Annotated in this window: 188 protein-coding genes, 3 tRNA genes and 4 pseudogenes; 109 read left to right on the forward strand and 86 right to left on the reverse strand. The window is 55.7% G+C overall.

Going from position 1 to position 202,954, the window contains the following annotated elements:
• The 6 genes from IAE27_RS09470 to IAE27_RS09495 form a co-directional block, all read left to right on the forward strand.
• Positions 1–3,340 (forward strand): BapA/Bap/LapF family large adhesin (locus tag IAE27_RS09470; protein ID WP_200092340.1); only part of this gene is annotated, 3,340 nt, incomplete at its 5' end.
• A 170-nt stretch (positions 3,341–3,510) separates the two neighbouring features.
• Positions 3,511–4,947: a TolC family outer membrane protein gene (locus IAE27_RS09475; RefSeq protein WP_154022809.1), complete on the forward strand. Its 1,437-nt coding sequence runs from the start codon at positions 3,511–3,513 to the stop codon at positions 4,945–4,947.
• On the forward strand, positions 4,944–7,091 hold the full coding sequence (locus IAE27_RS09480; protein WP_070557420.1) for a type I secretion system permease/ATPase: 2,148 nt from the start codon (positions 4,944–4,946) through the stop codon (positions 7,089–7,091). The genes IAE27_RS09475 and IAE27_RS09480 overlap by 4 nt, the downstream gene beginning before the upstream one ends.
• Positions 7,088–8,293 carry an HlyD family efflux transporter periplasmic adaptor subunit gene (locus IAE27_RS09485; protein ID WP_049129430.1) on the forward strand — a complete coding sequence of 402 codons (1,206 nt, stop codon included), beginning with the start codon at positions 7,088–7,090 and terminating at the stop codon, positions 8,291–8,293. Before IAE27_RS09480 ends, IAE27_RS09485 begins: the two co-directional genes overlap by 4 nt.
• A 224-nt stretch (positions 8,294–8,517) precedes the next feature.
• On the forward strand, positions 8,518–11,661 hold the full coding sequence (locus tag IAE27_RS09490; RefSeq protein ID WP_142475561.1) for a glycosyltransferase: 3,144 nt from the start codon (positions 8,518–8,520) through the stop codon (positions 11,659–11,661).
• 42 nt (positions 11,662–11,703) lie between these two features.
• A complete protein-coding gene (locus IAE27_RS09495; RefSeq protein ID WP_064370586.1) occupies positions 11,704–12,633 on the forward strand; it encodes a hypothetical protein in 930 nt (309 codons plus the stop codon).
• A gap of 35 nt (positions 12,634–12,668) precedes the next feature.
• On the opposite strand, the gene hspQ is transcribed toward IAE27_RS09495, so the two are convergent.
• Positions 12,669–12,986: a heat shock protein HspQ gene (gene hspQ, locus IAE27_RS09500; RefSeq protein WP_004100817.1), complete on the reverse strand. Its 318-nt coding sequence runs from the start codon at positions 12,984–12,986 to the stop codon at positions 12,669–12,671.
• A gap of 59 nt (positions 12,987–13,045) precedes the next feature.
• The gene (gene rlmI / locus IAE27_RS09505) at positions 13,046–14,248 is read right to left on the reverse strand and encodes a 23S rRNA (cytosine(1962)-C(5))-methyltransferase RlmI (RefSeq protein ID WP_049129428.1); all 1,203 of its coding nucleotides are present in this window, start codon (positions 14,246–14,248) and stop codon (positions 13,046–13,048) included.
• Between the two features lie 190 nt (positions 14,249–14,438).
• Here rlmI and IAE27_RS09510 point away from each other — a divergent pair, with 190 nt between their 5' ends.
• Genes IAE27_RS09510 through yccX form a run of 3 tightly spaced genes read left to right on the forward strand, consistent with a single transcriptional unit; the run spans position 14,439 to position 16,132 of the window.
• The gene (locus tag IAE27_RS09510; protein ID WP_109221023.1) at positions 14,439–14,993 is read left to right on the forward strand and encodes a YbhB/YbcL family Raf kinase inhibitor-like protein; all 555 of its coding nucleotides are present in this window, start codon (positions 14,439–14,441) and stop codon (positions 14,991–14,993) included.
• A gap of 16 nt (positions 14,994–15,009) precedes the next feature.
• Positions 15,010–15,798, forward strand: coding sequence for a helix-turn-helix domain-containing protein (locus IAE27_RS09515; protein ID WP_004100823.1), 789 nt, complete (start codon positions 15,010–15,012; stop codon positions 15,796–15,798).
• Between the two features lie 52 nt (positions 15,799–15,850).
• Positions 15,851–16,132, forward strand: a complete 282-nt coding sequence (yccX, locus tag IAE27_RS09520; RefSeq protein ID WP_004100825.1) for an acylphosphatase — start codon at positions 15,851–15,853, stop codon at positions 16,130–16,132.
• Here the strand turns inward: yccX and tusE are convergent.
• Entirely contained in the window at positions 16,129–16,458 is a 330-nt protein-coding gene (tusE, locus tag IAE27_RS09525; protein WP_004100828.1) for a sulfurtransferase TusE, read from the reverse strand. The genes yccX and tusE overlap by 4 nt on opposite strands.
• Positions 16,459–16,546: 88 nt before the next feature.
• Positions 16,547–17,206 (reverse strand): FtsH protease modulator YccA, encoded by a 660-nt coding sequence (yccA, locus tag IAE27_RS09530; protein ID WP_004100829.1) that lies wholly within the window; start codon positions 17,204–17,206, stop codon positions 16,547–16,549.
• A gap of 267 nt (positions 17,207–17,473) precedes the next feature.
• Between yccA and IAE27_RS09535 the strand changes: the two genes are divergently transcribed.
• Together IAE27_RS09535 and IAE27_RS09540 are read left to right on the forward strand one after the other, a co-directional pair.
• On the forward strand, positions 17,474–19,102 hold the full coding sequence (locus IAE27_RS09535; RefSeq protein WP_004100830.1) for an ABC transporter substrate-binding protein: 1,629 nt from the start codon (positions 17,474–17,476) through the stop codon (positions 19,100–19,102).
• Between the two features lie 143 nt (positions 19,103–19,245).
• Positions 19,246–19,333 (forward strand) — tRNA-Ser (locus IAE27_RS09540).
• A gap of 236 nt (positions 19,334–19,569) precedes the next feature.
• On the opposite strand, the gene IAE27_RS09545 is transcribed toward IAE27_RS09540, so the two are convergent.
• From IAE27_RS09545 to IAE27_RS09560, 4 genes are read right to left on the reverse strand one after another with little or no spacing between them, the layout of a single operon-like run.
• Positions 19,570–20,430, reverse strand: coding sequence for a ketose-bisphosphate aldolase (locus IAE27_RS09545; protein ID WP_004100831.1), 861 nt, complete (start codon positions 20,428–20,430; stop codon positions 19,570–19,572).
• Between the two features lie 2 nt (positions 20,431–20,432).
• Positions 20,433–21,839, reverse strand: coding sequence for a PTS fructose transporter subunit IIC (locus tag IAE27_RS09550; RefSeq protein WP_016807356.1), 1,407 nt, complete (start codon positions 21,837–21,839; stop codon positions 20,433–20,435).
• Between the two features lie 21 nt (positions 21,840–21,860).
• Positions 21,861–22,334 carry a PTS sugar transporter subunit IIA gene (locus IAE27_RS09555; RefSeq protein WP_135800105.1) on the reverse strand — a complete coding sequence of 158 codons (474 nt, stop codon included), beginning with the start codon at positions 22,332–22,334 and terminating at the stop codon, positions 21,861–21,863.
• On the reverse strand, positions 22,324–23,841 hold the full coding sequence (locus tag IAE27_RS09560; protein WP_135800106.1) for a BglG family transcription antiterminator: 1,518 nt from the start codon (positions 23,839–23,841) through the stop codon (positions 22,324–22,326). Before IAE27_RS09560 ends, IAE27_RS09555 begins: the two co-directional genes overlap by 11 nt.
• A gap of 429 nt (positions 23,842–24,270) precedes the next feature.
• Between IAE27_RS09560 and IAE27_RS09565 the strand changes: the two genes are divergently transcribed.
• The 3 genes from IAE27_RS09565 to IAE27_RS09575 all read left to right on the forward strand — a co-directional run bounded on the left by IAE27_RS09565 (position 24,271) and on the right by IAE27_RS09575 (position 28,066).
• Positions 24,271–25,281: a LacI family DNA-binding transcriptional regulator gene (locus IAE27_RS09565; RefSeq protein WP_004100839.1), complete on the forward strand. Its 1,011-nt coding sequence runs from the start codon at positions 24,271–24,273 to the stop codon at positions 25,279–25,281.
• Positions 25,282–25,422: 141 nt separating this feature from the next.
• Positions 25,423–26,898, forward strand: a complete 1,476-nt coding sequence (nhaC, locus tag IAE27_RS09570) for a Na+/H+ antiporter NhaC (RefSeq protein ID WP_135800107.1) — start codon at positions 25,423–25,425, stop codon at positions 26,896–26,898.
• Positions 26,888–28,066, forward strand: a complete 1,179-nt coding sequence (locus IAE27_RS09575) for a MalY/PatB family protein (protein ID WP_200092342.1) — start codon at positions 26,888–26,890, stop codon at positions 28,064–28,066. Before nhaC ends, IAE27_RS09575 begins: the two co-directional genes overlap by 11 nt.
• Before the next feature lie 112 nt (positions 28,067–28,178).
• Here the strand turns inward: IAE27_RS09575 and IAE27_RS09580 are convergent, their stop codons facing one another.
• Both IAE27_RS09580 and cspA read right to left on the reverse strand, forming a co-directional pair.
• On the reverse strand, positions 28,179–29,081 hold the full coding sequence (locus IAE27_RS09580; RefSeq protein ID WP_108703983.1) for a DMT family transporter: 903 nt from the start codon (positions 29,079–29,081) through the stop codon (positions 28,179–28,181).
• 531 nt (positions 29,082–29,612) lie between these two features.
• A complete protein-coding gene (gene cspA, locus IAE27_RS09585; RefSeq protein ID WP_004100844.1) occupies positions 29,613–29,825 on the reverse strand; it encodes an RNA chaperone/antiterminator CspA in 213 nt (70 codons plus the stop codon).
• 447 nt (positions 29,826–30,272) lie between these two features.
• Here cspA and IAE27_RS09590 point away from each other — a divergent pair, with 447 nt between their 5' ends.
• Entirely contained in the window at positions 30,273–30,500 is a 228-nt protein-coding gene (locus tag IAE27_RS09590) for a cold shock domain-containing protein (protein WP_004100846.1), read from the forward strand.
• Positions 30,501–30,744: 244 nt separating this feature from the next.
• On the opposite strand, the gene lysM is transcribed toward IAE27_RS09590, so the two are convergent.
• Complete coding sequence (gene lysM / locus IAE27_RS09595; protein WP_004100853.1) at positions 30,745–31,197, reverse strand: peptidoglycan-binding protein LysM; 453 nt, start codon at positions 31,195–31,197, stop codon at positions 30,745–30,747.
• Between the two features lie 390 nt (positions 31,198–31,587).
• Between lysM and IAE27_RS09600 the strand changes: the two genes are divergently transcribed.
• Complete coding sequence (locus tag IAE27_RS09600) at positions 31,588–31,965, forward strand: RidA family protein (RefSeq protein ID WP_023320678.1); 378 nt, start codon at positions 31,588–31,590, stop codon at positions 31,963–31,965.
• Positions 31,966–32,142: 177 nt separating this feature from the next.
• Complete coding sequence (locus tag IAE27_RS09605) at positions 32,143–33,171, forward strand: LLM class flavin-dependent oxidoreductase (protein WP_154022813.1); 1,029 nt, start codon at positions 32,143–32,145, stop codon at positions 33,169–33,171.
• Positions 33,172–33,222: 51 nt separating this feature from the next.
• On the opposite strand, the gene IAE27_RS09610 is transcribed toward IAE27_RS09605, so the two are convergent.
• From IAE27_RS09610 to IAE27_RS09630, 5 genes are all read right to left on the reverse strand, one after another.
• Positions 33,223–33,558 (reverse strand): gamma-glutamylcyclotransferase family protein, encoded by a 336-nt coding sequence (locus tag IAE27_RS09610; RefSeq protein ID WP_024273992.1) that lies wholly within the window; start codon positions 33,556–33,558, stop codon positions 33,223–33,225.
• Between the two features lie 105 nt (positions 33,559–33,663).
• Positions 33,664–34,422: a thiol:disulfide interchange protein DsbG gene (gene dsbG / locus IAE27_RS09615; RefSeq protein WP_004100860.1), complete on the reverse strand. Its 759-nt coding sequence runs from the start codon at positions 34,420–34,422 to the stop codon at positions 33,664–33,666.
• A 38-nt stretch (positions 34,423–34,460) separates the two neighbouring features.
• Positions 34,461–35,183: a DsbA family protein gene (locus IAE27_RS09620; RefSeq protein ID WP_024273993.1), complete on the reverse strand. Its 723-nt coding sequence runs from the start codon at positions 35,181–35,183 to the stop codon at positions 34,461–34,463.
• Between the two features lie 6 nt (positions 35,184–35,189).
• Positions 35,190–37,214 (reverse strand): protein-disulfide reductase DsbD family protein, encoded by a 2,025-nt coding sequence (locus IAE27_RS09625; RefSeq protein ID WP_200092345.1) that lies wholly within the window; start codon positions 37,212–37,214, stop codon positions 35,190–35,192.
• Positions 37,215–37,262: 48 nt separating this feature from the next.
• Positions 37,263–37,643, reverse strand: a complete 381-nt coding sequence (locus tag IAE27_RS09630; protein WP_200092348.1) for a hypothetical protein — start codon at positions 37,641–37,643, stop codon at positions 37,263–37,265.
• Positions 37,644–38,591: 948 nt separating this feature from the next.
• Here IAE27_RS09630 and leuO point away from each other — a divergent pair.
• Positions 38,592–39,539, forward strand: coding sequence for a transcriptional regulator LeuO (leuO, locus tag IAE27_RS09635; RefSeq protein ID WP_004100865.1), 948 nt, complete (start codon positions 38,592–38,594; stop codon positions 39,537–39,539).
• Between the two features lie 312 nt (positions 39,540–39,851).
• The gene (locus tag IAE27_RS09640; protein WP_162556136.1) at positions 39,852–40,331 is read left to right on the forward strand and encodes a hypothetical protein; all 480 of its coding nucleotides are present in this window, start codon (positions 39,852–39,854) and stop codon (positions 40,329–40,331) included.
• 185 nt (positions 40,332–40,516) lie between these two features.
• Here IAE27_RS09640 and IAE27_RS09645 read toward each other — a convergent pair whose 3' ends face one another.
• Together IAE27_RS09645 and hpxD are read right to left on the reverse strand one after the other, a co-directional pair.
• Entirely contained in the window at positions 40,517–41,485 is a 969-nt protein-coding gene (locus IAE27_RS09645) for a PDR/VanB family oxidoreductase (RefSeq protein WP_064351920.1), read from the reverse strand.
• A 13-nt stretch (positions 41,486–41,498) separates the two neighbouring features.
• A complete protein-coding gene (gene hpxD / locus IAE27_RS09650; protein ID WP_070557409.1) occupies positions 41,499–42,536 on the reverse strand; it encodes a molybdenum cofactor-independent xanthine hydroxylase subunit HpxD in 1,038 nt (345 codons plus the stop codon).
• Between the two features lie 125 nt (positions 42,537–42,661).
• Between hpxD and hpxR the strand changes: the two genes are divergently transcribed.
• On the forward strand, positions 42,662–43,594 hold the full coding sequence (gene hpxR / locus IAE27_RS09655; protein ID WP_070557408.1) for a LysR family hpxDE operon transcriptional regulator HpxR: 933 nt from the start codon (positions 42,662–42,664) through the stop codon (positions 43,592–43,594).
• Between the two features lie 284 nt (positions 43,595–43,878).
• Here the strand turns inward: hpxR and hpxO are convergent, their stop codons facing one another.
• The gene (gene hpxO / locus IAE27_RS09660; RefSeq protein WP_004100871.1) at positions 43,879–45,033 is read right to left on the reverse strand and encodes an FAD-dependent urate hydroxylase HpxO; all 1,155 of its coding nucleotides are present in this window, start codon (positions 45,031–45,033) and stop codon (positions 43,879–43,881) included.
• Positions 45,034–45,379: 346 nt separating this feature from the next.
• Between hpxO and IAE27_RS09665 the strand changes: the two genes are divergently transcribed.
• From IAE27_RS09665 to uraH, 3 genes are read left to right on the forward strand one after another with little or no spacing between them, the layout of a single operon-like run.
• Positions 45,380–46,762, forward strand: coding sequence for a nucleobase:cation symporter-2 family protein (locus tag IAE27_RS09665; RefSeq protein WP_200092351.1), 1,383 nt, complete (start codon positions 45,380–45,382; stop codon positions 46,760–46,762).
• Positions 46,740–47,240 (forward strand): 2-oxo-4-hydroxy-4-carboxy-5-ureidoimidazoline decarboxylase, encoded by a 501-nt coding sequence (gene uraD, locus IAE27_RS09670; protein WP_017146163.1) that lies wholly within the window; start codon positions 46,740–46,742, stop codon positions 47,238–47,240. The genes IAE27_RS09665 and uraD overlap by 23 nt, the downstream gene beginning before the upstream one ends.
• Complete coding sequence (uraH, locus tag IAE27_RS09675; protein WP_004100883.1) at positions 47,237–47,563, forward strand: hydroxyisourate hydrolase; 327 nt, start codon at positions 47,237–47,239, stop codon at positions 47,561–47,563. Before uraD ends, uraH begins: the two co-directional genes overlap by 4 nt.
• Before the next feature lie 147 nt (positions 47,564–47,710).
• Here uraH and guaD read toward each other — a convergent pair whose 3' ends face one another.
• Together guaD and IAE27_RS09685 are read right to left on the reverse strand one after the other, a co-directional pair.
• Positions 47,711–49,030 carry a guanine deaminase gene (gene guaD / locus IAE27_RS09680; protein ID WP_032704642.1) on the reverse strand — a complete coding sequence of 440 codons (1,320 nt, stop codon included), beginning with the start codon at positions 49,028–49,030 and terminating at the stop codon, positions 47,711–47,713.
• A gap of 109 nt (positions 49,031–49,139) precedes the next feature.
• The gene (locus IAE27_RS09685) at positions 49,140–50,627 is read right to left on the reverse strand and encodes an NCS1 family nucleobase:cation symporter-1 (RefSeq protein ID WP_023320685.1); all 1,488 of its coding nucleotides are present in this window, start codon (positions 50,625–50,627) and stop codon (positions 49,140–49,142) included.
• A 143-nt stretch (positions 50,628–50,770) separates the two neighbouring features.
• Here IAE27_RS09685 and IAE27_RS09690 point away from each other — a divergent pair, with 143 nt between their 5' ends.
• The 3 genes and pseudogenes from IAE27_RS09690 (at position 50,771) to puuE (ending at position 53,179) form a co-directional block, all read left to right on the forward strand.
• Complete coding sequence (locus IAE27_RS09690) at positions 50,771–51,487, forward strand: GntR family transcriptional regulator (RefSeq protein WP_004100889.1); 717 nt, start codon at positions 50,771–50,773, stop codon at positions 51,485–51,487.
• Positions 51,487–52,206, forward strand: a pseudogene (hpxA, locus tag IAE27_RS09695) (allantoin racemase); the annotation flags it as partial. The gene IAE27_RS09690 and the pseudogene hpxA, both read left to right, overlap by 1 nt.
• Positions 52,207–52,246: 40 nt before the next feature.
• Complete coding sequence (gene puuE, locus IAE27_RS09700; RefSeq protein ID WP_200092357.1) at positions 52,247–53,179, forward strand: allantoinase PuuE; 933 nt, start codon at positions 52,247–52,249, stop codon at positions 53,177–53,179.
• A 170-nt stretch (positions 53,180–53,349) separates the two neighbouring features.
• On the opposite strand, the gene hpxZ is transcribed toward puuE, so the two are convergent.
• From hpxZ to hpxW, 4 genes are read right to left on the reverse strand one after another with little or no spacing between them, the layout of a single operon-like run.
• Positions 53,350–53,736 carry an oxalurate catabolism protein HpxZ gene (gene hpxZ / locus IAE27_RS09705; RefSeq protein WP_004100894.1) on the reverse strand — a complete coding sequence of 129 codons (387 nt, stop codon included), beginning with the start codon at positions 53,734–53,736 and terminating at the stop codon, positions 53,350–53,352.
• The gene (locus tag IAE27_RS09710; protein ID WP_115239709.1) at positions 53,733–55,130 is read right to left on the reverse strand and encodes an AtzE family amidohydrolase; all 1,398 of its coding nucleotides are present in this window, start codon (positions 55,128–55,130) and stop codon (positions 53,733–53,735) included. Before IAE27_RS09710 ends, hpxZ begins: the two co-directional genes overlap by 4 nt.
• Positions 55,127–55,315 (reverse strand): oxalurate catabolism protein HpxX, encoded by a 189-nt coding sequence (gene hpxX, locus IAE27_RS09715; RefSeq protein WP_004100898.1) that lies wholly within the window; start codon positions 55,313–55,315, stop codon positions 55,127–55,129. The genes IAE27_RS09710 and hpxX overlap by 4 nt, the downstream gene beginning before the upstream one ends.
• A 9-nt stretch (positions 55,316–55,324) precedes the next feature.
• On the reverse strand, positions 55,325–56,908 hold the full coding sequence (hpxW, locus tag IAE27_RS09720; RefSeq protein ID WP_004112028.1) for an oxamate amidohydrolase: 1,584 nt from the start codon (positions 56,906–56,908) through the stop codon (positions 55,325–55,327).
• 168 nt (positions 56,909–57,076) lie between these two features.
• Here hpxW and hpxU point away from each other — a divergent pair, with 168 nt between their 5' ends.
• The 7 genes from hpxU to hpxK all read left to right on the forward strand — a co-directional run bounded on the left by hpxU (position 57,077) and on the right by hpxK (position 63,480).
• Positions 57,077–57,916 (forward strand): MurR/RpiR family transcriptional regulator HpxU, encoded by an 840-nt coding sequence (gene hpxU / locus IAE27_RS09725; protein WP_004100902.1) that lies wholly within the window; start codon positions 57,077–57,079, stop codon positions 57,914–57,916.
• A gap of 215 nt (positions 57,917–58,131) precedes the next feature.
• Positions 58,132–58,917, forward strand: a complete 786-nt coding sequence (locus IAE27_RS09730) for a transporter substrate-binding domain-containing protein (RefSeq protein WP_004100904.1) — start codon at positions 58,132–58,134, stop codon at positions 58,915–58,917.
• Between the two features lie 9 nt (positions 58,918–58,926).
• A complete protein-coding gene (locus IAE27_RS09735; protein ID WP_004100905.1) occupies positions 58,927–59,592 on the forward strand; it encodes an amino acid ABC transporter permease in 666 nt (221 codons plus the stop codon).
• The gene (locus IAE27_RS09740) at positions 59,592–60,248 is read left to right on the forward strand and encodes an amino acid ABC transporter permease (RefSeq protein WP_032704835.1); all 657 of its coding nucleotides are present in this window, start codon (positions 59,592–59,594) and stop codon (positions 60,246–60,248) included. Before IAE27_RS09735 ends, IAE27_RS09740 begins: the two co-directional genes overlap by 1 nt.
• A complete protein-coding gene (locus IAE27_RS09745; protein WP_004100907.1) occupies positions 60,229–60,969 on the forward strand; it encodes an amino acid ABC transporter ATP-binding protein in 741 nt (246 codons plus the stop codon). The genes IAE27_RS09740 and IAE27_RS09745 overlap by 20 nt, the downstream gene beginning before the upstream one ends.
• A gap of 10 nt (positions 60,970–60,979) precedes the next feature.
• Positions 60,980–62,221, forward strand: coding sequence for a pyridoxal-phosphate-dependent aminotransferase family protein (locus tag IAE27_RS09750; RefSeq protein WP_004100908.1), 1,242 nt, complete (start codon positions 60,980–60,982; stop codon positions 62,219–62,221).
• Positions 62,218–63,480 carry an allantoate amidohydrolase gene (gene hpxK, locus IAE27_RS09755; RefSeq protein WP_023329477.1) on the forward strand — a complete coding sequence of 421 codons (1,263 nt, stop codon included), beginning with the start codon at positions 62,218–62,220 and terminating at the stop codon, positions 63,478–63,480. The genes IAE27_RS09750 and hpxK overlap by 4 nt, the downstream gene beginning before the upstream one ends.
• Positions 63,481–63,536: 56 nt before the next feature.
• Here hpxK and IAE27_RS09760 read toward each other — a convergent pair whose 3' ends face one another.
• Entirely contained in the window at positions 63,537–65,246 is a 1,710-nt protein-coding gene (locus IAE27_RS09760) for a pectate lyase (protein WP_108703975.1), read from the reverse strand.
• A 72-nt stretch (positions 65,247–65,318) separates the two neighbouring features.
• A complete protein-coding gene (locus IAE27_RS09765; RefSeq protein ID WP_004112033.1) occupies positions 65,319–66,020 on the reverse strand; it encodes an oligogalacturonate-specific porin KdgM family protein in 702 nt (233 codons plus the stop codon).
• A 681-nt stretch (positions 66,021–66,701) separates the two neighbouring features.
• Here IAE27_RS09765 and IAE27_RS09770 point away from each other — a divergent pair.
• Together IAE27_RS09770 and IAE27_RS09775 are read left to right on the forward strand one after the other, a co-directional pair.
• Complete coding sequence (locus tag IAE27_RS09770) at positions 66,702–67,286, forward strand: helix-turn-helix transcriptional regulator (protein WP_024274008.1); 585 nt, start codon at positions 66,702–66,704, stop codon at positions 67,284–67,286.
• A 120-nt stretch (positions 67,287–67,406) separates the two neighbouring features.
• Positions 67,407–68,180 (forward strand): nucleotidyltransferase domain-containing protein, encoded by a 774-nt coding sequence (locus IAE27_RS09775; RefSeq protein ID WP_049593333.1) that lies wholly within the window; start codon positions 67,407–67,409, stop codon positions 68,178–68,180.
• Between the two features lie 19 nt (positions 68,181–68,199).
• Here IAE27_RS09775 and IAE27_RS09780 read toward each other — a convergent pair whose 3' ends face one another.
• Positions 68,200–68,673: a DUF2938 family protein gene (locus tag IAE27_RS09780; protein WP_004112040.1), complete on the reverse strand. Its 474-nt coding sequence runs from the start codon at positions 68,671–68,673 to the stop codon at positions 68,200–68,202.
• An 83-nt stretch (positions 68,674–68,756) separates the two neighbouring features.
• On the opposite strand from IAE27_RS09780, the gene IAE27_RS09785 reads away from it, so the two are divergent.
• From IAE27_RS09785 to IAE27_RS09795, 3 genes are all read left to right on the forward strand, one after another.
• Positions 68,757–69,155 carry a MerR family transcriptional regulator gene (locus IAE27_RS09785; protein ID WP_070557400.1) on the forward strand — a complete coding sequence of 133 codons (399 nt, stop codon included), beginning with the start codon at positions 68,757–68,759 and terminating at the stop codon, positions 69,153–69,155.
• A gap of 33 nt (positions 69,156–69,188) precedes the next feature.
• Positions 69,189–69,503: a nitroreductase gene (locus IAE27_RS09790; RefSeq protein ID WP_108703971.1), complete on the forward strand. Its 315-nt coding sequence runs from the start codon at positions 69,189–69,191 to the stop codon at positions 69,501–69,503.
• A 366-nt stretch (positions 69,504–69,869) separates the two neighbouring features.
• On the forward strand, positions 69,870–70,772 hold the full coding sequence (locus tag IAE27_RS09795; protein WP_024274011.1) for a GGDEF domain-containing protein: 903 nt from the start codon (positions 69,870–69,872) through the stop codon (positions 70,770–70,772).
• Between the two features lies 1 nt (position 70,773).
• Here IAE27_RS09795 and IAE27_RS09800 read toward each other — a convergent pair whose 3' ends face one another.
• Complete coding sequence (locus IAE27_RS09800; protein WP_004112046.1) at positions 70,774–71,607, reverse strand: helix-turn-helix transcriptional regulator; 834 nt, start codon at positions 71,605–71,607, stop codon at positions 70,774–70,776.
• Between the two features lie 252 nt (positions 71,608–71,859).
• Here IAE27_RS09800 and IAE27_RS09805 point away from each other — a divergent pair, with 252 nt between their 5' ends.
• Entirely contained in the window at positions 71,860–72,627 is a 768-nt protein-coding gene (locus tag IAE27_RS09805) for a phytanoyl-CoA dioxygenase family protein (RefSeq protein WP_004100928.1), read from the forward strand.
• Positions 72,628–72,658: 31 nt separating this feature from the next.
• Here the strand turns inward: IAE27_RS09805 and IAE27_RS09810 are convergent, their stop codons facing one another.
• From IAE27_RS09810 to IAE27_RS09830, 5 genes are read right to left on the reverse strand one after another with little or no spacing between them, the layout of a single operon-like run.
• Positions 72,659–73,000 (reverse strand): PTS fructose-like transporter subunit IIB, encoded by a 342-nt coding sequence (locus IAE27_RS09810; RefSeq protein ID WP_049593331.1) that lies wholly within the window; start codon positions 72,998–73,000, stop codon positions 72,659–72,661.
• Between the two features lie 15 nt (positions 73,001–73,015).
• Positions 73,016–73,891: a [formate-C-acetyltransferase]-activating enzyme gene (locus IAE27_RS09815; RefSeq protein ID WP_049593330.1), complete on the reverse strand. Its 876-nt coding sequence runs from the start codon at positions 73,889–73,891 to the stop codon at positions 73,016–73,018.
• Complete coding sequence (locus tag IAE27_RS09820) at positions 73,857–76,154, reverse strand: formate C-acetyltransferase (protein ID WP_200092365.1); 2,298 nt, start codon at positions 76,152–76,154, stop codon at positions 73,857–73,859. Before IAE27_RS09820 ends, IAE27_RS09815 begins: the two co-directional genes overlap by 35 nt.
• A gap of 51 nt (positions 76,155–76,205) precedes the next feature.
• Positions 76,206–76,526 carry a PTS fructose-like transporter subunit IIB gene (locus tag IAE27_RS09825; protein ID WP_004100938.1) on the reverse strand — a complete coding sequence of 107 codons (321 nt, stop codon included), beginning with the start codon at positions 76,524–76,526 and terminating at the stop codon, positions 76,206–76,208.
• 20 nt (positions 76,527–76,546) lie between these two features.
• A complete protein-coding gene (locus tag IAE27_RS09830; protein WP_004100940.1) occupies positions 76,547–77,623 on the reverse strand; it encodes a PTS fructose transporter subunit EIIC in 1,077 nt (358 codons plus the stop codon).
• Between the two features lie 308 nt (positions 77,624–77,931).
• On the opposite strand from IAE27_RS09830, the gene ptsP reads away from it, so the two are divergent.
• Positions 77,932–80,433: a phosphoenolpyruvate--protein phosphotransferase gene (gene ptsP, locus IAE27_RS09835; RefSeq protein ID WP_200092367.1), complete on the forward strand. Its 2,502-nt coding sequence runs from the start codon at positions 77,932–77,934 to the stop codon at positions 80,431–80,433.
• A gap of 164 nt (positions 80,434–80,597) precedes the next feature.
• On the opposite strand, the gene IAE27_RS09840 is transcribed toward ptsP, so the two are convergent.
• Positions 80,598–81,707, reverse strand: a complete 1,110-nt coding sequence (locus IAE27_RS09840) for a tartrate dehydrogenase (RefSeq protein WP_154022816.1) — start codon at positions 81,705–81,707, stop codon at positions 80,598–80,600.
• 82 nt (positions 81,708–81,789) lie between these two features.
• On the opposite strand from IAE27_RS09840, the gene IAE27_RS09845 reads away from it, so the two are divergent.
• A complete protein-coding gene (locus IAE27_RS09845) occupies positions 81,790–82,770 on the forward strand; it encodes a LysR substrate-binding domain-containing protein (protein WP_200092369.1) in 981 nt (326 codons plus the stop codon).
• Here IAE27_RS09845 and IAE27_RS09850 read toward each other — a convergent pair.
• The 4 genes from IAE27_RS09850 to puuD form a co-directional block, all read right to left on the reverse strand.
• Complete coding sequence (locus IAE27_RS09850; RefSeq protein ID WP_004112063.1) at positions 82,767–84,047, reverse strand: NAD(P)/FAD-dependent oxidoreductase; 1,281 nt, start codon at positions 84,045–84,047, stop codon at positions 82,767–82,769. The two genes, IAE27_RS09845 and IAE27_RS09850, sit on opposite strands and share 4 nt — an antisense overlap.
• A gap of 2 nt (positions 84,048–84,049) precedes the next feature.
• Complete coding sequence (puuC, locus tag IAE27_RS09855) at positions 84,050–85,537, reverse strand: aldehyde dehydrogenase PuuC (protein WP_115239705.1); 1,488 nt, start codon at positions 85,535–85,537, stop codon at positions 84,050–84,052.
• A 238-nt stretch (positions 85,538–85,775) separates the two neighbouring features.
• A complete protein-coding gene (gene puuR / locus IAE27_RS09860; protein WP_004100955.1) occupies positions 85,776–86,333 on the reverse strand; it encodes an HTH-type transcriptional regulator PuuR in 558 nt (185 codons plus the stop codon).
• Between the two features lie 25 nt (positions 86,334–86,358).
• Positions 86,359–87,111, reverse strand: a complete 753-nt coding sequence (gene puuD, locus IAE27_RS09865) for a gamma-glutamyl-gamma-aminobutyrate hydrolase (protein ID WP_160887670.1) — start codon at positions 87,109–87,111, stop codon at positions 86,359–86,361.
• A 224-nt stretch (positions 87,112–87,335) separates the two neighbouring features.
• Here puuD and puuA point away from each other — a divergent pair, with 224 nt between their 5' ends.
• Complete coding sequence (puuA, locus tag IAE27_RS09870; RefSeq protein WP_004112067.1) at positions 87,336–88,754, forward strand: glutamate-putrescine ligase; 1,419 nt, start codon at positions 87,336–87,338, stop codon at positions 88,752–88,754.
• Positions 88,755–89,106: 352 nt separating this feature from the next.
• A complete protein-coding gene (locus IAE27_RS09875) occupies positions 89,107–90,498 on the forward strand; it encodes an APC family permease (RefSeq protein ID WP_004100961.1) in 1,392 nt (463 codons plus the stop codon).
• A 122-nt stretch (positions 90,499–90,620) separates the two neighbouring features.
• Here the strand turns inward: IAE27_RS09875 and IAE27_RS09880 are convergent, their stop codons facing one another.
• The gene (locus IAE27_RS09880; RefSeq protein ID WP_004100963.1) at positions 90,621–90,743 is read right to left on the reverse strand and encodes a small membrane protein; all 123 of its coding nucleotides are present in this window, start codon (positions 90,741–90,743) and stop codon (positions 90,621–90,623) included.
• 273 nt (positions 90,744–91,016) lie between these two features.
• On the opposite strand from IAE27_RS09880, the gene IAE27_RS09885 reads away from it, so the two are divergent.
• Together IAE27_RS09885 and agp are read left to right on the forward strand one after the other, a co-directional pair.
• Complete coding sequence (locus IAE27_RS09885; RefSeq protein WP_004112069.1) at positions 91,017–91,241, forward strand: hypothetical protein; 225 nt, start codon at positions 91,017–91,019, stop codon at positions 91,239–91,241.
• A gap of 137 nt (positions 91,242–91,378) precedes the next feature.
• Positions 91,379–92,626 (forward strand): bifunctional glucose-1-phosphatase/inositol phosphatase, encoded by a 1,248-nt coding sequence (agp, locus tag IAE27_RS09890; protein ID WP_004100966.1) that lies wholly within the window; start codon positions 91,379–91,381, stop codon positions 92,624–92,626.
• Positions 92,627–92,765: 139 nt separating this feature from the next.
• Here the strand turns inward: agp and IAE27_RS09895 are convergent, their stop codons facing one another.
• Both IAE27_RS09895 and wrbA read right to left on the reverse strand, forming a co-directional pair.
• On the reverse strand, positions 92,766–92,993 hold the full coding sequence (locus IAE27_RS09895; RefSeq protein WP_004100967.1) for a YccJ family protein: 228 nt from the start codon (positions 92,991–92,993) through the stop codon (positions 92,766–92,768).
• A gap of 20 nt (positions 92,994–93,013) precedes the next feature.
• Positions 93,014–93,610, reverse strand: coding sequence for an NAD(P)H:quinone oxidoreductase (wrbA, locus tag IAE27_RS09900; RefSeq protein ID WP_004100968.1), 597 nt, complete (start codon positions 93,608–93,610; stop codon positions 93,014–93,016).
• A gap of 374 nt (positions 93,611–93,984) precedes the next feature.
• Here wrbA and IAE27_RS09905 point away from each other — a divergent pair, with 374 nt between their 5' ends.
• Entirely contained in the window at positions 93,985–94,158 is a 174-nt protein-coding gene (locus IAE27_RS09905) for a general stress protein (protein WP_004100969.1), read from the forward strand.
• Between the two features lie 241 nt (positions 94,159–94,399).
• Here IAE27_RS09905 and rutG read toward each other — a convergent pair whose 3' ends face one another.
• The 7 genes from rutG to rutA are packed head-to-tail and all read right to left on the reverse strand — an operon-like array spanning position 94,400 to position 99,821.
• Positions 94,400–95,722, reverse strand: coding sequence for a pyrimidine utilization transport protein G (gene rutG / locus IAE27_RS09910; RefSeq protein ID WP_200092371.1), 1,323 nt, complete (start codon positions 95,720–95,722; stop codon positions 94,400–94,402).
• A gap of 21 nt (positions 95,723–95,743) precedes the next feature.
• Positions 95,744–96,238, reverse strand: coding sequence for an NADH-dependent FMN reductase RutF (rutF, locus tag IAE27_RS09915; protein WP_004100971.1), 495 nt, complete (start codon positions 96,236–96,238; stop codon positions 95,744–95,746).
• Between the two features lie 9 nt (positions 96,239–96,247).
• Positions 96,248–96,838: a malonic semialdehyde reductase gene (locus IAE27_RS09920; protein WP_070557393.1), complete on the reverse strand. Its 591-nt coding sequence runs from the start codon at positions 96,836–96,838 to the stop codon at positions 96,248–96,250.
• The gene (rutD, locus tag IAE27_RS09925) at positions 96,835–97,638 is read right to left on the reverse strand and encodes a pyrimidine utilization protein D (protein WP_004100973.1); all 804 of its coding nucleotides are present in this window, start codon (positions 97,636–97,638) and stop codon (positions 96,835–96,837) included. Before rutD ends, IAE27_RS09920 begins: the two co-directional genes overlap by 4 nt.
• Entirely contained in the window at positions 97,635–98,027 is a 393-nt protein-coding gene (gene rutC / locus IAE27_RS09930) for a pyrimidine utilization protein C (protein ID WP_004100974.1), read from the reverse strand. Before rutC ends, rutD begins: the two co-directional genes overlap by 4 nt.
• Positions 98,020–98,730, reverse strand: a complete 711-nt coding sequence (gene rutB, locus IAE27_RS09935) for a pyrimidine utilization protein B (RefSeq protein WP_004100975.1) — start codon at positions 98,728–98,730, stop codon at positions 98,020–98,022. The genes rutC and rutB overlap by 8 nt, the downstream gene beginning before the upstream one ends.
• Positions 98,730–99,821 (reverse strand): pyrimidine utilization protein A, encoded by a 1,092-nt coding sequence (gene rutA / locus IAE27_RS09940; protein WP_004100980.1) that lies wholly within the window; start codon positions 99,819–99,821, stop codon positions 98,730–98,732. The genes rutB and rutA overlap by 1 nt, the downstream gene beginning before the upstream one ends.
• Before the next feature lie 284 nt (positions 99,822–100,105).
• On the opposite strand from rutA, the gene rutR reads away from it, so the two are divergent.
• The gene (rutR, locus tag IAE27_RS09945) at positions 100,106–100,744 is read left to right on the forward strand and encodes an HTH-type transcriptional regulator RutR (RefSeq protein ID WP_004100981.1); all 639 of its coding nucleotides are present in this window, start codon (positions 100,106–100,108) and stop codon (positions 100,742–100,744) included.
• Here rutR and IAE27_RS09950 read toward each other — a convergent pair.
• Positions 100,741–101,136, reverse strand: coding sequence for a lysozyme inhibitor LprI family protein (locus tag IAE27_RS09950; RefSeq protein WP_004100983.1), 396 nt, complete (start codon positions 101,134–101,136; stop codon positions 100,741–100,743). The genes rutR and IAE27_RS09950 overlap by 4 nt on opposite strands.
• A 192-nt stretch (positions 101,137–101,328) precedes the next feature.
• The gene (gene putA / locus IAE27_RS09955; protein WP_200092379.1) at positions 101,329–105,291 is read right to left on the reverse strand and encodes a trifunctional transcriptional regulator/proline dehydrogenase/L-glutamate gamma-semialdehyde dehydrogenase; all 3,963 of its coding nucleotides are present in this window, start codon (positions 105,289–105,291) and stop codon (positions 101,329–101,331) included.
• A 556-nt stretch (positions 105,292–105,847) separates the two neighbouring features.
• Between putA and putP the strand changes: the two genes are divergently transcribed.
• Both putP and IAE27_RS09965 read left to right on the forward strand, forming a co-directional pair.
• A complete protein-coding gene (gene putP / locus IAE27_RS09960; protein WP_142475574.1) occupies positions 105,848–107,356 on the forward strand; it encodes a sodium/proline symporter PutP in 1,509 nt (502 codons plus the stop codon).
• 112 nt (positions 107,357–107,468) lie between these two features.
• A complete protein-coding gene (locus IAE27_RS09965; RefSeq protein WP_004112099.1) occupies positions 107,469–107,903 on the forward strand; it encodes a DUF3574 domain-containing protein in 435 nt (144 codons plus the stop codon).
• Between the two features lie 129 nt (positions 107,904–108,032).
• On the opposite strand, the gene IAE27_RS09970 is transcribed toward IAE27_RS09965, so the two are convergent.
• Entirely contained in the window at positions 108,033–109,217 is a 1,185-nt protein-coding gene (locus IAE27_RS09970) for a NupC/NupG family nucleoside CNT transporter (protein WP_023329481.1), read from the reverse strand.
• A gap of 272 nt (positions 109,218–109,489) precedes the next feature.
• On the opposite strand from IAE27_RS09970, the gene efeU reads away from it, so the two are divergent.
• From efeU to phoH, 4 genes are all read left to right on the forward strand, one after another.
• On the forward strand, positions 109,490–110,320 hold the full coding sequence (efeU, locus tag IAE27_RS09975; RefSeq protein ID WP_017146148.1) for an iron uptake transporter permease EfeU: 831 nt from the start codon (positions 109,490–109,492) through the stop codon (positions 110,318–110,320).
• A 55-nt stretch (positions 110,321–110,375) separates the two neighbouring features.
• Entirely contained in the window at positions 110,376–111,503 is a 1,128-nt protein-coding gene (gene efeO, locus IAE27_RS09980) for an iron uptake system protein EfeO (protein WP_023320698.1), read from the forward strand.
• A gap of 4 nt (positions 111,504–111,507) precedes the next feature.
• Positions 111,508–112,788, forward strand: coding sequence for an iron uptake transporter deferrochelatase/peroxidase subunit (gene efeB, locus IAE27_RS09985; RefSeq protein WP_200092381.1), 1,281 nt, complete (start codon positions 111,508–111,510; stop codon positions 112,786–112,788).
• A 509-nt stretch (positions 112,789–113,297) separates the two neighbouring features.
• On the forward strand, positions 113,298–114,086 hold the full coding sequence (phoH, locus tag IAE27_RS09990) for a phosphate starvation-inducible protein PhoH (RefSeq protein ID WP_017146145.1): 789 nt from the start codon (positions 113,298–113,300) through the stop codon (positions 114,084–114,086).
• Positions 114,087–114,136: 50 nt separating this feature from the next.
• On the opposite strand, the gene IAE27_RS09995 is transcribed toward phoH, so the two are convergent.
• Entirely contained in the window at positions 114,137–114,430 is a 294-nt protein-coding gene (locus IAE27_RS09995; RefSeq protein ID WP_070557391.1) for a YciI family protein, read from the reverse strand.
• A gap of 96 nt (positions 114,431–114,526) precedes the next feature.
• Between IAE27_RS09995 and IAE27_RS10000 the strand changes: the two genes are divergently transcribed.
• Positions 114,527–115,225, forward strand: a complete 699-nt coding sequence (locus IAE27_RS10000; RefSeq protein ID WP_023320700.1) for a hypothetical protein — start codon at positions 114,527–114,529, stop codon at positions 115,223–115,225.
• A 408-nt stretch (positions 115,226–115,633) separates the two neighbouring features.
• Here the strand turns inward: IAE27_RS10000 and IAE27_RS10005 are convergent.
• The 3 genes from IAE27_RS10005 to IAE27_RS10015 form a co-directional block, all read right to left on the reverse strand.
• A tRNA-Ser gene (locus IAE27_RS10005) sits at positions 115,634–115,721 on the reverse strand.
• 145 nt (positions 115,722–115,866) lie between these two features.
• A complete protein-coding gene (locus IAE27_RS10010) occupies positions 115,867–116,544 on the reverse strand; it encodes an isochorismatase family protein (protein ID WP_004101006.1) in 678 nt (225 codons plus the stop codon).
• Positions 116,545–116,564: 20 nt separating this feature from the next.
• Positions 116,565–117,425: a pirin family protein gene (locus IAE27_RS10015; RefSeq protein WP_024274020.1), complete on the reverse strand. Its 861-nt coding sequence runs from the start codon at positions 117,423–117,425 to the stop codon at positions 116,565–116,567.
• A 114-nt stretch (positions 117,426–117,539) separates the two neighbouring features.
• Between IAE27_RS10015 and IAE27_RS10020 the strand changes: the two genes are divergently transcribed.
• Positions 117,540–118,445 carry a LysR family transcriptional regulator gene (locus IAE27_RS10020; RefSeq protein WP_200092383.1) on the forward strand — a complete coding sequence of 302 codons (906 nt, stop codon included), beginning with the start codon at positions 117,540–117,542 and terminating at the stop codon, positions 118,443–118,445.
• A 161-nt stretch (positions 118,446–118,606) separates the two neighbouring features.
• Here IAE27_RS10020 and IAE27_RS10025 read toward each other — a convergent pair.
• Positions 118,607–118,694: transfer RNA gene (locus tag IAE27_RS10025), tRNA-Ser, on the reverse strand.
• Between the two features lie 268 nt (positions 118,695–118,962).
• Here IAE27_RS10025 and ghrA point away from each other — a divergent pair.
• From ghrA to IAE27_RS10060, 7 genes are all read left to right on the forward strand, one after another.
• Positions 118,963–119,901 (forward strand): glyoxylate/hydroxypyruvate reductase GhrA, encoded by a 939-nt coding sequence (ghrA, locus tag IAE27_RS10030; protein ID WP_115239698.1) that lies wholly within the window; start codon positions 118,963–118,965, stop codon positions 119,899–119,901.
• An 85-nt stretch (positions 119,902–119,986) separates the two neighbouring features.
• A complete protein-coding gene (locus tag IAE27_RS10035; protein WP_070557387.1) occupies positions 119,987–120,724 on the forward strand; it encodes a phosphatase in 738 nt (245 codons plus the stop codon).
• A gap of 22 nt (positions 120,725–120,746) precedes the next feature.
• Positions 120,747–121,301, forward strand: a complete 555-nt coding sequence (locus tag IAE27_RS10040) for a molecular chaperone (protein WP_004101018.1) — start codon at positions 120,747–120,749, stop codon at positions 121,299–121,301.
• A gap of 103 nt (positions 121,302–121,404) precedes the next feature.
• On the forward strand, positions 121,405–121,887 hold the full coding sequence (locus IAE27_RS10045) for a DUF1097 domain-containing protein (RefSeq protein WP_026055849.1): 483 nt from the start codon (positions 121,405–121,407) through the stop codon (positions 121,885–121,887).
• A 316-nt stretch (positions 121,888–122,203) separates the two neighbouring features.
• Positions 122,204–122,509, forward strand: a complete 306-nt coding sequence (locus tag IAE27_RS10050) for a type 1 fimbrial protein (protein WP_004101022.1) — start codon at positions 122,204–122,206, stop codon at positions 122,507–122,509.
• Between the two features lie 91 nt (positions 122,510–122,600).
• Positions 122,601–123,155 (forward strand): O-acetyl-ADP-ribose deacetylase, encoded by a 555-nt coding sequence (gene ymdB / locus IAE27_RS10055; protein WP_004112127.1) that lies wholly within the window; start codon positions 122,601–122,603, stop codon positions 123,153–123,155.
• A gap of 46 nt (positions 123,156–123,201) precedes the next feature.
• Positions 123,202–123,792: a TetR/AcrR family transcriptional regulator gene (locus tag IAE27_RS10060; protein WP_016807604.1), complete on the forward strand. Its 591-nt coding sequence runs from the start codon at positions 123,202–123,204 to the stop codon at positions 123,790–123,792.
• A gap of 35 nt (positions 123,793–123,827) precedes the next feature.
• Here the strand turns inward: IAE27_RS10060 and mdoC are convergent, their stop codons facing one another.
• Positions 123,828–124,988, reverse strand: coding sequence for a glucans biosynthesis protein MdoC (gene mdoC / locus IAE27_RS10065; protein WP_024274024.1), 1,161 nt, complete (start codon positions 124,986–124,988; stop codon positions 123,828–123,830).
• A gap of 252 nt (positions 124,989–125,240) precedes the next feature.
• Here mdoC and mdoG point away from each other — a divergent pair, with 252 nt between their 5' ends.
• The 3 genes from mdoG (at position 125,241) to IAE27_RS10080 (ending at position 129,610) form a co-directional block, all read left to right on the forward strand.
• Positions 125,241–126,794 (forward strand): glucans biosynthesis protein MdoG, encoded by a 1,554-nt coding sequence (gene mdoG, locus IAE27_RS10070; RefSeq protein ID WP_004101027.1) that lies wholly within the window; start codon positions 125,241–125,243, stop codon positions 126,792–126,794.
• Positions 126,787–129,315, forward strand: a complete 2,529-nt coding sequence (gene mdoH, locus IAE27_RS10075; RefSeq protein WP_200092386.1) for a glucans biosynthesis glucosyltransferase MdoH — start codon at positions 126,787–126,789, stop codon at positions 129,313–129,315. Before mdoG ends, mdoH begins: the two co-directional genes overlap by 8 nt.
• A 67-nt stretch (positions 129,316–129,382) precedes the next feature.
• A complete protein-coding gene (locus tag IAE27_RS10080; RefSeq protein WP_004112143.1) occupies positions 129,383–129,610 on the forward strand; it encodes a YceK/YidQ family lipoprotein in 228 nt (75 codons plus the stop codon).
• Here IAE27_RS10080 and IAE27_RS10085 read toward each other — a convergent pair whose 3' ends face one another.
• The 3 genes from IAE27_RS10085 to IAE27_RS10095 form a co-directional block, all read right to left on the reverse strand.
• Complete coding sequence (locus IAE27_RS10085; RefSeq protein WP_004101030.1) at positions 129,611–129,997, reverse strand: MysB family protein; 387 nt, start codon at positions 129,995–129,997, stop codon at positions 129,611–129,613.
• Positions 129,998–130,076: 79 nt separating this feature from the next.
• Positions 130,077–131,327, reverse strand: coding sequence for a multidrug efflux MFS transporter MdtG (gene mdtG, locus IAE27_RS10090; RefSeq protein WP_004101031.1), 1,251 nt, complete (start codon positions 131,325–131,327; stop codon positions 130,077–130,079).
• A gap of 183 nt (positions 131,328–131,510) precedes the next feature.
• Positions 131,511–132,431: a Kdo(2)-lipid IV(A) acyltransferase gene (locus IAE27_RS10095; RefSeq protein ID WP_004101033.1), complete on the reverse strand. Its 921-nt coding sequence runs from the start codon at positions 132,429–132,431 to the stop codon at positions 131,511–131,513.
• Positions 132,432–132,640: 209 nt separating this feature from the next.
• On the opposite strand from IAE27_RS10095, the gene IAE27_RS10100 reads away from it, so the two are divergent.
• On the forward strand, positions 132,641–133,705 hold the full coding sequence (locus IAE27_RS10100) for a rhodanese-related sulfurtransferase (RefSeq protein ID WP_004101035.1): 1,065 nt from the start codon (positions 132,641–132,643) through the stop codon (positions 133,703–133,705).
• On the opposite strand, the gene IAE27_RS10105 is transcribed toward IAE27_RS10100, so the two are convergent.
• The 8 genes from IAE27_RS10105 to mdtH all read right to left on the reverse strand — a co-directional run bounded on the left by IAE27_RS10105 (position 133,691) and on the right by mdtH (position 139,769).
• Positions 133,691–133,804 carry a YceO family protein gene (locus IAE27_RS10105; protein WP_004101037.1) on the reverse strand — a complete coding sequence of 38 codons (114 nt, stop codon included), beginning with the start codon at positions 133,802–133,804 and terminating at the stop codon, positions 133,691–133,693. The genes IAE27_RS10100 and IAE27_RS10105 overlap by 15 nt on opposite strands.
• A gap of 75 nt (positions 133,805–133,879) precedes the next feature.
• Positions 133,880–134,998 carry an N-methyl-L-tryptophan oxidase gene (gene solA / locus IAE27_RS10110; protein ID WP_049128907.1) on the reverse strand — a complete coding sequence of 373 codons (1,119 nt, stop codon included), beginning with the start codon at positions 134,996–134,998 and terminating at the stop codon, positions 133,880–133,882.
• Positions 134,999–135,122: 124 nt separating this feature from the next.
• On the reverse strand, positions 135,123–135,377 hold the full coding sequence (gene bssS / locus IAE27_RS10115; protein WP_004101039.1) for a biofilm formation regulator BssS: 255 nt from the start codon (positions 135,375–135,377) through the stop codon (positions 135,123–135,125).
• Between the two features lie 286 nt (positions 135,378–135,663).
• Positions 135,664–135,909, reverse strand: coding sequence for a DNA damage-inducible protein I (gene dinI, locus IAE27_RS10120; RefSeq protein WP_004101040.1), 246 nt, complete (start codon positions 135,907–135,909; stop codon positions 135,664–135,666).
• Positions 135,910–135,979: 70 nt separating this feature from the next.
• The gene (pyrC, locus tag IAE27_RS10125) at positions 135,980–137,026 is read right to left on the reverse strand and encodes a dihydroorotase (protein WP_108703962.1); all 1,047 of its coding nucleotides are present in this window, start codon (positions 137,024–137,026) and stop codon (positions 135,980–135,982) included.
• A gap of 123 nt (positions 137,027–137,149) precedes the next feature.
• Complete coding sequence (locus tag IAE27_RS10130; RefSeq protein ID WP_200092389.1) at positions 137,150–137,710, reverse strand: lipoprotein; 561 nt, start codon at positions 137,708–137,710, stop codon at positions 137,150–137,152.
• Between the two features lie 137 nt (positions 137,711–137,847).
• Entirely contained in the window at positions 137,848–138,495 is a 648-nt protein-coding gene (gene grxB, locus IAE27_RS10135; RefSeq protein WP_070557380.1) for a glutaredoxin 2, read from the reverse strand.
• A gap of 65 nt (positions 138,496–138,560) precedes the next feature.
• Entirely contained in the window at positions 138,561–139,769 is a 1,209-nt protein-coding gene (mdtH, locus tag IAE27_RS10140; RefSeq protein WP_200092392.1) for a multidrug efflux MFS transporter MdtH, read from the reverse strand.
• A gap of 229 nt (positions 139,770–139,998) precedes the next feature.
• Between mdtH and rimJ the strand changes: the two genes are divergently transcribed.
• From rimJ to murJ, 4 genes are all read left to right on the forward strand, one after another.
• Positions 139,999–140,583, forward strand: a complete 585-nt coding sequence (gene rimJ, locus IAE27_RS10145) for a ribosomal protein S5-alanine N-acetyltransferase (protein WP_004101049.1) — start codon at positions 139,999–140,001, stop codon at positions 140,581–140,583.
• Between the two features lie 9 nt (positions 140,584–140,592).
• On the forward strand, positions 140,593–141,240 hold the full coding sequence (locus IAE27_RS10150; protein ID WP_064345218.1) for a YceH family protein: 648 nt from the start codon (positions 140,593–140,595) through the stop codon (positions 141,238–141,240).
• 2 nt (positions 141,241–141,242) lie between these two features.
• Positions 141,243–142,166, forward strand: a complete 924-nt coding sequence (locus IAE27_RS10155) for a Gfo/Idh/MocA family protein (protein ID WP_064396804.1) — start codon at positions 141,243–141,245, stop codon at positions 142,164–142,166.
• A 112-nt stretch (positions 142,167–142,278) separates the two neighbouring features.
• A complete protein-coding gene (murJ, locus tag IAE27_RS10160; protein ID WP_004101058.1) occupies positions 142,279–143,814 on the forward strand; it encodes a murein biosynthesis integral membrane protein MurJ in 1,536 nt (511 codons plus the stop codon).
• A gap of 53 nt (positions 143,815–143,867) precedes the next feature.
• Here the strand turns inward: murJ and IAE27_RS10165 are convergent, their stop codons facing one another.
• Positions 143,868–145,082 carry an MFS transporter gene (locus tag IAE27_RS10165; protein WP_064373070.1) on the reverse strand — a complete coding sequence of 405 codons (1,215 nt, stop codon included), beginning with the start codon at positions 145,080–145,082 and terminating at the stop codon, positions 143,868–143,870.
• A gap of 109 nt (positions 145,083–145,191) precedes the next feature.
• Here IAE27_RS10165 and IAE27_RS10170 point away from each other — a divergent pair, with 109 nt between their 5' ends.
• Positions 145,192–146,127 (forward strand): LysR family transcriptional regulator, encoded by a 936-nt coding sequence (locus IAE27_RS10170; protein WP_023320711.1) that lies wholly within the window; start codon positions 145,192–145,194, stop codon positions 146,125–146,127.
• Between the two features lie 35 nt (positions 146,128–146,162).
• Here IAE27_RS10170 and rne read toward each other — a convergent pair whose 3' ends face one another.
• The gene (gene rne / locus IAE27_RS10175; protein ID WP_154022128.1) at positions 146,163–149,408 is read right to left on the reverse strand and encodes a ribonuclease E; all 3,246 of its coding nucleotides are present in this window, start codon (positions 149,406–149,408) and stop codon (positions 146,163–146,165) included.
• A 697-nt stretch (positions 149,409–150,105) separates the two neighbouring features.
• On the opposite strand from rne, the gene rluC reads away from it, so the two are divergent.
• Positions 150,106–151,059, forward strand: a complete 954-nt coding sequence (gene rluC, locus IAE27_RS10180) for a 23S rRNA pseudouridine(955/2504/2580) synthase RluC (protein WP_115240149.1) — start codon at positions 150,106–150,108, stop codon at positions 151,057–151,059.
• 11 nt (positions 151,060–151,070) lie between these two features.
• Here the strand turns inward: rluC and IAE27_RS10185 are convergent, their stop codons facing one another.
• Both IAE27_RS10185 and IAE27_RS10190 read right to left on the reverse strand, forming a co-directional pair.
• Entirely contained in the window at positions 151,071–152,216 is a 1,146-nt protein-coding gene (locus tag IAE27_RS10185; protein WP_070557378.1) for a dienelactone hydrolase family protein, read from the reverse strand.
• Positions 152,217–152,438: 222 nt separating this feature from the next.
• Entirely contained in the window at positions 152,439–153,023 is a 585-nt protein-coding gene (locus tag IAE27_RS10190; protein WP_004101073.1) for a Maf family protein, read from the reverse strand.
• A 141-nt stretch (positions 153,024–153,164) separates the two neighbouring features.
• Between IAE27_RS10190 and yceD the strand changes: the two genes are divergently transcribed.
• The 8 genes from yceD (at position 153,165) to fabF (ending at position 159,653) form a co-directional block, all read left to right on the forward strand.
• Positions 153,165–153,686 carry a 23S rRNA accumulation protein YceD gene (yceD, locus tag IAE27_RS10195; protein WP_004101075.1) on the forward strand — a complete coding sequence of 174 codons (522 nt, stop codon included), beginning with the start codon at positions 153,165–153,167 and terminating at the stop codon, positions 153,684–153,686.
• Positions 153,687–153,702: 16 nt separating this feature from the next.
• The gene (gene rpmF / locus IAE27_RS10200) at positions 153,703–153,876 is read left to right on the forward strand and encodes a 50S ribosomal protein L32 (protein ID WP_004101077.1); all 174 of its coding nucleotides are present in this window, start codon (positions 153,703–153,705) and stop codon (positions 153,874–153,876) included.
• Between the two features lie 202 nt (positions 153,877–154,078).
• Positions 154,079–155,176: a phosphate acyltransferase PlsX gene (gene plsX, locus IAE27_RS10205; protein WP_105890067.1), complete on the forward strand. Its 1,098-nt coding sequence runs from the start codon at positions 154,079–154,081 to the stop codon at positions 155,174–155,176.
• Positions 155,177–155,229: 53 nt separating this feature from the next.
• Positions 155,230–156,183, forward strand: coding sequence for a beta-ketoacyl-ACP synthase III (locus tag IAE27_RS10210; protein ID WP_004101080.1), 954 nt, complete (start codon positions 155,230–155,232; stop codon positions 156,181–156,183).
• A 15-nt stretch (positions 156,184–156,198) separates the two neighbouring features.
• Positions 156,199–157,128, forward strand: coding sequence for an ACP S-malonyltransferase (gene fabD / locus IAE27_RS10215; protein WP_004112164.1), 930 nt, complete (start codon positions 156,199–156,201; stop codon positions 157,126–157,128).
• A 12-nt stretch (positions 157,129–157,140) separates the two neighbouring features.
• Positions 157,141–157,875 (forward strand): 3-oxoacyl-ACP reductase FabG, encoded by a 735-nt coding sequence (fabG, locus tag IAE27_RS10220; protein WP_004101082.1) that lies wholly within the window; start codon positions 157,141–157,143, stop codon positions 157,873–157,875.
• A gap of 210 nt (positions 157,876–158,085) precedes the next feature.
• A complete protein-coding gene (gene acpP / locus IAE27_RS10225) occupies positions 158,086–158,316 on the forward strand; it encodes an acyl carrier protein (protein WP_028126151.1) in 231 nt (76 codons plus the stop codon).
• 95 nt (positions 158,317–158,411) lie between these two features.
• The gene (gene fabF, locus IAE27_RS10230; protein WP_004101085.1) at positions 158,412–159,653 is read left to right on the forward strand and encodes a beta-ketoacyl-ACP synthase II; all 1,242 of its coding nucleotides are present in this window, start codon (positions 158,412–158,414) and stop codon (positions 159,651–159,653) included.
• A 103-nt stretch (positions 159,654–159,756) separates the two neighbouring features.
• Here the strand turns inward: fabF and IAE27_RS10235 are convergent, their stop codons facing one another.
• From IAE27_RS10235 to IAE27_RS10260, 6 genes and pseudogenes are all read right to left on the reverse strand, one after another.
• Entirely contained in the window at positions 159,757–160,227 is a 471-nt protein-coding gene (locus IAE27_RS10235) for a fimbrial protein (RefSeq protein WP_227685257.1), read from the reverse strand.
• A gap of 71 nt (positions 160,228–160,298) precedes the next feature.
• The gene (locus IAE27_RS10240; protein WP_227685258.1) at positions 160,299–160,817 is read right to left on the reverse strand and encodes a fimbrial protein; all 519 of its coding nucleotides are present in this window, start codon (positions 160,815–160,817) and stop codon (positions 160,299–160,301) included.
• Positions 160,818–160,830: 13 nt separating this feature from the next.
• Positions 160,831–161,808: a fimbrial protein gene (locus IAE27_RS10245; protein WP_154022131.1), complete on the reverse strand. Its 978-nt coding sequence runs from the start codon at positions 161,806–161,808 to the stop codon at positions 160,831–160,833.
• A 20-nt stretch (positions 161,809–161,828) separates the two neighbouring features.
• Positions 161,829–164,381, reverse strand: a pseudogene (locus IAE27_RS10250) (fimbria/pilus outer membrane usher protein).
• Between the two features lie 34 nt (positions 164,382–164,415).
• Positions 164,416–165,088 (reverse strand): annotated as a pseudogene (locus tag IAE27_RS10255) (molecular chaperone).
• A gap of 75 nt (positions 165,089–165,163) precedes the next feature.
• Positions 165,164–165,706, reverse strand: a complete 543-nt coding sequence (locus IAE27_RS10260) for a fimbrial protein (protein ID WP_070557371.1) — start codon at positions 165,704–165,706, stop codon at positions 165,164–165,166.
• 393 nt (positions 165,707–166,099) lie between these two features.
• Here IAE27_RS10260 and pabC point away from each other — a divergent pair, with 393 nt between their 5' ends.
• The 6 genes from pabC to ptsG all read left to right on the forward strand — a co-directional run bounded on the left by pabC (position 166,100) and on the right by ptsG (position 172,102).
• Positions 166,100–166,909 carry an aminodeoxychorismate lyase gene (gene pabC, locus IAE27_RS10265; RefSeq protein WP_064345233.1) on the forward strand — a complete coding sequence of 270 codons (810 nt, stop codon included), beginning with the start codon at positions 166,100–166,102 and terminating at the stop codon, positions 166,907–166,909.
• 2 nt (positions 166,910–166,911) lie between these two features.
• Complete coding sequence (gene yceG, locus IAE27_RS10270) at positions 166,912–167,934, forward strand: cell division protein YceG (RefSeq protein ID WP_023329502.1); 1,023 nt, start codon at positions 166,912–166,914, stop codon at positions 167,932–167,934.
• The gene (gene tmk / locus IAE27_RS10275) at positions 167,924–168,565 is read left to right on the forward strand and encodes a dTMP kinase (RefSeq protein ID WP_004101099.1); all 642 of its coding nucleotides are present in this window, start codon (positions 167,924–167,926) and stop codon (positions 168,563–168,565) included. The genes yceG and tmk overlap by 11 nt, the downstream gene beginning before the upstream one ends.
• Positions 168,562–169,566 (forward strand): DNA polymerase III subunit delta', encoded by a 1,005-nt coding sequence (gene holB / locus IAE27_RS10280; RefSeq protein ID WP_004112177.1) that lies wholly within the window; start codon positions 168,562–168,564, stop codon positions 169,564–169,566. The genes tmk and holB overlap by 4 nt, the downstream gene beginning before the upstream one ends.
• A 10-nt stretch (positions 169,567–169,576) precedes the next feature.
• The gene (locus IAE27_RS10285) at positions 169,577–170,371 is read left to right on the forward strand and encodes a metal-dependent hydrolase (protein WP_004112178.1); all 795 of its coding nucleotides are present in this window, start codon (positions 169,577–169,579) and stop codon (positions 170,369–170,371) included.
• A gap of 297 nt (positions 170,372–170,668) precedes the next feature.
• Positions 170,669–172,102, forward strand: a complete 1,434-nt coding sequence (ptsG, locus tag IAE27_RS10290; protein WP_004101102.1) for a PTS glucose transporter subunit IIBC — start codon at positions 170,669–170,671, stop codon at positions 172,100–172,102.
• Between the two features lie 99 nt (positions 172,103–172,201).
• Here the strand turns inward: ptsG and fhuE are convergent, their stop codons facing one another.
• The gene (gene fhuE / locus IAE27_RS10295) at positions 172,202–174,385 is read right to left on the reverse strand and encodes a ferric-rhodotorulic acid/ferric-coprogen receptor FhuE (protein ID WP_004112180.1); all 2,184 of its coding nucleotides are present in this window, start codon (positions 174,383–174,385) and stop codon (positions 172,202–172,204) included.
• Positions 174,386–174,738: 353 nt separating this feature from the next.
• On the opposite strand from fhuE, the gene hinT reads away from it, so the two are divergent.
• The 8 genes from hinT (at position 174,739) to IAE27_RS10335 (ending at position 180,850) form a co-directional block, all read left to right on the forward strand.
• Complete coding sequence (hinT, locus tag IAE27_RS10300) at positions 174,739–175,095, forward strand: purine nucleoside phosphoramidase (protein ID WP_004112181.1); 357 nt, start codon at positions 174,739–174,741, stop codon at positions 175,093–175,095.
• 5 nt (positions 175,096–175,100) lie between these two features.
• Complete coding sequence (locus tag IAE27_RS10305) at positions 175,101–175,475, forward strand: YcfL family protein (RefSeq protein ID WP_004101105.1); 375 nt, start codon at positions 175,101–175,103, stop codon at positions 175,473–175,475.
• 12 nt (positions 175,476–175,487) lie between these two features.
• Positions 175,488–176,123 (forward strand): penicillin-binding protein activator LpoB, encoded by a 636-nt coding sequence (gene lpoB / locus IAE27_RS10310; protein ID WP_004101106.1) that lies wholly within the window; start codon positions 175,488–175,490, stop codon positions 176,121–176,123.
• The gene (gene thiK / locus IAE27_RS10315; RefSeq protein WP_108703956.1) at positions 176,104–176,922 is read left to right on the forward strand and encodes a thiamine kinase; all 819 of its coding nucleotides are present in this window, start codon (positions 176,104–176,106) and stop codon (positions 176,920–176,922) included. The genes lpoB and thiK overlap by 20 nt, the downstream gene beginning before the upstream one ends.
• A gap of 31 nt (positions 176,923–176,953) precedes the next feature.
• On the forward strand, positions 176,954–177,964 hold the full coding sequence (gene nagZ, locus IAE27_RS10320; protein WP_029779317.1) for a beta-N-acetylhexosaminidase: 1,011 nt from the start codon (positions 176,954–176,956) through the stop codon (positions 177,962–177,964).
• A gap of 36 nt (positions 177,965–178,000) precedes the next feature.
• Positions 178,001–178,543: an alpha/beta hydrolase YcfP gene (gene ycfP, locus IAE27_RS10325; protein ID WP_070557367.1), complete on the forward strand. Its 543-nt coding sequence runs from the start codon at positions 178,001–178,003 to the stop codon at positions 178,541–178,543.
• 233 nt (positions 178,544–178,776) lie between these two features.
• A complete protein-coding gene (locus tag IAE27_RS10330; RefSeq protein WP_004101125.1) occupies positions 178,777–180,081 on the forward strand; it encodes an NAD(P)/FAD-dependent oxidoreductase in 1,305 nt (434 codons plus the stop codon).
• A 229-nt stretch (positions 180,082–180,310) separates the two neighbouring features.
• Positions 180,311–180,850 carry a glycine zipper 2TM domain-containing protein gene (locus tag IAE27_RS10335; RefSeq protein WP_004101127.1) on the forward strand — a complete coding sequence of 180 codons (540 nt, stop codon included), beginning with the start codon at positions 180,311–180,313 and terminating at the stop codon, positions 180,848–180,850.
• Between the two features lie 56 nt (positions 180,851–180,906).
• Here the strand turns inward: IAE27_RS10335 and IAE27_RS10340 are convergent, their stop codons facing one another.
• Together IAE27_RS10340 and IAE27_RS10345 are read right to left on the reverse strand one after the other, a co-directional pair.
• A complete protein-coding gene (locus IAE27_RS10340) occupies positions 180,907–183,084 on the reverse strand; it encodes a TonB-dependent siderophore receptor (RefSeq protein WP_070557365.1) in 2,178 nt (725 codons plus the stop codon).
• Positions 183,085–183,452: 368 nt separating this feature from the next.
• On the reverse strand, positions 183,453–184,088 hold the full coding sequence (locus tag IAE27_RS10345) for a TetR/AcrR family transcriptional regulator (protein WP_004101129.1): 636 nt from the start codon (positions 184,086–184,088) through the stop codon (positions 183,453–183,455).
• Between the two features lie 249 nt (positions 184,089–184,337).
• Between IAE27_RS10345 and bhsA the strand changes: the two genes are divergently transcribed.
• Positions 184,338–184,595, forward strand: coding sequence for a multiple stress resistance protein BhsA (gene bhsA, locus IAE27_RS10350; protein ID WP_004101130.1), 258 nt, complete (start codon positions 184,338–184,340; stop codon positions 184,593–184,595).
• 218 nt (positions 184,596–184,813) lie between these two features.
• Here the strand turns inward: bhsA and ldtC are convergent, their stop codons facing one another.
• Positions 184,814–185,773 (reverse strand): L,D-transpeptidase LdtC, encoded by a 960-nt coding sequence (gene ldtC, locus IAE27_RS10355; protein WP_064373092.1) that lies wholly within the window; start codon positions 185,771–185,773, stop codon positions 184,814–184,816.
• A 163-nt stretch (positions 185,774–185,936) separates the two neighbouring features.
• Entirely contained in the window at positions 185,937–189,383 is a 3,447-nt protein-coding gene (gene mfd, locus IAE27_RS10360; RefSeq protein WP_017146119.1) for a transcription-repair coupling factor, read from the reverse strand.
• A 39-nt stretch (positions 189,384–189,422) separates the two neighbouring features.
• Between mfd and IAE27_RS29590 the strand changes: the two are divergent.
• The 7 genes and pseudogenes from IAE27_RS29590 to IAE27_RS10390 form a co-directional block, all read left to right on the forward strand.
• Positions 189,423–189,503: pseudogene (locus IAE27_RS29590) on the forward strand (hypothetical protein); the annotation flags it as partial.
• Positions 189,504–189,688: 185 nt separating this feature from the next.
• Positions 189,689–190,888 carry a lipoprotein-releasing ABC transporter permease subunit LolC gene (gene lolC / locus IAE27_RS10365; protein ID WP_108705022.1) on the forward strand — a complete coding sequence of 400 codons (1,200 nt, stop codon included), beginning with the start codon at positions 189,689–189,691 and terminating at the stop codon, positions 190,886–190,888.
• Positions 190,881–191,582, forward strand: a complete 702-nt coding sequence (gene lolD, locus IAE27_RS10370; RefSeq protein ID WP_017146116.1) for a lipoprotein-releasing ABC transporter ATP-binding protein LolD — start codon at positions 190,881–190,883, stop codon at positions 191,580–191,582. The genes lolC and lolD overlap by 8 nt, the downstream gene beginning before the upstream one ends.
• On the forward strand, positions 191,582–192,826 hold the full coding sequence (lolE, locus tag IAE27_RS10375; protein ID WP_004112196.1) for a lipoprotein-releasing ABC transporter permease subunit LolE: 1,245 nt from the start codon (positions 191,582–191,584) through the stop codon (positions 192,824–192,826). The genes lolD and lolE overlap by 1 nt, the downstream gene beginning before the upstream one ends.
• Before the next feature lie 48 nt (positions 192,827–192,874).
• Positions 192,875–193,786, forward strand: a complete 912-nt coding sequence (nagK, locus tag IAE27_RS10380; RefSeq protein WP_004101137.1) for an N-acetylglucosamine kinase — start codon at positions 192,875–192,877, stop codon at positions 193,784–193,786.
• A 14-nt stretch (positions 193,787–193,800) separates the two neighbouring features.
• Positions 193,801–194,631: a Sir2 family NAD+-dependent deacetylase gene (gene cobB / locus IAE27_RS10385; RefSeq protein WP_154022132.1), complete on the forward strand. Its 831-nt coding sequence runs from the start codon at positions 193,801–193,803 to the stop codon at positions 194,629–194,631.
• Positions 194,632–194,674: 43 nt separating this feature from the next.
• Positions 194,675–194,986 (forward strand): hypothetical protein, encoded by a 312-nt coding sequence (locus IAE27_RS10390; RefSeq protein ID WP_049127929.1) that lies wholly within the window; start codon positions 194,675–194,677, stop codon positions 194,984–194,986.
• A gap of 89 nt (positions 194,987–195,075) precedes the next feature.
• Here the strand turns inward: IAE27_RS10390 and IAE27_RS10395 are convergent, their stop codons facing one another.
• Positions 195,076–196,038: a sugar-binding transcriptional regulator gene (locus tag IAE27_RS10395; protein WP_004101147.1), complete on the reverse strand. Its 963-nt coding sequence runs from the start codon at positions 196,036–196,038 to the stop codon at positions 195,076–195,078.
• Positions 196,039–196,079: 41 nt separating this feature from the next.
• The gene (locus IAE27_RS10400; protein ID WP_004112199.1) at positions 196,080–196,874 is read right to left on the reverse strand and encodes a triose-phosphate isomerase; all 795 of its coding nucleotides are present in this window, start codon (positions 196,872–196,874) and stop codon (positions 196,080–196,082) included.
• 242 nt (positions 196,875–197,116) lie between these two features.
• On the opposite strand from IAE27_RS10400, the gene pdxA reads away from it, so the two are divergent.
• The 7 genes from pdxA to IAE27_RS10435 form a co-directional block, all read left to right on the forward strand.
• Positions 197,117–198,124 carry a 4-hydroxythreonine-4-phosphate dehydrogenase PdxA gene (gene pdxA, locus IAE27_RS10405; RefSeq protein ID WP_004101149.1) on the forward strand — a complete coding sequence of 336 codons (1,008 nt, stop codon included), beginning with the start codon at positions 197,117–197,119 and terminating at the stop codon, positions 198,122–198,124.
• 35 nt (positions 198,125–198,159) lie between these two features.
• Positions 198,160–199,878: a four-carbon acid sugar kinase family protein gene (locus IAE27_RS10410; RefSeq protein WP_004101151.1), complete on the forward strand. Its 1,719-nt coding sequence runs from the start codon at positions 198,160–198,162 to the stop codon at positions 199,876–199,878.
• Between the two features lie 92 nt (positions 199,879–199,970).
• Positions 199,971–200,990: a 2-keto-3-deoxygluconate permease gene (locus IAE27_RS10415; RefSeq protein ID WP_135800124.1), complete on the forward strand. Its 1,020-nt coding sequence runs from the start codon at positions 199,971–199,973 to the stop codon at positions 200,988–200,990.
• 1 nt (position 200,991) lies between these two features.
• Positions 200,992–201,366, forward strand: coding sequence for a PTS glucitol/sorbitol transporter subunit IIA (locus IAE27_RS10420; RefSeq protein ID WP_004112203.1), 375 nt, complete (start codon positions 200,992–200,994; stop codon positions 201,364–201,366).
• 28 nt (positions 201,367–201,394) lie between these two features.
• Positions 201,395–201,853, forward strand: a complete 459-nt coding sequence (gene rpiB / locus IAE27_RS10425) for a ribose 5-phosphate isomerase B (protein ID WP_004101165.1) — start codon at positions 201,395–201,397, stop codon at positions 201,851–201,853.
• 30 nt (positions 201,854–201,883) lie between these two features.
• Complete coding sequence (gene tal, locus IAE27_RS10430) at positions 201,884–202,834, forward strand: transaldolase (RefSeq protein WP_017146113.1); 951 nt, start codon at positions 201,884–201,886, stop codon at positions 202,832–202,834.
• An 18-nt stretch (positions 202,835–202,852) separates the two neighbouring features.
• Positions 202,853–202,954, forward strand: a 102-nt coding sequence (locus IAE27_RS10435; RefSeq protein WP_140416767.1) for a hypothetical protein, incomplete at its 3' end; no start/stop codon positions are given.

Genomic DNA, 202,954 nt, shown 5'->3' on the forward strand with positions numbered 1-202,954 from the left:
TTCTGACAGCGACTCGGACTCTGACAGTGATTCTGACTCTGACAGCGATTCCGATTCTGACAGTGACTCGGATTCTGACAGTGACTCGGATTCTGACAGCGATTCGGACTCTGACAGCGATTCCGATTCGGACAGCGATTCTGACTCTGACAGCGACTCGGACTCTGACAGCGATTCTGACTCCGACAGCGACTCTGACTCCGACAGCGACTCGGATTCGGACAGTGATTCGGACTCCGACAGCGATTCTGACTCTGACAGCGATTCCGACTCTGACAGTGACTCGGATTCGGACAGCGACTCGGACTCTGACAGTGATTCGGATTCCGACAGTGATTCGGATTCCGACAGCGATTCGGATTCTGACAGCGATTCGGACTCTGACAGCGATATTGAGGCCAACCCCGATAGCAACAGCCCGGACGTTGTCGCGCTGGAAGGTAACCTGAACAACGTCAGCGGTACCAGCGGTCAACTGGTTGGCCTGACCTTGCTCAGCACCGTCGATGTCTCGCTGCTGGCGGGCAATAATCTGCGCTTTAGCGTGGGATCCGGCACCGTGGAGGATATGACGGTATCGGTGAACGGCAACTCGCTGCTGACGGCGAGCGGATTACTGACCACTATCGTCAATCTGCTGGGGGCAGGAAATACCCTGAAGGCCGATCTGTCGGTGGTGAATACGGTCACCGGTGAAGTTGTGGCGATAGCAGAAAACAGCGTCTCTATCTCGGCGAGCCTGCTTGGCGGGCTCTCCTACAACGGCACGGTCTCCTTCGCCAATCTGCCGGCCGGCGACTACACCATGGTTATCTCTGCGCCGGAAAGTAACGGCACCCTGGTATCGTTGATCAACGCGCTGGCAGCGGCACAGGTGGCAAGCTTCGTCAAAGTGGATGTGACGGATTCGGTTGGCTACAGCGTCGGCGCCATTGAAGGTAACGTGCTGGATACAACCGCCAGCGGCGATATGCAGGATAGCGGTCAGGGCATCTCGGTCACCAGTGCGGTATCGGATTCCGTCGACGGATCGACACCGGTCAATGTGACCAGCGCTGGCGTCGATATCACCGGAGCTTATGGGGTGCTGACGATTCACTCTGATGGCAGCTATAGCTACCAGTTGACCAAAGGCGGGGCCGCTATCGGTAAATCGGATGTCTTTAGCTATACCATTACCGATGAAGCGGGTAATACATCGACGACGAACCTGACGATTAATATCGGCGGCAATATCGAACCGGCGCAGGCCAATCCGGATGCTCAGGAAACGGATCTGACCGCGACGTTCGATACCCTCAACGGAGAAAGCGGTACCGTCGGGCAGCTCGTCGGCGTCTCGTTACTCGGTAACGTCAATGTTGGGTTACTTAACGGTAATAGCTTTGACTTTGATGTGGCCGCCGGCGCGAACGAAAAAGTGCTGATGACGGTCTCAGGGAGCACCGGTCTGAGTCTGGGCGCTGCACTGACGACGCTGCTGAGCCTGTTGGGCGGCGCATCGTCCTTCACGGCGGATCTCTCTATCATCGATAAGGCTACCGGAGAAGTCGTGCAGGTCCTGACAAACGCCGTCAACATTAACGTTAACGGCATCGGGCTCAGCCTCGGCTATAGCGGAGGCGGCTGGTCCTCGATGTTACCTTCAGGATCGTATACGGCGGTGGTCTCCTCACCGAATACCGGAGGCCTGCTGGGGGCCCTGCTGGACCTTAACCTGGGGACCTTTGTCAACGTCTCGGTCACCGATTCTGAGGGCTATCACACCGACAGCCTGACGGGCAACGTGCTGCAAAGCGATGGTGCAGGCGACGTAGCGGATACAGGGGTTAATATTAAGGTGACCAGCGTCACCGCCACCTCGGTTAACGGCGCTGAACCTAAGGAGGTCAGCGGCAGCGGAACGACGATAGAGGGCGCATGGGGATCGTTGACCATCCACAGCGACGGTAGCTATACCTATCAGCCTTATGGCGGAGTGAATAGCGTCGGTCAATCGGAAGTCTTTACTTACACCATTACTGACAGCCTCGGCCACACGGCGAGCACCACGCTGACGATCGATATCGATAGTCCGGCTTCGCTGGCGGTCAATGACCAGGTCACGCTGAACGTAGCAACGGCGCTAGCAACGGTGAATGTTCCGGCGATTGACACTGCGGGGCTGAATACAAGCGGTAAATCAACCACGGGAGGCGTATCAGCAACCAGGACCATCAACTTCAGCGTTGGGGCCGATCGCGAAATGGATACGCTCTCGGTGAAAGTGAACTACACCGCTAGTGGCTCGGTGGTCAATACCGTCAGAATTGACAGCACGGTCAGCATTTATCACGTGCTCAGCGATGGCAGTAAGGTTCTGGTATGGCAGGGCACGCCGACAGAGAGCTTGACCACCGTTATCGGCACCACAACAAACGCTGCGGATACGTTAACGCTGACGAATGTGGCATTGAGCGAAGGTAACTACGAGATGGTTCTGGTGTCTAAGGCGACCGCCACTCTTGATACTTTCTTAACGCCGGCACCGAATTATACCGTCGGGGCTTCGATAACCGGTACGACCATTGACACCGCGACGCACTACACGGTAGCGGGAACCAACGTCAGTGGAAATATACAGAACGGAAATAACTCAGGCGGTACGGAAGATTTCCATGGCGTACTGTACTCGTCTTACAGCGTCTCCGGACACACTTCCAGCGGCGCTGCGGAAACCTGGACTTTCCACAGCAATGGCAGTATCACGACCAGCAACGGGAGTAACGTAAGCGCAACCAGCGTCACAATTTACGGTGACTATGGCACCCTGACGATGGCGAATAATGGTTCTTACACCTACAGTCTGAAGGCAGGAATGGATGTGTCGACCATCACGCATAAGGAAGTCTTTGCCTACTCGGTGAACGACAGCAATGGCGCTTCTTCCGCGGCGACGCTGACTATCGATCTGCATCCGCAGATTACCGGCAGCGTGAACGGCGACGACATCCACAGTACCGCTTACGACGATACCTTCACCCTGGGCATCGGGGCCGACACGGTAATCTACAACCTGCTGGCCGATGATAATACCGGCGGCAACGGAAGCGATACCTGGAAGGACTTCTCGGTTGCGCAAGGGGATCATATCGACGTATCGGCGCTGCTGGTCGGCTGGGATGGTAACAGCAGTAGCCTGGGCAATTATGTCACCTTGAGCTACGTGGGCAGTAATACGGTGGTATCTATCGACCGCGACGGTGGCGCAGGCAGCCATCAATCGACAACCTTAATCACGCTGGAAGGGGTGCATATCAATTCGCTCAACGAGCTGCTTGATACCAATAACTCCAATTAACTAGCTTAAATCGATGACGGCACAGGGAAGCGCCGTCCAGATTATTTTATCGCGGAGGAATCATTCAGGTCAGTGAAGCGGGAGAACGCCGACTATCATTTAATAAAAATAATGATGCGGAAATTATTATATCCGTTTTTTCAGTGCGTGTTTTCTGAAGGGTAAATTTGATGCGTCTATTTATACAAAAAAGGAATGTCATAACCTGTGGCTATACAGCTCTATTAATCACGTTAAATCCGTCGCTTTCAGCTCATGCGGAAAATTCATATTTGCTGCCGAATGATATTAGCAGCCAGCGTTTAACCGATAATCAGCAGGTCGCGGGGTATAACGACGAGATTATTAACAGTCAGACCCGAATATCCGGTCCGCTGGATATTAAAAAGGCGGTAAAAAACGCGGTGAACTGGCATCCCTCTATTACGCAGGAGGTCAGTAAGCTTCAGGAGATGGCGCAAAAAGTTGATGTGGCGAAAGCAAAATATTACCCGCAAATAAGTGCGGGTATGAATAATGGTTATACAAACACTTATTCTGATGCCGGATATACGCCATCGCTGGTCGTCTCAGTGTCGCAAATGCTTTACGACTTCGGCAAAGTGTCCAGTTCGGTGAGAGCAGCAGACTCCGGCGTGGCTCAGCAGCAGGCCACCGTGATGCTGAATATCGATCAGGTCGCTCACGATACCGCCGCAGCGGTAGTCCAGGTGCAGGGCTATCAAAAGCTGGTTGAAATCGCCAAAGCGCAGGTTAACTCGCTACAGCAGATCGGCGATCTTATTCGCCAGCGCAACGATGCGGGGGCATCTTCATTATCGGACGTTGTGCAGACCGATACCCGCGTGGAAGGCGCGCAATCCACGCTCCTGCAATATCAGGCGGCCCTTGAACGCTGGAAAGCCACGCTCGCGACCTATATCGGCATCGGCGGAATCGCGACGGTAACGGATGATGTCCCACAGGGAATGGATGCCGCCTGCGCGGTATCCAAAATCGATTACCGCTCCGTTCCAGCGGTACTGGCGGCGCTGGCCCAGGCCGGTCAGGCGCAGGCGCAGCTGGATAACGCCAACGCGCAAATGCTGCCGACGATTTCCCTGGAACCGGAGGTGACCCATTATCTTAACGATAACTACGCCAACAGCGCGGTGCTGAATAAAACGCAATATTCCGCTTGGGTAAAAGTGCAAATGCCTATCTATCAGGGCGGGGCGATGACCGCCTCCCGAGACGCCGCCCAACAAAGTCTGGCGGCGGCGAATGCGGCGATCAAAACCGCCCAGCTGGACGCCAGCCAGAAGCTGAACGCCTCTCGCGATGAAGCGGTCAATCTTGCCCAGTCGCTGGGGATTCAGAAACGACAGCAGCAGCTGGGCGAGCAAACCCGGGCGCTGTACCAGGATCAGTATCTCCAGCTCGGTTCACGGCCGCTGCTGGATCTGCTCAACGTCGATCAGGAAATTTACCAGGCCAGATTTAGCCAGGTCCTGACGGAATCACAACTGCGCTCGCTGGAGCTGGACTGCCTGTTCAGCACCGGCAAGATGCGCACGGTGTTCGTGCTGGAAAATCAAAATATCCAGGGCGTGGAGATCCGCCCATGACCCCACAAGATGAACGTGCCGGAAAACCGCACTTGTCCGATTGGTCGAATGCGATTGCCTTTATTGCCAACCACTATCGACAAAGTTTTTCTCCCGGAACGCTACATGCGGCTGCCGAATGGGCGACGCAGAAAACCCTGCCCGAAGCGCTCCGGCACCTGGCGCGCCACGCCGGATTACACTGCCAGTTTTTATCCGCCACCGATCAGAAAATGTCGGCCTGGCGACTACCGCTCGTTATCCAGCTGCGCGATGGCCAGGTGGCGATAGTTGAAAGCTTTGACGTCAATAATGCCGTCGGGGTGCGGTTCGTGAAGGAGCTGTCGCTGCTCAGCTACTGCCCGCTGGAAACCCTGTTGCCGGAAATTGACAACACCGTTGCTTTTCGCCCGTCGTCTCCGGAAAGGGATATTCGCACAGAAAGCTATCTGACCCGCTTTCAGCCGGACTGGCTGCGTAAAATTGTGCTGAAAGATCTTCGCCCCTATATGCACGTCATGCTGGCTTCGTTCGCCATTAACGTTCTGGCGCTGAGCGGGATTCTGTTTTCGATGCAGGTATACGATCGGGTGATCCCGGCCCAGTCTTATCCCACTCTTTATGTCCTGTTCAGCGGCGTATTGCTGGCGGCGGTATTTGCTTTTGCGCTGAAAATTATGCGCGGACACGTCACGGATCTGCTCGGCAAACGTGGGGATATTCGGGTCTCGGACCGGGTTTTCGGCCACGCGTTGCGCCTGAAAAACAGCGCAGTGCCGCGCTCAACGGGGAGCTTTATTTCGCAAATCCGCGAGCTGGAGCAGGTGCGCGAAATGATGACCTCAACGATGATGACCATCGTGGCGGATTTACCGTTCTTTTTGCTGTTCCAGGTGGTGCTGTTTATCGTCTCGCCGTGGCTAAGCTGGATAGCGCCGGTGGCGACGGTTCTGATGATCCTGCCCGGCCTGCTATTGCAGCGCAAGCTCGCGGCGCTGGCCAACAAAAATCAGCACGAAAATACCTTACGAAACGCCATTCTGGTGGAAAGTATTCAGGGTTTGCAGGACATCAAAATGATGCAGGCGGAAAGCCGCTTTTTGCATCAGTGGAATAGCTATATTGCGATTACCGCCGAGTCGGGGGTCAGAACGCGCAGGCTCACTCATGGCCTGGTCAGCTGGGGAATGTCGGTACAAAACCTGCTATACGCCACGGTAGTGGTGGTCGGCGCGCCGCTGGTGATTAATGGCGACATCACCACCGGGGCCATGGTGGCGGCATCGATGCTTTCAACCCGCATGGTCGCGCCGATGACCGCGCTGTGCGGCGTGCTTGCTCGCTGGCAGCAGGTGAAAACGGCGAAGGCCAGCCTCGATAATCTGATGGCGCTACCGGTCGAAGGCGGCCAGGACGAACCCCGGGTTCACCGCGCCGTGCTGCACGGTAACTACGAGTTCCGCCAGGCGGAATTCCGCTACGGCCTTAACGACGCCGCGATTCCGCTGCGAATTAACCAGCTATCGATTAAAGCCGGTGAGAGAATCGCCATCCTTGGGCGAATCGGCGCCGGTAAATCGACCCTATTGCAGGCGATGATGGGCAACGTCGAGCTGGTCGCCGGCGAACTGCGGCTGGATGATTTAAGCCTGCCGCAGATCGACCTTGCGGATATTCGCCGCAACGCCACTTTGCTCACCCAGGAGGCGCGGCTGTTTCACGGCACCCTGCGCGAGAATTTAATCCTTGGGCGGCCAGCGGCGACGGATGATGAAATCTTCTCGGTGCTTACCCTGTGCGGCGCTCTGGAGTTTGTACGCAAACTGCCCCTCGGCCTCGAACATATTGTCATGGAAGGCGGGGTGGGGCTTTCAGGCGGCCAGCGCCAGTCGCTGCTGCTGGCCAGAACCCTGCTGCGCGATCCGAACATCGTCCTGCTTGATGAACCGACCTCTTATTTCGACGAGCGAACGGAAAAGGCCTTTGTGGAACAGCTGGCGCTGTGGGCCGGCGAGCGAACGATGATTATCGCCACGCATAAAGCGGCGGTGCTCAATATCGTTGACCGGATTCTGGTCATCCAGGATGGACAGCTGGCGCTGGATAAACCTAAAGCCACCGTCTTTGAACAAGAGAAAGCCCGCGGCCAGGTGGTGAATATATGAATAAGCTTCCCCTGATGGCGGATCATGACCCGGTGGCGCTGCTGCCGGATAACGAACAAGACGAAGCGAAGATCGTAAAATCGCGGCGGCTGATACTGCTGCTGGCCGGTATGCTGCTGGTGGGCGCTGTCTGGGCCTGGTTCGCCGTGCTGGATGAAGTCTCTACGGGCACCGGAAAAGTGATCCCCAGCTCCCGGGAGCAGGTGATTCAGACCCTCGATGGCGGCATTTTAACCGAGCTGAACGTGCAGGAGGGCAGCAAAGTGCAAGCCGGACAGGTCGTGGCGCGCCTCGACCCCACCCGCAGCGAATCTAACGTGGGGGAAAGCCAGGCGAAGTATCGCGCCTCTCTGGCGGCGAGCATTCGCTTAACTGCTGAGGTCAACAATCAGCCGCTGGCGTTTCCCGACACCCTGAAAGCCTGGCCCGCGCTGCTGGCGGAGGAGACCCGCCTTTACCATAGCCGCAAGGAGCAACTGAGCAAATCGACGCGTCAGCTGGATGAGTCGTTAAAGCTGGTCAATAGCGAACTGGCTATTACTGAAAAACTGGCGAAAACCGGGGCGGCGAGCAACGTCGAAGTGCTGCGTCTTCGTCAGCAGGTCGCGGATATTAGTTTTAAAAAAATCGATCTCAATACGCGTTATTTTGTTGACGCGCGTGAACAGCTGTCAAAAGCCAATGCCGATGTGGCCAGCCTGGCGGAAGTGATTAAAGGGCGCGCCGATTCGGTGACGCGTTTAACCGTCCGCTCGCCGGTACAGGGAATTGTTAAAAATATTAAGGTCAATACTATTGGTGGGGTTATTGCGCCCAATGGCGAATTGATGGAAATCGTGCCTGTAGACGGCCGTTTATTAATCGAAGCGCGGATCTCCCCTCGCGATATTGCTTTTATCCATCCCGACCAGCAGGCGCTGGTCAAAATTACCGCCTATGATTATGCCATCTATGGCGCACTTAACGGCGTGGTGGAAACCATATCGCCGGATACCACTCAGGATGAAGCTAAACCCGATATTTACTACTACCGGGTATTTATCCGTACTGATAATGATTACCTGGAGAATAAGAGCGGCAAGCGCTTTTTAATTGGCCCGGGGATGATCGCTACCGTTGATATTAAGACTGGTGAAAAAACGGTTATGGATTATCTGGTAAAACCATTTAATCGGGCCAAAGAAGCATTACGGGAGCGCTAATCAAAGTGCGAACATCTTGTCGGCTACGGGTTCTCCGCCGTTTGCGGTCCGGGAGATGTGCCGGGGCTGATACCCCGGCGCGGTATACGGGAATGACAGGTCGGATAAGGCGTCATACGCCACCCGACAATAATGTGGCGCAATCTCTAAAACGAGTTTGTTTGCAGTCTCTGATAATAATTTTTAAACATCCAACGCATTCTTGAATAAATGGAGAGGGAAAGATGGCGCTAAGTGACTTACTGCAACAAGCTTGCTTTCAGGCCAAAAAATTGAAATCCACCGTGTTGCCCTCTGACTATCCGGCATGGGTGATCTTCTTTAGCGTCAGCGATGGCAAAGAGCGGGCGCATATGCATATCGCCAGCGGAACCAGCTTCGATCTCGCCTGGCTGGCGGGGGCCAGAGCGCTGCAGGAGTGGCGTAAAAAGCAGGCCAATGAACCGCAGTGGCTGCGTATCGACGTTGTGGACAGCGTGGAAAAGCTCAGCTGGCACTCCCTCAATGAGAAATTCAGAGTCACCAAGCGCAACTATTTTCGCTTTGGACTCGCGTTTGACCCGCAGTTTAGCTGTGCGATGCTAGAGCAGGAAATCGCCGGCAACGCGCTGCTCTACGACGGCGACAATGGCGTCGTCGCGCCGAATAGCGTCAATTTGCAAAACTACGGCCAGCGGCGGTTTAAGCAGACGCTTAGCTGGCCGGAGGATCCGCAGCAGCCTCTGTGGCGTTTTAAAACCCAGGCGGTCTTCTGCGATCGCTTTGGCGTAAAAGTCATTGAACATGCCGGGAGGGGCTCCGGCTATCGCGCCATTGGGGAAAACTGGCAGGAAGCGTGCCTGGCTGAAGTGATTAAAAAAGGCAGCGATTATCTGGCCCGTCAGGTCAGGAAAGATGGGCTGTATCATTATGGCTGGTTCCCCTGTTTCGATCGCCCGGTCCGTTCCTATAACGCGCTGCGCCACGCCAGCTCGACCTATTCGCTGATCGAAGGCTGGGAAGCGACGCGCCAGCCGTCGGTTCGCCAGGCCATAGACCGGGCGATTGCGTATCTGGTAAGCACGCTGATTGAGGTGCGGACGTTGGATGATGGGCGCGAGGCAGCGTTCCTCTGCGACGTTGGCGAGGAGATCAAGCTTGGCGGTAATGCCGTCAGCATCCTGGCGCTGGTAAAATATACCGAAACGACCGGAGACCGGCAGTACCTGCCGCTGATGGCGCAGCTGGCGACCGGTATTGCCTGGATGCAGGATCCGCAAAGCGGCCAATTTGTTCATGTATTAAATAGCCACGATCTGTCGTTGAAGGCCAAATTCCGCATTATTTACTACGATGGCGAAGCGGCGTTTGCCTTGATGCGCCTGTACGGCCTGACCAAAGAGCCGTTGTGGCTGGACGTGGTGGAAAAAGCCTTCGCCTATTTCATTCAAAACAAACACTGGCAGCATCACGACCACTGGCTGAGCTACTGCGTAAATGAATTAACCCGCTTCCGCCCGGAGGAGAAGTACTTTCGTTTTGGTCTCAATAATGTGCGCGATCATCTTGATTTCGTACTGCATCGTGTGACGACCTATCCCACGCTGCTGGAGCTAATGATGGCGGCGTCGGAAATGGTCACCCGGCTGGGCGCCTCGCCCGAGCACCGCCACCTGCTGGATGATTTTGACCAGCAAAAATTCTGGCAGGCGCTGGAAACCCGCGCCCGCTATTTGCTGAACGGCTTCTTCTGGCCCGAGCTGGCGATGTTCTTTAAAAATCCCGCGCGGATCGTTAACAGCTTCTTTATACGCCACCACAGCTACCGCGTACGTATCGATGACGTCGAACACTATCTCTCCGGCTTTATCGCCTATCAGAAATACCACTTAGCGGCAAAAAAGCCGTCGCTCCAGCAGGACAACGCGCCGTCGTCGATTGATGCGACGCCCGTTTTTCTGCTGGAGACGCTACGCGATGTCGGTAACGGTATCGAGGTGGCCGCCATGCGTCGGGCGAAGCTGTTCACCGAACATCTGCGCGCCGTACCCTGGCTGATTACCGCGGCGTGGAATCCCGAATTATCCGCGGTGGTCAAGGCGCTGAAGGCGCGGGGGGCGCTGCCCAAAGAGGTACCGGTTTATAACCTTTACCAGTGGTTAAGCGACTGCCTGGAGATGAACGCGATTGCGACACTGGAGCCGCTGGTGGGGAGTATTGAACTCAGGCATGTCGTCAATCCCGACGCGGACCTGCCGGTGGGAAAACAGAACTTCCTGCTACGCCCGCAGGGGAAAATTATCGAAGATTATATCGATAGCGCCGGCAATATTCTGCTGCGTAAAAGCTTTGATGAGAAGAAAGGCAACCTGCGGCTCAGCGCTCTGGAAATTGCCCTCGCCGGGGGCGACGTCAAACGCTTTACTCTGGAGGAGGACTTTTTTTCGTGGATGCTGGAAACCATGCTGGCGGGGAAAGGGCGTTGGCACTTTATCGTGGATAAAAATAAAACGTGGAAAAACTTCGTCTGTTCACGGCCAGCTCAGCGTATGGCCTGCTCATTAAGCGCCATTATTCACTCCCATCATCAGCTCTCTAACGGCGCGCTGAAAAGCTCATATCGACACCTCCTGGAGCAGCCGGATCTCGTCGACCAGTTGATTATCCTCACCGATGAGCAGTGGCAGGATTTGCAGCAGGAGGGATTCCCGGCTACGCAGATGGCGGTGATCCCCAACCATCTCGATAACGGCAATATTCCGGCAAACCCGCAGAAAGTGCCGTCACAAACGGTTATCTACCTCGCGCGTTACTCGGAGGAGAAGCAGCACGCCTTACTGCTGAGCGCCTTTCGTAAAGTGCTGGCGGTTATCCCCGATGCGCAGCTGCACACTTATGGCGTAGGGCCGCTGCGGCGCAGCCTGAGCGCGCAGGTGGCGGAGTGGGGGCTGGCGCAGGCGATCCATATCAATGGCTTCACGTCCGACATCGCCCAGGCGCATAAAACGGCCTGCTGTACCGTGCTTTGTTCGACTCAGGAAGGGCAGTCTATTTCCGCCGTGGAGGCGATGGCCTACGGTACCCCGCTGATTAGCTTTGCTATCAAATACGGTCCGCGCGACATCCTGCAGGACAGGCAGGCGGGGATGCTGGTTCCCTGCGGCGATGAAGAAGCTCTGGCGGCGGCGTTGATCAAGGTTATCGCGGACAAAACGCTACAGCAAAGTATGCGGCAGGCCGCGCTGCGCAACGCTCAACGCTATTATGCCAGCGCCATCGCCGAACATTGGGCGGCGTGGCTGCAGGCCAGCGAGCGGCTGATGGCAGCGCAGGCGAAGGCGGATTTCGGCCTGGCCAGCAAGAGTCCACAGGCGGCTAGCGTTGGGTAACCGTCCGTGTCCGTTTCCCCCGCGCTCGCCGTAGGAGAGGCCATGAGGCGAGTCGTCGCGCTGCTGCTGGCCTGCGGCGGCTGTGCGCCGCTGCTGGCCCGTGACGTGGTGCAGGTTGCCCGCTGCGTGCCAGGATCGCTGCTGCACAATCATCATCTGGAAAAAGCGCACGTTGTCGATGAGTTTCATATTTATTACAGCCTGCAGGGTAAGGACGCCCTGCAATATCCGCAGGATAGTACCGGCGATGGCGTGCCGGATGTCGTGAAAGACATCGCGAGCCAGCTTCAGGCTGCAAAATATCTTTACACCTCGCTGCTGGGTCTACGACCGCCGCTGCAGCAGAAAATTTATACCCAGGCCCGACAAATTAATATCTACCTGCTGACGCTTCCTAAAGGTCACGGCCTGGCCTTTGACCGCGTGGCGGCGGAAACCATGAACGATGGCGCGACGCTCCCCTGCGGTTTAAAAATTGTCCTCAATGCGGCCCGGCGGCCGGCGCGCAACGTTACGCCCGCCCATGAATTGTTCCATTTGTATCAGTACGGCTACGCGGTTTTTAAACAGAAATGGTATCTGGAAGGCATGGCGCGCTGGATGGAAAATGCATTCAGGCCCGCGGAGCAAAGCATCTTGCCGTTAGCCGCCCCGCCCGTTTGCGAAAATTATTTCTCGCGCGGCTACGGCGCGGCAAGCTTTTGGGCCAGCTACGCGCAGCAGTCGTTTGCCGCCACCATATTGCCGGACCACGCGCTGGCGTATCGCTACATCGACGGTAGCCCGGTGTTTAAAATTCAGGTTTTACCGGGTGGGGCGATGCTCGCGCCTTTTTTTCAACAGCTTGCGCTTAATAGCGAGGGCATTTCACGTGAGATGAAGCTGGCTAATACCCGCTGGAGTGAAAAACAGCAGCGTGACGGACGGTTTAATAACCAGATATGCCAGGCGCTGGCAGCGACTGCAAAATGATAGGGGAATAAAAAACCCGCAGCGCGGGTTTTAGGTTAGTTGCGCAATCGCGGCGCCTGCAGCTGCTGGCGTATGGTTCTCGCCAGCTCGTCCAGAGACGGTTGCTCCGGATGCTCATCGCTGGGCTCGCTGCTTAGCTGCGCTTCTGCAAGATAAGTGTGAATCGGCTGGCCATCGTCATCTTCCATCACCACGTGATACCAGGGCGCAAGACGCAAATCGTCGTTAGCGGCGATTTCGTCCACTTCCGGCTCCGTGAGCGAATATTCTGGATCGACATCGACGATTACGCCCAGGTAGCCCAGAAGCGTGTGGCGAACTTGTTGGCCGATACCGAATTTGCTGGCTATCATAAGCACCTCCCGGGTTACATGATTACCTGCTATATGCGGGCCGATTCTCCATTTTCAAGTTACATAATGCGACAAGCAAACCCTTTCAGATACAGCCCTTCCGGATAGGTTGCAATCACCGGGTGATCGGCAGCCTGACGGAACTGTTCTATAAATTGTACATCACGTCCGGCATCCAGGGCGGCATCGGCGATGATTTTCTGAAATAAATCGGTGGTCATCAGGCCGGAGCAGGAGAAGGTCAACAGAATGCCGCCGGGGTTCAGGAGCTGGATCGCCAGCATATTGATATCTTTATAGCCGCGGCAGGCACCCATCAGCTGGCTTTTGTTTTCGACAAACTTTGGCGGGTCCATCACGATGACATCAAACTTTTCGCCTGAATCGCGATATTTACGCAGCAGCTTGAACACATCGTCACGGACGAATTCCGCTTTCGATAAATCCAGCTTATTCAGCTCAACGTTCTGTCTGGCGACGTCCAGCGCTTCCTGCGACGTATCGACGCTGACAACCTGACGGCAGCCGCCCATCAGCGCAGAGATGGCAAAACCGCCGGTGTAGGAGAAGCAGTTCAGCACACGTTTATCCGCAACATAGCGACGCGTCGCCAGGCGGCTGTCGCGCTGGTCAAGGTAATAGCCGGTTTTGTGGCCGCCCTGAATGTCGACCAGCAGCTGCATACCGTGCTCGGTAATCGGCAGCAGGGCAGGCGGCAGTTCACCGACCACCGGCCCCTGCGCCAGCTCCAGGCCCTCTTTTTTACGTACCGCGACATCGCTACGATCGTAGATGGCGCAGTTCGGGAACAGCGTTTGCAGCGCGCTGACAATTGACGCGCGCTGATATTCAGCGCCGGCGCTCAGCAGCTGCAGCACAAAAAAGTCGCCAAAACGATCGATGGTAACGCCCGGCAGGCCGTCGGATTCTCCGGCAATCAGGCGGTAGCTATCGAGCCCGTCGCGGGCCGCCAGCCACTCGCGCCAGGTGTGCGCCTGCTGCAGGCGACGCTCGAAAAAGGCGTTATCAATGGCTTCCGTGCGATCGAAGCTCCAGACGCGGGCGCGGATCTGCGACGAAGGCGAATAGGCGCCGCGGGCCAGCCATTTTCCCTGTGCATCCACAATATCGATGGTTTCACCTGAACGGGCTTTACCTTCCATCCGGGCGACGGCGCCGGAGAAAATCCACGGATGGCGACGCAGCAGGGATTTCTCGCGTCCTTTGGTTAACACTAAGCGGGGGAAAATGGAGTCTGTCATGGAGCTACCTTTAAGCAACGGGAATATCGGCACCGAAAAATGGCGCGTAGATTAGCACAAGTGGTTGTGGCAAGCACCATTCCACCGCTATCGGCAGGTGAGCGTTTCGGCACAAAATGCAGGCGCTTTGGCACAATAAAAATCTCGCCGCGATCTTACAGTATTTCCTCAATCGACGGAGGAAAATACGATGAAAACAGGATTGAAATGGGCTGTCGCAATAATGGTTATTATGAGCGGAACGGCGAATGCCGCAGCGTTTAGCGTCAGCAGCGTAGATATGCGCGATGGCGGGTCTCTGGCGCAGAAACACTGGTTTGGCGGCTTTGGCTGCACCGGCGGCAATGTATCACCGCAGATCGCCTGGCAAAATGCCCCGGCGGGTACCCGTAGTTTCGCGGTGACCGCTTATGACCCGGATGCGCCGACCGGGAGCGGCTGGTGGCACTGGACGGTGGTGAATATTGCCCAACAGGTGACAAGTTTAGCCGCTGGCGCCGGAGACAAAAATAACGCTAAACTGCCTGCCGGGGCGGTACAGGGGCGCAATGACTTTGGCTATGCGGGTTTTGGCGGCGCGTGCCCGCCGGCCGGAGATAAACCTCATCGCTACCGCTTTACGGTCTGGGCGCTTGATACCCCGACGCTGCCCATTGATAGCGCGGCCAGCGGGGCGTTAGTCGGATTTATGTTACACAGCCACGCCATCGCCAGCGCGCAGTTAACGGCGCTGGCCGTAAGATAACAAAAAGGGCGGCATGATGCGGAATATCAATTTTCACCATAATGCGCTAACGGCGGCGGAAATTACCACCCGCCGTCTATGCAAACTGCACCGCGTCACGCTGTTCTCGCCCGCGATCTGCCGGGTAAACCGCGGCAGTAAGGTCATTGTGCAGGGAGCCAGCGAGATGCTGGCAACGCCGCAGCAGCTGATCATTTTGCCCGCCGAGGTGGAACTGGAGGTCATAAATCAGCCGGAAAACGGGCTGTTTTGCTCCGATCTGCTGTCACTAACGCCCGAGCTGTTGGCCGATTTTAAGCATCGCTATATGAGCGAACCGCAGGTCGGTCGTTTGACTTCGCTTTGCGCGCCGCTGGCGCCGGAACTGTCGTTTATGTGGCAGAGCGTTCTGCAGGCGGTGCGGGAAGGGCTTTCGGCGGAGTTACAGCATCATCAGGCGATGGGGTTGCTGCTGGCGTTGTATCAGGCCGGATACGCCGGACCGCTGCTTAATGAACGGCGCGACGACATAACCGGTCAGGTCAGACAGATTATTATGCTGTCGCCTGCCGAAGCGTGGAGCGTGGCGAAAGTCGCAAAAATGCTGTTTCTTGGCGAATCGACGCTGCGCCGCCGTTTGCAGCAGGAGTCCCGGAGCTTTCGCCAGATCGTGGAAGAGGTGCGGATGGCCTACGCGCTGGGGCAATTACAGTCGACGTCGCGGCCCATTGGCGACATTGCGCAAAGCAGCGGCTATCTGTCAGGCTCGCGCTTTACCGCCCGTTTTCGTCAGCACTATGGGTTATTACCAAAGCATGTACGCTGAAAGAATTTGCTATCCTCTGTCATTGAGTCAATGTCCGGAAAGGAGAGAAAACATGGCAACGGTTTGCACGATGGCGTGGGTATACGGTTCCGTTCAGGGCGTCGGATTTCGCTATTCTACCCAGCGCGAGGCGCTACAGCTTGGGCTAACGGGATACGCGCGCAACCTCGACGACGGCGGCGTGGAGGTGCTTGCCTGCGGAGAGCCGGAGCAGGTGGAGAAACTTATCGCCTGGCTGAAAGCCGGTGGGCCGCGCAGCGCGCGGGTGGACAGGGTTCTGACCGAGCCGCATCAGCCCACCAGAGAGTGGCAGAAATTCGCCATTTTGTATTAGATACACTTTACCGGTTTAGGCAGACCGGCGATTTTTGTCGCCTGCTTAGCCGGGCCTTTGGGAAACAGGCGGTAAAGATAGCGGCTGTTGCCTTTCTCTTCGCCAAACTTATTCGCCATGGCTTTCACCAGCATGCGTATTGCCGGTGAGGTGTTGAATTCCAGATAAAAATCGCGCACGAAGCGCACGACTTCCCAGTGTTCAACGGACAGGGCGATGCCCTCCTGTTCAGCAATAACGGTCGCCATCGCCTCGCTCCACAGGGTCGTATCCTTCAGATAGCCTTCGCTATCGGTCTCTATTTCGTTGCCTTCAAAGATAAACATGATTCTTCACATACCGCTGAAAATGGCGGCAGTGTAGCAAAAAATAAGGCCCCGCATAAGCGGGGCCTGAGTAGAGCCGGGGAGAGGATTAGTCTCTGCTGGCGAAGCCAAGGATGCTCAGCAGGCTGACGAAGATGTTGTACAGCGAGACGTACAGGCTTACGGTCGCGCGGATGTAGTTGGTTTCACCGCCGCGGATGATGTTGCTGGTCTCAAACAGGATGGCGCCTGAAGAAATCAGGATAAACACCGCGCTGATCGCCAGATGCAGAGCCGGCAGCTGCAGGAAAATATTGGCAACCATACCGATAAGCACCACAACCACGCCCGCCATCAGCATGCCGCCGAGGAAGGACATATCTTTACGGGTCGTCAGCACGTAGGCCGAGCAGCAGAAAAACACCAGCGCGGTTCCGCCCAGCGCCAGGCCAATCAGATCGCCCATGCCCGCAGACAGGTAGGCATTGAGCATCGGCCCCAGGATATAGCCAAGGAAGCCGGTAAAGGCAAACGCGGAAATAATGCCGGTAGGTTTATTTGCCGTTTTATAGGTCAGGAACATCAGGCCATACATGCCGACCAGCGTCAGAATCAGACCCGGCGAAGGCAGCATCAGTACCGTGCTGGCCGTCGCTGTAATGGCGGAAAATGCCAGCGTCAGGCTAAGCAAAAAATAGGTGTTCCGCAGAACTTTATGCGTGCTAAGCAGCGATGAACGGTCACGCGACGATGTAATTATACGATCCATGAGTCACTCTCTTATGACAGATGTAATTAATAATGAAGCATAAAAAAAACGAGGCCGAAGCCCTAATGCTTTTACCCATCTTTACTCAAAGTAAACGGGCTGGATTCAGCATTTTATTCCAGTAAAAGACGAATAAGCAGAATTTTTATTCATTTGCTTTCTGTGGCCAGATCGAAATCTGATAACTAACTGAAAAATATTGCGTTATAGCCATTCTGCGACTAACTCTGGAGAGGGTACAAACGAATCGTAACAAAGGCAAGGGATATGAAATCACAAAAATATAATCACATCACGCGGGTACTGCTGGCTGTCGGTCTGTTCTCAATCACTCTCCCGGCGCTGGCCGCGCAGGTGCCGCCGGGAACGGTGCTGGCAGAGAAGCAGGAGCTGGTCAGAAATAACGGCAGCGAGCCGTCGTCGCTGGATCCGCATAAAGTCGAAAGCGACGTTGAAAACAATATCATTAGCGATCTTTTCGAAGGGCTGGTCAGCGTTTCGCCGGCAGGCGACATTCAGCCCCGGCTGGCGGAGAAGTGGGAGAATAAAGATAACACCGTCTGGACCTTCCACCTGCGTCCAGGTGCGACCTGGTCTGACGGGACGGCGATTACGGCGCAGGATATCGTCTGGAGCTGGCAGCGTCTGGTGTCGCCGCTCACGGCGTCCCCTTACGCGAGTTATCCCGGCAATATGCATATCGTCAACGGTGCGGAGATAGCGCGGGGGCAAAAAGCGCCCGAGACGCTGGGCGTCAGAGCGGTTGATGATGCGACCTTTGAGGTGACCTTAACCCAGCCGAATGCGGCGTTTTTGGCCATGCTGGCGCACCCGTCTCTGGTTCCGCTCGATAAAGTCCTCATTTCGCGCTACGGCGACAAGTGGACCAAACCGGAACATATGGTAACCAGCGGGCCCTACAAGCTGTCGCAGTGGGTGGTGAACGAGCGTATCGTCGCAGAGCGCAATCCGCGTTACTGGGATAACGCGCATACCGTCATCAATAAGGTGACCTATCTGCCGATAAGCTCTGAAGCCGCCGATATCAACCGTTACAAAGCGGGGGAGATCGACATCGTCTATACCGTGCCGATTAACCAGTTCGCCCAGCTTAAGAAAACTCTGGGTGAACAGCTGAATGTTTCGCCGCAGCTGGCGACCTACTATTACCAGTTCAATACGACCCGGCCGCCGTTTAATGACCCGCGCGTACGGCGGGCGCTGAATATGGCCCTCGATAAAGAGATTATCGCGGAGAAGGTACTGGGGCAGGGGCAGCGTCCTGCCTGGCTTGTCAGCCAGCCTGATATCGGTGGGGTGAAGCTGCACAATCCCGAATATGCCAGCTGGTCGCGCGATAAACGTATCGCCGAGGCGAAAAAACTGTTGAGCGAGGCCGGGTATAACGAGACTCATCCGCTGGTATTTAATTTGCTCTATAACACTTCGGAATCGCACCAGCGAATTGCCATCGCCGCCAGCTCAATGTGGAAAAAGAATCTTGGCGTCGAGGCGAAGCTGCAAAATCAGGAGTGGAAGACCATGCTCGACACCATGCACACGCATAATTTTGACGCCGTGCGCTACGCGTGGATTGCCGACTATGACGATGCCGCGACTTTTCTCAATACCTTCCGTACCGGCGATAGTGAAAATACCACTCAGTACAGTAATCCAGCCTACGATGAGGCGTTGCGCAATGCGGCAAAAGCGTCTGATACCGCGGCGCGGGGTCAGTTCTACCAGCAGGCGGAGGATTTACTAGGTCAGGATGTCCCGGCTATTCCGGTCTATCACTATGTGCGTACCCATCTGGTGAAACCATGGGTCGGGGGTTTTACGCCGGATAAACTGGGGTATTACTACACCAAAGATATGTACATCAAAAAACATTAGGTCGGCGCGGGTAGTTTGCGCTGAATTTCTGCGCAAACTGCCTGAATTTCAGACGAATAACACGTTTTTGCTTATTTTTAAGCCGATTGAACAAATTGATGCTTTACAGCCTCAACAGAGGTGTTTATAGTGCGCCCCATACCGGAAGCGTGGCCGAGCGGTTGAAGGCACCGGTCTTGAAAACCGGCGACCCGAAAGGGTTCTAGAGTTCGAATCTCTACGCTTCCGCCAAACAAAACAAGGGGTTACCGAAAGGTAACCCCTTGTTGCTTTGGGGTGTTGGAATACTGTTGGAATATTCTGCGGTTCCAGCCCATAAAAAAACCCGCCGAAGCGGGTTTTTTTATACCTGTTTTACTGCAATGGGTGCCCATCTGAGAGATGAGCTTCATTTCGCTGATTCATTCCCTGTTTTAGGGCATCAGCAACAGAGTCGGTCACGACTTCCTCTGCTCCCATCGCATACCTCAGACGTAGAGCGCCGCCTTGCCGATAGATGAAAACAAATGCATCTTGTGAACCACAACGGCTTTTGCGGCTTCCATTGGCCTGATAAATAAGCTGTTAGGTTCGTGGCTGCCTGATTTCAGCTCTTCTTCCAGAGCAACAAAGAATGCTTTTTTCATGTCGCTGGAAATATTGATTTTTCCGACCCCGTGCTGGATAGACTCGGCGACTTCTTCATCCTTATTTCCCGATCCGCCATGAAGAACCAGCGGGATGGTTAACCGCTGTTTAATGGATTTCAGCCTTTCGATATCCAGTTTTGGCTGCATTCCTGCAGGATATAAGCCATGCGATGTACCAATCGCGACCGCCAGCGTATCGACCCCGGTCTCGTTGACAAATTGCTCAGCCTGCTGCGGATCGGTATACAGTATTTCGCCATGCCCGCCTTCGCCGCTGCCTTGTGCCACGCCGATGGTACCCAGTTCAGCTTCAACGGAAACACCTGCAGCATGAGCGACTTCCGTCACGCGGCGTGTGATAGCGATATTGTCTTCCAGCGGGTGCGCTGAAGCATCAATCATCACTGAGGTATAGCCGGTGCGAATCGCCCGCATAACCTGCTCCAGAGTCTGCCCATGATCCAGGTGAATGACGACCGGTACCGTTGCTTTGATAGCCAGTTCACGAAGATAGAAAATAAAATCATCGCCGGTGAAATCATGTTCATCAGGATGAATTTCAAGAATAACCGGCGAACGCAGCTTTTCTGCAACCTCAATAACCGCTCTGGCGAATTCGGCAGAAGCAATATTAAAAGCGCCAATACCAAATTTATGTTGCTGAGCTACAGATAATAAATCTTTCATATTCATAAGCATGACTACATCTCCTGTACAGTTTCAGGGCTGTCTTTTTTAATAAAACGCAGAATAATCGCGGTGAGTAACGCGCCGGCGGCGATGGCGACGATATATCCCACAACGTGGGTGATCACATTGGGAATAAACATGACGAATATGCCGCCGTGTGGGGCTCTGGAGGCACATCCCAGAGCCATGGAGAGCGCGCCTGCCAGCCCGGAGCCGGCGACGATAGCGGGAATAACGCGTAGCGGATCGGCTACGGCATAAGGGATAGCGCCTTCAGTGATAAACGACAGGCCGAGAACATAGGTGACTTTGCCGGTGTCCCTCTCCTGACGGGAGAATTTCCGCCCGAACAGCGTGGTGGCGAGTGCAATACCCAACGGCGGTACCATTCCTGCCGCCATACAGGCCGCGATAGGTTCGTAGATCCCTGTCGACATCAAGCCAATTGCAAACATACAGACAGTCTTGTTAAGGGGACCGCCCATATCAAACGCCACCATCATGCCTATCAAAAGGCCCATAATTGCTGCGTGGGTATTGCCCAGGTTTTCGAGGAACGCTGTCAGCGAGTCGAGAAGAAACTTAATCGGTTCGCCAATCACCAGCACCATTAACGCCCCGGTAATAAAAACGCTCAGCAATGGCACGATTAAAATAGGCTTCAGGCCCGCTATCGATTTAGGAAGGTTGATATATTTGACGATGAGCAGCGTGGCGTATCCGGCCAGAAAACCCGCCAGCAAAGCCCCCAAAAAACCTGACCCTGTCTGAATGGCCATCATGCCGCCGACCGCGCCCGACACTATCCCCATATTGCCGCTAATCGATTTACTGATTCCGAGCGAGAGAACGGGTAGCATCAGCGCAAAGGCCGCACCACCGCCAATGTCAGAGAGCATTTTCGCCAGCGGGTTAAAATTTTCATCTCCCGGCGTTGCCGCAGTAATACCAAATGAGAAGCTCAGCGCGATTAAAATACCGCCGGCAACGACGAACGGGATCATCAGGTTAACGCCGGTGATAAGATGAATATAAATTTGAGACACCAGTGATTTATCTTTATCTTTTTTCGGCGATTCCTGAGCATCGTCTGCCGCCAGGTGTCGTTGTGGCTGTAATTTACCGGTGACAATCTCGTCCAGTAATCCTGCAGCATCCTTTGCGGCGCGAGTCACCGAGACGCGGATTATATTTTTGTTATGGAAACGAGAGAGATCGATGACCTTATCCGCGGCAATTAAAACAATATCTGCTTGTTGAATATCCTCCTCGGTAAAAATATATTCACTGTCTACGGCGCCATGCGTTTCAACGAGTAAAGGGATGCCTTTTTTAAGGGCGTTCTTTTTAAGATTGGCTTCTGCAAGGTAAGTATGTGCAACGCCTGTTGGACAGGCGGTAATGGCAATTATTTTCATATTATTCTCCTTATGAGGATACTAGTCTCCGGTATTGTTAATAATTAAGCGGTAGAGTTCCTCTGGCGAACTGGCATTAATTAGCTTTTCAACAACCTCATCGTCACCCAGGGCGATAGATATACGAGCGAGAACTTTTATATGTCCCGCTCCGCTGTCGGCTTCTTTTACCGCAAAAAGAATAACCAGCTTAACATCTGAACCATCCATGGTTTCCCAGTCGACATTATCCTTCAGTTTTGCGACGGCTATCCTTGTTTCATTGACCCAACAGGATTTGCCATGAGGAATGGCTATTTGGTTTTCAAAACCAGTCGATCCCAGGGCTTCACGAGCCAGGACATCTTTAATAAAACCTTGTTTATTATTAATGACGCCTTCATCGCACAGCGCCTGAGTCAACTGCTCGATGACGTCGATTTTACTTTTTGCCTGCATCTCAGTAATAACGCAGGCCTTACTTAACAGATCGCTGATTACTATTTTATTTAACATATTCACTCTCCTGAGTCTGGCGTTTGCTGAATAAGGCTTCGGTCACCCGAATGATGTCTTTCGCAGAAAATAGTGCGGAAACATAGGCAACAGGGATCATCATTTCCTCTATTCGGATGGTGGATATGATTAGGTCGCACTTCTTTTCAGCTAACGTTTCCTTTAATCGACTGCCGGAAACAATGTCGATAATCTCCCAGTCGGGGAAGGCTTTGGTAATCCGGCTGTACAGGAGCTGAGATGTACCGACTCCGCTTGAACAGACAAGGATGATTTTCTTATTTTCTTTAATCTTTTCGATTGCCGCCTGGATGTATACCGTTAAATAGGCGACTTCATCCTCAGAGGGGGGATCGTGTTTACTGTAATTATTGATTTGCATAGTTGCGTTTCTGACCGCTAAAAATACAGGAGAAAGTTCTTTTTTAATCTCATCCAGCAAAGGGTTATGAATAATGATGCGGAAAGCCAGACGGTTCAACATCGGCTTAATATGCATAACCAGAGCGTTCAAGAGCGGCTGATCGGAGATTAAATCACATTTAAGCAGCTGCGAAAGTAGGCTGGTTAACTTAATGGCATAATGTAACGCTTCCTGGTCCTGCACTCCTCTGTCAGGATGGACGGCATGAACGGGATGCTTGCCGGATGAAACAAGATATTGATAAATATAATTAATCTCGATTTGCGGGAACCTGAGCGTATATTTCTGCTCAAGCCATGCGATAGCTTTTTCAGCAATCTGCCATTCCTTGTTGTCATGCACTGGCGCAGCTTCATCAGCCGGGCAAACGATTCTCTTCTCCAGACGTCTGATGGTGACCAGTAAATGTGAAAACAGATTGGTATAGTAGGGCTCGCTAATGGCGCAGGTTAATTCATCCTCGATAAATGCAATCAAATTGATACAGTTGGCCACGTTGTCTTTACCAAATTCTTTGATAAGTTGTACGCGAGAGAACCTATCGATTCTGCTATCGGTCATGTGATAGTTACATAAAACGCTATGAGTAATGATCTCCTTAAGCGCCATGCGGATGTCATAGTCATTACCGTCAATAAACGTACCGGTATGGTTTTTTATCATTCTAAGGGAGAAACACTCTAGCCATTTTTCAATTTTAATTAGGTCTTCCACAATGGAAGAGCGACTGATGAAGTATTTCTCAGCTAAAAAGCTGATAGATAATGGCGTGGGAGAATGCGTCAGCAAATCGGTCGCAATGCCCACCAGCCGCTTGTTTTTAAGTATGTTTACAACCTGCGCATCCCCGGAGATAAGGGGGAGGGGAACAACGTCGTTCGCCTCAAGCTTCAGGCCCAGACCGGGTTTACTGAGTACAGAATGACCTTTATCAGTGAAATAAAGGTTAATAGCTTCAACATCTCGTCTGAGCGTACTGACTGAAATATTGAGTATTTTTGCCGCCCGGGAGGTGGCCAGCCAGCCACTTTCCTGCGTTAAATGATTGATTAATGATATTTGTCTTTTACTGAGCACTTTCATTATCCGCTCCTACAAAGATAAGTTGGCGCCTTAATGACGTTAGTTATAGCGGCTGGCATGACAAAGGGAAATACCAGGAGATGAACATATGTAAACCATCATAATGAACAGCAGGCAACAAGGCAGATACATCATTATACGTGGAGATATGTAAGAAATTGTCCCTGATGGAAAAGAATATAATATCTGAATAACACGCTGTGGGGATGATATGATTAGAATGTTCTATTTGTTAATTCTTTATGTTGATCTTTTACAAAAAGAGCGCAAACCTCAATGAAGCTAAAACTAAAGCTATTATTAACATTGATAAAGTGATCCCGGGGGGATTTTGCGGTTTTAAATAAAACGACAGCGATCGCTACAGAAAATATCACCACCACGGTACTATGAATCTCAGTTAAATCTAAAGCATAAAAGGAAGGGGATATGGCAACAATAAAGGATGTTGCACAACTTGCGGGGGTTTCAACCGCGACGGTTTCGCGCGTTATTAATCAAACCGCCTGGGTTGAACCGGTAACGCGTGAGCGTGTTGAAAAAGCGATGCGTGAACTGAATTATCATCGCAATGCCGCGGCGCTGGCGCTGGCGAAACGCAGCGGCGATATGCTCGGGTTATTGACCGGCAACCTTGCCGATCCCTTTTTCGCTCGCCTCGCCCGCGGCGTCGAGGAGGTCTCACGGCAGGAACAATTCCGCTTGATGGTGTGCAGCGGCGGACATGATGAAGGGATGGAAAAAGCCGGGCTGGATTTTCTAATCAACCAGGGCTGTGAGGCGATCGTGGTCCATGCGAGCAGATTGGCGGAAAAGGAGTTGCTACGTTATGCCGCCCATTTCCCCGCGATGGTGGTGGTAAATCGCTATATTGCCGGGATGGCCAATCGCTGCGTCTGGCTGGAGAACTGCGAGGCCTCAAAAAAGGCAACGCTGCATTTACTTGAGCAGGGGCACCGCTGTATTGCCTGCGTAACGAGCGACTTACCGATAATCGATCGCCGCGAGCGGCTGGAAGGCTATCGTCAGGCGCTAGCGGAATACGGCATTACTCCGGACAGGAGCTGGGTGATAAGCGTTCCTTTTAACGAAGAAGGCGGCGAACGCGCGGCGCATCAGCTTCTTAACTGCGGGATCCCTTTTACCGCGGCGGTAACCTTTAATGATGTGATGGCGGCCGGCATCATGCGTATCCTGCATCTGAAAGGCATTACGCTACCGCAGCAGCTTTCAATAGTCGGGTTCGATGATGTGGTGATGGCGCGTTATCTCTATCCGGCGCTGACAACAATGCATTACCCGGTTGAGCGAATGGCGCGTTGCGCTTCGCAGCTGGCGATCCAACTCTTTAAAGGCGCCACCCAGCAGCCCTGCGTCAATAGCTTCGCTGCGGAGCTGGTGGTCCGCGATTCCGTTCTTCCTCCCGGGAGCGGTAGTTAAATCGTCAAGCCTCACAAGTGTGATCGGCTTCAAATTTAATAGTCTCATGTAATCGCTTACATGAAGGCGAACGGAGGATCACAGTCAGGCAAAAGGGGGGGCAGTTACCCTTGAACGACCTTACAGACTGGAGTTCTAGCTATGAATGCCTCTCAAAAGCAGAAAAAAACGCTCTCATTTGGCCTGGCCACCGTCCCTATTTTAGCCATGCTAATGCTGTTAATTATTGGCTACGGCATCATGGGGTTGCGAATCGAACCGCTACTGCTCTGTTCCGCTGCCGTAGCCGCCGTATTAGCCTTATGGCAGGGCTTTACGTGGGAAGAGATCATTAGTTCGGTCGTGGATAAACTGGCGAAAGCGATGCCAGTCATTATGATCCTCATCTGCGTTGGCGCTTTAATTGGCACCTGGATGTTCAGCGGCACCATTCCTTATATGGTGTATTGGGGGCTTAAATTAATCAGTCCTGAGTATATTCTTATTGCCGCATTCTTTTTGACCAGCGTCGTCTCGGTGTGTACCGGAACATCATGGGGATCGGCGGGAACGGTGGGGGTGGCGCTGATGGGGGTCGCGGCCGGGCTGGACGTCTCCCTGGCGGCGGCTGCCGGGGCGGTGGTATCCGGGGCTTACTTCGGCGATAAAATTTCACCGCTGTCTGACTCCACCAACTTCGCTGCCATTGTCGCCGATACCACGCTCTTCGAGCATATTCAGCACTTACTATGGACCACAATCCCCAGCTTTCTGCTTGCCGCGGCGGTATATCTTATCGCCGGTCACAGCAATATGCTGGGCGAGGTCGCAACGCCGCAGCGGGTCACCGATATTGTCAATGCGCTGGAGTCGCTGTACCGCTTTAATATCGTTTTGATTTTACCGCCCGTCATTGTTCTGTGGGGAGCGGTTCGCAAAAAACCGGTCATTCCTTTAATGCTGGGTGCCTGCGTGTTAGCCCTGATTCTCGGCGTCGTGATGCAGGGGCTTAGCCTTAAGCAGGGGCTGGATGCCTTTATTGACGGTTTCAACATCTCCATGTTCTCGCAGGGGAGCGAAGGCATCATTGCTGATGTGCCGCGACTGCTCAACCGTGGCGGTATGTTCTCTATGATGAGCACCATTCTGCTGGTATTTTGCGCTTTCTCCTTTGCCGGCGCTTTAACCTTAACGGGGGCGCTCAACATTATTATCAACCGCCTATTGACGGTTATTCACAGCGTCGGTCAGCTCATCGCCGCCACCATTGGCACCACTATTCTGGTAACTGGCGCAACGAGCGATGGAAAACTGGCTCTTCTGGTACCCGCTGAATTATTCAAAGATGCCTACCGGCGTATGGGGCTGGATACCAAAAATCTTTCTCGAACCATCGAAGATGCGGGCACCGTTATTGAGCCTTTATTACCCTGGACCTCTGCCGGGGTCTATATGGCAACGACGCTGGGAGTGAGCACCCTGGATTTACTGCCCTGGGCGGTTCAGTGCTATGCCGCCATCTTCTTTGCCTTATTTTTCGGCTTTACCGGAATCGGTATCGCGAAAACCTCCCCAGCCGCAGAAAATGCAACGAATATGCTGGCCACAGAACAGGAAGGGAAGCCAGATGGACTTTAATAAAATAATTGATCGTCACCATACCGGATCGCTGAAATGGGATTTTATGACGCGCTATTTTGGTGAAGAAGCCACTGAACTGTTGCCGATGTGGGTTTCCGATTTTGACTTTAGCTGCCCGCCGGACGTTCAGAAAGCCTTAGTTCAGCGTATTGAACACGGTATTTTTGGTTACAGCGAACGACCGCATACCTACTACGACGCATTAATCTCATGGTTCTTAACGCGGCATCAGCTGGCTATAAAACCAGAGTGGATATGCAGTATTGAAGGGGTGGTTCCCGGATTATCCCTCCTCGTGCAGATGCTGAGCCACCCCGGTGAAGGGGTGGTGGTTCAGGGACCCTATTATGGATCTTTTGCCAAAATTATTTCGCTCAACGGTAGACGCCTGCTGGATAATCCGCTGTATGAGGAGCCTAACCAGGGCTACAGAATGGATCTCGATCATCTGGAAAGGCTGTTTCGTACAGAGCGCCCGCCGCTAATGATCCTCTGTAATCCGCATAATCCAACCGGTCGGTGTTGGTCAGCTCTGGAACTGAGCGAGTTGCTCCGGCTGTGTGAAGAGTATGATGTTATTTTAATTTCCGATGAAATCTGGGCCGATTTACTGCTTCCAGGGGAAGCATTTACCTCGGTCTTGCATTTAGAGGAGCGCTGGCATTCGCGCGTGATATCCGCCACCTCCGCCAGTAAAACGTTTGGTTTATCTACCCTACGCATTGCGAACTTTCTCATACCGTCGCCGGCGCTACGTGAACAATTTATGCGCCGTCTCGATGCTCATGGACTGGACGTCTTCAATGCGTTGTCCATTGAAGCGAGCACAGCTGCGTGGCAACACGGCGCTCCCTGGCTGGATGAGCTACTGCGCTATCTGGCAGAAAATCGACGGTGGTTTATTCAGCAGGTTGAGCAATATCTACCGTGGGCGCGCATCATCCCTGCTCAAGGGACGTATCTGCTATGGATAGACTGCAAACGGCTGGGACTGGACGATGAACAGCTGAAATGGCTCATGGTGGATGTTGCGGGTATTGCCCCCTCAATGGGAAACAGCTTTGGCGCAACCGGCAGCGGTTTTATCCGCCTTAATCTCGGGTGTCCGCGCGCGTACCTCGAAAAAGCGGTGGAGGGACTGAAACGCATTGCTTTTACAGCATAAATAACATTGCCTTCGGTGAGTCCGTCTAAGCGAAGTTCCTGTCGCCCGTTTTAATGCGCAGGTGCTGAGAGTCTGTCCTCCCCCTGTCAGGGTTAAAACGGTGCATTCCTGCTTACAAATGCACCGTTTCCTTTTTTGCGATCGAACAAATCGCGATGCCAATTAAAATTAACAGCGTGCTCAGTAAGTGATAGAGGTGCGGCCGGGTATGTAAAAACAGAATACTCAATATCCCGCCAGACAGCGGAATAAGGTGAGTGTAAATTTCACCGCGAGTCGCGCCAATGGCGGCGATGCCTTTGTTCCAGAACAAATAGGCCAGCCACGAGGGGAAGATAACCAGATACGCCAGGCCGGTGAGGAAAGAGATATCGTGGTACGCGGCGAACGAGGTGGCGGGGTGTCGCCATAGCCAGAAAATGACCACCGGAAGCAGAATCAGGGCGCCGATAAGTGAACTGACGGCGACGAAAGCGTTGGCGGGAATACGCCGATCTTTATTACGCAGCAGAGAGCAATAAACCGCCCAGCTTAGCGCAGACCCCATGGCCCACAGGTCGCCCTGGCTAAATCCTTTGAGTCCCTCGGCGTTGGTCAGATTGCCGTGCAGCAGAAGCAGCAGTACGCCTGCGGTGCTAAACGCAACGCCGCACCAGTTACGCGCTGAAACCCGGTCATGGAAAATCAGACGGTTAATCATCAGCACCATGCAGGGGGTCGCCGACATATAAATTGCGGCGTTTAGCGCGGAGGTGGTCTGCAGACCGATATAGAGGGTTAACGGGAAACTCACCTGCCCACACAGCGTTAAAATCAGCAGCGTCGTTGCATTTCCACGCAATAATCGCCAACTCTCGCGGATTTGACGTTGATAAAGCCCTACCAGCAGCATGGCGGTTAGCGCCCACCTTGCTTCCGTCATAACAATCGGATCTGCGCCCTGAACGAGAATATGCCCTACAACATAATTCCCTCCCCAAAACAGGGCCGCCAGCGTAAGTAACAGGTAGGGCATGCTGATTCCTTGCATCGCTTTAAACTGTACTACATGGTAACTACGTTTTTTTTAAAACATCAATTAAATTAGACGTTTTTTAAAATTTTCATGAATAATCAATGGGTAGCTGCGTCATTCAGGATGGCTATCATCACTACTACCCCTTCCGCAGGTGCTGGCTTTAACCACCTTGAGAAAATATCGCGAAAAAACTGATAGAGACGCGCCTTATCGGCAGGCTCTCTTCACTGGCAGCATGAACGATACGCACTGTACTCTCTTATCTTTTTAATTGCTGAGGTCGCCCGCAGTGAATTTAAAACGAGGTTTGCGTACTTTGCCGGTGGCTTAAGGTATTACGACTCTAAACGGGAGCATTCATTGTTGCAAAGAGATATACCAGTGGGAGGGGTTATAGCAATACTCGGGGGGCGTCATTTGGGGGGGGTATCGAAAGCATGAAAATAGCAAAATGACGCGATTATCTCAAAAACTCTCATTATAAATAACCCCGACGTGATGTCAGGGTCATTAAAGCAGGAGCGCGCTTTAAACAGCGTAGACGTTACCCGCTGAAGGACCCTTCTGGCCATCTTCAATGGTGAATTCGACTTTCTGGCCTTCGCTCAGGGTCTTAAAGCCACCGCTCTGGATAGCAGAAAAATGGACGAAGACATCCTTGCTACCGTTGTCCGGAGTGATGAAACCAAAACCTTTTGATTCGTTAAACCATTTTACTAAACCAGTCATTTTGTTAGACATTGATAATACCTCAACATATCTGAGCCTTACGGCGAAAAGGGTTTTCGCACAGAATCTAATTAATAACGATAAGGAGACTCAAAAGGAAGAATTATCAACGGATAACACTTAAGATGAGGACTGCTTTACTAAACCGCTTTATTATGTCTGTATGCTAAACCGACCCCTCATTAGTCACACACATCACTATAGATAGCAAGACTTATTTCCAGGTAAATATCCTGATAAAGCTTTTTTGCTGCGCCAGGATATCTGGATGGCTAAAAATTGATTTGCTTATTATCGCTATCCGTGCATTAATGGCCTAATCTGTGCGCGATAAACGAACATCAAACTCTACTGAGCAGTTCTCATGACCAGGCGCTATCGCTGATATCCCCTCCTTTTGAGTCCAAAATTTGATCCTGTACGTTTCTCTCAATTTCATGCTGTGTAACTGGAGGGAGTATGTCCTCAAGAATTAAAGGTCTGGTGAAGTGGTATAATGAATCGAAGGGGTTTGGTTTCATCTCTCCTCTTGATGGCAGCAAAGATATCGCCGTTAACTACTCAGCGCTTCACGGCGATAACTTTAATACCCTCTTTGAAGGGCAAAAAGTTGAATTCGCCATACATCGCGGTGATAAAGGTCCAGCGGCGACGAAAGTTATTCTGTGCGATAAAGAGATATTTTAGAACGATGACCATGAGAGGAGAGGGCATCGATTATGCCATCTCGACGGCTGCGGTTCGCCGTGGCAGAAGCCATCCCTAACTGACAAAAAAATTATCTCTCCCGGCCACTCAAGCGGCCTGCGATGCTGCCAGGCAGAATGCCCTCATAAACGTTCACATGGCTGAGAGTGAATTACCGACCAGCAAACCGGCCGGTAATTAACGAAGTGTGGTGAGTGAACTGACGGAAGCTTCGCGAAATAACTTACTGCTTCGCCGGGATAATCAGCACCTGACCCGGATAGATCTTATCGGGATGCGTCAGCATCGGTTTATTGGCTTCAAAAATACGCTGATAGTCATTAGCCGAGCCGTACATCGCTTTTGAGATGGCGCTCAGGGTATCGCCGGATTTCACCGTGTAATAACGGCTTTCCGCTCCGCTCTGCGTCACATTAACGCTATCATTGACCTGGCCTACCCCGGTGACGTTACCCACCGCCACCAGAATTTTTTCTTTATCTTCCTGCGAGCCGACGTCGCCCGTTATCGTTGCGGTGCCATCGTCCGCGACATCAATATTCACTTTTTCAGCGCCGGGCAGGTTAAGGTTATCAATGTGTTTTTTCAGCTTTTCGGCCCGATCTTCCTTGCTGCCGCCAGAAACTGCATCCCAGATTTTCTCGCCCGCGTCTTTCACAAAACTTAATAATCCCATCGTTCCATACCTCCATTACTGCTTCATGATTAATATTTTCATCAGACCCAATAATCCAATATCCAATATAGATAAGTGCAGGATGCCTCCACCGTAGCGGCAACGTCTTAAAGAAGCGCAACCTGCCATTGAAGTATATGCAATAAGCGTCAAAGTGCAGGATATTTGCCTTAAATTCTCCGCGATGGCGCGGCATCAACGCTAGTCATCACGGCCATTATGCGATCCGTTTTGCAACGATATCGGTACCGTAGCAACGCCTTGCCAGGCTGCGAAGAGAGCATAGATAAGGGCTGTAATGCTATTTTTTGCCAGGAGGAGACATACTGAATGCCTTAGCTAAAGCATGTTAGGATGGCGACTCGTTTCCTCTTAAATAAGGATGTCAGCATGAGCAAGGTGGTACGGAAAAATTATCCTCAACTGGGTGAAGTCAAGGCTCCCTACGTTCACTCGGTAACGCACGGAAACACGCTCTATATTTCAGGGTTAACCGCGTTCGGCACGCAGGCGCAGCAGGGGAGCATCGCCGCCCAGGCGGAGGAGATCTTTAAGCAGATCAGAACCGTCGCTGACGCAGAAGGCGTTGATTTTTCATCCCTGATTAAAGTCACTATTTTTATAACCTCATTTGCTGAGATCGACGCATTACGCCGGGTTCTTTATCAAAACTACGGTGACCACCTGCCTGCCAGCTCTCTCGTTGAAGTCAGCCGCCTCTTTTCACCCGACCTTAAAATTGAAATTGAAGCGATTTTCGGCCTCTGAAGGACGGCCCATGGCCGGGAGGCGGCAAATAGCTTTATCAATTTATTTGAAGCATTCGGTTAAACAAACGATATTTATTCTCACCTGGTTACGCGTAGAGTAGTGGGATACGCGGCAGACACGCTTGTCATAAGGCGCGCTCTACCGACGACTCCCTGCAAACCAGGAAACTTCGTCATGAAAAAGATTGGCTTTTTATCATTTGGTCACTGGACGCCGTCGCCGCAGTCCGGAACGCGTTCAGCCGCTGATGCGCTGTTACAATCCATCGACCTTGCCGTCGCCGCCGAAGAACTGGGCGCGGACGGTGCCTATTTCAGGGTGCATCATTTTGCTCGCCAGCTCAGTTCCCCGTTTCCCCTGCTGGCTGCGATAGGGGCGAAAACCAAAAAAATTGAAATCGGCACCGGCGTGATCGATATGCGTTATGAAAACCCGCTGTATATGGCAGAGGATGCGGGTGTGGCGGACCTCATCTCCGGTGGCCGCCTGCAGCTGGGTATCAGCCGCGGCTCTCCGGAGCAGGTTATTGATGGCTGGCGCTATTTTGGTTACGTCCCGGGCGAAGGCGAAAACGAGTCGGATATGGCGCGTCGTCACACCGAAGTGCTGCTGGACGTCCTGCGCGGAGAAGGTTTTGCGAAACCCAATCCGCAGCCTATGTTCCCCAACCCGCCGGGGCTGCTGCGTCTGGAACCGCATTCCGAAGGTCTGCGCGAACGAATCTGGTGGGGCGCCGGTTCGAATGCTACCGCGAAGTGGGCGGCAACGCTGGGTATGAACCTGCAAAGTTCGACGCTGAAGGATGATGAAACCGGGGAACCGTTTCACATTCAGCAGGCGAAACAGATCCGCGCCTATCGCGAAGCCTGGGCACAGGCGGGCCATACCCGTACGCCGCGCGTCTCGGTTAGCCGCAGCATTTTCGCCCTGATGGACGATCGCGATCGTCTCTATTTCGGTTCAGGCCGTGACGAGAGTGATTCGATCGGTTTCCTCGATGAGAAAACCCGCGCTATTTTCGGTCGCAGCTACGCCGCAGAGCCGGACAAGCTCATCACGCAGCTGAAACAGGATGAGGCCATCGCCGAAGCGGATACGCTGCTGTTGACGGTACCGAACCAGCTGGGCGTGGAATATAATGCGCATGTCATTGAGTCGATTCTGAAGCACGTTGCGCCGGCAATGGGCTGGCGCGATGCCTGAGTTAGTCGCGGTCGATGCCCCGCCGGCAATCGCTGTGCGGGGCGAAATCGTCTACGGGATCCTCTTCGGCTGTAGCTGGTAGGTCCAGGCGGTCACTCGCTGACCCTCATCGGTGGTGACTTCAACAGCAACGCGATCGTAGCCCTCTTCGAACGCATCCAGCATGGCCCAATGGGCCTCGAGATTTGCCGACAGAAACAGAAAGCCGGGCACCCGGGGGCCGTTTTTGTCGAGAACAATGCCCGGAAAATCTGCCGCCGCTCCCCAGCCGCGTTCATAAAAAGTGCCGGTGACGTAGCCTGGCTGCCACTCTCCGCCAATGCTGTCCATAATATGGGCGTTAGAGTGGCCCGGGCGCAGCGTGCCGTAGACAAATAAGCGTTCCATTATCCCTCATTAACTCAAGCGTTGAAGACCCAAACGGGCAGAACAGGCCATAAAATACGAACTCTGGCCTGGGTTGGCAAGGCGCCCCGCAGAGCGCCTTATCTGTCAGGGCGCTGGCCCGAACATCTCCCGCAGCTGCTGTTCGTCGGGCATGCCGATGACCTGCTGGAGCTCGTTCTGCTCATTCATGTAATAAATAGCCGGCGTCGCGCTGGCGCCCAAATCATCCATCAGTTTTTGATGATGCTGAAGAAGATTAAAGGTGTCGCGTGGAGTAACGCCCTCAAAATGCGGCACTTTTTTGCCGCCTGAAAGCTCATACTCTCGCCACGCGGCGGCCGGATCGCGCGCGTTCAGGATCGCCGTTGCGTATCTGCCGCTTTTCGGATTGAGAAAAGCAACGAGCAGGGTATTTAGCTGGACCTTGCCCGCTTTTACCCACGGCTGCGCCGCCGACCAGAACGCTTTGCACCAGGGGCAGAAAGGATCGGCAAAGACAATGATTTTTCTGGCAGCCGAATCCGCGCCTTCCTTCAGCGGACGAGCATTATTCAGCGTCTGCCACATTTTGCGGCCTGAAGGGGTATAGATGGCTTCCTGAAAATAGGCCTCGCTAAGGTTTTTACCTTTTTCGTCATACAGATATCCAGAAATCACGTGCTTTCCGTCCGGCGTCAAAAACAGGGTCACCCCCATATCCTGATACTGGCCGATCCACCCTTTTACCCCGCCGGGCGAATCGATCTCTTTAATCATGGCGATCCCTTGCTGTTCGCCAAAATTTTTCACTATCTGAGGGAGAGCTTCCCCGGCAGATGCCAGGCCCGGCATTATCCAGGCCGCCAGCAGTAGAATATATTTCATCACATTACCTCTGAATTCCGGGGGCCCCCCGGAGAGGGTTACTGTTTTTTCAGCGCGTCGCTGACCATGGCGTCAAATTGCTCCCAGGGGATCCAGCCCGACAGCATCTCGTCGCCAACGATTGTGGCTGGCGTACCCTGAATGCCGAGCTTTTCGGCCACCAGCAGGCTTTGCTTAATCGTCGCCAGGCTTTGTTCATCCGGCGTTGCTACGCTGACCCCGGCCTTCGTCTTGGCTTGCTCAATGCTGGCGCCGTCGTGATATCCCTTTTTTGCCATCAGGATATGGTTAAATTTCACAAACTGTTCAGGATGCGCACGCCACAGAGTTAGCGCAGCCCTTGCCGAAGTCAGCGAACTTTCAGAACGCCAGGGCAGAAATTTAAAGACCACGGCAACATCCGGATATTTCTCGACAATCTTCTGCAGATACGGGTCAAACTTTTTGCAATACGGGCAGTTGTGATCCGTAAAAACGACCAGCGTCAGCTTCGGTCGCTGCGCGCCGATACGCGGCGAGTTGGGATCGTGAAAGATAACATCGCCGTACTGAGTAAGAACCTGCTGAAGCTGTTCCTGCCCGGCAAGGGCATTCTGCCGATCGAGCTTTTCGGCGGCGGCGATCAAGATTTCGGGATGATTAAGCAGCGTCTCCTGCACCAGTGCCTGGACGCGAGCCTCCTGCGCAGGGGTAAGCGGCGAAGATGCCAGTGTCGGCAAAGAGGCCGAAAGAAGAGTGAAAGCAAGCAGCGTTTTTTTCATCGTAAATTAACCTTTGGCACGGCTGAGGGCGTTGAGGATGGTTTGTTTATCGAGCAGCGGCGACAGTATGTCGCCTTGCGGCTGGCCTGGGCCGTAGACCTGATTAAACGGAATGGCGTAGCGATTTCTGCTTTGCAGGAAACGGGCGATCGGTTCGGAGGGCAGACTCCAGTCCCCGCGCAGCGCTACTACGTCGGGCTGGGAGAGCGCGCTAATGATGGCGGGCTGATTTAATACCCGATGTTCATTCACTTTGCACGTCACGCACCAGTCGGCCGAAATATCGACAAAGACCCGTTTGCCCGCCGCCAGCGCGTTCTGGATAGCCTCCTCGCTAAGGGGCTGCCAGCGGATCGGCTGAGCCATTGCCTCCGTGGTAGCGCGCGCGGGCTCCCCTGCCAGCAGGCCGCGAAGCTGGAAGCCGGCAAACGCCGCCAGCGCAATAATCACCAGCCAGAAGGCAGATGTCGTACGCTTATGGGTTACCCGTAGGGCGGCCAGCGCCGCCAGGGTAAGAACCAGCGCAATAATGCCGCCGGGGGTCTCACCCAGATGGAGGCCCAGCAGCGTCGTCAGCCAAAAACTGGAGGCCAGCATCATGAGGCCGAGCGCCATTTTCAGTGAATTCATCCAGCGACCGGGGCGCGGGATCAGAGCGGCCGACCCGGGCAACAGGGCGACGAATAGCCAGGGGATGGCCATACCCAGCCCGAGCGCCAGGAAAATTAGCCACAGTTCCTGCAGTGGGGCAGCAAGCGCAAAAGCGACGGCGGTCCCCAGGAAGGGGGCAGAGCAGGGGGTCGCCAGCAGCGTGGCAAAAATGCCTTCACAGAAACTGCCCGCCATGCCGGTGCCGCCGGCGGTCGCCATCCGGTTAACGGCTGATGACGGTAGCAGCACCTCGAAGACGCCAAACAGGTTGAGCGAAAAGATAAACGTAACGGCAATCATTAAGCCGATAAACCAGGGGTTCTGGAACTGGATCCCCCAGCCCAGGGACGCGCCGGTAAGCTTCAGTATCGTTACCATCAGCGCCAGCAGGACAAATGAGGTCAGAATACCTGCGCTGGTAGCAAGAAAACGCCGCCCGATCGCGCGCTTATCTGACCCGGACTGCAGCACGGCGCTGAGCTTCATGCCCATTACCGGCAACACGCAGGGCATCAGGTTAAGAATTAATCCGCCGATCAGGGCAAAAAGCAGCATCTTCCAGAGGCTAACCGTTGAGGTTGGCGCAAGATCTGCGCCGATCGTCAGACTGGTCTGCTGCGCCTTTGCGCCATTTGTCAGCACCAACGACAGCGCTTTCCCCGCAAGGGTTGCGGGCTCCTCCCCCCATTCATCGGTTACCGGTACCGTTACCTTGAGGCTGGCGCCCTCGGTACGGAGGCGCGGAGCGCCAGCGATTATCCCGCCCTCCATGGGATCAAAAAAGATAGCGGGGTTTTTCCACTCACCGACCGTGGTGGCGGTTATCACCAGGTCGCTGCCGACCCGATGCGCGGCGAGATCGTCCGACACGCCTTTATCTGCCGGAATGGTTCGCATCGCCTGTGCAAAAGCCTCCTGAAAACCGGCAGTGGCGGGCTGACTCAAATCCAGACGCAGCCTGTAGTCGGTTAACAAACAGACGTTGCTGCAGGTGGATAGCGTGAGCGTACCGTCCAGCAGGTCGCCGGGAACGGCGGTGATGATTATCGGGATAACGACCCGCTGATGGTAGCCCTGGGTCGTCAGACCGGAAATCTCGAACCTTGAGGGAACCGGCCAGTACCACTGCGCCTGTTCACCGTTATGCCAGACGATTTGCGGGGCGACGCCGCCCTCACCCGGCGAGCGCCAGTAAGTTTTCCAGCCGGAAGCCAGCTCAATAGAGAGCAGGGCGTCGATCCGATCGTTCTCTTTCTCCGCCTGGAAGCGGACCCGGGCGTGGTCGTTCTGTGGGGATGTCAGCCATCCGGTGTCTGCCGCATGAGCAACGCTCGCGCAGGTCAGCAACAGGAAGACGAGGCCCCTGAAGATATTCAGCATTATTTTCTCCGTGAATTAAAAAATTAATCGTTTAAAAAAACGATTTTTTCATTCACGGAAAACGCAGTTTTTGAGATGAATTCGTAGCGTGGGCGGCCGAACGGGATCGTCCCAGAAGACCCAGGCACGTGCCGCGGCAGTCAGCTGAAGCAGAGTAAGGAACAGAATGATGGCCGGTAAAGCGCCATCGAAGAACAGCGGCTGCGCGCAGAGTAGAGATTTGGCGCTCAGCTGACAGGGAGAGGGCCCTTGCTCAGCTTCATCCGCTGACGGCTGCTGCGACAGCGCGCTGACGGCGGGTTCCTGAACCTGGCGCGCGGCGTTGTCCAAAAAATGGTGTACATAGACCGCCCGCTGAACAAGGCAAATAGCCATGACCAGGCAAGTCAATACCAAAAACCATTTTCCAGGAAGCTGACGATTGCGCATAGGTGACCCGTACGTTTCAGAACCGAGGATCATAAACAATACTTATCAATGTTCAAGAGGGTACCGTGTAAGGTTTTGTCTGTCTGCTTAACGGGGCGGCGACTTTCCAGCAGATAGCGCTGTCACAGGGATATTTCATGCATTTATATTATTTACATGGCTAATTATTCTCGATACCATGCGCGCCGCTCATCGTTATCGGCACGCCGCTGCTGACGTTGAGCGATTAGCATCTGACCGCCATTAGCTCATCAGGAAGAGCGAACGACGTACGTTGTAGGGAACGGGGTTCGAGGCCTCGATGGCGGCCCAAATCCGATTTAGCCCACTGATTAACATTGCACACCTGGCAACCGCCGACCGTCCGTCAGCCTTTCCCGGTCATGACGCGCACTAAAGACGCTAGCGCTGAAATTAACGATTTCTTTATCACAGTCCGATAATCGCTTTATGACTATTACTGCATTAAGGTGACCATTACGCGTGTAATAGTTTCCGTTGTCAGTTATTCATCGCGATGGAATGTTAATGAAAAGTATTATTGGTTACCGCCGGTAAATTAATATCTGGATTTTGGTTTTTTCTGCGATTTACCTAAGAACATCTTAATAATTTCAATGAGAATTAACTTATTCGGATTAAGTCGCGTATTTTTCAGAAATTTCACCACTTTTTATATGGTATTCTCTTTTGTTCAAGGAGTGAACGAAAGGAAAAATAATGCTTTACCGCTATGCCGTTTTCTCCAGAAAACACAACACGTTTCATATTCTTCTGCTGTTTACCATTTTACTAATAAGTTTCGTCCATTTGAGCGTGCTGCTGGAAACCGATAACACATGGCTACTGTGGCCGATGATGATTTATCTGCCTGTTTTTTTGCTTTGGCGAAAGGTCTCAGTGTTACGAAGCAGGATCGCTGATTAATGTGCTGGTGGAGTTCCCTACATGAGTGAAAATACAATATCTAAACCAACCTCTGAACCGAAAGTCCTGCAGCCCGTATTACGGAAAGTCGATCTTAACCTGCTGACTATTTTCGATACCGTTATGCAAGAGCAAAGCTTAACCAAGGCGGCACAAACGCTCGGCATGTCTCAGCCAGCGGTGAGCAGCGCGGTATCGCGCCTCAAGGTGCTGTTTAAGGATGAACTGTTTGTCCGCAACGGTCGTGGGATTAAGCCGACCGATCGCGCCTTTCAGCTATTCGGCTCGGTTCGACGCGCTCTGCAGCTGGTGCAAAATGAGCTACCGGATACGCTGTTCGATCCGCTGGACTGCGAACGTATTTACCATCTTTGCGTCTGTAGCCCGCTGGATAACTATCTGACACCGCTTATTTTTAATAAAGTGAGCGAGATTGCGCCTCGGGTCAGTCTCTCCTTTAAATCTACCCTAAGCCAGCAGGTCATCAACCAGCTTCGCTATCAGGAAGTTGAATTTGTTCTCGATTACAACAAGTTCAACCACCCGGAGTTCACCAGCATCCCGCTGTTCAACGATCGCATGGTGCTGGTGGCCAGGCGGAATCATCCGCGTATTGCATCGCCGTTGACCGAGCAGGATATATATCGCGAGCAGCACGCTACCGTCGCGCTGGATCGCTATGCCTCATTTAGCCATCCCTGGTATAGCTCTGAGGAACAGCAGGCCTGCGTCGCATTCCACGGAAACGCCATGGTCAGCGTGCTGAGCGTGGTGTCGCAAACCAATATGGTGGCCATCGCGCCTGAGTGGCTGGCCAAAGAGTTTGAAGAACAGTTTGCGCTCCAGCTGCTGCCGCTGCCTTTAGAAATGAACAGTCGCACCTGCTATCTTTCATGGCATGAAACGGCGGCCCAGGAGAGGAGCCACCGCTGGATGGCGGAATTGCTGATTAACATTTGCCAGCGTTAATGCTATTGCAAAAAATGCCTGGTGGCACGCCAGGTATTTTATGACTCCTTAATCAATCCTCGAACAGAGAAATATAATCATATCTGATTTTTTCGCTTTCTGGCGGCATAATTATCTGACGAAATGCGCTATCTAAATATTATTCATCTTTAAAACTACATTTAAATATCTTTTTGCAGAAAATTTATCATTTCTCAGGCAGGGGCCACCGACGATTTCTATACTCTGATTATCCTACCGGGCGGCGACCTCAAGCAGAGGATGATATTAATGGGCACAAAGATAACCATCGCCGTGGCGAGTGCTGCCCTGATGGCTGCGTCGACGGCCGCAGAGGCTGATGAAATCACTCTTTATTCGGTTAATACCGGCTCCTGGATCTATCATCTGTCAAACAATCACGGCCAGTACACCGAGGGCTTTGATAACCAGTTTGCCTCGGTTGAACGCAAGCTCTCCGCGGATTCGAAGTACAGCCTGCTGGTCGGGACGATGAAAAACAGCTTTGACGATCGCTGTATTGCGCTCGGGGTACGCCGCGACTGGGCGTCGTTGGGCAACGGCTGGGTATTTAAGGGGATTTATGGCTACGTCGGCGAATTTTTCTTCGATGCTTTTGAGCACTGCGGCGACCATGGCTCATATAAGGATTTTAAAGATGCGACCGGCATTGGATTTTCTCCCTATATTTACCATGGTCTCCAGTATAACTTTACCGATTATTTCGGCATCGAAAGCGGAATTATTCTCCCGGCCGTTTTTGTCATCAGCGTGCAGTGGAGTTTTCGTTAATACTGCATACAACATTCGCCAGCCGCGATGTTTTTCATGTATCGCGATAACGCCTTTACTTCATAAGATTATTGCTTGAGGCAATGGAGCCTGTTAAATCGTACTTATTCGTCATTAACCCTCGGTGCCCCCGCTGGCTTATGATTGATTGTATTACGGGCAGGTCACTGGCCAACGCCGCTGGACTATAAATCAATGCACAAATTCGCTGATCGGCTGCGCGAGCAGCACAGGGCTATCTGCTGCGCGCTGGCGGATTTCTCTGCCTCCGACTGCACGGTATCGCGGTGGTCGACGATGCCTTCAATAACCGGCGTCAGGCAGGCGCCGCAAATCCCCATTTCGCAGGAGAGGGGGACGGCGATGCCGTTCTCCTGGAGGACCTGAGCGATGGTTTTATGCGCGGGTACCGGCCAGCGTTCGCCCGAGGAGGCAAGGATCACGTTAAAGGTGTTTTCCTCTGCGCACGCCGCTGGCGTAGCGACAGGCTGAAAGGCTTCGCTGTGGATCCGCGCTTCCGCCCATCCCTGCGCCAGGGCGACCCGGTGCGCGGCGGCCATAAATCCTGCCGGCCCGCAGAGATATATCGGCTGCCCGGCATGTGCACTATTCAGCGCCGCATCCAGGTTTTGCCTGGCGCTGCGCCCTTCGCTTGAACAGTGAATTACCACGCTTTCGGCGCTAAATCGCTGTTGCAGTTCGCGGATAAACGCCCCGCGCGCGCGGCTCTTAAGATAGTAGTGCAGGGTAAACGGTACGCCTTCTGCCTCCAGCCTTAGCGCCATGGCATACAGCGGCGTAATCCCGATGCCGGCGGCCAGCAGCGTCACCCGCTCCGCCGCCTGCAGAGGGAACAGATTGCGCGGAGGGGAAATCAACAGCGTCTGGCCGGGGCGCAGCTGCTGATGAATGTAGCGCGAGCCGCCGCGGGATGCGCTGTCGAGGGCCACGCAAATCAGATATCCGTCAGCGACGCTATCAGGGCCGGTCAGCGAATACTGGCGGATAATGCCGCACGGCAGATGAACGTCAATATGCGCGCCGGGCTGCCAGGCAGGGAGCGTCTGACCCTCCGGCGCCACCAGCCTGACGGCGAGGCTCTGGCTTCCCTGACGCCAGAGGCCGTCGACAATGACCTGTAATACCTCATTCATAGTGCTGCTCCACTTACACGAGGAAAAAATCGCCGAAGCCCATTTTCTTCAGCCCGCGCCGATAGGCGATGGAGCTGCGGTCGGCAGGAATATGCGCTTCCAGCGTTAAATCCAGCGGCAATCTTTCCGGGTGCTGGGTCTCTACCATCATGCGGTCTTCCTCAAAGACGCGCAGGTTAAAGGCGTGAACGTCTTCCACCGGTACGTGCAGATCGAAATTGCGCGCGATGGGCGCGAACATACGAGTAATGCGCGAGGATACCGGCGAGGCGGCGTTCATAATCACCAGCCTGGCGTCCTCGGGGAAATGAATCGTCAGGGTGGCGGTAAACGGCAAATGCATTTCAAAATGGCGCAGCCACTGGAAGCCTTCCGGCGCGCGAAATTCGGTGCTGGCGGGATAGTTGCCGACTGAACTCCAGTAATCGGCGATAAACCCAAACGCCGTCTCCTGCGGGTTGTAGTCCGGCACCACCTGGTTATTGGGGTCGGCGAAAGTCCCGGTATGGATCCAGGCAAAATGGGCAACATCAAGAAATCCCTCGACCTGGCGACCCGCAAAACCGTTGACCTCAAAAGCCGGGCAGTTGATTTGCTGAAAGCCATCGTCGTGCCAGTGCGGCATCACCGGCAGCGGCATCGGGTCTTGCGGATCGAAGGCCAGGCAGGTCCAGATCAGGCCATAACGTTCTTCTACCGCAAAGCTGGTGAGGTTGAGTTTCGCCGGTACCGGCTGGTCGGGGCTGGAAGGGATACGGTTGCAGCGGCCATCCTCACCGAAGCGCAGGCCGTGGTACGGGCAGACAATTCCCTCTTCATCGTGAAAACCGAGCGTCAGCGGTACGCCGCGATGGGGGCAGACGTCGCGTGCAACGACCACCTGGCCCTTAATACGATAGATGACCAGCTGTTCATCAAGCAGGGTGGCTTTCACCGGGGCGGGGCCAATATCGCAGGCGCGGGCAACCGGGTGCCAGCATTTTGCCAGGCGCAGCCAGTCCTCTGGCGCAAAGGTGCAGTGGGCGGGTGGGGTAGGTTGTGGTCTGTTCATGGCTTCTCTTCCTGCTCACAAAAATATTTGTTTAATTGTTGTGAGTTTATTGTTGCCATATTAGGGTGTTGACATCCATCAGCAAGAATTCATTCAGCTGTTGCAAAAAAGAGAACAGGTCCACGATGAGCCCATTTTCACGTTTCGCTATCTATTTTACCGAAGTGGCGCGCAGCGGTAGCCTGCGGCGGGCCGGGGAGAAACTGCATATTTCCGCTTCGGCTATCAACCGGCAAATTCTGCAGGCGGAAGAGGATTTCGGCACGCCGCTGTTTGAGCGTCTGCCGGAGGGGCTACGCATGACCACCGCCGGCGAGCTGCTGTACGACAATCTGCTGCGCTGGCAAAAGGAGTTTCAGCTGACGCGGCAAAAGTTTGATGAGTTGCAGGGGCTTAAACGCGGCTCCGTCAGCCTCGGCATGGTGCAGGCGCTGGCGGAAGGGAGCTTTGCCGCCGCGCTGGCGGACATTATCAGCAGCTGGCCATGGCTGGAACTGGATCTGCAGGTGGCGGATAGTCATAGCGTCAGCCAGAAGGTACGGCAGGCGGATCTCGATTTCGGTCTGATTCTCGATCCCGAAGGCCAGGCGGGGCTTAGCGTGCTGGCCTTTGCCGAACTGGAGATGGGGGTGGTGATGTGTCCGGATCACCCTCGGGCGCAGGCTAAGATGCTGTCTTTGGGTGAGCTAAGCGAGGAGCGGCATATTCTTCCCGGCGCGCCGCTGATCGTCCACGAGCGGGTCGCGATGCTCTATCGCCATTATGATTTTTCCCCGACGAACAGCATCAGCTGCAACGATATTCGGTTGATTAAGTCGCTGGTGCTTAAAGGCGGCGGCGTGACCCTCCTCAGCCGTCTGGACGTGCTGGAGGAGATCGCGCTCGGCCAGCTGGCATTTGTCCCGCTGCGCAACCGTCTGCTGCGGCCGCTTACCCTGGCTCTGTGCGCCGCGCCATCGCGCCAGCTTTCACGTCCGGCGCAGATGGCGATCCAGAAGCTGACCACGGTGATGGAGGCGATACAGGGCGGGGCAGCGGCTTCCCTCCCGTCTGCGTAATCTGCCCGGCCTGCAATTCTCTGCGGCCAGCTTCCCCGGTGGCGCTGCTGTATGACCGGGCTACAGGTTCCCCGGCGTCTGCGATCCGGTAGCCCGGACAGGCGCGCAGCGCCGCCTCCGGGACGGTGTCGGGGTGATGCATCGGCGTGGCTTCTTCCCGGCTCGCGCTGCGCTTAGCCGGGCTACGAGCTGACCGGGGCTACGGGTTCCCCGGCGTCTGCTCACCGGTAGCCCGGCTAAGGCGTTTACGCCGCGAGCCGGGAAGGGCGCTGATGCCGGGATCTTTACCCCAGCGGGCCGCCCTGAATGGTTTCGCACAGGCCGTTGATAATTCGCTCTCCGGTTTCGGATTTCAGCTCCTGATACCAGGCTTCCGTCAGCGCCATATCTTTACCGTGGGTCACATCGCAGCGTTTACGCGCCTTCAGCACCAGGTCGCGCACCCGGTCGCAGCGCTGCGCTTCGTACTGACGCAAAACCCCGCTGATATCGCGGCTCTGGCTGAACAACTCCCCCAGCACCACCGCATCCTCCAGCGCCGCGCAGCCCCCCTGGCCGATATCCGGCGTGGTGCTGTGTCCGGCATCGCCCAGTAGCGCAACTCTGCCGCGAACCAGCTTGGCGAACGGTTCAATATCGTGGATTTCAATACGGTTGGTGGTCTGCGGGTCGAGGGCGGCGATCAGCTTCTGCACCTGCGGCGCCCAGCCGCTGAAATAGCGGCTGAGATCCGCCCGCAGGGTGCTGCGGTCCTCGGCCAGCCCCGCCGGGAGCGGGACATCAAAGAAAAAGTAAAATCGCCCCCCGGAAACCGGCATCAGCGAAACGCGTTTCCCTTCTCCGACGAAGGTCGTCCACTGATTGCCGGGCGCAATCGCTTCATCAATATCGACCAGACCGTTCCAGTTAACGTAGCCCGCGTAGCGGCGTTCCGGCGTATAGCCGAGCACGTGCGGGCGTAGCGCTGAATGGCTGCCGTCGGCGGCAATCAGAAAATCGCCCTCTGCCATCGATCCGTCGGTAAACCAGACCCGAACGCCGTCGGCGTTTTCTTCGCAGCGGGTAACGCGTTTACCAAACTGCACTGCCTCCCGTCCCCAGAATTTGAGCATTTCGCGCTGCAATTCGGCGCGGGAAACCGGACAGGGGCGTCCGCCGGTGCGCGCAATCAGCGGAGCGAGGCTAAATTGAGTCAGCGTCTCTCCCCGCAGATACTCCTTGTAGGCCAGAAAATGCATCGGTCCGCCGTAGTTTTCGATAATATCGCCCATGCCTAAATGCTTCATGCATTTAACGCCGTTAGGCCAGATGGAGATGGCCGCGCCCACCGGTTTGATTTCTTTCACCGCTTCAAACACTTCACAGTGGATACCGGCATTTTTTAATGCCACCGCCGCGCTCAGGCCGCCGATTCCGCCGCCGATCACTAATGCTTTCATTTCCTTCTCCTTTACATACGTCGTTATTGGCTTGAGCAATTTGCGTACCACTTTGGCGCAGGCGCTGATTTCGCCGATTCGGGCTCCCCGCTACCGTGCGGTTGCACAACGTTGGTGCGCAGAGCGGCTTTTATTGCCTTTTTATGAATCAATAATTTCTAAATTTGCAATTGAGAATCTAATGTTTCATAGGCGCGCCGAGGTCATATAGCGGGAACGTCGCGAAAATGATGTGTTATCTGTTTGAAAAAAATGAATAAAATTAAATGTTGCTCAGATGTGAGTGAGTTTGGCCTGTTTTGTGCACCCGTTCCCGCACGCTTATTCGCAACGGGATGAAACGATCATGTCAGATGAAAAAAACGGCGGCTTACTGTACGGCCTTGAGCAGCGGATCCCGCCGCTCCCGGCCTTTTTTAGCGCCTTACAGCACGTACTCGCCGGGCTGGTAGGCATTATTACGCCGCCGCTGATTATCGGCGCGGCGCTGGGGCTGGGGGAGTGGCTGCCCTATTTGATCAGCATGTCCCTGCTGGCTTCCGGCATCGGCACTTTCCTGCAATCCAACCGCCTGTGGGGGATCGGCGCGGGCATGATCTGTATGCAGGGAACCAGCTTTGCGTTCCTCGGGGTGGCGATTGCCGGCGGTATGTGGGTAAAAGGGCAGGGCGGCACGCCGCAGGATATTATGGCCATGCTGTTTGGCGTCAACTTTGTCGCCGCGCTGGTGCCCTGCCTCGTCAGCCGCTTTATTGAACCGCTGAAGCGTATTTTTACCCCGGTGATTACCGGCAGCGTAATTGCGCTGATCGGCATTAGCCTGATCAAAGTCAGCGTGATCAACTGGTGCGGCGGTGAGCAGGCTAAAGCCTTTGCCAGCACGAGCAATATTGCCCTCGGCGCGGTTACGCTGGGAACCATCGTTCTGCTGAGCTGTGCGAAAAACCGCTGGCTACGCCTCTCGTCGGTGGTGGTGGGGATGGCCGTCGGCTGTGCGGCGGCGGCGCTGAGCGGCTCGTTCCAGCTTAAAGGCGTCGGCGATGTCTGGTTTCGCTTACCGCAGCTGTTCCCGTTTGGTTTCCAGTTCAACAGCGCCATTTTTTTGCCGATTGCCCTGGTGTCGCTGGTGTGCATTCTTGAGGCGGTGGGCGACCTGACGGCCAACTGTCTCATCTCTCAGCAGTCGATAGATAACGAAGCCTTCCGTTCACGGCTGAAAGGCGGCATTCTGGCTAATGGCATCAGCTGCATGGTGGCGGCGATGCTGTGCGCGTTCCCCAATACGACCTTTGCGCAAAACAACGGCGTGATTCAGATGACCGGCGTCGCCAGCCGCTACGTTGGCCGCTACATCGGGGTGATTTTGATTCTGCTGGGTTTGTTTCCGCCGTTCGGCGAGATACTGCGCCAGATCCCGGCGCCGGTGCTGGGCGGCGCGACGATGGTGATGTTTGGCTGCGTTGTGGCGGCGGGGATCCGCATTATCATCCAGAAACCGCTGACCCGCCGCGATATGCTGATCGTCGGTCTGGCCTTTGGTTTTGGTCTCGGCATTGAAGCGGTCCCGGCGTTTCTGACCCACTTCCCGCCGATCGTCGGCAACCTGTTCGGTTCCGCGGCGACCAGCGGCGGGCTGGTGGCGATTGTCCTGAATCTGATTATCCCGGAAGAGAAACCGGCCGCGGCGGCGGCCACAAGGAGTACTGATGATCGCGCTGAATCACTTTAATCAGCTGAGCGGCGAACAGGCCGTCGCCGTGCTGGAACCCTGCGTGGCCGTCTCTGGCTGGGCGGCCACGCTGGCAGCCGGTCGGCCATGGCGCAGCCGCGCGGAACTGCTGGACGCCGCCCAGCGGCTGATGGCAGGTTGGGGGGAAGCGGAGCTGGCTGAGGCGCTGAACGCCCATCCGCGTATCGGCGAAAAGCCCACCGGGCAGCAGGCCCATGCGGCGCTCTCCCGCCAGGAGCAGGGGAGCGTTGATGACCGTGATGCTGCGCTGGCGCAGGCGCTGAAAGAGGGTAACACCCGCTACGAGGCGAGGTTTGGCCGGGTCTTTTTGATTCGCGCCAAAGGGCGCAGCGGGGAGGAAATCCTGGCGGCGCTGTCGCGTCGGCTGCACAACAGCGATAGCGCAGAAGTACGGGACGCGTTAGCCCAGCTAGGCGAAATTACCTTGTTAAGACTGAAAGGAGCGATTGGCGAATGAGCACCTTAAGCACCCATATTCTCGATATTTCCACCGGCCGACCGGCGCAGGGCGTAAAGATTACGCTGGAGTGCGAAGGCGCGCAGGTTGCCTGCGGCGTCACCGATGATAACGGCCGCATTGGCGAACTTGGTGCCGGGCCGCTGGCGCCAGGACATTACCGGTTAAGCGCGGAAATTGGCGCGTGGTTTGCCGCCGGCGGGCGCGAGACGCTCTACCTGAGTGCGCAGATTGATTTCGTCATCCGCGAGGAGGCTGATGAGCACTATCATTTACCGTTTTTAATTGCCCCCGGCGGCTGGTCCACCTATCGCGGCAGCTAAATGGCCCCGGCGGCGCTACGCCTGGCAGGGCTACAGGTTCTGAATTTCCCCGGAGGCGGCGCTGCGCGCCTGTCCGGGCTACGAGTTCGGCACTGCCTGTGGTCTGGCAGCCCGGACAGGCACAACGTGCCGCCTCCGGGAAAGGGACTACTCCGCAGCCGCATCTCCCCATACGCGCTCGCCGTTCACCCACGTCTCGCTGATATTACGCTCATCGCCCAGGGTCATCAGGACGAACAGCTGCTCATAGATATCCTTGCAGCGCCCGCCGCGTAACCTTTGCAGCGGCGTGACCGCCGGGTCGATAACCACAAAATCGGCCTCTTTACCGGGCTGGAAATTACCAATCTTCTCATCAAGGCGCAGGGCGCGCGCGCCGCCGAGGGTCGCATGGTAAAACGCTTCGCTGGCGCGCAGACGATAGCTTTGCAGCTGGCTGACCTTATACGCCTCGCCGAGGGTGCGCAGCATACTGAAGGTGGTGCCCGCGCCAACATCGCTACCGATACCCATCCGCACCTTGTTCTGCCAGCAGGCCGGTAAACGAAACAGCCCGCTGCCGAGGAACAGGTTTGACGTCGGGCAGAAGGCCAGCGCCGAACCGGTCTCGTGCAGGCACTGCCACTCCGCATCCGCCAGATGAATACCGTGGGCAAATACGCTGCGCTCGCCGGTCAGTCGATAGTGATGATAGACATCCAGATAGTGTTCATGCTCCGGCCAGAGGCTTTTAACCCACGCCACTTCATTGAGGTTTTCGCTCAGGTGGGTATGCAGCCAGGTATCGGGAAACTCTTCCCGGAGCTGCTGCACCGCCGCCAGCAGCTCCGGCGTTGAGGTCGGCGCGAAGCGCGGCGTAATGGCGTATCCCAGACGGCCGCGCTGGTGCCAGCGCTGAATCAGTTCGCGGGTTTGCCGGTAGCTCTGCTCCGCGCTTTCGCTCAGATATTCCGGTGCGTGGCGGTCCATCATCACTTTCCCGGCGATCAGGCGCATATTGAGGCGCAGCGCTTCGTTAAACAGGGCATCCACCGATTCAGGGTGCAACGTACAAAAGACCAGCGCGGTGGTGGTGCCGTGGCTCAGCAGCTGGTTGACAAAAAATTGCGCGATCTCCGCGGCGTAGTCGGCATCGGCAAACTGGCTCTCCACCGGAAAGGTATAGGTGGTGAGCCACTCCAGCAGCTGCTCACCAAATGCGCCGATCATCTCGGTTTGCGGATAGTGGACGTGGGCATCGACAAAGCCCGGCAGCAGCAGCTTACCGCGCAGGTCGCGATAGCCCTTCTGCGGGTGCAGAAAGCGTTCGCCCTCCTGCCACGGCAGCAGCGCCTGAATGCGTCCGTCGCGAAGAAACAGCACGCCATCCTCCAGATAGCGCGCCTGGCGGGCGATATCGTCGGCGCTCTCGGCAACCTCGGCGATATCGAAAAATGCGCCGCGAACCGCGGCATGGTAGTCAAACATCATAGCTGCCCTGTGGGTAAGCGAAAGGATAGGTGGATAGAGCAAGATTGATGCCAGGTTGTGCGGGCGGAAAGTCGCCGCGACGTGACGCCGCGGCGGGGATGCAGGGTTACTCTTTCTGGGCGAGAGGGCTGAAACCAGCGGTGGCGCCGACGCGTTCGTCGCGGGCGATCCAGCGATAGGCCGCGCCGCTCAGGAAGACGCCGATAAACCAGCTAAAGTTAGCCACTTCGTGCAGGGCCGGAATAAAGCTGATGATCAGGCCAATGGCGACGGAGGGCACCAGCGCGGCGATCGCTTTCGGGTTAAAGCCGTTGCGGTACCAGTACTGGCCCCTGGGCGTGTCGTCAAACAGGTCGTTAACGGAAACCTGCCCGCGCTTAATGATGTAAAAATCCACGATCAGGATGCCGAACAGCGGGCCGATAAACGCCCCCAGCACGTCGAGGGTGTAGTGGATCAGCTCCGGCGAGTTAAACAGGTTCCACGGCGTCAGCAGAATAGACCCTACGGCGGCAATCATCCCGCCGGTGCGGAAGCTGATTTTCTGCGGCGAACAGTTAGAGAAATCGAAGGCCGGAGAGACAAAGTTGGCCACAATATTAATCCCGATGGTGGCGGTGATCATGGTCAGCAGGCCAATGGCGACCGCCAGGTCGTTGCCTACGCGGCTCACGGTCTCAATCGGGTCGGTGATCATGCGGCCAAACAGCGACTGCGTGCCGGAGACAATCACCACGGTCACGATGGAGAACAGCAGGAAGTTAAACGGCAGGCCCCAGCGGTTGCCGCGGCGGATCTCGCCCATGCTTTTGCCATAGCGCGAGAAATCGCCAAAGTTGAGCAGCGGGCCGGAGAAGTAGGAGACCACCAGCGCGGTGGCGGTGATCATCTGCCAGGTCTGCTCCCCGGCGCTCAGCGATTTGCTGGCGAGGGTAAAGGAGATCCCGTCAAAACCGGTTTTGTATACAATCCATCCCGCCAGCGCCAGCATCACCACGTAGACCGCCGGGCCGGCGATATCGATAAAGCGCTTGATGGCGTTCATCCCGTGCCAGAACACCATCGCCTGCAGCAGCCACATGGTGGCGAAGCAGAGCCAGCCCAGATGCGACAGGCCCAGGAAGCTGGATGCGGTGAGGGTCGACAGCGACGGCCAGAACTTCAGCAGCACCAGCATCAGCGCGTTAGCGGCGAGATAAGTCTGAATACCGTACCACGCGAAGGCGATAAGCCCGCGGATCACCGCCGGGATATTAGCCCCAAAGACGCCGAACGCCTGACGACAGATCACCGCGTAGGGCACCCCCGCCATCTGGCTGGGCTTTGCCACCAGGTTAGCGCACAGCTGAACGATACAAATTCCCACCAGCAGGCACAGCAGCACCTGCCAGCTCGCAAGACCAAGCGTAAAGAAGCTCGCCGCCACCACGTAGCCTCCCATGCTGTGCACGTCCGACATCCAGAAAGAAAAGATGTTGTACCAGCTCCAGTTCTGGTCGCGCGTCGGCGCCAGATCCTCATTGCAAAGCCGTGGGCTGTATCCAGCGTGGGGATCAGCGGCCTTAACCTGATGCATCGCTTGTGTATTTGGCATGAAACCTGCTCCTGTAAATGAACACCCGTTGAAATGGATTGCTGGTGTCGTTGCAGGATTTGGGCCAAATAGTTAATTTTGTATACAAGAAATCAGTTTTATGTATACGATTCGGTGTCAAAAAGTAAAATTTGGAGTGGTTAATGAACAACCAACAACGGCTGCAGGCCGCGCCAGAGCTGCATGACAAAGACGAGTCCATCTTTCAGGCGCTGATGACCGCTATCGTCGAGCATCAGCTACCGCCGGGCAGCAAACTGCCGGAGGAGGCGCTGGCGGAGGTGTTTGGCGTGAGCCGTACCGGGATCAGAAAAGTGCTACAGCGACTCGCAACCGTGCAAATGGTCATCCTGACGCCCAAACGTGGTGCACAGGTTGCCAGCCCGACGGTTGAAGAGGCGCAGGCGATCTTCCGTACCCGCGCGCTATTGGAAGTGGCCAACCTGCCGGATGTGCTGGCCCGCTGTCAGCCGCCGCACCTGGCGGCGCTGGAAGCCATCACCCGCCAGGAACAGCTGGCCCACGAAAGCCATGACGGCCCGGCGGCGATTCGCTATTCCGCCGAGTTTCATATTCAGCTGCAGGCGATCTCCGGCAATCAGGTGCTCACTGAGATGGTGACCCGCCTGAGCCAGCGCTCTTCATTAGTTATCGCGGCGTGGGGATCGCCGTGGCGGCAGGGCTGCCGCTGCGACGATCACGAACGGCTGATCCAGCTGCTGCGCGATAAAACGCTGCAGCCCCTGAGCGACGCCTTAAGCCACCATTTTGAACATATTGTCGCCAGTCTCTGCTTTGAGCGTTCTGGCGTGACCCTGCCTGATTTTGCCCGGCTGTTTGCCGGCTATAAGGAGCCGTAATGGCCGCCGTTTGTATACAAGTGATCAATCCCAACACCAGCCTGGCCATGACGGAAAGCATCGGCGCCGCCGCGCGGGCGGTGGCCGCGCCGGGAACCGAGATTCTGGCGGTCTGCCCCGGCGAAGGGGTGCCCTCGATAGAGGGCCACTTTGATGAAGCCATCGCCGCTGTCGGCGTGCTCGAGCAAATTAAGGCCGGTCGCCAGCAGGGCGTTGATGGTCATGTCATCGCCTGCTTTGGCGACCCCGGGCTGCTGGCGGCGCGCGAGCTGGCGCAGGGACCGGTGGTGGGAATCGCCGAAGCGGCGATGCATATGGCGACGCTGGTGGCCACCCGTTTCTCCATCGTGACCACGCTGCCGCGCACCCTGATCATCGCCCGTCATCTGCTGCACCAGTACGGTTTCCATCACCACTGCGCCGCCCTGCACGCCATTGATTTACCGGTGCTGGCGCTGGAGGACGGTAGTGGTCTGGCGCAGGAGAAGGTGCGCGCGCGCTGTATTCAGGCGCTAAAGGAGGACGGCTGCGGGGCTATCGTACTGGGATGCGGCGGGATGGCGACGCTGGCTCAGGAGCTGACCCGCGAGCTGCGCGTACCGGTAATCGATGGCGTCAGCGCGGCGGTCAAAATGGTTGAGTCGCTGGTGGCGTTAGGCCTGTCGACCAGCAAGCAGGGCGATTTAGCCTTTCCGGAAAGCAAGGCGTTGAGCGGCAAATTTCAGGCATTAACCCCGTTTTAAATGAAAGAGGTGGCAGATGGTATTTTTGGCAGAAGATTACCCGCGCGACCTGCGCGGCTACGGCGGACAGCCGCCGCACGCGCGGTGGCCGAACAACGCGCGCATCGCCGTGCAGTTTGTGCTGAACTATGAAGAGGGCTCGGAAAACCACGTGCTGCACGGCGATGCCGGTTCTGAACAGTTTCTGTCCGATATTATCGGCGCCGCCAGCTATCCTGACCGGCATATGTCGATGGATTCGCTGTATGAGTACGGCAGCCGCGCCGGTTTCTGGCGCATCCATAATGAGTTCAGCAAACGGGGATTGCCGTTGACCGTGTTCGGCGTCGCGATGGCGCTGGCGCGGCATCCCGAGGTGGTCGAGGCGATTAAGAGGGCGAACTATGACGTGGTCAGTCACGGCTGGCGCTGGATTCATTACCAGAATATGCCTATCGAGCAGGAGCGGGAGCATCTTCATAAAGCCGTGCAGGTATTAACCGACCTGTTTGGCAAACCGCCCACCGGCTGGTATACCGGGCGCGACAGCCCCCATACCCGCCAGTTGGTGGTGGAGCACGGCGGTTTTGATTACGACAGCGACTATTATGGCGACGACCTGCCGTTCTGGAGCGAAGTGGCCTGTAGCGACGGTTCGCGTAGGCCGCACCTGATCGTGCCTTATACTCTCGACGCTAACGATATGCGCTTCGCCACTGCCAAGGGGTTCAATACCGCCGAGCAGTTTTATACCTATTTAAAAGACAGCTTCGATGTGCTGTACGCGGAGGGGGCCAGCGCGCCGAAGATGATGTCCATCGGTATGCACTGTCGTTTGCTGGGGCGCCCGGGCCGCTTCCGGGCGCTGCAGCGCTTCCTTGATTATGTGCAGCAGCACGACCAGGTTTGGGTCTGTACCCGTCAGCAGATTGCCGACCACTGGCGCGACGTTCATCCGTTCAGGGGGTAAAGTCGTTCCCCGGGTAAGCGCAGCGCAACCCGGGAGCATCGCGCAGAGTGGCCGTATTTCCCGGAGGCGATGCTGCGCATCTGTCCGGGCTACCGGATCGCAGACGTTTGCGGACCCGTAGCCCGGGTAAGCGCAGCGCAACCCGGGGGATACCGGGAAATGCGCAGGGCTTAACTCATCAAACTGACCTGAGCGGCGACGATGCGCCAGCCAAAGGGGAAGCGTACCCAGGTCTGCTGCTGGCGACCGATGCGCTCGCTGCCTGCGCGGGTGAATTCGGTGCTACACACCGCGTAATCCTCGCCAAAGGTGGTGATGATGGTATGCCGCAGCTCGCGCTGCAAACCCGCTGCCGGACGGGCGGCGCGAAAGGCGCGGATTTCATCGATGCCGTAAAGATTTTCCCCGGCCCCCAGCCGCACCGTGCGCTTATCGTGCCAGAACAGCTCATCCAGCACCGCGATGTCGTTGCTCACCAGCGCTTCCTCATAGCGGTAAAACGCCGCCGTCACCTCGGCGAGAACCAACGGGCGATTAATCTGTTCTGGGCTCATCATGCGGCGATCTCCACCGGGCGGGCGTCGGTGATGCCCATCTCTTCCAGCGCCCGCGCCGCGCGCAGACAGGCTTGTTCATTAAAGGGCGCGGCAATCAGCTGCAGGCCAATCGGCTGACCGTTCGCCGTGCGCAGCGGCACCGTGACGACCGGCAGGCCAAGGAAGGAGATGGGCTGGGTCAGCATCCCCATGCTGGCGCGAATCGGCAGCAGCTGGCCGTTAATCTCCATGGTCTGCGCGCCGATGAGCGTCGCGCTGCACGGCGTGGCCGGGGCGATTAGCACATCGGCATGAGCGAACAGGCCTTTGAACGCCTGCTGCGCATAACGGCGAAAGCGCTGAGCCTGGAGATACCAGGCGGAGGGGATCATCGCGCCGGCCAGCAGCCGCTCGCGGGAGTTCGGCTCAAAACGTTCGGGCTGGCTCCGCAGCGCGGGCAGGTACTGGTTACCGCCCTCGGCGGCGCTGATAATAAACGCCGCCGAGCGGGCCAGTTCGGCCTCCGGGAATATCAGCTCCTCATGCGCCTCAAGGGCGTGGGCAACGCTGGCAACCGCCGCACGGGCATCGTCATCACACCATGTCGTAAAATAGCCGCCGAGCGCGGCGCAGCGCAGGCCATCGAGACCACGCGGCAGCAGATTAGCCGTACGCTCGCTGGCTTTATCGGCCTGAAAACCATCGCTCGGATCGCGCCCCTGCAGCGCATCGTAAACTGCCGCAAGATCGCCGACGCTGCGGGCAAAAGGACCGATATGGTCAAGGCTGGCGACAAAAGGATGACTGCCGGAGCGCGACAGGCGGCCAAAAGTGGGCTTAAGGCCAAAGATCCCGCACAGCGAGGCCGGGACGCGAATGGAGCCGTTGGTATCGCTGCCCAGCGAGAAATTCACCAGCCCGGCGGCCACTGCGGCTGCCGACCCGCCCGAGGAGCCGCCGGCGATCTGTGAAAGATCGTGCGGGTTATGCGTCGCCCCGTAGTGGCTGTTTTCCGTGGTAAAACCGTAGGCGTAGGCATCCATATTTAGCATGCCGGATAATAATGCGCCCGCGCTGTGCAGCTGGCGCACCGCCCAGCTGTCGGCTACGGCGGCAGGGCGATCGCTCAACAGCTGCGCCCCGGCAAGGGTGGTATGGCCGGCGACATCGAACAGATTTTTCACCGCGTAGGGAACGCCTGCCAGTGCGGGCAGGGGCTTTTTTTCCCGCCGCAGGGTGTCGATGTTCTCCGCCTCAGCCAGCATGCGCTTTTCGCTGACGTGGGTCCAGGCGTTGATCTGCGGGTTAACGCGAGCGATATTCTCCAGCGTGTGGCGGGCGATCTCTTTGGCGCTGAGTTCGCCGGTGGCCAGCGCGCGCTGGATTTCGTGAATGGTCATTTCAGGCAGCTTCATGCTTTATAGACTCCGGCGATTTCGACGCGCTCGTCGAGGGGAAAGGCCATCAACGGCCCGGCCATGGCGGCAATGCGGCTAAACTGCACTCTGAGTTCTGCGCGCCGCGTATCGTCCAGCTCCAGCGCCAGCAGCTGTTCCATTTGCGAGAGCCAGGCGTCCCATTCATTCTGCGATGTTGTCATTATCAGCTCCTAATATCCGGCGGCGGAGCCGTTGCTGCGCGGATCGCTGGCCCCCTCAAACAGGCCGTTGGGATGACGTACAATCGCTCCCGCATGGCCCATGGCTTCGCTGAAATCGGCCAGCACTTCAACCTCGTGCCCCAACTGACGCAGGCGGTCAACGCTTTCGGCGCTGAAGCGGCCCTCCAGCTTGAGCGAGTCGGAAGTCTGCCCCCAGGTGCGCCCCAGCAGCCAGCGCGGTCGGGTGATGCTTTCCTGCAGCGGCGCGTTTTGCATGACGTAGCGGGTGAAGATAGCGGCCTGGGTTTGCGGCTGGCCGTCGCCGCCCATGGAGCCGTAAACCATCACCCGGCCATCGTTCAGCTTTGCTGCTGCCGGGTTGAGGGTGTGAAACGGCTGTTTACCGGGCGCCAGCGCCAGCAGGTGGCTCGGGTCGAGGCTGAACGATGCCCCGCGGTTCTGCCAGACAATGCCGCTCTCCGGCAGCACCACGCCGCTGCCGAATTCGTGGTACAGGCTTTGGATAAAGGAGACCGCCAGCCCGCTTTTATCGATCACCCCCATCCAGACGGTATCGCCCGGGCCTTTACCTGCGCCCCACGGAGCCGCCCGCTGGTCGTCGATGTTATCCGCCAGCGGCTGCAGCGCCGCCGGTGTCAGCAGGCTCTGAATATCAACATCAAGGTGGCGCGGATCGGTGATGTGCGCGTCGCGCAGGCCGAAGGCCAGCTTGGTCGCCTCCACAATACGGTGGACGGTCATCGCATCGTCGGCGTCGGCCATCGCCAGCCTGTCGGTGATGCCGAGGATCGCCAGCGAAACCAGCCCCTGAGTCGGCGGCGCGAGGTTCCACAGTTCGCCGTGTCGATGCGCCAGCCTGAGCGGCTGGGGGCGGCGAGCGCGATGCTGCTGCAGGTCGCTAAGGGTGACGGGCAGTCCGTACTTTTCCATCCCGCGGGCCAGCTGCTCCGCCAGCGGCCCGCGATAGAAGCTATCCAGGCCTTCTTCGGTTAATCGGCGCAGGGTGTTCGCCAGCGCCGGCTGCAAAAAGCGGCTCCCGGCCTTCGGCGGCTGGCCGTCCACCAGAAAGGTTTCAGCGAAGCCGGGCTGGTCGCGCAGTTCACTGAATTTATCGGCGCTCGCGCTGGCCTGCGACGCGGTAACCGGGATACCGTTCGCGGCGTAGCCGATGGCATCTTCCAGCAGACGCGTGAGCGGCAGGGCCGCGCCGGTTAACTCGCGCGACACCTTAAGCGCTTCGTCCCAGCCGCTGACGGTGCCCGCCACGGTCAGCGCCGCCTGCGGACCGCGATGGGGGATCTGCGCGAGGCCGGCGTAGGCCTGTGGTGTCGCCAGCGAACCCGCCGCGCCGCTGGCGTCAATGGCGATGGGGTCGCCCTCGGGCGGCACGATAAGCCAGAAACCATCGCCGCCGAGGCCGTTCATATGCGGATAAACCACCGCAATGGTCGCGGCGGCGGCGACCATGGCTTCGATGGCGCTTCCGCCTTCGCGCAGTACCGCCAGCGCGCTTTGGCTGGCCAGATGATGGGGGGCGACCGCCATCCCGTGGGCAGCAACATGACTTTGCATGAATTTTCCTCAATTAAGCGACTCGTCCGCTGAGGGTTGCAAAAGCTGTTCCATATCTGAACGTAAAGTTTCACCTGTTGCCGACAACGCGCTTTTTTGGCGGGACTGGCATGCATTATGAATGCGGATACGGTTATGATGCGGTGAAACGAAAGTTACAGAGGTCTTATGCAACAGCTTGATGAACGACTGAAAGAGCAGTACCCGTCATTATCGCCGCAGGAGCAGCGGGTGGCGGATTTTATTTTCGATCATTTTGATGACCTGATTAGCTACAACAGCGCAGAGCTGGCGCAGCTTAGCGGCGTGTCAAAAGCCACGGTCAGCCGGCTGTTCAAGCGCCTGGGCTATGAGAAGTATAAGGATATGCGCGATGAGCTGCGTACCCTGCGCCAGAGCGGTATGCCGCTGACCGACAATCGCGATGCGGTACAGGGCAATACTCTGCTGGCGCGCCACTATAAACAGGAGATGGCCAACCTGACACAATGGGTTAACGCGCTGGATGTTCAGCAGTTCGCCGAGGCGATTCAGGCGCTGGTCGCCGCCCGGCGTATTGTGATTGTCGGCATGCGTAATGCTTATCCTGCGGCGCTGCATCTGCGTCAGCAGCTACTGCAGGCGCGCGGGCAGGTACTGGTGCTGCCGCAGCCCGGACAAAGCCTGAGCGAGGAACTGGTGGATCTCAGCGCCGACGACCTGGTGGTGGTGATGGCATTCCGCCGCCGCCCGCGAATCATTCGCCCTCTGCTGCAGCAGCTACAGAGCAGCGATATTCCGGTGCTGCTGATGTGCGAGCCGCAGGCCCACGGTCTGTTTCCGCTGGCGCGCTGGCGGCTTTGCGCGCCGCTGGATAGCGTGTCGGCCTACGACAGCTACGCGTCGGTCAACAGCCTGATCAATCTGCTGTCGAACGCCTTTTTGCACGAAATTCTCGATAAAGGTCGCCCGCGCATTCACGATATTGCCACGCTTTATCAGCAGCTGGATGAGCTGGAACAGCGATGATGGGGCGCCAGCGTGGTGCTTTGCATGGTTTTGGTGCGATGAAATATGCAGGAATCAGCGCCGCTGGTTCCTCTTTACTCTTCTCTTTCTCTTGTTTTACTGGCCTTTAAGCGAAGCGTTGCCGATGGCGAAGTGCATAAATTTATCTGGCACATTAGTTGCAAAAGTGACTTTAAAGAATCTTTTGTTTCATGCTAACGTAACGGGTAAATATCATGAAGAAACTGTTGATCGCGCTGGCCGGGGCCGCTTGTCTGTTAACCCACCTCTCGGCGGCGAAAGCTGACCAGCTGCAGGATATCGAAAAACGCGGCGTGATCCGCATTGCGGTGCCGCAGGATTTCCCGCCGTTTGGCTCGGTGGGCACCGACCTTCAGCCGCAGGGCTACGACATCGATATGGCGCGCTATCTTGCCAAAGAGATGAAGCTCAAGCTGCAGCTGGTACCGGTGACCAGCGCCAATCGCGTGCCTTATCTGCAAACCGATAAGGTAGATCTGGTGATTTCCAGCCTGGGTAAAAACGCCGAGCGCGAGAAGGTGATCGATTTTAGCCGGGCCTACGCGCCGTTCTTTCTCGGCGTATTTGGCGCGAAAGGCGCTGAGCTGAAAGACCCGGCGGCGCTGAGCGGTAAAAGCGTTGGCGTAACCCGCGGCGCGGTGGAAGACATGGTGCTGACCAGCGTGGCGCCGAAAGAGGCGCAGATTAAGCGTTACGAAGACAACAACACCACGCTGTCGGCGTACCTTTCCGGTCAGGTGCAGTATGTGGCTACCGGTAACCTGGTGGTGGCGGCCATCGCCCGGCAGAACGCCGATAAAGCGCCGGTGCCGAGCTTTATGCTGAAAGATTCGCCGTGCTTTATTGGTCTGAAAAAGAACCAACCGGCCCTGAAGGCGAAAGTGGATGCGTTGATTGAGCAGGGGGTAAAAGACGGCACTCTCAACGGCCTTTCCGAGAAATGGCTGAAAGCGCCGCTGCCTGCCAGCCTCGGCGCATAAGGTCCGGGCATGACGGAGCAACTTCATTTCTCTGCGCTCTGGCCGCACTGGCCGGAGCTGCTGGCGGGGCTGTGGGTGACCATCCAGCTAACGGTACTGGCGACGCTCGGTGGCCTGACGATTGGCATCTTCGGCGCCGCCATCCGCAGCGGGCGGCCCACGTGGTTCAGCCGGATTTGGGGCGGGTATGTCGAATTGATTCGCAACACGCCATTTGTGGTACAGCTGTTTTTTATCGTCTTCGGCTTACCGAACCTGGGGCTAAAGATGACGGCGGGCGAGGCCGCGCTGCTGGCGATGGTGGTCAATCTTGGGGCCTACAGTACCGAGATCGTGCGCGCCGGTATTCAGGTCACGCCGAAGGGGCAGTGGGAAGCAGGGCGCGTGCTGGGGCTGACCCGGACGCAGACCTTTATTCAGGTGATTCTGCCGCCTGCGCTGCAGCGCATTTATCCGGCGCTAGTGAGCCAGTGCATCATCGTCATGCTCGGTTCGTCGGTAGTGTCGCAGGTCTCTTATGAAGAGCTGACCTTTGCCGCTAACCTGATCCAGTCGCGCACCTTCCTCAGCTTTGAGGTCTACCTGGTGACGACAGGAATTTATTTGGTGCTGTCGATAACGATGCGCCAGCTGCTGATGGCGGCAGGACGAAAATGGCTGGGGGTGCAGGCATGATGACCACCTTTACCGATTGGGACATTGTTCGCAATCTGCTGCTGGCCGGGCGCTGGACGGTGCTGCTGTCGCTGGTGGCGTTTCTCGGCGGCGCGCTGGTCACGCTGCCGCTGCTGCTGCTGCGCATGACCGGCGGGCGCCAGATAAAGCGCCTGATCCGCGGCTATGTTGAGCTGTTTCAGGGAACGCCGCTGCTGATGCAGCTGTTTCTTGCCTTTTTCGGCGTGGCGCTGTTCGGCATCGACGTTTCGGCGTGGACCGCGGCATCGCTGGCGCTGACGCTGTATACCAGCGCGTTTTTGCTCGATATCTGGTTTGGCAGCATCCGCGCGCTGCCAAAAGGGCAGTGGGAAGCATCGCGCTGTCTGGGGCTGAGCTTTGGCCAGACGCTCTATCGGGTCGTTGCGCCGCAGGCGCTGCGGATCGCCATCGCCCCGACGGTGGGGTTTGCCGTGCAGGTGATTAAGGGCACGGCGCTGGCGTCGATTATCGGCTTCGTTGAGCTGACCAAAGCGGGCACCATGTTGACCAACGTGACGTATCAGCCGTTTAAAGTCTTCGCGCTGGTGGCGCTGGGCTATTTCATTCTGTGTTATCCGCTGTCCCGCTACAGCCGTTATCTGGAGAACAAATTCAATGCCTCTCATCACCATTAATCAGATGCAGAAGTATTACGGCGATAATCACGTGCTCAAGGGCGTCGATCTGGATATCGATATGGGCGAGGTGATCTCGATTATCGGCCGCAGCGGGTCCGGCAAAAGTACGCTGCTGCGCTGCATCAACGGCCTGGAAGGCTATCAGGATGGCAGCATTAAGCTCGGCGGGATGACTATTACCGACCGCGACTCGCAGGCGCGGGAGATCAGCCGCTCTATCGGCATGGTGTTCCAGAACTTTAACCTGTTCCCGCATATGACGGCGCTGGAAAACGTGATGCTGGCGCCGCGTCGGGTGCTGAAGAAGAGCGCCGCCGAGTGTCGGGAGCTGGCCCAGCGGATGCTGGAAAAGGTCGGGCTTGGCGACCGGCTGGATTACTACCCGTCCAGTCTTTCCGGCGGTCAGCAGCAGCGCGTGGCGATTGCCCGTGCGCTGGCGATGTCGCCAAAAGTTTTACTCTGTGACGAGATCACCTCGGCGCTGGATCCCGAGCTGGTTGGCGAAGTGCTTAAAGTGCTGGAGCAGCTGGCGGCGGAGGGCATGACGCTGATTCTCGTGACCCATGAAATGAATTTTGCCCGCGAAGTGGGCGACCGCGTGGTGTTTATGCATCAGGGGCGCGTCTGGGAGCAGGGGGACAGCAAAACGCTGTTCGCTAACCCGCAGACCAGCGAACTGAAGCAGTTTATTTCATCCGTGCGCGGCTTAAATCAATAAGGAATCAAAAATGGACATGACACAGTTTCCGCAACTCAATCCGCCGGCGCGTCTGCTGATGGGGCCAGGCCCGATTAACGCCGACCCGCGCGTGCTGCGCGCCATGTCGAGCCAGCTGATCGGCCAGTACGACCCGGCGATGACCCATTATATGAACGAAGTGATGGCGCTCTACCGCGGCGTATTTCGTACCGAAAACCGCTGGACGATGCTGGTGGATGGAACCTCAAGGGCCGGGATTGAGGCGATCCTGGTTTCGGCTATTCGACCGGGGGACAAGGTGCTGGTGCCGGTATTTGGCCGCTTCGGCCATCTGCTGTGCGAAATCGCCCGCCGCTGTCGGGCGGAAGTGCACACCATTGAAGTGCCGTGGGGTGAGGTGTTTACTCCGGACCAGGTGGAGGATGCCATCAAACGTATTCGTCCACGCCTGCTGCTGACGGTGCAGGGCGACACCTCCACCACGATGCTGCAGCCGCTGGCGGAGCTGGGGGAGATCTGCCGCCGCTACGACGTGCTGTTTTACACCGACGCCACCGCTTCGCTGGGCGGCAATCCGCTGGAAACCGATGCCTGGCAGCTGGATGCGGTCTCGGCGGGGATGCAAAAATGCCTCGGCGGCCCGTCCGGCACCTCGCCGATTACCCTCAGCGCGCGCATGGAGGAGGCGATTCGCCGCCGCAAATGCGTCGAAGAAGGGATTCGCACCGATGCCCACCGCGACGGCGACGAGGAGATGATCTACTCCAACTATTTCGATCTCGGCATGGTGATGGACTACTGGGGACCGGAGCGCCTTAACCACCATACCGAGGCCACTACCGCGCTGTTCGGCGCCCGCGAATGCGCGCGTCTGATCCTCCAGGAGGGGCTGGATAACGGCATTGCCCGCCATAAGCTGCACGGCGATGCGCTGCTAAAAGGCATTCAGGCGATGGGGCTGGAGACCTTCGGTGACCTGAAACACAAGATGAACAACGTGCTTGGCGTCGTCATCCCACAGGGGATAAACGGCGACCAGGCACGCAAGTTGATGCTGGAAGATTTCGGCATTGAAATCGGCACTTCGTTCGGCCCGCTGCACGGCAAAGTGTGGCGTATCGGCACCATGGGCTACAACGCGCGTAAGGATTGCGTGATGACCACGCTCAGCGCGCTGGAGTCGGTACTTAACTATCTCAAATTCCCGACCACTCAGGGCGCCGCGATGCAGGCCGCGTGGGATCACTATCGCAGCGAGAGCGCGCAATGAGTCAAGCACAACGCCAGCAGGCGGATATGCAGCAGGCTGCGGCCCGGGTGTTGGCCCGCGCCGATGAGCTGGCGGCGATCAGCGAAACGCCGGACGCCCTGACCCGGGTTTATCTCTCCCCACAGCATCTTGCGGCTAACCAGCGGGCGGCGCTGTGGATGACCCAGGCCGGGATGACCGTCTGGCAGGACAGCGTCGGCAATATTTGCGGTCGCTATGAGGGTGAGCAGGAGGGCGCGCCGGCCATCCTGCTGGGGTCGCATCTTGATACGGTGCGCAACGCCGGGCGCTATGACGGTATGCTCGGCGTCCTGGCGGCGATTGAGGTAGTGCATCGCCTGCATCAACAGGGGCGACGGCTGAAAAAAGCCATTGAGATTGTCGGCTTTTGCGATGAAGAGGGGACGCGTTTCGGCATTACGCTGCTTGGCAGCCGCGGGCTGACCGGTACCTGGCCTGAAAGCTGGCTGGCGCAGACCGATGCCGATGGCGTCAGCGTGGCGCAGGCGATGGTGCTGGCCGGGCTGGATCCGGCGCGCATTCACCTGGCCGCCCGCAGCCAGGAGGAGATCGCCGCGTATCTGGAACTGCATATCGAGCAGGGGCCGTGCCTGGAGCAGGAAGGACTGGCCTTAGGCGTAGTGGAAGCGATTAACGGCGCGCGTCGGCTGAACTGCCGCTTTACCGGCGAGGCGGGACACGCCGGGACCGTACCGATGAGCCATCGGAAAGATGCGCTGGCCGCCGCCGCCGAGTGGATGGTGCTGATAGAGTCTCTGACCCGCGAGCAGGGCGGAAACCTGGTCGCCACGGTGGGCACGCTGCGCTGCGCACCCGGCGCGGTTAACGTTATCCCCGGCGACGTTACGCTTACTCTGGATATTCGCGGACCGCACGACCAGCCGCTCGAGGCGCTGCTCGAGACGCTGCTGACGGGGGCACAGGCGATTGCCGCCCATCGCCAGCTGCAGTTTAGCGCGGAAGAGTTTTACCGCATTGCCGCCACCGCCTGCGATAGCGGATTGCAGCAGGTACTGAGCGAGGCGGTGCAGGCGGTGCAGGGGCGTTCGCTGACCCTGCCGAGCGGCGCCGGACATGACGCTATCGCCATGGCTGAACGTTGGCCGTCCGCGATGCTTTTTGTCCGCTGTAAAGGCGGCATCAGTCATCATCCTGCCGAGTCGGTCACCGCCGACGATGTGGCGCTGGCGATTGAGGCCTATTTTCGCGCGGTGACGGCGCTGGCAGCCGGGAAGTAAGCGCCGGGCTGTCCCGTCGCGGTACGGTCCCCCACCGGTGGCGATGGGGGCCAGTTTTATTTTTTGCCGTTCGGTTTCAGCTGCTCACCGGGTCTGAGCCTGAACAGCTCGTCATCTCGGGTGGAGTAGCGCACGGTTCCGTCAGCCATCCGATAAGCGCCTTCCGTGAATCCAGCGCCGTTCAGGAACGGAGCGACCGCGTCCGGCGTGTTGCGGAAGGCGGCTTCCAGGGCGAGAAGCGCATAGGGGGCGATACTATCGATACTGGCATATTCGGCCTCAGGATCATCGACAAAAAAGCCGTTGAGGCGCTGCTTGTTGATGATGTTCGCGCCGATGCGATCCGCCAGCGTCAAATAATCCCGCTGCCCGGTGGCCTGCCACAGGTCGATAAGCGCGAAAATCGCATACGGCTGATGGTTCTCCGTTTGGCTATTCAGCCTGCGGTTTGCGCCGCCGGGTTCACCGATATCGCCTAACCCCTGGCCTTTCGCGATGCCGCGGGTGACCTTCCAGATGGCATCATCCGGTTCAAGCGTCCAGGCGCGGGCATAGGAGAGAAGAAATTCATTTCCCGCCGGATAGGCTTTGAGTACCGTCCCTTTTTTTCCATAATAGCCATCGCGTTTTAACGCGTAGTCGGAGAGATCCGTGCCGTTGGCCAGTATCGGGCGGAAGGTATTATTCTGCTCATCGTAAGCGTAGGTCGCGAAGGCCTTGAGGCCATCAAGAGTCCATTTTTTGAGATCGTCACCGTCTTTGCCGAGCGATTTTGCCAGGGCAAGCTGCATCAGCGCATTTTCTGAATAGAGCGTACTGGTTCGGCCCTTAAGCAGCATATTGCCTTCCAGCGCGTCCGGGCCCAGTTCCGGGCCAAACTGACGCTGCGCGCGGTCGCCGTATTTCGAATGCGTGTCGCTGTCATCGCTGGTATCGGCGCGTTTTAACGGTTGGGTAAACTGGTATACGCCCAGCCCGGTCTTCTTATCTCGCGGCAGAACGTACTGTTCGGCCAGCCGTTTTGCCCACGTCAGTGCGCCAGCGTCACCATCGTATTGATACAGCAACGATGCGGAGTAGATCAGGTCGTTGCCGGCATTGAGAAAGCTCAGACCTTTGGTGGCGAAAAAGGGCGGCTGTTGGACAAAATCACTTTGCCAGAGTGCGCCCATCGGTTTGCCGTACTCCCCGTGGCGGCTGGTTTCCAGCGTTTTCCAGTCGTAAACATGGGCATTCCAGAAAGCCTTGATAAAGCGCGCGGTCGCCTGGTCATCGACGGCAAACATCATGTCGTAATAGGGATAGGCATTCTTAAGTTCATGAACCCGCTCTTTTTCACTTGGGCCTTGAGGCTGCAGCGTTTTTAAATCAACAAAACGATGCCCTCCCCATAGCAGCAGCCCGCTCGCATCCTGATAGTGGTCAAAGTAGTAGCGTATATTCTCCGCGACCCGCTGTTTATATTTTGTTTCGCCGGTCAGGTTGCTTAACCCTACCAGCACCCGCATCAAGTTTTGCTGGGCGGAGAAGTTCGACAGCACGGTCACTTTACCGTCCGGAAATACCCATTCCATTTGTTTGCCGGTGCGTGGGTCCACGCCATTAGCCAGCAGGGGAGAGTGATGCCCGTACCGATCGCCTGCTTTGTCCAGCACGACGTCGGCGAACTGCTTTACGCTGCTCAGACGCTCGTTCTCCTGGGCACCCGCATTCAGTGAGAAGAGACTCAGAACGCCCAATGCCAGGGTGATTTTTGCAATCTTCATTATTTTCCTCTTAATGAAAATAAGGGTTTAATTAAACCCTTATTTATTTTCTATCTGACTGACAGGACGTTATCAGAAGGAATATTTCACGCCAACGCGATAACGCGTTTGGCGTTCATCGGTGGATTTACTACCGGAAACGTTGCCGATGGCCATATAAGGAGACCAGTTTTTATCAAGTTTATAGGTCAGCTTAAAATCATGGGTCCAGTCATAGCTTTCGTTATCCGCTAAAATAACCCCGGCAGAGTTGGCTTTTTTATAGTCCAGCTCATAATCCAGTTGATAATCTTTGAGGAATTTCCAGGAAATAACGCTGGTCAGATTATAGCCGTTCTCCGAGGTGTCTTTAGACGTGCCAATATTGCCTGAGTTGCGCTTGTAGTAAGGGCGATAGCGCAATGAGGCGCTGAGATCGTCGGTCAGATTCGCTTTACCGCGCAGATAGGGCCGATAGTTATTTGAGGACGAACTGGTATCCAGAGAGAAGCCGGGCTCAATCTGGAAGGTCTTATTTATTTTATGCACATAGCTCGCCACCACTTCGGTGCCGTTACTCACGGTTTCATCATAGGCTTTATTTTTATCTTGCGAACCTTTCCATTTTCCTTCCAGCGATAAGCCAAAGCCATTGGCAAAACGGTGAGACATCAACAGGCGATCTTTATGATTGTTACCGGCTTTGTCATTCGTTTCATGACGATAATCAAAGGTCACCGCGTGAGCAGCAATACTGATGAAAGGAATTGTGACTAATAATAATGAGCGAAACATAGGGTGCCTCTACTTTTTTTATTTTCCAAAGGTACAAGAAATGACCTGCCGTAAAGCAGGCAGAACGATACAAATGAAATTTTTAAATGGTTGTGTGGTGCCGGGTGCCTCCCGGTGAATCAGGCGCTGACTTCCTGATCCGTCTATAAAAACGAAACGTCGATGAGGGTATTCCTCTATTCAGCATGACCCCGCCGCTTAGGGGGATTCACCACACATTATTCTTTATTCCCCGGTGATGACGAGTTTGTACTGCTTGTGATTTTATTGAAAATAACTTTTACACAAAATGAAATGATGTTTTGAGATCAAGATCTGAATATTTAAAAGAGTGATTAAATAATTTTTATGACATTTATAAAGATAATCCTAAAGAAAATTAACATTTATAATCATGGGGTTGCGGTGTTTTTGGTGTTTTATTTCTGGTCTATGCACGGCTTTAATTGAATTAACGGTAATCTTATTCCTATATTTTTAAGGGTTTATTTTGTTAAAAATTAAAAAATATTCCGGCGGTATCAATGGTTAAATCGGGGCTAATGCTTGCGATGTGCTTTAGTTAAACGAAAGCTAAACGGATAGGCTCGCGGTATTGATCTGCCTGACTGACGACATAACACTCACAAAAGCGCGTCCATGTGGAAGGATAATAAAAGACGGTGACCTCGGGGCTACAAGATGACCATTTATGGAAAGGATCGTGTATTTATTTATGGAGTAGAAAAGATACTGCAGGCGCTTAGCGATGAGGCGGGAACGGAGGCAGAGAGCGATGCGGCCTGCATGTACGTCACCCATGGGATGGATATTCAGGAGATCTATGCTCTTTTCTTCCGCCACCCGCCGGAGCACTACGCCATCTTCATCACCTCCGAACGCCATTTTGAGGCGATCAACCGCCTGTTTCCGGGCCTGTTAAAGCTCTGTTTAGCTGAGCGGTTGACGGTAGACGAGCTGCATCAGGCGTTAAGGGTGATGCGCCTGTTCTCGGCGCAGAACCAAAGCGTGGCCTATCTGCCCGCCAGGTTGAATTTTACCCATGCCGAGCGACAGATTATGCGGCTCAGTTTGCGCGGCCATTCTCTGGATGATATTGCCCGTATCCGTGGGGTTAGCCCCTCTACGGTCAGCGTCCAGCGTACCCGGCTGATGAAGCGTATGGGAACCAAAAGCCTGCAGGAGCTATGCTCCCTCTATGCGGCAATGCGCGCCAGCGATCGCTCACGCACTCCGGCTAAGCTGAATGAGGATCGCGGTTATTGATTAATACAGCCCGTTGGGTAAGCGCGAAAGGCGAACGCGAGATAATATTGTTTGCCCGTCAGGCGCCAACGTACCGCCCGCAGGTTGTTGCGGGCATACCGTCAGTAAACAGGAGAAAGAATGGCTGTCGATAGCAATGGCGACATTGCCCTGCCAATAGTGAACGCAATGCAGCCCGAATTCGCCCGCGTAGTGGACGGGGTCGTGGCAACGCTAACCCGGTGCTTCCCTGAACTGATGCATAGCCTTTATGTTTACGGTAGCGTGGCGCAAGGACGAGCAACGCCCGACAAGTCCGATCTCGACATGAGCGTGATATTCCACGATCGCTCCGATCGGGCCACAGCGGCGCGGCTCGCTGAGATTAAGCGTGAACTGGAAAAGAGCTATCCGGTTGTCAGTAAAATCGATTTTGATTGCGGTGTGCTGCCGCAAGTCCTGCACCCGGATCATACGCTGAGCTGGGGATACTGGCTTAAACATCATTGCGTCTGCGTGTACGGCGAAGATCTGAGCCGCCGGTTTGCTCCCTTTAAACCGGCAAAAGCTATCGCCGTTGCCGTAAATGGGGATTTCCTGCCGGTACTGGAAAAATTCATGGCACAAATACGCTCATCCGCGGATAAGAATGAAGGGTTACAGCTGCAGCGCGCTGCCGCACGCAAAATCATCCGCGCAACCAGTATCCTGCGTAGTGAGTACGACAAAGACTGGCCGGACACCCTTGCTGAGCACCATGGTAAGCTCATTGCCCGCTATCCTGAAAAAGCTGATGACATGGATTACCTGCTGGCAGTGAGTCATGAACCTCGGGGAGACCTGGCCGACTTTGAAAAAAGGATTCTGGCTTTTGCCCGCTGGCTTAACGTCGAGTTTCATCGTCGTCAAAGCTGAGCGGAAAAGCGCCCTGGCCTCATGCTCTGCTAACCATAGCCGTGATATAAAGTCCGCATCCCCAGGCCAGGTGCGTAAGCACGCTCAGCAAGCGAGCCAGCCACGGGCGCGAGGTACGCGACGCCGCCACACCAAAGCCCAATGCGGGTTGAAGAATCAAGAACGGCGCAAATAACGTTAGCACGCCTGCCAGCAGGCCTGCCGTCAGCGTCGGCTCGTTTAACCAGACGGTTCCGTTCAATGCCAGCGGGACAAAAGCAAAAATGGCCCCGGTCAGGTAGTGAAACACCCAGCCGATAACGCTCTCTCCACGCAATGCCGGCGTGGAAGCGATGGTATTATGGCAAAGCTTTCCTCTGAAAAGCCATGCAATCCAGCGACCCACCAGCGCATAGTTTAGCGGCGGCAGCTTGAGCAGGTATTTTTGGCCGAATGACCAGAGATCCATTATCAGCGTCGCGCCAATACCCGTTATGACCGTTTTTACTACCATCATCGTCTCCAGGGTGTACTCCTTTTCCAATGCATGTCAGGCTGGTACCCAGTGTGCAACTTGAAGCGAGGTTTAAGTCAACCATGAAAGCCCTCGATATTCGGGAAATTGCCGATCTTTCTGGCATAAATCCCTCCGCGCTGCGTTATTACGAAAAAAAAGGATTAATTCAGCCTGTTGGCCGTAACGGTTTACGACGGCAATATCACCAAAATGTGCTCAATAAACTGCAGCTCATTACGTTGGGGCAGGCGGCAGGGTTTACGCTGGATGAACTTGCCGCGATGTTTGGTTCGCAAGCCGGGGTCACGATTGACCGGGGGCTGCTCCTCCAGCGGGCGAAAGAGATTGATGCCACCGTGCGCAAGCTGCAGCTGTTAAGCCGCGGGCTGAAGCACGCAGCGCGCTGCAAGCAGCCGGAGCCTGTTCATTGTGAAGAGTTCAAAAGAGTGGTGGCGAAAGGGTTGAGGCTGGTTGGCTGATTAATTACTTCAGACTGTGATGAGAGCATTATAATGGACAAAAATTTTACACCTGAGCAAATCGAAATCATTAATCGCGTGGTTTTTGCGCGCGTCGAACAAATGAAAGAGCAAGTGACTGACCTTATTGCGCAGACAGAGCGCGATGCGCACCAGCAGCTGGCGGATTGCGGGATTGATATGACCGATTTCTGTCCGGCTAATCAGCACTTTCTTATGATGACAATCGTCCAGGCGCTGATAGATCGGGTGCACGGCGGCAACAGGGTCCTTGCCCGGAAGATAATAACCATGGAGGCGAAGAGACTGAACGTCAGCGTTAACGTTGAAGCTGATAGTTCGAGATAGCCTTGAGGCTGAGTCTGTGGCGGACCAGAGCGTTATAAACTGCGTCAGCACTGCCTTGTTTGCATAGCAGAGTCAGCCCCTTCAGCATCGGCCATCGGGCTAAAAATGGAAGACCGCTCCCGGAGTCCAGAAAAGGCCTTTCCCCCAGCACCGATTGCCACATCCTCGTAGCGTTAACTCTTTATTATTCGCGCCACTGACTTCGTCGCCATGGATTGGTAGTAGGTTGGAACATTCCGCGGGGTCAGTCCACTCTCTTCTGCTCGCTGCTGCGCATCGTCAGGCTGCGCGCCTTTAAAGTTCGCTCAATCGCTCTGCGCTGTTATGCTAAAAGTCTGGCAAGCCGCGCTGTTAAGAGACCTGACCATGCCCGAACGCGAGAAAAACATCCATATTCAACCCTCATCTTCAATCTCCCGCACCCATATTCTACCGGCGCTGCTGGCGATCGTCGCCGTGACCGGACTGTGCGCGTATATCTCGTCGCCGCTGGGGCCGTGGCGCGAAATTTTGATTAATCCCGGAATGTATATCGATCTGCTGGCGCTGCTATTTCTGCTGTTTATGCTCTGGAGCTCCACCAAAGTGCGCATGAATCACGTGGCGGTTAACTGGGTACGCTACGGACTGCTGCTGTGGATTGCCGGCGGTACGTTCGATCTGATGGATGAAATCTTTCACCAGCCGCGCTGGATGGGGTACTACTGCGAAGATCTGCTGCGCCTGTCCGGCATGTTGCTGAGCGCAGTCGGGGTCTACAAAATTATTGAGCGCATCAATCTGCTGTACGTTGATGCGCGTTCCCAATCATTAAAGGATGAGCTGACCCAACTGCCTAACCGTCGCTTCTTTATCGACACCATCCGCGAGAAGGAGGGACGCAGGCTGGGGCTAATGATTGTCGATATCGATTACTTCAAGAAAATTAATGACACCTGGGGCCATCTGGTGGGGGACGAAGTCCTCTTTGCTCTCGGTAAGCAGCTGGCTAAGCTCACCAGCGATAAGGTGCTGCCTTCGAGGATTGGCGGCGAAGAGTTTGCCATTATTGTCGACGGAATGACGGCGCAGGAAGTGGATGAACTGGCGCAGGCTATTCTGCAAAACGCCCGGGCGATCCTGATCAACCACGACCATCCGCTGTCGATCAGTATCGGTGTTGGTCTGCGTAACAAAGGGGAACCGCAAAACCTGTTTATTAAAAAGGTCGATGACGCCCTCTATAAGGCCAAAAATAACGGTCGCGGGCGGGTCGAGTGGGCCGTCTGAGTCAGCCCTGCTGCGCGCTGCGGCAGTGGCGACGATATTCTGATGGCGAACGCTCGGTGTAGCGTTTAAACACCCGGCAAAAATAGTTGCTGTCGACGAACCCGCAGTTGTGGGCGATCTCTTTTACCTTGAGATCGTAGCCGCGCAGCAGCTTTTTGGCCTTTTCCAGGCGTACGCTGGTGAGAAACTCATTAAAACCGACGGAGCCGGATTTCTGGAAAATATGCGACAGGTAATTGGGCGTAATATGAAAGCGTTTCGCCACCGACTCGCGGGTCAGGGGCTGGCTGAGATGCTCTTCGAGATAGTCCTGCACCGCCAGAAACAGATCGCGACTGCGGCTGACGCGCATCTCCAGCCCCACCAGCTGTTCAAGGCAGTGGCTTAACAGGGCCGCGACCACCAGCCTGGCGGTCACCGGATCCGGCTGCAGGCAGATTTCATTAAGCGACAGCAGCAGATAGGAGCCAACGCGCGGCCCCAGGCGGGCAACGTTCTGCTTTTCCGTGCGCAGCTGCTTGCCGTCCCAGTACTGAACGCAGAATCCGAGCTTCTGGCGGCCAAAGAGGATGCTTAACGTCGATGCCGGCCCGGTCCACTCCGGCAGCGTCCACTTGCCCGCCTGAACGTAGAGCACCTGCGAGGCGGAGAGCATCGTCTCCGATAGCGGCAGCCCGCTCTCCTTAAGCTCACCCTCAAGCACAATTTCCAGCCGCGGAAAGGGCACTTTAAACGCCAGCGCAGGCTCGGAGATATCCGGGTCGGGGAATCTGACGTGCAGATTATCTTTCTGATTTACTAAACGATTTAAAATATCCGCCAGATCGTCAATCATTCCGTACGCCTTAGAAGAGAACAATTATCTTGTTGATTATAATCTATTTTATCAGTGGTGATTTGTTCTGTGTCAGGCTGGGTCGCGAATGTTTGCCCTACAGAAAGAGGAAAAAAGCTGGATTTTGATAGCCATCACACTTTTCTTCCTCGCGTACGCTTGTCCAGTTTTTCGTAGTTTTGGCCTCATGTATTCCCGGTCGGTGCAGATTAGAGTTTGTTTTGTGTTATCGATAAGTTAAGGAATAGAAATATGGAACAACAATCTGCGGTTTATCTGGATGCGCTGGGGGCGAATGTTGCGCTGAGCCCGACAATGAAACAGGAACTGGATACCCTGGGCTACACCGTCGTGCATAACGTGGTGGACGCGGAGTGGCTGGCGGCGATGCGCGAGCTTATCGACGCCATCGTCGAGAGAGAGGGCGACAGTCTGGCCATTGAACACCACCAGGAAGCGACCGCCACGCGCATTGCCAACCTGATTAATAAAGGGGTGATTTGGGAAAAGGTCTGGTCGCATCCGCTGATACTTTCCGCCTGCCGGTATATTTTTCAGGGCGATTTTAAAGTCTCCAGCCTGAACGCGCGGGAAGCGTTGTTTAACGGCGGCCATCAGCCGCTGCATGCGGACTGGAAAAAACCGCGTCCTGACTTTCCGAAAGTACATCTGGTGAATACGATATGGGCTATCGATGACCTGAGCGCTGAAAACGGCGCACCGCGCATTATCCCCGGCACCCATTTGCGTCCGGAGCTGCCGGAAGAGGTGCTGGACGACCCGGAGCTGGCGCATCCTGATGAAGTGGTGTTCGCCGCGCCGGCGGGCAGCGTGATGATTTATAACGCCCACGCCTGGCACGGCGGGACGCGCAACCGCGTCGGCAGCAGAAGGCGGGTGCTGCACGGCTTATATATCGACAGAGCGGATACCGCGCAGCAGGATCAGCAGCGCTGGCTGACGCCGGAAACCGCCAGCCGTTTGACCCCCGCGCAGAAATGGCTGCTGGGGGTGGCGTAAATTAAATTGCCGAAACACGGTGTTCCCGCTCTCAAGGGATCTCAATATAAACCACCGGTTTTTTCATAATGCATTTCACCGCGTCGACGATCTGCTGCGGCTGCAGCAGAAAAGTTTTGATGCTGGTCTTAATGGTGCGGATGCCGTTGAAGCGTCTGGCATCGTCAATTTCAATATCCGTCACCAGCAGAACGACATCGGCATGGGCAATATCGTCAGCGGTAATTTTGTTCTCAACCCCCAGCGCGCCCTGGGTTTCGATTTTGATATTCCATTTCTCATGGTGGCCGACCTTTTCCAGGCGTTCGGCCGCCATATAAGTGTGAGCGACGCCGCTGACGCATGCCGTGACGGCAACGATATTGAAATCCATAGCATCCTCCAGGCGTTATCCGCCAATGGTCACGCTAAAACCGGCCCGTTCGGCCAGCGTCCTGAATGGCTGAATCTCAGATTCTGCAGGGGCCTTAATCATCGACATCGACCATTTTTTTCCCAGTAAATGATATTTTGGTTCGCCGAACTGATGGAACGGCAGAAGATGAATTTCGCGCAGCTTAAAGGGGGCCAAAAACGCCAGGATCTGGCGGAAATTCTCTTCGTTAAGCGTAAATCCCGGAATCAGCGGCACCCGGGGAATAAGCGGGATTTGGGCTTCGACCAGACGGGTGAAGTTATCCAGCACCCGCGGCATATTCATCCGCAGCTGCTCCCGGGCCAGCGCTTCATCCATGATTTTCAGATCGAACAGCACTTCATCACACGCCTGAGCCAGCGGAAAAAAGCGGCTGAACGCGGTATCGCCCGCTGTTTCAATCGCCGTTCTGATCCCCCATTCGCGCAAGCGGCGCAGAAAACGCGCGGCAAATTCGGCCTGCATCAGGACTTCGCCGCCCGACAGGGTCACGCCGCCGCCCGAGGCGCGGAAGAAGATCTCATCCTTCAGCACCTCTTTAAGCAGATGATCGAGGGTAACGTCGCGGCCAATCTGCTCCCACGCGCCGGAGGGGCACTCGACCACGTCCTGCTGGCAGCGCGAGCAGCGCAGGCACTTGCTCTCCCGGCGTACGGTCTGAATTTTCGGCGAGATCGACTCCGGATTAGCGCACCACGGACAGGTATGCGGGCAGCCCTTAAAAAACACCACGGTGCGGATCCCCTGACCGTCATTCAAAGAGTAGCGCTGGATGTTAAAAATGCGCGCCTTATCGGCGCGCGTTTCCATGACCTCACAGCTGATGCGCGGTGCGGCGGATAATGTCATCCTGAATCTCCTGCGACAGCTCAACGAAAAAGGCGCTGTAACCCGCAACGCGCACCACCAGACCGGCAAAATCCTGCGGCCGCTGCTGGGCTTCGCGCAGCGTATCGGCGTTGACCACGTTGAACTGAATATGCTGTAGCCTCAGCCTGGTGAATGCCTGCAGGAAGTCGGCCAGCTTATTCAGGCCGCTGTCGCCGGCAAGCGTTGCCGGGGTGAATTTGACGTTCAGCAGCGTACCGTTGGAGAGCAGAAAGTTATCCAGCTTGCTGACCGACTTGAGCACCGCGGTCGGTCCCTGAACGTCCTGGCCGAGCATCGGCGACAGCCCGCCGTCCGCCAGCTGTTCTCCCGCCAGGCGTCCGTCCGGGGTGGCGCCGACGACCGAACCGAGCGGCACGTGGGCAGAGACGGTATAGGAACCCGGCGTAAACTGACCGCCGCGCGGGTTCTGGTATTGTTCTACCTCTTTGCAGTAAAAGCGCAGTAGATCGGCGCTGATGTTGTCCACTTCGTCAATATCGTTGCCGTATTTCTCGAAGCGGTTGATTAGGCGAGCGCGAATTTTTTCCCCTTCCGGCGTCTGGAAATTGGCTTTCAGCACTGCGATAAGTTCAGCGAAGCTGAGCCGTTTTTGCTCAAAAACCATCCCTTTTAGCGCGTGCAGCGAGTCGCTGAGGTTAGCAATGCCGATGCCCTGGACCCCGGAGAAGTTATAGCGCGCGCCGCCTGCGGTAATATCCTGACCGTGCTGCACGCAATCCTCAATAAAAGAAGAGAGCAGGGGAACCGGCGCCCAGTCGCGGTGGCCGATATCGCAAATGTTGCTGCCTTCCACCATCAGCTTAATGTAATAGCGAATCTTGTCGCGGATCTGGTTAATCAGCCCATCCCAGGTGATATCAGGATTGCTTTCGTTTTCCAGCATCACGATTTCCATCACCTTCAGCAGGTTAAACATGGCGATATCGTGCAGGCCGTAGGTGCGTCCCGGGATCGACAGCTCAACGCAGCCAACCACCGAATAATCCCGCGCGTCCTCCAGCGATACGCCGCGGTTGAGAAATGCCGGGATCACCACTTCATCATTAAAGATTTGCGGAATGCCGGTACCGAGGCGAATGGTCTCGGCGGTTTTGCGCAGGAAAGGACGATCGATGAGCTCGTTGACGCGTACGCCAAGGTTCGGCTGCGGCAGTCGAACGTTCTGGTAGGCGTCGAGGGACAGAAACGACAAAATATTGACCGCGCTGCGTCCGGTCTCGGTCAGGCCGCCGAGCAGCGCGGTATAGCCGGTCGGGAAGCCTGCAAAGTAGCGCGCGCTGCTGGTGGAGCGCAGCAGAACGATATCGTTGCACTTCACCCACAGCGACTCCAGCAGCTCCTGAAGAAACTGCGGATCCTGGCCGCGATTCAGCGAAGTCTGATAGTACGGCAGCATGTACTGGTCAAAGCGTCCCAGCGAGATAGAGCTGGCGTTGGATTCATACTGCAAAATGATGTTCATATACCAGAAGAGCTGGCAGGCCTGCCAGAAATCTTCCGGGCGGTGTACCGCATTATGGCGGGAGATGTTGGCGATGGTCTCCAGCTCTTTGCGCCGCTGTTCATCAGCACAATCGGCGGCCATTTCATCGGCAAGGGCCGCATAGCGCAGAATATGGCGCTGGGAGGCTTCTAGCAGGATCAGCACCGCCTGATAAAAACTGTTCTGCGGGTGCTGCTGACGCACCGCCTTAATCTCCGTCACCAGCGCGGCGAGGCCGTTTTCCAGCAGGCGAGGGTAGTCGATAATGATATGTCCCTGGCCCTTATCGGTCTGGTTGACGCTAAAAATCTGCGTGCTGACGGCGTTTTTGACTTCATCGGTCATCTGGGCGTTGATGAAGTCCTTCATCGAGCGATTTTCCCAGTAGGGGAACAACTCTTCGCGGTAGATGCGCTTGTCTTCTTCGCTGATATTGAAACGGTCCTGCGGGCGGGTCGGGAACTGGTCCAGCTCCTTGAGCAGCCAGTAGGGGTCCATCTCCGGGGACATAATTCCGGCGCGCGGCTTGATGGTCCGGTTGCCGGCAATCAGTTCATCATCACGAATCGAAATCTGCACATGATCGAGGATCCATGCGGTCGCTTTCGCCCGGCGGATCATTACCGGCTCACCCTCCGTCTGTTTATGGCTGGCGGTGTAGAGCAGCGCCCGCTCGAGTGAGATTTCGCGCGGGTTGGCGAACAGACGATCTTTTAAGCGTTGAGTGCGATTGGTCATGACAAACTCCATGTTATTTTGCGGGGCGCAGGGCGCGCCCCGGGCATTCAGTCAGGCATTCTGTGAAAGGTGGCTGTCGATTTTGTTCATAATGGCTTCGGCGCGCTTCACGGCATCACTGATGTTGACGCGCACGATGGTTTTACCGGCAAAGCGTTCTTCAAACTTAATGCCGATATCTTTGGTCAGAATCACCATATCGGCGCTGGCGACGTCTTCTGCGGTCAGCTCGTTCTCAATGCCGATGGAGCCCTGAGTCTCGACTTTGACCTGCCAGCCTTTGGCTTTAGCGGCGCTCTCCAGCGATTCTGCGGCCATATAGGTATGGGCAACGCCAGAGGGGCAAGCGGTAACGGCGATAATTTTGGTCATACGATATTCCTTCCACTGTTTCAGTTAATTTCGAAATCAAGATCCATCTCGTCATCGGCTTTGGCGTCTGACGTTTTCTTTTTCGCCAGGGCTTTGAGCAGAATGACGCAGGCGGCGCTGACGATGGCGCCGACCGCCAGACCGGCAACAAACCCGCCTTTACCTTCGACGACCGGCAGAACGATGAGCCCGCCCCAGCCGGCGTAGCACTGGGCGCCGAGCAGCGCGGCGGTGACGCAGCCGGCGGCGGCGCCGATCATATTGGCCGGGATAACGCGCAGCGGGTCGGCGGCGGCGAAGGGGATCGCGCCTTCGGTCACGCCAACGCAGCCCATCACCAGCGCGGCTTTCCCGGTTTCGCGCTCTTCCGCGGAGAAATATTTACGCCCAATCAGCGTTGCCAGGCCCATGCCCAGCGGCGGCACGGCGATACCGACGGCGGCGATGGCCACTACGCTGTAAACGCCCTGAGAAACGCAAATCAGCATGAAGGCGTAGGCGACTTTATTCACCGGACCGCCCATGTCGAAGGCCAGCATCAGGCCCATAATGATGGCGAGAATAACGATGCTGCCTTCGCGCATGCCCTGCAGCCAGCCGGTCAGACTGGCGGTCAGCGCGCCAATCGGCTCGCCGAGACCCCACATCATGATCCCGGCGGTTATAAAGGTGCCGATAATCGGGATAACGAAGATGGGCATCACCGAGCGCAGCACCTTGTGCACCGGGATTTTCTTCAGGTAGTAAACCACCAGCCCGCCAATGATCCCGGCAATCAGCGCGCCGAAGAAACCGGCGCCGAAGCTGTTGCCGACCCAGGCGCCGATGGCGCAGGGGGCCAGCGCCGCGCGGTCGGAGATGGAGTAGCCGATATAGGCCGCCAGAAATGGCACCATTAGCGTCAGACCGGCGACGCCGATATCAAACAGTTTTTTCAGGTTAGGGTCGGTGGCGGCATCGGGCACCGCGCCCTTGCCATACAACATGACGGAGACTGCCAGCAAGATCCCACCGGACACGACAAACGGGATCATATGTGAAACCCCGGTCATGAGGTGCTGGCGGGTATTTTTTAATATTTGCACCAGTTCGTTCATTGTTTTTCTCCTGAGCGCTGCGTGGCCCGTGACTGAGTTGATGTCTCAACATTAGAAAAAGGGCGGCGCATAAAATAGTAGAGAAAAAGTGCATTTACTGGATATTTGTAAGGCGAGGAGAAAATTGCGATCCACCTCAAATCTTAGTTCTGGTGGGTTTTTGATGCCCTTCACGAGGCGATTTGTGACCACGAGCATAAAAAAGATTCAGCCATACAATTATCCAGTAATTACCACTTTTATCGTGTAGTGGCGGGCGGCTTCTTTCTTTACCTTTTGGCTAATACGCATTATTCAGGAGGAAGGCGATGGCTCTGGTAATTGAATTCATATGTGATTTGCCCAACGGCGTACATGCGCGTCCGGCAAGCCTGGTAGAAACGCTGTGCAATACTTTTTCATCTTCAGTCGAATGGGTAAACACCCGCACAGAAGGACGCGGAAACGCCAAAAGCGCGCTGGGGATTATTGGCACCAATACCTTAAAGGGCGACCGCTGCCAGCTTGTTGTCAGCGGTGAAGATGAACAGCAGGCGTTTAATACGCTAACGGCGTTCATCACCGACAAGTTCCCGCACTGCGATGCGCCGCTGCCGGCGGCGGAGCAAATGGCCGTTCAGCCGGTTCCTGAATCCCTCTCGCGTCTTAATCCTACCCTGTTTCACGCGCTGCCGGTCTGCGCCGGCAGCGCGGGCGGCAGGCTCACCCATCTTAAGTCCCTCGACCTGCGCGATTCAGGCGCGCTGCCTGCAGCGGGCGCAATTGAACAGGAACAGGCGGCGCTGGACAGGGGCCTGACCCTGCTGGTGAAAAATATTGAGTTCCGCCTGCTGGATAACGACGGTACCGCCAGCGCGATCCTTGAGGCGCATCGCTCTCTGGCCACCGACGCCTCGCTGCGCCAGCATCTGCTGGACGGGCTGTTGAACGGTCTGAGCTGCGCTGAAGCGGTGGTCGCGACCGGCGAACATTTTTGCGCCCAGTTCAGCGCTTCCGGCAATAGCTATTTGCAGGAGCGGGTGCTGGACGTGCGCGATGTGTGCTTCCAGCTTCTGCAGCATATCTACGGTGAGGATCGTTTTCCGGCACCGGGTAAGCTGACCGAAGAGGCCATCTGCCTCGCCGATGAACTCACCCCCAGCCAGTTTCTTGAACTGGATAAAACGCTGCTTAAAGGCCTGCTGCTGCGCAGCGGCGGCACCACTTCACATACGGTGATCCTCGCGCGTTCGTTCAATATTCCCACCCTGGTGGGCGTCGATATGGAGGCGCTGCTGCCGTGGGTCGATCGCCGGGTACAGATTGACGGTAACGCCGGGCTGGTGGTGGTGAATCCCGATGAAGCGGTGGCGCGCTACTATCAGCAGGAGGCCTGGGTACAGGCGCAAATCCGCCGCCAGCAGCAGGCCTGGCTGGATAAAGAGGGCCGAACGGAAGACGGTATTCGTCTGGAGGTGGCGGCCAACATCGCCCATTCGGTAGAGGCGGCGGCGGCCTTCAACAACGGCGCGCAGTCGGTAGGACTGTTCCGCACCGAGATGCTCTATATGGACAGGCCCAGCGCGCCGTCGGAAAACGAGCTGTATAACATCTTTTGCCAGGCGCTGGAGCCGGCCAACGGGCGCAGCATTATCATCCGCACCATGGATATCGGCGGCGACAAGCCTGTGGCCTACCTCAACATCCCGGCGGAGAATAACCCGTTCCTCGGCTACCGGGCGGTGCGTATTTATGAGGAGTATCAGGCGCTGTTCCGCACTCAGCTGCGGGCGATTCTGCGCGCTTCCGCGCACGGCGCGCTGAAAATCATGATCCCGATGATCTCCTCGATGGAAGAGATCTTATGGGTCAAAGAGCAGTTGGCGGATGCTAAACAGTCGCTGCGCAGCGAACATATCCCGTTTGATGAAAAGATCCCGCTGGGCATTATGCTTGAGGTGCCGTCGGTGATGTTTATCATCGATCAGTGCTGCGAAGAGATTGATTTCTTTAGTATCGGCAGCAACGACCTGACCCAGTACCTGCTGGCGGTGGATCGCGATAACGCCAGGGTGACGCGCCACTACAACAGCCTCAATCCGGCTTTTCTGCGCGCGCTGGATTACGCGGTTCAGGCGGTGCATCGTCAGGGGAAATGGATTGGCCTGTGCGGCGAGCTGGGGGCTAAAGGTTCGGTGCTGCCGCTGCTGGTGGGGCTGGGGCTGGATGAGCTGAGCATGAGCGCGCCGTCGATTCCGGCAACCAAGGCGCGTCTGGCGCAGCTTGACAGCCGCGCCTGCCGTCAGCTGCTTAACCAGGCGATGCAGTGCCGTACTTCATTAGAGGTAGAACATCTGCTTGCCCAGTTCCGCATGACCCAGCAGGACGCGCCGCTGATTACTCCGCAGTGCATTACGCTGAACAGCGACTGGCGTAGCAAAGAGGAGGTCATTAAGGGCATGACTGATAATCTGCTGCTGGCCGGGCGCTGCCGCTATCCGCGTAAGCTGGAAGCCGATCTGTGGGCTCGCGAAGCGGTGTTCTCTACCGGTTTAGGCTTTAGCTTCGCCATTCCACACAGTAAATCTGAGCATATCGAGCAGTCGACCATCAGCGTCGCCCGTCTGGCGCAGCCGGTAGCGTGGGGCGACGACGAGGCGCAGTTTGTGATTATGCTGACGCTTAATAAGCATTCGGCGGGGGATCAACATATGCGTATTTTCTCGCGGCTGGCGCGGCGCATTATGCATGAAGAGTTCCGGCAATCGCTGGTGACGGCGCAGAGCTGCGAGGCGATCGCGGCGCTGCTGCAGCGCGAGCTGGAGCTGTAATTCGGTCCGGAGAATCTCCCCGGTGGCGCTTGCGCTTACCGGGGCTACGGGCTTCCAGCGATCGGCGGGGCGGTAGCCCGGGTAAGGCGTTTACGCCGCGACCCGGGATATCCGGGCCCGGTGCTTGAGGGAGGCTGTCCGGCGACCATTGCCGAAAGCGGCGCTTACGCGCCTGTTCGGGCGACCTGGTGTCCGGCAATAGCCTGACAAATGGCCTCGCCCACCTGCTGGGTGGAGGCAGTGCCTTTCATATCCGGCGTCTTTGGTCCGCTGGCAATGGTCTGCTCAATCGCTGCGAGAATGCCGTCATGGGCGGCCTGGTAGCGAGCGTCACCGTTGCCGAGGAAGTCGAGCATCATCGCGCCAGCCCAGATGGTGGCAATCGGATTGGCGATATTTTTGCCGTAGATATCCGGCGCCGAACCGTGTACCGCCTCAAACAGCGACGGAAAGGTGCGATCCGGGTTGAGGTTTGCCGATGGGGCAATGCCGATGGTGCCCGTACAGGCCGGGCCGAGATCGGAAAGGATATCGCCGAACAGATTAGAGCCGACCACTACGTCAAAACGCTCCGGCTGCAGCACGAAACGGGCGCACAGAATATCAATATGCTGCTTATCCCATTTCACCTCCGGGTATTGCTGCGCCATCGCTTCGACGCGCTGGTCCCAGAAGGGCATGCTGATGGCGAGGCCGTTAGATTTGGTCGCCGAGGTCAGGGTTCTGCGCGGGCGGCTTTGCGCCAGCTCAAAGGCGTAGCGCAGGATGCGGTCAACGCCGCGGCGGGTAAACACCGACTCCTGAATCACCACTTCATGTTCGGTTCCCGGATTCACATGGCCGCCAAGAGCGGAATACTCCCCTTCGGTGTTTTCACGAACCACGTAGAAATCGATATCGCCGGGCTGTTTACCCGCCAGCGGGCAGGGGACGCCGGGGAACAGGCGCACCGGACGCAGGTTGACGTACTGGTCGAATTCGCGGCGGAACTTCAGCAACGAGCCCCAGAGGGAGATATGATCCGGGACGATATCCGGCCAGCCGACCGCGCCGAAATAGATCGCATCAAAGCCTTTCAGCTGCGCGTGCCAGTCCTCGGGCATCATAGTGCCGTGTTGGGCGTAATAATCGCAGCTGGCCCACTCGAAGTGCTCGAAGCTTAACGCCAGCCCCCAGCGTTCGGCGGCGGCCTGCAGTACGCGCATCCCTTCCGGCAGCACCTCTTTACCGATGCCATCGCCGGGGATGGCGGCAATACGTAAGGTTTTATTCATCGTTATTCTCAGTTTGAGGTAAGGAAAATTGACTTCATCTCTATCCTATAATTGACTAATTCATAATTAATCCCGTCAACTGGTGAAACATAAAACACGAATCATGAATAATCTTCCGCTGCTGAACGACTTACGCGTCTTTATGCTGGTAGCCCGCCGCGCCGGTTTTGCCGCCGCTGCGGAAGAGCTCGGCGTCTCTCCGGCATTTGTCAGCAAACGCGTATCGCTGCTGGAGCAAACCCTTAACGTCCAGCTGCTGCACCGCACTACCCGGCGAGTGGCTATCACCGAAGAGGGCGAGCGCATCTACGAATGGGGGCAGCGCATTCTGCAGGATGTCGACCAGATGATGGATGAGCTCTCCGATGTGCGGCAGGTGCCGCAGGGAACGCTGCGGATCATCAGCAGCTTTGGCTTTGGTCGGCGGGTGGTCGCGCCGGCGCTCTCCGAGCTGGCCCGTCGCTACCCGCAGCTGGAGATCCGTTTCGACGTCGCCGACCGGCTGGTAGATTTGGCTAATGAAGGGGTCGATCTGGATATTCGCGTCGGCGACGATATTGCGCCCAACCTGATAGCCCGCCAGCTTGCCAGCAATCATCGTATCCTCTGCGCCTCGCCGGCGTTTGTCGCCCGGCATCCCTCGCCGAAACAGCTGAGCGACCTTGCCGCGCTGCCGTGTCTGGTGATCAAAGAGCGCGACCGGCCTTTTGGCGTCTGGCAGCTGCGCGATGATAAAGAAGGTGAGCACGCCATCAAAGTGACCGGGCCGCTGTCGTCAAACCACGGTGAAATCGTCCACCAGTGGTGCCTCGACGGGCAGGGGATTGCGCTGCGCTCATGGTGGGACGTAAAGGAGAATATCGCCAGCGGCAATCTGGTACAGCTGCTGCCGGAGTACTATCAGCCCGCCAGTATCTGGGCGGTATACGTGTCTCGGCTGGCGACTTCGGCCAAAATTCGCACCACCGTGGAGTTTTTACGCCACTACTTTCAGCAGCGCTTTCCGCGGCAGTGCGGGGCGGCGATATTGCCGACGGCGGGCGCCGTCGGCCGGGGGGATTAAACGCCGAGCCGATCGCGCAGGCTATAGTAAGCCGCGCCCATGGCGGTAAACGGAATGCGCAGGCTGCGTCCGCCGGGGAACGGGTAGTGCGGCAGCTTCGCGAAGGCGTCAAAACGTTCGGCGTCCCCGCGCAGCAGCTCCGAAATTAGCCGTCCGGCGAGGTGGGTACAGGTGACCCCGTGGCCGCTGTAACCCTGCATATAATAGATATTGTTATCGAGGCGGCCAAACTGCGGCATCCGTGAGAGGGTCAGCAGGAAGTTGCCGGTCCAGCGGTAGTCGATTTTCACCCCCTTCAGCTGCGGGAAGGTTTTCAGCAGCTTCGGCATAATCAATCGCTCAACGTCGTCCGGATCTCGCGCGCCGTAGACCACGCCGCCGCCGTACAGTAGGCGGTTATCGGCGGTCAGACGGTAGTAATCCAGCAGATAGTTACAATCCTCCACGCAGTAATTTTTCGGAATCAGCGAGCGCGCCAGTTCCTCAGACAGCGGTGCGGTGGTGACCACCTGGGTGCCGCACGGCATGCTGCGTTTCGCCAGCTCCGGCTCGATCTTATCGCCGAGATAGGCGTTACCGGCGACGATCACGTAGCGAGCGGTCACTTGTCCGCGCGCGGTGGTCACTACCGCCGGGCTGGTGTGCTGAATGCGGGTAACCGGTGATTGCTCGTACACCCGGCCGCCGTTTAGCCGAATGGCGTCAGCTTCGCCAATCGCCAGGTTGAGCGGATGGATATGGCCGCCGCTGCGATCCAGCAGGGCGCCGGTGTAGCGGTCGCTGTCGACTTCGCGGCGAATAGCGCTGGCATCCAGCAGCTCCAGTTGGGTATTGCCGTAGCGCTCCCAGTTGGCTTTCTGCTCTTCCAGAGTTTCCAGCTGTTTATGATTCATCGCGACAAACAGCCCGCCGGGGCGATAGTCGCAGGCAATCTGATAGCGCTGGATGCGCTCGCGAATAATATCGCCGCCTTCAAACATCATGCTGCCGAGCATTTTCGCCGCGTCCGGGCCGTAGGTTTTCTCGATAACGTCGATATCGCGGCTATAGGAGTTAACTAACTGGCCGCCGTTGCGTCCGCTGGCGCCGAAGCCGATGCGCGCGCCTTCCAGCAGCACCACGTCGTAGCCCATTTCGGCCAGATGCAGCGCCGAAGAGAGGCCGGTATAGCCGCCGCCGACGACGCAGACGTCGCAGCCGATCGTTTCTTCCAGCGCCGGGAACGGTTCATAGCGGTTGGCGCTGGCGGCGTAATAGCTGGTGGTATGTTCGGTCATGATTAAGACTCCAGGGCAATCCAGATAGTTTTCAGTTCAGTGAATTTTTCCAGCGCATGCAGCGACTTATCGCGTCCGTTGCCGCTCTGCTTATAGCCGCCGAACGGCACGGTCATATCGCCATCGTTGTAGTTGTTTACAAAGACGGAGCCGGCTTTCAGACGGCGGCTGATGCGGTGCGCGCGGGAGAGATCGCGGGTCCAGACCGCCGCGCCGAGGCCATAGCGGCTGTCGTTGGCCAGCGCCAGCGCCTGCTCTTCGGTTTTAAAACGAGTGACCACCAGCACCGGGCCGAAGATCTCCTCCTGGCTGAGCGCGGAGGCGGGATCGACGTCAACAAAAATGGTTGGGCCAACCGCCGCGGGCCACGGATTTTTGCGTCCATCTAGCAGCAGCGTACTATGCGCTTCGCCGGCGCGAATAAAGCTGTGGACGCTATCGGCGTGGCTGTTGTCGATCAGCATGCCCATGGCGGTATTAGGGTCGAGCGGATTGCCCGGCTGCCAGCCTTTGGCCTGCTCTTTAAGGAGATCGAGAAACCTGTCGGCAATGCTCTCCTCAAGCAGCAGGCGGGTTCCGGCGATACAGACCTGGCCCTGGTTGTAAAAGATACCGCCGGCGGTAGCGTTAACCGCTTTTTGCAGATCCGGACAGTCGGCAAAAACGATATTGGCGCTTTTACCGCCCGCCTCCAGCCAGACGCGTTTCATATTGCTGTCGCCTGCGTCCTTCAGCAGCTGTTTACCCGTGCGGGTAGAACCGGTAAAAGTAATCACTTCGACGTCAGGATGCCGCGCCAGCGCCTGACCGGCTTCATGGCCGAAACCGCTCACTACGTTGAACACGCCGTCTGGCAGTCCGGCCTCTTTCGCTAAGCCCGCGAGTCGCAGGGCGCTGAGTGGGGATTTTTCCGACGGTTTGAGCACTACGCTATTACCTGACGCCAGCGCCGGGCCAAGTTTCCAGCAGGCCAGCAGCAGCGGAAAATTCCACGGCACCACCGCCGCAATCACGCCAATCGGTTCGCGGACGATCATAGCCAGTTCGTTGCCGCCGGTAGGGGCAACTTCGCCGTAGACTTTATCGATAGCTTCGGCATACCAGCGAATCGCGCGGGCGGCGCCGGGGATATCGTCGCGCAGGCTGTGACGGATCGGTTTGCCGGTGTCCAGGGTTTCCAGCAGCGCCAGCTCTTCGCAATGGGCCTCCATCAGGTCGGCAAACTTATTCAGGACCGCTTTACGCTGGGCAGGAGAGGCCTGCGACCAGTCGCCGCGCTCGAATGCGCTGCGGGCGGCCTGGACCGCGCGATCGACATCGGCCTTTTTGCCGCGCGCGACTTCGGCGAGCGTTTGCTGGGCGGCAGGGGCGATGGTGGCAAACACGCTGTTATCGGCGGCGGCGCTGTATTCGCCATTAATAAATAACCGCGTTTCAATCGCGATGTTCTTTGCTTTTTCTTGCCAGTAAGCCAGGTTGTGAAAATCCATCATGACTCCTTAATGACATAATCGAAAAAAAAGTGGTGATTTCAGACCCTCAGGGCGCAGGGCGTCCCCGGGGTTGAGTACCGTTTAAATTGCCCATTAACAGGCTTGAATTATCCGGGGCCAGCGGAAAACGTTTTTCCGCATTGCGCAAGGTGAACTGCGTTATCTTCGCGCCGCCGGAATTCACCCCGGGCGGCGCAGGCCTGAAGAAAACCTGAGAAAGGCTCAGGCTAATAAATCAGAAGGTGGTGGGAGTATGGGCGCTGATAATTCGGCAGATACCTGCCGAAGTGTTGCTGAAGCTATGCGGTATGCCGGTGTTAATGGCATAACTTTGCCCAGCCACCAGGTGATACGCCTGACCGTTAATGGTCAACACGACTTCACCCTCCAGTATGGTGCCTATCTCTTCACCCTGATGCTTGATCCTCTCCCCGGTTGTGGTTCCAGGCTGGTACGTTTCAAATATCATCGCCAGCGTGCGGTTCGGATTGCCATTGTGAACCAGCTTCATCGATACCCCCTGGCTGCCGATTTCAATCAGATCGTCCTGATTGATAACCACCTGCGGTTCAGCCGGTTTTTCTGGTTCAGAAAAGAATTCCGAGAGCGACAGCCCGTAGACTTTCAGCAGCTTTTGCAGCGTGCTGATGGCAGGACTGACTTTGTCCTGTTCTATGGTGCTGATGGCACTATGTGTTAACCCAGACAGTTCGGCGGCACGACGCTGTGAGAGACCCAGCTGTTGGCGGATCGCTGACAAACGTTTCCCTGGCGCCAGTCCGTCATCGCTCATATTTGCATTTCCTTAACGGTAGTGGTCAGAGTCGCTGTTTTTCAGCGATATAGTTCTGACAGGCGGTGATAAAACCTTCAAACAACATTCGCGACAGGGCGTATTCGCTACTGTTCCATTCAGGATGCCACTGCACGCCGAGGGCGAAAGGATGGTCGTTAACGCTGACCGCTTCCGCTAGCCCGTCCGGAGAACGCGCTTCCACGCGCAGCCGTGGACCCGTCGTTTTTGCTCCCTGCCCGTGTAACGAGTTTACCCAAAACGTGTTGCAGCCCGGTATTAACTGAGAAAGTAATCCTCCCTCCTGAACCTGAACTTCATGCGAGGGCGCGTATTGCTGCTCGACGGGAAGTTCGGGGTCTTCGCGGTGCTCAAGAAGCTCAGGCTGCTCGAACAGACGACGATACAGAGTCCCGCCGGTGGCGACAACCAGTTCCTGTAGTCCACGGCAGATGGCGAAAATGGGGATGCGCCTTTCGAGCGCGGCGTTAATCAGCGCCATGCTCAGAAGATCACGCCCGGGATCGGCGTCAGGCTCATCGCCGTTTTCACCATAAAGGTGCGGCTGTACGTTGCTCGGGCTACCGGGCAGATAAATGCCGTCCAGTTTCGGCAGTAGCGTAGCAAGCAGTTCCGGCTCGGCCAGCGCGTGCGGCAGGGCAATCGGTACGCCGCCGGCGTGAACAATCGCGTTCAGGTACTTCTCTTGCAGAGTCTGGGTCTGGTGACCCTTAAGCCTGTTTCGGCACATCACTACGCCAATAACTGGCTTGTACATTATATTTTCCATGATCGCCCTCACAAAGTGGACTAAATTATGACCGGGTTAGCGGGTAAAACGGCCATTTCGTTCAATATTTTCTCAATCTAGCAGTGGATATTGCCCTTTGCAAACTTAATTTAACATTTGACAAACAATTTGTTTGCATACACATTCGAAGGGTGGACATTATATTTAACAGTGCAATTCAGGGTCCGAAACTACAACAACGGCGGTGAATCATGGAAACCAATATCGTAGAAGTTGAGAATTTTGTTCAGCAGTCGGAAGAGAGACGGGTCAGCGCATTCACCTGGGAAGTGAAGCGCTACCTTGAGCGTTACCCCAATACGCAATACGTTGATGTGCTGTTAACCGATCTGAACGGCTGCTTCCGCGGTAAGCGGATCCCGGTCTCCAGCCTGAACAAGCTGGAGAAGGGCTGCTATTTCCCGGCTTCGGTATTTGCCATGGATATTCTCGGCAACGTGGTGGAAGAGGCGGGGCTCGGCCAGGAGATGGGCGAACCTGATCGCACCTGCGTGCCGGTGCTGGGAACCTTAACCCCGTCCGCGGCGGACCCGGAATACATTGGTCAGGTTCTGCTGACCATGGTTGATGAAGATGGCGCTCCCTTTGACGTTGAGCCGCGGAACGTTCTGAACCGCCTCTGGCAGCAGCTGCGCCAGCGCGGGCTGTTCCCCGTTGTAGCGGTAGAGCTGGAGTTCTATTTACTTGACCGCAAGCGCGACGCGGAAGGCTACCTGCAGCCGCCTTGCGCGCCGGGAACCGGCGATCGCAATACCCAAAGCCAGGTTTACTCCGTCGATAACCTCAACCATTTTGCCGACGTGCTTAACGATATTGATGAGATCGCCCAGCTCCAGCTGATCCCCGCCGACGGCGCGGTGGCGGAAGCGTCTCCCGGCCAGTTTGAAATCAACCTCCACCATACCGATAACGTACTCGATGCCTGCGATGATGCGCTGGCGTTAAAACGTCTCGTGCGTTTAATGGCGGAGAAGCATAAGATGCACGCCACTTTTATGGCGAAACCCTATGAAGAGCACGCCGGTAGCGGGATGCATATCCACATCAGCATGCAGAACAACAAAGGCGAGAACGTGCTGGCTGACGCCGACGGTGAAGATTCCGCGATGTTAAAACGCGCGCTTGCCGGGATGATCGATCTGATGCCGGCATCGATGGCGCTGCTGGCGCCGAACGTGAACTCGTATCGCCGTTTCCAGCCGGGAATGTATGTGCCGACCCAGGCGTCGTGGGGGCATAACAACCGGACGGTGGCGCTGCGCATTCCATGCGGCGATCGGCACAACCATCGCGTCGAATATCGGGTGGCCGGGGCGGATGCCAACCCGTACCTGGTGATGGCGGCGATTTTTGCCGGCATCCTCCACGGGCTGGATAATCCGCTGCCGTTACAGGAAGAAGTGGAAGGCAATGGTCTTGAGCAGGAGGGGCTGCCGTTCCCGATTCGCCAGAGCGATGCGCTGTGGGAGTTTATGCAAAACGACCACCTGCGCGAGCGGCTTGGCGAACGCTTCTGCCACGTTTATCACGCCTGTAAAAATGACGAATTACTGCAATTTGAGCGTCTGATCACAGAGACTGAAATTGAGTGGATGTTGAAAAACGCCTGATTTTCGCCCCGCAAGGGGCGCTTTAGCATTATCACGAGTAGCATCATACGGCCTGAGCGGAGCCTGGTCGGACGTTTTTGCTGGGAGCCCAGCCATTCCCGGATGCCGCGTTAAGGAGCGCAGGCGGCAACGGGGCTTCAGTTAACGACACAGTGTGTAACGAGGTAGGAAATGATGCAGATGTTTAAATATCCGCAGGGAGAAGGGGGCCGTCATGGCCGCATGGAATGCGCCGCTACCGCCGCTCGTCGGTTCTTTTTACCTTTTGATTTGCCATTAACCCCGTTGCGAAGCAGGTTGGTTTCCCGGTCTCTACGACCGCAAGCCCAGGCGTGCAGCGGGGGAAATGGCCATGGCTATTAATCCCTCTCTCGACAACGCCTCCGGGGCGGGAAAACCGCGCCTGCGCAAATCCCTCAAGCTGTGGCAGGTGGTGATGATGGGCCTCGCCTATCTGACGCCGATGACGGTTTTTGATACTTTCGGCATTGTTTCCGGCATCAGCAACGGCCACGTTCCGGCATCCTATCTGCTGGCGCTGGCCGGCGTGCTGTTTACCGCCATCAGCTACGGCAAGCTGGTGCGCCAGTTTCCCCAGGCGGGCTCAGCCTACACCTATGCGCAGAAATCGATCAGCCCGCACGTCGGCTTTATGGTGGGCTGGTCGTCGCTGCTGGATTATCTGTTCCTGCCGATGATCAACGTGCTGCTGGCGAAGATTTATCTTTCCGCGCTGTTTCCGGACGTGCCGCCCTGGGTATGGGTGGTGACCTTTGTCGCGATTCTGACGGCGGCGAATCTGAAAAGCGTCAATCTGGTGGCGAACTTCAACACCCTGTTCGTGCTGGTGCAGATCTCGATTATGGTGGTCTTTATCGTGCTGGTGGTGCAGGGACTGCATAAAGGGGAAGGGGTGGGCACCGTCTGGTCGCTGCAGCCTTTTATCAGCCAGAATGCGCACCTGATCCCGATTATTACCGGGGCGACGATCGTCTGCTTTTCATTCCTCGGCTTCGATGCGGTGACTACGCTTTCCGAAGAGACGCCGGACGCCGCGCGGGTAATCCCGAAGGCGATCTTTCTGACCGCGGTCTATGGCGGAGTGATTTTCATTGCCGCTTCGTTCTTTATGCAGCTCTTTTTCCCCGATATCAGCCGTTTTAAAGATCCGGATGCGGCGCTGCCGGAGATTGCTCTCTACGTCGGCGGCAAGCTGTTCCAGTCGATCTTCCTGTGCACGACGTTTGTGAATACGCTGGCCTCCGGCCTGGCGTCGCACGCCAGCGTTTCACGACTGCTGTACGTCATGGGCCGCGATAACGTTTTCCCGGAGCGTATTTTTGGCTACGTCCATCCGAAGTGGCGTACCCCAGCGCTCAACGTGATCATGGTGGGGATTGTCGCGCTGTCGGCGCTGTTCTTTGACCTGGTCACCGCCACGGCGCTGATTAATTTTGGCGCGCTGGTAGCATTCACCTTCGTTAATCTATCGGTGTTCAACCACTTCTGGCGGCGTAAAGGCTTTAACAAAACGTGGAAGGATCGCTTTCACTATCTGCTGCTCCCGATGGTCGGCGCGCTGACGGTGGGGGTACTGTGGATTAATCTGGAAGCGACATCGCTGACGCTCGGCCTGATATGGGCGGGGCTGGGGTTACTCTATCTGACTTACCTGACCCGCCGTTTCCGTAAACCGCCGCCGCAGTTTGACGGCGCTAAAGCGGAGCAGGCCTGGGAATCGTAACCATTTTTTACGCCGACACAAAGGCAGGCGAAAGCGCCTGCCTTCTTTTTTGTCATTCTCGTTTGAAATCAGGCGGTCGGTAAGAAATAGCAGGGGCAAAAGGTAAGAATAGTAAGGATGAATTATTTCTTTTTCTTATGAGTTGGCAGTTGCGCGGAGCGCCGATCTTTGACGTAGGAGACCAGGCTGTAGACCGCGACTCCCAGCAAAACCACCGCGACGATAAAGAGCAGGATACCTGACATAGATTAACCTAATGTTATGTTTAACATGGAGAAAAAATACCGTGATATCGGGATAATAGCATCGGGATATTTCTTAAAGATGACCCGATGAGTCGGACGAGAATAGACAGCCAGCCGAGCAATGAAATTATTATTTACATGAATAAATGTGAAGAGTAAAGCTCGACGGTGATGAAAAAATGAACGGAGTAACACTCGTTTAAGCGAATTTACAGACCACGGCCCGGCAGGCTGCTACCCTTGGCCCGCTTAAATAGGGGGCGAGAGTAATCAATGGTGAATAAGCATATCGTCGGGCTGGCTGGGCTGCTGCTGATGGCGACGTCAGCAAGCAGCCTGGCCGATTCCGGCCATCAATCTATCCATGAACGCGTTGTCGAACGGATTTTAAAACCCTGCGAAGGAAAAAAAGCCGGAGATAAAGTGGTCATCGTTGACCATCACGGCGGCGAGCATGAGGCTATCTGCACTCTGGCGGCAGTACCGCTGCCGCAGTAATCCTGTTCACTGATTTTGCGACCCTCGGTCATCGCGGAAAGCGTATTTCTTTCCGTACTTTGCGAGCCATTGCCCGGAAAAATGTCATAAATTTGTCACAATCAAGGCGATGATAATCACTGACTGAGGATGAAGGGATGAGAAAAAGTCTACTCGCCGCCGCTGTGGCCGGCGCTGTTTTACTGTCCGCTGGCGTTCAGGCGCAGGAACCGGCCGCACCGGAAGGGTACCAGCTTCAGCAGGTGCTGATCATGAGCCGCCATAACCTGCGCGCGCCGTTGGCGAACAACGGCAGCGTGCTGGAGCAATCCACGCCAAAGTCCTGGCCAGAGTGGGATGTCCCCGGTGGACAGCTGACCACCAAGGGCGGAGTGCTGGAAGTCTACATGGGGCACTATATGCGCGAATGGCTGGCGCAGCAGGGAGTGGTGACCAGCGGCGAATGCCCGCCGGAGAACGCGGTCTACGCCTATGCCAATAGCCTGCAGCGTACCGTCGCCACCGCGCAGTTCTTTATCACCGGCGCGTTCCCCGGCTGCGGCGTGACCGTACATCATCAGGAAAAAATGGGCACCATGGACCCGACGTTTAATCCGGTGATCACCGATGATTCCGCCGCCTTCAGCGAAAAGGCCGTACAGGCGATGGAGAAAGAGCGGCAGGGGATGCAGCTGAGCGAAAGCTATAAGCTGCTGGAGGAGATGACCGACTACCGTAACTCCCCGTCCTGCAAAGAGAAGCAGCAGTGCTCGCTGAGCGACGCGAAAGATACCTTTAGCGCCAAATATCAGCAGGAGCCGGGCGTTTCCGGGCCGCTTAAAGTCGGCAACTCGCTGGTTGACGCCTTTACGCTGCAATATTATGAAGGTTTCCCGAAAGACCAGGTGGCGTGGGGTGAAATTAACAGTGATAAGCAGTGGCAGGTGCTGTCGAAGCTGAAAAACGGCTATCAGGACAGTCTGTTTACTTCGCCAGAAGTGGCGCGCAACGTGGCCAAACCGCTGGTGAAATATATTGATAACGTTCTGGTAGGGGACGCGGCGAAGTCGGCGAAAGTGACGCTGCTGGTGGGGCACGACTCTAATATCGCCTCGCTGCTGACGGCGCTGGATTTTAAACCTTATCAGCTGCACAACCAGTACGAACGTACGCCCATCGGCGGCAAGCTGGTGTTCCAGCGCTGGCATGATAAGAGCGGCAATCGTGATTTGATGAAGATCGAGTATCTGTACCAAAGCACCGAGCAGTTGCGTAATGCCGATGCGCTGACCCTGCAATCGCCGCCGCAGCGGGTAACGCTGGCGCTGAACGGTTGTCCTGTGGATGACAACGGCTTTTGCCCAATGGATACCTTTAAAAAGGCGATGGCCGAGGCGACAAAGTAGCAGAGCAGAAAAAACCCGGAGCAATCCGGGTCTTGCTGCCGATGTTTAGCCGGGTGTTGTCGCCTGGACTGGCGCAACGCGCCGCCTCCGGGAAGCTCATGCAATAACTCCCGGAGGCGGTACTGCGTACCTGTCCGGGCTACACGTTCTTGCGTTCGATGGTTTGTTCGCCCCAGAACAGCGAGTCTTTGTCGGTTTTGGCGAAGGCGCGGGGCAGGACTTCATCGCTGCCTTCTTCCCAGATTTTCTCCGCCAGCTTTTCATCATAATTGGCGAGTTCAAAAATTGCCTCGGCAATTTCAGGAGACGTATTGCGCAGACTTGCCCATTCACCCACGCGGTGGGCCTTTGCTTCTTGATTCGGCATGCTTTTCCTCCTGCTGAAGATTAACCGTGTAATTTAACTGCCAGACCTGCAACGTGTTGACCCTGATAGCGGGCAATGGCCAATTCTTCTTCACTTGGCTGACGCGATCCGTCGCCGCCGGCAATGGTGGTGGCGCCGTAAGGCGTGCCGCCGCGAACCTGCGAGACATCAAACAGCTCCTGAGCGCCGTAGCCAATCGGTACAATGATCATCCCGTGGTGGGCAAGGGTGGTCCAGGTGGAGGTGATGGTCTGTTCCTGACCGCCGCCGGTACCGGTTGAGCTGAATACGCTGGCCAGTTTGCCGTACAGCGCGCCGGATGCCCACAGACCGCCAGTTTGATCGAGGAAGGTGCGCATCTGCCCGGACATGTTGCCGAAGCGGGTAGGGGTACCAAAGATGATGGCATCGTACTCAGCCAGCTCCTGCGGTGTGGCAACGGGGGCGTTTTGTGTTTTCCCGCCTGCTTTGGCAAAAACCTCTGCCTGCATGGTTTCCGGCACGCGCTTCACGACCACTTCCACGCCATCGACTTTGTTAGCCCCTTCGGCGACGGCATGCGCCATGGTCTCGATGTGTCCGTACATTGAATAATAAAGCACCAGAATCTTAGCCATTTGCATCACTCCTCGGTTGCGTTATGCGCCAGCCAGACGACTGGCTACCTTTAAAGATAAGATCTCTGGCGAAGAGTGCAAATGTAACAATCATTTGTTTGATTTATAACAAAAATGCAAAAAATAGCGGCTGTTGCAAAAAGATACATCTTTGGCGGCGCTATTTTAGGCTGTCATAAGAGTCGCTTAGCGCAGAATGTGCGCCATAGCGGCGGTTGTTATCAGAAATCTATTTCAGGATATGACTATCTCCCTACAGCCTCTTCTGCATTCGCTAACCTTAACAGTACGCGATCGGAAAATGGGATCGCGGAGGCTAAGGCCTTTTGTTTCACCTAATGCAGCATGATGTCTAACCTAAATGGAGGTCAGTAATGGCAAACCATCGTGGCGGTACCGGCAACTTTGCTGAAGACCGTGAAAGAGCATCAGAAGCAGGTCGTAAAGGTGGCCAGCATAGCGGGGGGAACTTTAAAAACGATCCTCAGCGCGCTTCCGAAGCTGGTAAAAAAGGGGGAAAAAACAGTCACGGCAGCCGCGATAGCTAGCGCCGTCCTGATTGTCTGCCGATAGGGGTTAATCTCCAGAGCAAACCCCATCGCCCTCGCCGCCGACGTGTAGTCGGCGGTTTTTTTTTATCCCGATGCATGCAGATGCCGCTAAGCGGAAGTAGCCCCCGGCCTGCGGCTAATGCCTTAGCCGGGCTACGGGTCGGCGCTGTTTTGTCGCCCCGGTAAGCGCAGCGCGACCGGGGATTTCCCGGTACGGGTCTGTTGGCGTTGCACGCTTTCATACCGGGGTGACGTTGGTTTGCCCGGCCTCACGCGGACGGCGGTTAAGTAGAGCGTGGAGCAGAATCGCGCCGAAGGTGGCCGTGCCGATCCCGCCGAGGGTAAAGCCACCGAGCGAAAGCGCAAAATCGCCCGCCCCCAGCACCAGCGTCACTGCCACCATAATCAGATTCGCATTCTGGCTCAGATCCACCCGATTCTGTACCCAAATTCGCGCGCCCGCGACGGCAATCAGGCCAAACACCACAATCGATGCGCCGCCGATCACCGGTCCCGGAATGGTATGGATCAGCGCGCCGAATTTCGGTGAAAACCCAAGCAGCATCGCAATCAGCGCCGCCGCGACGAACACCAGCGTCGAGTACACTTTGGTGACCGCCATCACGCCGATATTCTCCGCGTAGGTGGTCACGCCGCTGCCGCCAACCGAGCCGGAGAGCATCGTTGCCAGTCCGTCGCCGACGAACGCGCGGCCCATATACGGGTCCATATTGCGCCCGGTCATCCCGGCAACCGCCTTCAGGTGGCCGAGGTTTTCCGCCACCAGAATTACCGCCACGGGAGCGATCAGCATCATTGCCTGGCCGTCAAAGGTCGGGGCGGTCAGCTGCGGCAAACCGAACCACGCCGCCTGCGCAAGCAGGCTAAAATCCAGCGGCTTGCCCAGCCCGAGGCCGTTGGCCAGCAGCGCGTAGAGGGCGCAGGCGATAATCAGCCCAACGAGGATCAGCAGCCGCTGCAGCATCCCGCGGGTAAACACTGCCACCAGGCCGATGCAGAGCACGGTCAGCACCGCCATCCAGCCGTCGAACGGCGTCGCTGATACGCTGCGAACCGCAATGGGGGCCAGATTAAGACCAATCGCCATCACCACCGCGCCGGTGACCACTGGCGGCATCAGCCGCTCAATCCAGCGGGTACCGAGTTTCATCACTACCAGACCAATCAGGGTATACACCAGTCCGCAGAGGATAATTCCGCCCAACGCGACGCTAAGGTGCGGGTTAAGCCCCTGGTCGTTGAAGCCGGTGACGGCGATGACCACGCCGACAAAGGCGGCGCTGGAACCAAGGTAGCTCGGCACGCGCCCGCCGGTGACCAAAAAGAACAGCAGGGTGCCGACGCCGGACATCAGGATCGACAGATTAGGATCTAACCCCATCAGGATTGGCATCAGGACGGTTGCGCCAAACATCGCCACCGCGTGCTGAACGCCCATCACCACGGTTTGCCCGACCGACAGCCGTTCATCGGGGGCCACGACGCCGGACGCGGCGGAGGGGGAGGTTAACTGCCAGCGAGGAAAATCGAAGAGAGCCATGATGAGATCCTGGGTTTAGGGTTAACAGGCTGGACGCATCAGCGTGTGGTAGCCGCGATCGAACCACATCAGTCCACGCGGTTCCGGATGGCGAACAATCGCCGCCACTTCGCAAAACAGAATGTCGTGCGTCCCGACGCTGACGATCTGGCTGATGCGGCAGTCGAAGCTGACCAGCGCTGCCTCCAGACGCGGGCAGCCGGTCGCGCCGGTTTGCCAGTCGGCGGCGGCGAAGCGCTCCGCCATCGGCGTTTTACCGCCGAAAAGGTTCGAGAGTCCTTCCTGACCGGCCGCCAGGGTATTAACGCACAGCGCCTGATGCTGGCTGAAGATCGGCCATACCGAGGCTGAACGATTCAGGCAGACCAGCAGCGTGGGCGGCGCGTCGGTGACGCTGCAAACCGCGCTGGCGGTAAATCCTGCGCGGCCTGCGGGACCATCGGTGGTGATAATGTTCACCGCCGCTCCGACGTGGGCCATGGCGTCGCGAAAGCTTTGTTTATCGGCAAGAGACATGCGGGCTCCTTATACCAGCTGGCAGGCATCATCAAAGGACAGACGCGGCAGGCGCGCGTACAGTTTACCGGGATCGCCGTAGCCGATATTAATCAGCAGGTTGCTTTTCCAGGCGCCGTCGGCAAAAAACGCCGCATCGACTTTTTCGCGGTCAAAACCCGACATCGGACCGGTATCCAGGCCCAGCGCGCGGCAGGCGAAAATCAGGTATGCCGCCTGCAATGAGCTGTTGCGAAAGGCGGTCTCCTCCGCCATTTGCGAACTGGAGGTAAACCAGCTGCGGGCGTCGCCGTGGGGGAACAGCTCCGGCAGCCGGTCATAGAATGCGCGGTCCCAGGCGACAATAGCGGTGACCGGCGCCTGCAGGGTCTTCGCGATGTTGCCGCTCGACAGGGCCGGGCGCAGCTTCTCTTTACCTTCCGGGGTGCGGACGAAAACGAAGCGCGCCGGGGAGCAGTTGGCGGAGGTCGGCCCCATTTTCAGCAAGTCGTAGAGTTCGCGCAGCTGCGCGTCGCTGACCAGCTTATCCAGCCAGCCGTTGTGGGTTCGGGCCTCGGTGAACAGCGCGGCGCAGGCGGCCGGGCTAATAGCTTCGCTCATAGGTTCTCCTGGGGTACGGGCAGCATCGCGGCCAGCCCGTCGCATAAAATAGGGTTAAAGGTGGCGCTATCGGTGACGTTGCAGGCGTGGCCGCCCCAGGCCATTTCCACCAGCTGGCTGTCGGGGATTGCCGCCTGCAGCAGGCGGGAGCAGGAGGCCGGGACCAGCAGATCGTCAGCGGCGCTGATAACCAGCGTCGGGCAGGCGATGGCTGCCGCCCGGCGCGAAAAGTCGGCCTGCTTGAGAGCATTCAGCCTTTTCAGCAGATTCTCTTTGCCCTGGAAATGGCTGATGGCGAGCGCGTCTTCGGCCTCCAGACGCGGCAGGCGAGAAGCCATCCACTCCGCCGGATAGAGGAACAGCGGCTGCGCTTCTACCCACGCCTGCGCGCCACCCGCGTGCAGCAGGCGCTCGCGCACCAGGAAGCAGCGGCGGGTATGCGGGGAGAGCGTCAGCCAGCCGTTCACCAGTACCAGGGCGCTTATCGCTTCGGGATGGTCCAGCGCGAGCTGCAGGCCAATCAGCGCCCCCAGGGCGTGGCCGATCAGCGCAAAGCGCCCAATACCCGCCTCCAGCAGCGCCGCGTAGAGCTCCTGCGCCATCTGCGCCATGCTATAGCTGGCGGGCAACGAGCCGCCGTTTTCGCCGGTGCCGTTGTGGTCATAGCTCACCAGCTGGTAGTGCGCTTCCAGCGCCGAACGCTGCGGCAGCCAGTAGCCGCCCGCGCCGCCGAGCCCGGCGCTCAGAACCACCACCGGCGCGCCGGGATAAGGCGCCGGGGAGATATTCAGCTTCATCATGCCGGTTTCCCGATATGGGCGACGGTGGCGATCTCCACCAGCGCTTCGGGCTTCACCAGCCCGCACTGAATGCAGAAACGCGCCGGTTTGTCGCCGGGGAAGAACTCCGCGTAGACTTCGTTAATCGCGGCGTAGTTTTTCCAGTCGGTGATAAAGATGCTGTTGAAGGTCACATCCGCCATACTGCCCCCCGCCGTCTCGATAACGCTCCTGATGGTTTCCAGCACGTGGCGGGTTTGCGCCTTTGGGTCGCCGATGTAAACCACGTTATTTTGCTTATCGAACGGCAGGGTGCCGGAGACGTAAACCACGCCGTCGGCCAGCGTGCCGGGAACAAACGGTGCGATAGGCGCGGTGGTGCCTGGCGGAATAATCACCTGTTTAGGCATAACGTTTCTCCTCGGTAAATGCGTGCGGCGCGGCGGGCTCAAGGGCATTACAGAAGCTGGCGACATCGCTGACCCAGCCAAAGAAGGTTTCGATATTAAACAGCGCCGCCTGCTGGGCAAACGCCGGACCGGCCTGGTGCGTTGCGTCCTCCAGCACGATGCCGAAATATTCGAGGAAAAAGCCGTCGCGCAGGGTTGATTCCACGCAGACGTTGGTGGCGATGCCGGTAAACACCAGATGGCGGATTCCGCGGCTGCGCAGGATGCTGTCGAGCGCGGTATTAAAGAAGCCGCTGTAGCGCGGTTTCGGCAGCACGATATCGCCGGGCTGCGGCTTAAGCTGATCGACCAGCTGATAGTCCCAGCCGCCTTTCGCCAGCAGCTTGCCCTGTAGCTCCGGGTTCTGGCGCATGGTTTTCAGCGCGTTGGATTTATGAAAATTGGGCGAACCGGGGCCGCCGGCCTCCACGTACTGGTCATCCCAGCCGTTCTGAAACCAGATAACCAGCATCCCGGCGGCGCGCGCGGCGGCCACGGCGAGGTTGATATTGTCGATAACCGGTCGGGTGGTGGAAACATCAAAGCCGGCGAGGTCGAGATAGCCGCCCTGGCTGGCGTAGGCGTTCTGCATATCGACGACGATCAGCGCGCTTTGTAGCGGCGCGAAGGTCAGGGATTCCGGGCGAGCGGGCAGGGTAATCATCAGGCAACCTCTTGAGTCATGGTGGCAATATGGTCGCGGCAGCGCATCAGCGGCTGAATGCGCTGTCCAAAGGCTTCGATACCGATAAGGAAATCATCAAACGTCAGCAGCACGCCGTCGGTGCCGGGAACCGCCGCCACCTCGTCGAGCATACGGGCGACATTGGCGTAGGAGCCCACAAGAGTGCCCATGTTGATATTGACCGCCGAGGTGGGATCGGCCATCTGGCGCACGTTGGTGTCGCTGCCGGAACGGGTGTCTTTCTGGCTCTGTTCGGTCAGCCACGCCAGCGCCTCGTCATCCGCGCCGGCTTTGTAATGCTCCCATTTGGCCCGGGCTGCCTCGTCGGTTTCGTCGGCAATCACCATAAACAGGACGTAGGAGCCGACGTCGCGGCCGGTTTTTTCCGCCGCCTGCATCATCCGGGCGGCGGTGGGGGCAAAGGCGGCAGGGGTGTTCACGCCTTTACCGAAGCAGAAGTTATAGTCAGCGTGTTGGGCGGAGAACGCCATACCGGCATCGCTTTGCCCGGCGCAGATGACCTTCATCGGCTGCGACGGCTGCGGACTGACCCGGCAGTCATTCATGGTGAAGTAGTCGCCTTTGAAGTCGCTGCGCCCGGTTCCCCACAGGTCGCGCAGGACCTGGACATATTCGGTGAGGTAGTCATAGCGGCTGGCAAAATAGTCATCGCCCGGCCAGATGCCCATCTGCTCGTACTCCGGCTTTTGCCAGCCGGTGACCAGATTGACGCCAAAGCGGCCGCCGGAGATAGAGTCAATGGTTGAGGCCATGCGGGCGACGATCGCCGGGGGTAAGGTCAGGGTGGCGGCGGTGGCGTAGATCTGGATGCGTGAAGTCACGGCGGCCAGTCCGGCCATCAGGGTGAAAGACTCCAGATTATGATCCCAGAATTCGGTTTTGCCGCCGAAGCCGCGCAGTTTGATCATCGATAGCGCGAAATCGAAGCCGTAATGTTCGGCTTTTTGCACGATAGCCTTATTGAGCTCAAACGTCGGCATGTACTGGGGAGCATGGGTGGAAATCAGCCAGCCGTTATTACCAATCGGAACGAAGACACCAATTTTCATACCTACCTCTCTGCATGTCGTTGAACAAGAAGGCGCGGCGCTGCATCCTGCATCTCCCTCAATCACCTCGCCTGAAAGATAAAGCAAAGGCGATGCCAGTTTTACAAAGGCTAATGTTATTAATGTGTTGCGTTATAGTTGCTGAAAATGGCAGCAATAAAAGTGGACTGAATGGTCAAAATCGGTGCACGAAAAAGCCGCAGTCGTGCGCAATCGGGGTGCACAGAGTCGTGCCGGCGCTGGGCTTTTGCTATGCTGATGGCGGGAAAAGAAGGAGATAATGCATGGCACAGGGCGGCGTGAAAAAGATCGGCAAACGTTCACAGGCGGTGAGCGCAAAAAAAGAGGCTATTCTGGCCGCCGCGCTGGACGCGTTCTCGCAGTATGGCATTCACGGCACGCGGCTTGAGCAGGTTGCCGAGCTGGCCGGGGTGTCGAAAACCAATTTGCTCTATTACTACCCCTCGAAAGAAGCGCTGTATATCGCGGTGCTGCAGCAGATCCTGGCAATCTGGCTGGCGCCGCTCAAGGCGTTTCGTGAAGACATCAGTCCGCTGGTGGCCATCGGCGAATATATTCGCCTTAAGCTGGAGGTTTCCCGCGATCACCCTCAGGCGTCAAAGCTGTTTTGTCTGGAGATGCTGCAAGGTGCGCCGCTGCTGATGGGCGAGCTGACCGGCGATCTGAAAGCGTTGGTAGATGAGAAGTCGGCGATTATTTCCGGCTGGGTTGAGAGCGGCAGGCTGGCGCCCGTCGACCCGCAGCATCTGATCTTTATGATCTGGGCGACTACGCAGCATTACGCCGATTTCGCCACTCAGGTTGAGGCGGTAACCGGCGCGACGCTGCGCGATGAGGCGTTTTTTCAGCAAACCGTCGATAACGTCCAGCGGATGATTATCGAAGGGATTCGGGTGCGTTAATTGGCGGGCGGCAGCGGGCAGCTCTGATCGCCATCCTCGCACTGCAGCAGCGAAGCGAGATACGACTCGCGCTCGACGGTTTTATCGGACATGCACTGGTTGATCAGCATCGGCTGTACGCTGCCGCCTTCTGCGCCGGAGGCGAGGAATTGACAGTCGGCGTCGCGCAGGGCAATCCACGTCAGCTGCGCTTTTTTCAGCAGTTCCTGCTGTTTTTCAGAGGCGCGCTTCAGCGCTTCCTGATACGTTTCATTTAATTTTTTGTCGTCAGCCTGGTACTGCTCGGCGGTGCACTGGTTCATTTCCGTTTGATTGCTGGCGTTGCTACATTCGTCCGCCAGCGCATGGGTGCTTGCCAGCAGCGCGGCAAAAGCGAGTAAAGTGCGTTTCATTGGTCAACTCCCATAAAAAAAGCTCCCGTCCGGGAGCCTTAATTAACCACAGCCTGCGTCTGGTGTCATTAGCTGACGTTGTGCCGTCTGCTTTCCCGGGGGCGGCGCGGAGCGCCTTGCCCGGGCTACTGATAGTGCGGGCTGTGGTTGGGTAGCCCGGGTAAGGCATCAGCCGCAACCCGGGAAGCAGGCTTAGCCAATCGTCATCAGGCTGGCGTTGCCGCCGGCTGCGGCGGTATTGACGCTGAGCGAACGTTCAATATAGAGCCGCTCCAGCAGCAGATTGCTCTCGCCGCGGGCGAAGCCCTGCACCGAAACAATCGCGCCATCGCGCGCCGCTACCTGTTCACACAGCTCACGCAGCTGATCGGAATCGCCGTGGTAGATAACCGCATCGAAAGGCTCGCTCGCCAGGGTTTCCGCTTTGGCAAAGTGGATCCGTTCGCTGACTTCGCGCGGCAGTTTTTTCGCCAGCTCGCGCTGCAGAGGCGCGTCAGGCCACAGCACTTCGCACCCGACGGCGATCACGCCCGCCAGTTGGGTGAGCGCGTCCTGTTCGTTATCGGCGACGCACAGCACGCGGTCGCGCGGCATAAAGGTCAGGGTGTTGCGCTCACCGGTTGGGCCCGGAAGCAGACGCTGGGTACCGGCCTGCGCCTGTTCGCTGAACTGTTGGCACAGGGCCTGCAGTTCCGGGCGGTCTTTAGCCCACTGCTGTAACGCGAGCAGCGGTTTCTCCAGCAGCGTTTTCAACTGCGCGTCCAGCGGGTACTCCGCATCCTGGCGGGCGAGGGTGATCCCGACGGCGTTCTGCGGCCGGCTGGAGAGCAGTCGGTACAGATACAGCGGGCCGCCGGCTTTTGGACCCGTACCCGACAGGCCCTCGCCGCCGAACGGCTGCACGCCGACCACGGCGCCAACCATATTACGGTTGACGTACAGGTTGCCGACGTTGGCGTTGCCGGTGACCTGGGCGATGGTTTCGTCGATACGGGTATGCACGCCCAGGGTCAGGCCATAACCCGAGGCGTTGATCTGCTCAACCAGCCCGTCCAGCTCGTTGCGGTTATAGCGCACCACGTGGAGCACCGGGCCGAAGACCTCTTTTTTCAGCTCGTCGAAGCTGTCGAGTTCGATCAGCGTCGGTGGAACGAACGTACCGCTGGTCCACTCGCGCGAATCTTCACTGGTTTCGCGCACCGCCTGGAAGACTTTGCGCCCTTTGGCGCGCAGCGTCTGAATATGGCGCTCAATGTTCTCTTTGGCTTCGGCGTCAATAACCGGCCCGATATCGGTAGTCAGGCGGCCCGGATTGCCCATCCGGCACTCGGCCATCGCGCCGCGCAGCATCGTCAGCGTATGGTCGGCGATATCATCCTGCAGGCAGAGCACGCGCAGCGCAGAGCAGCGCTGTCCCGCGCTGTCGAACGCCGAGGCAAGAACGTCGATCACCACCTGTTCGGTCAGGGCGGAAGAGTCAACGATCATCGCGTTCATGCCGCCGGTTTCAGCGATGAGCGGCGTCGGGCGACCCTGAGCATCCAGGCGGCTGGCGATATTGCGCTGCAGTAGCGTGGCGACTTCGGTTGAGCCGGTGAACATCACGCCGCGAACGCGCTCGTCGGAAGTCAGCGCCGCACCGACGGTTTCTCCGCGGCCCGGCAGCAGTTGAATAACCCCCGGCGGTACGCCCGCTTCCAGCAGGATAGCGACGCCCTGAGCGGCGATCAGCGGCGTCTGTTCCGCGGGTTTCGCCAGAACGGTGTTGCCGGCCGCCAGCGCGGCAGCAATTTGGCCGGTAAAGATTGCCAGCGGGAAGTTCCACGGGCTGATACACACTACCGGGCCGAGCGGACGATGGGTTTCGTTATCAAAATCCGCGCGCACCTGGCCTGCGTAATAGTGCAGGAAATCCACCGCTTCACGCACTTCGGCAATGGCATTGCTGAAGGTTTTTCCCGCCTCGCGCACCAGGATACCCATCAGCGTTGGCATCTGGCCTTCCATCAGTACCGCAGCGCGTTCGAGGATCGCCGCGCGCTCCTGCGGCGGGGTGGCGAACCAGATCGGCGCGTTGTTGACCGCGCTGGTCAGCGCCAGCTGAACTTCAGCCTCGCTGGCTTCGCGCACGTGGCCGACGATATCTTTTGGCTCCGCCGGGTTGATGACTGGCTGCATTTCGCCTTCGGCAACCGGCTGTTCCAGCATCGGCAGCGCCTGCCATTTATGCAGCGCGCTGTTTAAGAGCGAGGAAGAGAGGGAGGCCAGGCGATGCTCGTTGGCCAGATCCAGACCGGCTGAGTTACTGCGCCCCTTGCCGTAGAGATCGCGCGGCAGCGGGATTTTCGGATGCGGCAGGCCAACCTGACCTTCCTGCTGGGCCAGTTTTTCCACGGCGGCGACCGGGTCAGCAACCAGCTCATCCAGCGGCAGGACGCTGTCGGCGATGCGGTTCACGAACGAGGTGTTAGCGCCGTTTTCCAGCAGGCGACGCACAAGGTAGGCCAGCAGCGTTTCGTGGGTGCCCACCGGCGCATAAATACGGCAGGGACGGTTGAGTTTGCCATCGGCGACTTTGCCGGTCACCTGCTCATACAGCGGTTCGCCCATGCCGTGCAGGCACTGGAACTCATACTGACCGGGGTAGTAGTTTTGTCCGGCGAGCTGATAAATCGCTGCCAGGGTGTGGGCGTTATGCGTTGCGAACTGCGGATAGATCAGGTTCGGCACCGCCAGCAGCTTTTTCGCGCAGGCCAGATAGGAGACATCGGTATAAACCTTGCGGGTATAGACCGGATAGCCTTCGAGCCCGTCCATCTGCGCGCGTTTGATTTCGCTATCCCAGTAGGCGCCTTTTACCAGACGAATCATCAGGCGGCGACGGCTGCGGGTAGCCAGGTCGATCAGGTAGTCAATGACAAACGGGCAGCGTTTCTGATAGGCCTGGATCACAAAGCCAATCCCGTTCCAGCCCGCCAGCTCCGGCTCAAAGCAGAGTTTTTCCAGCAGATCGAGCGAGATCTCCAGACGATCGGCCTCTTCGGCGTCAATGTTGATACCGATATCGTACTGGCGCGCCAGCAGGGTTAGCGATTTCAGGCGCGGGTAAAGCTCATCCATCGCGCGATCGTACTGGGCGCGGCTATAGCGCGGATGCAGCGCGGAGAGTTTAATCGAAATGCCCGGCCCTTCATAAATACCCCGGCCGTTCGAGGCTTTGCCTATGGCATGAATAGCCTGCTGATAGGAAACCATATAGGCCTGGGCATCGTCGGCGGTCAGCGCTGCTTCGCCCAGCATATCGTAGGAGTAGCGGAAGCCTTTGTCTTCCAGCTTGCGGGCATTGGCCAGCGCTTCGGCGATGGTTTCGCCGGTGACGAACTGCTCGCCCATCAGGCGCATCGCCATATCGACGCCTTTACGAATCAGCGGTTCGCCGCTCTTGCCGATAATACGGTTCAGCGAACGCGACAGGCTGGTTTCGTTATGGGTCGAGACCAGCTTGCCGGTAAACAGTAGCCCCCAGGTGGCGGCATTGACGAACAGCGAGGGGCTGCGGCCGATATGCGATTGCCAGTTGCCGTTGCTGATTTTGTCGCGGATCAGGGCATCGCGGGTGGCTTTGTCGGGAATGCGCAGCAGCGCCTCCGCCAGGCACATCAGGGCCACGCCTTCCTGCGACGAGAGCGAGAACTCCTGCAGCAGGCTCTGTACCATTCCTGCGCGGCCGCTGGCGGTTTTCTGGTTGCGCAGCTTCTCCGCCAGTTGATATGCCAGCTTGTGGGCCTGCTCGCCGAGATTCTGCGGCAGGCGAGCCTGCTCCAGCAGCATCGGCACGGCGTCGGTTTCGGCCCAACGCCAGGCGGCGGTAATTGACGCGCGGGAGACGGACTGCGGCAGGATCTGCTCAGCGAATTCGAGGAACGGCTGCCAGGGCTCATCGCCCGGACTGCCCGTTTCATCGCTTTCGTTAGCCGCGCCGGAAAGTAACGCCGGTAGCTCAGGCAGCGTCTCGTCGTTTTCCAGCTTTTCCAGATAATTGAAAATGGCCTGCTTAATCAGCCAGTGCGGCGTACGGTCAATACGGCTCGCCGCGGATTTAATACGTTCGCGCGTCGCGTCGTCAAGTTTTACACCCATGGTGGTGGTGCCCATGTCAGGAACTCCTGTTATTGGTCATTCGCTTTATCCTTCAACCCGCCTCTTTATTGGCTGCATTACCACGCTCCGGCCACACGGTTAACGATGTCGCCGGATGCTGATAAATTTGCCGCCCGGACGCCGAGTGATTGATTTGGCGAAGTTCGCTTCTGTGCAGTGATGAGGTTGCGTAGAAATATCTACCATGTTGCAACTTTGTGCAACCTTGTTAATTGAGAATTGTGCTGCAGGCCTGAAATTGCCGTAATTGTTAAATTGAATGGCGTTAATAGCAGCTATTCATTCCCTTTATATTTGGGGTTTTATCTGCGTGACTTAACACTTTTACGTGGTGCAACCGATAAAAACGTGAGAGAGTGCAACCTATTACAAAATGAAGTTTGGTCCCCGATGCATTTAGTGTAAATGCTGTGTTAAATCATTTGTGAAAAAACAAAGCTTCCGTCAGGATACGGTCGCCCAATACAACCAATAGGCCATTGCCCCGTTCCGGTAGTGGATAAAACGACAAATCTGGACGCTGTCGACAAAAAATTCTGGAGATTTTTACATGGCTATTAGCACACCCATGTTGGTGACTTTTATTGTTTATATTTTTGGCATGGTACTCATCGGTTTTATTGCCTGGCGTTCGACAAAGAACTTTGATGATTATATTCTCGGCGGCCGCAGCCTTGGCCCATTCGTCACCGCGCTCTCCGCCGGCGCTTCAGATATGAGCGGTTGGCTGCTGATGGGGCTGCCCGGCGCAATATTTATCTCCGGGATTTCCGAAAGCTGGATTGCCATTGGCCTGACGCTAGGCGCATGGATTAACTGGAAGCTGGTGGCGGGGCGTTTGCGGGTACACACCGAGGTGAATAATAACGCGCTGACGCTGCCGGATTATTTCACCGGCCGTTTTGAAGATAAAAGCCGGGTGCTGCGAATTATCTCGGCGCTGGTGATTCTGTTATTTTTCACCATCTATTGCGCATCCGGTATTGTGGCCGGAGCGCGTCTGTTTGAAAGCACCTTTGGCATGAGCTACGAAACCGCGCTGTGGGCCGGCGCGGCGGCAACCATTATTTATACCTTCGTCGGCGGTTTCCTTGCGGTGAGCTGGACCGATACCGTCCAGGCCAGCCTGATGATATTTGCCCTGATCCTGACGCCGGTCATGGTGATTATTTCGGTCGGCGGCTTTGGCGAATCGCTGGAAGTTATCAAGCAAAAGAGCATTGAGAACGTTGATATGCTGAAAGGGCTGAACTTCGTGGCGATTATTTCGCTGATGGGCTGGGGGCTGGGCTATTTTGGCCAGCCGCATATCCTGGCGCGCTTTATGGCGGCGGACTCGCACCATAGCATCGTACACGCCCGTCGTATCAGCATGACCTGGATGATCCTCTGCCTGGCGGGGGCCGTAGCCGTTGGCTTCTTCGGCATCGCTTACTTCAACAACAACCCGGGCGTGGCGGGCGCAGTTAATCAGAACGCTGAACGCGTCTTTATCGAACTGGCGCAGATTCTGTTCAACCCGTGGATTGCCGGGATTCTGCTGTCGGCGATCCTGGCGGCGGTCATGTCGACCCTGAGCTGCCAGCTGCTGGTTTGCTCAAGCGCCATCACCGAAGATTTGTATAAAGCGTTTTTGCGTAAAAATGCCGGTCAGCAGGAGCTGGTATGGGTTGGCCGCTTTATGGTGCTGGCCGTGGCGCTGGTCTCCATTGCCCTTGCAGCGAACCCGGAGAACCGTGTGCTGGGGCTGGTGAGCTACGCCTGGGCCGGCTTCGGCGCTGCGTTTGGTCCGGTGGTGCTGTTCTCGGTGATGTGGTCGCGAATGACGCGTAACGGCGCGCTGGCCGGGATGATCATCGGCGCCGTCACGGTGATTGTCTGGAAACAGTTCGCCTGGCTGGGCCTGTATGAAATTATCCCGGGCTTTATTTTCGGTAGCATCGGAATTATGGTCTTCAGCCTGCTGGGTAAAGCGCCTTCCGCAGAGATGCAAAAACGCTTTGCCGAAGCGGACGCCCATTACCACTCCGCGCCGCCGGTGCGCGCGACCGCCGAGTAATGCTCTGTCGCATCATCAAGCCCGCATCATGCGGGCTTTATTGTTTGTGACTCTTGCTAATCGATTGAAAATACGCTGATATCTGAGCATAAATATCAATGAGGGTAGCAAGATGAGTGTCAAACAGGGTGCGATGGCGTTAGTACTGGCAGGGATTTTAAGCGGCTGCGTAGCGCCCGCCGCGAAGATGGCCCCGGCGGCGGATGCTGATGCCTGCCCGGCGGATAACGCCATGGTGCAAACCACGCTTTATTTTGGCTTAAGCCGTCCGGCCGGGAAGGACATTACCGCCCAGGAGTGGCAGCAGTTCGTTGATCGCGACGTGACGACGCGCTTTCGCGATGGCCTGACGGTCTTTGACGCGCGCGGTCAGTGGCTCGGCAATGACGGAACCGTGGCGCGCGAGCAGAGCAAGGCGCTGATGCTGATCCATGGCAAAGATGCGAAGAGCGAAGAGGGGATTGAGGCGCTGCGCAATACCTATAAATCGCGCTTTGCACAGGAGTCGGTCATGCGCGTTGACCAGCCGGTCTGCGTGCACTTTTAATTTGCATCTGATGAAAGACCCGGGTTGTGGCTAACGCCTTACCCGGGCTACGCAACCTCAGCTCGTACGAGCTGGCAGCCCGGGCAAGGCGCTCTGCGCCGCCCCCGGGATCACAGGCAATAACTGCGGTTACAGTACCAGACCAGCAAAGCTGGCAGAGAGCAGGCTGACCAGCGTTGCGCCATACACCAGCCGCAGGCCAAAGCGGGAAACGATATTTCCCTGCTGCTCGTTCAGACCCTTAATCGCCCCGGCGATGATGCCGATAGAAGCGAAGTTGGCGAAGGAGACCAGGAACACTGATAAGATACCCAGCCCGCGCGGCGTCATGCTGGCAGCGATTTTTTGTAGCTCAATCATGGCGACAAATTCATTGGCCACCAGCTTAGTCGCCATAATACTGCCGGCGTTCAGCGCATCGCTTAGCGGGATACCAATCAGCCACGCCAGCGGATAGAAGACATAGCCGAGTATCTGCTGGAAGCTCAGGCCAAACAGGGTGGCGAAGAGCGCGTTAATGGCGCTAATTAAGGCGATAAAGCCAATCAGCATCGCCAGAATAATCATGGCGACTTTGAATCCGGCCAGAATATATTCACCGAGCATTTCAAAGAAGCTCTGCGATTCATGAAGCTTCTCAAGCTTGATCTCTTCCTCGCTGCCTGGTCGCGTCGGATTAATGATCGACAGCACAATAAAAGTGCTGAACATATTCAGGATCAGCGCGGCAACGACATATTTCGCGTCGAGCATACTCATATAAGCGCCGACAATGGACAGCGAAACCGTCGACATTGCAGTGGCCGACATGGTGAACAGGCGGCGCGAAGAGAGGTCGCCGAGCACGCCCTTATAGGCAATAAAGTTCTCTGATTGCCCGAGGATCAGCGAACTGACCGCGTTGAAAGATTCCAGCTTACCCATACCGTTAACTTTCGATAACAGGGTACCAATCAGGCGAATAAAAATCGGCAGAATACGCCAGTGCTGAAGAATACCGATGAGCGCGGAGATAAAGACAATAGGGCAGAGCACGCCAAGGAAAATAAACGCCAGCCCTTTTTCACTCATGCCGCCAAATACAAAGTTGGTGCCTTCGGCAGCGAAGCCGAGCAGTGATTCAAAAAAGGATGCAATATTTTTCACTAGCCACAGGCCGCTTTCGGCGTGGAGAAAAAAGAAAGCCAGCGCAACTTCAATAATAATTAACTGGATAATATAGCGAATGCGGATTTTTTTACGGTCGTAGCTGGCAAGCCAGGCGAGCGCGAGGATAACCGCCAGCGCCAGCAGGAAGTGCAGGAATTGAGTCATGTTGTTCATTTCGCAGTAAATAAGGCCGCCATTTAGCCACAGCTCTTCGGCCGGGTAAATATCCGGCGCAAAAAATCCCATTATCCTGCAGGGATGGCTTAAGGCAGAGAAATAATTCCGTAGCTCATTATTTGTTAGCGATTAATTTACAAATCGTCATCATTCCCTACACATTTCACTTGTGTTTCTGATTATTGTAATGATAATCACTATCAGAAATATTTACCTAACTTTGCATCAATTGACTGCGGTTCACATTTAAGGGTTTTGGTATGTTTGTCCCATTTCTCATCATGTTACGTGAAGGCCTCGAGGCCGCGCTGATTGTCAGCCTGATTGCCAGCTATCTGAAACGCACCCAGCGCGGGAACTGGATTAGCGTTATGTGGATTGGCGTTTTCCTGGCGGCGGCGCTGTGCCTGGGGCTGGGGATCTTTATCAACGAAACGACCGGCGAATTCCCGCAACGCGAGCAGGAGTTATTCGAAGGCATTGTGGCGGTGGTGGCGGTGTGTATTCTGACCTGGATGGTCTTCTGGATGCGCAAAGTGTCGCGCAACGTCAAACAGCAGCTTGAACAGGCGGTTGATAATGCGCTTAAGCGCGGCAACCACCACGGCTGGGCGCTGGTGATGATGGTGTTTTTCGCCGTCGCTCGCGAAGGTCTGGAGTCCGTATTCTTCCTGCTGGCGGCGTTCCAGCAGGATGTGGGTATCTGGCCGCCCATCGGAGCGATGCTTGGGCTGGGAACGGCAATCGTTTTAGGATTCCTGATCTACTGGGGCGGTATCCGCATGAATCTCGGCGTCTTTTTCAAATGGACCAGCCTGTTTATTTTGCTGGTTGCCGCAGGTCTGGCGGCCGGGGCTATTCGCGCTTTCCATGAAGCCGGATTGTGGAACCATTTTCAGGACGTCGCCTTCGATCTCAGCAACGTGATTTCGACGCATACGCTCTTCGGGACGCTTCTGGAGGGGATTTTCGGCTATCAGGAAACGCCGACTATCAGCGAAGTGGCGGTCTACTTTATCTATTTGGTTCCGGCGCTGGTGCTGTTCGCGCTGCCGTCGGGCAATAACACCACCGCATCCCGAGCCGCGTAGTCGGGCATCGCGAATTCAAATAGTTACAACATACTTATCGAAAGGGATGGTCATCATGATGAATCATTTTCGTCGCACTGCGCTGCAGCTTACCGTTGCCGCGCTATTCAGCTCTGCATTTTACGCCCAGGCGGCCGATATTCCGCAGGTAAAAGTTACCGTTACTGACAAACAGTGCGAGCCAATGAACGTCACCGTCAAAGCGGGTAAAACTCAGTTCATCATTCAGAACCACAGCCAGAAAGCGCTGGAATGGGAGATCCTGAAAGGCGTGATGGTGGTTGAAGAGCGCGAGAATATCGCCCCCGGCTTTACGCAAAAGCTAACGGCAAACCTGCAGCCGGGTGAATATGATATGACCTGCGGCCTGCTGACTAACCCGAAAGGCAAACTGACGGTGACCGGAGAGGCGATCCAGGGTGCCGCGAAAGCCGATGCGCTGCTTAGCCTCGGCGAAGCGATTACCGCCTATAAAGCCTGGGTTAGCGCCGAGACTGCGCAACTGGTGAGCAGCACCAAAGCCTTTACCGATGCGGTGAAAGCAGGCGATATCGAGAAAGCAAAAGCGCTGTATGCGCCAACGCGTCAGCACTATGAACGTATCGAGCCGATCGCTGAGCTGTTCTCTGACCTTGATGGCAGCATTGACGCCCGCGAGGATGACTACGAGAAAAAAGCCGAAGATCCAAAATTCACCGGTTTCCACCGGCTGGAAAAAGCGCTGTTTGGCGATAACAGCGTCAAAGGCATGGATAAATACGCCGATCAACTGCACGCTGACGTTATTGAGCTGCAAAAACGCATCAGCGAGCTGGCGTTCCCGCCGTCAAAAGTGGTTGGCGGCGCAGCCGGTTTGATTGAAGAAGTGGCGGCCAGCAAAATCAGCGGTGAAGAAGATCGCTACAGCCATACCGACCTGTGGGACTTCCAGGCCAACATTGACGGCGCGCAGAAAATCGTCGACCTGCTGCGTCCTCAACTACAAAAAGAGAACAGCACGCTGCTGGCAAAAGTGGATGCCAACTTCAAGAAAGTTGACGCCATTCTCGGTAAATACCGCACCAAAGAGGGTTTTGAGACCTACGACAAGCTGACGGATGCCGATCGTAACGCGCTGAAAGGCCCGATCACCACCCTTGCGGAAGATCTGGCCCAGCTGCGCGGGATCCTCGGTCTGGATTAAGTCGATGGCAGAGCAAAAATACCCTATCAATGAACCGTCGCGTCGGCGGTTACTCAAAGGGATCGGCGCGCTTGGCGGCGCGCTGGCCTTGACCGGTGGCTGCCCGGTGGCGCATGCGGCAAAAGAGAAAAGCTCACCGGGTACGGTCTCCCCCGATGCGCGCATGGAAGCGCAGCCGTTTTATGGTTTGCACCAGGCCGGCGTGCTGACGCCGCAGCAGACATCGATGATGATCGTCGCATTTGATGTCCTCGCCGGTGATAAAGCGGATCTGGAAAGACTGTTTCGTCTGCTGACCCAGCGGATCGCCTTTCTGACTAAGGGGGGGCCCGCGCCGGAGACGCCGAACCCGCGGCTGCCGCCGATGGACTCGGGCATTCTTGGGCCGTGGATCGCCCCGGATAACCTGACGATAACCGTTTCGGTGGGGCATTCGCTGTTTGACGAACGCTTCGGTCTGGCCAGCCATGCGCCGAAGAAGCTGCAAAAAATGACCCGTTTTCCTAACGACTCGCTGGATGCGGCGCTCTGTCACGGCGATCTGTTGCTGCAAATTTGCGCCAATACTCAGGATACGGTGATTCACGCGCTGCGGGATGTGATTAAACACACGCCGGATTTACTCAGCGTGCGCTGGAAGCGGGAGGGATTCATCTCCGATAGCGCCGCGCGCAGCAAGGGTAAAGAGACGCCGGTGAATCTGCTGGGCTTTAAAGACGGCACCGCGAATCCATTGAGTTCGGATACTGCGTTAATGGACAAGGTGGTGTGGGTAACCGCCGATCAGGGGGAACCGGCATGGGCGACGGGCGGTAGCTACCAGGCGGCGCGGATTATTCAGTTCCACGTTGAGTTTTGGGACCGCACGCCGCTGAAAGAGCAGCAGACCATTTTTGGCCGCGACAAACTGACCGGAGCGCCGCTAGGGATGGAGCACGAGCATGATGTGCCCGATTATCGTAACGATCCTGACGGCGAAATCATTGCGCTCGACAGTCATATTCGGTTGGCCAACCCGCGCACTCCGGAAACGGCCTCCAGCCTGATGATGCGTCGGGGCTACAGTTATTCGCTGGGGGTCACGAATTCCGGCCAGCTGGATATGGGACTGCTGTTTGTCTGCTATCAGCACGATCTGGAAAAAGGCTTCCTGACGGTGCAAAAGCGGCTGAACGGAGAAGCCCTGGAAGAGTACGTGAAGCCGATTGGCGGCGGATACTTTTTTGTTCTGCCGGGGGTCGTTGACCCTCAACATTATCTCGGTCAATCGTTAGTCGAAGCCTGACGTACCTGCCCTCCGGGGCAGGGCGTTTTCTGCTGTTTTTCCATTCATTTTTTGTATTTCCTGCCTTGTTTCATTTTTCTGTAATCTTATAGTCGGAAACTCTCCCGAGCCGCCATGAGAATTATTTGTTGTCTGTATGTGAAAAATAAGTTGCGCTTAGAATTATTTCTGATGTACTTATTACAGACGCGGTAGTTCTCGGCAGCAGTATCGTTTCATTATGGAGATCGCGAATGCCCGATTGCTGTAACGGAAAACGTCAAACCCGATACCGTACTCATCAGCACGGAAGCCCCACTTCCGGCCGCGATTTTCTCACCGCCAAATCATCCCCCTCTATCACAGAATATCTGAACCCAGGCAAGGTTATCGGTGCGCGTAGCCGTGACCCTCTGCCAATTCGTCAGGCAAGCAATGGCTTACAAGGAAGCCAAACCTCAATCGTTAGTGCGCATAATCGCGTCGAACGTGGCGCGTGTGATGTAAACCAACAACGCAAGGTGCTATCCATGGGAAGACAAAAAGCAGTGACCAGAGCTCGTCGTGAGGCCAAACGTGTGCTGAGACAGGATTCGCGAAGCCATAAGCAGCGCGAAGAAGAATCGGTCACATCGCTTGTGCAAATGAGTGGCGTAGAAGCCATTGGCATGGCGCGGGATAGCCGCGATCTATCGCCAATTGAAGCGCGCAATGAGGCTCAGGCGCATTATTTGAACGCCATCGACAATAAACAGCTGATCTTTGCCACGGGCGAGGCCGGGTGCGGTAAGACCTGGATTAGCGCGGCGAAAGCTGCTGAAGCCCTGATTCATAAAGATGTGGACAGAATTATTGTTACCCGTCCCGTTCTGCAGGCCGACGAAGACCTCGGCTTCTTACCGGGAGATATCGCCGAGAAGTTTGCTCCCTATTTCCGCCCGGTTTATGACGTGCTGGTGAGAAGGCTGGGGGCTTCCTTTATGCAATACTGCCTGCGCCCGGAAATCGGCAAGGTGGAAATCGCGCCGTTCGCCTACATGCGCGGACGTACATTTGAAAATGCGGTGGTGATTCTGGACGAGGCCCAGAACGTGACCGCGGCGCAAATGAAGATGTTTTTGACCCGCCTCGGGGAGAACGTGACGGTTATCGTCAATGGTGACATCACCCAGTGCGATTTACCTTCAGGCGTGCGGTCGGGTCTGGCCGATGCGCTGGCGCGTTTTGAGGAAGATGAAATGGTGGGGATCGTGCGCTTTACGACGGACGATTGCGTGCGTTCAATGCTTTGCCAGCGCGCTTTGAAAGCCTACTACTGATAGTTTCTTAGTCTGCAAAGCCCGGGAAACCGGGCTTTGTTTTTGCTTAATTACAGCAAGGCCTGCAGTGAAGGGCTGGTCATCGTGGCTTCAAAGGGAATGATTTCGGCCTTCGCGACACCAGATTGCTGAAATGGGTCCAGGCTTAACCGATTTTGCAGCGCAGCCATATCATCGCCTTTAGCCAGAATCACGCCTCCGGACCTGGGGATTTTACGCCCCGACGCGAGAAATATTCCCTCAGCATACCCTTGCTTAAGCCATTCCACGTGTGCGGCAAGCTGGGCATCTACTTCTTCAAGCGGTTTAACGTAAGTCAGAACAACAACGGCAATAGTGCTCATATTCCTTCCTGGATAGTGAGTGGTAACGCTTCGGCAGTTTATCATTAGCGTGGATAGTGTTTCAGGCTCTTTTATCACCTTTAGCAGGAGTGCGCTATGAATGAAAATAACAGCGGTTTGCTGAACTATATTGAATTGCTTAAGTCGCATGAAGCGGCTTTAAAAAACAAATTACTCGCCGGCGACAAAAGTAAATCTGACCGGTGGCTATTTATCGGGTTAGTGGGGATGGTTCTGGTTTCCTTTGGCGCAATGGGCGGGTATATGCTGATCAAGCCCTCAGGCCGCTGGCTTATTGATTTGTCGATCGTACTCATAGCACTTTCCTATGTAGTGCTGATTCTCATGCCAATCATTAAAATCTACCAGCAGCGAAACACGATAAAATACTTCTTCACCATGCCGCTTAGCGCCAGCGTAGAACAAAATATTAAAAAAGAGGCCTTAACCGACGAGCGTTTTCTTGCGGATTTTGTACGCTTAGGCAAGCCCACGCTGGAGTTAGGGCTGCTCGAGATAAAGCACGAACGTGAGTTCCTGAGTAAAAGAATCAATCTTATTGTCGGCCCCGTCGATAAACTTGGTATTCTGCCAGGGATAATCTCTATGGTTATTACGTTAGCAAAACCTGTAGCAGGCCATGATTGGGTTATGGGGCTGGCATATGGCTATATCGGTCTGGTCGTTCTCTCTTTGTCGTTTATAAATTTATTGGTGAAGTACGACCGCGTCATATCGTTAACCGAGGTTGCTCTTTCGCGCTGCGATGAAGTGAAGGGCGATGTGCAGGGGTGAGGGCGGTCATAAAATGGCGGTGAATGATATGTAGCGAGAAGGATGGCCGCGCCGTGACTCTATTTCGGCCCGTCGGGGCTTCTCATCCCCCCGGTGGCGTGCAATAGGCGAAAAAAAAGCCCGTACTTGCGTACGAGCTCTTCTTAAAATATGGCGGTGAGGGGGGGATTGACTCGCTGCGCTCGCCGTTACTCGGCCCGTCCCTGGGCCTCGCCCCTGCGGGGCCAGCGTAAACGCTGTTCAAAATTGCTCCCGGCAATTTTGTCGGGGCAGACTCCTCGCAGGCTCGTCATCTGTCCAACTGGCTGACGCCAGTTGTCGACCCCCGGTCTGGGCTTCTCATCCCCCCCGGTGGCGTGCAATAGGCGAAAAAAAGCCCGTACTTGCGTACGAGCTCTTCTTAAAATATGGCGGTGAGGGGGGGATTCGAACCCCCGATACGTTGCCGTATACACACTTTCCAGGCGTGCTCCTTCAGCCACTCGGACACCTCACCATATTGTTTTGCTGCTCACCTTGGGTGGGCAACGGGGCGCTACTATAGGGAGTTGCGCTAAAACGGTCAAGCAGTATTTATTCTTTTGCTATCGTTCGGTTAAGCATTGAACACTGCCCCGTCGTAGCGCGGCGGGGCAGGCGTTTTAACGCTGTGAATCAAGCTGTTCGTTATTCTTCACCACGTCCTGCGCTTTGGCATAGCTCTCGATCAGCAGCTGGTATGCCGGGAAGACTTTAGTATAAACCTCGGCCCATTCTGCGGCGTCTGGTCGATTCCATGTGCGCTGCAGTTCGGAAGCGACCGCGGCGGTATCCATCGGCACGACGCCCGCCTGAACGACCCGGGCGAGAGTGATCTCCTGCGCCATCTTGCTATAGGTGCCGGAGGCATCGATGACGGCAAAAACTCTATAGCCGTCGGCGACGGCGGCAATCGCCGGGAACGCCATGCAAACGCTGGTAATCGTCCCGGCAATAATCAATGTTTTACGGCCGGTGGCCTTTACCGCGGCCACAAATTCCGGATTATCCCAGGCATTGATCTCCCCCTTACGCGCAATATAGTGCGCATGGGGCGCATTCTCATGGATCTCAGGGATTAGCGGCCCGTTCGGTCCCTGCGGCACCGATGCCGTGGTGATCACCGGAATACCGGCTAACGAGGCCATTTTTGCCAGCGCGGCGGCGCGCGCCCGTAACTCCGGCATCGGCATATCGCCTACGGTCTGGAAGAGACCGCTCTGGTGGTCGATCAGCAGCATGGCGGTATCATTGACATCAATAACAGGACGAGAACCATTAAAGTTAGCTGGGGTAGACATATTCTTCACCTCATTCAGTATCAGATTTGGCCGAAGCGGCCGCTATTAAAATCACGAACCGCTTCTGCGATTTGCGCTTTAGTATTCATCACAAACGGGCCGTAGCCCACGATCGGCTCCTGCAGCGGCTCGCCGGCCATCAGCAGCACTTTGACGTGACTACTGGCCGCGAGGTGGAGCGTTTCACCTTTTTGGCTGAGCACCACCAGCTGACCTTCGCGGGCGTTACCCTCGCCGTTCACCACGATTTCACCTTCCAGCACCACCAGCGCCGTGCTCCAGCCAGCGGGCTGATGCAGGGTTACCTCATGACTCTGGTTTAGCTGCAGGTCCCATACGTTAAGCGGCGAAAAGGTATGCGCCGGTCCGACAACATCCTGATAGCGCCCGGCAATCACCCGCATGCGGCCAGCGTTATCCGGCAGCTCGGCGTCAGGGATGGCATCCGCCGTGATGCTTTGATAGCCGGGATGCGTCATCTTGTCTTTAGCCGGAAGATTGACCCACAGCTGAATCATTTTCAGCTCGCCGCCGGAGCGGGTAAATTCCGCCGAGTGGAACTCTTCGTGCAGGATCCCGGCGCCTGCGGTCATCCACTGCACATCGCCCGGTCCAATGACGCCGCCTCTGCCTGTTGAGTCTCGATGTTCAACTTCACCGGAGTACACCACGGTGACGGTTTCAAATCCGCGATGCGGATGTTCGCCGACGCCGCGTTTCTCGGACCCTGCCGGGAAGTGATGAGGGCCTGCATAGTCAAGTAGCAGGAAGGGGCTTAGCTGTTCGCCGTGCGTCTGATAAGAGAACATTGAGCGAACCGGGAAACCATCGCCTACCCAATGCTGCGCAGGCGCGGTGTAGATTCCGGTAATCTGTTTCATGGCTTTCTCCAGTGCATCTGTTTCTGATGTGAATAAGCTTATATTCACCACTAATACTCCGGTAGATAGCAAAAACGGCCTATACTGTTCCAAAAATGGAACGATGGAGGAAGAATGCAGGATCTCAACGATTTAGCCTGGTTTGTGCAGGTGGTGGATCACGGAGGATTCGCGGCAGCGGGCAGAGCGCTCGATCAGCCAAAATCCAAACTGAGCCGGCGAATCGCCCAGTTAGAAGAACGCCTCGGCGTACGTTTGATTCAACGTACAACCCGTCAGTTTGCGGTAACGGAGGTGGGGCACACCTTCTATCAGCACTGCAAGGCGATGCTGATAGAGGCGGAAGCGGCAGAGCAGGCGGTAGAGACCCTGCGTTCCGAGCCCCGCGGAAGCGTCAAGCTGACCTGTCCGGTGACGCTATTGCATGCGCACGTCGGGCCTATGCTGGCGCGGTTTATGGTGCGCTATCCGGGAGTTAATCTGCAGCTGGAAGCCACAAACCGACGAGTTGATGTCGTTGGAGAGGGCGTTGACATCGCGATCCGCGTACGCCCAAGGCCGATAGAGGATAGCGATCTGGTAATGCGCGTTCTCGCCGATCGTGGTCACCGCCTGGTCGCCAGTCCACAGTTAGTAGAGCAAAAGGGGCAGCCTGTGTCGCCGTCAGAATTAAGCGATTGGCCGGGATTGAGCCTGGGCGCAGGCAAACATCAGCATAAGTGGCAGTTGACCGGCCCGGAGGGCGCACGGGCGGAAGTCTACTTTACACCCCGGCTGGTCACCACGGATATGTTGGCGCTGCGCGAAGCGGCAATCGCTGGCGTTGGGGTGGTACAGCTCCCTTTATTAATGGTGCGCGATCAGCTGGCGGCCGGCGAGCTGGTGGTTGTCCTCGATGAGTGGCAGCCGCGCAGGGAGGTGATCCATGCGGTGTTTGCCTCACGGCGCGGGTTGCTCCCCTCGGTCAGGGCGCTGGTTGATTTCCTGAGCGAAGCGTATCAGCGGATGGAGGAGGATTAGCATTTGCCTGAATCCACAAGGCGCAGGCTGTCGAACAGAGTCTGAAGCCGCAGAAGGGGGCTGTTCCCGGAGGCGGCGCGATGCGCCTGTCCGGGCTACCGGGCGGTGGCGTGCAATATACAAAAAAAGCCCGTACTTGCGTACGAGCTCTTCTTAAAATATGGCGGTGAGGGGGGGATTCGAACCCCCGATACGTTGCCGTATACACACTTTCCAGGCGTGCTCCTTCAGCCACTCGGACACCTCACCATATTGTCTTTCCCGTTATTGTCGGGAACGGGCGCTAATTTAGGGAAATACGTATCGCCCGTCAATCAACTTTTTAAAAAAATCGCGCGTTTAGCCAAACTTCAAGCAACTTGCTCCTTAAACGCGCGAGAATCGTTTTTTTTGTCACCATTCTCTTTTTCACTCGCTCCCCGAACGAAATTTGCTATGCTGGCAAACCAATAGAAAACAACGAGTAAAACGCGGCGCTAACCTAACCTGCCTGTAGCGTCGGCTATCAGGAGCCTTTATGGATATCATTTTTTACCACCCGACCTTTGACACCCCTTTCTGGATTGCGGAACTGGAAAAACAGCTCCCCGGCGCGCGAGTTCGCGAGTGGAAATCCGGCGATGAACAACCCGCTGACTATGCGCTGGTCTGGCATCCGCCGGTAGAAATGCTGCAAGGCCGCGATTTAAAAGCCGTCTTTGCCCTTGGCGCCGGCGTCGATTCCATCCTGAGCAAACTGCGTGAGCATCCGGAAATGCTGCCGTTGTCGACGCCACTATTCCGTCTGGAAGACACCGGCATGGGATTACAAATGCAAGAGTATGCGGTGAGCCAGGTGCTGCACTGGTTCCGTCGTTTTGATGACTATCAGGCTTTAAAGCAAGAAGCGCACTGGCAGCCTCTGGAGGAGTATCAGCGCGAAGACTTTCCCATCGGGATTATGGGGGCGGGCGTACTTGGCGCAAAGGTCGCCGAAGCTCTGCAGTACTGGGGATTCCCGCTACGCATCTGGAGCCGCAGCCGCAAATCCTGGCCGCAGGTCACCAGCTTTGCCGGGGAAAAGGAGCTGAACGCCTTCCTGAACGGAACACGAGTGCTGATTAATCTGTTGCCCAACACGGCGGAAACCGTGGGAATTATTAACAGCTCGCGCCTGGCGCAGCTGCCGGATAATAGCTATGTGCTGAATCTGGCCCGCGGAGTACATGTGGTTGAAGACGATCTGCTGGACGCGCTGAATAGCGGTAAATTGAAAGGCGCGATGCTGGATGTTTTCAGCCGTGAACCGCTGCCCGAAGCGAGCCCGCTGTGGCGCCATCCGCGCGTGGCAATGACGCCCCACGTGGCGGCCGTAACCCGGCCTCTGGAAGCCATTGCTTTTATCGCCAAAACCATCGGTCAAATGGAACGGGGTGAAACGGTCAGCGGGAAGGTCGATCGCCAGCTGGGATACTAAGCGTCAGCCCCGCCTGCGCGGGGTTTTTGCTGCTCTCAGGCGCAGATTCCTGCTATTCTTGCCACAAACAGAGAAGGAGATTGTGATGTATCCTGTTGACCTGCACATGCATACCGTCGCCAGCACCCACGCTTACAGTACCCTGCACGACTACATTGCGGAAGCCAAGCGCAAGGGGATCAAACTCTTTGCCATTACCGATCACGGGCCAGATATGGCCGATGCGCCGCACCACTGGCATTTTATCAATATGCGTATCTGGCCGCGTCTGGTGGATGGCGTTGGTATTCTGCGCGGTATTGAAGCCAACATTAAAAATACCCAGGGCGAAATAGACTGTACCGGCCCGATGCTCAGTTCGCTGGACCTGATTATTGCTGGCTTTCACGAGCCGGTGTTTCCTCCGCAGGATAAAGCCACGAATACTGAGGCCATGATCGCCACCATCGCGAGCGGTACGGTGCATATCATCAGTCATCCGGGGAACCCGAAATTTCCCGTTGATATTCCGGCTATTGCCGCCGCCGCGGCGAAGCACCATGTGGCGCTGGAAATCAATAACTCATCTTTTGTCTCGTCACGCATTGGCAGTGAAGATAATTGCCGTGCCGTCGCGGCGGCCGTACGGGATGCCGGCGGTTGGGTGGCGTTGGGCTCAGATTCTCACACGGCATTCACGCTCGGTGATTTTACTGAATGCCGTAAAATCCTTGATGCCGTAGATTTTCCGCAAGAGCGGATTCTAAACGTGACGCCCCGGCGTCTGCTTAATTTCCTGGAATCGCGTGGGATGCCAGCGATTGCAGAATTTGCTGAACTTTAATTTGAATAACTGGAATAACTGAATGAATGAGTTTTCAATCCTCTGCCGCGTGCTGGGCTCTCTCTATTACCGTCAGCCGCAGGATCCGCTGCTGGTTCCGCTATTTACCCTTATTCGCGAAGGGAAGCTGGCGGCAAGCTGGCCGCTGGAGCAGGATGAACTGCTGGAGCGCCTGCAAAAGAGCTGCGATATGCAGGCTCTGGCTGCTGACTACAACGCGCTGTTTGTCGGTGAAGAGTGCAGCGTAGCGCCATTTCGTCGCGCATGGGTAGAGGGCGCTACGGAAGCTGAAGTTCGAGCTTTCCTCAGCGCGCATGGTGTTCCCACGGGTGAGGGCGCGGCGGATCACTTAGGCTCCTTACTGCTGGCCGCATCCTGGCTGGAAGATCACGCGGCAGAAGATGAAAGCGAAGTTCTGGAAACGCTGTTTGCTGAGTATATTCTCCCCTGGTGCGGCGCATTCCTTGGCAAGGTTGAAGCGCATGCGACTACGCCGTTCTGGCGCACGATGGCTCCGCTAACTCGTGAAGCGCTTTCAGCCATGTGGGATGAACTCCAGGAAGAAGGTGAACAATAAATTGTGACTTAAATCACAATTAAAATGCAACGAGTGATTTCTTAATTCATTTAGTGTGTTCCATATCTCATTTGGCCGGCGCGTTTCTGCTATGATACGCGCCATGAACATACTCTTCGCAATCGCATTAACGACGGGCTTACTCTCTGCAATTTGGGGATGGGTAGCGGTCGCACTGGGTCTGCTGAGCTGGGCGGGATTTCTCGGCTGTACGGCTTACTTTGCCTGTCCGCAAGGTGGGTTAAAAGGGCTTGTTATTTCCACCTGTACGGTAATGAGCGGCGTAGCGTGGGCGCTGGTGATTATTCACGGTAGCGCGCTGGCGCCTCAGCTGGAAATAGTGAGCTACATCATGACCGGTATCGTGGCGTTTATGATGTGCATTCAGGCGCGCCAGCTATTACTCTCTTTTGTGCCGGGCACCTTTATCGGCGCCTGTGCGACCTTTGCCGCCAGCGGCGACTGGCGTTTGGTTTTACCTTCACTGGCGCTGGGGCTGGTCTTTGGCTACGCCATGAAAAATAGCGGCCTGTGGCTGGCGACGCGGGCGGAAAAGAATAAATCCCTGGCTAACGAAAGTCGTTAACCGCGCTTCGCTCATACTGCTTCTCAACCTTCCCTGTATTCATGTGTTAAAAGAGCCCTACGGGCTCTTTTGCTGTTTTTGGCAGAATATCGTCTATAGCCTTCTCCTTCCTTAGTTTATTTTCCTCTATAAATCAGCACGATAAACTGTACTGATAGTCAGTGAATCGATTTTGTAATCATATTTATATAAATGCTGGTTATTTGTTTTTAAAATGTTAATACAATTGGGCTGAGGTAAAAAAATGTAACTCGATGCGCTCATGGATGGCTGTGCTTTTTTTAATAGCTAGACCAACAAGCAGAGGGGTTTTACAATGAAAACAATTAGATACATATCACTTGCGGCCCTGTTTTTTTTACCCACGAGTTTCAGCCCGGCGATTGCCGAACAGACAGTAGCCGGTGTTATTCATTTCTATGGAAGAGTTGTGGAAGCGCCCTGTCAGCTCAATGCTATCAAGAATCAGGTGGTGATGGATTGTCCGAGGGCGGAAACGGTGCGGATCTCTGCCCGTCAGCTGGAGAAAGGGGATGTTCACAATGAAAATATCCGTTCCGCGCAGTTGAGATATATTAACCCACAACGGACTCTCGCTATTCTGGACGTTGATTATCGCTAACCTCCGGCGCCCCCATGCTTTCGTCCCGGGGGCGATCGTGCCATATTATCCTCGTTTATCTATTTCAAGACGCATGCCGACAGGAGGAGAAATGGCTGTTCAACCTGAGGTAATTCTCGGCGACATTACCACGCTGGCGGTCGACGTTATCGTCAATGCAGCAAACCCTTCGCTGCTGGGCGGAGGAGGCGTAGACGGCGCAATTCACCGCGCAGCAGGCCCGGATCTGCTGGCTGCCTGCAAAGTTGTGCGCCAGCAGCAGGGGGAGTGTCCGCCGGGCCATGCGGTGATAACGACGGCAGGAAACCTGCCCGCCAGCGCGGTCATTCATGCCGTCGGGCCGATCTGGCACGGTGGTGACAGGCAGGAGGCGGAATTACTGGCGGACGCCTATAAAAATAGCCTGCAGCTGGCCTCGGCAAACAATTACCGCTCTATTGCTTTCCCCGCTATCAGCACCGGCGTTTACGGCTACCCTAAACACGCTGCCGCCGAGATAGCCATTAATACGGTGAATGCATTTCTTACTCGCTACCATCCTCTGGAACGCGTTTGTTTCGTCTGCTTTGATGCCGAAACCGCCAGTATCTATAACCGATTACTGGAGGAGAGTCGGGCACAACTCGGTCGCCATAATAAGTTATGATAGCTTTCTCCGATCGCGGGGATCCATCATGACAGGAGATTTATCGGTGGCTGAAGGGAAGGTTCTACAAAAACAACGGCTTCGCCGGACGGAAATTGTGGTCGCGGCGCAAAAATGCTTTGCTGAAAAGGGCCTGCACGGCGCCTCAGTGGCAGATATCGCGCGCCGGGCTGGTCTGAGCGTCGGCCAGCTTTATCGTGTTTTTGCCAGTAAAGAAGAGATTATCGAAGTCATCGTCAGCGAGATAGTGAACGCCAGAGTTGGCGAGATGGTTGCCGGGAATCATGATTTGGCCCGCATGGCGTCGGTTTTAGCCGGCGCGATCCCGGCGAGCGAGAGTACGAAAAATGATAATTATCTGCTAATGGAGATTAACGCCGAAGCCTCCCGAAATCCGCGCCTGCGAGAAATCATGAACCAGGCCGATCGACGCCTGAAGGAAGAGGGGGGAAAACTTACCCGGCACTACCACCCCGAAATGACCGCTGAACAAATTAGCGTCGCCTGCGAATTTATCGCGATATTAACCGAAGGGGCGGCGTATCGCTGCGACCTGGCGACTGCCCCGACGGTGGATAAAGCGGCGATGGAAATGCTTTATCGCGATGTCTTTAACCTGGTGTTCACGCGAAAATAGCGCTGCTGTGCTCGTATAGCGCAGCAGCATAATTTTTAACCGGCAGAAGTCTGCGGCTTCGCCGTTTTTTGCTGGAATTTTCCGGAAAAAAGAAAGCGCAACAGCGGTATTCGCAGGTGGATTTCATACAGGACCAGCGCAATACCCACCACAAATACCAGTCCGGTAATAAATCCCAGCGTATTGGACTTAATTATCGGCGTGATCCACGCCCCGTAGAGCAGAGTCAATGGATGGTGCACTAAATAGATAAATAGCGATGCGTTGACGAAATAGGTTACCCGCGCGGACTGGAAATTTAGCAGACGGTGGCCAAGCGAAAAGACCACGTTGACCATCCATAGCCCCAGCACCATGGTAATGACGGATTCTGTTTCATACATCCAGCCATCGCCGGAACCGTACTGCTGATTCAGACGATAGGCGATAAAACCCAGTAGCGCTGCGGTATAGCACCAGGGGGAGGGCGTAGTGAACATGAGCTTCAGGCGTGAATTGATAAACGTCTGCGCGCCGAGAATAAAGAAAGGCAGATAAAACAGCGTCTGCATAACGACGAAATTGAACAGGCCGTTGCTGAGAATGGGCGGGTAAAGAATAAAAAGGGTGCGGCGAATGACCGCATACAGCACGCCCAGGGCAAGAAAAATCATCGATAGCTGACCTAATGTGACGGTGTCACCGAAGGTTGGCGCAGCGGCAGAACGCTGGCGCGTCAGCCATTTAAACATCACCACGCCCAACGAGGTCAGGACCACCAGGACGAGCAGAAACCACAGGTGGGAAATCAGCTCCCAGGCAAGGGTATTGAATTTGTCATAGCCTGAAAGCGTGTGCCAGTTTTCCGCTTTTCCGTTAACGTACTGCAGCATAATAAACTGCGGCAACGTCAGAAGAGGGATGGCAGTTAACATGGGAATGCCTACCCGCTCAACGCGAACTTTCCACCATTTCTTCAGCGGATAGCGTAGAAAAAGCATGTAGGAAAAATAGCCGGAAATAACAAAGAAGACCTGCATGCGAAAGGCATGGATGAAGTCGTTGAACAACGTCAACCACCACGACGGCTCTGCGCTATTGACGTGCCAGCTGTGGCTGGAGTAAATAAGCGAGATGTGAAAAGGGATCCCCAACAGCATCAGCCAGGCGCGGATGCTATCGAAAAAATATTCACGCTGTACCGGAGTATTATTCATACAATGTCACTACATTCTCAGACAAATCGTCTTATCACTCAACGTGATAACGTTTAAATTCTCTGCAACCCTACATGAACTCTGGTTATCTGTCTCCAGGATAAGCACGCAAAGTGCAATCGGGGCAGTGAACTGCGTATTCCCTGTGCCGCCAGGCCGAACAATGCAGGGATTATGTTGTCGGAATGCCTGAGTTTCCATTAAAATAGATCGGATCGATTTAAGCACACAAAGGGGGAAGTGCTTACTTATATGAAACATAAACCACAGATGATGAAAATGCGTTGGTTAAGCGCAGCCGTAATGTTGTCCCTGTGTACTTCATCTGCATGGGCATTCAGCATTGATGACGTCGCAAAAGAGGCACAAACGTTAGCCGGCAAAGGCTTTGAAGCGCCTAAAAGTAACCTGCCCTCTGCCTTCCGCGATATGAAGTATGCGGACTATCAGCAAATTCAGTTTAATCACGACAAAGCTTATTGGAATAATCTGAAAAGCCCATTCAAGCTCGAGTTTTATCACCAGGGGATGTATTTCGATACGCCGGTCACCATTAATGAAGTGACGGCAACCAGCGTACGTAAAATTAAATATAGCCCGGACTATTTTAATTTTGGCAACGTCCAGCACGACAAAGACACGGTTAAAGACCTCGGCTTTGCGGGCTTCAAAGTCCTGTATCCGATCAACAGCAAAGACAAGAATGATGAAATCGTCAGCATGCTCGGAGCCAGCTATTTCCGCGTGCTTGGCCAGGGTCAGGTATACGGTCTTTCCGCTCGTGGGCTGGCGATTGATACCGCGCTGCCTTCCGGCGAAGAGTTCCCGCGTTTTCGTGAGTTCTGGATTGAGCGTCCAAAAGCGACCGATAAACGCCTGACGATTTACGCCCTGCTTGATTCCCCGCGCGCAACCGGCGCCTACCGTTTCGTGATTATGCCCGGCCGCGACACCGTGGTGGACGTGCAGTCTAAGGTCTATCTGCGCGACAAAGTCGGCAAGCTCGGCGTGGCGCCGTTGACCAGTATGTTCCTGTTTGGGCCACATCAGCCGTCGCCGACCACGAACTATCGTCCGGCGCTGCACGACTCCAACGGCCTGTCCATCCTGGCCGGCAACGGCGAGTGGATCTGGCGTCCGCTGAATAATCCAAAACATCTTGCCGTCAGCAGCTATGCGATGGAAAACCCGCAGGGCTTTGGCCTGCTGCAGCGTGGCCGCCAGTTCTCGCGTTTTGAAGATCTTGATGACCGCTACGATCTGCGCCCCAGCGCATGGATTACGCCGAAAGGTGATTGGGGTAAGGGCAAAATCGAACTGGTCGAAATCCCGACCAATGATGAAACCAACGATAACATCGTCACCTACTGGACGCCCGATCAGCTGCCCGAACCCGGCAAAGAGATGAATTTCAAATACACCATCACTTTTAGCCGCGATGAAGACAAGCTGCACGCGCCGGATAACGCTTACGTTATGCAGACCCGCCGTTCTACCGGCGACGTCAAGCAATCGAACCTGATTCGCCAGCCTGATGGCACCATTGCCTTTATTGTCGATTTCACCGGCGCCGAGATGAAAAAGCTGCCCGCAGATACGCCAGTGACTGCCCAGGCCAGCATCGGCGATAACGCTGAAATCGTTGAAAACACCGTGCGTTATAACCCAGTGACTAAAGGCTGGCGTATGATCCTGCGCGTCAAAGTGAAAGATCCTAAGAAAACCACGGATATGCGCGCTGCGCTGGTCAATACCGACCAGACGCTGAGCGAAACCTGGAGCTATCAGCTGCCTGCCAATGAATAAGATAATGAAGTACATCGATGCATTGCCGCTGTCGGATGCAGAAAAGCGCGCGTTACCTGACGCGAGTCTGCAGGCCGTACATCAAGCACTGGACGCTGAACATCACGTTTATAAACGGGAAGATGACTCCCCGCTGGGGTCGGTGAAAGCCCGACTGGAGCATAGCTGGCCAGATTCACTGGCCGGTAATCAGCTGGTTAAGGATGATGAAGGGCGCACGCAGCTGAACGCCATGCCGAAAGCAAAACGTTCCTCTATGTTCCCGGACCCATGGCGTACTAACCCGGTCGGGCGCTTCTGGGATCGTCTGCGCGGACGCGATGTGACTCCGCGCTATCTCTCTCGCCTCAGTCAGGAGGAACAGGCGAGCGAGCAGAAATGGCGTACCGTCGGCTCTATTCGTCGCTATATTCTTCTGCTGCTCACCCTGGCGCAGACCGTCGTGGCGACCTGGTACATGAAAACCATTTTGCCTTACCAGGGCTGGGCGCTGATTAACCCGGCGGACATGGTGGGACAGAACCTGTGGATCTCCTTTATGCAGCTGCTGCCGTATGTGCTGCAGTCCGGGATCCTGATTCTTTTCGCCGTGCTTTTTTGTTGGGTTTCTGCGGGTTTCTGGACTGCGCTGATGGGCTTCCTGCAGCTACTTATCGGCCGCGATAAGTACAGTATCTCCGCGTCAACGGTCGGGAATGAGCCGTTGAATCCGGAGCATCGCACCGCGCTTATCATGCCTATCTGTAACGAAGACGTTGACCGCGTATTCGCGGGCCTGCGCGCGACCTGGGAGTCGGTAAAAGCCAGCGGTAATGCCGAGCACTTTGATGTCTATATCCTGAGCGATAGCTACAACCCGGACATCTGCGTGGCGGAGCAAAAAGCGTGGATGGAGCTGATTGCCGAAGTGCAGGGCGAAGGGCAGATCTTCTACCGCCGCCGCCGCCGCCGCGTGAAGCGTAAAAGCGGTAACATTGATGACTTCTGCCGTCGGTGGGGGAGCCAGTACAGCTATATGGTGGTGCTGGATGCCGACTCCGTAATGAGCGGTGAATGTCTGAGCGGCCTGGTGCGCCTCATGGAAGCGAACCCGAATGCCGGGATCATTCAGTCTTCACCCCGCGCGTCGGGTATGGATACGCTCTATGCGCGCTGCCAGCAGTTTGCTACCCGCGTCTACGGCCCGCTGTTTACCGCCGGTTTGCACTTCTGGCAGTTGGGGGAATCCCACTACTGGGGTCACAACGCGATTATCCGGGTGAAACCGTTTATTGAGCACTGCGCGCTGGCGCCGCTGCCGGGCGAGGGCAACTTCGCCGGGTCAATTCTGTCGCACGACTTCGTGGAAGCGGCGCTGATGCGTCGCGCCGGGTGGGGCGTATGGATTGCTTACGATCTTCCCGGCTCTTATGAAGAGCTGCCGCCAAACCTGCTGGACGAGCTGAAGCGCGATCGCCGCTGGTGTCAGGGTAACCTGATGAACTTCCGCCTGTTCCTGGTTAAAGGGATGCATCCGGTTCACCGTGCAGTGTTCCTGACCGGCGTGATGTCATACCTGTCGGCACCGCTGTGGTTTATGTTCCTTGCGCTCTCTACCGCTCTGCAGGTAGTGCATGCCTTGACCGAACCGCAGTACTTCCTGCAGCCGCGGCAGCTGTTCCCGGTCTGGCCGCAGTGGCGCCCGGAGCTGGCTATAGCCCTGTTTGCTTCGACCATGGTGCTGCTGTTCCTGCCGAAGCTGCTGAGCATTATTCTGGTTTGGTGTAAAGGGCCTAAAGAGTACGGTGGCTTTATCCGCGTCACGCTCTCTCTGCTGCTGGAGGTGCTGTTTTCGGTGCTGCTGGCGCCGGTGCGTATGCTGTTCCACACCGTCTTTGTGGTCAGCGCGTTTCTCGGCTGGGAAGTGGTGTGGAACTCGCCGCAGCGTGACGATGACTCTACCCCATGGGGTGAAGCGTTTATGCGTCACGGTTCGCAGATGCTGTTGGGTCTGGTCTGGGCGGTGGGCATGGCATGGCTGGATCTGCGTTTCCTGTTCTGGCTGGCGCCGATCGTGGTCTCGCTGATTCTGTCGCCGTTCGTGTCGGCTATTTCCAGCCGCGCCACCATTGGCCTGCGCACTAAGCGCTGGAAGCTGTTCCTGATCCCGGAAGAGTACTCTCCGCCGCAGGTGCTAAAAGATACTGACGCTTACCTGACGCTGAACCGCCAGCGTTCTCTGGACGATGGCTTTATGCATGCGGTATTCAACCCGTCGTTTAACGCGCTGGCAACAGCGATGGCTACCGCGCGCCACCGTCACGGGCATATTCTGGATATCGCTCGCGAACGTCACGTTGAACAGGCGCTGAACGAGACGCCGGATAAACTTAACCGCGATCGTCGTCTGGTCTTGCTGAGCGACCCGGTGACCATGTCGCGTATGCATTATCGCGTGTGGGCCGCTCCGGAGAAATACTCTTCGTGGGTGGCAGCTTATCAGCAGCTGACGCTGAATCCGCTGGCGTTAAAAACCAAGTAAGCCGTACCTTAAGGAAAATACCGGCAATAGTGCCGGTATTTTTTTGACCTGAGAATAGAGGTTGTTGATGAGAGTTTTGCTGGTTATCGCAATGACGCTGCTGCTGAGCGGCTGCGGGAGCATTATCAGTCGCACGGTGCCAGGGCAGGGCCATGGAAATCAGTACTATCCCGGCGTGCAATGGGATGTCCGTGATTCCTCATGGCGCTACATCACGATCCTCGATCTGCCCTTTTCGCTGGTGTTCGATACGCTTCTGCTGCCGCTTGATGCCAGCCATGGCCCCTACAACTAATTAGCGTTCATCCCATTCATCGGCCGCAGCCTGGCCCTCTTCGGTATCGAGCGAGGGTTCAAGCTGAAATTCACCTTCATCCCATTCATGCAGCGTGTTCTCTTCCAGCCACTCCTGACGCAGCTCAATCTCATCATAATCACCGTCAAAGACGCTTTGCGCAGCCTGGCCGCTAAGTACTGGCAGGCATTCTCCCTGCTGATCTTCGTCGGCAAAAAATTCTGCCTGCCAGGCAATATCACCGTCCTGAAGCACGTACTTCTGGATATTTAACTGCTCAATGCTGGCGCTTTCTTCGTCGCTGTCCGGATTATTAGCCAGAAACTCCTCGCGGGCTGCATCGATTGCTTCTTCGAGCGTGGCATAGAACATCGAATCCTTTGGCATGGCTAACCTCCTAAGAAGAATAGAAATGAATACGATTCAATCTATAGAAGGCGGTTGCCAATGCGTCAAGGAGGGAGCATTAATTTACCGAATGATTGCCGGAACCCGGATTGTCCGTAGCCCGCTGACGACGAACGCGGCCAAGGGTCAGAGTTGAGTAAACCGCGTTAAACAGCACCACAAATGCGGTCACCAGAAAGACCGCCCGAAAACCGTAGTTGGCGGAAACCGACGCGCCGATCAGCGGTCCAGTGACGTTACCGATATCGCGAAACGACTGGTTATAGCTGAATATTCTGCCCGAGATTTGGCTGGTCGAGTTATACACCAGCAGCGTCTGTACCGCCGGCAGCAGCGCGCCGTCAGCGGCGCCTAGCAGGAAGCGCAGGATCCCCAATTGCAGCGGCGTCTGGACGAACGACATAGGAATCAGGAGCAGGACTGAAATCACCAGCGCGACGATCAGGATCTTCTCCGGACCAATACGATCGCCGAGCTTCCCGAGGCGAGGAGCGCTAAGCAGGGCGGCAATGCCGGGGACTGAAGCTATCATACCGCTGATAAACGCAATATTACTTACGTTGCCGGCAAGATCGCGCACGTAAAGCGTCAGAATCGGAGCGATGGAACCGGTAGCGACCTGGATAATCAGTGATGTTACAAACAGGCTCAGCACCAGCTTTGGACTTTTAAGCGACGAAAAGACGTCTTTCGCGCTGAGCATCTCTTTTTTGCTGACCGCGACAAAATTCTCGCGGATGAGAAACAGGGTAAATAAGAAACAAATAAACAGTACGCTTGCTGTCATAAAGAAGACGGTGCGTAACCCCCAGTGGTCGGCCAGGAAGCCGCCAGCCAGCGGCCCCAGCAGCGCGCCGCTAACCGCCCCCGTAGAGAGGGTTCCCAGCGCCCAGCCGCTCTTATGGCGGGGGATTTGCGTTGCGATCAGCGCATTGGCGTTGGGAATAAATCCGCCGAGCAGGCCTAACAGCGCGCGCAGGATCAGAAATTGCCAGATATTCTGCGCCAGCCCCATGAGCAGCATGACGATAGCCATACCGAGGGCTGAGCGCAGCAGCATTATTTTGCGCCCTTTGCGGTCCGCGAGTCCGCCCCAGAAGGGAGAAGCTACGGCTGAAAATAAAAAGGTAATGCTGAAAACCAGCCCTGACCACATATTCAGGGCACTGTGGCCGGTGACGCCGAGCTGTTCAACGTACAAAGGGAGAAATGGCATCACCAGGCTAAAGGCCGCCCCGGTTAAAAAGCAGCCGAGCCAGGTGACGGTGAGATTACGTTTCCAGTTAATAGGGGTATCAGCAGACGACATAGGATTCCACTGGCCTGCAGCGCAGGTCAAATAATTGAAAATATGAGCATGCTAATTATGCGCCTGAGAAATGACTGCCGCAATGCAGGAGAGCTTTTAAAGCTAAAGGAGGGGACTAAACAAGGCAACATATCCCGCATCCGTGTTCAGATGCGGGATAACCAGGCGGAAAATGGAAAAGATTTAATAACGAGAAGGAACGCCTTCCGGACGCGTTTTAAAGCGGCGGTGCATCCACATATACTGCTCCGGCGCCATCAATATGCATTTCTCAACAACTTTATTCATCCACAGAGCGGTCGTCTCCGCATCGTCCAGCGGCGGATCGCACTCTGGCGGCAGGATGATCAGCTCATAACCTTTACCGTCGGGTTTACGGCGCGGAACGAAGGGGACGATGCAGGCTTTTGACATCTTTGCCAGCATCCAGGTGCCGGAGGTCGTCGCGGCCTGGTCAACGGCGAAAAACGGCACAAACACGCTGGCGGCGGGGCCATAGTCGTGGTCCGGCGCGTACCAGATCACTTCTCCCTTTTTCAATGCGCGGATCATACCCTTGAGATCTTTACGATCGATCATGTCTTTGTTGGAGCGCAGCCGTCCCCAGGTCTGTAGCCAGTCGATAACCGGGTTATCATTAGGGCGATAAACCCCGATACCCGGCTCATTGATGCCGAACATGCGGGCGCCCATTTCCAGGGTCAGAAAATGAATGCCAATAAGCAAAATGCCGCGCTTTTGCGCCTGTACATCGCGGATATGCTCTACGCCGATGGAGTCCGTCCAGCGCGCAATACGCTTCGTCGGCCAGAACCAGGCCATACCGGTTTCCATCAGCCCCATACCGACGGATTCAAAGTTTGCCACGACCATCCGGTGACGCTCTTGCTCGCTTTTATCAGGAAAACAGAGCTCCAGATTGCGATGGGCTATTTTGGCCCGGCGCTTCATTAGCCGCATGGCGATACGCCCAAGACCAGTACCGAGGCGATAAATCAGCGGATAAGGCAGCTGAACTACCAACCACAGCAGGCCGATTCCTAACCAAAGCAACCAGTAACGCGGGTGCAGCAACGCTGCGGAAAATTTAGGTAAATGGGTCATCTCATACCTGTTTAATTAAGCAACGTGTTCTATTATCGCATTTTTTTATGCCTCAGCCAAAATACCGGCCTCAGATGGCATTTAATGTTAATGCAAGCAAATATGGGTGAGAAAAATGTAGCGCAAAATGTAGGGATGTAAATTAAGCGTGTTTGCTATATGATGCCCGCCGTTTATTTTACTCATTGACTATGCCGAGCAGGTACACCATGCCAGTGTTACATAACCGCATTTCAAATGAGACGTTAAAAGCGCAAATGTTGGCTGAAACCGAGCCGCGCACGACGATCTCGTTTTATAAATATTTCTCTATTATTGACCCAAAAGCCACGCGCGATGCGCTGTGGATTGCGCTGACTAAGCTTAATGTCTTTGGCCGAATTTACCTGGCTCATGAAGGGATTAACGCGCAAATCAGCGTCCCGCAAAGCCGGGTCGATGCGCTGCGCGAATTCTTATACGGTTTTGACCCCGCCCTCAATGGGCTCCGCCTGAATATCGCTCTGGACGATGACGGTAAATCATTTTGGGTTCTGCGCCTCAAGGTTCGCGATCGGATCGTGGCGGATGGAATTGACGATCCGACATTTGATGCCACGGACGTGGGGGATTATCTGAAAGCCGCAGAGGTTAACGCGATGCTGGACGATCCCAATGCGGTCTTTATTGATATGCGCAATCACTACGAGTATGAGGTTGGCCATTTCGAGAACGCACTGGAGATCCCGGCGGATACTTTTCGCGACCAGCTACCAAAAGCCGTGGAGATGATGCAGGAACATAAAGATAAGAATATCGTGATGTACTGCACCGGCGGTATCCGTTGTGAAAAAGCCAGCGCCTGGATGAAGCACAACGGATTTACTAAAGTCTCGCATATTGAGGGCGGGATTATCGAGTATGCGAGACGCGCCCGCGAGCAGGGGCTGCCGGTACGCTTTGTCGGTAAAAACTTTGTCTTCGATGAGCGGATGGGGGAGCGTATCTCAGATGACGTTATCGCCCATTGCCATCAGTGCGGCGCTCCGTGCGATAGCCACACCAATTGCCTGAATGATGGTTGCCATCTGCTGTTTATCCAGTGTCCTTCCTGCGCGGAGAAATTCGCCGGCTGCTGTAGCGAAGCCTGCATGGAAGAACATAAGCTGCCGGAAGAGGAGCAGAGAAAACTGCGTGCCGGACGGGAAAATGGCAATAAGATCTTTAATAAATCCCGCGGTCGTCTGAATACTAAGCTGGGGATCCCCGATCCTGAGCCGTCAGAAAAACCATAACCAGATAAGATCGATAAACGCCAGCAGCAGCCACAGCGCCAGGTAGATCATAAAATGTTCGCGGACGTTGTTAACCAGTAATTCAAACAGGCGACGCATCATCTCTCTCAGTTATTAACGGCCTCAAACGAGGCCGTTTCTTTTAGCGTAGTTGTGACGTTGGGCAGCGGGCAGTTATTTATTAAACCGCGCCAGTGAAAACGCAGATAGATCAAATCCAAAGGGTTCTTCAAGCGCGAACCGTGTGGCGAGTTCGCCTAAAACCGGAGCAAATTTAAAGCCGTGACCGCTCAGGCCGGTGATCAGCAGCGTATCCGGCTGGCCGGGTAGCATATCAATAATAAAGTCTTCGTCAGCAGTATTGTCATAGGTGCAGGATGCGCCGTGCAGGCAGCCGCCGATACCGGGCAACACGTTACGCAAGAAGCTAAAAGATTCTGAACCGTCGGTTGCAACAGAGCCAAACGGCTTGCGCTCCTCCGGAGTGGAAATAAGCTGCCCGCCGTTATGCTTACCGATTTTTAATTCGTTATCTTCTGCCGGGAAACCGTAAAACTGATCGCCATTGGCTAACTCGCCGGTAAACGCCGGGAAGTTATTTTTGCTGCTGTAGCGACCATCGGCCTGAAACCAGGCGAAAATTTTACGTACCGGTTGGACAGGGAGTTCTGGCAACAGACGCGTAACCCAGGTACCGGCGCTGACAAGGAGTTTTTTGCCGCTGTACTCGCCGTCCAGCGTCTCAACGGTTACGCCGTTCGGTTGGTGGTGAATAGCAGAAACCGGGCAGTTGAACAATTGCGCGGCTCCCGCTTCGCGTGCCAGACGGATCCAGGTTTCAACGGCCAGTTCGCTGCGCAGTATCCCGGATGCGGGTTCAAATATCGCCCGGTAATCGTCAGGAATACGAATTTCCGGCCAGCGAGTCATCACTGTCTGCGCATCCATTTCTTCAATATTGAGCTGGAACTCGCGCGCGCTGCTGGCCACGTTGCGCAGAAAGTCGGAGTCGGCAGGCCCGAGGTTAATCACCCCTGTACGCTCAAAAACGGCTTCCCCACTGGCGGCGGCAAACTCATCCCATAGCTTCTGCGCGCGTAGTACCAGAGGGACGTATCTTTCGCCTTCGCCGTAAGCATGACGTATCAGACGGGTGCTGCCGTGATGGCTACCTTCCTGATGCGGAGGCTGATGGGCATCAATCATCAGTACGTTAAGCCCTGCCTGGCGAGCATAATAGCCTGCGGCAGCGCCGACGGAGCCGCTACCGATAATGATAAGATCGTATTGCATGGTGAGTTCCAGGTTATTGCTTTATTAGCAGGGTAATTAACAACCTGTTGATATACAAGCCCGAAAATAGTTCAGGCACCCGAAGGTGCCTGTGAGGTGAATATTAAGACATTTTTGCTAAATCTTAATGCCTTCGATACTCATTTTCCTGGTATTCGCCTGATTCAATCTTCGCAATACCTGCTTCCAGAATAGAAATAAACTGACGTGCGACGTCCGTCGTTAGCCATAGCGTCTGGCCAATCTCTGCGTCTCTACTGCTTTCTTGAGCGGGGTTTTGGTAGTGCAGGCGCAACATCAGCGCATCGTAACTATCTACGGTGCTGATGTCCCATCCAACGAGGGGATGGGTCTGGATGACTTCATTATTCTTTTCCATCATAACCCCTTATTCATATGTTAAAAGACAACAGTTCTCGAGGTTTAATGCGTGTTTTTTGAAGCAAGTTAATTATATCAGCAGTCAAGAATAAACTCGAGAAATTAAATGAAAAAGAGATACATATGCTGCTGATTGCTGTTTTTTTACGCAAACACAATTCAGTTATACGTTATTTTTGAAGGTGCTAAGCAAAAGCAATAGGGGGAAGTCTGAGTATCAAAAAAATAAAAAAGCCGGGGCGACCCGGCAAAAAGTTGCACAATGAGGGAGCAAATTTAATTGACTAGTCGCGGACAAACCAGTCGTCAGCGCTTTCCCAGGTTTCTTGCAGGATTTCGCTAATCCGGTCTTTGTCTTCTTTCAGGCCGCCGATAACCGACAGATTGTTATTAGCCGCGTAGCGAACCGTCACCTGGCTTGACGTCGAGGGGAACTGCTGTTCGATACGGCGGGAGAGTTCATTGTTCAGCGCATCTAAAGCGCCGTTGGGTAAGGCTGTCGATTTGGCGATAGAGACTTCAATACGCATAATTGCCCCCTGTGTAATGTACTGTTTATTTATACAGTATGGTTGTCGCATTTACAACAGGGGGAAGTATTTATTTCTTCATGCTCCAGCGCACGGTTTCTCCTGCCAGGAACGGCACCAGCGCGTCGCCAGGCAGAGCGATACTCTCTACCACCAGGCTCTCTTCGCGCACCAGCTCAACGTAGCCTTCATTGACCGGCAGACCGTAGAAGCGGGGGCCGTTAAGCGAACAAAAGGCTTCAAAGTGCTGCAGGGCGTTCATCTCCTCGAACACCGTGGCGTAGCTGCCCAGGGCGGTCGGGGCGTTAAAACAGCCTGCACATCCGCAGCTGGCTTCCTTACGATGGCGGGCATGCGGAGCGGAATCAGTACCGAGGAAGGCGCGGTCAAAACCGCTGGCCACCAGTTCGCGCAGCGCCTGCTGGTGAATATTGCGTTTAAGGATCGGCAGGCAATATAGATGGGGACGCACGCCGCCAACCAGCATATGATTGCGGTTAAACATCAGGTGCTGCGGGGTGATGGTCGCCGCCAGCAGCTCATTGCCGTCGCGTACGTATTCAGCGGCATCTTTGGTGGTGATGTGTTCGAACACCACTTTCAGACCCGGCAGGCGCCGACGCAGCGGCTCCATGACGGTTTCAATGAACCGCGCTTCTCTGTCAAAAATATCGATGTCCGCGTGAGTGACCTCACCGTGCACCAGCAGGGGCATTCCCAGCTTTTCCATGCGCTCCAGTACCGGCATGATTGCATCAGTGCTGGTGACGCCGTGGCTGGAGTTGGTGGTCGCATTGGCCGGATAAAGTTTGGCAGCGGTGAAAACGCCCTCGTTGAATCCGCGTTCCAGCTCAGCAGGGTCGAGCGTATCCGTCAGATAGCAGGTCATCAGCGGCGTAAAATCGTGGTCCGCCGGGATTGCCGCCATGATGCGCTGGCGATAGGCAAGGGCGGCTTCGACGGTGGTGACAGGGGGTACCAGATTCGGCATCACGATCGCCCGGCCATAAAACTCACTGGTGTAAGGCACGACGGTTTTTAACATATCGTCATCGCGCAGATGGATATGCCAGTCGTCAGGGCGGCGGATTTTCAATACCTGGGATTGTGCTGTCATGGAAGGCTCCGGCTAAATAGGGTCAGTCATCAGGGCTGTTTTTGCCGGGCACTAAGGATAAGCGTAAACGTTTTCCTTTGCATCAACTTCTGTAAAAAAACGGGCGCTTCTGCGCCCGAGCCGTTAGTTAGTGAACGGGATAATAATCTCACCCGGCTTAACCTCAATCCCTTTAGCATACTTTTTCGCCAACGCTTCGCCCGCGCTGGCGTCTTCGCGCAGGACGTAGGCAGGCTGCTGATTGAAGTAGCTACGCAGCGACTGATTCAGGTAAGGAATGAGCGTCTGTACCACGGACTGCAGTTTTTCAGGTTGAACCTTTGCGTCCACCACCTCCATCTCCTGCAGGAAAATGGCGCCTTTCTCTTTGTTGAAGGTCGGCAGCGCTTTTAGCTTCAGGTCAATGGTCGCTTTCTGGTTCCCGAATAGTGAATTCAGATCTAAATTAGCAACGCCGCTTAGCGTCACTTTATTGGGTTCTTCACGACCAATCGCGCTGGTCAGGTTTTGCAGTTCAATATGAGCATCCGCAACGCCGGGCAGGCCAATATCCTTGGCGAAGTGGTTACGTTTCTGCAGCGCCTGGTTCATCTCCTGCTCACTCACGGAATATTGCGTAAGCTGATTACAGCCGCTCAGCAGGCCGCTGACGATAAGCGCGGCCGTGATAAACATCTTTTTCATTGGATTCCTTAATGTCATGCCATGGGTTCATCCTGACACAAAGCAGCATGACCCGCCAGCGCAGGAGGTGCTAGCGGAAAAGACTTAAAAAGCGGGCGGTGAGGCAGCGAAGGGCAATACCTTCCGCTGCCCTGAGCTTAAATAGCCATTGAGGAAAGCAGATTGATTTGCGTCTGTTTAGCCATATTGTCGCGATAGGCGGCCACTCGGCTCGGCCAGTTCACCCCGGCAACCAGCGTCAGATTCCGCAGGAGTGGGAAGAGATGAATATCATCTTCAGACAGCTCCCCGTTGACGGCGTTTGGCTGGACGATAAGTTTATCCAACGCGCGCAGATCGTCGCTGATGTTCTTAACCAGACCGGTAGAATGGGCGAGGTGATCGGCAAAGCTACCGATAGCCGCTTCCTTCTTATTCACAAAATAAGCGCGCGCCTCTGGGGTTGAGAATTCATCAAATGCGGATTTGGCGAAACGCGGGATCAACAGACGATTCGCGTAGACGTTGACCTTGCGCAGCCAGGTTTCAATAGCCGGGTTACGCGCTCCGCTCAGTAGCGGTTTTCCATCAAGTTTATCGACATAGTGCACGATATCCATGCTTTCTGGCATATAGCGACTATCGTCTTTTTGCAGGATGGGCGCCATTTTCTGGCCGATCATGCGGGTTGGGGTTGATTCATCATCGTTCAGGAGCGTGATCAGTTCGACAGGGATATTTTTCAGGCCGAAAATCATGCGGGCTTTCAGGCAGAACGGGCAGTGATCGTAGATATATAACTTCACGTTTCTCCTCCATTGTTGCTGAACTTCCTCAATTCAGTATGGAGGAGAAACGACGGTCCGGCAAATCAGGTGCGCGGCTCGAGCATACCGGACGTTGAACGTTTTGGACTGAACTGCCACCACAGAGCAACAAATGTCGCAAGACCTATCGCGCCCAGCATCAGCCACGGCAGCTCCGGCTGACCCGTCGCCTTACCGGCATCGAACAGCCAGCCGCCGCCTGCGTAGCCGAAAGCGCCGCCGAAGGCTAATCCCAGACGGCTAAAGCCCATATAGCTGCCGCGCGCTCTGGCATCCGCCAGCGAAGCGCCAAGCGTCTCGCGCGCAGGCTCGGCGATGATGGACCCGATATAAAACACGCAGATCAGCGTAAACAGCTGCTGCAGATTGCTGCTCAGGCCAATCGGCATCATTGCCAGCGTCATAATCAGCAGTCCGGCCATCAGCCGATGCTCAAGGCGAAACCGTTTTTCACTCCAGCGGGCAATCGGATAAAGCAGCGTCAGTGAAATGGTGGCTTCGATGGCATACATCCATTTTACCGCCGCCGGAGAACCCGCAATATCGTTAACCATAATCGGCAGCATTAACATGACCTGTACTGCCAGCATGTAATATCCGGTTAGCGTCAAGACGTAGGTGACAAATCGTTTGTCACGCAGCACGCGGCCCAGCCCTTCACGAACCGGCGTTTTGACCGTTGACAGCTTCCAGGCCGGGAGATACCAGGCATTGAACGCCGCGCAGGCGATAAACAGGGCCGCTCCAGCGCTGCACACCAGACGAAAATCATACTGCAGCAGCCAGCTACCCAGCAGCGCGCCGATCACCGCCCCGGCGCTGTCCTGCATCATCAGAATGGAGAAGAAACGCCCGCGCTTGTGTGGGCGAACCAGCTTAACCACCAACGCCGCCCGCGGGGGATCGAACAGCGTGCCGCCGAGACCGGAGAGTATGCAGGATAACCACAGGACCCATGGTTCATGGGCGACGGCCATCGCGGCGAAACCGGCAGCTCGCATCAGCATTCCGGTGACGATCATCGGTTTGGCACCAAAACGGTCGGCAATCGCACCGCCGAATATCCCTAAACCTTGCTGCACCAGTTGACGCAGCCCGAGCGCAATGCCGACCATTAACGCGGCCCACCCCATCTGATCGACAAAGCGAATAGAGATGAGCGGGAACACGACGAAAAAGCCGAGTACGACCAGCATGTTATCAACTAACAGGAAATATTTACCCAGGCTCCTTGCCTGCGATACGCGGGACATTTCCCCTCCCGGGAAAAATAAGAATAAGCTCTGATATTTTGCGGGGTTAATGGCTATTTTCCCAGCTAACTCGCGACAATATTTTTTTATCAAAATGCAAGAACGATAGAGGCTATTCATCGAAAAGCAGAGATGGTGCAGAAAATGGTATGTTGCTGTTTTCACACATCCCTGCAGGACAGGTATAGTAAAGTCAGCAAGTATTGCGTCAGGGGAACAGGAGAGGGGAATGTTTGGCTATCGCAGTAACGTACCGAAGGTGCGTTTGACGACGGATCGGCTGGTGGTGCGGCTGGTACACGATCGTGACGCCTGGCGTCTGGCCGATTACTACGCGGAAAATAAAGGGTTCTTAAAACCCTGGGAACCAGTGCGCGACGACAGCCACTGTTATCCTTCCGGCTGGCAGGCGCGTTTATCGATGATTTCGGAGTTTCACAAGCAGGGTTCGGCATTCTATTTTGCGCTGCTGGACCCTGAAGAAAAAGAGATTATCGGCGTGGCGAATTTTTCGAACGTGGTGCGCGGATCGTTTCATGCCTGCTATCTCGGTTACTCTATCGGAGAGAAATGGCAAGGGCAGGGGCTAATGTTTGAAGCGCTGACGTCGGCAATTCGCTATATGCAGCGCACGCAACATATCCATCGCATAATGGCAAACTATATGCCGCATAATCAGCGTAGCGGCGATTTGCTGGCGCGTCTGGGTTTTGAAAAAGAGGGTTACGCCAAAGATTACCTGCTCATTGATGGGCAGTGGCGCGATCACGTACTGACGGCGTTGACGACACCGGACTGGACCCCGGGTCGCTAAGGAGACATCATGAAATATCAGTTAACCGCGCATGAGGCGCGAGTCATTGGCTGTCTGCTGGAAAAGCAGGTCACCACGCCGGAGCAGTACCCCCTGTCGGTCAACGCGGTGGTGACCGCCTGTAATCAGAAAACGAACCGTGAACCGGTGATGTCGCTCAGCGAAAATGACGTGCAGGATCTCCTCGATACGTTAGTTAAGCGTCATTTTTTGCGTACGGTAAGCGGTTTCGGCAATCGGGTGACCAAATATGAACAGCGCTTCTGCAACTCTGAATTTGGCGACCTGAAATTAACTCCAGCGGAAGTGGCAATTATTACCACCTTGCTGCTGCGCGGGGCGCAGACGCCCGGAGAACTGCGCGGGCGGGCGCAGAGAATGCATGAATTCAGCGATATGGCAGAGGTGGAAAACGTCCTCGAAAATTTGGCTACGCGAGAAGATGGCCCCTATGTTGCGCGTCTGCCGCGGGAACCCGGGAAGCGTGAAAGCCGCTATATGCACCTGTTCTGCGATGATATGGATTCGCTGATTACCGCCGTTGAAGCCGTTTCGCCGGCGGGTGACGATCTCCAGGCCCGCGTTGAGGCGCTGGAAGCGGACGTCGCTGAACTTAAAGCGCGTCTGGATTCACTGCTGCCTCATTCAGGAGATTAAGCATGTCGGCGAAACTACGCATCGGCGTTGTTGGTTTAGGTAGCATTGCGCAAAAGGCCTGGCTGCCGGTGCTGGGAGCGGCGGATGGCTGGACGCTACAGGCGGCGTGGTCGCCGGGAAAAGAGAAAGCGCTGCGCATCTGTGAAACGTGGCGTATCCCCTATGCGGATACCCTGGAACAGCTGGCGGCGCAATGTGATGCTGTATTCGTCCATACTTCAACGGCTTCACATTATGAAGTGGTTAGTCGGTTACTCAATGCCGGAGTTCATGTCTGCGTTGATAAACCGCTGGCCGACAAGCTTAGCGATGCGGAGACGTTGGTTGAGCTGGCGGCCCGCCGCCGTCTTACTCTTATGGTCGGATTTAATCGCCGCTTCTCCCCTCTCTATCGCGAACTTAAAGCTCAGCTCGGTAACGCGGCTTCGCTGCGGATGGATAAACACCGTAGCGACAGCGTGGGCCACGATCTGCGCTTTACGCTGCTGGATGACTATCTGCATGTCGTCGACACCGCGCTATGGCTGGCGGGCGATAAAGCCCGTTTAAACGGCGGTACGCTACTCACGACGGCCCAGGGTGAAATGCTTTATGCTGAACATCATTTCAGCTGCGGGATGATCCAAATGACCACCAGTATGCACCGCCGCGCTGGAAGCCAGCGGGAGTGGGTGCAGGCGGTAACCGACGGTGGATTATATGAAGTCCGTGATATGCGGGAGTGGCAGGAGGAGCGGGGGCGCGGCGTGATCCAGCGTCCGGTCCCCGGCTGGCAGACCACCCTTGAGCAACGAGGATTCACCGGCTGCGCCCGGCATTTTATCGAATGCGTGCAAAATCAGACGGTTCCTGAAACCTCCGGCGAACAGGCGCTGCTTGCTCAGCGTATCGTGGAGAAACTCTGGCGCGAAGCAATGAGCGAATAACCCGTTGTAACAACTGGCAGTAGTAATTCATTATGAACCCGGTAGACTATCGCCACTTTCCAGCGCCCGCCTGAGCGGGCGTTTTACTCCAGGGTTGTGGAATAACACGTTAATGAATCTTTTAAAATCACTGGCGGCCGTCAGTTCGATGACCATGTTTTCGCGCGTGCTGGGTTTTGCGCGCGATGCGATTGTGGCGCGTATTTTTGGCGCAGGGATGGCCACCGACGCCTTCTTCGTTGCTTTCAAACTTCCGAATCTTTTACGGCGTATTTTTGCTGAAGGCGCGTTCTCACAGGCTTTTGTGCCGATTCTGGCGGAATATAAAAGCAAGCAGGGTGAAGATGCGACCCGGGTTTTCGTCGCCTATGTTTCGGGGCTGCTGACGCTGGTGCTGGCGCTGGTGACCATCGCTGGTATGCTGGCGGCACCGTGGGTGATCACCATCACCGCGCCGGGATTTGCCAATACGCCCGAAAAGTTCGCCCTGACCACTCAGCTCTTGCGCATCACTTTTCCCTATATTCTGCTGATCTCCCTGGCTTCACTCGTGGGCGCCATCCTGAATACCTGGAACCGCTTTTCGGTGCCGGCTTTTGCTCCGACTTTCCTGAACGTCAGCATGATTGGTTTTGCGCTGTTTGCCGCGCCCTACTTTAATCCGCCGATGCTGGCCATGGCATGGGCGGTGACGGTTGGCGGTATTTTGCAGCTTGCCTGGCAGCTGCCGCATTTGAAGAAAATCGGCATGCTGGTGCTGCCGCGAATCAACCTCAAAGATGCTGGCGCGGTGCGGGTGGTGAAACAGATGGGGCCGGCGATCCTCGGCGTCTCGGTTAGCCAGATTTCCCTGATCATCAATACCATTTTTGCCTCGTTCCTCGTCTCCGGCTCGGTGTCATGGATGTACTATGCCGATCGCCTGATGGAGTTTCCGTCCGGCGTGCTGGGCGTGGCGCTGGGGACCATTCTGCTGCCTTCTCTGTCCAAAAGTTTTGCCAGCGGCAATCACGACGAATACTGCCGTTTGATGGACTGGGGATTGCGCCTGTGCTTTCTGCTTGCGCTACCGAGCGCCGTGGCGTTAGGGATACTGGCCAAGCCGCTGACGGTCGCGTTATTCCAGTACGGGAAATTTACCGCCTTTGATGCCGCGATGACTCAGCGCGCGCTGGTCGCTTATTCCGTTGGCCTGATGGGACTCATTGTGGTGAAGGTACTGGCTCCCGGGTTCTATTCGCGTCAGGACATTAAAACGCCGGTGAAAATTGCCATCGTCACGCTGATCATGACGCAGGTTATGAACCTCGCCTTTATTGGTCCGCTAAAGCATGCCGGTCTGTCGTTGTCGATTGGCCTGGCGGCCTGCCTTAACGCCGGGCTGCTCTACTGGCAGCTGAGGAAACAGAAAATTTTCACCCCTCAGCCCGGCTGGTTCCTGTTCCTGCTGCGCCTGGTGATTGCCGTCATCGTGATGTCTGCGGCGCTGCTGGGCGTGATGTACCTGATGCCGGAGTGGTCGCAGGGGACGATGCCGTTCCGCCTGCTGCGTTTGATGGTAGTCGTGGTAGCGGGTGTCGTCGCCTATTTCGCGACGCTGTTGCTGCTGGGCTTCCGCGTCAAAGAGTTTGCTCGCCGCACGGTCTGAGTTCTCTTCCTGACACAAAAACCGCCCTGTATTGCCAGCAGGGCGGCTTTTTTTTACCTGACGGTTCGTTGCGCCGAAACGACCCTCGCGCTTTCTATCAGGCGGATGCCGAGGGCGATAGCGCCGGTAATGACGGCGAGAGTCACTACACCGCTCCAGCCTGCTATCACATACAGTTTGCTTCCCAGCACTGAGCCGAGCGACATTCCGATAAACACGCCGGTAAACAACAGCGCATTGAGACGACCGCGCGCCTGAGGCTCCAGACCATACACCAGGTTCTGGTGCGCCACGAGGCTGGATTGCAGTCCAAGGTCAAAACCGACGGCCGAGATGGCAATCAGGATCAGCTGGCCATGCGGCGGTAGCGCAGGCAGCAGAAACATCAGGGCAAAAGAAACGGTAACCAGCGCCGCGCCCATTTGCGTGACTTTTTCGGCTCCGAATTTATCGGCCAGGCCGCCAGCCAGCGGGGCGGCGAGCGCCCCGGCAGCGCCTGCAATACCAAAGCCGCCGGCTACCGCGCTGCCCATCTGATAGTGCGCCAGTAACATGACCGCCAGGGTGGACCAGAATGCGCTGAAGGCGATAGAGAGGAACCCCTGGGCGAATGCGGCGCGACGCAGTGCCGGATAGCGTTTCCACAGGTGGGCCATCGATTTCATCAGCTGCGGATAAGTCAGGTCTGAGTGAATTTCAAAGCGCGGCAGCACGCGCCACATCAGCAGACCAATCAGTGCAATACTGACCGCAGCGGCCTGATACATCACCCGCCAGCCGAATAGCGCACCCACCAGCCCGCTCACCGTCCGTGACAGCAGGATCCCCAGCAGCAGGCCAGTCATGACCGTACCCACCATTTTCCCTTGTTTACCCGCAGGAGCCAGAATCGCGGCAGCTGGTACGATATCCTGCGCCATTGTCGCAGCCATCCCGATCAGCAAACTAACCATCAACAGAGTGGTGAGCTGACCGGTAAGGCTGCAGAGCAGCAACAGGAACGCCAGCGCGGCGCTTTTCATCAGGATCAGCTTTCTGCGATCGTGACGGTCGCCAAGCGGTAGAAGGAAAAGTATACCCAGCGCATAGCCCGCCTGAGTCAGGGTCGGAACCAGACCCATACCCTCAACGCTCAAATGCAGGTTTGCTCCCATTAGCGGCAGCAGCGGCTGCGCGTAATAGATAGCGGCAACGCTGAAGCCTGCGCCGAGCGCAAGGATAAATATTACCCAGCCGGCTGCGCGGGAGGTGAGTGGTGTCGGTGTCATGATTGATTCCTCTTAGAAGCGATGGCGCTATTTTTCCCGTAATGAGGCTGGCGCGGTAGATAGCCCGGTGGTAAAACGGTTATACGCTAAACGTATAGGCAGAATAAAAATGAAGAAGCAGGAGCGTATAGATCGTATCGAATTGATGCGTACGTTCATTCGGATTGTCGAAGCCGGGTCTCTCTCCGCTGCGGCGGTCCAGATGAACACGACCCAGGCGACGGTAAGTCGACGACTCCAGTCGCTGGAAGGGCTGCTCGGCGCAAAGCTGATCCTGCGTACCACCCATGCGATGAAGCTGACCGATGACGGCGAGCGCTGTTACCAGCATGCCCGACAGATCGTCGATGCGTGGCTGGCGCTGGAAGACGACCTGCGCATCACCGATGACCGTCCGGTGGGGATATTAAGGGTACGGGCGCCGCATGCGTTTGGTCAGCAGCAACTGCTGGGGCCGCTGGTGGACTTTCTGCAGCGCTATCCCCAGCTATCGGTCGAATGGATGCTGAATGATAAAACCGTGGATTTCCTGAGCGATGGCATCGACTGCGCGATTCGCGTGGGGGCTGAGGTGGATCCGGCTACGGTGTCGGTCCTGCTGGCCGAGGTGCCGCGCAGCGTAGTGGCATCGCCGTCGCTGCTGGCGAACTATCCGCCGTTAACCGAGCCGCAGGAGATGTCGCTGCTGCCCTGGATAGCCATCAGCACGTTCTATCAGCATGAGGTGATGCTGCAATCAGAGGTGGATGAGCAGCTTACAACCTTTAGCATTGCTCCGTGCCTGAGTACCGACAGCGTACATGTCGCCCGCAATACCGCGCTGGCGGGGCTGGGCGCGGCGATTGTTTCGAGCTGGGCGGTAGCGGAGGATATTGCCGCCGGGCGGCTGGTGGAGCTATTCCCACAGTGGCGTGCCTCACCGCTGCCGGTACATCTTGTCTATCCCTGGGCACGCTATTATCCGACGCGGTTGCGTAAGTTTCTCGATTTGATGCGCGAGGTTATGCCGCAGATTGCGGGGATGCAGCGACCGGAAGGGGAATAAAAAAAGACCGGCCGCTGGGGCCGGTCTGGTAGGCGTTACTCTACGGGCTGCGGACGGGTAGGCCCGGCAGCGGCTTTATGGGTCGCGCTATGGCCACCAGCAGCGCCCTTACCGTCAAAATCAAAGCTCGGGCGAACCCAGTCGCTTTGACGAGGCGCTTCAGGGACGTAGTCTGGCGCAGGCGCGCGGGTCATCGGCGCGGTGGCGTGACGATTGGCGACCTTAACGACCGGCACAGTCGTGACAACAGGCTGAGTCTTCACTACCGGCTCTGCCGCCGGTGCCGGCTCAACCACCTGTTCGGAGACGACAGGCGCTTCTTCAACAGCGGCCGCGGCTTCTTCAACCGCAGCAGGTTCAGCGACCGCTGCTTCCGGCTCGACAGCCTCTTTCGCCACGACGTCGACGGCTTCTGCGACAACCTCTTCGGCGACGGTTTCATCAGCCTCGGCAATCAGCTGCGGCTGTTCATCAACCGGTGCGGCGATAGCTTCCGGGTGCGTGGTTTCGACAACCGGAGCTTCAGGTTCGTTCATCATCGCCACAGGCTCAGAGATGACGACCGGCTCAACAACGCGCTCTTCAACTACCTCCGGGGCAACCACTTCAGAGACAGCCGGTTCAACGGCGGCCGCAGGGGTGATAACGGGGTCAACCGCGGTGGTAGCGAACTCCTGTACCTGCGCTTCTTCTTGCTGCTGGTCTTGCGGGCGAACGACAGGGTAACGGATCCACACTTTACCAGATGCCATTTCCGGCGATGCGCAGGCTACGGTCAGCGGCATCGGGGATTGCGTCGGGTAACGCTCATCACGGTAGCGACGACGGCGTTGGCCGCTTACGCGCAGGTGACGAGGGGAACGGCGCGAACGACGCGGCATACCGTTAGCTTCGCGTGCTTCGCCGGTATCGTCATGTTCCGCAGCGGTTTCAACAACTGCCGGCAGGTCGACTTTCGCCAGTTCCGTGCGCGGAGCTGCGGCTTCGGGTTGGACGGCTGGCGCTTCGATGACCTGAGGCGCGGCTACCGGCTCGACAACCTGCTCAGCGGCAGCAGATTCAATACGTACCTTCTGCGACAGCTGGCGCGGCTTGCGGCGCGGCATGGTCTGCACGCGTTCTTCCTGCTCGCTATCCTGTACGACCGGTTCTTCACGAGTTTGCGCTTTAGCTTCCTGCTGAACCTGACGCTTCTCGTCGTTACGACGGCGATTGCGTTCACGGCGCGGCGGTTGATCGTCGCGAGCTTTGCCTTTATCGCTATCTTCTGCCGTTGTCTGGCGGATGTCGCGAGGTTCGACGTTCTGCTGCTTCTCGCGGCGGTTACGACGGTTTTCTTCGCGAGATTCACGAACTTCGCTATTCTCGGCACGATTGTCGCGGTTGTCACGATTATCGCGGTTATCGCGGCGGTCGTTGCGATCGCGGCGGTTGTTGGCGCGCGGTTTGCGACGTTCCTGCTGGCGCTCGGATTTCTCCTCCGCTTTTTTCTCAACCTGGACTTCAGCCGGCTTAGTTTCTTCTGCGCCGGAGAAGATATTTTTCAGGGCGCTGAAGAAGCGTGCAACCAGACCCGGCTGCGCTGGCGCTGCCGACTTAGGTGCGGAAGCGGCTGGTGTTCCGACGGCAACCGTAGCTTTAGCAGGCTCTTGCTGAGCCGGCGCTGGTGGGGCATCAGGCATGACAAAAGCGGCCAGCGCCGGTTGCTCCGGAAGTTTACGCTCGGCCGGCTCTTCATCAGAAGGCATAGCCATCTCTTCTTCGTGCAGTTTCGGCAGCAGATAGCTCGGCGTGGAGGTCTCTTCACCCTTACGTACGCGCAGAACGGAGTAGTGCGGCGTTTCCATCTGATCGTTTGGCACGATGATGACGCGTACATCGGCCTGGCGGGTTTCAATGGCGCTTACCGCAGCACGTTTTTCGTTCAGGAGGTACGAAGCAATCGGCACCGGAACGATAGCGTGAACTTCTTTAGTGTTCTCTTTCAGCGCTTCTTCTTCGATCAAGCGCAGAATGGAAAGCGACAGCGATTCGTTATCGCGTACGGTACCCGTTCCGCTACAGCGCGGGCAGACGTGATGGCTGGACTCGCCAAGCGACGGGCTCAGACGCTGACGCGACATCTCCAGCAGGCCAAAGCGTGAAATGTGGCTGATCTGGATGCGCGCTCTGTCCTGGCGTACGGCTTCGCGCAGGCGGTTTTCTACCGCACGCTGGTGACGTACCGGGGTCATATCGATGAAGTCGATAACGATCAGACCGCCGAGGTCGCGCAGGCGCAGCTGGCGAGCAATTTCATCGGCCGCTTCCAGGTTGGTGTTAAACGCCGTTTCTTCGATGTCGCCGCCGCGGGTAGCACGGGCGGAGTTGATATCGATAGCGGTGAGCGCTTCGGTGCTGTCGATTACGATAGAACCGCCGGAAGGCAGGCGCACTTCACGCTGGAAAGCGGATTCAATCTGCGACTCGATTTGGTAGTGGCTGAACAGCGGAATTTCACCGGTGTACAGCTTGATTTTGCTGCTGAAATCCGGACGCCCAAGAGCCGCGATATGCTGGCGCGCCAGCTCAAGCACTTTCGGGTTGTCGATAAGAATTTCGCCGATATCCTGACGCAGATAGTCGCGGAAAGCGCGCACAATCACGTTACTTTCCTGATGGATCAGGAACGGAGCAGGGCGGCTTTCTGCGGCTTTCTGGATGGCTTCCCAGTGCTTCAGGCGGAAGCTTAAGTCCCACTGCAGCGCTTCGGCGGATTTGCCGACGCCAGCGGTGCGAACGATAAGTCCCATGCCATCCGGCAGCTCAAGGCTGGCCAGCGCTTCTTTCAGCTCGGTACGATCGTCACCCTCGATACGGCGTGAAATACCGCCAGCGCGTGGGTTATTCGGCATCAGTACCAGGTAGCTGCCCGCCAGGCTGATAAAGGTGGTCAGCGCGGCGCCTTTATTGCCGCGCTCTTCTTTATCAATCTGCACAATCACTTCCTGACCTTCACGCAGCACTTCCTTGATGTTAGGGCGGCCGTGAGAACTGTAGTTGGCAGGGAAGTATTCGCGGGCAATTTCTTTAAGAGGGAGGAAACCATGACGCTCGGCGCCATAATCAACAAACGCGGCTTCGAGACTAGGTTCAATACGAGTGATTTTGCCTTTGTAGATGTTCGCTTTTTTCTGTTCGTGCCCGGGGCTTTCGATATCCAGGTCGTACAGGCGCTGCCCATCAACAAGGGCGACGCGCAACTCTTCCTGCTGAGTTGCGTTGATTAACATTCTTTTCATCGTAACTTACTCATTATTCTTACATTGACGACTAAGCTACGGGCAGAGTAACGCCTTACCGGGGGAAACCGATGGCCTCGTGTCTGTTTCACGTCGCCAACCTCACGGTTGTCGCGCGCTTAAGAGGCGCAGAGTGTCGGTCGCCTGTATTTCAAACGGAAACACAGCGCAATTATCAGGGGAACTGCCTGGGATGTATCACCAGAGAAGATTCCATTTATACCCATCGTTTTTCAAGCAGCAGGAGTGGCGGCTTAACCTGCTCATTCTAATCATTTGATCGAAATGAGCGCCGGGATATCCCAGTGTGAACGCCTTCCTGCGACGTGAAATCCATAGAGCCTGTACCGGTAAGGACTGCAACCCGCAGCCCGCTAACTGTCTGAAAGATCAATACGTCTTACGCCATTGCTGCGTTGATGATCGGTCAGACAAAATTGGTCATTCCGCTAATTTCTTGTTCTAACAAGTTTCAGCACGGAAAACGGCATCATTATTCCATTGCTAAGCTCGTTATAGCAAGTTGACTTTCACCTTTTATCACCCGGTTACCCACAGTTTTTTCACCCGCGTATACGGATTGTTCTAATAACAAACAAAACGATGATGAAGCATGCGGCGAAAACCGGATGATAATAAATATAAGCATATAAAAATGAGTGGCGCTAATTCGTCGGGCTATTTAGAATCGCGCACCATGAAAACTGAGATCCCAAGCGTAAAAATGGTTGCCATTGCTGATGATGAAGCAGGGCAACGTATCGACAACTTTTTGCGTACGCAGCTGAAGGGCGTACCAAAGAGCATGATTTATCGCATCTTGCGAAAAGGCGAGGTGCGGGTCAATAAAAAGCGCGTCAAGCCTGAGTATAAGCTGGAAGCCGGCGACGAAGTGCGCATTCCGCCGGTCCGCGTCGCGGAGAAAGAAGAAGAGGCGGTCTCTCCCCACCTGCAGAAAGTTGCTGCGCTGGCCGATGTGATTTTATATGAAGACGATCACATTCTGGTGCTTAATAAACCTTCCGGGACAGCGGTACACGGCGGCAGCGGGTTGAGCTTCGGCGTGATTGAAGGTCTGCGCGCGCTGCGCCCGGAAGCACGCTTCCTTGAGCTGGTGCATCGCCTCGATCGCGATACCTCTGGCGTTCTGTTGGTCGCCAAAAAGCGTTCCGCGCTGCGTTCCCTGCACGAGCAGCTGCGCGACAAAGGAATGCAAAAAGACTACCTGGCGCTGGTGCGCGGGCAGTGGCAGTCCCACACTAAAGTGGTGCAGGCTCCGCTGCTGAAGAATATTCTGCAGAGCGGTGAACGCATCGTGCGGGTTAACCAGGAGGGGAAACCGTCGGAAACGCGTTTTAAAGTCGAAGAGCGTTATCCCCATGCGACCCTGGTGCGCTGCAGCCCGGTAACCGGCCGTACCCATCAAATCCGCGTGCATACCCAATATGCCGGTCACCCTATCGCTTTTGACGATCGCTACGGCGACCGGGAATTCGATAAGCAGCTGTCAGGCACCGGCCTTAACCGACTGTTCCTGCACGCGGCGGCGCTGAAGTTTACGCATCCGGGGACAGGGGAAGTGATGCGTGTTGAAGCGCCTTTAGATAACCAGCTTAAGCGTTGCCTGCAGGTTTTACGTAACGCGAAGTGATACGGACTTGCTCAGGGCTTGAGCCACTTATCAAGCCAGGGGAACACTTCATCCTGCTGTTCTTGATAAAAGACGTGGCCCAGTTCCGGCCACGTTCTGGTCTCCAGCTTATCCTGCGCGTTCTGTGACGCCCATACGCTATGCACTTTAGCGAAGGCGTCATTAACGGCTGCAGCGGGAAACAGCTTATCCTGCCCGCCGCTATAAATCAGCATCGGCCTGGGCGCTGCAATGCTGGCGATGTCGGGAATATCAAGATGTCCGGCCAGGCCCGGATGAAGCATATAAAACGCCGATTGACCGCGCAGAACGTTGTTGCCTGGCTGCATCAGGCCGTTCCAGGTACCAAACCAGGAGATCGCGGCAGTGGCGGCGACTTTGTCAGACAGGGCGGCCAGTTGCCAGGCGCGAAAACCACCCATTGAAAAACCCAGTACCCCGATGCGTTTATTATCAACCTCTTTTAACGTACTGACGAAATTCACGGTTCGCAGATCTTCATAGGCGACTTCCCCTGCCAGCGAGCGCCCAAGGTTAAAATAGTTACTGGCCAGCGCCTGCTGCTGCTCGTAGGTCATGGGGCCGCGATCCCCCCAGCCCGGGCTATCAATAGCGATGACAACATAACCGCGCTGCGCCAGCTCATCGCCGATGAACCGACCGCTGAAAAATTTATCTGCCCATGCCTCGGCGCTGGCCAGGCGTGCGGCATCCCGCAAAGGACGAATCAGTTTCTCCTTGCCTATGTCAAATTTTGAGCCATGGTCGTGCAGCAGGACAATGGCCGGGTGAGGGCCTGCTGACTTGGGCGTTAACATCAGAGCGGCAATCCGGTTTTCATCCGTGACGTTAAATGCCAGTTTCTCGGCGCGATAGGTGCCCCGATCTTCGCTCATCAGCGTTTGTGGTGTGAACGGGCTTGCTGATGTCGGCGTTAGCAGGGATTGCCGAAGCAGCGTGCGGGCGTGCTCTCGCCATTGATCGAAATGACGATAGTTTCCAGAGAGCCACGAGTCCGGATACGTCATCTGCGCTTTCAACTGCTGCCAGGAGGCGGGTAAATTGCCTTCTACGACGCCCTGGCGCTGCCAGTCGTTCGCGTTGACGCTGGCGGCGGCCAGCAGGGTGAGGGTCAAAAGCGTAGCGCGAAAAGGCATAGTGGCTCCATTTTTAAAATAAAACGTTGTTTTATTATTTTAATGGTGCGGCAAAAATAAACTGTGACAGGTAAGGCATTACTGTTGTGGGGGAGTACGCGTTGAACTGCTGCGAGGCGTTAAACAAACCCGACGCGGATGGAGCAGTGACTTAAGTTCTTGATAAACGGCATTATGGCATCGGGAAAAACACACTCTCTCCGATGCCATGCGTCATTATGTTCAGGTGAGCAGGGGATTGAAGCCTTCCCGGCGCAGCATTTGACATAACGCGATGAGCGGTAAACCGACCAGCGCGTTAGGATCGCGGCCCTCGAGTCTCTCGAACAGCGTGATGCCTAATCCTTCGCTTTTGAAACTGCCGGCGCACTGCAGCGGATTTTCTTTGCGGATATAGCTTTCAATTTCCCGATCGCTTAAATGGCGGAAGTGGACGTCAAAGGGTTCACATTCAGTTTGTAGATGACCCCTGGCAGAGTTATATAGCGCGAGGCCGGTGTAGAACGTGACGATGGTGCCGCTGGCCTTTCTCAACTGGCGATGGGCGTTCTCTTCGGTATGCGGTTTGCCGGTAATTTCACCGTCCAGGACACAAACCTGATCGGAGCCTATAATGAGGTGCTGCGGATAGCGTGCGGCGAGGGCCTGCGCTTTTGCCTGCGCCAGACGCATCACCAGCTGGCGGGCGGGCTCGCCGGGCAGCGGGGTTTCATCTACGTCCGGCGCCGCGCATTCAAAAGGCACCGACAGCTTTTCCAGCAGCATTCGCCGCCAGGGCGAGGTTGACGCGAGGATCAGTTCAGACATATTTTTTCATCCACATATAGCGCTTCGCAGAGCATCATTTTAAACTATGCGCCGCAATGTGTGCGAATAAATGGCAAAAGGCAACCTGAGGCTGCCTTTTTCTTTGACTCTATGACGTTACAAAGTTAATATGCGCGCCCTATGCAAAAGGTAAAATTACCCCTGACTCTCGATCCGGTTCGCACGGCTCAAAAGCGCTTAGATTACCAAGGTATCTATACCCGTGATCAGGCTGTGCGCGTCGCTGATTCTGTTGTCAGCGTGGACAGCGATGTGGAATGCAGCATGTCGTTCGCTATTGATAACCAGCGTCTTGCCGTTTTAAGCGGCGATGCGACGGTGTCGGTAACCCTCGAATGTCAGCGTTGCGGGAAACCGTTCCCCCATCATGTTCACACAACGTATTGTTTCAGCCCCGTCAGAAATGACGAACAGGCCGAGGCACTGCCGGAAGCGTATGAGCCGATTGAGGTTAACGAATTCGGTGAAATCGATCTGCTGGCGCTGGTTGAAGATGAAATTATCCTCTCCTTGCCTGTAGTTCCGGTGCATGATTCTGAACACTGTGAAGTGTCCGACGCGGACATGGTCTTTGGTGAACTGCCTGAAGAGGCACAAAAACCAAATCCATTTGCCGTATTAGCCAGCTTAAAGCATAAGTAATTGAGGAGTAAGGTCCATGGCCGTACAACAGAATAAACCAACCCGTTCCAAACGTGGCATGCGTCGTTCCCATGACGCTCTGACCGCAGTCACCAGCCTGTCTGTAGACAAAGCTTCTGGTGAAAAACACCTGCGTCACCACATCACTGCCGACGGTTTCTACCGCGGTCGCAAGGTCATCGCTAAGTAATCACGCATTACTCCATGGATTTCGCGTTGCAAGAAGACGCAAGCGAGAGAAGCGCCGGGAGCATAGCTCACTATGTGACTGGTGTGAACGAGCGCAGTCAACGCACTTGCAGCGCGAAAGACGAAGAGTAAAAGCGTGATGAAGCTTAGTGAGGATCTCCCCGGGTAACTGGGGAATAACCGAACCGAGCAGCGACGATACCTTGACACGTCTAACCCTGGCGTTAGATGTCATGGGCGGGGATTTTGGCCCTTCCGTGACAGTGCCTGCAGCATTGCAGGCACTGAACTCTAATTCACAACTCACACTTCTTTTAGTCGGCGATCCCGACACTATCGCGCCATTACTTGCCAAAGCTGATTTTGAACAACGTTCACGTCTGCAGGTTATCCCTGCGCAGTCAGTTATTGCCAGTGATGCCCGGCCCGCGCAAGCGATTCGTGCCAGTCGCGGTAGCTCAATGCGCATTGCGCTGGAGTTAGTAAAAGAAGGGCGGGCGCAGGCCTGCGTCAGCGCGGGTAATACCGGAGCGCTAATGGGGCTGGCGAAGCTGTTGCTCAAACCCATTGAGGGGATTGAGCGCCCTGCGCTGGTTACCATGCTGCCGCACCAGCTGAAGGGCAAAACGGTGGTGCTGGATTTAGGCGCCAACGTGGATTGCGATAGCACTATGCTGGTGCAGTTTGCCGTCATGGGGGCAGTCCTTGCGGAAGAAGTTATTGGTATTAAGGATCCCCGCGTTGCGCTTCTGAATATCGGCGAAGAAGAGATGAAAGGTCTCAGCAGCATTCGCGACGCGGCGGCCGTTTTGAAAACTTTGCCAACCCTCAACTATATTGGGTATCTGGAAGCCAACGAGTTGTTGACGGGTAAAACGGATGTGTTGGTTTGTGATGGATTCACGGGCAACGTCACATTAAAAACGATGGAAGGTGTTGTCAGAATGTTCCTTTCACTGTTGAAATCACAGGGAGAGGGGAAAAAAAGGTCGTGGTGGCTGCTTTTATTAAAGCGTTGGTTACAAAAAAGCCTGTCGAGGCGATTCAGTCACCTCAACCCCGACCAGTATAATGGTGCCTGTCTGTTAGGATTACGCGGTTCCGTGATCAAAAGTCATGGGGCTGCCAATCAGCGCGCTTTTTGCGTGGCGATAGAGCAGGCAGTGCAGGCTGTGCAGCGGCAGATTCCTCAGCGAATTGCCGCTCGCCTGGAATCTTTATACCCTGCAGGTTTCGAATTGCCTGAGGACGGCAGAAGCGGGGACGCCAGGCCTCAAAGCCCGGTGACCGGAAACGACTGACGCCTCGCAGTTTGAGTTAACCAGGTATATTACCCAAGAGTGACTGAGCGTACATGTATACGAAGATTATTGGTACCGGCAGCTATCTGCCTGAGCACGTGCGTACGAACGCTGAACTGGAAAATATGGTCGATACGTCAGACGAGTGGATTGTCACTCGTACCGGTATCCGTGAGCGTCGTATTGCCGCGCCGAACGAAACAGTTGCTACCATGGGCCTTGAAGCCGCTAAGCATGCGCTGGATATGGCGGGCGTAAAGCCGGAGCAAATTGGTCTGATTATTGTTGCGACCACCTCCGGTACCCATGCGTTTCCCAGCTCGGCTTGCCAGATTCAATCAATGCTGGGTATTAAAGGTTGCCCGGCCTTCGACGTCGCTGCGGCCTGCGCGGGTTTCACCTACGCGCTCAGCGTTGCCGATCAATACGTGAAAAACGGCGCGGTCGATTACGCGCTGGTGATCGGCGCTGATGTGCTGGCGCGTACCTGCGATCCTGCCGATCGCGGAACCATTATCATTTTCGGCGACGGCGCAGGTGCCGTGGTGCTGGGGGCTTCCGAAGAGCCGGGTATTATCTCTACGCATTTGCATGCGGATGGGAGCTACGGCGAACTGCTGACGCTGCCGAACGCCGATCGCGTCGATCCGGAAAACCCGATCTTCCTGACCATGGCGGGCAACGAAGTCTTTAAAGTGGCCGTGACCGAGCTGGCTCATATCGTCGATGAAACTTTAGCTGCGAATAATCTCGAGCGTTCGTCGCTGGACTGGCTGGTACCACATCAGGCTAACCTGCGTATTATCAGCGCCACGGCGAAGAAGCTGGGCATGTCGATGGACAACGTCGTCGTCACGCTCGACAGGCACGGTAATACTTCAGCCGCTTCTGTGCCTTGTGCGCTGGATGAAGCCGTGCGCGATGGCCGCATTCAACGTGGTCAGCTTATTCTGCTGGAAGCCTTTGGTGGCGGTTTCACCTGGGGTTCCGCGCTGGTTCGTTTTTAGGATAAGGATTTAAACATGACGCAATTTGCTTTTGTTTTCCCGGGACAGGGCTCTCAGAGTGTCGGGATGCTGTCAGATATGGCGGCCGCTTACCCGGTAATCGAAGAGACGTTCCGTGAAGCCTCTGCGGCGTTGGGTTACGATCTGTGGGCGCTTGCACAGCAGGGCCCGGCGGAAGAACTAAATAAAACCTGGCAGACCCAACCGGCGCTGCTGACCGCTTCCGTTGCGCTCTATCGCGTCTGGCAGCAGCAGGGCGGAAAAGCGCCGATGATGCTGGCTGGCCATAGCCTTGGCGAATATTCAGCGCTGGTATGCGCGGGCGTTATCAATTTTTCCGACGCCGTTCGCCTTGTTGAACTGCGCGGTAAGTTCATGCAGGAAGCGGTTCCGGAAGGTACCGGGGCGATGTCTGCGATCATCGGTCTTGACGATGCTGCGATTGCGAAAGCCTGCGAAGAGTCTGCCGAAGGGCAGGTGGTTTCTCCGGTGAACTTTAACTCGCCGGGTCAGGTCGTTATTGCCGGTAATAAAGAGGCCGTAGAACGCGCAGGGGCGGCCTGTAAGGCGGCAGGCGCTAAACGTGCTCTGCCGCTGCCGGTTAGCGTCCCATCCCACTGCGCGCTGATGAAGCCCGCAGCGGAGAAACTGGCCGTTGAGCTGCAAAAAATAACCTTCAACGCACCAGCTATTCCAGTCGTGAATAACGTTGACGTGAAAAGTGAAACGACGCCTGAAGCTATTCGCGATGCCCTTGTCCGTCAGCTGTATAGCCCGGTTCAGTGGACCAAAACCGTTGAATTTATGGCATCACAGGGCGTAGAGCATCTGTATGAAGTTGGCCCGGGTAAAGTCCTCACCGGTCTGACTAAACGTATTGTTGACACCCTGACCGCTTCCGCGCTTAACGAGCCGGCAGCTATGTCTGCGGCGCTTGAGCAATAAAAGAGGAAAACCATGAGTTTTGAAGGAAAAATCGCGCTGGTTACCGGTGCAAGTCGCGGGATTGGCCGCGCAATCGCTGAGACGCTCGTTGCCCGTGGGGCAAAAGTTATCGGTACTGCGACCAGCGAAAGCGGCGCGCAGGCGATTAGCGATTATTTAGGTGCTAACGGGAAAGGCATGCTGCTGAATGTGACCGATCCTGCATCTATCGAATCTGTTCTGGGAAATATTCGCGCAGAATTTGGTGAAGTTGATATCCTGGTGAACAATGCCGGGATTACTCGTGATAACCTGTTAATGCGCATGAAAGATGACGAGTGGAACGATATTATCGAAACCAACCTGTCATCTGTTTTCCGTCTGTCAAAAGCGGTAATGCGCGCTATGATGAAAAAGCGTCATGGACGTATTATCACTATCGGTTCTGTGGTTGGTACCATGGGAAATGCGGGTCAGGCCAACTACGCTGCGGCGAAAGCGGGTCTGATTGGCTTCAGTAAATCACTGGCTCGCGAAGTTGCGTCCCGCGGTATTACTGTAAACGTTGTTGCTCCGGGCTTTATTGAAACGGACATGACGCGTGCGCTGACCGATGAGCAGCGTGCGGGTACGCTGGCGGCAGTTCCTGCGGGGCGCCTTGGCTCTCCAAATGAAATCGCCAGCGCGGTGGCATTTTTAGCCTCTGACGAGGCGAGTTACATCACTGGTGAAACTCTGCACGTCAACGGCGGAATGTACATGGTCTGACCGAGATTTGCGCAAAACGTTCAGGAACCGCGCAGTCCGTGCGGTTCTCTGTAATGTTTTGTACAAAATCATTTGCGTTATGAGGGCAAACAGCCGCAAAATAGCGTAAAATCGTGGTAAGACCTGCCGGGATTTAGTTGCAAATTTTTCAACATTTTATACACTACGAAAACCATCGCGAAAGCGAGTTTTGATAGGAAATTTAAGAGTATGAGCACTATCGAAGAACGCGTTAAGAAAATTATCGGCGAACAGCTGGGCGTTAAGCAGGAAGAAGTTACCAACAATGCTTCCTTCGTTGAAGACCTGGGCGCTGATTCTCTTGACACCGTTGAGCTGGTAATGGCTCTGGAAGAAGAGTTTGATACTGAGATTCCGGACGAAGAAGCTGAGAAAATCACTACTGTTCAGGCTGCCATTGATTACATCAACGGCCACTAGGCGTAAGTGAACATCTCCAGGCGGTCACTCGACCGCCTGAGTTTTATCCATATTTTGTCCCACAAGAATCTATTTTCCCTCCCTGGAGGACAACCGTGTCTAAGCGTCGTGTAGTTGTGACCGGACTGGGCATGTTGTCTCCTGTCGGCAATACCGTAGAGTCTACCTGGAAAGCTCTCCTTGCCGGTCAGAGTGGCATCAGCCTGATCGACCATTTCGATACTAGCGCCTATGCAACGAAATTTGCTGGCTTAGTAAAGGATTTTAACTGTGATGACTTCATCTCGCGTAAAGAACAGCGCAAGATGGACGCCTTCATTCAATATGGAATTGTCGCTGGCATTCAGGCCATGCAGGATTCTGGCCTTGAAGTGACGGAAGAGAATGCTACCCGCATCGGTGCCGCTATTGGTTCCGGTATTGGCGGACTTGGCCTGATCGAAGAAAACCACAGTTCGCTGGTAAAAGGCGGACCGCGTAAGATCAGCCCGTTCTTTGTTCCTTCCACAATCGTTAACATGGTGGCCGGGCATCTGACCATCATGTTTGGTCTGCGTGGACCAAGCATTTCCATCGCGACCGCTTGCACCTCTGGCGTTCACAATATTGGTCACGCAGCGCGCGTTATCGCTTATGGCGATGCTGACGCAATGGTTGCCGGTGGCGCAGAAAAAGCCAGTACCCCTCTGGGCGTAGGCGGCTTTGGTGCAGCACGAGCGCTCTCCACGCGCAATGACAACCCGCAGGCGGCAAGCCGTCCATGGGATAAAGAGCGTGATGGTTTCGTACTGGGCGACGGCGCAGGCATGGTCGTGCTGGAAGAGTACGAACACGCGAAAAAACGCGGCGCGAAAATCTATGCGGAAATCGTCGGTTTTGGTATGAGCAGCGATGCCTACCATATGACTTCACCGCCGGAAGATGGCGCTGGCGCAGCGCTGGCGATGGTTAACGCTATTCGCGACGCGGGCATTGAAGCAAGCCAGATTGGCTACGTCAACGCTCACGGGACTTCTACGCCGGCAGGCGATAAAGCAGAAGCGCAGGCGGTGAAATCCGTCTTTGGCGACGCTGCCAGCCGCGTAATGGTCAGCTCGACTAAATCCATGACCGGCCACCTGCTGGGCGCGGCGGGCGCAGTAGAGTCTATCTACTCCATCCTTGCGCTGCGCGATCAGGCCGTTCCGCCAACCATTAACCTGGATAACCCAGATGAAGGTTGCGACCTGGACTTCGTTCCGCACGAAGCGCGCCAGGTTAGCGGAATGGAGTATACCCTGTGTAACTCCTTTGGCTTCGGTGGTACCAACGGCTCGCTGATTTTCAAGCGCGTCTAGCGGTCGATGCAGTCAATAAAAAATGGCACGTTTATACGTGCCGTTTTTTTTATGCCTGACGTTCGATGGCACAGGCTTTCGCTATCAAGGCGTCAGCGTAATGTTATTTGTAGGTCACAGTAAGTAACAGGGTTGAATGAAAACTCCCTCCGGTGACACGATCGGAGGTGGCAATCATTCGAGAGGATAACTCGATGGTTCTTCCTGTTTCATAAGCAGTTCCAGTCATTCCACCAAAGCAATTTTGCAAGTAACCACCATCTTCGCCAAAGGCCGATTGTAGTGCAATACCTGTGGCACTCCCGTCATTTTTTGCCAGACATTTATTGGATGGATCTGGCGTACCGGAGAAGTCAACAATTATGTCCGTTGTTGACGGTGGGCAAGAGGTGAATACGATGGCGTAATTCTGCCATTCGCTGGCATCACCTGCCCTGGTAAAATCAGATGTCTTTGAATCCGGGAATGTAATTGTCTGATTGAGCGAATGTGCAGTATCTACCGTGCAGGCAGAGGCGACCACCGTACCCGTTAGATTGATGTCTGTCGCAAATGCCGGAACGGCGGTCATCATTATCCCGAGCGCGGGCGTAAGCCATGAGATAACCTCTATTATTCGCAGTCTCATTCTTTATATCCGGTCTCTTACGTTATTCTACGGATAGGTAATGGTAGCCTGTACCTGCGCTGAAATGGTGCCCGGCATGGGATTCCATTTAGAAACCGCACGGGCGCGCATGGTGAGAATATAGCCTCCCTGTACTTTGAGATTTTCCAGAGTCGTCCCGTTTTGAAGGCTGTTTCTGACTTAGTATCGGTTAATTCAACCATGACGCGTTGAGCGGTACCGGTATTCTTGTAGTAAGCCGGCTCGTCATCATCGCTAATGCCCGTAAATGTCACATTAAAAAGTCTGGCCGAAGGCGGACAAATCAGCACAAGTTCAGCCTGTTTCCATTCACTGCCACTGCCAGGCTCAAAGATATCGCCGGCCCGAATAGAATCACCCAGATCAATAGAAAGGGAGTCATTACCGCCATTGACCTCGCAAGGAGAGGCGATAACTTTTCCCGTGATATCGATATTGACCGCGAGGCTTAAAGGCGTGAAGAATCCGCAGCTGGCGGTAACCAAAGCTGCCAGAACTCCTTGTTTAATTTTCATTTTCTTTCCTTGTTTAGTTATAGGTTAATTTGAGTTCGATAGCTGACTTCACTTCTCCAGCCGTCACGCTTGCAGTATTCTCAATATAATAAGCAACTTTAAATTCAGGGATTTCATATTCACCTGAACCTGTGTAATCACTGAGTGCTATTAAGCTATTAACCATATGGGGCGTTCCGTCGGCATTCTGGACCTGAATGTAAACGTTTTGCGCGTAGCCATCGCCATTAACGGCGTTGAGTATTCCATTTGAGGCATCGCGCGCGCCGTAAACGGCACTAAAGTTATAAGAAATACCATCAATAGCGCCGGGACAGTTGATTAATTTGATGGTCGGAGCTTCAGTAATAGTTTGCGCACCATTTTTCAGCTTATTACCGTAAAGCGCAGGAAGCTTTATCTCCGTCGGCGCGTCTACCGTGCAGGAAGTTGTTTTAGGTTGCGAGGCAATCGTTGAGCTATAAATACCGTGAGTGAATACAGCGGTACCCCTTCCATCTGGGTTGTAAAAAGTGGCAGTTACCTGCGGTGCGCTGGTAATTTTGCCGGCAGGGATCTTATTTGTCAGCCTGACAAGTCGGTATTTTACGTGGACGTAAGTGCTTATATCTGCAGCGACCTGCTGCCTTAAATTGAAGCGACTATTCAGAGTCGATTCTGTGCCTCCACCCGCGTCAGTCAGTGTATCAACGCTCGTTTTATATTGAATGCCAATACCCGGATTGCTGGTCGCGTAGATATTGTCACCAACCAGGGTTCCGTTAATTGAAAGGGCAATATAAGAGCCAGTTGTATCACTCCTGGATATCGTTGTCGGTAGCGATCCCGCTTCTTCCCAGTAGGTCGTTTCTCCAGGGTTAGCTGGCAGCGTGAAATCATCAAATTTATAGTTCATTACGCTTCCCCTGACCGCATCAAAATAGTCTGCATGCGCGGGGAAGAGGGCAAAGAAAGTGATTGCCGCGATGGGTAAATAGAGTTTTGCTTTCATCTCGTGGCGCCTTTTCCTTTCTATTGGCAGGAGGATGTTAGTTCAGCGACCCCGCTTGCGGGGTCGACGTCAGGTAGCTGCCAGAGAAACTCGCACTGTTCTGACGCTGTTTGCCCCCATTTTGCCGTGGCGGTACCGTTAGTCGGCATGCCGGTAAGATAAACTTGCCCGCCGTCGCCGACGATAGAACCGGACGGCTTGTCGACGCCGTTGATTGAGACCATTGCGCCAAAGGGGACGACGTCACCGCTGCGGCGAATGAGCGTCATTAACACTCGTTTGCCGACGTGAGCCGCAAAGTGGGTGCGGACGATGGCTCCGCGAGTGGGCGTAACGGTTTGTGAGGTCAGCTCTACGTCGGCATTATCCGGTAGCGTCGCCGTATCCAGGGAAATCACGCTTTCACGATAGGGGGAGACATACGGAACAATGGTATAGCCGCGATAATCGGTTTTTACCCCTGTTTGATTCATTACCGTCACGCCATCTGCACCGGGCGCTTCGACCAGGGCTGCAGTTTCGCCTAACTCCTGACTGAGCGTCAGGCCGTGAGCGTGGGCGACGATTCAGCCGTCGATACCATAGTTGACGCGGCGCTGATCGCGGTCATAGCTGTACGCCGAATTGACCCGGGCATAGGTGCCCTGATAGTCAAGACTGGCATAACCACCATTGCCTTCACCGTGATTTGTCTGGCTTTGCTGGATGTTCCAGTTCAGATTGTTGTCTGCCAGCGTAGAGCCATTCATCCCCAGATTATGGCTGGTGCTACCGTGCTTACTGGTGTTCAGACTGTAGGTAGCGTAGTTATTACCTGACCAGAGATCGAAAGGAACGTTGATGTTAAATGAGAAGATCTGATCTTTATCATAAACTTTTTTATTGTCGGTATCGGTGGTGTTTTCGTTATAGCTATAGTTGAGGTTGTAAGTTACTCCTGCCCAGTTGTTACTATATCCCACGCTGATGGAGCGCATTTTACGCTCGCTATTCCAGTAATCCTCACTCATCATGTTGAGGGTGAGCGAACCCAGGTTTTGGCTGATATTCTGGTTAAGCTGAAGCTCGGCGCGATTGCGGCGGCGATCGTTTTGACTTTTCCAGTCGTTATCGCGCCACGTGTCCAGTACCTCTGACAGGCTATAGTAGCCCGAGGTTGAGTATCGATAGCCCGCAATTGAGAAATTGGTTCCCGTTTCAATAATGTTCTTACTGTAGCGTATGCGCCATGATTGACCACTTTCTTTGCTTTCGTCCTGTTTTCTTGACCATGCCTGCGCGCTGTCTATCGATAGCGCTCCCAGCATTCCTAAATTTTTACCTGCACCCAGAAGGACGGACTGGTAATGTTGAGAGAACTGACCGCCGCTATAAACGGTAAAGCCTGCCGGTAGACCGTAAATGACGGTCCCTTGCGTAAACGTGTCTTTATTAATATCGCTGTCATAAGGGCGGTACTGGCCGCTGGTCAGACTATATTTCAACTGGCCTTCACGCTGCAGTACGGGAAGGGAGGCAAAGGCGATTTTCTGATGTTGTTCGCTGCCGTCAGCTTCTTTTATCGTGACGTCAAAATCGCCGCTGCTGCCGGTGGGGTACATGTCAGCGATCTCAAACGCTCCCGGAGAGACATAGCTCTGATAGATGGTATAGCCGTTCTGTTTAACGCTCACCTGAGCGTTAGTGCGTGCAATACCGCGAATTACTGGCGCATAGCCGCGGAGGCTATCGGGAAGCATATCGTCATCGGAGGCGAGCTGCGCACCGCGGAAGGGGACGCTGTCAAAGATGTCCGAAGGCGCGGTGCTGTCGCCAATTGTGAGCTGGCTTTTCAGGGCGATGATATTGCGCTGTGCATAGGTATAGAGTGAATCCCAGCTCTCCTGTGCTTGCCCACCGCTGCTGTTACGGTTCCAGGTCGTGTAGTTGCGGATTCGCCAGGGGCCGATATTAAAACCGGGTCTTAAGTTCAGATAATAGCTGTTCGAGTCTTCTGCGCCGCGTTGACGAGCTTCGGTATTGGCGCCGCTAAAGTTGTAGTTCAGCAGTAGCGCATTAATTCCTTCGTCTAGCCGCTCTGGAGCCACATAGCCGCGGGCATGGTTGTTTAATGCAGCTTGTGGGATAGAGAGGCGTAGCTGCTGGCGATCGAAGACAAATTCCGCATTGGCCTGTGGAATAACCTGTAAGTTGGCGCAATCTTTACCGTCAGCAAGCTGGGGAAATGACTGTGTACGGATACCAAATTTTTGTAATGCCTCAAGGCTAAGACAGGGCTGGAGCGTAGCGTTGCCCTGGCTATCTTTTTGCATTACAAAGTCAATATCATATAGACCGACTGATGTTTTATTGACGATAACGTCAACATGATAGTTTCCCGGTATCTGGCCGATGCCTTCTTCAAAAGCAGAGAGGTCGGTCAGATCCTTTCCCGGCCCATCGATCCCGAGAAAGGCCGGATTAAAATACTCGCGAGCTAATGCGGTATTATGAATAGATAAAGCACACTGCAAGGCAATAAAGCAGGCGATACGACTGAGCGTTATTTTCTTTTTGTAGGCGTCTACATTCATCCCGATATCCTTTCGGTGCTAACACTGGTTAGCGTTATAAACGTGCCCGATGCTCTTTTCCGACGGAGCCATAATCAGTAATCAGCGTCCATACCACATCGCCGCTCGCGCCGGCAGGAATGGCAAAGCTAACCGAGCTCTTCGGTGCAACCCAGGCGGCATTTTTTACCGAAGTATTGCCCATTTTGATGGTACTGAAGTTCATGTAGTACGCTGTAGGATTGCTAACGATCAGAGTATTACCGTTACGCTGCCAGGTTAATTTTTCGGCAATATCTTCCGGCATTTTGATAAGCGCCTGGGGCGATATATTAACTTGATGCGCGTTTTTATGGCTATTTGCAGGCTATTTACATTATCCTGCTTCTCCGTCGAAGGAATAGATTTAATATTCATCCAGTACAGAGACTCCCGGTCCTCAGGTAAGTTACCGCCGGTGCGAATTATTCTTAGCGTGTTCTCTTGTCCAGGCCCGAGACGAAAGAGCGGTGGAGTAACCATAAAGGGTGATTTATCGTTGTTTTTTTCTCCGCTATCGCTCCAGGATTGTATCAGGTATGATGATTTGTCAGGATTTTTTACGCTAATTGAAGTCTCTTTTTATCGCCGTTATAAATAACGCGCGTTCCACCGATAATAACTCCGGCTTGAGCTGATACTGTCATCATTAATAGCGTTGTGGCAATTAATATTAAGCTTTTTTTCATTGGCAATATTCCGAAAAATAAAGCCGGATTTCCGGCCTTATTTTTTGTGGTCGTGATAACTGAAGAAAGGAGCGATCAGTTGTAGGTCAGCGTGAAGTTTACGGTACCATTAGCATCACCGGCTTTCACTGTATCTGTGGTTGCGATATAGCGAGCGAAGAAGTTAAGAGTGGTTTCTTCAGCTGCATTGTTGCTAATAGTTACCGGCCTGGAAGACGTGCCCAGCGGCAGCGCCGAGGTGTCGTCATTGAGCAACTGAATCGCCACGCCTTCAGCAACATTTTCACTACCCGCACCGGTCAGCTGTAAATAATCGGTATTGATGCTATCCGGAGTACCATCATATTTAACGCTAATCGGCTTACCTAACAGGTCTTCCGGACATTCGGTTAATACCAGCGAAAAACGGGTGGTCGCAGCGGTGTCGCCAGCAGCCGGCAGTGCAGTTTTAGAGACCTCACCGAGTTTCACATCCTGCGCGCTGGTGACTCCGCCGTTAATTTTACAACCGGTTTCTGTTATTTTTCCGGTAAAATTAATCTGGCCATCCTGTGCGGTTGCAGAAGAGGCAATCCCCATGGCGGCAAAAAAAGCGATAGTAGCTAATTTTAATTTCATTGATAAGTCCTTGATAAAGATAAGTGACGATGATTTTTCCATTTCATTGATAGGGAAATAATAATCGTACAGAATTTAATATTAATTTCGGGCAATTTGATTATAGGTGTTCTTAGTGGTGTGGGTAGCTATGTTTTCTAAAACTGGATTGTGGTTTTTTTAAAAATCAATATTAGTTATGTGATTTTTTATGTGAATGATATTGCTTGATGTGTACTCTTATTATTGCAATGAATACTTTGATGGAAGGTTAAGTTACTTTTTGTGAGTTATGAATTCATTAATTAAGAGAACTAAATGGGCGCGTTCAGTATGGTTTATTGATTTGTACAGATGGTTGCATAATGTGTCCTCTGAAGGCACTCTTATCGTTATTAATAATGAGGGGGGTGAATGTATCTACTGAATGGCGCATGGGCGAATGTGTTACCGGTGAACGATCGCGGCGTGCAGTTTGGCGACGGCTGTTTTACCACCGCGCGAATTGTTGCGGGACAGGTTCAGTTCCTCAACGCTCACCTGACTCGGCTACAGACGACCTGCAAAAAGCTCTTTATCCCCTTCAACGACTGGGAATTGTTAGCCGGGGAGATGGCACGCCTTGCGCAGCCCCATTCTGATGGCGTGCTGAAAGCGATCATCACGCGCGGAGTGGGCGGTCGAGGCTATAGCGCCGCAGGCTGCGTAAATCCCAGCCGCATCCTCAGCGTATCGCCTTACCCGGCTCACTACCACCGCTGGCGTAAAGAAGGGATCTCCGTCTCGCTGAGCCCGGTTCAGCTGGGATGTAACCCTTTACTTGCCGGACTCAAACACCTTAATCGCCTTGAGCAGGTGCTGATTCGTTCTCATCTTGAGCAGACGGACGCCGATGAGGCGCTGGTCCTTGACAGCGAAGGGTGGCTTACGGAATGCTGTGCCGCGAACATATTCTGGCGTACAGGCTTTGACGTCTTTACCCCGCGCCTCGATCGGGCGGGAGTCAACGGCATTATGCGTCAGCACATTCTCGCTAAGCTGGCACCATCGCCGTTTCGCGTTGTCGAAGTCACCATGCGCCCCGATGCGTTGCGCGAAGCCGACGAGGTCATTGTCTGTAACGCATTGATGCCGCTGGTGCCGGTTCGCCGCTGGGACGATAAATGCTGGTCCGCGCGCGAGCTTTACCATTTTTTAGCCCCCTTGTGTGAGCTGTCTGATTAGTCATGAAGAAAATGTTACGTTTCATCCTGCTATTGGTGGTAGTGCTGGGCATCGCCGCCGGCGTCGGTATGTGGAAAGTTCGCCAGCTGGCGGACAGCAAATTACTGATTAAAGAAGAGACCATCTTTACGCTCGAGACCGGCACAGGTCGCCTGGCGCTTGGGCAGCAGCTCTACAGCGATAAAGTGATCAACCGACCTCGGGTATTTCAGTGGCTGCTGCGCATTGAGCCCGAGCTATCCCACTTTAAAGCCGGAACCTATCGCTTCACGCCTGAAATGACGGTACGTCAAATGCTGCAGCTGTTAGCCAGCGGCAAAGAGGCCCAGTTTCCGCTACGCTTCGTGGAAGGGATGCGGGTTAGCGACTACCTGCGCCAGCTGCGCGATGCGCCCTACGTAAAGCATACGCTGGCGGACGATCGCTATGAAACCGTCGCAAAGGCTCTCGATCTGGAGCATCCTGATTGGGTCGAAGGATGGTTCTGGCCGGATACCTGGATGTATACCGCCAACACCAGCGATGTGGCGATCCTTAAGCGCGCGCATCAGAAGATGGTTGCCGCGGTCGATAAAGCCTGGGAAGGGCGGATGGATAATCTGCCGTACAAAGATAAAAATCAGCTGCTGACCATGGCCTCGATCATTGAGAAAGAGACCGCAGTGGCCGAAGAGCGCGACCGCGTAGCCTCGGTGTTTATCAACCGCTTACGTATCGGCATGCGTCTGCAAACCGATCCGACCGTGATTTACGGCATGGGTGAGGGTTATAATGGTAAGTTGACGCGTAAAGACCTGGAAACCCCAACCGCTTACAACACCTATGTCATTAACGGCATGCCGCCCGGCCCGATAGCCGCGCCGGGGGAAGCCTCGCTCAACGCCGCCGCGCATCCGGCAAAAACGCCGTACCTCTATTTTGTCGCGGACGGGAAGGGCGGACATACGTTTAATACCAACCTGATCGGCCATAACCGCTCGGTTCAGGATTATCTGAAAGTACTTAAGGAAAAAAATGCGCAGTAACTATATCGTCATCGAGGGCCTGGAGGGCGCAGGGAAAACCACCGCACGTAATCTTGTGGTAGAGACGCTAAAACAGCTGGGCATTAGCGACATGGTGTTTACCCGCGAGCCGGGTGGCACTATCCTGGCCGAGAAGCTGCGCAGCCTGGTGCTGGATATACAGTCCACCGGCGATGAAGTTATCAATGATAAAGCCGAAGTACTGATGTTTTACGCGGCGCGCGTGCAGCTGGTTGAGACGGTGATTAAACCCGCGCTGGCCCGCGGCCAGTGGGTCATTGGCGATCGTCACGATCTCTCGACCCAGGCCTATCAGGGCGGCGGCCGCGGTATCGACCAAACGATGCTGGCAACCCTGCGCGATGCGGTACTGGGCGATTTTCGTCCCAATCTGACGCTCTACCTGGATGTGACTCCCGAGGTAGGGCTGAAGCGCGCCCGCGCTCGCGGCGAACTCGACCGTATCGAACAGGAGTCGCTCGATTTCTTTAACCGCACGCGCGCGCGCTACCTTGAGCTGGCGGCGCAGGACGACACCATACGCACCGTTGACGCCACCCAGCCGCTTGAGGCCGTTGAGCGCGATATCCGCGCGGTGGTGAATCAGTGGGTCGCGGAGCAGCGCGCATGAAATGGTATCCGTGGTTACGTCCGTCTTTTGAACAGCTCGTTTCCGGCTATCAGGCGGGACGGGGTCACCATGCGCTACTGGTTCAGGCGCTGCCGGGTATGGGAAGCGATGCGTTAATTTACGCGCTGTGTCGTTTTCTGATGTGCCGGCAGCCGGAGGGGCATAAAAGCTGCGGTCGATGCCATAGCTGTCAGCTGATGCAAGCCGGGACGCATCCGGATTATTATGCGTTGATCCCGGAAAAGGGGAAGAGCTCGCTCGGGATTGACGCCGTGCGTGAAGTGAGCGAAAAACTCTATGAACGAGCCCGTCTGGGCGGCGCGAAGGTCGTCTGGATAGACGATGCCGCTCTGCTGACCGACGCGGCGGCCAACGCCCTGCTGAAAACGCTGGAGGAGCCGCCGGAAAACACATGGTTCTTCCTTGCCTGTCAGGAGCCCGCACGCTTGCTGGCCACGTTGCGCAGCCGCTGCCGGTTACATCACCTTGCTCCGCCTTCTGAACAGTATGCGCTGGCGTGGTTAGAGCGAGAAGTGACAATGTCACAAGATGCATTGCTCGCGGCGCTGCGGCTTAGCGCCAATGCCCCGGCGGCGGCGCTGGATCTGCTGCAGGACGCTCACTGGAGCGTGCGGCTGCAGCTTTGCCAGACCCTGGGTGCTGTTTTAACCCACGGCGACTGGCTGTCTCTGCTGCCGGTATTGAATCATGAGCAGGCCGCGATTCGTCTGCATTGGCTGGCATCACTGCTGGTCGATGCACAAAAAAGGCAGCAGGGAATTACGCTTATCAGCAATCCCGATGCCTGGCCTCTGGTGAATCAACTGGCCGCTGCGCTGCCGGCCGCGCGTTTACAGGCGATCGCGCGCGACGTTAACGCCTGCCGCGAGCAGTTGCTGAGCGTTGTCGGTATCAATCGCGAACTGCTGCTTACCGAGCGCCTTCTGCGCTGGGAACATTACCTGCAACCTGGGGCGGTCCTTCCCGTATCCCACCTCTGAGAGAGACATTATGTTTTTAGTCGACTCCCATTGCCATCTCGATGGCCTGGATTATCAAACGCTGCATAAAAACGTGGACGATGTGCTGGCTAAAGCCGCCGCCCGCGATGTGAAATTTTGCCTGGCGGTGGCCACAACCCTGCCGGGATATCGCGGTATGCGCGAGCTGGTGGGCCAGCGTAACGACGTCGTTTTCTCCTGCGGCGTGCATCCGTTGAACCAGGATGAAGAGTACGACGTTGAGGCGCTGCGCCAGCTCGCCGCAGAGGATGGCGTGGTGGCGATGGGTGAAACCGGACTGGATTATTTCTACACGCCGGAAACCAAAGCGCGCCAGCAGACGTCGTTTCGCGACCATATCCGGATAGGCCGGGAGCTGAATAAGCCGGTTATCGTGCATACCCGAGATGCCCGCGCCGATACGCTGGAAATTTTACGCGAAGAAAAAGTGACGGATTGCGGTGGCGTACTACACTGTTTCACTGAGGATAGAGAGACAGCGGGTAAGCTGCTGGATATGGGGTTCTACATCTCGTTTTCCGGCATTGTGACGTTCCGTAATGCGGAGCAGCTTCGCGATGCAGCGCGCTATGTACCTCTCGATCGCCTGTTGGTAGAGACCGATTCGCCGTATCTGGCTCCGGTACCGCATCGTGGTAAAGAGAACCAACCGGCATTGGTCAGGGATGTCGCCGAGTATATGGCGGTTCTTAAAGGCGTATCGCTGGAGCAACTGGCACAACAGACCACGGAAAATTTCGCGACGCTTTTTCATATCGACCCCTCCCGGCTGCAACCTCTCTGATATTCCTTATTATTTTAAGGCTCGTAATTAATAGCTAAAGCGAGTAAAGTTCACCGCCACAAATGGGGCGGTGAAGGTTTTTTGGCAACATTCAGACACGAGTTATGTAAACCAGTGTAAGTTTTTGGCTCGTGTCTGATTGAAACGTGATAGCCGTCAAACAATCATCCCGGTATTTATTTTACTCTGTGTAATAAATAAAGGGCGCTTAGATGTCCTGTCCACGGCGCGGTTCTCCCCCCGGGCCAATGCGTGAAAGCGTAAAAAAGCACCAAATACTCAGGAGCACTCTCAATTATGTTTAAGAATGCATTTGCTAACCTGCAGAAGGTCGGTAAATCGCTGATGCTGCCGGTATCCGTACTGCCTATCGCAGGTATCCTGCTGGGCGTCGGTTCCGCAAACTTCAGCTGGCTGCCAGCCGTAGTTTCCCACGTCATGGCAGAAGCGGGCGGTTCAGTCTTCGCTAACATGCCGCTGATTTTTGCTATCGGTGTCGCACTTGGCTTCACCAATAACGACGGCGTATCCGCTCTGGCATCGGTCGTCGCTTACGGCATCATGGTGAAAACCATGTCCGTGGTTGCGCCTCTGGTTCTGCATTTACCTGCTGAAGAGATTGCGGCTAAACACCTTGCAGATACCGGCGTACTCGGGGGGATCATCTCGGGTGCCATCGCAGCGTACATGTTCAACCGCTTCTATCGCATCAAGCTGCCTGAATATCTGGGCTTCTTTGCGGGCAAGCGTTTTGTGCCAATTATCTCCGGTCTGGCAGCGATTTTCACGGGCGTGATCCTGTCCTTTATCTGGCCGCCGATCGGTACTGCCATCCAGACGTTCTCCCAGTGGGCTGCTTACCAGAACCCGGTTGTCGCGTTCGGTATCTACGGCTTCATTGAACGTTGCCTGGTGCCGTTTGGTCTGCACCATATCTGGAACGTACCTTTCCAGATGCAGATTGGCGAATACACCAACGCAGCAGGTCAGGTCTTCCACGGCGATATTCCGCGCTACATGGCAGGCGACCCAACGGCGGGCAAACTGTCCGGCGGCTTCCTGTTCAAAATGTACGGTCTGCCGGCTGCCGCTATCGCTATCTGGCACTCTGCTAAGCCAGAAAACCGCGCGAAAGTGGGCGGTATCATGATCTCCGCAGCGCTGACCTCGTTCCTGACCGGTATCACCGAGCCGATCGAGTTCTCTTTCATGTTCGTTGCGCCGATCCTGTACATTATCCACGCAATTCTGGCGGGCCTGGCCTTCCCGATCTGTATCCTGCTGGGTATGCGTGACGGGACGTCGTTCTCTCACGGCCTGATCGACTTTATCGTTCTCTCCGGCAACAGCAGCAAGCTGTGGCTGTTCCCGATCGTCGGTATCTGCTACGCGATCGTGTACTACGTGGTCTTCCGCGTGCTGATTAAAGCGTTGGATCTGAAAACCCCGGGTCGCGAAGATGCAACCGAAGACAGCAAAGCTGGCGCGACCAGCGAAATGGCTCCGGCACTGATCGCTGCTTTCGGCGGTAAAGAGAACATTACTAACCTTGACGCATGTATCACTCGTCTGCGCGTGAGCGTGGCGGATGTGGCGAAAGTTGATCAGGCTGGCCTGAAAAAACTGGGCGCCGCAGGCGTGGTTGTTGCAGGTTCGGGCGTTCAGGCTATTTTCGGTACTAAATCCGATAACCTGAAAACTGAAATGGATGAATACATCCGCAACAGCTAAGTTGTGATATGGGGAGACTAAGGCAGCCAACTGGCTGCCTTTTTTAATGGCCGCAGGCGTTAAAAGCGCGCCCGCGGATTTTGTCACGTTAACCAGAGATCAGAACTGATAGCTGGCGGTAATGCTGAAGTTGCGCGGTTCGCCGTAGACAATTGAACCATCGATGTTGGTGTCGTAGGTTTTATCGAACAGGTTATTGACGTTACCCTGCAAAGCAAAATTTTTAGTGACCTGGTAGCGAGTGAACAAATCAACCAGCGCATAGCTGCCCTGTTCCGCACGGAAGGTGCCGTATGGCGTCGCGGTATCTTTATATACCCGGTTCTGCCAGTTAACGCCGCCGCCAACGGTCAGTTCAGGCATTACCGGCAGACGGTAGCTGGTAAACAGTTTGACGCTGGTTCGCGGCAGGTTGGGATTCACCGCATTGCCTTCATTATCTTCAGCGACAAAACGCGTCGCCCCAAAGGTCATCTGCCAGTTATCGGTAATCGCACCGTTGATTTCGAACTCCACCCCTTTGCTCACGGTTCCATCGACGGTTTTATAGGCTGCTTCGCCGTTGCTACCGGGGATTTGCCCGCCGGTCGCCTGGCCGAGATTATCCTGCTCGATGCGGAATATCGCGAGAGTCGTGGTTAATCGGCTGTCCATCCAGTCCGACTTCAGGCCCACTTCATAGTTATTCCCGGTAATCGGCGTCAGATACTTACCCGAGCTATCGCGCTTGTTCTGCGGCTGGAAGACCGAGGTATAGCTGGTGTAGGCCGACCAATTGTCGTTTATGTCGTAAACCAGCCCGGCGTATGGGGTGGTATGATTTTTCTCCATGTTGTAGGTCAGCGTCTCAATGCTCCAGTTGTTATAGCGGACGCCAAGGATCAGATGCAGCGGATCAAGCAGGGAAATACGCGTAGCGGCATACACCGATTTCATGCGCGTGGTATCGTCCTGCGCCAGACTCTGCGGGCCCCAGCTGGTTTCCGGGAACCCAGCGCTATTGAAGCTGTAGAAGCTGCCAATCTCATTGGGGAAGACGTTTGCCCACGAGCTGAAATAGCGGTTATTTTGCTTGCTGTAGCTGCCGCCTATCATCAGATTATGCTGGCGGCCGAACAGGTCGTAGCCGCCGTCGGTGAACAGATCCACGGCGTCGACTTTACGCTTTCCGCTATTCCAGCCGGTACCGCCTACGTAGTCATAGCCCGGACCGTAGCTGCTATAAGGCCCCTCCAGCATCCCGGTCGCTTTATTGACGTAAGCATCCACGTACATCATTTTGCTGTCGAACTTGACCTCGGAGTGAGTGGCGTTCAGCGTTGCCTGCCAGGTATCGGCAAAGCGTTGTTTCAGCGTAACGAAGACTTTATTGATCTCTTTGTCGTTATAGGCCCAGTCTGGAGCGGTGCTGTGGGCGCGATCGTAACGGTTTGTGCTGCCATCGGTATTCCAGCGCGGCAGACCGCCCCATGTCGGGCTATTGACGTTGATACGCTGATACTCGTAGCCGGCGGATAAACTGGTCGACGTCGCGAGATCCGCATCCACAATCCCCGAGAAGAACGTTTTTTCGCTGTTGTAACGATCGAGCCATGAGTCATTATTTTGATAACCAGCGATAATGCGCGCCCGCACGTTGCCATCTTCGGTTAGCGGACTTTGCATATCGGCAACGTAGCGCTGCTTGTTCCAGCTGCCGTACTCCGCAGAGACATTTCCCTTGAACTCGCGGCTGGTCGCATGCTTACGGATCATATTGATCGACGCGGCGGGATTACCGGTGCCGGTCAGCAGACCATTCGCGCCGCGGACGACCTCCACCCGTTCGAAAAGAGCCATATCGGAAAGCGCGTCGCCCAGATTCCAGCGGGATTCAAACCAGGTCGGAATGCCATCGACCATATAGTTATCGATCTCAAAACCACGAGAGTAGTAGCTGGTGCGGTCAGAATCTGCCTGGCTGCTGCTGATCCCCATGGTGTGCTCCATCACATCACCCAGCGTTTGCAACTGCTGATCGCGCATCCGTTGTTCGGTGATGATACTGACCGATTGCGGGATATCGCGCTGGGCCATCTCCATTTTTGTCCCTGCGGAGGTAGTTTTGACGCTGTAATCCTGTTCTTGCGTATCCGAAGCGCTATCTGCGGAACCTTCTACAATAATAGTGTCTTCGGAGTGACTGGCAGCCTGGCTAAGGTTTGGGGAGAGCGCCAGCGCTATGCCTATCGCAAGCAGGGATGGAGCGTTTCGCCCATCCCGGGAGTGAGTGGAGAGAGACATCATAAACCCTTGATCATGTGATAATTATTATTCGCTACGGCTCTCTGGCCGCGGTCGATCGTAAGCGCATTGCATTCATTTTGAATGCAAATGAGAAATATACGCATTAATATTTAAACTGTAAATAAGGGTAAGCATGAAGGTTATAAAGGCGTTATTTCTGCCGTTGCATCGTTTCCAGGTAATAAACGATTAATCCGTCGGCAGCCAGGCGCTTTGTGGCGTAAGAAAAAACGCATTCAGGTTGAAAGAGGGGGAGTAACTCGCTCATACTCTTAGAGGAATTCCGTGCGTCCGCGTTTACCTGCAGGGGCAGGCCAGTGCACGGTATAAAAATGATTAAGGAATCAGTCATGGCAGAAGAAACGATTTTCAGTAAAATCATTCGCCGGGAGATCCCGTCGGATGTGGTTTATCAGGATGAGCTCGTTACCGCTTTTCGCGATATCTCTCCGCAGGCGCCGACCCATATTCTGATCGTTCCCAATATCCTGATTCCCACCGTCAATGATGTGACCGCAGAGCATGAGCTGGCTCTGGGGCGCATGATGACCGTAGCGGCGAAAATCGCCCGCGATGAGGGGCTCGCCGACGATGGCTATCGCCTGATCGTTAACTGCAATCGCCACGGCGGCCAGGAGGTCTATCATATCCATATGCACCTGCTGGGCGGCCGTCCGTTAGGCCCGATGCTGGCTCATAAAGGTTAAACTCCATGCGTGCAGCCCATATCGGCGCATTACTGGCCGTGACATTACTGGCCGGGTGCAGTTCGCATCCGGAAATACCGGTCAGCGATCAGCAAAGTCTGGTGATGGAATCAAACGTACTGGCAGCAGGAATCAGCGCTGAAGTACCAACGGTAACCGCATCCGAGATTCAGGCGACGGCAACCACCAGATTGTTCAATGAACGCCAGGTTCCGGTGACCGTGCATTATCGCTTTTTCTGGTATGACGCCAGGGGACTGGAAATGCATCCGCTGGAGTCTGCACGCAGCATAACGGTTCCTGCGCACTCTTCCGTTACGCTTTATGGCAGCGCCAATATTCTGGGGGCGCACAAGGCCCGACTTTATCTTTATCTGTAAGAGGTAATCGTAATGATTAAACTATGTCGCTATGCATTAGTTACCGCACTGGCGATATTCCTTGCCGGATGCGTGGGTCAACGTCAGGAACCCGCTCCCGTTGAGGAAGCGCAGCCGAAGCCGCAGCAGCCTGTTCAGCCGCAGCCGACTGTGCCGACTATTCCCGTGATACCGACCCAGCCGGGTCCGATTGAACACGGCGAGCAGCCTGCGCAGCCGGCGCCGCGCGTGCGTCATTTTGACTGGCACTCCGCGGTGCAGCCGATGATTGGTCAGATGCTGCAGGCCAGCGGCGTAAATGCGGGCAGCATTTTGCTGGTCGACAGCGTCAACAACCGCACTAACGGCACGTTGAATGCGGGTGAAGCCACCACGGCGCTGCGTAATGCGCTTGAGGGTAACGGAAAATTCACCCTGGTTTCCCAGCAGCAGCTGGGCGTGGCCAAACAGCAGCTTGGCCTGTCGCCACAGGATAGCCTTGGTAGTCGCAGCAAAGCGATGGGCATTGCGCGCACCGTTGGCGCACAGTATGTGCTCTATTCCAACGCAACCGGCAACGTCAATTCACCTGAGCTGAAAATGCAGCTGATGCTGGTACAAACCGGCGAAATTATCTGGTCGGGTAAAGGTGCTGTTCAGCAACAATAAGCTCACGCGCGACGAAGTGCTGTCGCGCTTTTTCCCCCGCTATACGCCTGTCGCCGCGCTGTCCGAAACCGGGCTGAGCGGCGGCAGCTGTATTCTCAGCGATGGCCGGCGAAAGCGGGTGCTGCGCCAGCCGCACGACCCGCATGCGCCGTCCTGCGACTTCCGCCGCCAGTACCGTGTGCTTTCCCGCCTTCCCAATACCTTAGCGCCTGCGCCGGTTTTTTATTCTCCCGCCTGGATGGTGGTGGAATATTGCTCTGGCGACGTGGTCAACGCATTACCGGAGTGTCCGGCGCTCGCAGGGTTGCTGTATCATCTGCACCGGCAGCCACGCTTTGGCTGGCGTGTCGCGCTGCGGCCGCTGCTTGAGCGTTACTGGCAGCAGTGCAGTCCTGCGCGCCGTACACCGCTGTGGCTACGGTGGCATAAGCGGCTGCTTCGCCGGGGCGAACCGCAGCCGTTACGTCTGGCGCCCTTACATATGGATGTCCATGCGGGCAACATTGTTCGCGGCGAGGCGGGACTGCGGCTGATTGACTGGGAATATGCGGGCGATGGCGATATCGCGCTGGAACTGGCGGCGGTGTGGATCGACCCCGTTGCGCATCGCCAGCTTACCGCAGAGTATGCGCGACAGGCGCACATTGATGAGCTTCAGCTCTGGCGGCAAATTCAGCGCTGGCGCCCTTGGGTGCGGCTGCTGATGGCGGGCTGGTATGAACAACGCTGGCAGCAAACCGGCGACCGGCAGTTTATCACGCTGGCCGATGAGATATGGCGTCAGTTAGACAAAAAATAAAAGGATAAGAGAGGTGGCTGTGGGCCCGGTGATGTTGGATGTCGAAGGTTTTGAACTGGATGCGGAAGAGCGTGAGATTCTGGCGCATCCTTTGGTTGGCGGGCTGATCCTGTTTACCCGCAACTATCACGATCCGGCGCAGCTGCGTGAGCTGGTTCGCCAGATCCGCGAGGCTTCGCGCAACCATCTGGTGGTGGCGGTCGATCAAGAAGGCGGTCGCGTGCAGCGTTTCCGCGAGGGCTTTACCCGTCTTCCTGCAGCGCAATCTTTCGCCGCCCTGCTAGGCATGGAAGAGGGCGGCCGGCTGGCCGCAGAAGCCGGTTGGCTGATGGCCAGCGAAATGATCGCTATGGATATTGATATCAGCTTTGCGCCGGTGCTGGATGTCGGACATATCAGCGCCGCTATTGGCGAGCGTTCTTATCATCAGGACCCCGACAAGGCGCTGGCGATAGCTCGCCATTTCATCGATGGCATGCACGGCGCGGGTATGAAAACCACCGGCAAGCACTTCCCGGGGCATGGGGCGGTGACGGCAGACTCTCACAAAGAGACGCCGCGCGATCCGCGTGCGGAAGCGGAAATTCGCGCGAAAGATATGGCCGTGTTCCGCACGCTGATCGGCGAGCAGCGTCTGGATGCTATTATGCCCGCCCACGTTATTTACAGCGACGTTGACCCCCGTCCCGCCAGCGGCTCCGCGCACTGGCTGAAAACGGTCCTGCGCGGCGAGCTGGGATTTGACGGCGTAATATTCTCTGACGATCTGTCAATGGAAGGCGCGGCGATTATGGGCAGCTATGCCGAACGCGGCCAGGCGTCCCTGGATGCGGGTTGCGATATGATCCTTGTCTGCAATAATCGTAAGGGTGCGGTCAGCGTGCTGGATAACCTGTCGCCGATCAAAGCAGAGCGTGTTACGAAATTGTATCATAAAGGTTCCATTAGCCGTCAGGCGTTAAGGGATTCCGCCCGCTGGAAGACAATAAGCGCGCAGCTGGAGCAGCTTCACGCGCGCTGGCAAGAGGCGAAGTCCGCGTAATATACCTGAAAGGCGTTGTTGTCTGGTGAGGATGCGATGATTATCTATTTACATGGTTTTGACTCAAACAGCCCCGGTAACCATGAGAAGGTGCTACAGCTTCAGTTTATTGACCCCGATGTCCGGTTGATTAGCTACAGCACGCGGCATCCTAAACATGATATGCAGCATTTGTTAAAAGAAGTCGATAAAATGTTGCAGCTAAGCGCCGACGAACGACCCCTCATTTGCGGCGTGGGTCTCGGTGGTTTCTGGGCGGAGAGAATTGGCTTTCTTTGCGATATTCGCCAGGCCGTTTTCAACCCCAACCTGTTTCCTGATGAAAACATGGAAGGCAAGATTGACCGGCCGGAAGAGTATGCGGATATCGCCACCAAGTGCGTGAATAATTTCCGTGAAAAAAACCGCGACCGCTGCCTGGTGGTGCTGTCACGACAGGATGAAGCGCTGGATAGCCAGCGTTCTGCGGACCTGCTGCACCACTACTATGAGATCATCTGGGATGAAGAACAGACCCACAAGTTTAAAAATATCTCCCCGCATCTCCAGCGAATAAAAGCCTTCAAAACCCTCGGCTGATCGCTCCCGGCCCGCAAAGTGAAAACAATGCGGGCTTTTTTTATCCATTTCTGCGATTGCGCGCTCAAAAAATATGCAGTAAAACTTGATGCATATCAATTTTGGTATGACCAATGCACCGTTCATGTTATTCTCGATCTCGCTGAATGGTTTCAATGCCGTAACCTGTTGTTAATTAAAGGCTATATCAATAACTTTTAATTAACAATTGGTTAATAATTTTAGGGGGTCGCGTGACTACACCATTGAAAAAAATAGTGATTGTGGGTGGTGGTGCCGGTGGGCTGGAGCTGGCTACCCAGCTGGGTAAAAAGCTGGGCCGCAATAAGAAAGCCAAAATTACGCTGGTCGATCGTAACCACAGCCACCTGTGGAAACCGCTGCTGCATGAAGTAGCGACTGGTTCACTTGATGAAGGTGTAGACGCGCTGAGCTACCTGGCCCACGCCCGTAACCACGGCTTCCAGTTCCAGCTGGGGTCAGTGGTAGATATTAACCGCGAGACCAAAACGATCGCCCTTGCTGAACTGCGTAACGAAAAGGGTGAGCTGCTGGTACCTGAACGTAAGCTGCCTTACGACACGCTGGTGATGGCGCTGGGAAGTACCTCTAACGATTTCAATACGCCAGGGGTTAAAGAAAACTGCATTTTCCTCGACAACCCGCACCAGGCGCGTCGTTTCCATCAAGAAATGCTGGATCTGTTCCTCAAGTACTCGGCGAATCTTGGGGCGGACGGTAAGGTGAATATCGCCATCGTAGGCGGCGGCGCAACCGGCGTTGAGCTGTCGGCCGAGCTGCATAACGCGGTGAAGCAGCTGCACAGCTACGGCTATAAAGGTCTGACTAACGAAGCTCTGAACGTGACGCTGGTTGAAGCCGGCGAGCGTATTCTGCCGGCACTGCCGCCGCGTATCTCCGGCGCGGCGCACAACGAGCTGACCAAGCTGGGCGTTCGCGTTTTGACCAAAACCATGGTCACCAGCGCCGATGCTAACGGTCTGCACACGAAAGAAGGCGAATTTATTAACGCGGATCTGATGGTCTGGGCGGCCGGCATTAAAGCGCCGGACTTCATGAAAGAGATTGGCGGCCTGGAAACCAACCGCATTAACCAGCTGGTGGTTGAGCCGACGCTGCAAACTACTCGCGACGAGGATATCTACGCCATTGGCGACTGTGCCTCCTGCGCCCGTCCTGAAGGCGGTTTTGTCCCACCGCGCGCTCAGGCTGCGCACCAGATGGCGACCTGCGCTCTGCACAACATTCTGGCGCAGATGAAAGGTAAACCCCTTAAAGCCTATACCTATAAGGATCACGGTTCGCTGGTGTCGCTCTCCAACTATTCCACCGTGGGCAGCCTGATGGGCAACCTGATGCGCGGTTCAATGATGATTGAAGGGCGCATTGCGCGTTTCGTCTATATCTCTCTGTACCGTATGCACCAGATTGCGCTGCACGGTTACTTCAAAACCGGCCTGATGATGCTGGTAGGGCGTATCAACCGTATTATTCGCCCGCGTCTGAAGCTGCATTAATGTTGTTCGGGCGGCAGAGCCAAAAGGTGCTGTCGCCCGGATCCCTCCGCTAAGCTTTCCCCCGGAAATATCCAGAATATCCTCCTGTCTTTTCCTTAAAACCCCCTCAGATTTCTCCGAATCACCTTGATTTGCCGTACGTTCACGCACTTTTCATCCGCTTTCTTATTTGCAAGGCTTATGGCTGAGCGGCAAACTTAGCGGTAATAGCAACAAAGGAGGATGTCCCGTGAATAAATCTATGTTGGCGGGTATAGGGATTGGCGTGGCTGCCGCGCTGGGCGTTGCAGCCGTTGCCGGTCTTAACGTGTTAGATCGCGGACCGCAGTATGCGCAGGTGGTGTCCAGTACGCCGATAAAAGAGAGCATTAAAACCCCGCGTAAAGAGTGCCGAAACGTCACCGTTACTCATCGTCGCCCGGTGCAGGATGAAAACCGTATTGCCGGTTCAGTCTTAGGCGCAGTGGCTGGCGGGGTGATTGGTCATCAGTTCGGCGGCGGCCGCGGCCGCGACGTTGCCACCGTCGTGGGCGCGCTGGGCGGCGGCTATGCTGGTAACCAGATTCAGGGCTCAATGCAGGAAGGGGACACCTACACAACCACGCAGCAGCGCTGTAAAACGGTGTATGACAAATCGGAAAAAATGCTCGGCTATGACGTCACTTACAAAATCGGCGACCAGCAGGGCAAAATCCGTATGGATCGCGACCCCGGCGCGCAAATCCCGCTGGACAGCAATGGTCAACTGATTCTGACTAACAAAGCGTAAAAAAGATGTTTATCTCTATTAGCCCCTCAGTCGCTCAGGCCGAGGGGCTTTTTTTATCAGAAGCTCAGTGCGTAGTTCAGGCCAAAGGTACGGCCGCGACCTTTATATTCGTACAGAGAGCTGCTGCCGTAGGTTGGGCTGTAGAGCAGCGGCGCGCGCTGGCCCCAGACGGTGACATAATCTTCATTAAGCAGGTTCTCGATACTGAAGGTCAGTTTGCCAAGAGGTAGCGCGTAGCTGCCGATAAAGTCCACGGTATTATAACCATCAAGCTTATTGCCGCTGGCATCGCTGAGATCGAATACCTGTTGGCTCTGTACCCGCAGCGACCACGGTTCGGGCGCCCAGCCAACCCAGGCGGTGGCTTTTGACGGCGAGGCGAGCGTCACGTCCCACTTCTGCCAGCTACCGTCACTCTTCACCTGAGATTTCAGCACGTTAAAGTTAGCTCCGGCGCTCCAGTCGCTATTCGGGAAGAAGTAATCTACGGCCCCTTCAAGGCCGTAAATACGGCGTTTATCGGACTGCACGTCGATGGTCATGTCGGTACGGTTAACGACAATCGTCTTATCGGAGGTCGAATAGTATGCCGCCAGCTGGGTGCGCAGGTTATCACCGGTATAGCGCCAGCCCAGTTCGTAAGAGTTGACTTTGATCCCCTGCAGCGGCGAGTCGCCGACGTTAACGCTGGAGAGAAGCGGGAGATGGCCGTTGACCGCCGCGCCATACTTGCCGATGCCGTAGTATTTCCCCGGGTCCGGTAGCTCAACGCCCTGAGAGAAGTTAAACCAGGTTTGCTGGCGGTCGGTGAGATGAGCAACGATCCCGGCGTTAAACAGGAAGTTATCGTAATCGGTTTTTCCGCCCGGAATGGCATCCGCCGAGCTGACCTTACCGCCGGCGACATCCTGCTGCTGGGCATAGCCAACAAAGTCATCGACCCGGTTTTCCGTCCACTGGTAACGTACGCCGCCGCTGAGGGTGAAAATATCGTTCAGATCGTAGCTGGACTGCAGGAACGGCGCCAGATTGGTAATGCTGTAGCCGGGATAACGGCCAGTGGTATAGATTGCCTGGTTATTCAGGCCGCCGGAAGACATTGACCGATTCAGATCGAAGAACATCTGATTGGCGTTGAACGTTTCGTGGTCCGCATCCAGCCCCCAGGTCAGGTCCCATCCGTCCAGCGGCTGGCTGTTAAGGGTGACTTTCGCCCCGTATTGATCGGTATCCTGTTTTGAGGATGAGAAGCTGCTAACCAGGCCTTTGCTCAGCGTAGGGAAGGGATAAAAGGTCAGGGACTCATCGCGATAATAAACCTGACTGACGAGGTTCTGGCCAAGGAAATCGGCATCGGAATACTGCAGGCTAATGAGGTGACGCTCGGTGCCGGGTACGCGGTCCGAGTTCAGACCATCGGTGGTAAAGGCCTTGCCGTCGCCGGTCACCGCCGACATATTTTTCCCCAGGTACAGGCCATAATCGTCGCCCTGGCTTTTATAATACTGCGTAACCAGCTGCAGCTGACGGTTATCGTCAATTTCAATGGTTCCCGTCCCCATGACGTCGAGGCGATCGGAATGCTGCAGGCCGGTCTGGGTATTATCCAGGATTAGCGCATCGTGGTTACCGTCATACCAGCCGCCGAAGCGCTGATAAGCGACCGACAAACGACCGGAAGCGTGGTCGGTACCGCCGCTGACCGCTGCCGCCACGCGTTCATCGCGATCGTTGCTATTAGCAAAGCCGGATTTGCCTCCCAGTTCCAGATCGACCTGACGCTCTTGTTGTCCCTTTTTGGTGACGATATTGATAAGACCACCGGTACTGCCGCCGCCGTAGAGCGAGGTGGCGCCGGAGATCACCTCAATGTGTTCAATGTTAAACGGATCGATTGAATCCAGCTGGCGACTGTCGGTACGGGAGGAGTTAAGGCGAACGCCATCGATCAGGACGACGATCGCGCGGCCGCGCATGTTCATGCCGTAGTTGGTGCGTCCCTGGCTGCTGACGTCGATGCCAGGGATCAGCTGCGCAAGCACATCTTTAAATTCTTTACCGCCCTGTACCTGCTGTTCAATCTCCTGGCCTTCAATGACCCAGGTGGTCTGCGCCATTTCAGCGACGGTGCGATGCGTTCGGTTAGCGCTGACGATCATATTGTCATCAGCGGCCCAGGCGGGCAGGGCGGTTGCCAGCAGCAGTGGGTTGAGTACCCAGAGACGCTTGTTCATGCTCATTCCTTTTATGAGTTTATGCCCGTCATTCTTCAAGTCGCAGGTGTTGGCTTTGGATTACTCGGCCCATCCATGGCGCTGGCCCCTACGGGGCCAGCACTAGCGCAGTTCAAGGCACAAGTACCTTGTCCTGCAACTCGAATTAGTTAGGGCTAACGATATCGTTGTTTTAATTTTCCGGTACGGGTGTACCGGTTGTTACAGGGTGAAATAAACAGAAATGTTTAAGGCTGAATTCTGCCCGTATTGATTATTGTTATCAATATCATTCTCGAGAAAAAAAGAAATAAACGACTGAAAACATGACGTAATGTGTGGGTAAGGCGGGGATAAAACCGGTGGAGTGCCCACCGGTAGAGAAGAAATTAGCGCTGAAGAACCTGGGGCCACAATCGCAGCGTGGTCTCGGCAATTTGCATGATTTTAGTGAAATCGGCGCCTTCGCGGGCGCTGATGGACATCCCCTGCAGTATACAGTTCAGGAACTGCGCCAGCTGATGAACATCGCCGTCTGGCGGCAGTTCGCCGCGCAGCTGCCGCTGCTGGAGAAAATGAGTGAGCGTCTGTTCCTGCATCGCGTGCCGCGACTTCACGGTATTGGCGATATCGGTTGAGGAGGCCGCCAGCGCCGCAGAGGTATTGATCATAAAACAGCCTGCCGGCGTCTCTTTGCTGGTGAAGCAGGTCGCGACGGCGGTGAAATAATCGCGCAAGGCCCGATCGACGGTTTTCTCGTCGTCAAACAAAAGCGCCTCATGCCTGGCGGCAAAACGCGAGATGTAGCGATCCAGCACCGCCCGAAACAACCCCTCTTTATTCACGAATTCGGCATAAAGCGTTGGCGCTTTTGCGCCCGTCGCTTCGACCAGATCGGCGAGAGAGGTGGCTTCATAGCCGTGCTGCCAGAAGAGTGTCATGGCCTTATCCAGCGCCGCTTCCCTGTCGAACACTTTAGGTCGGCCACGGCTTTTTTTCGTGCAACTTTGAACGTCAGTTGTCATGGTGCCGCTGTACCTGTGTTGGTGTGTTGAAGAAGCATTATAAAAATAAAGCTGATGGGCTGCCAGCGATGCAGGCCTAAAAATAAATAATTCATATATGTATGAATTTTAAGCTGTTTGTAGATAGTTAAACGAACGTTATAAAAATAGTTTGACGTGTGATGTGGATCACATTATTATTTACCTATCGATCGTTAAGTAAATGCGTTCGTCCCTACAAAAATATTCATCTGCACAGGTTTAATAATCATGAAAAATGTTAAAACATTAACCATCGCCGCTGTTCTCAGCTCGCTCTCTTTCGCCAGCTTTGCCGCTGTTGAAGTTCAATCCACTCCGGCGGGCCAGCATAAAATCGGTACCGTTTCCGCCTCTGCTGGCACCAACCTGGGTTCTCTGGAAGATCAGCTGGCGCAAAAAGCGGAAGAGATGGGTGCAACCTCTTACCGTATCACTTCAGTAACCGGTCCAAATACCCTTCACGGAACCGCGGTTATCTATAAATAATTTAGCACCACCCCTGTTTTGCCCCTGACCACGCGCGGTTCTGACCCCCTTCAGCTGACCGCGCGAAGTAAGAAGTAAGTTATTCCCTGCTGAGACGCGGCGCCCACCCCTTTATGGCGCCGCGAAACGCAGTAAAGCTGTACTCTGTTTGATTATTGCCATAAAAAAACCGCCTCAGTGAACTGAAGGCGGTTTTTTTACGTCCGTTAGCGGATGAACTATAGCGACTGTTCGCTGGCCCGAGGGTGACGGGTCACATCAACCGGCATACCGGAGCGCAGCATCATTGCACGTTCCATCACTTCGGTATCGGTCAACTGCGCCTGTTTGAAAGCCTGCATGCTGTCAGTGAGCGTAATCGGCAGGGTCTGCGGATCGTCGTCAATATGCTTTGACAGCGGCTGGTGCACTTCTACCAGACGGGTACCGTTCGGCTCAACGGATACCTTAATGGGCGTATTGATTATCGTCACTCGGGTGCCCGGGCTAATTTCATTGTACAACGCTTTGATATCATCATCGCGCAGACGAATACAGCCGGAGCTTACGCGCATGCCGATACCGAAATCGGCGTTGGTGCCGTGTAGCAGGTAGACGCCGCCGTACGCTGCCAGACGAATGGCGTGGTGGCCCATCGGATTATCCGGCCCGGCGGGCATAACGGCAGGCAGGTCAATGCCCATCGCCTTATAGCGGGCGCGAATATTGGCCGTAGGCGTCCAGGTTGGGTTGGCGCGTTTGTCGGATACGGTGGTGACCATCGTTGGGGTGATGGTATCACCGCCGAGCTGGCCGATGCCGATAGGGTACACGGTCACTTCATTTTTGCCCGGCGGATAGTAATAGAGACGAAGTTCGGCCAGGTTAAGGACTAACCCTTCTCGTGTCGCGTCGGGCAGCAGAGTTTGCAGCGGGATGGTCAGTACGCTACCGGCTCGCGGAACGTAAGGATCCACGCCGGGGTTCGCCTGAAGCAGGGCCAGAAAACCGACGTTGTACTTCTTAGCGATCGCTTCCAGCGAGCCGCCATTATTCTCGACCACGTGGAACTGGTTCTGCCCGACCAGACGGCTGCCCGGAGGCGGCAGGGGCCAGGTATTGGCGCGAGCGGGCAGCGCCAGCGCGGTGGCGATAGCCATCATCCCCAGCCAGAAAGAAAGTCGCGAAAAGCTCTTCATCACCTTAATTCCATATTAAGTAAGTGGTTATTTTTATACGAAAAGTCCCTGAGATTATGGTCGAACGAGTGTGTGGAAGTGCAGAGGGATTGCAAAATGTTTGTAAATTTTGCCGAATATGAGGGGGCCGGGATACGACGCGCGGATCGTATCCCGGGCACCGTTAAGCGGTGGCGTTCTCTTCCAGCTGAAGCATAAACTGGCGCACCCAGTCCATCCGCGTTTTACGCTCGGCGAGGTCCTGCGTAAATTTGAGGCGCGTCGGGCCATCCAGTCGATAGTGCTGCGGCTGCTTCTGCAGCAGGCCAATCAGCCACATCGGATTAACGTTATTCTTCTCGTTAAACTCAATGGTGCCGCCTTTTTCGTTGCTCTCAAGCTTGCGGATCCCCAGCTTCTGCGCCTGCTGGCGCAGCCGGGCGATATCGAGCAGATTGCGGGCCGGATCCGGCAGCAGGCCAAAACGATCGATAAGTTCGACTTTGATCTCCTCCAGCTCATTCTCACTCTTCGCGCTGGCAATGCGTTTGTAGAACGACAGGCGAGTATTCACATCCGGGATAAAGTCGTCTGGCAGCAGCGACGGCATCCGTAGCTCAACTTCGGTCTGCTGGCTGGTGAGATCCTCCAGCGAGGGCTCGCGCCCGGCCTTCAGCGCGTCAACGGCGTTTTCCAGTAGCTCCATATAGAGGGAGAAGCCGATGGTTTCCATAGAACCGCTCTGATCTTCGCCCAGCAGCTCGCCCGCGCCGCGAATTTCGAGGTCATGGGTCGCCAGCGCAAAGCCAGCGCCGAGATCTTCCAGCGATGCAATAGCCTCAAGGCGTTTTTGCGCATCGGGGGTCATCGCTTTCGGATGCGGCGTCAGCAGCCAGGCATAGGCCTGATGGTGCGACCGGCCAACGCGTCCGCGTAGCTGATGCAGCTGAGCCAGGCCGAAGTGATCGGCACGCTCAATAATAATGGTGTTCGCCGTGGGTATGTCGATCCCGGTTTCGATAATGGTGGTACAGACCAGCACGTTAAAACGCTGGTGATGGAAATCGTTCATCACCCGCTCGAGCTCGCGCTCGCGCATCTGTCCATGACCGATGGTAATGCGCGCTTCCGGCACCAGCTCCGCCAGCCTCTCGGCGGCTTTCTGGATGTTTTCCACGTCATTATAGAGGTAGTAAACCTGGCCGCCGCGCAGCACCTCACGCAGGATCGCCTCGCGTACCACCAGCGCGTCATATTCGCGAACGAAGGTTTTGACCGCCAGACGGCGGGCGGGCGGCGTGGCGATGATCGAAAGATCGCGCATACCGCTCATCGCCATATTCAGCGTGCGCGGAATAGGCGTCGCGGTCAGGGTCAGGATATCGACGTCGGCGCGCATTGCCTTGATGCGCTCTTTGTGACGCACGCCAAAGCGGTGCTCTTCATCAACAATCAGGAGACCGAGATCGCGCAGCTTAACGTCCGGCTGCAGCAGTTTATGGGTGCCGATAAGAATATCGATTTTTCCTTCCGCGACTTGCTCAAGGATCTGCGCCTGCTCTTTGGCGCTGCGAAAGCGCGAAAGCATCTCAATACGCACCGGCCAGTTAGCAAAGCGATCGCGGAAGTTATCGAAGTGCTGCTGGGCGAGCAGGGTGGTTGGCACCAGCACCGCCACCTGCTTATGGTTTTCGACCGCCAGGAAAGCGGCGCGCATCGCCACTTCCGTTTTGCCGAAGCCAACATCGCCGCACACCAGACGGTCCATCGCCAGAGGCTGGCACATATCGCTCAGGACGGCGTTAATAGCCTGCGCCTGGTCGGGCGTGGTCTCGAACGGGAAACTGTCGCAAAACAGCTGATACTGCTGTTTATCATGTTTAAACGCATAGCCGGCTTTCGCCGCGCGCTGGGCATAGATATCCAGCAGCTCGGCGGCCACGTCGCGCACTTTCTCGGCCGCTTTCTGCCGCGCTCGCGCCCAGACGTCGCCGCCCAGTTTATGCAGCGGCGCATTCTCTTCCGCCCCGCCCGCATAGCGGCTAATCAGATGCAGTGAGGACACCGGGACGTACAGTTTGGCGTCGTTGGCGTAGGTCAGCATCAGGTATTCGCCATTAATGCCGCCCGCTTCAAGGGTCGTCATTCCGGCATAGCGCCCAACTCCATGCTCCAGATGCACCACCGGCTGACCGATATGCAGCTCCGCCAGGTTACGAATCAACGTATCCGGATTGATGGTGCGGCGTGAATCCTGACGACGGCGGGCAACGCGCTCGCCCAGCAGGTCGCTTTCGCAAATCAGCGCCAGGTTGCGCTGGCTATCAATAAAGCCATGCTCGGCGGCGCCGATCATCAAATAGCGGCCGTTACCCGTCGCCTCTTCAAGACGCAAAATATGCTTTGGCGCGATCTTGATGCGGGCCAGCATTTCACCGAGTGCTTCGCGGCGTCCCTCGCTCTCAACCGAGAAAATCACCGGCCCGCTAAAGGATTCGAGGAATCGGCGCAGGTTATCCAGCGGCGCTTTGTTCTGCGCCTGAATCGCCAGCTCGGGTAATTTTTGATAGCCGAGATTGGTATTAGCGGCCTTCTCCGCCAGGCGTTCGGTTTTGAGCTGCACGCGCGGCCATTTTTTCAGCTCGCTGAACAGTTCATCGCTGCGCAACCACAGCTGCTCCGGCGGCAAAAGCGGACGCATCGGATCAACGCCGCGATTTTCAAAGCGAGCGCGGGTTTCATTCTGGAAGCGTTCGGCGCTGGCTTCGAGATCGCCGGTGTTGACGATCAGCGTTTTCGCCGGGAAATAGCTGAACAGCGGCGGCAGCGGTTCGTTAAAGAACAGAGGCTGCCAGTATTCGATCCCCGCAGGCAGCGTGCCTTTACTGACCTGCTGATAAACATGCTCGGCGTCGCGCTTAACCTCGAAGCGGTCGCGCCACTGGCTGCGAAACAGCTCGATAGCGGCCTGGTCGGTCGGAAATTCGTGCGCCGGAAGCAGGTTGATACTGGCGACTTCCTCCAGCGTTCGCTGGCTGTCGACGTCGAACAGACGCAGGCTATCGATCTCATCATCAAAAAAATCGAGACGGTAGGGCTGCTCGCTGCCCATCGGGAACAGATCAAGCAATGCGCCGCGCGTGGCGTACTCGCCGTGCTCCATGACCTGATCGACGTGACGATAGCCGGCGCTATCCAGCTGCGAGCGCAGCGCATCCCGCGACAGCCGCTGGCCTTTTTTCATCACCAGCGCGTGGCCGTGGAGGAAATTATGCGGACAGACGCGCTGCATGAGAGTGCTGACCGGGACGATCAGCACGCCGCGTTCCATGGTCGGGAGCTGGTACAGGGTGGCGAGACGTGAAGAGATAATATCCTGGTGCGGAGAGAAGCTATCGTAGGGGAGCGTTTCCCAGTCCGCCAGGCCTGCTACCATGCTGTCGGTAAACTGCCTGATTTCATCATTCAGACGCAGGGCGTTCTGCATATCGGGGGCTATCAGTACCACCGGGCCGCCGTGGCGCTCGGCCATTTCAGCCACCAGAGTGGCGCAGGCCGCGCCGGTCAGTTCGCCAAGCTGGCGCTGATCGCCGGCTTTAACCGGCAGAGAGTATCGGTATTGTTCAGGCATAGACGGTATCATGATCTCTTGAGGATTCGCTCTGCCGATATGGAGGGCAACTCGCTGATATTCAATAGTCTGATTATCCGCGATCGACCAGGATTCGCCAACCCGTATCGCAAATGTCATGTTACGGACGAAAATGTAACGAACTCCGATAAGCGTAAAGTTAAATAACGACTTATGTTTCTATGTTGTTGTTTATATTGATTTTTTACTGATTTTGCCAATAAAATCTACAGGTTTCAGTCATTTACGCTGCTCATAATCGCTTATATACTCGGACATCGGCTATCAGCAATCAGATGGATTACATGTATCAACCTGCCGCACTTTTTATCGGCCTTCGCTATATGCGCGGGCGCGCAGCCGACCGCTTCGGTCGTTTCGTCTCCTGGCTTTCCACTATTGGCATTACGCTTGGCGTGATGGCGCTGGTGACCGTTCTTTCGGTGATGAACGGCTTTGAGCGCGAGCTGCAAAACAACATCCTGGGGCTGATGCCGCAGGCCATTCTCAGCGCACAGCAGGGGTCTATAAACCCGCAAAAACTGCCGGAAAGCACAGCCAGACTACAGGGCGTCACCCGCGTGGCGCCGCTGACCACCGGCGATGTGGTGCTGCAAAGCGCCCGCAGCGTAGCGGTTGGCGTGATGCTCGGCATCGACCCGGCGCAAAAAGATCCATTGAGCCCTTATCTGGTTAACGTGAAGCAGAGCGATCTGCAGGCCGGAAAATATAACGTCATCCTGGGTGAGCAGCTGGCAGGGCAGTTGGGGGTCAACCGCGGCGATCGGATCCGCGTGATGGTGCCTTCCGCCAGCCAGTTTACCCCGATGGGGCGGCTTCCCAGCCAGCGCCTGTTCAACGTGATCGGTACCTTTGCCGCCAGCAGCGAAGTCGATGGCTATCAGATGTTGACCAATATCGACGATGCTTCTCGCCTGATGCGTTACCCCCAGGGGAACATTACCGGCTGGCGTCTGTGGCTGAGTCAGCCTCTGCAGGTCGACACGCTCAGCCAGCAGAAACTGCCGGAAGGCACCAAATGGCAGGACTGGCGCGAGCGAAAAGGCGAACTGTTCCAGGCCGTGCGGATGGAAAAAAATATGATGGGCCTGCTGCTGAGCCTGATTATCGCCGTGGCCGCCTTTAACATCATTACTTCTCTGGGCATGATGGTTATGGAAAAACAGGGTGAAGTGGCGATCCTGCAGACCCTCGGCCTGACGCCGCGGCAGATCATGCTGGTCTTTATGGTCCAGGGGGCCAGCGCCGGGATCGTCGGTGCGCTGCTCGGCGCCGGGCTGGGCGCGCTGCTTGCCAGCCAGCTCAATAATTTAATGCCGATTATCGGCGCGTTCCTCGACGGCGCCGCGCTGCCGGTGGCTATTGAGCCGCTGCAGGTCATCGTCATTGCCCTCGTGGCCATGGCGCTGGCATTACTCTCTACGTTGTATCCTTCATGGCGCGCTGCCGCCACTCAACCCGCTGAGGCTTTACGTTATGAATAAGATCCTGCTGCAATGCGACAACCTGTGCAAACGCTATCAGGAAGGCACCGTGCAAACCGACGTGTTGCACGATGTCAGCTTCAGCATTGAAGAGGGCGAGATGATGGCGATTGTCGGTACCTCCGGTTCCGGCAAAAGTACGCTGCTGCATCTGCTGGGCGGGCTGGACACGCCAACCTCCGGTGACGTTATCTTTTCCGGCCAGCCAATGAGCCGGCTCTCCGCCGCCGCCCGCGCCGATCTGCGCAATCGCGAACTGGGCTTTATCTATCAGTTTCACCATCTGCTGCCGGATTTCACTGCCCTGGAAAACGTAGCGATGCCGCTGCTGATTGGTAAACAGAAGGCGGCGGATATCGAGCGTCAGGCGAAAGCGATGCTGCGCTCCGTCGGGCTTGAGCACCGTAGCGATCACCGTCCGTCGGAGCTCTCCGGCGGCGAGCGTCAGCGCGTCGCGATTGCCCGCGCGCTGGTGAATAAACCGCGCCTGGTGCTGGCGGACGAGCCCACCGGTAACCTTGACGCCCGCAACGCCGACAGCATTTTTCAGCTGCTTGGCGAGCTGAACATCGCCCAGCGTACCGCCTTCCTGGTGGTGACCCACGACCTCCAGCTGGCAAAACGCATGAGCCGCCAGCTGGAGATGCGCGACGGGCGCCTGACAGCCGAACTATCCCTGATGGGGGCTGAGTAATGGCTTCTCCGTTATCGTTATTGATTGCCCTGCGCTTTAGCCGTGGACGGCGGCGCGGTGGGATGGTGTCGCTGATTTCGGTTATCTCGACCATCGGTATCGCGCTGGGCGTGGCGGTGTTGATCGTTGGCCTGAGCGCGATGAACGGCTTCGAACGCGAGCTCAATAACCGCATTCTGGCGGTGGTCCCGCACGGTGAAATTGAGCCGGTAAACCAGCCGTGGAACAACTGGAACGAGGCGCTGGCGAAGGTTGAGAAGGTCAAAGGCATCGTTGCCGCGGCGCCTTATATTAACTTCACCGGGTTGGTGGAGAGCGGCAGCAACATGCGCGCAATTCAGGTGAAAGGCGTCGACCCGCAGCAGGAAAGTCGTCTCAGTTCGTTACCCAACTTTGTGCAGAACAATGCGTGGGCCAGCTTTAAAGCCGGCGAGCAACAGGTGATCCTCGGTAAGGGCGTTGCCGATGCGCTGCACGTCAAGCAGGGCGACTGGGTGTCGATCATGATCCCTAACTCCGATGCCGAGCACCAGCTGCTGCAGCCAAAGCGCGTCAGGCTTCATGTTACCGGCATTTTGCAGCTCAGCGGCCAGCTCGATCATAGTTTTGCCATGATTCCCATGCAGGATGCGCAGCAGTACCTGGATATGGGCAGCAGCGTGACGGGGATCGCTATCAAAGTGACCGACGTGTTTCATGCCAATACGCTGGTACGCGATGCGGGCGAAGTGACCAACAGCTACGTTTACATCAAAAGCTGGATCGGTACCTACGGCTATATGTACCGGGATATTCAGATGATTCGCGCCATTATGTATCTGGCGATGGTGCTGGTGATTGGCGTGGCCTGCTTTAACATCGTCTCGACCCTGGTGATGGCGGTGAAAGATAAAAGCGGCGATATTGCGGTGCTGCGCACGCTTGGCGCAAAAGACGGGCTGATCCGCGCGATTTTCGTATGGTATGGTTTACTTGCCGGTTCGGTAGGTAGCCTGATTGGCGTGGCTATTGGCGTTATCTGCGCATTTAAGCTGACCGCAATCATTAACGGTATTGAGGATCTGATCGGGCATAAATTCCTCTCCGGCGACATCTATTTTATTGACTTCCTGCCGTCTGAACTGCACTGGCTGGACGTCGTTTACGTGCTGGTGACGGCACTGTTGCTGAGTTTGCTGGCCAGCTGGTATCCCGCCCGCCGCGCCAGCCGCATTGACCCGGCGAGGGTGCTGAGTGGCCAGTAATTTATCGTCATGGTCGGCGTTGCCGATCGGTAAAGAGGAATGGCTGAAATGTACTATGGATTTGACATTGGCGGCAGCAAAATAGCGTTGGGCGTATTTGATAACGCGCGGCGGCTGCAGTGGGAAAAACGCGTCGCCACGCCAAAAGAGAGCTATGAAGATTTTTTGCAAGCGGTAGAAGCGCTGGTGGCGGAGGCCGACCAGCGCTTCGGCTGTCAGGGTTCGGTGGGCATCGGTATTCCCGGCATGCCGGAGACGGAAGACGGTACGCTATATGCCGCCAACGTCCCTGCCGCCAGCGGCAGACGGCTGCGGGCCGATCTGAGCGAGCGGCTGGGGCGCGATGTGCGGCTTGATAACGACGCCAACTGTTTTGCCCTCTCCGAAGCGTGGGACGACGAATTTACCCAATACCCGCTGGTGATGGGGATGATCCTCGGCACCGGCGTTGGCGGCGGGCTGGTGCTCAACGGTAAATCGATTACCGGGCATCGCTATATAACCGGCGAATTCGGCCATATCCGCCTGCCGGTGGATGCGCTGGAAGTCGTAGGGCGCGATTTCCCGCTTACGCGCTGCGGCTGCGGCCAACTGGGCTGCATTGAAAACTACCTTTCCGGACGCGGCTTTGCCTGGCTGTACCACCATTTTTACCAACAATCCTTAACCTCACCCGAGATCGTCGCGCTCTGGCAGCAGGGCGACGCGAAGGCGCGCGAGCACGTTGAGCGCTATCTCGATCTGCTGGCGGTGTGCCTGGGCAATATTTTAACGATTGTCGACCCGGATCTGCTGGTGTTGGGCGGGGGATTGTCTAATTTTACAGCAATAACCGAAGGGCTGGCGCAGCGCCTGCCGCGACATCTGCTCCCCGTTGCCAGCGTGCCGCGCATCGAACGCGCGCGTCATGGCGATGCGGGAGGTATGCGCGGTGCGGCCTTCCTTCATCTGACTCATTAACGACAGAGGTAGCTATGCAGTCGCGCCGCTTACATCGATTAAGCCGATTTCGCCGCAATAAGCGTCGGTTACGAGACCGTCTGCGTCAGCGGATTTTCTTCGGCGAAGATAAGGAGACACCTGAAACGATGGAAAAACCAAGAGTCGTGGTGCTAACCGGCGCGGGTATTTCGGCGGAGTCGGGAATTAAAACCTTCCGCGCCGCCGACGGCCTGTGGGAGGAGCATCGGGTTGAAGACGTCGCCACGCCGGAAGGGTTCGCCCGCGACCCGGCGCTGGTGCAGGCGTTTTACAACGATCGCCGTCGTCAGCTGCAAAGCCCGGACATTGCGCCCAATGCGGCGCATCAGGCGCTGGCGCGGCTGGAAGAGAGACTGGGTGACCATTTTCTACTGGTGACCCAGAATATCGATAATCTGCACGAGCGCGCGGGCAACCGTCGGGTGATCCATATGCACGGCGAGCTGCTGAAGGTGCGCTGTTCGTGGAGCGGCCAGGTGGTGGCGTGGACCGGTGATGTGACGACGGAAGATAAGTGTCACTGCTGCCAGTTTCCCGCGCCGCTGCGCCCGCACGTGGTGTGGTTCGGCGAGATGCCGCTGGATATGGATGAAATCTACCTGGCGCTGGCGGAGGCGGATATCTTTATCGCCATCGGTACTTCCGGGCACGTTTATCCGGCGGCAGGGTTTGTCCATGAAGCGCGGCTGCAGGGCGCCCACACGGTTGAGCTAAATCTCGAACCAAGCCAGGTAGGCAGCGAATTTGCCGAGAAACACTATGGCCCGGCAAGCGAAGAAGTGCCGCGCTTTGTGGAAAAGCTGCTGAAACAGCTGGTCGGGTAGACGCAACCTCACCAATACCGCGTTACGGAAAACAGGAGTGGCTATGGATAGCCCATTAGCACTATCTGCTGCGATATTTTTGGCCGCAGTGGGGGTTGGCCTGTGGAGTCAGTATGGCCTGCCTCGTCTTTCTGATAGCAGAAATATTCTGTTCATCCTCTCTCTTATTCTCGGCGTCGTATCCGCGGCTTCCTGCCTGTTTCATCTGCTGTTTCTGCTGATTGAGGGCCAGAGCGCGCAGGGCGGTTCGGCGTGGTTCGGGCCGCTTATCGTGCTGGGCGCGTTGTGGAAGCCGCTGAATGATATTGCGGGCAAGCTTGATGCTGTCTTAACGAAAAATCAGGGCAAGAAATAATCCCTGCTTTTGCCACCGCCCGGAAAAAGCGTACGGCAATCGCCTGGGCAGGCCGCTCATGAAATTCAGGACGCCTCGGCGCCCTTTATTCATAGCGCCTTCTGCATATTGATCACCGCCCGGGCATTAGATGCGCTGGTGGCCAGCACATCAATTACGCCGGTGCGCAGCGCGCCGAGGATCGCCGTTGCCTTGGTGCTTTCCGAAGCAATGGCGATCACGCACGGGATGGCGCGAAGCTGTTCAAGGCTCAGGCCGATAACCCGATCGTTCATCACCGTATCAACCGGTTTACCCTGAATATTGAAAAAACTATAGCCAGCGAGATCGCCCACTACGCCCTGTTCCTGGCGCGCGGTCGCAATTTCCTGTGGGGAGAACCAGCCGAGCTGCACCATAAAGCTATTTTCGTTCATATCGCCAAGGCCAATGATGGCTACATCCGCCTTGCTTGCCTGTTCGAGCGTGGCTTTAATCAGCCGGTTTTGCATAAACGCTGAGCGCAGTTCCGGCGTTTCGACATAAGCCGGGGCGTACAGCGTTTCGCTAAAACCGTTGAATTTACGCGCCAGGTTTCGACTGATGTGATCGGCATCGATCAGCTGGTTGTCGCGCTTGGTGCCGCCGATACCGCAAATAAAGCGACAGTTGCGCTCTGGAAAGATCCCCACGTGGTTGGCCACGGCGGCGACGTTGCGACCCTGCCCGACGGTCACGGTCATATCGCTTTTGAGGATCCCGGCGAGATAGTTGCTGACCAGCGCCGCGACCTGCTGGCGCTGTTCATCCTCGTCGTGATGGTCCAGGGCGATAAGCGCGCGCTTGATGCCGAAATGGGAGATAAACTGCTGCTCAATCTGGGAGCTGAAGACCGGGTGGTATTTCACGCTGATCTCGACAATCCCTTCGTGGCGAGCTTTTTTCAGCAACCGACCGACCTTAATGCGTGAGATCCCAAAGCGTTTTGCAATCTCTTCCTGGGTTTGCTCCTGATCGTAATAGGCCACGGCAATTTCTGTCAGCAGCGCATAATCTGAGTCTTGTTCAGTCATAGTTATCGCCTGGTGTTTCCATCTTTGATGTCTCCCTAATACTACTGCGCCTGAAGAATAAATTCCTCTGTAACGCGTTGAACAATGTCGCAATAGCCGTTGGCATCCCATGCCGCGCGGCCAATAAACAGTCCGTTAATGTCATCCTGCTGAAGCAGTTCTACGGCATTTTGCCGATTGACGCTACCGCCGTACAGCAGGGGAATGCGCCGTCCGATTTCTTCGCCGAAGGTCTCGCATAACGCCTGACGCAGCGCCCGGTGGATCTCTGCGGCCTGCTCCGGCGTCGCCGGCGTGCCGTGTTCGCCGATAGCCCATATGGGCTCATAGGCAACCAGAGTGTGTAAAACCTGCTGTTCATTCAGGCCATAAAGCGCGATTTTCATCTGCCGCACTACCGTTTCCCGTGAGACCTGCCAGCGTTTTTCATCGGCGCTGTCGCCGATACAGATCAGAGGTCGAAGGCCGTGACGCAGGGCGCGATGCACTTTTTGGTTAATGGCGGCGTCGGATTCATTGAACGCGCCGCGACGCTCGGAGTGACCAAGCTCGACCAGGGAGGCGCCGGTTTCAGCAAGCATGGCGGCGGAAATTTCACCGGTCCAGGCGCCGTTTTCCGCTTCATGCATATTCTGCGCGCCGGTCAGGCAGGGGATCTGATGCTGCTGTAGATACTGGCTGACGGGATAAATGGCGGTGAAAGGGGGAATAATAAACGGCTGGATTTTCGGATGCCTCACCTGCGGTAACCGCTGCGCCAGCGTTTCACAAAAGGCCATGGCTTGCGATAACGGTTTATTCATTTTCCAGCTGGTTCCTAACCAGATTTGTTCCATCTTGTTCTCCATAATAGGTAAATCAATAGCTTGTCGTGAAATGGCTTTCGCTTAAGAGAGAGATTGAACTTTTTATCACCCAATGAACATATGTTAGATCACATTTTTTTATAAAATAAATCTATGGATTTTTTTATGTGATCCAAATCACCAATAACCTCTCAATCATCAGGTAATGTTTTGAGCATATGATTCACTATTGAACATATGAACAAGCCGAACTTCACTACGAGAGGTCCACGATGTCACAAGAGAAAAAGCCCGTTGTCGCACTTACTATTGGCGATCCTGCCGGGATTGGTCCGGAGATTTCAGTCGCGACGATGATGGAGAAAAGCGTCTACGACGAGTGCAAACCTTTTTTGATTGGCTCAGCGCCGATTATCGCCAGAGCAATGAAAATCATGGGCTGTGATTTTCCGATTAACAAAATTAGCCATCCGCAGGAAGCTCGCTTCAGCTGGGGTACGCTGGACGTGCTGGAAACCGGTGAGTATGACTGCGAGAGTATTGAATGGGGCAAAGTGCAGAAGCTGGCGGGGCAGATGTCGCTGGACTATGTGCTGAAATCTATCGAACTGGGGAAAGCCGGCCTGATCGATGTGGTCTCTACCGCGCCGATTCATAAAGAAGCAATCAAGCTGGCGGGATGTAAACTGCCGGGTCATACCGAAATCTATCAGGTTGAAACGCAATCCGATTATGGCCTGACCATGTTCCACGTTCATAACCTGCGGGTCTTCTTCGTGAGCCGTCATATGGCGCTTAAAGACGCCTGCGATTACGCCAATAAAGAGCGCGTTCTGGCCTGCGTGCAGCAGATCCACCATGAGTTTACCGCGCTGAATATCAAAAATCCGCGCATTGCGGTAGCCGCGCTGAATCCGCATGGTTCAGACAACGGCCTGTTTGGCCACGAAGAAGCCGATAACCTCATCCCGGCAGTCAAAGCGGCGCAGGAAATGGGGATTAACGCCATCGGCCCGGTGCCGGCAGATTCCGTCTTCCATCTGGGTAAACAGGGGCGCTATGACGCCATCCTCTCGCTTTACCACGATCAGGGGCATATCGCCTGTAAAACCCTCGATTTTGAGCGTTCCGTGACCATTACCTTTGGCCTGCCGTTTATGCGTAGCTCGGTAGACCACGGCACGGCGTTTGATATTGCCGGCACCGGTAAAGCGGGCACCGTCAGTATGCTGGAGTCCACGATGGCCGCGGTGAGCTACTGGAAAATGAAAAACCACTAATCGCTGAGGTTAATGCGAAGCAAAAGGGCAGAGAAATGGAAAAACATCTGTTAATTAGCAAAGGCTGTAAGGGCTGGGGCGGGCCGCTGACCATTAATATTAGCCAGGCGAAAAAGATTGCTTATATCACCGGGGGGATTTGTCCCCCGGTCGTTGAGCGCCTGAGCGAACTGACTGGCTGGCCTTCCGTCGACGTATTTAAAAACGGCGAGCCGCCGGAAGAGGAGATCGGCCTGATGGTTATCGACTGCGGCGGCACGCTACGCTGCGGTCTCTATCCCAAACGCGGTATTCCGACGATTAACCTCCATCCCACCGGTAAAAGTGGTCCGCTGGCGGAGTTTATTCATGAAGGGATCTACGTCTCCGGCGTGACGCCCGCCTGTATTGAAATGATCTGGCCGCAGGGGGAAGGCGGTAAGCTGGGGATCGTGGCCGACGATCTGACCGGTGCGACCACCGTCGGGGTGCTGCTGGCGCGTAGCGGGTTAAAAACCGCCGCGTTCTTCGATACTGAATCCTTCGCCCGCAATGAGGTGGAGTATCCGGCGATGGTCGTCAGCAGCGACAGCCGTCCTTTGCCGAAAGCGGAAGCCCAGCAGCAGGTCAGCGCCGCGGTGAAGCAGCTGCAGGCGCGCGGCGCGCACTACTTTACCAAGCGTATTGATACCACGCTGCGCGGCGGCATCGGCTTTGAAATTGATGCCATGCTGGAACAATTGCCGCTGGAAACGGTTGCCGTCGTCGTGCCGGCGATGCCGCAGTCGCGGCGTATTCTGGTTGGCGGCTATTCGGTAATTGACTCCGTCGCGCTTTCGCGAACCGATGTCGCACGCGATGTGCGTACTCCGGTTACCGAATCCTGGGTGCCGGGATTGCTGGCGGCGCAGACCCATCATCAGGTCGGGCATATCGCGCTGGCGTCGGTAATGAAAGGCGAGGAGCAACTGCAGCGGGATCTCCAGGAACAGCAGCAGCGCGGCGTGCGGGTGATCGTCGTCGATGCGATTACCGTTGACGATGTCGATGCGATTGCCGGGGCGGTGGTGGCGCTGAACTGGAACGTGCTGGCAGTCGACCCGGGGCCTTTTACCGAGCGGCTTGCGGTCCGTCGTGGCCTGATGCGGGAAGCGCGCAGCAGCGCGACAGCGTCGTCAGGGGCGGAAAACCCGCGCGGTTCGATTCTGGTGGTTGCCGGTAGCGCCACGCCGGTGACCAAAAAGCAGCTTCAGCATCTGATCGCTAATGATGAAAGAGTGTGTCACATCCCTGTTGATGCCGAACTGCTGGTTGACAGGAAAAACGCCGCTGAAATCGAAGTGAATCGCGTGGTGCAGCATGCCCGGCAGTGCGTGCCGGCGCAGCAGAACGCTATCTTCGTTTTTGAATCCGCGTTAACCGGGCGGCTGCTGAATCTTCAGGAAGAAGAGCAGCGCTTTGGGCTGGCCCACGGACAGGCTGCGGAAAATATTAACCAGGGACTGGGGAATATTGTTCGTGAAGTGCTTAACTGCGCAGCCGGAGAAATTAAAGGCCTGTATATGACCGGCGGCGATACGATGGTAAATGTTCTTAAAGAGCTTGGCGCTACCGGCATTGAAATGATCGACTACGTGATACCGCAAACCGATATGGTGCGTATTATCGGCGGCGATTATGCGGGATTGATTTGCGTCGGCAAAGGCGGTTTAACCGGACCAGAAGATATTATTAGCACGATTGTTGAAAGAATTTATAAAGAAGCGCAGCTATAACCCACAGGTCATATAAATAAAAAGCGACGTAATGGTCGTCCGGGTAGTATTGCGTCGTTATCTCTGTTAAATCATAATTTATGAGTTACCCTATGAACATAAATATATTAGAGAAGATGAATAAGGTGCCAGGCGGTTTAATTATTATTCCGTTGCTCGTGGCGATTCTTATTAATACCTTTGCTCCGGAAGTCCTGAGCATCGGCGGCCCGACGACCGCATTATTCAAAGTCGGTTCCAGCGCAATGATGGGGATTTTTCTGCTGATTTGTGGTACCTCGATCAATATCCGCCAGGCCGGCCTGCCGCTCTATAAAGGCGCGGTGCTGTTGTTGCTGAAATGCCTCGCCGGCGCGCTGGCCGTATGGGTGGCCGGGGCGATGTTTGGCCCCAACGGTTTCCTCGGTATTTCGACCCTGGCGCTGATTGCCTGTTTAACCAGCTCCAACAGCTCGCTATATATCGCGCTGTGCAGCAACTACGGCGATGCCAGCGATGCCGGGGCGATCTCCGTCTTCTGCGTCAAGGATGGGCCCTTTGTTACCATGATGGTGCTGGGGGTCAGCGGCCTGGCCAATATTCCTTTCGCCGCGCTGCTATCGATGCTTATCCCGCTGCTGATTGGTATGCTGTGGGGCAACCTTGATGAGCGTTTCAAACAGCTGTGCGCCGCCGCTCAGCCGCTGATTATCATTATTATGTCGTTTGCCATCGGCGCCAATTCCAGCATTAACACGGTCTTTACCGCCGGACTGTCCGGGATCCTGCTTGGCATTATCTCTGCGCTAACCGGCATTGTGTTCTATTTTATCTACAACCTGTTCCTGAAGAAGAAAACCGCGCTGGGCGCCGCGCTGGGGACAACCGCCGCCAGCTCTGCGCTGACGCCGGCAATGGTGGCTCAGGCCGATCCCTCGCTGGCGATGTACGTGGATGCCGCGACCGCGCAGCTGGCGACGGCGAGCATCATCACCATGATTACCGCGCCGATACTGGTGGCCTGGTTTGATAAGCGTCTGAAAAAGCGCGCGCCGAGGATTGAACCGGTAAAAGAAGAAACCAGTGAAGAGAAAGTGACGTTATCTTCGACTGCCACCAAAGGGAACAAATAATATGACTGCGCCGTTGTATTCATTACTTATCACGGCTGTCGGGAAATATGTCAAAGACTATCTACAGGAGCATCAGCTGATTTTATTTTCTGAATCCGTTCCTGACGATATTGCGATGTATTGCGCCGTACATCAGAGCAGTGAGCTGACAGCTGAATTGGCACCCGGGCAGATAATGAAAATAAATGAGACTATTTATCGAGTCACGGCGGTAGGTGGTGTTGCAACGGCAAATTTAAAACAGCTTGGCCATATCACTTTAAAATTTGATGGCGCTGCCACCGCTGAATTACCGGGGATGGTGCATCTCAATGGTGACGTCCCCCAGAATATTCAGCGTGGCGACCAAATCTTTTTCTATCCGGAACTAAATTAAGACGTACAGCTAAATTAAGGAAATTATCATGAAAACAATCGCTATTGGTGCGGATGATGCCGCCTATGCTTTTCGCGACGCTATCGTCGCTTATCTGAATGGGCAGGGAATTAAGGTCGCGGATTACAGCAGCGATAAACGCCAGGGCAGCATGGTCTACCCGGATGTTGCCCACGCGGTGGCAATGTCAATAAAGCAGGGCGAGCACGATCGCGGCATCCTGATTTGCGGCACCGGTATTGGAATGAGCATTGTGGCGAATAAAGTGCCGGGGATACGAGCCGCCCAATGCCACGATACTTTCTCCGCCGAGCGGGCGCGCAAAAGTAATAACGCGCAGATTATCACTCTTGGCGCGCGCGTGATTGGCCCGGAGCTGGGCAAAAAAATTATTCAGGCCTGGCTTGAATCCGAATATGAAGGCGGCGGCTCCGCGTCGAAAGTGGAGCGTATCGACTATTACGAACACCAGCACGCCAGAGATTAATATCCGCAGTCGTAATATAAGGAACAGACTATGAGCCAGTTAGACGAACTGAAAAAATACACCACGGTGGTTGCCGACACCGGCGATATCGAATCGATCAAAAAATTTGCCCCGCAGGATGCGACTACCAACCCTTCACTGGTGCTGAAGGCCGCGCAGCTCCCGCAGTATCAGGCGCTCATTGCCGACGCCATCGGCAAGGCGCGTCGGCAGGGCGGCAGCCCGGAAACGCAGCTGATAAACGCCTGCGATCAGGTGGCGGTGGATATCGGTACCGAGGTGCTGCGTCATGTGCCCGGTCGTATTTCTACCGAGGTCGATGCCCGTTTTGCCTGGGATCGCGGGATGTGCGTGTCGAAGGCGCGCAAGCTTATTCAGATGTATGAAAAGAACGGCGTCGGGCCGGAACGCATCCTCATCAAACTGGCCGCCACCTGGGAGGGGATTCGCGCCGCAGAGGAGCTGGAACAAAGCGGTATCAACTGTAACCTGACCCTGCTGTTCTCCTTTGCCCAGGCGCGGGCCTGCGCCGAAGCCGGCGTCTTTTTAATCTCGCCGTTCGTGGGGCGTATTTACGACTGGTATCAGAAAAACCAACCGCAGCCGGAGTATCAGGTCGACAGCGATCCGGGCGTGGTTTCCGTGCGCCAGATTTATCAGTACTACAAATCGCACGGCTACGACACCGTGGTGATGGGGGCCAGCTTCCGCCGTATCGAGCAGATCCAGGCGCTGGCAGGTTGCGATCGCCTGACTATCTCCCCGGCGCTGCTTGATGAGCTGGCCGCCAGTGAAGGGACGCTGAGTCGCCAGCTGGCGCCCGGCTGCGTGACGGAAACCCGCCCCAGCCCGATGACTCAGGCGGAGTTCCTCTGGCAACATCATCAGGATCCGATGGCGGTGGAAAAACTGGCGGAAGGTATCCGCCTGTTCGCGGTCGATCAGGTCAAACTGGAAAATCAGATTCAGCAGATGCTGTAAGGGCAGGAAAAGAGACTTATGAATACCACAAAAACCACCCGCAGCCTGTGCGCCAACGCGCTGCGAGCCCTGAGCATGGACGCAGTACAGAAAGCCAAATCCGGCCACCCGGGTGCCCCG

It is taken from the genome of Klebsiella sp. S69 (assembly GCF_016516145.1).
Classification (GTDB): Bacteria; Pseudomonadota; Gammaproteobacteria; order Enterobacterales; family Enterobacteriaceae; genus Klebsiella; species Klebsiella oxytoca.

Coding starts and splice junctions, on each gene's coding strand:
- pyrC (WP_108703962.1), bottom strand. CDS start 137,026: ATGACAGCACAATCCCAGGTATTGAAAATCCGCCGCCCTGACGACTGG.
- IAE27_RS10035 (WP_070557387.1), top strand. CDS start 119,987: ATGTATCCTGTTGACCTGCACATGCATACCGTCGCCAGCACCCACGCT.
- IAE27_RS10010 (WP_004101006.1), bottom strand. CDS start 116,544: ATGTCTACCCCAGCTAACTTTAATGGTTCTCGTCCTGTTATTGATGTC.
- acpP (WP_028126151.1), top strand. CDS start 158,086: ATGAGCACTATCGAAGAACGCGTTAAGAAAATTATCGGCGAACAGCTG.
- rimJ (WP_004101049.1), top strand. CDS start 139,999: ATGTTTGGCTATCGCAGTAACGTACCGAAGGTGCGTTTGACGACGGAT.
- IAE27_RS09775 (WP_049593333.1), top strand. CDS start 67,407: ATGGCTGTCGATAGCAATGGCGACATTGCCCTGCCAATAGTGAACGCA.
- lysM (WP_004100853.1), bottom strand. CDS start 31,197: ATGGGATTATTAAGTTTTGTGAAAGACGCGGGCGAGAAAATCTGGGAT.
- puuE (WP_200092357.1), top strand. CDS start 52,247: ATGGTATTTTTGGCAGAAGATTACCCGCGCGACCTGCGCGGCTACGGC.
- IAE27_RS10420 (WP_004112203.1), top strand. CDS start 200,992: ATGACTGCGCCGTTGTATTCATTACTTATCACGGCTGTCGGGAAATAT.
- IAE27_RS10400 (WP_004112199.1), bottom strand. CDS start 196,874: ATGGAACAAATCTGGTTAGGAACCAGCTGGAAAATGAATAAACCGTTA.
- IAE27_RS09885 (WP_004112069.1), top strand. CDS start 91,017: ATGGTGAATAAGCATATCGTCGGGCTGGCTGGGCTGCTGCTGATGGCG.
- IAE27_RS09545 (WP_004100831.1), bottom strand. CDS start 20,430: ATGCTTATGAATATGAAAGATTTATTATCTGTAGCTCAGCAACATAAA.
- IAE27_RS10000 (WP_023320700.1), top strand. CDS start 114,527: ATGAATGAAAATAACAGCGGTTTGCTGAACTATATTGAATTGCTTAAG.
- ycfP (WP_070557367.1), top strand. CDS start 178,001: ATGATTATCTATTTACATGGTTTTGACTCAAACAGCCCCGGTAACCAT.
- IAE27_RS10305 (WP_004101105.1), top strand. CDS start 175,101: ATGCGTGCAGCCCATATCGGCGCATTACTGGCCGTGACATTACTGGCC.
- IAE27_RS09850 (WP_004112063.1), bottom strand. CDS start 84,047: ATGACCGAACATACCACCAGCTATTACGCCGCCAGCGCCAACCGCTAT.
- bssS (WP_004101039.1), bottom strand. CDS start 135,377: ATGGAAAAGAATAATGAAGTCATCCAGACCCATCCCCTCGTTGGATGG.
- IAE27_RS09605 (WP_154022813.1), top strand. CDS start 32,143: ATGAAAAAGATTGGCTTTTTATCATTTGGTCACTGGACGCCGTCGCCG.
- IAE27_RS10345 (WP_004101129.1), bottom strand. CDS start 184,088: ATGACAACTGACGTTCAAAGTTGCACGAAAAAAAGCCGTGGCCGACCT.
- puuC (WP_115239705.1), bottom strand. CDS start 85,537: ATGGATTTTCACAACCTGGCTTACTGGCAAGAAAAAGCAAAGAACATC.
- rutD (WP_004100973.1), bottom strand. CDS start 97,638: ATGATGAAGCTGAATATCTCCCCGGCGCCTTATCCCGGCGCGCCGGTG.
- ymdB (WP_004112127.1), top strand. CDS start 122,601: ATGGCTGTTCAACCTGAGGTAATTCTCGGCGACATTACCACGCTGGCG.
- IAE27_RS09995 (WP_070557391.1), bottom strand. CDS start 114,430: ATGAGCACTATTGCCGTTGTTGTTCTGACTTACGTTAAACCGCTTGAA.
- IAE27_RS09495 (WP_064370586.1), top strand. CDS start 11,704: ATGAGGCGAGTCGTCGCGCTGCTGCTGGCCTGCGGCGGCTGTGCGCCG.
- lpoB (WP_004101106.1), top strand. CDS start 175,488: ATGATTAAACTATGTCGCTATGCATTAGTTACCGCACTGGCGATATTC.
- IAE27_RS09840 (WP_154022816.1), bottom strand. CDS start 81,707: ATGAATAAAACCTTACGTATTGCCGCCATCCCCGGCGATGGCATCGGT.
- bhsA (WP_004101130.1), top strand. CDS start 184,338: ATGAAAAATGTTAAAACATTAACCATCGCCGCTGTTCTCAGCTCGCTC.
- fabD (WP_004112164.1), top strand. CDS start 156,199: ATGACGCAATTTGCTTTTGTTTTCCCGGGACAGGGCTCTCAGAGTGTC.
- IAE27_RS10105 (WP_004101037.1), bottom strand. CDS start 133,804: ATGCGTCGCCTGTTTGAATTACTGGTTAACAACGTCCGCGAACATTTT.
- lolC (WP_108705022.1), top strand. CDS start 189,689: ATGTATCAACCTGCCGCACTTTTTATCGGCCTTCGCTATATGCGCGGG.
- efeO (WP_023320698.1), top strand. CDS start 110,376: ATGATGAATCATTTTCGTCGCACTGCGCTGCAGCTTACCGTTGCCGCG.
- hpxZ (WP_004100894.1), bottom strand. CDS start 53,736: ATGATGAGCCCAGAACAGATTAATCGCCCGTTGGTTCTCGCCGAGGTG.
- phoH (WP_017146145.1), top strand. CDS start 113,298: ATGGGAAGACAAAAAGCAGTGACCAGAGCTCGTCGTGAGGCCAAACGT.
- ptsP (WP_200092367.1), top strand. CDS start 77,932: ATGGCTCTGGTAATTGAATTCATATGTGATTTGCCCAACGGCGTACAT.
- IAE27_RS09475 (WP_154022809.1), top strand. CDS start 3,511: ATGCGTCTATTTATACAAAAAAGGAATGTCATAACCTGTGGCTATACA.
- IAE27_RS09710 (WP_115239709.1), bottom strand. CDS start 55,130: ATGAAGCTGCCTGAAATGACCATTCACGAAATCCAGCGCGCGCTGGCC.
- hspQ (WP_004100817.1), bottom strand. CDS start 12,986: ATGATAGCCAGCAAATTCGGTATCGGCCAACAAGTTCGCCACACGCTT.
- IAE27_RS09560 (WP_135800106.1), bottom strand. CDS start 23,841: ATGAAAGTGCTCAGTAAAAGACAAATATCATTAATCAATCATTTAACG.
- uraD (WP_017146163.1), top strand. CDS start 46,740: ATGATCGCGCTGAATCACTTTAATCAGCTGAGCGGCGAACAGGCCGTC.
- IAE27_RS10245 (WP_154022131.1), bottom strand. CDS start 161,808: ATGAAAGCAAAACTCTATTTACCCATCGCGGCAATCACTTTCTTTGCC.
- IAE27_RS09805 (WP_004100928.1), top strand. CDS start 71,860: ATGGAACAACAATCTGCGGTTTATCTGGATGCGCTGGGGGCGAATGTT.
- rpmF (WP_004101077.1), top strand. CDS start 153,703: ATGGCCGTACAACAGAATAAACCAACCCGTTCCAAACGTGGCATGCGT.
- mdtG (WP_004101031.1), bottom strand. CDS start 131,327: ATGTCGTCTGCTGATACCCCTATTAACTGGAAACGTAATCTCACCGTC.
- IAE27_RS09790 (WP_108703971.1), top strand. CDS start 69,189: ATGGACAAAAATTTTACACCTGAGCAAATCGAAATCATTAATCGCGTG.
- cspA (WP_004100844.1), bottom strand. CDS start 29,825: ATGTCTAACAAAATGACTGGTTTAGTAAAATGGTTTAACGAATCAAAA.
- tmk (WP_004101099.1), top strand. CDS start 167,924: ATGCGCAGTAACTATATCGTCATCGAGGGCCTGGAGGGCGCAGGGAAA.
- IAE27_RS09620 (WP_024273993.1), bottom strand. CDS start 35,183: ATGAAAAAAACGCTGCTTGCTTTCACTCTTCTTTCGGCCTCTTTGCCG.
- mdtH (WP_200092392.1), bottom strand. CDS start 139,769: ATGTCCCGCGTATCGCAGGCAAGGAGCCTGGGTAAATATTTCCTGTTA.
- hinT (WP_004112181.1), top strand. CDS start 174,739: ATGGCAGAAGAAACGATTTTCAGTAAAATCATTCGCCGGGAGATCCCG.
- mfd (WP_017146119.1), bottom strand. CDS start 189,383: ATGCCTGAACAATACCGATACTCTCTGCCGGTTAAAGCCGGCGATCAG.
- lolE (WP_004112196.1), top strand. CDS start 191,582: ATGGCTTCTCCGTTATCGTTATTGATTGCCCTGCGCTTTAGCCGTGGA.
- lolD (WP_017146116.1), top strand. CDS start 190,881: ATGAATAAGATCCTGCTGCAATGCGACAACCTGTGCAAACGCTATCAG.
- IAE27_RS09970 (WP_023329481.1), bottom strand. CDS start 109,217: ATGACTCAATTCCTGCACTTCCTGCTGGCGCTGGCGGTTATCCTCGCG.
- hpxD (WP_070557409.1), bottom strand. CDS start 42,536: ATGAACAGACCACAACCTACCCCACCCGCCCACTGCACCTTTGCGCCA.
- IAE27_RS10210 (WP_004101080.1), top strand. CDS start 155,230: ATGTATACGAAGATTATTGGTACCGGCAGCTATCTGCCTGAGCACGTG.
- IAE27_RS09895 (WP_004100967.1), bottom strand. CDS start 92,993: ATGCCGAATCAAGAAGCAAAGGCCCACCGCGTGGGTGAATGGGCAAGT.
- IAE27_RS09920 (WP_070557393.1), bottom strand. CDS start 96,838: ATGAGCGAAGCTATTAGCCCGGCCGCCTGCGCCGCGCTGTTCACCGAG.
- solA (WP_049128907.1), bottom strand. CDS start 134,998: ATGCAATACGATCTTATCATTATCGGTAGCGGCTCCGTCGGCGCTGCC.
- hpxW (WP_004112028.1), bottom strand. CDS start 56,908: ATGCAAAGTCATGTTGCTGCCCACGGGATGGCGGTCGCCCCCCATCAT.
- putP (WP_142475574.1), top strand. CDS start 105,848: ATGGCTATTAGCACACCCATGTTGGTGACTTTTATTGTTTATATTTTT.
- hpxX (WP_004100898.1), bottom strand. CDS start 55,315: ATGACAACATCGCAGAATGAATGGGACGCCTGGCTCTCGCAAATGGAA.
- mdoC (WP_024274024.1), bottom strand. CDS start 124,988: ATGAATAATACTCCGGTACAGCGTGAATATTTTTTCGATAGCATCCGC.
- IAE27_RS10155 (WP_064396804.1), top strand. CDS start 141,243: ATGTCGGCGAAACTACGCATCGGCGTTGTTGGTTTAGGTAGCATTGCG.
- IAE27_RS10415 (WP_135800124.1), top strand. CDS start 199,971: ATGAACATAAATATATTAGAGAAGATGAATAAGGTGCCAGGCGGTTTA.
- nagK (WP_004101137.1), top strand. CDS start 192,875: ATGTACTATGGATTTGACATTGGCGGCAGCAAAATAGCGTTGGGCGTA.
- IAE27_RS09880 (WP_004100963.1), bottom strand. CDS start 90,743: ATGTCAGGTATCCTGCTCTTTATCGTCGCGGTGGTTTTGCTGGGAGTC.
- wrbA (WP_004100968.1), bottom strand. CDS start 93,610: ATGGCTAAGATTCTGGTGCTTTATTATTCAATGTACGGACACATCGAG.
- agp (WP_004100966.1), top strand. CDS start 91,379: ATGAGAAAAAGTCTACTCGCCGCCGCTGTGGCCGGCGCTGTTTTACTG.
- IAE27_RS09750 (WP_004100908.1), top strand. CDS start 60,980: ATGGACATGACACAGTTTCCGCAACTCAATCCGCCGGCGCGTCTGCTG.
- ghrA (WP_115239698.1), top strand. CDS start 118,963: ATGGATATCATTTTTTACCACCCGACCTTTGACACCCCTTTCTGGATT.
- IAE27_RS10410 (WP_004101151.1), top strand. CDS start 198,160: ATGGAAAAACATCTGTTAATTAGCAAAGGCTGTAAGGGCTGGGGCGGG.
- IAE27_RS09665 (WP_200092351.1), top strand. CDS start 45,380: ATGTCAGATGAAAAAAACGGCGGCTTACTGTACGGCCTTGAGCAGCGG.
- IAE27_RS09730 (WP_004100904.1), top strand. CDS start 58,132: ATGAAGAAACTGTTGATCGCGCTGGCCGGGGCCGCTTGTCTGTTAACC.
- uraH (WP_004100883.1), top strand. CDS start 47,237: ATGAGCACCTTAAGCACCCATATTCTCGATATTTCCACCGGCCGACCG.
- IAE27_RS09685 (WP_023320685.1), bottom strand. CDS start 50,627: ATGCCAAATACACAAGCGATGCATCAGGTTAAGGCCGCTGATCCCCAC.
- tal (WP_017146113.1), top strand. CDS start 201,884: ATGAGCCAGTTAGACGAACTGAAAAAATACACCACGGTGGTTGCCGAC.
- IAE27_RS09815 (WP_049593330.1), bottom strand. CDS start 73,891: ATGACATTATCCGCCGCACCGCGCATCAGCTGTGAGGTCATGGAAACG.
- IAE27_RS09565 (WP_004100839.1), top strand. CDS start 24,271: ATGGCAACAATAAAGGATGTTGCACAACTTGCGGGGGTTTCAACCGCG.
- yccA (WP_004100829.1), bottom strand. CDS start 17,206: ATGGATCGTATAATTACATCGTCGCGTGACCGTTCATCGCTGCTTAGC.
- IAE27_RS09610 (WP_024273992.1), bottom strand. CDS start 33,558: ATGGAACGCTTATTTGTCTACGGCACGCTGCGCCCGGGCCACTCTAAC.
- IAE27_RS09535 (WP_004100830.1), top strand. CDS start 17,474: ATGAAATCACAAAAATATAATCACATCACGCGGGTACTGCTGGCTGTC.
- IAE27_RS09485 (WP_049129430.1), top strand. CDS start 7,088: ATGAATAAGCTTCCCCTGATGGCGGATCATGACCCGGTGGCGCTGCTG.
- rutC (WP_004100974.1), bottom strand. CDS start 98,027: ATGCCTAAACAGGTGATTATTCCGCCAGGCACCACCGCGCCTATCGCA.
- holB (WP_004112177.1), top strand. CDS start 168,562: ATGAAATGGTATCCGTGGTTACGTCCGTCTTTTGAACAGCTCGTTTCC.
- fhuE (WP_004112180.1), bottom strand. CDS start 174,385: ATGTCTCTCTCCACTCACTCCCGGGATGGGCGAAACGCTCCATCCCTG.
- IAE27_RS09555 (WP_135800105.1), bottom strand. CDS start 22,334: ATGTTAAATAAAATAGTAATCAGCGATCTGTTAAGTAAGGCCTGCGTT.
- rpiB (WP_004101165.1), top strand. CDS start 201,395: ATGAAAACAATCGCTATTGGTGCGGATGATGCCGCCTATGCTTTTCGC.
- rutF (WP_004100971.1), bottom strand. CDS start 96,238: ATGTCTCTTGCCGATAAACAAAGCTTTCGCGACGCCATGGCCCACGTC.
- IAE27_RS09785 (WP_070557400.1), top strand. CDS start 68,757: ATGAAAGCCCTCGATATTCGGGAAATTGCCGATCTTTCTGGCATAAAT.
- IAE27_RS10190 (WP_004101073.1), bottom strand. CDS start 153,023: ATGTCTGAACTGATCCTCGCGTCAACCTCGCCCTGGCGGCGAATGCTG.
- IAE27_RS09690 (WP_004100889.1), top strand. CDS start 50,771: ATGAACAACCAACAACGGCTGCAGGCCGCGCCAGAGCTGCATGACAAA.
- IAE27_RS09640 (WP_162556136.1), top strand. CDS start 39,852: ATGGCTGCGTCGACGGCCGCAGAGGCTGATGAAATCACTCTTTATTCG.
- IAE27_RS09580 (WP_108703983.1), bottom strand. CDS start 29,081: ATGCCCTACCTGTTACTTACGCTGGCGGCCCTGTTTTGGGGAGGGAAT.
- hpxU (WP_004100902.1), top strand. CDS start 57,077: ATGCAACAGCTTGATGAACGACTGAAAGAGCAGTACCCGTCATTATCG.
- IAE27_RS09575 (WP_200092342.1), top strand. CDS start 26,888: ATGGACTTTAATAAAATAATTGATCGTCACCATACCGGATCGCTGAAA.
- tusE (WP_004100828.1), bottom strand. CDS start 16,458: ATGTTTATCTTTGAAGGCAACGAAATAGAGACCGATAGCGAAGGCTAT.
- IAE27_RS10395 (WP_004101147.1), bottom strand. CDS start 196,038: ATGACTGAACAAGACTCAGATTATGCGCTGCTGACAGAAATTGCCGTG.
- ptsG (WP_004101102.1), top strand. CDS start 170,669: ATGTTTAAGAATGCATTTGCTAACCTGCAGAAGGTCGGTAAATCGCTG.
- IAE27_RS10050 (WP_004101022.1), top strand. CDS start 122,204: ATGAAAACAATTAGATACATATCACTTGCGGCCCTGTTTTTTTTACCC.
- rlmI (WP_049129428.1), bottom strand. CDS start 14,248: ATGACAGACTCCATTTTCCCCCGCTTAGTGTTAACCAAAGGACGCGAG.
- IAE27_RS10240 (WP_227685258.1), bottom strand. CDS start 160,817: ATGAAAATTAAACAAGGAGTTCTGGCAGCTTTGGTTACCGCCAGCTGC.
- IAE27_RS10020 (WP_200092383.1), top strand. CDS start 117,540: ATGCAGGATCTCAACGATTTAGCCTGGTTTGTGCAGGTGGTGGATCAC.
- rne (WP_154022128.1), bottom strand. CDS start 149,408: ATGAAAAGAATGTTAATCAACGCAACTCAGCAGGAAGAGTTGCGCGTC.
- IAE27_RS10165 (WP_064373070.1), bottom strand. CDS start 145,082: ATGACACCGACACCACTCACCTCCCGCGCAGCCGGCTGGGTAATATTT.
- IAE27_RS10095 (WP_004101033.1), bottom strand. CDS start 132,431: ATGACCCATTTACCTAAATTTTCCGCAGCGTTGCTGCACCCGCGTTAC.
- IAE27_RS10185 (WP_070557378.1), bottom strand. CDS start 152,216: ATGCCTTTTCGCGCTACGCTTTTGACCCTCACCCTGCTGGCCGCCGCC.
- IAE27_RS09645 (WP_064351920.1), bottom strand. CDS start 41,485: ATGAATGAGGTATTACAGGTCATTGTCGACGGCCTCTGGCGTCAGGGA.
- IAE27_RS10235 (WP_227685257.1), bottom strand. CDS start 160,227: ATGATGACCGCCGTTCCGGCATTTGCGACAGACATCAATCTAACGGGT.
- IAE27_RS10390 (WP_049127929.1), top strand. CDS start 194,675: ATGGATAGCCCATTAGCACTATCTGCTGCGATATTTTTGGCCGCAGTG.
- IAE27_RS09600 (WP_023320678.1), top strand. CDS start 31,588: ATGAGCAAGGTGGTACGGAAAAATTATCCTCAACTGGGTGAAGTCAAG.
- fabG (WP_004101082.1), top strand. CDS start 157,141: ATGAGTTTTGAAGGAAAAATCGCGCTGGTTACCGGTGCAAGTCGCGGG.
- IAE27_RS10150 (WP_064345218.1), top strand. CDS start 140,593: ATGAAATATCAGTTAACCGCGCATGAGGCGCGAGTCATTGGCTGTCTG.
- IAE27_RS09905 (WP_004100969.1), top strand. CDS start 93,985: ATGGCAAACCATCGTGGCGGTACCGGCAACTTTGCTGAAGACCGTGAA.
- mdoG (WP_004101027.1), top strand. CDS start 125,241: ATGAAACATAAACCACAGATGATGAAAATGCGTTGGTTAAGCGCAGCC.
- puuD (WP_160887670.1), bottom strand. CDS start 87,111: ATGTACAAGCCAGTTATTGGCGTAGTGATGTGCCGAAACAGGCTTAAG.
- IAE27_RS09950 (WP_004100983.1), bottom strand. CDS start 101,136: ATGAAACGCACTTTACTCGCTTTTGCCGCGCTGCTGGCAAGCACCCAT.
- IAE27_RS10080 (WP_004112143.1), top strand. CDS start 129,383: ATGAGAGTTTTGCTGGTTATCGCAATGACGCTGCTGCTGAGCGGCTGC.
- puuA (WP_004112067.1), top strand. CDS start 87,336: ATGGAAACCAATATCGTAGAAGTTGAGAATTTTGTTCAGCAGTCGGAA.
- IAE27_RS09490 (WP_142475561.1), top strand. CDS start 8,518: ATGGCGCTAAGTGACTTACTGCAACAAGCTTGCTTTCAGGCCAAAAAA.
- murJ (WP_004101058.1), top strand. CDS start 142,279: ATGAATCTTTTAAAATCACTGGCGGCCGTCAGTTCGATGACCATGTTT.
- IAE27_RS10040 (WP_004101018.1), top strand. CDS start 120,747: ATGAATGAGTTTTCAATCCTCTGCCGCGTGCTGGGCTCTCTCTATTAC.
- IAE27_RS09510 (WP_109221023.1), top strand. CDS start 14,439: ATGAAAACAGGATTGAAATGGGCTGTCGCAATAATGGTTATTATGAGC.
- yccX (WP_004100825.1), top strand. CDS start 15,851: ATGGCAACGGTTTGCACGATGGCGTGGGTATACGGTTCCGTTCAGGGC.
- IAE27_RS09825 (WP_004100938.1), bottom strand. CDS start 76,526: ATGACCAAAATTATCGCCGTTACCGCTTGCCCCTCTGGCGTTGCCCAT.
- efeU (WP_017146148.1), top strand. CDS start 109,490: ATGTTTGTCCCATTTCTCATCATGTTACGTGAAGGCCTCGAGGCCGCG.
- rluC (WP_115240149.1), top strand. CDS start 150,106: ATGAAAACTGAGATCCCAAGCGTAAAAATGGTTGCCATTGCTGATGAT.
- pabC (WP_064345233.1), top strand. CDS start 166,100: ATGTATCTACTGAATGGCGCATGGGCGAATGTGTTACCGGTGAACGAT.
- ldtC (WP_064373092.1), bottom strand. CDS start 185,773: ATGAAGAGCTTTTCGCGACTTTCTTTCTGGCTGGGGATGATGGCTATC.
- IAE27_RS09740 (WP_032704835.1), top strand. CDS start 59,592: ATGACCACCTTTACCGATTGGGACATTGTTCGCAATCTGCTGCTGGCC.
- hpxK (WP_023329477.1), top strand. CDS start 62,218: ATGAGTCAAGCACAACGCCAGCAGGCGGATATGCAGCAGGCTGCGGCC.
- yceG (WP_023329502.1), top strand. CDS start 166,912: ATGAAGAAAATGTTACGTTTCATCCTGCTATTGGTGGTAGTGCTGGGC.
- IAE27_RS09515 (WP_004100823.1), top strand. CDS start 15,010: ATGCGGAATATCAATTTTCACCATAATGCGCTAACGGCGGCGGAAATT.
- leuO (WP_004100865.1), top strand. CDS start 38,592: ATGAGTGAAAATACAATATCTAAACCAACCTCTGAACCGAAAGTCCTG.
- rutG (WP_200092371.1), bottom strand. CDS start 95,722: ATGGCTCTCTTCGATTTTCCTCGCTGGCAGTTAACCTCCCCCTCCGCC.
- IAE27_RS09735 (WP_004100905.1), top strand. CDS start 58,927: ATGACGGAGCAACTTCATTTCTCTGCGCTCTGGCCGCACTGGCCGGAG.
- IAE27_RS10340 (WP_070557365.1), bottom strand. CDS start 183,084: ATGAACAAGCGTCTCTGGGTACTCAACCCACTGCTGCTGGCAACCGCC.
- IAE27_RS10100 (WP_004101035.1), top strand. CDS start 132,641: ATGCCAGTGTTACATAACCGCATTTCAAATGAGACGTTAAAAGCGCAA.
- IAE27_RS09810 (WP_049593331.1), bottom strand. CDS start 73,000: ATGGATTTCAATATCGTTGCCGTCACGGCATGCGTCAGCGGCGTCGCT.
- IAE27_RS09820 (WP_200092365.1), bottom strand. CDS start 76,154: ATGACCAATCGCACTCAACGCTTAAAAGATCGTCTGTTCGCCAACCCG.
- IAE27_RS09780 (WP_004112040.1), bottom strand. CDS start 68,673: ATGGTAGTAAAAACGGTCATAACGGGTATTGGCGCGACGCTGATAATG.
- IAE27_RS09800 (WP_004112046.1), bottom strand. CDS start 71,607: ATGATTGACGATCTGGCGGATATTTTAAATCGTTTAGTAAATCAGAAA.
- IAE27_RS10085 (WP_004101030.1), bottom strand. CDS start 129,997: ATGCCAAAGGATTCGATGTTCTATGCCACGCTCGAAGAAGCAATCGAT.
- pdxA (WP_004101149.1), top strand. CDS start 197,117: ATGTCACAAGAGAAAAAGCCCGTTGTCGCACTTACTATTGGCGATCCT.
- rutA (WP_004100980.1), bottom strand. CDS start 99,821: ATGAAAATTGGTGTCTTCGTTCCGATTGGTAATAACGGCTGGCTGATT.
- IAE27_RS09830 (WP_004100940.1), bottom strand. CDS start 77,623: ATGAACGAACTGGTGCAAATATTAAAAAATACCCGCCAGCACCTCATG.
- IAE27_RS10015 (WP_024274020.1), bottom strand. CDS start 117,425: ATGAAACAGATTACCGGAATCTACACCGCGCCTGCGCAGCATTGGGTA.
- IAE27_RS09875 (WP_004100961.1), top strand. CDS start 89,107: ATGGCTATTAATCCCTCTCTCGACAACGCCTCCGGGGCGGGAAAACCG.
- IAE27_RS09480 (WP_070557420.1), top strand. CDS start 4,944: ATGACCCCACAAGATGAACGTGCCGGAAAACCGCACTTGTCCGATTGG.
- IAE27_RS10260 (WP_070557371.1), bottom strand. CDS start 165,706: ATGAAATTAAAATTAGCTACTATCGCTTTTTTTGCCGCCATGGGGATT.
- putA (WP_200092379.1), bottom strand. CDS start 105,291: ATGGGCACCACCACCATGGGTGTAAAACTTGACGACGCGACGCGCGAA.
- hpxO (WP_004100871.1), bottom strand. CDS start 45,033: ATGAAAGCATTAGTGATCGGCGGCGGAATCGGCGGCCTGAGCGCGGCG.
- IAE27_RS09590 (WP_004100846.1), top strand. CDS start 30,273: ATGTCCTCAAGAATTAAAGGTCTGGTGAAGTGGTATAATGAATCGAAG.
- IAE27_RS10130 (WP_200092389.1), bottom strand. CDS start 137,710: ATGAAAAAGATGTTTATCACGGCCGCGCTTATCGTCAGCGGCCTGCTG.
- IAE27_RS09795 (WP_024274011.1), top strand. CDS start 69,870: ATGCCCGAACGCGAGAAAAACATCCATATTCAACCCTCATCTTCAATC.
- rutR (WP_004100981.1), top strand. CDS start 100,106: ATGGCACAGGGCGGCGTGAAAAAGATCGGCAAACGTTCACAGGCGGTG.
- yceD (WP_004101075.1), top strand. CDS start 153,165: ATGCAAAAGGTAAAATTACCCCTGACTCTCGATCCGGTTCGCACGGCT.
- IAE27_RS09550 (WP_016807356.1), bottom strand. CDS start 21,839: ATGAAAATAATTGCCATTACCGCCTGTCCAACAGGCGTTGCACATACT.
- IAE27_RS09765 (WP_004112033.1), bottom strand. CDS start 66,020: ATGTTTCGCTCATTATTATTAGTCACAATTCCTTTCATCAGTATTGCT.
- dsbG (WP_004100860.1), bottom strand. CDS start 34,422: ATGAAATATATTCTACTGCTGGCGGCCTGGATAATGCCGGGCCTGGCA.
- IAE27_RS09630 (WP_200092348.1), bottom strand. CDS start 37,643: ATGCGCAATCGTCAGCTTCCTGGAAAATGGTTTTTGGTATTGACTTGC.
- puuR (WP_004100955.1), bottom strand. CDS start 86,333: ATGAGCGATGACGGACTGGCGCCAGGGAAACGTTTGTCAGCGATCCGC.
- IAE27_RS09770 (WP_024274008.1), top strand. CDS start 66,702: ATGACCATTTATGGAAAGGATCGTGTATTTATTTATGGAGTAGAAAAG.
- IAE27_RS09965 (WP_004112099.1), top strand. CDS start 107,469: ATGAGTGTCAAACAGGGTGCGATGGCGTTAGTACTGGCAGGGATTTTA.
- IAE27_RS10170 (WP_023320711.1), top strand. CDS start 145,192: ATGAAGAAGCAGGAGCGTATAGATCGTATCGAATTGATGCGTACGTTC.
- rutB (WP_004100975.1), bottom strand. CDS start 98,730: ATGATTACCCTGCCCGCTCGCCCGGAATCCCTGACCTTCGCGCCGCTA.
- IAE27_RS09760 (WP_108703975.1), bottom strand. CDS start 65,246: ATGAAGATTGCAAAAATCACCCTGGCATTGGGCGTTCTGAGTCTCTTC.
- nhaC (WP_135800107.1), top strand. CDS start 25,423: ATGAATGCCTCTCAAAAGCAGAAAAAAACGCTCTCATTTGGCCTGGCC.
- guaD (WP_032704642.1), bottom strand. CDS start 49,030: ATGTTTGACTACCATGCCGCGGTTCGCGGCGCATTTTTCGATATCGCC.
- efeB (WP_200092381.1), top strand. CDS start 111,508: ATGGCAGAGCAAAAATACCCTATCAATGAACCGTCGCGTCGGCGGTTA.
- dinI (WP_004101040.1), bottom strand. CDS start 135,909: ATGCGTATTGAAGTCTCTATCGCCAAATCGACAGCCTTACCCAACGGC.
- hpxR (WP_070557408.1), top strand. CDS start 42,662: ATGAGCCCATTTTCACGTTTCGCTATCTATTTTACCGAAGTGGCGCGC.
- nagZ (WP_029779317.1), top strand. CDS start 176,954: ATGTTGGATGTCGAAGGTTTTGAACTGGATGCGGAAGAGCGTGAGATT.
- IAE27_RS09625 (WP_200092345.1), bottom strand. CDS start 37,214: ATGCTGAATATCTTCAGGGGCCTCGTCTTCCTGTTGCTGACCTGCGCG.
- IAE27_RS10285 (WP_004112178.1), top strand. CDS start 169,577: ATGTTTTTAGTCGACTCCCATTGCCATCTCGATGGCCTGGATTATCAA.
- IAE27_RS09745 (WP_004100907.1), top strand. CDS start 60,229: ATGCCTCTCATCACCATTAATCAGATGCAGAAGTATTACGGCGATAAT.
- IAE27_RS10045 (WP_026055849.1), top strand. CDS start 121,405: ATGAACATACTCTTCGCAATCGCATTAACGACGGGCTTACTCTCTGCA.
- mdoH (WP_200092386.1), top strand. CDS start 126,787: ATGAATAAGATAATGAAGTACATCGATGCATTGCCGCTGTCGGATGCA.
- cobB (WP_154022132.1), top strand. CDS start 193,801: ATGCAGTCGCGCCGCTTACATCGATTAAGCCGATTTCGCCGCAATAAG.